Origin of the sequence: Nonomuraea angiospora (assembly GCF_014873145.1) — a bacterium.
In the GTDB taxonomy this organism is placed as follows: Bacteria; Actinomycetota; Actinomycetes; order Streptosporangiales; family Streptosporangiaceae; genus Nonomuraea; species Nonomuraea angiospora.
Window position 1 is genome coordinate 5350144 of sequence record NZ_JADBEK010000001.1, and the last position, 228020, is coordinate 5578163.

216 protein-coding genes, 1 tRNA gene and 11 pseudogenes (2 of these 228 only partly in view) are annotated in these 228020 nt (G+C 67.9%); 123 read left to right on the forward strand and 105 right to left on the reverse strand.

Translation table 11 applies throughout. From position 1 onward, the window contains the following. Window positions 1–502: the 3' portion of a proton-conducting transporter transmembrane domain-containing protein gene (locus H4W80_RS24150; protein ID WP_192787180.1), read on the forward strand. It extends 956 nt beyond the left edge of the window; 502 of the gene's 1458 nt are visible here — the last part of the coding sequence; its start codon lies beyond the left edge, outside the window; the stop codon is at window positions 500–502. Next, window positions 499–1965, forward strand: a complete 1467-nt coding sequence (locus tag H4W80_RS24155; protein ID WP_192787181.1) for a hydrogenase large subunit — start codon at window positions 499–501, stop codon at window positions 1963–1965. Before H4W80_RS24150 ends, H4W80_RS24155 begins: the two co-directional genes overlap by 4 nt. A 75-nt stretch (window positions 1966–2040) precedes the next feature. Here H4W80_RS24155 and H4W80_RS24160 read toward each other — a convergent pair whose 3' ends face one another. Next, a complete protein-coding gene (locus H4W80_RS24160) occupies window positions 2041–2460 on the reverse strand; it encodes an HIT family protein (protein ID WP_192787182.1) in 420 nt (139 codons plus the stop codon). 151 nt (window positions 2461–2611) lie between these two features. Here H4W80_RS24160 and H4W80_RS24165 point away from each other — a divergent pair, with 151 nt between their 5' ends. From H4W80_RS24165 to H4W80_RS24180, 4 genes are all read left to right on the forward strand, one after another. Then, a complete protein-coding gene (locus H4W80_RS24165; protein ID WP_192787183.1) occupies window positions 2612–3322 on the forward strand; it encodes a GNAT family N-acetyltransferase in 711 nt (236 codons plus the stop codon). 467 nt (window positions 3323–3789) lie between these two features. Next, window positions 3790–4707, forward strand: coding sequence for an NADP-dependent oxidoreductase (locus H4W80_RS24170; protein ID WP_192787184.1), 918 nt, complete (start codon window positions 3790–3792; stop codon window positions 4705–4707). A gap of 41 nt (window positions 4708–4748) precedes the next feature. After that, window positions 4749–5000: an alpha/beta hydrolase fold domain-containing protein gene (locus H4W80_RS24175; RefSeq protein ID WP_225963630.1), complete on the forward strand. Its 252-nt coding sequence runs from the start codon at window positions 4749–4751 to the stop codon at window positions 4998–5000. 164 nt (window positions 5001–5164) lie between these two features. Further along, on the forward strand, window positions 5165–5599 hold the full coding sequence (locus H4W80_RS24180) for a hypothetical protein (protein ID WP_192787186.1): 435 nt from the start codon (window positions 5165–5167) through the stop codon (window positions 5597–5599). Between the two features lie 92 nt (window positions 5600–5691). On the opposite strand, the gene H4W80_RS24185 is transcribed toward H4W80_RS24180, so the two are convergent. Together H4W80_RS24185 and H4W80_RS24190 are read right to left on the reverse strand one after the other, a co-directional pair. After that, complete coding sequence (locus tag H4W80_RS24185; protein ID WP_192787187.1) at window positions 5692–6291, reverse strand: dihydrofolate reductase family protein; 600 nt, start codon at window positions 6289–6291, stop codon at window positions 5692–5694. Continuing rightward, the gene (locus H4W80_RS24190; protein WP_192787188.1) at window positions 6288–7211 is read right to left on the reverse strand and encodes a metalloregulator ArsR/SmtB family transcription factor; all 924 of its coding nucleotides are present in this window, start codon (window positions 7209–7211) and stop codon (window positions 6288–6290) included. Before H4W80_RS24190 ends, H4W80_RS24185 begins: the two co-directional genes overlap by 4 nt. Before the next feature lie 627 nt (window positions 7212–7838). Between H4W80_RS24190 and H4W80_RS24195 the strand changes: the two genes are divergently transcribed. Further along, window positions 7839–8855 carry a DUF6461 domain-containing protein gene (locus tag H4W80_RS24195; RefSeq protein WP_192787189.1) on the forward strand — a complete coding sequence of 339 codons (1017 nt, stop codon included), beginning with the start codon at window positions 7839–7841 and terminating at the stop codon, window positions 8853–8855. A gap of 93 nt (window positions 8856–8948) precedes the next feature. Further along, complete coding sequence (locus H4W80_RS24200; protein WP_192787190.1) at window positions 8949–9554, forward strand: DinB family protein; 606 nt, start codon at window positions 8949–8951, stop codon at window positions 9552–9554. Between the two features lie 583 nt (window positions 9555–10137). Here H4W80_RS24200 and H4W80_RS24205 read toward each other — a convergent pair. The 3 genes from H4W80_RS24205 to H4W80_RS24215 form a co-directional block, all read right to left on the reverse strand. Further along, on the reverse strand, window positions 10138–10551 hold the full coding sequence (locus H4W80_RS24205; protein ID WP_192787191.1) for a hypothetical protein: 414 nt from the start codon (window positions 10549–10551) through the stop codon (window positions 10138–10140). Next, window positions 10548–11705: a hypothetical protein gene (locus H4W80_RS24210; protein ID WP_192787192.1), complete on the reverse strand. Its 1158-nt coding sequence runs from the start codon at window positions 11703–11705 to the stop codon at window positions 10548–10550. The genes H4W80_RS24205 and H4W80_RS24210 overlap by 4 nt, the downstream gene beginning before the upstream one ends. 71 nt (window positions 11706–11776) lie before the next feature. Then, a complete protein-coding gene (locus H4W80_RS24215; RefSeq protein ID WP_318787030.1) occupies window positions 11777–12289 on the reverse strand; it encodes a tyrosine-type recombinase/integrase in 513 nt (170 codons plus the stop codon). Window positions 12290–12571: 282 nt separating this feature from the next. On the opposite strand from H4W80_RS24215, the gene H4W80_RS24220 reads away from it, so the two are divergent. The 3 genes from H4W80_RS24220 (at window position 12572) to H4W80_RS24230 (ending at window position 14157) form a co-directional block, all read left to right on the forward strand. Beyond that, on the forward strand, window positions 12572–12934 hold the full coding sequence (locus H4W80_RS24220; protein WP_192787193.1) for a hypothetical protein: 363 nt from the start codon (window positions 12572–12574) through the stop codon (window positions 12932–12934). 194 nt (window positions 12935–13128) lie between these two features. Next, window positions 13129–13605 carry a hypothetical protein gene (locus H4W80_RS24225; protein ID WP_192787194.1) on the forward strand — a complete coding sequence of 159 codons (477 nt, stop codon included), beginning with the start codon at window positions 13129–13131 and terminating at the stop codon, window positions 13603–13605. A 204-nt stretch (window positions 13606–13809) separates the two neighbouring features. Further along, window positions 13810–14157 (forward strand): GNAT family N-acetyltransferase, encoded by a 348-nt coding sequence (locus tag H4W80_RS24230; RefSeq protein ID WP_192787195.1) that lies wholly within the window; start codon window positions 13810–13812, stop codon window positions 14155–14157. On the opposite strand, the gene H4W80_RS24235 is transcribed toward H4W80_RS24230, so the two are convergent. Beyond that, complete coding sequence (locus H4W80_RS24235; RefSeq protein WP_192787196.1) at window positions 14109–14366, reverse strand: hypothetical protein; 258 nt, start codon at window positions 14364–14366, stop codon at window positions 14109–14111. The two genes, H4W80_RS24230 and H4W80_RS24235, sit on opposite strands and share 49 nt — an antisense overlap. Before the next feature lie 955 nt (window positions 14367–15321). Here H4W80_RS24235 and H4W80_RS64610 point away from each other — a divergent pair. From H4W80_RS64610 to H4W80_RS24255, 4 genes are all read left to right on the forward strand, one after another. Next, window positions 15322–15735, forward strand: coding sequence for a DUF6225 family protein (locus H4W80_RS64610; protein WP_378526666.1), 414 nt, complete (start codon window positions 15322–15324; stop codon window positions 15733–15735). Window positions 15736–16138: 403 nt separating this feature from the next. Continuing rightward, window positions 16139–16528 carry a copper chaperone PCu(A)C domain-containing protein gene (locus H4W80_RS24245; RefSeq protein ID WP_319717757.1) on the forward strand — a complete coding sequence of 130 codons (390 nt, stop codon included), beginning with the start codon at window positions 16139–16141 and terminating at the stop codon, window positions 16526–16528. A 238-nt stretch (window positions 16529–16766) separates the two neighbouring features. Next, entirely contained in the window at window positions 16767–17093 is a 327-nt protein-coding gene (locus H4W80_RS24250) for a hypothetical protein (RefSeq protein WP_192787199.1), read from the forward strand. Window positions 17094–17254: 161 nt separating this feature from the next. After that, window positions 17255–17563, forward strand: coding sequence for a hypothetical protein (locus H4W80_RS24255; RefSeq protein WP_192787200.1), 309 nt, complete (start codon window positions 17255–17257; stop codon window positions 17561–17563). Here the strand turns inward: H4W80_RS24255 and H4W80_RS62825 are convergent. From H4W80_RS62825 to H4W80_RS24265, 3 genes and pseudogenes are all read right to left on the reverse strand, one after another. Next, on the reverse strand, window positions 17556–17714 hold the full coding sequence (locus tag H4W80_RS62825; protein WP_192787201.1) for a hypothetical protein: 159 nt from the start codon (window positions 17712–17714) through the stop codon (window positions 17556–17558). The two genes, H4W80_RS24255 and H4W80_RS62825, sit on opposite strands and share 8 nt — an antisense overlap. Window positions 17715–18159: 445 nt before the next feature. Beyond that, a pseudogene (locus tag H4W80_RS64615) lies at window positions 18160–18615 on the reverse strand (helix-turn-helix domain-containing protein); the annotation flags it as partial. A gap of 88 nt (window positions 18616–18703) precedes the next feature. Next, window positions 18704–19792: a tetratricopeptide repeat protein gene (locus H4W80_RS24265; RefSeq protein ID WP_318787031.1), complete on the reverse strand. Its 1089-nt coding sequence runs from the start codon at window positions 19790–19792 to the stop codon at window positions 18704–18706. A gap of 90 nt (window positions 19793–19882) precedes the next feature. Here H4W80_RS24265 and H4W80_RS24270 point away from each other — a divergent pair, with 90 nt between their 5' ends. The 3 genes from H4W80_RS24270 to H4W80_RS24280 are packed head-to-tail and all read left to right on the forward strand — an operon-like array spanning window position 19883 to window position 24860. After that, window positions 19883–21142, forward strand: a complete 1260-nt coding sequence (locus tag H4W80_RS24270; RefSeq protein ID WP_192787203.1) for an MFS transporter — start codon at window positions 19883–19885, stop codon at window positions 21140–21142. Next, entirely contained in the window at window positions 21136–22881 is a 1746-nt protein-coding gene (locus H4W80_RS63740) for a tetratricopeptide repeat protein (RefSeq protein ID WP_192787204.1), read from the forward strand. The genes H4W80_RS24270 and H4W80_RS63740 overlap by 7 nt, the downstream gene beginning before the upstream one ends. An 11-nt stretch (window positions 22882–22892) precedes the next feature. Next, on the forward strand, window positions 22893–24860 hold the full coding sequence (locus H4W80_RS24280) for a CehA/McbA family metallohydrolase (protein ID WP_318787032.1): 1968 nt from the start codon (window positions 22893–22895) through the stop codon (window positions 24858–24860). Here H4W80_RS24280 and H4W80_RS24285 read toward each other — a convergent pair. The 8 genes from H4W80_RS24285 to nikB all read right to left on the reverse strand — a co-directional run bounded on the left by H4W80_RS24285 (window position 24809) and on the right by nikB (window position 32954). Then, entirely contained in the window at window positions 24809–26002 is a 1194-nt protein-coding gene (locus H4W80_RS24285; protein WP_192787206.1) for a phospholipase D-like domain-containing protein, read from the reverse strand. The genes H4W80_RS24280 and H4W80_RS24285 overlap by 52 nt on opposite strands. Window positions 26003–26102: 100 nt before the next feature. Continuing rightward, window positions 26103–27614, reverse strand: coding sequence for an ABC transporter substrate-binding protein (locus tag H4W80_RS24290; protein WP_192787207.1), 1512 nt, complete (start codon window positions 27612–27614; stop codon window positions 26103–26105). Beyond that, window positions 27611–28435, reverse strand: a complete 825-nt coding sequence (locus H4W80_RS24295) for an exonuclease/endonuclease/phosphatase family protein (RefSeq protein WP_192787208.1) — start codon at window positions 28433–28435, stop codon at window positions 27611–27613. The genes H4W80_RS24290 and H4W80_RS24295 overlap by 4 nt, the downstream gene beginning before the upstream one ends. Window positions 28436–28450: 15 nt before the next feature. After that, window positions 28451–29101: a histidine phosphatase family protein gene (locus tag H4W80_RS24300; RefSeq protein WP_192787209.1), complete on the reverse strand. Its 651-nt coding sequence runs from the start codon at window positions 29099–29101 to the stop codon at window positions 28451–28453. Further along, window positions 29098–30111 carry an ABC transporter ATP-binding protein gene (locus tag H4W80_RS24305; RefSeq protein ID WP_192787210.1) on the reverse strand — a complete coding sequence of 338 codons (1014 nt, stop codon included), beginning with the start codon at window positions 30109–30111 and terminating at the stop codon, window positions 29098–29100. The genes H4W80_RS24300 and H4W80_RS24305 overlap by 4 nt, the downstream gene beginning before the upstream one ends. Next, entirely contained in the window at window positions 30095–31078 is a 984-nt protein-coding gene (locus H4W80_RS24310; RefSeq protein ID WP_318787033.1) for an ABC transporter ATP-binding protein, read from the reverse strand. Before H4W80_RS24310 ends, H4W80_RS24305 begins: the two co-directional genes overlap by 17 nt. A gap of 20 nt (window positions 31079–31098) precedes the next feature. Then, a complete protein-coding gene (locus H4W80_RS24315) occupies window positions 31099–32028 on the reverse strand; it encodes an ABC transporter permease (protein WP_192787212.1) in 930 nt (309 codons plus the stop codon). 2 nt (window positions 32029–32030) lie between these two features. Continuing rightward, complete coding sequence (gene nikB, locus H4W80_RS24320) at window positions 32031–32954, reverse strand: nickel ABC transporter permease (RefSeq protein WP_192787213.1); 924 nt, start codon at window positions 32952–32954, stop codon at window positions 32031–32033. 516 nt (window positions 32955–33470) lie between these two features. On the opposite strand from nikB, the gene H4W80_RS24325 reads away from it, so the two are divergent. Genes H4W80_RS24325 through H4W80_RS24335 form a run of 3 tightly spaced genes read left to right on the forward strand, consistent with a single transcriptional unit; the run spans window position 33471 to window position 35890 of the window. Beyond that, on the forward strand, window positions 33471–34433 hold the full coding sequence (locus tag H4W80_RS24325; RefSeq protein WP_225963633.1) for a DUF6772 family protein: 963 nt from the start codon (window positions 33471–33473) through the stop codon (window positions 34431–34433). 4 nt (window positions 34434–34437) lie between these two features. Then, window positions 34438–34773, forward strand: coding sequence for a hypothetical protein (locus H4W80_RS24330; RefSeq protein ID WP_192787214.1), 336 nt, complete (start codon window positions 34438–34440; stop codon window positions 34771–34773). Window positions 34774–34822: 49 nt separating this feature from the next. Further along, window positions 34823–35890 (forward strand): LacI family DNA-binding transcriptional regulator, encoded by a 1068-nt coding sequence (locus tag H4W80_RS24335; protein ID WP_192787215.1) that lies wholly within the window; start codon window positions 34823–34825, stop codon window positions 35888–35890. Window positions 35891–36462: 572 nt separating this feature from the next. Here the strand turns inward: H4W80_RS24335 and H4W80_RS24340 are convergent. After that, window positions 36463–37185, reverse strand: a complete 723-nt coding sequence (locus H4W80_RS24340) for a tetratricopeptide repeat protein (RefSeq protein ID WP_192787216.1) — start codon at window positions 37183–37185, stop codon at window positions 36463–36465. Window positions 37186–37559: 374 nt separating this feature from the next. Between H4W80_RS24340 and H4W80_RS61000 the strand changes: the two genes are divergently transcribed. Together H4W80_RS61000 and H4W80_RS24350 are read left to right on the forward strand one after the other, a co-directional pair. Continuing rightward, complete coding sequence (locus tag H4W80_RS61000) at window positions 37560–38198, forward strand: tyrosine-type recombinase/integrase (RefSeq protein ID WP_192787217.1); 639 nt, start codon at window positions 37560–37562, stop codon at window positions 38196–38198. A gap of 123 nt (window positions 38199–38321) precedes the next feature. After that, a complete protein-coding gene (locus H4W80_RS24350) occupies window positions 38322–38570 on the forward strand; it encodes a site-specific integrase (protein WP_192787218.1) in 249 nt (82 codons plus the stop codon). 275 nt (window positions 38571–38845) lie between these two features. Here the strand turns inward: H4W80_RS24350 and H4W80_RS24355 are convergent, their stop codons facing one another. Next, complete coding sequence (locus tag H4W80_RS24355; RefSeq protein ID WP_192787219.1) at window positions 38846–40015, reverse strand: DUF5685 family protein; 1170 nt, start codon at window positions 40013–40015, stop codon at window positions 38846–38848. Between the two features lie 617 nt (window positions 40016–40632). Here H4W80_RS24355 and H4W80_RS24360 point away from each other — a divergent pair. Beyond that, entirely contained in the window at window positions 40633–40929 is a 297-nt protein-coding gene (locus tag H4W80_RS24360) for a hypothetical protein (RefSeq protein WP_192787220.1), read from the forward strand. 624 nt (window positions 40930–41553) lie between these two features. Here the strand turns inward: H4W80_RS24360 and H4W80_RS61005 are convergent. The 5 genes and pseudogenes from H4W80_RS61005 to H4W80_RS24390 form a co-directional block, all read right to left on the reverse strand. Further along, window positions 41554–42131: pseudogene (locus tag H4W80_RS61005) on the reverse strand (transposase family protein); the annotation flags it as partial. A gap of 177 nt (window positions 42132–42308) precedes the next feature. Next, complete coding sequence (locus tag H4W80_RS24375) at window positions 42309–42698, reverse strand: hypothetical protein (RefSeq protein ID WP_192787223.1); 390 nt, start codon at window positions 42696–42698, stop codon at window positions 42309–42311. A gap of 563 nt (window positions 42699–43261) precedes the next feature. Further along, on the reverse strand, window positions 43262–43735 hold the full coding sequence (locus H4W80_RS24380) for an NUDIX hydrolase (protein ID WP_192787224.1): 474 nt from the start codon (window positions 43733–43735) through the stop codon (window positions 43262–43264). Window positions 43736–43895: 160 nt separating this feature from the next. Further along, window positions 43896–44114 carry a DUF5605 domain-containing protein gene (locus H4W80_RS24385; protein ID WP_192787225.1) on the reverse strand — a complete coding sequence of 73 codons (219 nt, stop codon included), beginning with the start codon at window positions 44112–44114 and terminating at the stop codon, window positions 43896–43898. A gap of 36 nt (window positions 44115–44150) precedes the next feature. Continuing rightward, complete coding sequence (locus H4W80_RS24390) at window positions 44151–44447, reverse strand: hypothetical protein (RefSeq protein ID WP_192787226.1); 297 nt, start codon at window positions 44445–44447, stop codon at window positions 44151–44153. A 73-nt stretch (window positions 44448–44520) separates the two neighbouring features. On the opposite strand from H4W80_RS24390, the pseudogene H4W80_RS24395 reads away from it, so the two are divergent. Then, a pseudogene (locus H4W80_RS24395) lies at window positions 44521–44849 on the forward strand (IS5/IS1182 family transposase); the annotation flags it as partial. Window positions 44850–44915: 66 nt separating this feature from the next. Then, the gene (locus H4W80_RS24400) at window positions 44916–45260 is read left to right on the forward strand and encodes a hypothetical protein (RefSeq protein ID WP_192787227.1); all 345 of its coding nucleotides are present in this window, start codon (window positions 44916–44918) and stop codon (window positions 45258–45260) included. A 293-nt stretch (window positions 45261–45553) separates the two neighbouring features. On the opposite strand, the gene H4W80_RS61010 is transcribed toward H4W80_RS24400, so the two are convergent. Further along, the gene (locus H4W80_RS61010) at window positions 45554–45964 is read right to left on the reverse strand and encodes a recombinase family protein (protein ID WP_225963635.1); all 411 of its coding nucleotides are present in this window, start codon (window positions 45962–45964) and stop codon (window positions 45554–45556) included. Between the two features lie 432 nt (window positions 45965–46396). On the opposite strand from H4W80_RS61010, the gene H4W80_RS24410 reads away from it, so the two are divergent. Both H4W80_RS24410 and H4W80_RS24415 read left to right on the forward strand, forming a co-directional pair. Continuing rightward, complete coding sequence (locus H4W80_RS24410) at window positions 46397–47245, forward strand: oxidoreductase (protein ID WP_192787228.1); 849 nt, start codon at window positions 46397–46399, stop codon at window positions 47243–47245. After that, window positions 47245–47859 (forward strand): TetR/AcrR family transcriptional regulator, encoded by a 615-nt coding sequence (locus H4W80_RS24415; RefSeq protein WP_192787229.1) that lies wholly within the window; start codon window positions 47245–47247, stop codon window positions 47857–47859. Before H4W80_RS24410 ends, H4W80_RS24415 begins: the two co-directional genes overlap by 1 nt. A gap of 126 nt (window positions 47860–47985) precedes the next feature. Here H4W80_RS24415 and H4W80_RS24420 read toward each other — a convergent pair whose 3' ends face one another. Next, window positions 47986–48651 (reverse strand): TetR/AcrR family transcriptional regulator, encoded by a 666-nt coding sequence (locus tag H4W80_RS24420; protein WP_318787034.1) that lies wholly within the window; start codon window positions 48649–48651, stop codon window positions 47986–47988. Window positions 48652–48786: 135 nt separating this feature from the next. Between H4W80_RS24420 and H4W80_RS24425 the strand changes: the two genes are divergently transcribed. Both H4W80_RS24425 and H4W80_RS63745 read left to right on the forward strand, forming a co-directional pair. Then, window positions 48787–49398, forward strand: coding sequence for an NAD(P)-dependent oxidoreductase (locus H4W80_RS24425; RefSeq protein ID WP_192787231.1), 612 nt, complete (start codon window positions 48787–48789; stop codon window positions 49396–49398). Window positions 49399–49483: 85 nt separating this feature from the next. Then, on the forward strand, window positions 49484–49828 hold the full coding sequence (locus tag H4W80_RS63745; protein ID WP_318787035.1) for an SDR family NAD(P)-dependent oxidoreductase: 345 nt from the start codon (window positions 49484–49486) through the stop codon (window positions 49826–49828). A 243-nt stretch (window positions 49829–50071) separates the two neighbouring features. Here the strand turns inward: H4W80_RS63745 and H4W80_RS24435 are convergent, their stop codons facing one another. The 3 genes from H4W80_RS24435 to H4W80_RS61015 form a co-directional block, all read right to left on the reverse strand. Beyond that, entirely contained in the window at window positions 50072–51103 is a 1032-nt protein-coding gene (locus H4W80_RS24435; protein ID WP_192787232.1) for a serine hydrolase domain-containing protein, read from the reverse strand. A gap of 67 nt (window positions 51104–51170) precedes the next feature. Next, window positions 51171–51896 (reverse strand): hypothetical protein, encoded by a 726-nt coding sequence (locus H4W80_RS24440; RefSeq protein WP_225963637.1) that lies wholly within the window; start codon window positions 51894–51896, stop codon window positions 51171–51173. Between the two features lie 40 nt (window positions 51897–51936). Beyond that, window positions 51937–52278, reverse strand: coding sequence for a hypothetical protein (locus H4W80_RS61015; protein ID WP_225963638.1), 342 nt, complete (start codon window positions 52276–52278; stop codon window positions 51937–51939). A 164-nt stretch (window positions 52279–52442) separates the two neighbouring features. On the opposite strand from H4W80_RS61015, the gene H4W80_RS24445 reads away from it, so the two are divergent. Then, complete coding sequence (locus tag H4W80_RS24445; protein WP_192787233.1) at window positions 52443–53090, forward strand: site-specific integrase; 648 nt, start codon at window positions 52443–52445, stop codon at window positions 53088–53090. A 305-nt stretch (window positions 53091–53395) separates the two neighbouring features. On the opposite strand, the gene H4W80_RS24450 is transcribed toward H4W80_RS24445, so the two are convergent. The 5 genes from H4W80_RS24450 to H4W80_RS24470 are packed head-to-tail and all read right to left on the reverse strand — an operon-like array spanning window position 53396 to window position 57710. After that, a complete protein-coding gene (locus H4W80_RS24450; protein WP_192787234.1) occupies window positions 53396–53593 on the reverse strand; it encodes a hypothetical protein in 198 nt (65 codons plus the stop codon). A 60-nt stretch (window positions 53594–53653) separates the two neighbouring features. After that, window positions 53654–54472 (reverse strand): class I SAM-dependent methyltransferase, encoded by an 819-nt coding sequence (locus H4W80_RS24455; RefSeq protein ID WP_192787235.1) that lies wholly within the window; start codon window positions 54470–54472, stop codon window positions 53654–53656. 14 nt (window positions 54473–54486) lie between these two features. Then, window positions 54487–56097: an ABC transporter permease gene (locus tag H4W80_RS24460; RefSeq protein ID WP_192787236.1), complete on the reverse strand. Its 1611-nt coding sequence runs from the start codon at window positions 56095–56097 to the stop codon at window positions 54487–54489. Further along, window positions 56094–57029 carry an ABC transporter ATP-binding protein gene (locus tag H4W80_RS24465; RefSeq protein ID WP_192787237.1) on the reverse strand — a complete coding sequence of 312 codons (936 nt, stop codon included), beginning with the start codon at window positions 57027–57029 and terminating at the stop codon, window positions 56094–56096. Before H4W80_RS24465 ends, H4W80_RS24460 begins: the two co-directional genes overlap by 4 nt. A gap of 30 nt (window positions 57030–57059) precedes the next feature. Beyond that, window positions 57060–57710: a TetR/AcrR family transcriptional regulator gene (locus H4W80_RS24470; RefSeq protein ID WP_192787238.1), complete on the reverse strand. Its 651-nt coding sequence runs from the start codon at window positions 57708–57710 to the stop codon at window positions 57060–57062. Between the two features lie 87 nt (window positions 57711–57797). Between H4W80_RS24470 and H4W80_RS24475 the strand changes: the two are divergent. From H4W80_RS24475 to H4W80_RS24495, 6 genes and pseudogenes are all read left to right on the forward strand, one after another. Next, window positions 57798–58667 (forward strand): annotated as a pseudogene (locus tag H4W80_RS24475) (nSTAND1 domain-containing NTPase); the annotation flags it as partial. Window positions 58668–58686: 19 nt separating this feature from the next. Further along, entirely contained in the window at window positions 58687–58929 is a 243-nt protein-coding gene (locus tag H4W80_RS61020; RefSeq protein ID WP_225963639.1) for a hypothetical protein, read from the forward strand. A gap of 406 nt (window positions 58930–59335) precedes the next feature. Then, window positions 59336–59617, forward strand: a pseudogene (locus H4W80_RS64620) (integrase core domain-containing protein); the annotation flags it as partial. A gap of 223 nt (window positions 59618–59840) precedes the next feature. After that, a complete protein-coding gene (locus H4W80_RS24485; RefSeq protein ID WP_225963640.1) occupies window positions 59841–60440 on the forward strand; it encodes a TetR/AcrR family transcriptional regulator in 600 nt (199 codons plus the stop codon). Window positions 60441–60574: 134 nt separating this feature from the next. Beyond that, window positions 60575–61432, forward strand: coding sequence for an enoyl-CoA hydratase/isomerase family protein (locus tag H4W80_RS24490; RefSeq protein ID WP_225963641.1), 858 nt, complete (start codon window positions 60575–60577; stop codon window positions 61430–61432). Between the two features lie 16 nt (window positions 61433–61448). Beyond that, entirely contained in the window at window positions 61449–62225 is a 777-nt protein-coding gene (locus H4W80_RS24495; RefSeq protein ID WP_192787241.1) for an alpha/beta fold hydrolase, read from the forward strand. 46 nt (window positions 62226–62271) lie between these two features. Here the strand turns inward: H4W80_RS24495 and H4W80_RS24500 are convergent, their stop codons facing one another. The 3 genes from H4W80_RS24500 to H4W80_RS24510 all read right to left on the reverse strand — a co-directional run bounded on the left by H4W80_RS24500 (window position 62272) and on the right by H4W80_RS24510 (window position 66046). Next, a complete protein-coding gene (locus H4W80_RS24500) occupies window positions 62272–63477 on the reverse strand; it encodes a metal-dependent hydrolase family protein (RefSeq protein WP_318787036.1) in 1206 nt (401 codons plus the stop codon). Between the two features lie 64 nt (window positions 63478–63541). Beyond that, complete coding sequence (locus H4W80_RS24505; RefSeq protein ID WP_192787243.1) at window positions 63542–64939, reverse strand: L-serine ammonia-lyase; 1398 nt, start codon at window positions 64937–64939, stop codon at window positions 63542–63544. A 51-nt stretch (window positions 64940–64990) separates the two neighbouring features. Next, window positions 64991–66046 carry an Lrp/AsnC family transcriptional regulator gene (locus H4W80_RS24510; RefSeq protein ID WP_192787244.1) on the reverse strand — a complete coding sequence of 352 codons (1056 nt, stop codon included), beginning with the start codon at window positions 66044–66046 and terminating at the stop codon, window positions 64991–64993. A 91-nt stretch (window positions 66047–66137) separates the two neighbouring features. Here H4W80_RS24510 and H4W80_RS24515 point away from each other — a divergent pair. The 5 genes and pseudogenes from H4W80_RS24515 to H4W80_RS24535 form a co-directional block, all read left to right on the forward strand. Then, window positions 66138–66329 (forward strand): annotated as a pseudogene (locus tag H4W80_RS24515) (imidazolonepropionase); the annotation flags it as partial. 41 nt (window positions 66330–66370) lie between these two features. Continuing rightward, on the forward strand, window positions 66371–67825 hold the full coding sequence (locus tag H4W80_RS24520) for an MFS transporter (protein WP_192787245.1): 1455 nt from the start codon (window positions 66371–66373) through the stop codon (window positions 67823–67825). Continuing rightward, window positions 67822–69045, forward strand: a complete 1224-nt coding sequence (locus tag H4W80_RS24525) for an amidohydrolase (RefSeq protein WP_192787246.1) — start codon at window positions 67822–67824, stop codon at window positions 69043–69045. The genes H4W80_RS24520 and H4W80_RS24525 overlap by 4 nt, the downstream gene beginning before the upstream one ends. 191 nt (window positions 69046–69236) lie before the next feature. After that, the gene (locus H4W80_RS24530; RefSeq protein WP_192787247.1) at window positions 69237–69956 is read left to right on the forward strand and encodes a DUF4429 domain-containing protein; all 720 of its coding nucleotides are present in this window, start codon (window positions 69237–69239) and stop codon (window positions 69954–69956) included. Window positions 69957–70384: 428 nt separating this feature from the next. Next, entirely contained in the window at window positions 70385–71455 is a 1071-nt protein-coding gene (locus H4W80_RS24535; RefSeq protein ID WP_192787248.1) for an integrase core domain-containing protein, read from the forward strand. A gap of 118 nt (window positions 71456–71573) precedes the next feature. On the opposite strand, the gene H4W80_RS24540 is transcribed toward H4W80_RS24535, so the two are convergent. Continuing rightward, complete coding sequence (locus H4W80_RS24540) at window positions 71574–72494, reverse strand: hypothetical protein (protein ID WP_192787249.1); 921 nt, start codon at window positions 72492–72494, stop codon at window positions 71574–71576. Between the two features lie 91 nt (window positions 72495–72585). On the opposite strand from H4W80_RS24540, the gene H4W80_RS24545 reads away from it, so the two are divergent. Further along, entirely contained in the window at window positions 72586–72900 is a 315-nt protein-coding gene (locus H4W80_RS24545) for a hypothetical protein (RefSeq protein WP_192787250.1), read from the forward strand. Here the strand turns inward: H4W80_RS24545 and H4W80_RS24550 are convergent, their stop codons facing one another. After that, complete coding sequence (locus H4W80_RS24550; protein ID WP_192787251.1) at window positions 72901–73218, reverse strand: hypothetical protein; 318 nt, start codon at window positions 73216–73218, stop codon at window positions 72901–72903. Window positions 73219–73667: 449 nt separating this feature from the next. On the opposite strand from H4W80_RS24550, the gene H4W80_RS24555 reads away from it, so the two are divergent. Together H4W80_RS24555 and H4W80_RS24560 are read left to right on the forward strand one after the other, a co-directional pair. Beyond that, window positions 73668–74534 carry a helix-turn-helix domain-containing protein gene (locus tag H4W80_RS24555; protein WP_318787037.1) on the forward strand — a complete coding sequence of 289 codons (867 nt, stop codon included), beginning with the start codon at window positions 73668–73670 and terminating at the stop codon, window positions 74532–74534. 116 nt (window positions 74535–74650) lie between these two features. Continuing rightward, on the forward strand, window positions 74651–74860 hold the full coding sequence (locus tag H4W80_RS24560; protein ID WP_192787253.1) for a DUF397 domain-containing protein: 210 nt from the start codon (window positions 74651–74653) through the stop codon (window positions 74858–74860). A 403-nt stretch (window positions 74861–75263) separates the two neighbouring features. On the opposite strand, the gene H4W80_RS24565 is transcribed toward H4W80_RS24560, so the two are convergent. Next, window positions 75264–75455, reverse strand: a complete 192-nt coding sequence (locus tag H4W80_RS24565; protein WP_192787254.1) for a helix-turn-helix domain-containing protein — start codon at window positions 75453–75455, stop codon at window positions 75264–75266. A gap of 180 nt (window positions 75456–75635) precedes the next feature. Here H4W80_RS24565 and H4W80_RS24570 point away from each other — a divergent pair, with 180 nt between their 5' ends. The 5 genes and pseudogenes from H4W80_RS24570 to H4W80_RS64625 form a co-directional block, all read left to right on the forward strand. Next, complete coding sequence (locus H4W80_RS24570) at window positions 75636–76988, forward strand: hypothetical protein (protein WP_192787255.1); 1353 nt, start codon at window positions 75636–75638, stop codon at window positions 76986–76988. A 212-nt stretch (window positions 76989–77200) separates the two neighbouring features. Next, the gene (locus H4W80_RS24575; RefSeq protein ID WP_192787256.1) at window positions 77201–77707 is read left to right on the forward strand and encodes a hypothetical protein; all 507 of its coding nucleotides are present in this window, start codon (window positions 77201–77203) and stop codon (window positions 77705–77707) included. A gap of 490 nt (window positions 77708–78197) precedes the next feature. Next, a complete protein-coding gene (locus H4W80_RS24580) occupies window positions 78198–79367 on the forward strand; it encodes an ADP-ribosylglycohydrolase family protein (RefSeq protein WP_192787257.1) in 1170 nt (389 codons plus the stop codon). 244 nt (window positions 79368–79611) lie between these two features. Then, a pseudogene (locus H4W80_RS24585) lies at window positions 79612–79875 on the forward strand (transposase); the annotation flags it as partial. A gap of 399 nt (window positions 79876–80274) precedes the next feature. Further along, window positions 80275–80565: pseudogene (locus H4W80_RS64625) on the forward strand (integrase core domain-containing protein); the annotation flags it as partial. A 109-nt stretch (window positions 80566–80674) separates the two neighbouring features. Here the strand turns inward: H4W80_RS64625 and H4W80_RS24595 are convergent. Then, a complete protein-coding gene (locus H4W80_RS24595) occupies window positions 80675–81469 on the reverse strand; it encodes a hypothetical protein (RefSeq protein ID WP_192787258.1) in 795 nt (264 codons plus the stop codon). Window positions 81470–82185: 716 nt separating this feature from the next. Next, window positions 82186–82803 carry a hypothetical protein gene (locus H4W80_RS24600; protein WP_192787259.1) on the reverse strand — a complete coding sequence of 206 codons (618 nt, stop codon included), beginning with the start codon at window positions 82801–82803 and terminating at the stop codon, window positions 82186–82188. A gap of 119 nt (window positions 82804–82922) precedes the next feature. Between H4W80_RS24600 and H4W80_RS24605 the strand changes: the two genes are divergently transcribed. The 4 genes and pseudogenes from H4W80_RS24605 (at window position 82923) to H4W80_RS24625 (ending at window position 93849) form a co-directional block, all read left to right on the forward strand. Beyond that, a complete protein-coding gene (locus tag H4W80_RS24605; protein WP_192787260.1) occupies window positions 82923–83486 on the forward strand; it encodes a hypothetical protein in 564 nt (187 codons plus the stop codon). Window positions 83487–83557: 71 nt separating this feature from the next. Continuing rightward, window positions 83558–85065: pseudogene (locus H4W80_RS24610) on the forward strand (ISKra4 family transposase). A 1027-nt stretch (window positions 85066–86092) separates the two neighbouring features. Next, entirely contained in the window at window positions 86093–93505 is a 7413-nt protein-coding gene (locus H4W80_RS24620; RefSeq protein WP_192787262.1) for an RHS repeat-associated core domain-containing protein, read from the forward strand. A gap of 56 nt (window positions 93506–93561) precedes the next feature. Further along, entirely contained in the window at window positions 93562–93849 is a 288-nt protein-coding gene (locus H4W80_RS24625; RefSeq protein ID WP_192787263.1) for a hypothetical protein, read from the forward strand. A gap of 213 nt (window positions 93850–94062) precedes the next feature. On the opposite strand, the gene H4W80_RS24630 is transcribed toward H4W80_RS24625, so the two are convergent. After that, window positions 94063–94278 carry a hypothetical protein gene (locus H4W80_RS24630; protein ID WP_192787264.1) on the reverse strand — a complete coding sequence of 72 codons (216 nt, stop codon included), beginning with the start codon at window positions 94276–94278 and terminating at the stop codon, window positions 94063–94065. A 2-nt stretch (window positions 94279–94280) separates the two neighbouring features. On the opposite strand from H4W80_RS24630, the gene H4W80_RS24635 reads away from it, so the two are divergent. The 3 genes from H4W80_RS24635 to H4W80_RS24645 all read left to right on the forward strand — a co-directional run bounded on the left by H4W80_RS24635 (window position 94281) and on the right by H4W80_RS24645 (window position 97000). Continuing rightward, on the forward strand, window positions 94281–94628 hold the full coding sequence (locus H4W80_RS24635) for a hypothetical protein (RefSeq protein ID WP_192787265.1): 348 nt from the start codon (window positions 94281–94283) through the stop codon (window positions 94626–94628). A gap of 791 nt (window positions 94629–95419) precedes the next feature. Beyond that, the gene (locus H4W80_RS24640; RefSeq protein WP_192787266.1) at window positions 95420–96313 is read left to right on the forward strand and encodes an IS982 family transposase; all 894 of its coding nucleotides are present in this window, start codon (window positions 95420–95422) and stop codon (window positions 96311–96313) included. 444 nt (window positions 96314–96757) lie between these two features. Continuing rightward, window positions 96758–97000 carry a hypothetical protein gene (locus tag H4W80_RS24645; protein WP_192787267.1) on the forward strand — a complete coding sequence of 81 codons (243 nt, stop codon included), beginning with the start codon at window positions 96758–96760 and terminating at the stop codon, window positions 96998–97000. 966 nt (window positions 97001–97966) lie between these two features. On the opposite strand, the gene H4W80_RS24650 is transcribed toward H4W80_RS24645, so the two are convergent. Together H4W80_RS24650 and H4W80_RS24655 are read right to left on the reverse strand one after the other, a co-directional pair. Further along, window positions 97967–98392 carry a tyrosine-type recombinase/integrase gene (locus H4W80_RS24650; protein ID WP_192793711.1) on the reverse strand — a complete coding sequence of 142 codons (426 nt, stop codon included), beginning with the start codon at window positions 98390–98392 and terminating at the stop codon, window positions 97967–97969. Window positions 98393–98434: 42 nt separating this feature from the next. After that, window positions 98435–98629, reverse strand: a complete 195-nt coding sequence (locus H4W80_RS24655; protein WP_192787268.1) for a site-specific integrase — start codon at window positions 98627–98629, stop codon at window positions 98435–98437. A 162-nt stretch (window positions 98630–98791) separates the two neighbouring features. Between H4W80_RS24655 and H4W80_RS24660 the strand changes: the two genes are divergently transcribed. Together H4W80_RS24660 and H4W80_RS24665 are read left to right on the forward strand one after the other, a co-directional pair. Further along, on the forward strand, window positions 98792–99103 hold the full coding sequence (locus tag H4W80_RS24660; RefSeq protein ID WP_192787269.1) for a transposase: 312 nt from the start codon (window positions 98792–98794) through the stop codon (window positions 99101–99103). Beyond that, the gene (locus H4W80_RS24665) at window positions 99100–99966 is read left to right on the forward strand and encodes an IS3 family transposase (protein ID WP_192787270.1); all 867 of its coding nucleotides are present in this window, start codon (window positions 99100–99102) and stop codon (window positions 99964–99966) included. Before H4W80_RS24660 ends, H4W80_RS24665 begins: the two co-directional genes overlap by 4 nt. Before the next feature lie 37 nt (window positions 99967–100003). Here H4W80_RS24665 and H4W80_RS61030 read toward each other — a convergent pair whose 3' ends face one another. After that, on the reverse strand, window positions 100004–100315 hold the full coding sequence (locus H4W80_RS61030; RefSeq protein ID WP_318787624.1) for a reverse transcriptase domain-containing protein: 312 nt from the start codon (window positions 100313–100315) through the stop codon (window positions 100004–100006). Further along, window positions 100312–100566, reverse strand: coding sequence for a hypothetical protein (locus H4W80_RS61035; protein ID WP_225963642.1), 255 nt, complete (start codon window positions 100564–100566; stop codon window positions 100312–100314). The genes H4W80_RS61030 and H4W80_RS61035 overlap by 4 nt, the downstream gene beginning before the upstream one ends. Before the next feature lie 842 nt (window positions 100567–101408). Here H4W80_RS61035 and H4W80_RS24675 point away from each other — a divergent pair. The 6 genes from H4W80_RS24675 (at window position 101409) to H4W80_RS24700 (ending at window position 111449) form a co-directional block, all read left to right on the forward strand. Next, complete coding sequence (locus H4W80_RS24675) at window positions 101409–101684, forward strand: MerR family transcriptional regulator (RefSeq protein WP_225963643.1); 276 nt, start codon at window positions 101409–101411, stop codon at window positions 101682–101684. Between the two features lie 6 nt (window positions 101685–101690). Continuing rightward, window positions 101691–104954 carry a helicase-related protein gene (locus H4W80_RS24680; RefSeq protein ID WP_192787271.1) on the forward strand — a complete coding sequence of 1088 codons (3264 nt, stop codon included), beginning with the start codon at window positions 101691–101693 and terminating at the stop codon, window positions 104952–104954. Further along, a complete protein-coding gene (locus tag H4W80_RS24685; protein WP_192787272.1) occupies window positions 104951–105658 on the forward strand; it encodes a DUF4391 domain-containing protein in 708 nt (235 codons plus the stop codon). The genes H4W80_RS24680 and H4W80_RS24685 overlap by 4 nt, the downstream gene beginning before the upstream one ends. Continuing rightward, the gene (locus H4W80_RS24690; protein WP_192787273.1) at window positions 105646–107583 is read left to right on the forward strand and encodes a site-specific DNA-methyltransferase; all 1938 of its coding nucleotides are present in this window, start codon (window positions 105646–105648) and stop codon (window positions 107581–107583) included. The genes H4W80_RS24685 and H4W80_RS24690 overlap by 13 nt, the downstream gene beginning before the upstream one ends. Before the next feature lie 5 nt (window positions 107584–107588). Further along, window positions 107589–110666 carry a type III restriction-modification system endonuclease gene (locus H4W80_RS24695; protein WP_192787274.1) on the forward strand — a complete coding sequence of 1026 codons (3078 nt, stop codon included), beginning with the start codon at window positions 107589–107591 and terminating at the stop codon, window positions 110664–110666. Between the two features lie 258 nt (window positions 110667–110924). Continuing rightward, window positions 110925–111449 carry a hypothetical protein gene (locus tag H4W80_RS24700; RefSeq protein ID WP_318787038.1) on the forward strand — a complete coding sequence of 175 codons (525 nt, stop codon included), beginning with the start codon at window positions 110925–110927 and terminating at the stop codon, window positions 111447–111449. A gap of 352 nt (window positions 111450–111801) precedes the next feature. Here the strand turns inward: H4W80_RS24700 and H4W80_RS24705 are convergent, their stop codons facing one another. Together H4W80_RS24705 and H4W80_RS24710 are read right to left on the reverse strand one after the other, a co-directional pair. Continuing rightward, on the reverse strand, window positions 111802–113229 hold the full coding sequence (locus tag H4W80_RS24705; protein WP_465263737.1) for an HNH endonuclease: 1428 nt from the start codon (window positions 113227–113229) through the stop codon (window positions 111802–111804). 261 nt (window positions 113230–113490) lie between these two features. After that, entirely contained in the window at window positions 113491–113898 is a 408-nt protein-coding gene (locus tag H4W80_RS24710) for an HIT family protein (RefSeq protein ID WP_192787276.1), read from the reverse strand. A gap of 267 nt (window positions 113899–114165) precedes the next feature. Here H4W80_RS24710 and H4W80_RS24715 point away from each other — a divergent pair, with 267 nt between their 5' ends. Beyond that, a complete protein-coding gene (locus tag H4W80_RS24715; RefSeq protein WP_192787277.1) occupies window positions 114166–114657 on the forward strand; it encodes a hypothetical protein in 492 nt (163 codons plus the stop codon). An 11-nt stretch (window positions 114658–114668) separates the two neighbouring features. Then, window positions 114669–115040, forward strand: a complete 372-nt coding sequence (locus tag H4W80_RS24720) for a hypothetical protein (RefSeq protein WP_192787278.1) — start codon at window positions 114669–114671, stop codon at window positions 115038–115040. Window positions 115041–115090: 50 nt separating this feature from the next. On the opposite strand, the gene H4W80_RS24725 is transcribed toward H4W80_RS24720, so the two are convergent. After that, entirely contained in the window at window positions 115091–115363 is a 273-nt protein-coding gene (locus tag H4W80_RS24725; RefSeq protein WP_192787279.1) for a hypothetical protein, read from the reverse strand. 182 nt (window positions 115364–115545) lie between these two features. On the opposite strand from H4W80_RS24725, the gene H4W80_RS24730 reads away from it, so the two are divergent. Beyond that, window positions 115546–116976 (forward strand): PIN-like domain-containing protein, encoded by a 1431-nt coding sequence (locus H4W80_RS24730; RefSeq protein ID WP_192787280.1) that lies wholly within the window; start codon window positions 115546–115548, stop codon window positions 116974–116976. Between the two features lie 111 nt (window positions 116977–117087). Here H4W80_RS24730 and H4W80_RS24735 read toward each other — a convergent pair whose 3' ends face one another. The 3 genes from H4W80_RS24735 to H4W80_RS24745 are packed head-to-tail and all read right to left on the reverse strand — an operon-like array spanning window position 117088 to window position 121763. Then, window positions 117088–118296: a DNA adenine methylase gene (locus H4W80_RS24735; RefSeq protein ID WP_192787281.1), complete on the reverse strand. Its 1209-nt coding sequence runs from the start codon at window positions 118294–118296 to the stop codon at window positions 117088–117090. Between the two features lie 47 nt (window positions 118297–118343). Then, the gene (locus tag H4W80_RS24740; RefSeq protein WP_192787282.1) at window positions 118344–119753 is read right to left on the reverse strand and encodes a hypothetical protein; all 1410 of its coding nucleotides are present in this window, start codon (window positions 119751–119753) and stop codon (window positions 118344–118346) included. Window positions 119754–119756: 3 nt separating this feature from the next. Then, window positions 119757–121763 (reverse strand): ATP-binding protein, encoded by a 2007-nt coding sequence (locus tag H4W80_RS24745; protein ID WP_192787283.1) that lies wholly within the window; start codon window positions 121761–121763, stop codon window positions 119757–119759. A 420-nt stretch (window positions 121764–122183) separates the two neighbouring features. On the opposite strand from H4W80_RS24745, the pseudogene H4W80_RS24750 reads away from it, so the two are divergent. The 5 genes and pseudogenes from H4W80_RS24750 to H4W80_RS24765 all read left to right on the forward strand — a co-directional run. Next, window positions 122184–122765 (forward strand): annotated as a pseudogene (locus tag H4W80_RS24750) (transposase family protein); the annotation flags it as partial. A 32-nt stretch (window positions 122766–122797) separates the two neighbouring features. Further along, window positions 122798–124606, forward strand: a complete 1809-nt coding sequence (locus H4W80_RS24755) for an IS1182 family transposase (protein WP_318787039.1) — start codon at window positions 122798–122800, stop codon at window positions 124604–124606. Window positions 124607–124628: 22 nt separating this feature from the next. Beyond that, window positions 124629–124817: pseudogene (locus H4W80_RS24760) on the forward strand (IS5/IS1182 family transposase); the annotation flags it as partial. 19 nt (window positions 124818–124836) lie between these two features. Further along, window positions 124837–125205, forward strand: coding sequence for a hypothetical protein (locus H4W80_RS61040; RefSeq protein WP_225963645.1), 369 nt, complete (start codon window positions 124837–124839; stop codon window positions 125203–125205). Further along, complete coding sequence (locus tag H4W80_RS24765) at window positions 125202–125939, forward strand: RecB family exonuclease (RefSeq protein WP_264086133.1); 738 nt, start codon at window positions 125202–125204, stop codon at window positions 125937–125939. Before H4W80_RS61040 ends, H4W80_RS24765 begins: the two co-directional genes overlap by 4 nt. Before the next feature lie 2 nt (window positions 125940–125941). On the opposite strand, the gene H4W80_RS63750 is transcribed toward H4W80_RS24765, so the two are convergent. The 4 genes from H4W80_RS63750 to H4W80_RS62835 form a co-directional block, all read right to left on the reverse strand. Then, window positions 125942–130351 carry a protein NO VEIN domain-containing protein gene (locus H4W80_RS63750; protein WP_192787286.1) on the reverse strand — a complete coding sequence of 1470 codons (4410 nt, stop codon included), beginning with the start codon at window positions 130349–130351 and terminating at the stop codon, window positions 125942–125944. Continuing rightward, a complete protein-coding gene (locus tag H4W80_RS62830) occupies window positions 130348–130476 on the reverse strand; it encodes a hypothetical protein (protein ID WP_264085999.1) in 129 nt (42 codons plus the stop codon). Before H4W80_RS62830 ends, H4W80_RS63750 begins: the two co-directional genes overlap by 4 nt. Before the next feature lie 290 nt (window positions 130477–130766). After that, window positions 130767–131312: a hypothetical protein gene (locus tag H4W80_RS24775; RefSeq protein WP_192787287.1), complete on the reverse strand. Its 546-nt coding sequence runs from the start codon at window positions 131310–131312 to the stop codon at window positions 130767–130769. Between the two features lie 952 nt (window positions 131313–132264). Then, window positions 132265–132399, reverse strand: coding sequence for a hypothetical protein (locus H4W80_RS62835; protein WP_264086000.1), 135 nt, complete (start codon window positions 132397–132399; stop codon window positions 132265–132267). An 83-nt stretch (window positions 132400–132482) separates the two neighbouring features. Here H4W80_RS62835 and H4W80_RS24780 point away from each other — a divergent pair, with 83 nt between their 5' ends. From H4W80_RS24780 to H4W80_RS63755, 3 genes are all read left to right on the forward strand, one after another. Further along, window positions 132483–132719, forward strand: a complete 237-nt coding sequence (locus tag H4W80_RS24780) for a helix-turn-helix domain-containing protein (protein WP_192787288.1) — start codon at window positions 132483–132485, stop codon at window positions 132717–132719. Next, complete coding sequence (locus H4W80_RS24785) at window positions 132712–133812, forward strand: tyrosine-type recombinase/integrase (RefSeq protein WP_318787040.1); 1101 nt, start codon at window positions 132712–132714, stop codon at window positions 133810–133812. The genes H4W80_RS24780 and H4W80_RS24785 overlap by 8 nt, the downstream gene beginning before the upstream one ends. Window positions 133813–133884: 72 nt before the next feature. After that, window positions 133885–134280 (forward strand): tyrosine-type recombinase/integrase, encoded by a 396-nt coding sequence (locus H4W80_RS63755; protein WP_337960013.1) that lies wholly within the window; start codon window positions 133885–133887, stop codon window positions 134278–134280. Window positions 134281–135411: 1131 nt separating this feature from the next. Here H4W80_RS63755 and H4W80_RS24790 read toward each other — a convergent pair. After that, on the reverse strand, window positions 135412–135720 hold the full coding sequence (locus H4W80_RS24790) for a CPCC family cysteine-rich protein (RefSeq protein ID WP_225963646.1): 309 nt from the start codon (window positions 135718–135720) through the stop codon (window positions 135412–135414). Window positions 135721–136288: 568 nt separating this feature from the next. Here H4W80_RS24790 and H4W80_RS24795 point away from each other — a divergent pair. After that, window positions 136289–136894 carry a tyrosine-type recombinase/integrase gene (locus H4W80_RS24795; protein ID WP_318787041.1) on the forward strand — a complete coding sequence of 202 codons (606 nt, stop codon included), beginning with the start codon at window positions 136289–136291 and terminating at the stop codon, window positions 136892–136894. A gap of 221 nt (window positions 136895–137115) precedes the next feature. Here the strand turns inward: H4W80_RS24795 and H4W80_RS24800 are convergent. After that, window positions 137116–137189, reverse strand: a tRNA-Arg gene (locus tag H4W80_RS24800). 1194 nt (window positions 137190–138383) lie between these two features. On the opposite strand from H4W80_RS24800, the gene H4W80_RS24805 reads away from it, so the two are divergent. Both H4W80_RS24805 and H4W80_RS24810 read left to right on the forward strand, forming a co-directional pair. Then, entirely contained in the window at window positions 138384–139166 is a 783-nt protein-coding gene (locus H4W80_RS24805; RefSeq protein WP_192787290.1) for a phosphotransferase, read from the forward strand. Further along, window positions 139150–140076, forward strand: coding sequence for a cobalamin biosynthesis protein (locus tag H4W80_RS24810; protein WP_192787291.1), 927 nt, complete (start codon window positions 139150–139152; stop codon window positions 140074–140076). Before H4W80_RS24805 ends, H4W80_RS24810 begins: the two co-directional genes overlap by 17 nt. A gap of 60 nt (window positions 140077–140136) precedes the next feature. On the opposite strand, the gene H4W80_RS24815 is transcribed toward H4W80_RS24810, so the two are convergent. Then, complete coding sequence (locus H4W80_RS24815; protein WP_192787292.1) at window positions 140137–140370, reverse strand: hypothetical protein; 234 nt, start codon at window positions 140368–140370, stop codon at window positions 140137–140139. A gap of 89 nt (window positions 140371–140459) precedes the next feature. Next, window positions 140460–141239 carry an exodeoxyribonuclease III gene (locus tag H4W80_RS24820; RefSeq protein WP_192787293.1) on the reverse strand — a complete coding sequence of 260 codons (780 nt, stop codon included), beginning with the start codon at window positions 141237–141239 and terminating at the stop codon, window positions 140460–140462. Between the two features lie 344 nt (window positions 141240–141583). On the opposite strand from H4W80_RS24820, the gene H4W80_RS24825 reads away from it, so the two are divergent. The 3 genes from H4W80_RS24825 (at window position 141584) to H4W80_RS24835 (ending at window position 143449) form a co-directional block, all read left to right on the forward strand. After that, entirely contained in the window at window positions 141584–142687 is a 1104-nt protein-coding gene (locus H4W80_RS24825; RefSeq protein WP_225963647.1) for a zinc metalloprotease, read from the forward strand. 11 nt (window positions 142688–142698) lie between these two features. Further along, on the forward strand, window positions 142699–143016 hold the full coding sequence (locus tag H4W80_RS24830; protein ID WP_192787294.1) for a hypothetical protein: 318 nt from the start codon (window positions 142699–142701) through the stop codon (window positions 143014–143016). 64 nt (window positions 143017–143080) lie between these two features. After that, window positions 143081–143449 carry a DUF4326 domain-containing protein gene (locus tag H4W80_RS24835; RefSeq protein ID WP_225963648.1) on the forward strand — a complete coding sequence of 123 codons (369 nt, stop codon included), beginning with the start codon at window positions 143081–143083 and terminating at the stop codon, window positions 143447–143449. Between the two features lie 135 nt (window positions 143450–143584). Here H4W80_RS24835 and H4W80_RS24840 read toward each other — a convergent pair whose 3' ends face one another. Beyond that, on the reverse strand, window positions 143585–144205 hold the full coding sequence (locus tag H4W80_RS24840) for a hypothetical protein (protein WP_225965234.1): 621 nt from the start codon (window positions 144203–144205) through the stop codon (window positions 143585–143587). Window positions 144206–144225: 20 nt separating this feature from the next. On the opposite strand from H4W80_RS24840, the gene H4W80_RS24845 reads away from it, so the two are divergent. Then, entirely contained in the window at window positions 144226–144393 is a 168-nt protein-coding gene (locus H4W80_RS24845) for a hypothetical protein (protein ID WP_192787296.1), read from the forward strand. Here the strand turns inward: H4W80_RS24845 and H4W80_RS24850 are convergent. Beyond that, entirely contained in the window at window positions 144369–145928 is a 1560-nt protein-coding gene (locus tag H4W80_RS24850) for an ABC transporter substrate-binding protein (protein WP_192787297.1), read from the reverse strand. The two genes, H4W80_RS24845 and H4W80_RS24850, sit on opposite strands and share 25 nt — an antisense overlap. A 196-nt stretch (window positions 145929–146124) precedes the next feature. Between H4W80_RS24850 and H4W80_RS24855 the strand changes: the two genes are divergently transcribed. Both H4W80_RS24855 and H4W80_RS24860 read left to right on the forward strand, forming a co-directional pair. Beyond that, on the forward strand, window positions 146125–147987 hold the full coding sequence (locus tag H4W80_RS24855) for a sensor histidine kinase (RefSeq protein ID WP_192787298.1): 1863 nt from the start codon (window positions 146125–146127) through the stop codon (window positions 147985–147987). Next, on the forward strand, window positions 147980–148336 hold the full coding sequence (locus H4W80_RS24860) for a DUF742 domain-containing protein (protein WP_185067699.1): 357 nt from the start codon (window positions 147980–147982) through the stop codon (window positions 148334–148336). The genes H4W80_RS24855 and H4W80_RS24860 overlap by 8 nt, the downstream gene beginning before the upstream one ends. On the opposite strand, the gene H4W80_RS24865 is transcribed toward H4W80_RS24860, so the two are convergent. Continuing rightward, entirely contained in the window at window positions 148314–149723 is a 1410-nt protein-coding gene (locus tag H4W80_RS24865) for an MFS transporter (protein WP_192787299.1), read from the reverse strand. The genes H4W80_RS24860 and H4W80_RS24865 overlap by 23 nt on opposite strands. Before the next feature lie 74 nt (window positions 149724–149797). Between H4W80_RS24865 and H4W80_RS24870 the strand changes: the two genes are divergently transcribed. After that, the gene (locus H4W80_RS24870) at window positions 149798–150259 is read left to right on the forward strand and encodes a MarR family winged helix-turn-helix transcriptional regulator (RefSeq protein ID WP_192787300.1); all 462 of its coding nucleotides are present in this window, start codon (window positions 149798–149800) and stop codon (window positions 150257–150259) included. Here the strand turns inward: H4W80_RS24870 and H4W80_RS24875 are convergent. From H4W80_RS24875 to H4W80_RS24905, 7 genes are read right to left on the reverse strand one after another with little or no spacing between them, the layout of a single operon-like run. Beyond that, window positions 150252–151118, reverse strand: coding sequence for an ABC transporter ATP-binding protein (locus tag H4W80_RS24875; protein ID WP_225965235.1), 867 nt, complete (start codon window positions 151116–151118; stop codon window positions 150252–150254). The genes H4W80_RS24870 and H4W80_RS24875 overlap by 8 nt on opposite strands. Before the next feature lie 2 nt (window positions 151119–151120). Continuing rightward, window positions 151121–151873: an ATP-binding cassette domain-containing protein gene (locus tag H4W80_RS24880; protein WP_192787302.1), complete on the reverse strand. Its 753-nt coding sequence runs from the start codon at window positions 151871–151873 to the stop codon at window positions 151121–151123. Further along, window positions 151870–152790 (reverse strand): ABC transporter permease, encoded by a 921-nt coding sequence (locus H4W80_RS24885; RefSeq protein ID WP_192787303.1) that lies wholly within the window; start codon window positions 152788–152790, stop codon window positions 151870–151872. The genes H4W80_RS24880 and H4W80_RS24885 overlap by 4 nt, the downstream gene beginning before the upstream one ends. Next, window positions 152787–153803 carry an ABC transporter permease gene (locus H4W80_RS24890; protein ID WP_192787304.1) on the reverse strand — a complete coding sequence of 339 codons (1017 nt, stop codon included), beginning with the start codon at window positions 153801–153803 and terminating at the stop codon, window positions 152787–152789. The genes H4W80_RS24885 and H4W80_RS24890 overlap by 4 nt, the downstream gene beginning before the upstream one ends. 2 nt (window positions 153804–153805) lie before the next feature. Beyond that, window positions 153806–155431, reverse strand: coding sequence for an ABC transporter substrate-binding protein (locus tag H4W80_RS24895; RefSeq protein WP_192787305.1), 1626 nt, complete (start codon window positions 155429–155431; stop codon window positions 153806–153808). A gap of 23 nt (window positions 155432–155454) precedes the next feature. Beyond that, window positions 155455–157029, reverse strand: a complete 1575-nt coding sequence (locus H4W80_RS24900; protein ID WP_192787306.1) for a hydantoinase/oxoprolinase N-terminal domain-containing protein — start codon at window positions 157027–157029, stop codon at window positions 155455–155457. Further along, window positions 157022–158092: a DUF917 domain-containing protein gene (locus H4W80_RS24905; RefSeq protein WP_192787307.1), complete on the reverse strand. Its 1071-nt coding sequence runs from the start codon at window positions 158090–158092 to the stop codon at window positions 157022–157024. The genes H4W80_RS24900 and H4W80_RS24905 overlap by 8 nt, the downstream gene beginning before the upstream one ends. Before the next feature lie 106 nt (window positions 158093–158198). Here H4W80_RS24905 and H4W80_RS24910 point away from each other — a divergent pair, with 106 nt between their 5' ends. The 6 genes from H4W80_RS24910 to H4W80_RS24935 all read left to right on the forward strand — a co-directional run bounded on the left by H4W80_RS24910 (window position 158199) and on the right by H4W80_RS24935 (window position 164813). Then, a complete protein-coding gene (locus tag H4W80_RS24910; protein ID WP_192787308.1) occupies window positions 158199–158633 on the forward strand; it encodes an RpiB/LacA/LacB family sugar-phosphate isomerase in 435 nt (144 codons plus the stop codon). A gap of 15 nt (window positions 158634–158648) precedes the next feature. Next, a complete protein-coding gene (locus H4W80_RS24915; RefSeq protein WP_192787309.1) occupies window positions 158649–158873 on the forward strand; it encodes a hypothetical protein in 225 nt (74 codons plus the stop codon). Window positions 158874–158991: 118 nt separating this feature from the next. Further along, window positions 158992–160155 (forward strand): amidohydrolase, encoded by a 1164-nt coding sequence (locus H4W80_RS24920; protein ID WP_192787310.1) that lies wholly within the window; start codon window positions 158992–158994, stop codon window positions 160153–160155. Window positions 160156–160182: 27 nt separating this feature from the next. Then, complete coding sequence (locus tag H4W80_RS24925) at window positions 160183–162681, forward strand: Tex family protein (protein ID WP_192787311.1); 2499 nt, start codon at window positions 160183–160185, stop codon at window positions 162679–162681. 522 nt (window positions 162682–163203) lie between these two features. Next, complete coding sequence (locus tag H4W80_RS24930; protein WP_192787312.1) at window positions 163204–164259, forward strand: hypothetical protein; 1056 nt, start codon at window positions 163204–163206, stop codon at window positions 164257–164259. Window positions 164260–164324: 65 nt separating this feature from the next. Beyond that, on the forward strand, window positions 164325–164813 hold the full coding sequence (locus H4W80_RS24935; RefSeq protein ID WP_192787313.1) for a hypothetical protein: 489 nt from the start codon (window positions 164325–164327) through the stop codon (window positions 164811–164813). Window positions 164814–165043: 230 nt separating this feature from the next. On the opposite strand, the gene H4W80_RS63760 is transcribed toward H4W80_RS24935, so the two are convergent. Beyond that, window positions 165044–165739, reverse strand: a complete 696-nt coding sequence (locus H4W80_RS63760; protein WP_192787314.1) for a TetR/AcrR family transcriptional regulator — start codon at window positions 165737–165739, stop codon at window positions 165044–165046. A 102-nt stretch (window positions 165740–165841) separates the two neighbouring features. Between H4W80_RS63760 and H4W80_RS24945 the strand changes: the two genes are divergently transcribed. Further along, window positions 165842–167062, forward strand: coding sequence for a saccharopine dehydrogenase family protein (locus tag H4W80_RS24945; RefSeq protein WP_192787315.1), 1221 nt, complete (start codon window positions 165842–165844; stop codon window positions 167060–167062). Between the two features lie 48 nt (window positions 167063–167110). Next, the gene (gene ilvD, locus H4W80_RS24950; RefSeq protein WP_192787316.1) at window positions 167111–168760 is read left to right on the forward strand and encodes a dihydroxy-acid dehydratase; all 1650 of its coding nucleotides are present in this window, start codon (window positions 167111–167113) and stop codon (window positions 168758–168760) included. A gap of 228 nt (window positions 168761–168988) precedes the next feature. On the opposite strand, the gene H4W80_RS24955 is transcribed toward ilvD, so the two are convergent. The 5 genes from H4W80_RS24955 to H4W80_RS24975 form a co-directional block, all read right to left on the reverse strand. Beyond that, window positions 168989–169360 (reverse strand): STAS domain-containing protein, encoded by a 372-nt coding sequence (locus H4W80_RS24955; RefSeq protein WP_192787317.1) that lies wholly within the window; start codon window positions 169358–169360, stop codon window positions 168989–168991. 59 nt (window positions 169361–169419) lie between these two features. Next, complete coding sequence (locus H4W80_RS24960; RefSeq protein ID WP_192787318.1) at window positions 169420–170397, reverse strand: phosphotriesterase family protein; 978 nt, start codon at window positions 170395–170397, stop codon at window positions 169420–169422. A 58-nt stretch (window positions 170398–170455) separates the two neighbouring features. Continuing rightward, the gene (locus tag H4W80_RS24965) at window positions 170456–171868 is read right to left on the reverse strand and encodes a methionine--tRNA ligase (protein WP_192787319.1); all 1413 of its coding nucleotides are present in this window, start codon (window positions 171866–171868) and stop codon (window positions 170456–170458) included. Between the two features lie 152 nt (window positions 171869–172020). Next, a complete protein-coding gene (locus H4W80_RS24970; RefSeq protein WP_318787042.1) occupies window positions 172021–173274 on the reverse strand; it encodes an APC family permease in 1254 nt (417 codons plus the stop codon). 87 nt (window positions 173275–173361) lie between these two features. After that, window positions 173362–173862 carry a universal stress protein gene (locus H4W80_RS24975; protein ID WP_192787320.1) on the reverse strand — a complete coding sequence of 167 codons (501 nt, stop codon included), beginning with the start codon at window positions 173860–173862 and terminating at the stop codon, window positions 173362–173364. An 83-nt stretch (window positions 173863–173945) separates the two neighbouring features. On the opposite strand from H4W80_RS24975, the gene H4W80_RS24980 reads away from it, so the two are divergent. Next, window positions 173946–174311: a hypothetical protein gene (locus tag H4W80_RS24980; RefSeq protein ID WP_192787321.1), complete on the forward strand. Its 366-nt coding sequence runs from the start codon at window positions 173946–173948 to the stop codon at window positions 174309–174311. Here the strand turns inward: H4W80_RS24980 and H4W80_RS24985 are convergent. Beyond that, window positions 174272–174901, reverse strand: coding sequence for a DUF998 domain-containing protein (locus H4W80_RS24985; protein WP_192787322.1), 630 nt, complete (start codon window positions 174899–174901; stop codon window positions 174272–174274). The two genes, H4W80_RS24980 and H4W80_RS24985, sit on opposite strands and share 40 nt — an antisense overlap. Before the next feature lie 214 nt (window positions 174902–175115). Here H4W80_RS24985 and H4W80_RS24990 point away from each other — a divergent pair, with 214 nt between their 5' ends. After that, on the forward strand, window positions 175116–176090 hold the full coding sequence (locus tag H4W80_RS24990) for an aldo/keto reductase (RefSeq protein ID WP_192787323.1): 975 nt from the start codon (window positions 175116–175118) through the stop codon (window positions 176088–176090). A 55-nt stretch (window positions 176091–176145) separates the two neighbouring features. On the opposite strand, the gene H4W80_RS24995 is transcribed toward H4W80_RS24990, so the two are convergent. Continuing rightward, a complete protein-coding gene (locus tag H4W80_RS24995; protein WP_192787324.1) occupies window positions 176146–177078 on the reverse strand; it encodes an anti-sigma factor RsbA family regulatory protein in 933 nt (310 codons plus the stop codon). A gap of 181 nt (window positions 177079–177259) precedes the next feature. Between H4W80_RS24995 and H4W80_RS25000 the strand changes: the two genes are divergently transcribed. The 3 genes from H4W80_RS25000 to H4W80_RS25010 all read left to right on the forward strand — a co-directional run bounded on the left by H4W80_RS25000 (window position 177260) and on the right by H4W80_RS25010 (window position 179861). Then, complete coding sequence (locus H4W80_RS25000; protein WP_225963649.1) at window positions 177260–177814, forward strand: DUF1707 SHOCT-like domain-containing protein; 555 nt, start codon at window positions 177260–177262, stop codon at window positions 177812–177814. Between the two features lie 67 nt (window positions 177815–177881). Then, window positions 177882–178298 carry a hypothetical protein gene (locus H4W80_RS25005; protein ID WP_192787325.1) on the forward strand — a complete coding sequence of 139 codons (417 nt, stop codon included), beginning with the start codon at window positions 177882–177884 and terminating at the stop codon, window positions 178296–178298. 93 nt (window positions 178299–178391) lie between these two features. Continuing rightward, window positions 178392–179861 (forward strand): DUF2079 domain-containing protein, encoded by a 1470-nt coding sequence (locus H4W80_RS25010; RefSeq protein WP_318787043.1) that lies wholly within the window; start codon window positions 178392–178394, stop codon window positions 179859–179861. On the opposite strand, the gene H4W80_RS25015 is transcribed toward H4W80_RS25010, so the two are convergent. Beyond that, window positions 179837–180949, reverse strand: coding sequence for a glycosyltransferase (locus H4W80_RS25015; RefSeq protein ID WP_192787326.1), 1113 nt, complete (start codon window positions 180947–180949; stop codon window positions 179837–179839). The two genes, H4W80_RS25010 and H4W80_RS25015, sit on opposite strands and share 25 nt — an antisense overlap. A 41-nt stretch (window positions 180950–180990) precedes the next feature. Here H4W80_RS25015 and H4W80_RS25020 point away from each other — a divergent pair, with 41 nt between their 5' ends. The 3 genes from H4W80_RS25020 to H4W80_RS25030 all read left to right on the forward strand — a co-directional run bounded on the left by H4W80_RS25020 (window position 180991) and on the right by H4W80_RS25030 (window position 186361). Further along, the gene (locus H4W80_RS25020) at window positions 180991–181791 is read left to right on the forward strand and encodes a PIG-L deacetylase family protein (RefSeq protein ID WP_192787327.1); all 801 of its coding nucleotides are present in this window, start codon (window positions 180991–180993) and stop codon (window positions 181789–181791) included. Window positions 181792–181840: 49 nt separating this feature from the next. Continuing rightward, window positions 181841–182899, forward strand: coding sequence for a lysylphosphatidylglycerol synthase transmembrane domain-containing protein (locus tag H4W80_RS25025; protein WP_192787328.1), 1059 nt, complete (start codon window positions 181841–181843; stop codon window positions 182897–182899). A gap of 66 nt (window positions 182900–182965) precedes the next feature. Then, window positions 182966–186361 (forward strand): ATP-binding protein, encoded by a 3396-nt coding sequence (locus H4W80_RS25030; protein ID WP_192787329.1) that lies wholly within the window; start codon window positions 182966–182968, stop codon window positions 186359–186361. On the opposite strand, the gene H4W80_RS25035 is transcribed toward H4W80_RS25030, so the two are convergent. After that, the gene (locus H4W80_RS25035; protein WP_192787330.1) at window positions 186330–186830 is read right to left on the reverse strand and encodes a hypothetical protein; all 501 of its coding nucleotides are present in this window, start codon (window positions 186828–186830) and stop codon (window positions 186330–186332) included. The genes H4W80_RS25030 and H4W80_RS25035 overlap by 32 nt on opposite strands. 153 nt (window positions 186831–186983) lie before the next feature. Here H4W80_RS25035 and H4W80_RS25040 point away from each other — a divergent pair, with 153 nt between their 5' ends. Continuing rightward, window positions 186984–187502 (forward strand): DedA family protein, encoded by a 519-nt coding sequence (locus H4W80_RS25040; RefSeq protein ID WP_192787331.1) that lies wholly within the window; start codon window positions 186984–186986, stop codon window positions 187500–187502. Here the strand turns inward: H4W80_RS25040 and H4W80_RS25045 are convergent. After that, the gene (locus H4W80_RS25045; protein ID WP_192787332.1) at window positions 187479–187688 is read right to left on the reverse strand and encodes a YegP family protein; all 210 of its coding nucleotides are present in this window, start codon (window positions 187686–187688) and stop codon (window positions 187479–187481) included. The two genes, H4W80_RS25040 and H4W80_RS25045, sit on opposite strands and share 24 nt — an antisense overlap. Window positions 187689–187789: 101 nt before the next feature. On the opposite strand from H4W80_RS25045, the gene H4W80_RS25050 reads away from it, so the two are divergent. Continuing rightward, window positions 187790–188626 (forward strand): D-alanyl-D-alanine carboxypeptidase family protein, encoded by an 837-nt coding sequence (locus H4W80_RS25050; protein ID WP_225963650.1) that lies wholly within the window; start codon window positions 187790–187792, stop codon window positions 188624–188626. On the opposite strand, the gene H4W80_RS25055 is transcribed toward H4W80_RS25050, so the two are convergent. From H4W80_RS25055 to H4W80_RS25085, 7 genes are all read right to left on the reverse strand, one after another. Continuing rightward, on the reverse strand, window positions 188588–189361 hold the full coding sequence (locus H4W80_RS25055) for an ATP-binding cassette domain-containing protein (protein ID WP_192787334.1): 774 nt from the start codon (window positions 189359–189361) through the stop codon (window positions 188588–188590). The two genes, H4W80_RS25050 and H4W80_RS25055, sit on opposite strands and share 39 nt — an antisense overlap. Further along, window positions 189358–190335, reverse strand: a complete 978-nt coding sequence (locus H4W80_RS25060) for an ABC transporter ATP-binding protein (protein ID WP_192787335.1) — start codon at window positions 190333–190335, stop codon at window positions 189358–189360. The genes H4W80_RS25055 and H4W80_RS25060 overlap by 4 nt, the downstream gene beginning before the upstream one ends. After that, window positions 190332–192332 carry an ABC transporter permease subunit gene (locus H4W80_RS25065; protein WP_225963651.1) on the reverse strand — a complete coding sequence of 667 codons (2001 nt, stop codon included), beginning with the start codon at window positions 192330–192332 and terminating at the stop codon, window positions 190332–190334. Before H4W80_RS25065 ends, H4W80_RS25060 begins: the two co-directional genes overlap by 4 nt. Next, entirely contained in the window at window positions 192329–193771 is a 1443-nt protein-coding gene (locus H4W80_RS25070; protein ID WP_192787336.1) for an ABC transporter substrate-binding protein, read from the reverse strand. Before H4W80_RS25070 ends, H4W80_RS25065 begins: the two co-directional genes overlap by 4 nt. Window positions 193772–193867: 96 nt before the next feature. Further along, a complete protein-coding gene (locus H4W80_RS25075) occupies window positions 193868–194521 on the reverse strand; it encodes an MBL fold metallo-hydrolase (RefSeq protein WP_318787044.1) in 654 nt (217 codons plus the stop codon). A 470-nt stretch (window positions 194522–194991) separates the two neighbouring features. Then, the gene (locus H4W80_RS25080; protein WP_192787337.1) at window positions 194992–195507 is read right to left on the reverse strand and encodes a hypothetical protein; all 516 of its coding nucleotides are present in this window, start codon (window positions 195505–195507) and stop codon (window positions 194992–194994) included. 52 nt (window positions 195508–195559) lie between these two features. Beyond that, entirely contained in the window at window positions 195560–195739 is a 180-nt protein-coding gene (locus H4W80_RS25085) for a hypothetical protein (protein ID WP_185067740.1), read from the reverse strand. Between the two features lie 74 nt (window positions 195740–195813). On the opposite strand from H4W80_RS25085, the gene H4W80_RS25090 reads away from it, so the two are divergent. Next, window positions 195814–196866 (forward strand): LacI family DNA-binding transcriptional regulator, encoded by a 1053-nt coding sequence (locus tag H4W80_RS25090; protein ID WP_192787338.1) that lies wholly within the window; start codon window positions 195814–195816, stop codon window positions 196864–196866. Window positions 196867–196875: 9 nt separating this feature from the next. Here the strand turns inward: H4W80_RS25090 and H4W80_RS25095 are convergent, their stop codons facing one another. After that, window positions 196876–197250: a DUF4267 domain-containing protein gene (locus H4W80_RS25095; RefSeq protein ID WP_192787339.1), complete on the reverse strand. Its 375-nt coding sequence runs from the start codon at window positions 197248–197250 to the stop codon at window positions 196876–196878. Between the two features lie 77 nt (window positions 197251–197327). Then, window positions 197328–197636, reverse strand: coding sequence for a patatin-like phospholipase family protein (locus tag H4W80_RS64630; RefSeq protein ID WP_378525597.1), 309 nt, complete (start codon window positions 197634–197636; stop codon window positions 197328–197330). 103 nt (window positions 197637–197739) lie between these two features. On the opposite strand from H4W80_RS64630, the gene H4W80_RS25105 reads away from it, so the two are divergent. Continuing rightward, window positions 197740–198015, forward strand: a complete 276-nt coding sequence (locus H4W80_RS25105) for a hypothetical protein (protein ID WP_192787340.1) — start codon at window positions 197740–197742, stop codon at window positions 198013–198015. 30 nt (window positions 198016–198045) lie between these two features. Here H4W80_RS25105 and H4W80_RS25110 read toward each other — a convergent pair whose 3' ends face one another. From H4W80_RS25110 to H4W80_RS25125, 4 genes are all read right to left on the reverse strand, one after another. After that, window positions 198046–199449 (reverse strand): MmgE/PrpD family protein, encoded by a 1404-nt coding sequence (locus H4W80_RS25110; protein ID WP_192787341.1) that lies wholly within the window; start codon window positions 199447–199449, stop codon window positions 198046–198048. Between the two features lie 13 nt (window positions 199450–199462). Beyond that, window positions 199463–200257, reverse strand: coding sequence for a cyclase family protein (locus tag H4W80_RS25115; protein WP_192787342.1), 795 nt, complete (start codon window positions 200255–200257; stop codon window positions 199463–199465). 76 nt (window positions 200258–200333) lie between these two features. Continuing rightward, window positions 200334–201146 (reverse strand): TrmH family RNA methyltransferase, encoded by an 813-nt coding sequence (locus tag H4W80_RS25120; RefSeq protein WP_192787343.1) that lies wholly within the window; start codon window positions 201144–201146, stop codon window positions 200334–200336. Next, complete coding sequence (locus H4W80_RS25125; RefSeq protein WP_318787045.1) at window positions 201139–201957, reverse strand: DUF4184 family protein; 819 nt, start codon at window positions 201955–201957, stop codon at window positions 201139–201141. Before H4W80_RS25125 ends, H4W80_RS25120 begins: the two co-directional genes overlap by 8 nt. A 117-nt stretch (window positions 201958–202074) precedes the next feature. On the opposite strand from H4W80_RS25125, the gene H4W80_RS25130 reads away from it, so the two are divergent. From H4W80_RS25130 to H4W80_RS25185, 12 genes are all read left to right on the forward strand, one after another. Next, a complete protein-coding gene (locus tag H4W80_RS25130) occupies window positions 202075–202713 on the forward strand; it encodes a cation diffusion facilitator family transporter (protein WP_192787345.1) in 639 nt (212 codons plus the stop codon). Window positions 202714–203007: 294 nt separating this feature from the next. Beyond that, window positions 203008–204654, forward strand: a complete 1647-nt coding sequence (locus H4W80_RS25135; RefSeq protein WP_318787046.1) for a substrate-binding domain-containing protein — start codon at window positions 203008–203010, stop codon at window positions 204652–204654. Window positions 204655–204772: 118 nt separating this feature from the next. Beyond that, window positions 204773–206311, forward strand: a complete 1539-nt coding sequence (locus tag H4W80_RS25140; protein ID WP_192787346.1) for an RNA polymerase sigma factor — start codon at window positions 204773–204775, stop codon at window positions 206309–206311. Window positions 206312–206598: 287 nt separating this feature from the next. Continuing rightward, window positions 206599–206961 carry a hypothetical protein gene (locus tag H4W80_RS25145; RefSeq protein WP_192787347.1) on the forward strand — a complete coding sequence of 121 codons (363 nt, stop codon included), beginning with the start codon at window positions 206599–206601 and terminating at the stop codon, window positions 206959–206961. 119 nt (window positions 206962–207080) lie between these two features. Beyond that, the gene (locus tag H4W80_RS25150; RefSeq protein WP_225965245.1) at window positions 207081–208088 is read left to right on the forward strand and encodes a GNAT family N-acetyltransferase; all 1008 of its coding nucleotides are present in this window, start codon (window positions 207081–207083) and stop codon (window positions 208086–208088) included. Window positions 208089–208229: 141 nt separating this feature from the next. Continuing rightward, a complete protein-coding gene (locus H4W80_RS25155) occupies window positions 208230–209063 on the forward strand; it encodes a glycosyltransferase family 2 protein (protein WP_192787349.1) in 834 nt (277 codons plus the stop codon). Between the two features lie 11 nt (window positions 209064–209074). Continuing rightward, a complete protein-coding gene (locus tag H4W80_RS25160; protein ID WP_192787350.1) occupies window positions 209075–210016 on the forward strand; it encodes a glycosyltransferase family 2 protein in 942 nt (313 codons plus the stop codon). Then, window positions 210013–210816 carry a polysaccharide deacetylase family protein gene (locus H4W80_RS25165; RefSeq protein ID WP_192787351.1) on the forward strand — a complete coding sequence of 268 codons (804 nt, stop codon included), beginning with the start codon at window positions 210013–210015 and terminating at the stop codon, window positions 210814–210816. Before H4W80_RS25160 ends, H4W80_RS25165 begins: the two co-directional genes overlap by 4 nt. Beyond that, window positions 210809–212125 carry a lipopolysaccharide biosynthesis protein gene (locus tag H4W80_RS25170; RefSeq protein ID WP_192787352.1) on the forward strand — a complete coding sequence of 439 codons (1317 nt, stop codon included), beginning with the start codon at window positions 210809–210811 and terminating at the stop codon, window positions 212123–212125. The genes H4W80_RS25165 and H4W80_RS25170 overlap by 8 nt, the downstream gene beginning before the upstream one ends. Before the next feature lie 8 nt (window positions 212126–212133). Continuing rightward, complete coding sequence (locus tag H4W80_RS25175) at window positions 212134–215490, forward strand: hypothetical protein (protein ID WP_192787353.1); 3357 nt, start codon at window positions 212134–212136, stop codon at window positions 215488–215490. A 109-nt stretch (window positions 215491–215599) separates the two neighbouring features. Further along, window positions 215600–216757, forward strand: coding sequence for a DUF418 domain-containing protein (locus tag H4W80_RS25180; protein ID WP_318787047.1), 1158 nt, complete (start codon window positions 215600–215602; stop codon window positions 216755–216757). A 6-nt stretch (window positions 216758–216763) separates the two neighbouring features. Beyond that, a complete protein-coding gene (locus H4W80_RS25185; protein WP_192787355.1) occupies window positions 216764–217396 on the forward strand; it encodes a GNAT family N-acetyltransferase in 633 nt (210 codons plus the stop codon). On the opposite strand, the gene H4W80_RS25190 is transcribed toward H4W80_RS25185, so the two are convergent. Beyond that, window positions 217389–218087 carry a nucleoside/nucleotide kinase family protein gene (locus H4W80_RS25190; protein WP_318787048.1) on the reverse strand — a complete coding sequence of 233 codons (699 nt, stop codon included), beginning with the start codon at window positions 218085–218087 and terminating at the stop codon, window positions 217389–217391. The genes H4W80_RS25185 and H4W80_RS25190 overlap by 8 nt on opposite strands. Before the next feature lie 121 nt (window positions 218088–218208). Between H4W80_RS25190 and H4W80_RS25195 the strand changes: the two genes are divergently transcribed. Continuing rightward, entirely contained in the window at window positions 218209–218763 is a 555-nt protein-coding gene (locus H4W80_RS25195; RefSeq protein WP_192787357.1) for a dihydrofolate reductase family protein, read from the forward strand. A 94-nt stretch (window positions 218764–218857) separates the two neighbouring features. Here H4W80_RS25195 and H4W80_RS25200 read toward each other — a convergent pair whose 3' ends face one another. From H4W80_RS25200 to H4W80_RS25215, 4 genes are all read right to left on the reverse strand, one after another. Continuing rightward, window positions 218858–219262: a hypothetical protein gene (locus H4W80_RS25200; RefSeq protein WP_192787358.1), complete on the reverse strand. Its 405-nt coding sequence runs from the start codon at window positions 219260–219262 to the stop codon at window positions 218858–218860. A gap of 291 nt (window positions 219263–219553) precedes the next feature. Then, the gene (locus tag H4W80_RS25205) at window positions 219554–220384 is read right to left on the reverse strand and encodes a WXG100-like domain-containing protein (protein ID WP_192787359.1); all 831 of its coding nucleotides are present in this window, start codon (window positions 220382–220384) and stop codon (window positions 219554–219556) included. Window positions 220385–220567: 183 nt separating this feature from the next. Next, window positions 220568–220888: a hypothetical protein gene (locus tag H4W80_RS25210; RefSeq protein ID WP_192787360.1), complete on the reverse strand. Its 321-nt coding sequence runs from the start codon at window positions 220886–220888 to the stop codon at window positions 220568–220570. Between the two features lie 86 nt (window positions 220889–220974). Beyond that, the gene (locus H4W80_RS25215; RefSeq protein ID WP_225963652.1) at window positions 220975–221418 is read right to left on the reverse strand and encodes an ATP-binding protein; all 444 of its coding nucleotides are present in this window, start codon (window positions 221416–221418) and stop codon (window positions 220975–220977) included. A 197-nt stretch (window positions 221419–221615) separates the two neighbouring features. On the opposite strand from H4W80_RS25215, the gene H4W80_RS25220 reads away from it, so the two are divergent. Continuing rightward, on the forward strand, window positions 221616–222443 hold the full coding sequence (locus H4W80_RS25220; RefSeq protein ID WP_337960003.1) for a helix-turn-helix domain-containing protein: 828 nt from the start codon (window positions 221616–221618) through the stop codon (window positions 222441–222443). After that, window positions 222433–222645 carry a DUF397 domain-containing protein gene (locus H4W80_RS25225; RefSeq protein WP_192787363.1) on the forward strand — a complete coding sequence of 71 codons (213 nt, stop codon included), beginning with the start codon at window positions 222433–222435 and terminating at the stop codon, window positions 222643–222645. Before H4W80_RS25220 ends, H4W80_RS25225 begins: the two co-directional genes overlap by 11 nt. Window positions 222646–223290: 645 nt before the next feature. Here H4W80_RS25225 and H4W80_RS25230 read toward each other — a convergent pair. Together H4W80_RS25230 and H4W80_RS25235 are read right to left on the reverse strand one after the other, a co-directional pair. After that, the gene (locus tag H4W80_RS25230; RefSeq protein WP_192787364.1) at window positions 223291–224109 is read right to left on the reverse strand and encodes an NAD(P)H-binding protein; all 819 of its coding nucleotides are present in this window, start codon (window positions 224107–224109) and stop codon (window positions 223291–223293) included. Then, window positions 224102–224539 (reverse strand): nuclear transport factor 2 family protein, encoded by a 438-nt coding sequence (locus H4W80_RS25235; RefSeq protein ID WP_192787365.1) that lies wholly within the window; start codon window positions 224537–224539, stop codon window positions 224102–224104. The genes H4W80_RS25230 and H4W80_RS25235 overlap by 8 nt, the downstream gene beginning before the upstream one ends. Window positions 224540–224629: 90 nt before the next feature. Here H4W80_RS25235 and H4W80_RS25240 point away from each other — a divergent pair, with 90 nt between their 5' ends. After that, entirely contained in the window at window positions 224630–225256 is a 627-nt protein-coding gene (locus H4W80_RS25240; RefSeq protein WP_192787366.1) for a TetR/AcrR family transcriptional regulator, read from the forward strand. Between the two features lie 176 nt (window positions 225257–225432). Here the strand turns inward: H4W80_RS25240 and H4W80_RS25245 are convergent, their stop codons facing one another. Next, window positions 225433–226077: a DNA alkylation repair protein gene (locus H4W80_RS25245; RefSeq protein WP_192787367.1), complete on the reverse strand. Its 645-nt coding sequence runs from the start codon at window positions 226075–226077 to the stop codon at window positions 225433–225435. A 152-nt stretch (window positions 226078–226229) separates the two neighbouring features. Then, window positions 226230–227192 carry a helix-turn-helix transcriptional regulator gene (locus H4W80_RS25250; protein WP_192787368.1) on the reverse strand — a complete coding sequence of 321 codons (963 nt, stop codon included), beginning with the start codon at window positions 227190–227192 and terminating at the stop codon, window positions 226230–226232. Window positions 227193–227283: 91 nt separating this feature from the next. Here H4W80_RS25250 and H4W80_RS25255 point away from each other — a divergent pair, with 91 nt between their 5' ends. Further along, a protein-coding gene (locus H4W80_RS25255) for an MDR family NADP-dependent oxidoreductase (protein ID WP_192787369.1) crosses the window boundary here: on the forward strand, window positions 227284–228020 show its 5' portion. It continues 247 nt past the right edge of the window; the window shows 737 of its 984 coding nt (coding positions 1–737); its start codon is at window positions 227284–227286; its stop codon lies off the right edge, out of view.

Here is a 228020-nt window from a genome sequence, read left to right on the forward strand (position 1 = left end):
CAACAGCCTCGCCCTGGTCGCGGTCCTGCTGCACATTCTCGGGCACGGGCTCGGCAAGTCGGTGTTGTTCCTGTCCGCCGGGCAGCTACACCAGGCACTCGGCAGCAGCCGGATCCACGCCACCGGCGGTCTTTTGGCCAGGGCGCCCCTGCTCGCCGGAGTGTTCGCGCTCGGGTTGCTGGCCTTGCTCGGCCTGCCTCCGTTCAGCCTGTTCGCCAGCGAACTGGGCATCGCGCGGGCTGGCTTCGACGCCGGGCTGGGCTGGGCTGTAACGGCAGCGCTGGTACTGATGCTCCTCATCGTCGCCGCCATCGGGCGCCACACCCGGCGGATGCTGCTGGGCGGAGAGCCAGGCGAGGCCGGCAGCCTGAGCGTGCTGCCGCGCACCGTGGCCGCCCCTCTGGTCGCGGGCCTGGCCGCCTGCGCCGTCCTGGGCATCACCCTCGGGCCGCTGCAACCCTTGCTGCAGGCCGCCGCCGCCATCGCCGGAGCAACGCCATGAGCATCCGCACTGTCGCCGACATCAGCCCCGGCGAGCTACTCGAGCACGCCACCCGGCTGCTCACCGCCGGCCACCGGCTGGCGCTGGTCTCCGCGCGCCAGGAGACGGCCGGGTTCGCTCTGGTGTACCTGTTCGTCGCCGGCAGCCAGGATCGCCGTACCGAGCTGCGCCTCCGTCTTCAGGGCGATCAGCCGGAGGTGCCCAGCCTCGCCCAGCAGTCCTTCCCCGCAGGCCGGTTCGAGCGGGAGATCCACGACCTGTACGGGATCACCCCACTCGGCCACCCACTCCTCAGGCGGCTCGTGCGCCACCACCACTGGCCACGCGGCTGGTACCCGATGCGCGCCGACGCCGGGCCGCCGCCCTCCTTCGGCGACCCCGAGGGCCCCTACCCGTTCGTCACCGTGGAGGGCCAGGGCGTCTATGAGATCCCCGTCGGGCCTGTCCACGCCGGACTCATCGAACCGGGGCATTTCCGCTTCTCCGTGGTCGGCGAGACCATCATCAAGCTCAAGGCCCGGCTCTGGTTCGTGCACAAGGGCATCGAGAAGCTCTTCGAAGGCCGCCGGCCCGCCGACGGGCTGGAGTTGGCCGAACGCGTCAGCGGCGACACCTGCGTCGGTCACGCCCTGGCCTACTGCCTGGCCGTGGAGGAAGCCACCCAGACCCCCGTGACCGCGCGGGCGCAGCGGGACCGGGCCGTGCTGCTGGAGCTGGAACGCCTCTACAACCACGTCACCGACCTGGGCGCGCTCTGCAACGACGTGGCCTTCGCCATCCTGCACGCACACGCGGGGCGCATCCGTGAACAGCTCCTGCGCCTCAACGCCGAGGTCACTGGGCACCGGCTGCTGCGTGGCGGCGTCCGCCTCGGCGGCGCCGATCTGAAGACCCTGCCCGATCCCGGGCGGCTGCACGCCATCGGCGCCGACATGGCCGAGATCATCGAACTCGCCCTGCGGCACACTGTCGTCGCCGACCGCTTCGCAGGCACCGCCGTCCTGTCCTGTGACGCCGCCCGCGACCTCGGCACGCTCGGCTACGTGGCCCGCGCCAGCGGCCTCGATCTCGATGCCCGCCGCGACCATCCGTTCACCGGCCTCGGCGATTTCACCCCCGCCCGCCGCACCACCGGGGACGTGCTGGCCCGCTTCCAGATCCGGGCCGAGGAGATCGCCGCGTCCATCGCGCTGATCACGCACCTGGTCGACGGGCCCATCGCGGCGGACGCGTCCGCGGGCGAGGGATCTTCCTCAGGCGTGGGCCTCGTCGAGGGATGGCGCGGCACGATCGCCCATCGCATCGAGCTCGCCCCTGACGACACCCTCGCCCGCGTGAAGATCGTCGATCCGTCCTTCTTCAACTGGCCCGCTCTTCCAGTGGCGCTCAACAGCGCGATCGTCCCCGACTTTCCCCTGGTGAACAAGAGCTTCAACCTGTCCTACGCCGGCAACGACCTCTGACAGCACGCCGCGACCTGACCGACCTCAACGACAACGTGGGCAAACCACGCGGACGACGCCCGGAATGACGTCGTTTCAGGACGCCGCGGCGGTTCTGATGTGATCGGCCAGTGGCGACAGCGACGACAACGGCAGTTCCCGATGTGTCCATGCCTGCGTGAGATCCTCGGGGGTGTAGCGGGGAAGCAGGTGAAGGTGGAAGTGGAACACGGTCTGCCAGGCCATAGGGCCGGTGGCGTGCCAGATGTTCATTCCGCCCGGTTCCAGCGCACGCCGCAGGAGGGCTGCGGTGTGCACAGCACCCCGCATCAGCAGGCCCGCGCGGTCCGGGTCGATGTCGGTCAGGTCGCGACAGTGCTCGCGGGGGACGACCAGGGTGTGACCTCGAGTCGCCTGCGAGATGTCAAGGAAGGCGACCACGTGCTCGTCGGAGTAGACGATCTCCGCGGGGATCTCCCCAGCAACGATGCCGCAGAATGTACAGGTTTCGGCCATGGCCGCCCTTCCTCCACTTGATCGAAGCAAGCGTAGCGACGCTGGATCAGGCGCATGAGACAGCGGCCCGGGCGAACGCGGCGATGACCATGCGGCATGCTGACCTCGCACGACTCCCCCATGCATGACACGACACGAGAGGCACAGCACGATGGTGAACCGCGACGGCCAGGCCGCTGCACTCGACGACCCGGTGGGTGAATCACTGCGCGGTCACCACGCACACCTCGCCCGCCGGCTTGGACGGGCTACCACCTACCTGCCGGAAGTGGCGACCTTCTCCGCGGTAACCGCCGACCCGGGCCCGCAGGAGTGGGCCGACCTCGCCCAGCTGCTGGGGCGAGGCGAGTTCGCCGACATGTTCAGCTGCGCCGCCACACCGCCGTCGGACTGGCAACCGGTCTTCGTCCTCGAAGGCCGCCAGATGATCTGGCCCGGCGGCAGCCGGCTCGATCGCTCACATGGCGAGAGCGTCACCGGTGTGGTCGAGCTGGGCGCGGACAGCGTGCCCGAGATGCTCGACCTCGTCGCGCGGGCCCAGCCGGGACCGTTCTGGCCGCGCACCCACGAGCTCGGCGCCTATCTCGGCATCCACGACAACGGCACGCTGGTGGCGATGGCCGGCGAACGACTCCGACCACCGGGATGGACCGAGATCAGCGCCGTCTGCACCGCTCCCGAGGCACGCGGGCGAGGCCATGCCGCCCGCCTGATCACTGCGCTCGTCGCGCGTATCTCCGCTCGCGACGAACGTCCCTTCCTGCACGTGGTCGAGGCCAACACCGACGCGATCGCCCTCTACGAGCGGCTCGGCTTCGAAACCCGCAAGCACGTGACCTTCCGGGGATTCCGCACACCGTGACCGCCTGCGCCGAGCCTGGCCTTCCAGCGACTTCTCGCGGATGTACGCGCGCTCGGACTCGGCCATCCCGGCGAAACGCCGCCCATGTCCGGCAGGGCTGTCACCACCGAGGAGCCCGTCGCTACCGCGGACGACGTGAGCACGAACATCGGCCGCACTCGTGACCAAGCCGATTTCCGCGTCCCCGGCTCTCTGATCGAGGAGGCCGGCTAAGCGGGGTACTGCCGCCAAGTCGGCCCGGCCCGGCGAGGCGCCGGATCGACACCGGCGGTTTGCGGGATCTCCCACACCGTGGAGGCCGCGATCTCATAGCCCAGGCCGGGCCAGCTCGCCCTGGAGCTGGCCGGCGGGTGCCGGGCCGTCACAGGCGCCGTCTGTCGGTGGAGGTCCACTTGTGTCCGGGTACGACCTCGCTCGGGAGATGACGTCATACGCGGACACGTGTAGTGGAGACAGGAAGATTCCGGATGAAGGCGATTGTGGTGACGGACCAGGCCGCAGGAACGGCCGGGATGACACTGGCGGAACGGCCCGAGCCGCAGGCGGCGCTGAACGACGTCGTCGTTCAGGTTCATGCGTCGGGATTCGTCCCGACTGAGATGGCGTGGCCCTCGACCTGGACCGATCGCCTCGGCCGTGACCGAACACCGTCGATCCCTGGACACGAGCTGGCCGGAGTGGTCACCGCCCTCGGCTATGGCACGACGGGGCTGTCGGTGGGACAGCGGGTGTTCGGCCTCACGGACTGGACCCGCGACGGCACCCTGGCGGAGTATGTGGCCGTCGAGGCACGCAACCTCGCACCGCTGCCCGGCGACGTCGACTTCACGGTGGGCGCGAGCCTGCCGATCTCGGGACTGACCGCGTGGCAGGGACTGTTCGAGCACGGCCGTCTTCAGGCAGGGCAGAGCGTCCTCGTGCACGGCGCGGCCGGCGCAGTCGGGTCGACGGTGACGCAACTCGCACGAGAGGCCGGCGCCTACGTCATCGGCACCGGACGCGCCGCCGACCGTCAAAAAGCGCTCGACTTCGGCGGGCAGGAGTTCGTCGATCTTGAGAACGACGCGCTGGAAGACGTCGGCGACGTCGATCTGGTTTTCGATGTCATCGGCGGCGACATCGGGCGGCGGTCCGCAGGCCTGATTCGGGCCGGAGGCACACTGGTGTCCGTCGTCGGGCCGCCCGAGGCGCGGCCCGCCGACGGCCTGGCGATCGACTTCGTTGTCGAGCCCGATCGCGCCCAACTGAGTGAGATCGTCCAGCGGGTCCGGGACGGACGACTGCGGACGAACATCGGCAACGTCGCGACCCTCGACGATGCCGTCGCCGCCCTCAACCCGACCGAGCGACGCAAGGGGAAGACGGTCATCCGCGTTCGTCCGTGAGGACTCCAGGACACGATCATCGGGCGGCAGGTCGGCGCAACTTGGAGGCCACCGCCGCCCCGGCCCGCCTCGAGAACGCGACCGACCTGCCGCCGGCCTACATCGAAATCGGGCAGATCGACGCCTTCCGCGACGAAGCCAGCGCCTACGCCATCACGCTCAGCCGCGCCGGCGTCCCGGTCGAGTTCCACCTCCACCCCGGAGTCCCGCACGGATTCGACTCCATCGCCTTCAACGCGGATGTTTCCCGGCGCGCGATGGCCGATCGTGTCCGCGTCCTGAAGCCGATCTGAACCCTTCGGATCGCCGCGGTGGTGCCCACCGAGGCGGCTCGTACGCGCGGCCAGCTGCAGGGCAGCGTCGCGCAGTCGGCCACTGAGGCTGAGCAGACCCGGCGCGCCTACGAACGGCTGCACCGGGCGGCCGATGCTGTGCTGGACGCCGATGAAGTGCTGTGGTGCGCGCCTACCTGCGGTTGTGGGACCTACTGCAGCGGATGGACGGCGCTTTCGAGGACGCCCTGGCCACCGAGCGCGATCGGCGCGACCCCACTGACGGCCACGACGGCCAGGACGGCGATGAGGGGTGGGCGAGCGACGATGCCGCCTACCGCGGCGACCCCTACCTGGGCGAGCTGCGCCAGGAGGAGCGGAATCGCGTCGACTTCGAACGGCAGATCGACCACGAGGTGGAACAGCGCGTCCAAGACGACGTCCGCTACCCCGGCCGGGGCGAGGTACTGGACCGGCACGCCTGGACCCGCCGTATCGACCACCTCGCCGAACGCCGACGTCACCGGCTACCTCGCCCGCCTGATCCCCGAGCCCCGCACGACCCGCTCGACGGCGTGGACACCAGCCACATCCGGCCGACCATCATCGTTGACGTGTAGAACTCCGCTAGCGCCGGCCCTCGGGGTGCGGACGAACGGGATCTGGCTCACCTCGTCGCTGAGAGTTTTACGGGCTGCGCTGACCTGCCCGCTCAGCGGACTCGGTCGTAGACCATGGCGAGTTCGCCCAGCTCGCCGGTCTCCTGGCGGGTGAGCGTCCATTTCGTAGCCGGCAGACCGTCGTCGAACAGTCGTTGCCCGCCTCCGGCGATCTCGGGGAAGATCATGAGGTAGAGCCGATCGAGCAGGTCCGCCGACAGGAGCGGCTTGATGATGCTGGCGCTGCTGTTGACGAGGATGTCGCCTTCACCGCTGGACTTGAGCTCGGTGACGACATCCGCGGCGGGGGCGTTCACCACGCGGGCGCGTTCCCACGGCACGTCGGTCAGGGTGGTCGACAAGACCACCTTTTCCGTGTCGACCAGCCACTTGGCGTATCCGCGGTCGCGCGGATCGGCGTTGTCGTCTTCGGCGACCGACGGCCAGTAACCCAGGAATCCCTCGGCGTTGATCCGGCCGAGCAGCGCCGTCGTCGCGTGCTCCCACATGCGGGTCATGTGGTTGCGGGCGACGTCGCTGGTTACGTACGGGGCGAACGCGGCGAAATCGCCGGGCCCGCCGGGACCGTTGTAGCGCCCGTCGAGGGTGAGGCTCAGGTTCGCGGTCACCCTGCGGCCGGTCGTGTTCGTCATTTCGTGCTCCTGGTGTCGGTCTTGTGCGTGTCGGTCTTGTGCGTGTCGGTCTTGTACGTGTCGGTCTTGTACGTGTCGGTCTTGTACGTGTCGGTCTTGTACGTGGTGAGGGTCGCCGCGAGCTTGTCGAGGGTCTGGCCGTAGCCGATCTCGATGCCCGCGATGAAGTCCGCGGAGTCGACGGTGCTGTCGGTGATCCGGACCTGAACGTCGAGGTCGGTGCCGGTGTCGGTGGGCCGCAGGTCGAAGGCGACGTGGGCGGTGAAGGCGATGTCGCCGCTGGGAAGCATCGGGGAGGAGCGGTAGGCGAGGCGCTCGCCGGGGCGTACGTCGTCGACGACTCCCTGCGCGCGCCCGGCGACCAGGTCGGAGCCGTCGGCGTCCTCGGCGTCGCGGTATTCCAGGACGATCCGTCCGCCCGGTCGCGCCTCGAAGACGAGCTCGGAGACCCGCAGGTCGTCGGGCGTCCACCAGCGGGCGAGCAGGGGCGTTTCGGTGAGGTGGCGCCAGATCAGCTCGGGGCGCTGCGTCAGCGACCGCAGGAACCTGAACGAGCGGCCGTCGGCCCACCCCGGCTCCTGCGCGGCGAGTCGCTCTGCCTGGAGGCTGAGCCCGTACCGGTCGTAGGTCTCGCGCGGGCCGTCGGCCTGCTCTGCGGTGTCGGCGAGCCGGCTGAGCGCCGCTGCCAGGTGGCGCAGCGGAGCGGAGCGGAGCGCGTAGACGCGGCGCTGGCCGGTGCGCTGGGAGGCGACGACGCCGGCGCGCTCGAGAGTCTGCAGGTGCTTGGTCGTCTGCGGCTGGCGCGCCTCGGCGAGCTGGGCGAGGACGCCGACCGAGCGGGGCCGCTCGGCCAGCAGGGTCACGAGCCGCCATCGGGCCGGGTCGGCCAGTGCGATGAGAAGTGCGTCCGCTGTCTCCATGAGCAGAAGTATTCTCCATAACGAATATTCGTGTCAAGGAATAACTTGGGATTGAGGCGACCTGGAATCGACCAGGCAGGGCGCAACCCGCGACCTTCCGCCCTCCATGACGGCGCAGAATCCAAGTCCTGTCTGGTCAGCGCTCCTGCGCGGCACCGCCGGATACGTCGCCGAGCTGGGCTGCTATCGACTCACCGCCGTGGGCTTCCAACCGACCACATGCTGAGCGAACGGCGATGGCCGACGCCGGCGGACGCGGCCGCCGGAGCCGCCCACACCCACGCGAGGCACGACACCACGGAGATGTCGACGATGATCGCCGTCATCTAGGCGACCGTGTGACGCAGGGCTTCTTTCTCCTGCTCCGCCAGATCCAGCCGCGCCACCCGTGCCGTCCTGGGGGAACACCCGCCGCGGCGCCGGCGACTCCCCTGCTCATCTGCGACCTGCACGCGGCTCTGCGGCGGCGCGATGTCCAGGCGGTCGGCGCCGACAAGTGAGGCAACCCGCGGGCCCGCCTGATCGAGGAACGGCTGTGGGTGCGGGAGCGGGAGGCAGGAGAATGTGTCACCCGTGATCACTAGCATGGGCTTTCGCTCGCGATCACCGGACGCCGAGGAGCGTGTCATGGCCTTCGACAGGATCGGCTACTGGACGTGGACCGACATGGAGGAGGTCGGGCGGTGGCTGTCGACCGGCATCGATCCCAGTGCGCAGGCGGCGGTGGCTTGGGGCGTGCCGCTGATCGCGGCGTCCGGGCGCGGTTCCAAGGAGGTCGTGGCCGCGCTGGCTGCTCAGGCCAGTGACGTGAACGTACGCGGGGAAGACGGCCGCACCCCGCTGTGGGAGGCGGTGTGGGCGGACAACGGCGGCGCGATCGAGGCGCTCCTGGCAGCCGGGGCCGACCCGTGGATTGAGGTGATGTGCGGGTGGTCGGCCGGACGGCTGGCGCTGGCCGGGCCGCGGGCGCCGTTGTTCGCCGGTCTTCCTGGAGCCGTTCCGCTGGAGGATGAGCATCGAGCCGCCGTCCAGCGGGCCCGTGAGCGCAAGGCACTTCTCAGCGCTGCGGCCGACCTGGGCGGGGAGTGGGCGGTGGGGATGGGCCTGACGCTGGTCACGGGAATCACCGCCGATGAGGCGATACGGCGACTGGGGGCCGACCCCGCGCGGTTCCCTCCGCACCCTCCTCGCCCGGCGCCGTGGCAGCCCGAGGACGAGGAGTACCCCGAGGACCTTTACGACGCCGGGTTGCGATACGTCGCCGTCACCGAGATCACGGGCGGATGCGCCCTGGTGCAGCCGGAAGGCTTCGCCGTCACTCTGAACGAGACGGTGAATCCCCTGTCGGCGGGCACCCGGTGCCTGACGGTCTACTTCAACGCCAAGAGCGGCACGCAGAGCGGCTACGTCGTCGACGGCGAATGGGGCGAGCGCGATCCGGTCGACAGCGACGCGCACCCTGCCGAGGGCCCAGCGCGGACGCTGGACCGTTTCCTCTACTCCTGGGCCCAGAGTAGGGAAGACCCGATCTCAGCCGAGATCGGACACGCGTTCACGCTGCTGGGCCTGGATCCCGGCGACGGCACGTGCGTGAAGGGACCGTGGTCCAGGTGGGTCGAGATTCCCGGGTGGAGCCGATTCTGACCCGTCGCCGCACGGCCTCCACGCGGCGATCCCGCGCAGCTCGCCGCACGGCGATATCCCCTCTTCATGGCCTACGCTGACACAATGGCCGATATGACCGGATGGGACCCGAAAGCGGACCTCCATCGTTACCTCAAGACCGCCCGCGAGTCCCTCCTGTGGAAACTCGACGGCCTGTCCGAGTACGACATCCGCCGCCCCCATACCCCGACCGGCACCAACCTCCTTGGCCTGGTCAAACACCTGGCCAGCGTCGAGTTCGGCTACTTCGGCGACACTTTCGGCCGCTCGTCCGGCGAGCCGATGCCCTGGTTCGAGGATGACGCCGAGCCGAACGCCGACATGTGGGCGACCCCGGACGAGTCCCGCGAGCAGATGATCGCCCTCTACCACCGCGCCTGGGCCCACGCGGACGCCACGATCGAGGAGCTGTCCCTGGACGCGACCGGCCACGTCGCCTGGTGGCCGGCCGACAGCAACACGGTCTCCCTGCACCGCATCCTCGTCCACGTGATCGCCGAAACCAACCGCCACGCCGGGCACGCCGACATCGTCCGCGAGCTGATCGACGGCGCCGCCGGCCGCCACAGCCACGACCGCCTGCCGAACGCCGCTGATGACTCATGGTGGACGGACTACCGCGAACGCCTCGAACAAGCCGCCCGGAAAGCCGCCGAGAACCAGCCGCAAGGCGCATGACAGCGGCCGAGCGCAAAGACCAGCTCTCACACTGCCGCGCGACACGGTAAGCGAGCAGGACACAACGAACGGCCGCGATCCTCGCGGTGAGGTCTTCGGCGAGCACTCAAGCTTTGGCCGCCTGGCAAGCGAGCCACCGCTCCCGGGTGATCGCGTACTCGACTTCACCAAGATCGCTGCCAGGGATCGGCTCCTGCGAGTGCCGTTGACGCGACTGTCACCGCCGTGTCGCCGCCGGCTACGGGAAGGCCGGCTACCGATCACGGGACGGCGGGCCCAGAGCCCATCGATGCAGGTCAGAACCATTTCCGTTGAATTTTCCGGGATTGCTACTGGGACCCCAAATCGGCGCGAGTGACTGCTGCCAGGAGCAAACCGGGGTACAGCTTTTCGCACACGGTGAGCGACAGCAGCGCGCGGCGGCGGTGCATACCGGCGTCGGTGACAAGCCCGCCGTCGCTGTCAGCGACCGCCAATACCCCTCTTGGTTCAGCCTCCCCGCTACGAGGGGAAGCCCACATGCGCTGCCAGAAGCTCTGGGCGGTGGGGTGCTGGGGGCTGGTGGTCGCGAGACCAGAGATCGCTAGTCGAACTGGTAGCACCAGCTGGTCAGGTACGCAAACCGCAGGTCGATAACGGTGTCCAGTCCTTCCATCTCCGAGACGTTCAGGTGGGCGAGCCGGCGGAAGGATTCGGCGTCCTTCTTCAGCTTCGACCCGTCCCTGGTCAGGTACTCGAGGAACGTGTCCATCTCCGGCGTGACCTCCTTGCCGGCTCTCCAGCCGACCCAGGTCTGCCGGAAGAGATCGCACAGGACGCTCATGTAGTCGTCTGGCGTGGCCACCGGTTTGGCCGCCTGGAAGGGCGAGGGGGTGAACGAAGGGGGCGGCGCGAGGGGCGGGGCCGTCTCGTCGTCCGCCCAGCCGGCGATGAGCCTGGTGAGGAGGAGGATCACGAAGAGGCCCGTCACCGCGAACCTGCCCCGCAGTACGTTCATCCGTCCGCCTCCATGAGCCTGGCGATGGTCGGCCTCAAAGACTCGCCCGCGGCGCTCGCCTCCGTGACGAGGTTGGACACCAGGTCGGGCGGGGAGTCGCGCCACCCGTCGCAGGATCTGCCGATCGCGTCGAACTTCGCCAGCGCCCGCTGCCAGTCGGCCTGGGCCCGTTGATCGGGGATGGGGATGAACCGCTGGGCGCGGTCCGCACGGGCGGCGAGCGACTTGCACGCCTTGTACGCGGCGTTCGTCACGGCCGTGTTCTGCCGGTAGATTCCGGCGATCTCTCCCGCCGGGGTCTTGTCATCGATGAAGGGAATCTCCAAAGTGTCGATGCCGATGTCCAGCGCCGCCATCACCTCCGCGTTGAGGTCCCGGATGAGGTCAAGGCCGCCTGCCTGGCCCCAGGCGTACACCCGGGCTTGCGTTCTGCCCGTGGTCTCGTACGACCCCGACCCCGCCGCCGGCTCTTCGAAATCGATGGCGGAACACCCGTAGCCCACCGACGCGATGGCGACGACCGCCGCCGTCAGGCCGACCAGCGGGAGCCAGACGCGCGAGGTTCGCGGGGCGGGCGGCGTTCCAGGTTTTCGATGAAAAGCCGTGGTCAGGACGGTGCCAGCGCATATGACCGGAATCCCGAAGGCCAGTACGTGGCCGCCGATGATGGACAGGATGTCGGTGACGAGGGCATGGCCTTCCGGGATCATGACCGCGCATCCCTTGGTCACCACCCGCAGGAAACCGGTGCAGCCGTCGGCGATCATGAGGGCGTACAGCGCGGCGAACCCGAAGAGCATGGACACCCCGCCGGCGACCACGGCTACCGGCGCCGAGGGACGGGGAAACCACAGCGCCACCCCGGCCGCGACCAGTAGCGCCGAAAGGATGACGGCGGCCTCCATCCAGCCGAGATAGGCGTGGTAGGTGAAGCCGTTCAAATGCTCGATCGGATACGTGGCCCGCACGTATCGGGTCACGGCGACGCCGAGAAGCGCGGTGAAAACGCTCCCGAGGGCGAGCGCGCGGAGCCGTACGGGACCGGCCGCCGAGCGCCACACGGCCACGGCCGCAAGGATCCACAACAGGCCCGCGGCGACCAGCGGGAACGGCCGCAATTGCAGCAGCGTGGACAGCGGATACCAATAAAGCATCCCGCTCGGCGCCGGAAGCCATTGATCGCCGACCAAGACCTCCATGTAGTCGGTCAGTGGCGAACCGCTGGTCAGCGCATTTCCTCTGACCTCCAGGTAATAGACGAGTAGCGTCCCGAAGGCGCAGATGGAGACGGCGAGGCCGAGCCGGCGTACCGCCTGCGGCCACACCCGTCCCGGACGGCCTCGATGGAGACGCCGGCGTTGATGAGTTCGGTGGCGTGGGCGTGGCGTAGCTGGTGGATGTCGATCTCGGCCCCGGCCTGCGCGCAGTAGATCTGCCGGCGGTGGTGGGCGGCGTCGTAGGACAGCGGTCCGCCGCGGCCGTTGATGGACGCACGGAACAATGGGCCGGCGGTGCAGCCGGCGCGGGCCAGGTAGAGCTTGCGCAGGGCGACGTGGCCGCGGTCGTCCAACAGGACGGTCCGCACGCTGCCGCCCTTGCCGCAGCTGCGGACGTGTTCGTCGTCCAGGCGCAGATCGAGATCCTCGACGACCTGACGCCCACCGGCGGCGGCCCATGACCACGCGAGAGTTTCCCGCCTGCCCGCCCACCGGTGGGCTGATGCGGTGACGCGGCGCACGCGTGGGAGCCGATCGGGCTCCTTGTCCGTGCCCTGGGGTCCACGAGGCGTGGCCGGGGAGACGCAGATCACATTTCCTGATGTCCCCTCACGCCGTAGCGCTTCGTCGCTTGGGTGACAGCCTCTCCCGTTACCTGACGCGCCGGCTCGTCATCGTGGGTGCGCCAGGGGCCGGTCAGCTGACTGATTCGCAGGTGATGCGGTGTAGCCACCTTTGGTGGCGCGCAAAGCCGAGAGAGGCACGCGTCATTCATGGGCCGAGCGAAAGGACGGAAAGCGCGGATGAAAACTGCGATATGTGTACTGGGAACTGCGGCGACGCTGGCCTTCGGCCTCACCGGGACGGCTACCGCGGCCGTGAACGCGCCAAAGACGGCCCAGACCAAGACGTGGAAGTGCCAGAAACCCGAAGGCAAGAAGATCAAGGTCACCTGGGAGCGCGCGAAAGGCCGTGACTGGACCTGGCTTTCCTACGTGAGCAACTGCTCCGAATCCAAGGCCATCCGGCTGTTCGTCAAGAACGCCGCAGGCAAAACCTATCAGCGATGCGTGGTCGCCAAACCGAAGTCCTCCGGGCGGAAAGCACTCAAATATAGCTATTCCGGGATCTCCAAGGTCACGGTGACGAACACGTGTTCCGGCTGAGGACAAAACCAAATGCTGGCGGCGAGCGGTGAAGCCGAGCGCGCGGCGCATGGCCAGGTACTCCTCGGCTCTGGCCCGCAGCGCGCTCACCGGCCGGCCCCGGGCCACAGGCGCGTCAGCGGGCAGCGAACACGGCAGAGGAGATCACCGTGGAAGCGCGACTCAACACCTCCGAGAAAGGGACAAGGAAGATCATGACAAGAAGGAGAACGGCGGCCGTCGCCGTCGCCCTCGCCTGCCTGACGGCGACCGTCATGGAGGCGCCGGTGTCCGCCGAGTCCGAAGCGGGCAGATCCTGGTCGTTCAAGTGCCTGGACCGCGTCAAGGCCTCGGACGACAAGGGCGGCTGGAACCTCACCGCGATCGCGACGCACAAGACGAATCGCGCACGACGCTTCCAGGTGTCCTTCCGTGCCAAGGGCGAGAAGCTGCTCGTCCATGACTACCGGGGCGGGAACTACACGCCCTCCATGCAGGTGATCGTCTACGACTTCGACGCCGGCAAGATGACCAGAATGAGGTTCGCCACAAGCCTGAACCAGAGCGGCTCGTACGGGATCGCCAAGCACATGGGGCTCAAAAAGATCAAGGAAGGACACAGGATCCGCATAGAGCTCTACAACCCCGGCGGCATGGGCACCTCGGGCCTGTGCGTGGGCGGCGTCGCCTGACTCCTGCAGGATCGACACGGGCCGGCCCTGCTGGTCGTTGCCATACGGAATCGGGTCGAACAGGCTGACTTGGCCCGACTTCAGCAGCGGCCAGACGGGCTGCTTGGCCTTGCGCATCTCCTGATCCCCCACCCACAGCACCAGGCGGCTGGTTGATGGCAGAGATGCTGAGCGCGCTGCCGCGTGGCCAGTAGGTCTGCGTCCATGACTCCCGTAACGACCTCCTCCCAGCGGCTCACCCTGCGGGAGTTCACGCCAGCCGACGTGGACGCGCTCCTGGCCATCTACGGCGACCCGAAGGTGGCCGAGCACATGAGCTTCGAGCCACGCACTCGCGATCAGGTCGAGAAAACCATCGCGGGGGTGATAGCGGCGGCTGACGCCGACCTCCGGATGGGCTACAACCTCGCTGCGGTCCTGCCGGCTGGCGTTGGGCAGTGCGGCGATCTCTGCGCCGATTCGGGGGAAGTCCGCGACCAGTTCCTCCACGGAGAAGCTGTCGGTCAGCGGCCGGCCGGTGATGGTGTCCTGGAAGAGGTCTCCTCCTGGTAGATCCGGCCGAACTCGGTGATTTCCTCCTCGGCCAGTACCGTGCCCATCGCCCCTACCAGGAGCTGTTCCAGTTCGGTCAGCTCCAGCCCCTGCTCGCGACGCGCCGCCGCGTGCAAGGCCGCACCGATCAGGGTGTTGGCCGCAGGGCTTTGCCGCAGCCTGCGCGCCGCGCGCGTTTCGGCGCGAGCATCGGACAGCTGCTCGCGCAAGCGGGCGACCCGTTCGGCAGAGGCCAGGACGGTGGTCCCATGGGCCTCCCCGTAAGTTCGCCGGTTCAGACGGCTGGGAGGCCCATGGGACGCCTCCCCCACGCCATCCCTCGACGAGTGAGCCCGTGCACCTCCCCCAGCGAGCCCGACCATGTGTGCACGTCAGGGCCCCCACCTGGCTATACACCGAAGATCGGCTCTGGTCCCCTTCGGCTGTGACAGCACCCGTCAGCCGTCGGCGGGGCAGAAGGATCCCGCAAGGAAGAACCGCTCCCACTCCGCCTGCGTCGGCTCGCCATCGAACCGCCCGTTGAATGCCCTAGGGCTCGGCGTGGGGCGGTCGACGCTGTACCGGGCGCTGGAGAACGACGACCCCGGACCGTCCCGGCGTCTGACTCCCGAGGCGGGTGGCACAGGAATGCCTGGTATTCGCGAGGCAGCAGCGACACAGCCCGTCTCACCCGCCCGTACAGCCGTTGACCAGTCGAGACAAGGATGTCACTCCGGCGCGGCAGCGCAACGCCACTCACAATCGGCAACTTTCTGTTGTCATTTGACGACAAGGAGTGCCCTCGCGATGCGTTACACCATCGCCGTGTCCACCGGCCTCGCCGCCGCCGTGCTCGCCCTGGCCGCCCTGCCCGCCCACGCAGGCCGCCAATGCCCGGGACGAAGAAGTCTTCCAGTGCAGGTACCTGCACGAGGAACTCCCCGACGCGCACGGCGAAGCCTGCGCGAACCCGCTGCCGCGTGCGGTCCGCAACATCACCCTCATCGACGTGTTCACCGGTGCCACGTACAAGTGCGAGGCCGGCTTCGCCGTTAGATCTTTCTGGATCGAGGGCAAGGAATGCAGCCGCGCCTGAGCTGACGCCGCTCCACAACACGGCCCTCCACCTGTGTCCGCACATGTCACTGGCACCGCCCAGAGCTGGGGGAAAGGCACTGTCGGGGCGTGAGCGGTCCGAACAGGAGCACTGGGCGACCGGTCCCGGCCCTTCCGCGCTCCTGGTGGCCCCGTCCGGCCAGGAGAACCAGGACGACGACCAGGTTCCCCGGACCCGCGTTGTGCCGTGGGAGACGGTCACCAGTCCCGGGGGGAGAGCGGGCCTGGACGGTCGGGCGGCTTCGTGCGGCGCTGGTCGACCTGCCCGGTGACGCGCTGGTCATCGTCCACGTCGCCAGCGAGAGCGACCCCGAGGCCGTAGACGATCAGATCATCACGAGCGCCAGGTACGGCAACGTGAGCTGGGGCGCTGCTGTTGTCGCCGTAGTTGTCGCCAGCCGGGGCGGTAATGAGCACGCCCGCCTCCTGGGCGTGGGCGATGGCGCGTTTCAGCATCGGGTCGGCGTCGTCGGAGGGTATTGAAGGCGCTGCTGGTCCGTCGCGAGCCATTGCCATGACATGTCTCACCAGGTATCTGGGTACATCGTGCTTGCGGTCAACCCTCTGCAGGCGGCGCTCGCGATGGCGGGGCCACGTGCGGCCGTTGAAACCCGGCCTGCGCGGTGCACGGTTCGTTCCTGCACATTGTGCGCCCGTCAGCGCGCCGGGGAACGACCTGACCAGAGCACCGCGAATCACATGGAAGCGCGCTATGAGGACATCACGTGGGGACCGGCGAGTGGAGGCGTTGGGAGCAACGCTCCGACTCCTCCTGACGGCCTGTCTGGTGTCGCTGCTCCCGGCCTGTAACCCCGGCCAACGCCCACACCCTCTGCCGCAATCCACCCGCAATCGGGAGGGCCTGGTCGACGGGCAGGTCGGTGCCATGCGGCTTTTGCACGTCCACATCCTGGCCCCGCCCATGGCTCAGCAGAAGTCCGGCGACGACCTGGGCCTGTACCTGACCCTGGTCAACGACAGCGACACACCCCAGAAACTCGACGGCGTGAGCACTGTGCACGCCGAAAGGGTCGTCTATCGCGCAAGCTCGTCCGCTCCCCAGCAAGCCGTCAACGTAACGATCCCTGCCCGCGCCACCCTCTCCCTCCAACAAGGACAGGGCCGCCCACACCTGGAAGTCATCGACATCCACCGGCCGCTCGGAGCCACCCCGATCGACGTCACCTTCCGCTTCACCACCGGCACGACCACCCTGCGCATTCCGGTACTGCCGCTGGAACGAGGAGCCGGTTCGCCCACTCCCACCCACAGTTGAGCCCTCCTTGCGGAGCTACAAAGGACAAACGCCCCGTTACCGGCCGCATCGGGACCGGCCAGCGGCCGACCGGACACCGAGCTGGAGCACGCGAACCAAGGCTGCTTCTTAGATCAGGCACGGAGCCAGATCTACGTCTACGTTCTGTCTGGTCAGCACTCCTGCACGGCCCATACTCGGGCACTTCTGTCTGAGCTGTCTCGTTAACCTGGTGAGGCAAAGATCAAAAGGAGCTCGGGTGTCGGAGAGCGTGCATATTTGGTGGGACGCGGAAGGCGTGGCGCGAGGCGTCAGGGTCACGGACTGGCTCTGGCCCGCCTACAACTACACGATCCGCTACGACCGGCGCGGCGCCCAAGTGCACCTCGAGGGCAAGGTGCTGATCGGGACCGCCGGATACGTCGCCGAGCTGGGCTGCTATCGATTCACCGCCGTGGGTTTCCAGCCCGACCACATGCTGAGCGAAGGGCGATGGCCGACGCTGGCGGACGCGGCCGCCGGAGCCGCCCACGCACACGCGAGGCACGACACCATAGAGATGTCGACGATGATCGCCGTCATGTAGACGGCCGTGTGACGCAGGGCTTCTTCTCTGCTCCGCAGATCCAGCCGCGCTCGCACCCTCCGCGCCGAGCTGGAGCAGTTGCGTAGCCGGGTGAGCGATAAGAAAGAACTGAAATAACTACTATCTGTCAAACAGCAGAGTACAACCTGTAACATTAACGTATGGTTCGAGGGCGTCACCGCCGACCGTCTCGTGGAGGCGTTCTACTCACCGCCGAACAGCTCGCCGTCCTGGCCCTCGTCGGCACCGTTGCGGCCGCCTGCTCAACGATCATCGACATAGCCGGAGCCGTCAAAGGCGACGCACCCACCGTTATCGCCGGGCCCACCGTCACCGTGACGGCGCCCTTCCCTGAACCGGCTTCCAACGACTGCGGGAAGCGCGTCATTGCCATCCGCGTCGCCCAGGACAGCACGATAGAGCTTCCCTTGGCCTGCATAACCCCGCTCGGGACGTTCAAGATCAGTTAACGCGCGGTGGCGGGCCGTGAGGTTCGAGGATGGTCCAGCGAGGCGGACCGAGCGTCGCGTACACCTCGTCAGGGAAGTCCGGTTCGTCCACTTCGACCTCTGCCGGGAAGTTCGCTTCGACGATCGGCTCGACTCCGAGCACCTCGTACACGAACGCGGCCGAGCCCGGGGGCGAGGAGGAAGTCCGCAGGAATTAGCGTCAGCGCACCACGCCGGAGCTCATGCGGCGGTGCCTCGCTTCCGTCGGCGCAGAGGATCGCGGCCGGCGACATGGGCGACCACGGCGTCGACGCTTGGCCGGACGTATCCTCCAGGGAGCGTACGGAGGCGTGCCGGGAGCGGGCCAACCGGGTTGGGGTGTTGGTGCCGGTGAAGGCCACCGCATTCCGACCGTGTGGGTGCCGACCCCCAGTACGTGCACCCGCCGGGTGGCGTGCTCGACCACGGCGAAGCAGTACAGCCGCGCGAGCATGACCGTCTCCACGGTAAAGAGTCACAGGCAAGAATCCCGGACGCCTGAGCCTTGAGGAACTGAGCCCAGGTCGGACCCCGCGCCGGGGAGCTGGATCGAAGCCGGCCCTCTTCAAGATCGCCCACACGGTGGCCGGGGACACCTTGCGGCCCAGCACTGCGATCTGCCCAGCAATGCGCCGATATCCCCAGTCCGGATTTTCGGCGGCCAGGCGCAGCACCAGAGTTCGGATGGCAGGTCGGATCGGTGGCCGTCCCGGCCCGTGCTTTGGGTAGGTCCAACGTCGCTTCACCAGGTGGGCGTGCCAGCGCAGGAGCGTCCGCGGGGTGACGAACAGGTGACTTCGGCGGCGTCGGGACAGGAGTCGCGCGAGCGCGGAAATGATGGCCCGGTCCGCCCACGACGGCCGGGGCACGGCGACCTGGCGCCGGAGAACAGCCAACTGATGCCGCAACACCAGGATCTCTGCGTCCTTGGACGCCTGTGATCGTGCAAGCAGCGCGATCCAGCCAAATGCTCGTAAGACGATCAAATACAGCAGCCGCAGAGCCATCCTGCGATCCTGCCGGAGCCGAGCCATCGAACACAGCAAAACACCAGATCAAAGCCTGTGACGCATTATTCGGCACCCACAGGTAGCGGCACCGGCGAGCCGGACCGTTCCGGGCTTATGGATGACGATTTTCTTCATTGCGTAGTCGCCCTTTCTCCTCGAAATGAGTGAATCGGCGATTGCCTTCACGGGAATCCGTCAGATCTTCATATCTGTCAAGATCCTGATATTTCCTGGCAACGGGTGATGCCTTCGGCCGCACGTGCCCCCTCATGCTTGCTGCCAGCCGCCTCGGCCAGTTCGCGTGCCGCATGAAAGGCGGCGAGCGCCGCCCCCGGCGCGTTCCTGCCGTCGAGCAGCACCGTGCCGAGCCGGTTGAGCGCCTCGATCTGCCCCAGCCGGTCCCCTGTCGTCTCGAACAACTCGAGCGCCTGCTCCAGCAGCTTGATACGCCCTCGGGATCACCACCGAGATGCGCCACGAAGCCCAGCTCGCGCAGCGCGTCGGCCTCGCCCACCGGGTAGGGCATCTCCAGCGCCTCCTGGGGGCTTGATCGCGCGGCCACGAGGTCGCCGGTGCGGTATTGGACGACGGTCAGGCACGTGAGCGCGTTCACCACGCCCATCCTGCTCCCCAGCTCACGGTAGACGGACAGCGCCTCGGTCAGCGTCCCGTAGGCGCCGTCGAGGTCTCCGGTGAGCTGCTGCACGACACCCAGGTTCTTGAGGGCATTGGCGGTGCCGAGCCGGTCGCCGAGCTCGGTGAAGAGCACGAGCGCGGCGCTGAGATGTTCATGTGCGGGGGGAAAGTCACCGCTCAAGTAGTGGGCGAAACCCAGGTTCTTGGTTGCCCGGGCCATCCCGGGCCGGTCCCGCTCACGCTCGAAGAGCGCACGGGCGGCAGCGAAGGACTCCAGCGCCGCCGTGCAGTCTCCGGTGAGATGACGGACCGTGCCCAGGCTGTCGAGCGCCCGTGCCTCACCGAGACGATCGCCCAGTGAACGGTACAGCACTATCGCGCTGCTCAAATGAGCCGCCGCCGCGGAAGAGGCGCCCATGGCGTATTGCACCTGCGACAACTCCACCAGCACGTCGGCTTCGCCACGAGGATCACGCGCCTCTTTATACAAGGTGAGAGCCGTTGTCAATGCCATTTCCGCGAAACGGAATTCTCCCGCTTTCCTGCGCTCGATTCCGCGGTCCACATATGTACGAGTCGGCAATACCATGGACATTCTATGCCCTTCCGGAGATAATTTCTAAATTAAATGATCTAGATAGGAGAAGGTCGGCTGATGTCCCGAGCCAGTTCCCTCTGGCGCAATCGCGACTTCATGCTGCTCTGGGCAGGCCAGTCGGTCAGCATGACGGGCACCGAGCTGACGGCGGTGGCGTTGCCGTTCGCCGCCATGACCGTGCTGGGCGCCTCACCCTTGCAGATCAGCCTGCTGACGGCTTGCGGCTTCCTGCCCCATCTCGTGGCCTCGTTGCCCGTAGGCGCCCTGGTCGACCGGCATCGCCGCCGCCCCTTGATGATCTGGTGCAACGTATGCCAGGCCGTCGTGCTCGGCTCGGTTCCGCTGGCCGCCCTGCTGGACGGGCTCGGCATCGCGCAGCTGTACGCGGTGGCCGTGGTCGCGGCCCTCCTCTCGGCCGTGTTCGACACCGCGTACCAGAGCTACCTGCCCACGTTGCTGCGCGGCGAGCAGCTCGTCGAGGGGCATGGCAAGCTGAGCGTGTCGATGTCGTTCGCCACCGTCGCCGGGCAGAGCGGCGCCGGCGCGTTGATCACAGCAATCGGCGCGGCGCGGGCCGTCACTGTGGACGCGGTCTCCTACCTGGTCAGCGCGACGACATTAGCGCTGGTCAGAGCTGATGAGCCGGTGCCCGCTCCCCGACCGGCCGGGGCCAGGCTCCGCACCGAGATCCTCGAGGGTCTGCGCTACGTCCTCGGCGACCCACTGATGCGGCCGGTCGTCCTCGCCAACGCGCTGGTCTCCGCGGCGATCGGGGGCGTGTGGTCGCTGTGGATCGTCTACGTCTACAACGAGCTGCACTGGACGGCCGTGCAAACGGGGATCTGCATGGCCGTCAGCGCGGCCGGCGGCATCGTCGGCGGGCTGCTCACCCGACGTCTCACCCAGCGATGGGGATTGCCGAGGCTCATGCTCTTCGGCGTCGTCGGGTATGCGCTCGATCTCGTGCCCACGCTGCTGGCCGGTCCGGGCATGGCCGGGTACGTGCTGGTCACGGTCGGGCACTGCCTGGCCATCGCCGTCCAGATGACCTACATCGCCGCCAACCGGAGCTTCCGCCAGCTGATCTGCCCGCCCGAACTGATGGGCCGGATGAACGCGACCTCCCGCTGGCTCGCCCTGGGCTCCAAGCCCCTCTTCGCTGTCCTGTTCGGCCTGCTCGCCACCTGGATCGGTCTGTGGGCGACACTGGCGCTCGGCGCGCTGACGTTCGCCCTCCCGACCGCGGTCATGCTCGCCTCACCCCTCCGCACGCTGCGCGGGGTGCCGTCCCGCACTCTCCAGGAGGAACCGTGTTAGAACTCACCGTCGACGCGCACAGGCGCCACGGCCCGTTCACGATCGCCGCCGCGCTCGCGCACGCGACCGTGCCCACGGTGGCCGCTCCGGAGCTCCACGACCTGGAGCTGCGGGCGGTCGCGCCGGACCTGGACATCCCCGTACGGCGGACGTCGGTCGCCGACCAGCTGGCCAGATCCGAACGCATCCTGATACCCGGCCCTCGCCACACGCTGCGCCTGACCAACGGGCTGGCGGAGTACCTCCGCCCGCTCCTGCCCATCAGGCTCACGGTCGCCAACCTGGCCCGGGCAGCCCCCACCGATCACGAGTTCCTGGAGGTCGTCCGGCGGCGCCTCTCGCTGGACGTCATCGACTCCGGCGACGCTCCGGAGCCCGACCTGACCCCGGAGGAGCATGCCTTGCGGGCGTCGGACCTCGAAGCGTCAGGGCTGATCCGGCCGCGCTTCGGCGAGCTCGCCTACCACCGGGAGCGGGGCGGCGATCCCGAGCCGGCGGCCAAGGCACTATGGGACGCGATGGGCCGCTGCCTCATGGCCGGCTTCCACCACGCCGCGGCCGACCTCGGCGAGCGCGCCCTCGCGCTGGCCGGCCCCGATGACTGGTGGCGGATCGCGTACGGCGTGGCACTGGCCTGCTCCTCCATCGACCGTGAAGACGATGCGCGCAAGCTGCTCGACGAGGCGCGGCGGCGCGGTGTCGGCCCGAAGGAACGCGCCACGTCCGCCTACCTGACGGCGATGCTCCTGGTCCGCCATCACAATCCGGCGCGGCGTGACCCGGAGGAGGCGATGGCATGGATCAACGAGGCGATCATCATCACCTCGCTGCTGCCCGACCGGCGCGAACGTGCCTTCCACCTCAGCTTCGACCTCAACGGCGCGGCGCTGGTGCAGGTGCGGCGGAGGCGGCACGACGCCGCCCGTGACCTGGTGGAGCAGGCCATCGACCTGGCCGAGCGCGATCTGGCCGAGGGCGAGCACCCGATCCACCGGCTGGTGTTGCGGGCCAACCGCGCGACGCTGCTGGCCATGGCGGGCGAGCCGGAGCAGGCGCTGCCCGACCTCGACGCCGCCATCGCCGCCGACCCGGGATACCCCGACTACTACATCGATCGTGGGAACGCCCTGCACCAGCTCGGACGGCGCGACGAGGCGGTCGCCGACTACGAGAGCGCCATGGAGGTCGGCTTGCCGCTGCCCGAACCGTACTACAACCGGGCCGAGATCCGGTTCGCGCGCGGCGACCTCCAGGGAGCGCTGGCCGACCTGTCCTACGTGCTGGAGCTCGACCCCCAGTTCGTGGCGGCTTACGTGAACCGGTCCGGGATCTGGGCCGCTCTCGGCGAGCACGCCAAGGCCAAGGCGGACGCGCTCCGCGGTCTGGAGCTGGAGCCGCGCAACGCGTACCTGCTGGCGGCCCTGGGGCAGGCGGAGGCCACGCTGGGGCGTCATGAGGCGGCGCGGACGGCGTTCCGCACGTCGCTGGATCTGGATCCGGAGGCGGCGACCACGTGGGCCAGCCGAGCGGTCCTGGCGTACGAGCTGGGCGACCTGGACGGAGCGGTCGCGGATCTGACGCGCGCCATCCAACTGGAGGAGAGCCCCGCCTTACTGTTCAACCGGGCCGTGGCCCTGCGGGACCTGGGCGAGCAGGAGAGCGCGCGGTCGGATCTGGAGCGCGCGGCGCGTCTGGATCCCGGGGACGAGGGCATCCGCGCTCTGCTTTCCGCGATCTGATGGAGGGATCCGTGCACGATTACCGCCGCCTGCTCGACCTCCATGGGGTGACGTGGGGCGAGAAGCTGATCCCCTACGTCGGGGAGGTGCACACGAGCGCCTACCTCATGAACGGTTACGACTACTGGAACGCCTGCTTCCGCCGGCTCGGCGGGACGCGCCGCGACATGGACGCGCGAATGGGCGAGCTCGACCTGGACGTCGTGGTACGGGACGCGCTGGGTGGCGATGTCCTGGACAACCTGGCGGCTCTGCGCCTCACTCCCGAAGGGCACCGGTTGGAGGCCCGGACGCTGGCCGTACTCGATGACGCGCCGCTCTCGACCACGCTGCTGCTGGACTCCAGCATGCCGGAGGAGGTCACCGTGACGGTCGACGGCGTCGCGCACGTCGTTCCACCGGGAGGCGCCAAACTGGTGGCGATCACCAGCGCCGGCACGGTGATCGCCGGAGAGCCGATTGACCTCGGCGCGCTCACCAGGCGGGCACGCGCAGCCCGGGTGCGGCTGCGTGCCGGGTTCCCGTGCAGGTGGGCCGTCACCAGTGGGGACGGGCAGGGATGGTATCCACGCGGCGCCGTCCGCGCGCTGGATGCCCAGCTGCGACCGTACTTCCACGGCGACGACCTGGAGGTCGACGTTCCCGCGGAGCGCCTCACGGTGTCCGTGACGCGCGGCATGGAGTACGGCTCGGCCACGGTGGACGTGGAGCCCGCGCCGGGAGAGGAGCTGACCGTCGAGCTGACGCCCGAACGTCTCTACGACGCGGCCGCCCACGGCTGGTACGGGGGCGACCTGCACGTCCACCTCAACTGGATGGGCGACGAACCGGCGACCCCCGAGCGGGCCGCCGCCGCGCAGATCGGCGAGGACCTGCACGTGCTGAACCTGGTCGCGGGCAACGTGGCAGGCAATCGGGTCTACGACCGGGAGCTGCTGGAGGAGTGGGTCGGGCGGGACCTGCCGTGGTCGGACGAGAGCCACGTCGCCAGGTTCGGCGTGGAATACCGCAATGACCTGCTCGGACACTTCAGCGCCTTCGGCCTCACCGGCATGCCCACGCGCTTCCACAGCGGCTTCGGTGACAGCCCGGACACGCATCCCAACAGCGCTCCACTGGCGGAACTGCGCGGCCTTGGCGCGGTCACCGGCTACGGCCACCCGTTCCACACCAATCTGAGCGACACCGACCCGCCGGACAGGGCCGTCGCCGCCGGGCGCAACTGCTCGGCCAGGGAGATCGTGGTGGACGCGGCGCTCGGCCTGATCGACAGCCTGGACGTCCTCAACCACTCCTCCATCCAGGCGACCGCCGTGGTCTATCGCCGGCTCATCGGGGCCGGCAACCGGCTCGCGGTGACCGCCGGCACCGACGCGGTCCTGTCCATATCGCGGCGCGGCACCGCGTCGAGCCCGCCCGGCTGGGAGCGGGTATACGCCTGGGTCGATGGGCCGCTGACCGCCGTTTCCTTCGCCGAAGCCGTACGGCGGGGCCGCACGTTCGCCACCACGGGCCCCTGGCTCGAGCTCGACGTCGGCGGCCACCGGCCGGGCGACACGATGCGGCCGGCCGAGGGCGACACCGTCACGATCACCGCGCGGACCGTCGGCCCCGAGGTGGAGTGGCTCCAGCTCAGGACCGCCGACGGCGTAATCGCGGAGGGCGGGCCCGGCCTGCTCACCGCCGAGCTCACCGTGCACGAACCGACCTACGTGGTCGCCGTGGCGGGAGGCGGGCCGCATCCCCGGTCAATGCACCCTGGGGGTGCCTATGCGCACACCAGCCCGGTCTACATCGGGGATCACGTGGCCAGGCGGGCCGACGTCGAGTGGTGCCTGCGCTGGCTGGACCTCCTGGAGCCGCTGCTGGACGCGGACGGCACGTTCGCCTCGGCCGCGCAGCGCGCCGCCCACCGGGATCTGCACGATCAGGCTCGCCAGGTGTACCGCGCCAGGCTGCGCGCCGTGAGCGGATCCTGAATTTTCGCCGCGCCGACTTCCCACAGCCGGGCGAAGTTGGCGCCGTACGCCTCGAGGATGCCGTGCTCGGAGAGTTCGACCATCGCCTCGTCGTTGCGTAGCAGCGAGGTGGCGTTGAAGTTGTGACTGCCGGTCATCACCCAGCCCTGCCCGGAGCCGCGGCCGGTTGGGTCGGTGACCACGATGTACTTGGAGTGGATGCGGCCGGCCGGAGTCGAGCCGTCGAGCACCCGCCGCTGCACGCCGGCGGCGTCCAGCGCAGCGGTGACCGCGTCGTCGGCCAGACCGTGCACGACGCGTACCTGGCATCCCGCGGCCACCAGCGCCGCGAGCTCGTCGACGATCGCGAGGCGGGTGGCGTCCCACTCGGACTGGCCGATCTCGACCCGGGTGCGGCCCTCCGTCTTGCAGCCGACCTGGCTGAGTCGCCGAGCGATCGGGTCTCGGTCGGCGACCGGATAGAACTGGGCGGTGACCTGGCCGCCCCGCATGCCGGTGGTGACGGTGGTGTCGTAGTCGGGGTTCTGCACCTCGGCGGCCAGGTCGTCGAAGTACTTTCCGTATCCCTCGAAGAGCTTACGGTTGCCGGGCAGCACGACCAGGTTGTTCCAGTAGCTGGTGGAGTTGACGTCGGTGATGTTGTTCGAGGCCTGTACGACGACGTCGTGCTGACCGCCGGTCTCCGAGTAGAGCGAGAACTTGTTGTGCATGCCCTTGGTGCCCTGGCAGGAGGTGGTGTTCCCTTCCGGGCTGATGTGGCTGCAAACATGCACCCATGAGGGGGCCGACTTGTCGGTGCCGAGGGTGCGGATCAGCTCCTCGGCGGCGGGGTTGTCGATCTGATAGCCGTCCATGACCATGCGTATCCGGACGCCACGGTGGTACGCGTCAAGCAGCACCGCCGCGTAATCGGCACCGGCATCGCCTGAGACGACGAACTCGGCGATCTCGATCGACGAGCCGGCCGGGGCCTGCTTGATCAGCGAGCAGATCCGTTCCACGACCGCGGTCGGGGCGCCGGCGACAGGGTCGTTGAAGGCGGCGCCGGTCTCGACCGGTACCTCGGTGGCGTTACGGCAGGCGCTGCGGGCGGGCTCCGTGAGGGCGGCCTGAGCGGTGGGGGCCCCATACAAGGTGGCCAAGGCGGCAAGACCGACAAGTACGACAGGGCGGAGGGAACGGATTCGAGGCAATGGAGTGTCTCCTGCAAAAAAAGGGGGGTTGGATGAACGGCTCCAGCAGCTATCCGACGGACACTTGCGAGAAGTCCGGCCGCCCGTTGACCGGCATCTCCAATCCCTTGACGTTGTCACGGACGGCGTAGTTGTTCTTCAGATCCACCGGGAAGATGCCGACCGCGTCATCCCAGATGATCTTGTCCGCCTGCGCGTACAGCGTCTTGCGCTCGTTCTGGTCCAGCGACCCGCGCGCCTTGGCCAGGATCGAGTCCAGATCCTTGTTGCAGTAGCCCATCCGCTTCGCCGCACAGGTGTACAGCCGGTTCAGGGTGAAGTCGGCGTCGCCGGTGCCAGTGGTGTTGGTCTGCAGGTTCATGTCCCAGTTCAGCGCGCCGAAGTCCTTGAGCCAGGTCGCCCGCTCTTTCTCCTGCGGCTGCACCTTGATGCCGACCTTTTCCCAGGACGAGATGAACGCCTGCGCCATTGCCTTGATGTTCGGCCCACCTGCCAGCGGCCACTGGATCGTGGTGTCGATGCCGTTGGGATATCCGGCCTCGGTGAGCAGTTGCTTTGCCAGAGCCGGGTCGTAGGAGTACGGTTCCAGCTGGGTTGACCCGAAGACCGCTTGGGTGACCGGCGACTGGGCCACCGTGCCGAGGTCTCCGAACAGGTCGCCGACAACGCTCTTGATGTCGATCGCATGCAACATGGCCTGGCGTACCTTGACATTGTCGAACGGCTTGTTGTTCTGGTTGAACCAGATGAAGTAGTAGTTGAAGCTCGGGCCGACCCCGTACTTGATTCCGTCCACGCCGGATACCTCGGCCACCTGGTCCGGCGGGATCGACGCGAGCACATCCACCTCGTCGTTGTTCAGGGCGGTGATCCGGGCCGAGACCTCCGGCATGTTGAGGACCTCGAGCTTCGCCACCTTGGCCTTGGTGCCCCAGTATTTGTCGTTGCGGCTGAGCACCACTTTGTCGTCGGGGCTGAACAAGTCGAACTTGAACGGTCCGGTGCCGATCGGCTTCTGCCAGTACGCATCGCTGGTGACCTTGTCGCCCTGGCCGATGAACACCAGAGACAGGGTGCTGGGCAGGGTGCCCAGCGGCGCCGAGGTGTGGAACGTCACCGTGTGATCGTCGGTGGCGTCAATGCCGGTGACGGAGGCGAGCAACGGGTCCAGCGCCCCCTTGAGGCTCTTCAGCCGCTCCACGGACCCCTTGACGTCCTTTGCGGTGAAGGCGCTCCCATCGCTGAAGGTCACCCCGTCGCGGAGGTGGAACACCCACGTCTTCTCGTCAGGGCTCTCCCATGACGTGGCCAGCTTCGGGGCCGCCTGGCCGTCCTTCATGACAGTGAGCGTCTCAAGCCCCTGCTGGACGGTGGTCTGGACCGCCTCTTCCGCAGGGTACTGCTGGACATCAAGCGATACGGGGAACAGTTGTGGCGCGTAGCGCAGCACTTGGCCCTCGGTATCGGAGCTAGCGGAGCCGCCGGAGCCGCCGCAGGCCGCGAGGCCCATCACAAGGGCGACTGCGGCGAGGCCGCCTATGGCCCGGGATCGTGCGATCATTGCCTCTCTCCTTGATTGGTTTGAGCTGATACCGCAGCCGATGGCAGGGTGAAGGTCGCCGCGACGGGCTTGTGGTCCGACGGAGCGTTCCCTGCCGAGAAGAACTCGACGACCTCGCTGGCCCGGGTGGCGATCGGGCCTCGGGAGAAGATCCAGTCGATGGCCTTGGACGGGGACCCCAGCGGGGAGAGGCGCGTTCCGCGGTCGACGACGAACGGCAGCGGTTCCACGGGGTGGGTGACCGGCGACGTGCGTCCCAACGCGGTGAACGAATCGAGAAAGCCGCCGTTGCCGAGCACCCACAACGGCTGCCCGATATCGTTGATGTCCACCGTGAACAGGCAGGCCGCGTCGCCGGCGATTTCATCCAGCGCCGTGACCACCCGCTCCGCCTGTCCGGTTCGCAGGTTGCGGCCATCCGCCCGCTCCTGTGCGTGGCCCGGCCACGTCAGGTGTGCGGTGGAGAACACCAGCGGCCGTGCGTCGTCGACTCTGGGCTTCAGCCGCACCCAGAACAACCTGGCGTTGGCATCGAGGATGCCGACGTCTCGTGTCCCGTACTCCACGAGATCGAACAGTTCCCGCCGCCACCACAGATTGCTCTGCGCTCCCCATCCGGGGAAGTCGTCGTGCACCCGTTCGTGTCCGGGCAGCGCCTCGTCCACCACCGCGCGCGAGCGAGGACGAAGTTCCTGGGTCGCCAGGAGATCGGGGGGCCGGGTGGAGAACAGGTCATGGATCGCCGGCTCTCGCTGCTCCAGATGCCAGTCACCCCACAGGTTGTAGGTCATCACGACGAAGGTGAACGATCCGGTCAGCATGCTGGTCCTCTCGGTTCAGTCGGTGCGCGCGGCGTCAGCGGCCCGTACGGTCGGCGAGTTGTACTCGACCACCGAGTTGTTCTGCTGTCGGCCGGCGTAGCCGATGACCGTCAACGAGGCGTTCACCGGCGGGGCGAAGTTGAGGTGACCGGGCGACGGCAGGCGCAGTGCGGCGGCGGCGGCCACCCGAATCGGGCCACCGTGGGTGAACACGACGACGGTCGCGCCGCCGGCCGCCATGTTCCCGGCATCGACAAGCGCCGCCCACACCCGCTGGCGCATCTCGGCGAACGTCTCGCCCCCGCCGCGCCGCACATCGACCCCGCGACCGACCGCCGCGAGATCATCCGGGTACTCCTCGGCGATCTCGGTGAAGGTCCGGCCGACCCAGGTGCCGATGTCCGCCTCGCGCAACCGGGCATCCAGCTCGGCATCGAGGTCAAGGTGGCGCAGGTACGCACTCGCCGTATCCCTGGCCCGCGGCAGATCGCTGGAGACGACCAGATCGGGCGTTCCGAAGCGGGCCAGGAGTTCGGCCGCGGCCACCTCGGCCTGCTCGAGACCGGCCGCGGTGAGCCCTGAGTCGGCCTGCCCCTGGTAGCGCTCCTCGACGTTCCACACCGACTCGCCGTGGCGGACGAGGACCAGGCGGACCCGCCCGCTCATTTCGAACCCGCCGAAGAGACCGGCAACTCGGGGAAGTGACATGCGGAAGAGTGATCGCCCAGCCGATCGGCGAGCACGGGCTCCTCCGTGACACACCGATCCTGTGCCTTCCAGCACCGGGTACGGAACCGGCAGCCGGACGGCGGCGACACGGGCGACGGAATGTCGCCGGCGAGGATGATCTGCCGCCGTTGTGGCGAGGCCCAGGGGCGGGGCACCGGCACCGCGGACAACAACGCCTGCGTGTACGGGTGCACCGGCGCGGCGAATATCTGCTCCGTCGTCCCCATCTCCACCACCTTCCCGAGGTACATCACCGCCACCTCGTCACTGATGTGCCGCACCACGGACAGGTCGTGGGCGATGAACAGGAAGCTGAGGCCCAGTTCCGCCTGCAGGTCGGCGAGCAGGTTCAGGACCTGCGCCTGCACCGAGACGTCCAGTGCCGACACCGCCTCGTCGCAGATCACCAGCCGCGGCCGGAGCGCCAGGGCCCGGGCGATACCGACGCGCTGGCGCTGCCCGCCGGAGAACTGGTGCGGGTACCGGTCGGCATGATCCGGGTTCAGCCCGACCCTGGCCAGCAGGTCCTTCACCTCGGTGGCCCACCGGTCGCGGGGCACCACACCGGGGTTGATGAGCCAGGCCTCGCTGATGATCTGTTCGACGGTGAGGCGGGGATTCAGCGACGCGTACGGATCCTGGAAGACCATCTGGATCTGCCGGCGCGCCTGCCGCAGGTCCGCCCCCGGCAGGGTCAGCAGGTCCTGGCCATCGAAGAGCACTTGACCGGACTCCGGCGGTTCCAGGCCGATGACGGTTCGCGCCAGCGTCGTCTTGCCCGAGCCCGACTCGCCGACCAGGCCCAACGTCCGGCCCGCGGGCAGGTCGAACGAGACACCCGAGACGGCCTGGACGGCGCCCGCCTTTCGCCGCAGCAAGGCGGAGCGGATCGGGAAGCTGGTGTGCAGGTCTCTTACCGACAGCAGCGGGTCAGCCGGGGACGACATCGGCGGCGACCTCCTTCGTGTGGTGACAGGCGGCGCGATGCGACTCGGGCCGGGCGGGCACCGGCATGAGCTCCGGCCGCTCGGTGCCACAGATGTCGGTGGCGAACTCGCAACGGGGCTGGAACGGGCAACTTGCGGTCAGCCGCATGAGGTCCGGCGGCGAACCCTTGATGGGCACCAGCCGTTCGCGCGCGCCGTCCAGCGCCGGGATCGAGGCCATCAGGCCGCGGGTGTACGGATGCGCGGTCGTTTCGTAGACCTCGCGCAGCCCGCCGGTCTCCACCACCCGACCGGCATACATGAGCATGACCCGGTCGGCGACGCCGGCCACCACGCCGAGGTCGTGGCTGATGAGGATCATCGCCATGCGGTGTTCCGCCTTGAGTTCGGCGAGCAACGCCATGACCTGTGCCTGGACCGTGACGTCCAGGGCGGTGGTGGGTTCGTCGGCGATGAGTACACGGGGCTGAAGGGCGATCGCCATCGCGATCATCACCCGCTGCCGCATGCCGCCGGAGAACTGGTGGGGATAGTCGTCGACCCTACGCGCGGCCGCCGGGATACCCACCCGGTCCATCAGCTCGATCGCCTTGTGTCGCGCCTCGGAACGGGAGGCGCCACGACGGCGCCGGAACAATTCGCCGATTTGCGCGCCGACCCGGAACACCGGGTTGAGGGAGCTCAGCGGGTCCTGGAACACCATGGCCAGGTCGGTCCCGTTGAGTCGGCGGGTCTCGGACCGCGGGCGGGCCAGCAGATCCGTGCCGTCATAGACGATCCGGCCGCCGGCCACCTGTCCCGCCGGTCGCGGAACCAGCCCCATCAGGGCCTGGGCGGTGACGCTCTTGCCACTGCCGGTCTCGCCCAGTATGGCCAGGGTCTCCCCTTCGGCCAGATCGAAGCTCACCCGGTCGACGGCGGTGACGGCTCCCGCCCGAGTGCGGAATCGTACCGTCAGGTCCTGCACCGACAGCAGTGGGTCGTCCATCACATGCTCCTCAGCCGCGGATCGAACCGGTCGCGCAGCGCGTCACCCAGCACGCCGAAGCCGATCACCAGGATGGCCAGGCCGATGCCGGGGATCGTGGAGATCCACCAGGCGTTGGACAGGTAGTCCCGGCCGTTGGCGATGGTCATGCCCCAGCTCGGCGTGCTGGCCGGGGTGCCGAGGCCGAGGAAGCTCAAGGATGCCTCGGCCAGGATCACGTGCCCCAGCTCCACGGTCGCGACCACCAGGATCGGCGCGATCATGGACGGCAGGATGCTGCGGGTCACCAGGTGCCAGGTCCGTGCGCCCAGGGTACGGGTGGCGTCGACGAAGTCCCGGCTCTTGAGCCCGAGCACCTGGCTGCGGGTGACCCGGGCGAACGTCACCCAGTTGGAGATGGAAAGGACGATGACGACGTTCACCACGCTGGGCCCGAGGATCGACGCGATGAAGATGGCCAGCAGGATCGACGGGAAGGTGAGCTGGACGTCCGCCAGCCGCATGAGCACCGTGTCCAGCCAGCCGCCGAAGTACCCGGCGGCGATGCCGGCGGCGACGCCGATGACACCGGCCAGCACCAGGGTCGCCAAACCGACGGTTATCGACACCCGCGCGCCCTGCATCATCTGGGCGAGCACGTCCTGACCGACCTGGTCGGTGCCGAAGATGGCGGTGTGCCCACCCGGCAACAAGGTGCCGGGCGGCTTCAGCCGGGAGCCGAGGTCGGTGGCGACCGGGTCGTACTTGAGCAGGATCGGCCCGATCACCGCGGCGACCACGTAAAGAGCGATCACCGACAACGAGGCGATGATGCGCAGCCGCCCGATCTTGACCCGTGTCCTGCCTGCCACTGGGGGGTCGCTGGGCGTCGGGTTGTCGGCCGCTTTGCTGTCGTTCTGTGGCAGCAGTTGCTCAGTTGGCCTGTCCATGGTCACCGTCCCAGCCGAATGCGCGGGTCGAGGTAGCCGTACAGGACGTCCACGACCAGGTTGATCAGGACGAAACCGCAGGCGATCAGCAGGATCGCGGCCTGCACCACGTTGTAGTCACGGGCCGAGATGGAGTCGATGAGCAGCCGCCCGACGCCGGGCCAGGAGAAGACCGTCTCGACGATGACCGCGCCGCCGAGCAGCTTGCCGAACTCGAGACCGGCCACCGTCACGATCGGGATGAGCGCGTTGCGGATGGCGTGCAGGAAGATGACTAACCGCTCGGACAGGCCCTTGGCCCGCGCGGTCTGGATGTAGTTCTCATGGACGACGTCGAGCAGGCCGCTACGGGTCAGCCGGATCAGGATCGCGATCAGTGGCAGGGCGAGGGTGACCCCCGGCAGGACCAGCCGGTCGAATCCACCGTGGCCCCCACTGGCCAGCCAGTGCAGTTGCCTGGCGAACACCAGGATGAACATGATCCCGATCCAGAACGACGGCATGGACTGCGAGAGCAGCGCGAACACCGAGACCACGCGGTCGGCCAGGCGGTTCACCCGCAGCGCGCCGACAACGCCGAGTGAGATCCCGAGCACCAGGCCGATGACCATCGCCACGACGGCGAGCTGAAGGGTGAGCGGGAATCTGCCCATCACCAGGCCCATGGCGTCACTGTGGTAGCGGTAGGAATCGCCGAAATCAAACCGGACCACATCGCCGAGATAAATCCCGTACTGCACCACCAACGGGCGGTTCAGGCCCATCTGCTCGCGCAGCCGCGCGATCTCATCCTGGGTGGCATCGGAGCCGAGAATGAGCTGGGCCGGATCGCCGGGAACCAATCGCAGCACCAGGAACACAACGGTCACGGCGCCCCACAACACGAAGACGGCGAACAGCGTGCGCCGGAAGAGGTACGCGGTCATGGCCGGTCCGATCGCTGTCGGTCGGCATCCCGTTTCAGCATCGACAGGCAACTCCAGGTTGAGCCATGACGCCGTAAGCGTCTGGCGGTGACGGCTTGGTGCTGGGGGCTTTGGTGTTGGAGATGGGCCGGCATCCGAGCCGGCCGGTCTGGGAGGTGATCCGCAGGCGAAGGCGAGCCGTCGGCCGCTGTCGGAGCGACGTGTTAACTGCCTGGAACATTAACGTTAATTCGATTGCCCGGCTGATGCTAGGTCGGCGGGCCCTGATCGTCAAGGGTCTGGCCGACATCTCCTGCCGGGCGGGCGCGATTTCAGTGCGCCTGACCAGTGAAAACAGCACTCCGGAACGGCACGCCACGGCGCCCGGGACCGGCAGCGGTAGCTACCCTGGGGGTTGACGGTCGCTGAACATTAACGTTAATGTTCGATCGCGACCGTATGACATACTCCGGTCGATCAGTCGGTGTATACATTCGCCAATCGGCATTGCCTAAACCCTTTTCAGGAGCATTCGGCATGACCACGATGGAGCGGCCCGACCTGGCCGCAGAACTTCGCGCCGCCATTTTGTCGGCAGACCCGAGGTTGTCGAAATTTTCGCCGCTTCGGCGTATTCTGACCTACGACGACTTCAACTCCGGCACCCACGGCTGGACCGAACTGCTGGGCAATTACAACGGCAATGGCGATCTCTCCACAGTTGATGATCACATGCGTGACTTCCGCCCGCCGCAGCTCTCGAACTGCTCCTTCTTCGATATCGGTTCCCATGGCGCCATGACCGGGTCGTATGCGCTCAAGCTGGCCACCCGGGCCTACCAGGGGCACACCGCCACCGCCATCCGGCGGCTCACCATGAGCGGGCGCGGCCTGCTGCAGATCGAGGCCTACTTCACCTTCAAGGCCGAGGCGACCATCGACGGCAGCGCGGGTGACCAGTTCGGAGACGTCACCTGGGACGGCAACCTGCACCCGTCAGAGGCGCAGTTCGGCTGCTTCACCGTGGCGACCGACCTGTGCGGCGACGGCGGTCTGCGCTACCACACGGTGGCCCGCTACCTGAATACGACGCTGGACAACAAGCTGTCCCGGCAGTGGGTGTACCCGATCGTGCCGGAACCGACGCCGCGTGAGCACCTCGAGGGCAAGGTCAAGCTGGCCTACGGGGCCGACTTCACCGCACCCGACCCGAAGGACTGGCATCCGTTCGGCGAGCCCCAGGAACTCTGCTACAACGAGGTGCCCACGAAGGTCAACTGGCACTACCTGCGCTGGGTCATCGACACGGGCGCCAGGCGTAACGTCGAGCTACAGGTCAACGATCGGATCATGGACATGTCCGCGGTGCCGGTCCCGCCGTACAAGGAGCGCTACGACTCGCTGGAGAATCTGCTGAACTTCTACTTCTCGGTGCGGACCCACTCGACGGTCCGTAACTTCCTGTTCCTCGATTCGGTTCTCATTTCCACGGAGTGGTGACGTTATGCGGCAGGTGCAGACGGCGGTCCTCGAGCGGGACACGACGTTCGTTTCCGACTTCGCTACGGAACCGTACGAGGTGGCGTGGGCCGGCGAGGCGCGCTTCTTCGTGCACACCCTTGCGGCGTCCGGCGACGACGTCGCGGTACGGCTGGTCACCCAGATCTCGCCGGACGGCCTGACCTGGTGCGACCTCGACGGCCACGAACATGTCGTCACCGGCCCCGGCCTGGTGACCTGGCCGGTCGGCCAGTTCGGCCAATGGCTGCGGTTGCGTGGCACAGTGGCGGGCAACAGTCCGTCAGCGACACTGCGTATCTATCTCACCGTCAAGAGCTGAGGAGCGGCCACAAGGTGTTACCGGGAGCGAGCGAGAGAGGGGCACTCGGATGGCTGGGACTCGGCGTCACACCCTGCGGGACATCGCCGCGACGTTGAACCTGTCGGTCAACACCGTCTCGCGTGCCCTCTCTGGAAAGGACGGCATCGGGGAGAAGACCAGGGCACTGGTCCGCGCCGAGGCGGAGCGGGTCGGCTACGTGCCGAACTCGGTGGCCAGGTCGCTTGTCCTGGGCTCCGCGATGACCTTCGGCCTGGTCATCACCAACCCGTCCAACCCGTTCTACGCGCAGCTGATCTCCAGCATCGAGTTGCGCGCCCGGAATCACGGTTATTCGCTGTTGCTGATGGTGACCGGCGAATCGGAGGAGTACGAGACGCGCGCCGTGGAGTCGCTGCTGCGATCCTCGGTGAGTGGGTCGATAGCCGTCCCGGTTCAGGCGAGCGCCGATCCGTGGCGGCGGCTCGGCACGGTCGGTGTGCCCACCGTGCTGCTCAACCGGGACCTGCCTGATCTGGGTTACCGCTTTGTCGGCACCGACAACGAGCTCGGCGGCTACCGCGCCACCGCGCACGCGATCTCCCGTGGCGCCCGCTCGATCGTGGTGCTGGAGGAGGACCTGCCGATCACCACCATCGCCGACCGGATTGCCGGCTTCCGCCGGGCCATGGCCGAGGCCGGCCTGTCCGTGCCGCGCGGCAGCATCATGCGGGTGCCCACCCGCCGACACGAGCAGGCCGCCCTGCCATGGCAGCCACAGCAGGCCTACCAGGTGGCGCGCCGGATGTTGCGCCGGGCCAGGCTGCCGGACGCGGTCGTGGTCGGCAACGACTACTTCGCGCTCGGCCTGTACCGTGCCCTGGAGGAGTGCGGGCTCAAGGTGCCGGACGACATGATGGTGATCGGTTTCGGCGATTACCCCTTCTCCGCATTCCTGTCGCCACCGCTGACCACTGTCCGGCTGCCCGCCGAGGAAGTCGGCGACATCGCGGTCGACCTGCTGCTCGAGGAGATAGCCGGCGGCCGGAGCGCCCGCCCGCTGAAGCAGTTGATCGCACCCACGCTGGTGGAGCGGGAGTCGACCAATCGCACCACCTTCGCCAGGACTCTGGTCTGAACCAAGCCTGCCCGGTCACTGGAAACGCTTCACCACATCCGGGTGCGCTGGATTCGTACATGAGGGGGCTGCGTTTCGCGCTCAATGATGATCGAGAAGGAGCGCTGGGTCCCGTTGATGTGGCCGAGAGCATCACTTCGTCATTGGTCCTCATCGGACGGGTCACTGGGGTGGGAATCAGCAGGAGACGGTTGAACGCCAGCCATACCCTCTATGTGATTCCGGAAGGTGACGCGGGGTGATCGAGGTCGGTCACCTGTTGACGTTCTCGATTCCGAGGATGGCGGCCAGTTCGCCGCCTTTCCACGCTTCCCTGTGGGCTCGAGAACTCGAATCGCTTCCAGCGCAGAGCCCTTCGTCCGTCGGGAGGAAGGGCTCAGCTGCGCGTCCGGGTGAATTCGGACCCTATCCGGAGGGACGGCGGCTCAGCGCCTACGATGACAAGCTGGAACAGGCCAAGATCGGATTCAGTGTCGAATTCGAGTCACTCAGCGGGAAGTCCGTGCCGAATCCAGACAGGCAGCGAACAGGTCCGGACGATAGAAACCTGACGGTCGAACAGTGACGCCCCTTCATGATCGACGCGGACACTGACGCGTGCGGCGTCCAGGCCAGAGACGGCAGCAGAAGCGCGGACGCCCCCTCATGGCCAGCGTCCAGGCGTGCCTGGGCCGCCTGTTGGAAGGCGGCCTCCAGTGCCGCAGGCTCCGGCGGGGCGTCATCATAAGTGGTCTCCTGGCACCGGCCGAGGGCGGCGGCAGCCCCTCGGGATCGCGCTCGCGCAACGCGGCGAACGCCGACGCGACCGTGGCCGCCGAGACAGCGCTTGCATGCGCGTTCGCAACCAGCGACAACATCGCCAGCCCCAGTCTGAAGTCGGCACGGTACATACGGCGCAGCCGGGAAATCGCCGGCTCGATCCGCCCCATCCGCTCGTAGACCTCCACGAGGAGCGGCCCGGCCAGCTCATGCCGGGGAACGAGTAGACAGGCGGTGGACAGGTCGGAGTGGGCGGCGTCCAGTTCATCGTCCGCGAGGCGCACCCTCGCCCGGCGGCAGTGCAGCTCCGCGAGATAGCCGTCGAAGTCGAACGATGCGAACCGGGCGCCGTCGACCAGCTTGAGCAAGACGGCGCGACGGGCCCACCGCACCATCACGATCGCCTCCTCCAGCACGGCGAGCGCCTCGGCAGCGGCTCCTCGCGCGAGCAGTTCGTGCGCGGTAGCCAGCGTCTCATCCGCATGGAGCACGATGCCTTCGGGCGGCAGACCGACACCGTCCAGCAGGTGGAACATCTCATCGAACGTACCCGGGCCCTGCCGACTCAGCTGCCGACTCTCCGTCGCTGGAGGCCGAGAAGGCGCTGCTCCCCCGGAGTCGAGGTGCCAGGTGATGGAAAGACGTCCACGCGATGATTCGCCGGGCAACCCGAGAACGTCGAGATCTATTGCGTCGGAAACAACGACTGATCCGGTTGCGGCCGGCCCGGCCTCACCCGGAAACCCGGACAGCAATCGAAAATGAGCTTCTCCCCATTCCCCGAATACCTGACCTGAGGTCCCCGATCGAGTGCGAGCCCTAGCTGGCGCGTCTGTCGTCGCACACCGTGAAGGGTGGAGGTGGGACAGATGGCAAAGACTCGTGTGGGGTCAGTAGGCGATGCGGCTGCGTGGATGCGGAAACAGGACGTCAGCGAGGCGTCACGTGTCCGCGTCTGCCGGTAGATGACGATCACGGCAGCTGGTATTTCGCGGTCCAGGTACGTGGCCTGGACGGGCAGCGGCAGCGCGTCCGCCAGGGTGGTTACGCCGACCCCGAGGAAGCGCAGGCGGCAGGCCGTGCCCTGGCCGCTGCCGACCACGACGGAGCAGGGGCCGGATGCACCATCGGGCAGTGGCTGGCACGCTGGCCGGCCACCAAGGACGCCCTGCGTCCGTCGACCCGGCAAGGCTACGCCACGCACATCCGTCTCCACCTCATCCCACAGCTGGGACGGATCCTGCTCCACCAACTCACCCCCCGCGACGTCAACGTACTGCTCGCGACGCTCGCGTCCCGTCCCTCACCGACCGGGCGCCAGCTGTCACCCACGACCGTGGTGCGGATCCACGCCACCCTGCGGACCGCGCTGAACGCCGCGGTCCGCGCCCGACTGATCCCCATCAACCCGGCCAACGGAGCCGAACTCCCCATCCCCGCCGGCCGCATCCAGTCGTCTGGACCGCCGGGCGGACCGCCCGGCGGCAGCAAACGGGAGAACGTCCGGCCGTGGCGGTCTGGACCGAACAACAGCTCGCAGCGTTTCTGACCGGCGTCGTGCAGGACCGCCTGTACGCCGCCTGGTGGCCGGGCCGCTCTGCGCGGGCTGCGCCGCGGTGAGCTGGCCGGGCTACGCTGGACGGACGTCGACCTGCAGGCCGCGGAGCTGACGGTGACGCAGCAGCGAGTGCACGCCGACGGCCAGGTCGTGGTCGCGCCGCCGAAGAGCGTCGCCACGCTGGCGCTGGCCGCGCGCACCGATCTGAAGGTGGTGCAGGCGATGCTGGGGCATGCCAGCATCGTGCTGACCGCCGACACCTATGTCTCGGTGCTGCCTGAGGTGGCCCACGAAGCCGCCCGGGAAACGGCCCGGCTGGTGCTGAAAGCCGCGTCCGCGCTGGGGCGGCCGCTGGGCGGCTGACTCAGCTTTGCTTCACATTTGCCCCATGCCGCCGCAGCAGGCGGGCGCGGCTGGAGTCTCCGCAGGTAGAGAAGCGCGCCCTGCAGGATTCGAACCTGCGACCGTCGGATTAGAAGGACGACACGTGACGGGGCGTACGAGCACGCACCGAGCACGGCTGACCGCCGGTGCTGGGATCTGACGGCACGCTCCGGGGGTCGCAATCCTGACCGGACGCTTCAGCATCGGCCACCCGGCTCATCGCCCAGACCCTGCCTACGTTGACTCCGCGGCGGTCAGTTGCAGCCGCAGTCGCAGCCGTCGCAGCCGCAGCCGTCCTCGCCCGAGCAGCAGGAGCAGCAGTTGCCGCAGTTGCCGCAGCAGTCGTAGCCGGAGCAGTCGAAGCGCTCGCAGAAGGAGCCCTCGCGGTCCTCGTCCCAGGCGGGCCGGTACAGGCCGCACGTGCAGCAGGTCAGTGCGGCGCACGCCAGCGACAGCAGCCCGCCGGGATCCTGCTTCGGCGGCCGTCCTCCCGGCGGCGCGCCGGGATCGCCGGGCGCGTGTCCGGGCGGGTGGCCGGTGCCGTGGGTTCCGGCGGTGGCGAAGGCTCGGGAGACGGCGCTGCCGGTCTCCCGCACCAGCAGGGCGCGCGTCAGGCCAGGTCGGGGCAGGTCCAGCTCGTCCACGGCGGCGCGCAGCTCGGCGTGCGCGGCGTCGCAGTGGCGGCGCGCCTCGTCCAGGCCGGTGCCGGTGGCGGCCAGCGGGTTGTACGCCCCGGACTCCCGGTCGTCGGCCAGGTCCTCCACCGCGTCGATCAGGTGTGCCAGCTTCCCGAATCCGCGACCGGCCGCCTCCAGGGCCTCCCGGTTGTGCGGCTTCCCCGCGAGCACTGCGGTGTGCGCGAACGCGGCGGCGACGGCGTCCTCGGTGGGCCCCGTCAGCTCTCGTAACCTGGGCGCCGCGCTGCTCCCCGGGGGCGCCTGGGCGGGGGCGCGTTCCAGGAGGGTCTGGCGGTCGGCCGCCGCCGTCAGCGGGGTCGGGTCGAACCCCAGCGTGCCGGCCATGGCAGTGCCGGCCGAGGACCAGCGGCCCGCCAGGCGGGTGGCGCCGGCGGCCACCGGGCGGCGGGCGTACACGCCGTCCCCGTCCGCCACGTGGTCGCTCACCTTGCCGGCCGCCAGGAGCAGCGACACCGAGGCCGCCAGCCGTACCCCCTCGGACTCCACTACGTCGGCGCCCTTGAAGCCGCGTAGCGCACACGGGCCAGCCCTCCGGCGCGACGTGGACGTGGGCGACTGGGCCTCGGTGAGGACGGACACGAGCAGGCCGTCGTAGTTGGTCACCAGGCGCGACAGGTGTCCGTGCTCGTCGCGGAGCGCCAGGCAGAGCCCGCACAGGTGACCCATCCAGTCCGCGTAGAGCCCTTTGCACATGACGTGCCGACACGGGCGGACAATGCCGAACATACGTCCCCTTATGTGCGCATTAGAGAGCCAACCGTAGCACCAGGCCGCCGGTAGATACCGCGGCGGCGAACGGATCCGCAGGAAGGAGAAGGTGCCCTCACCGCCTGGCCTGGCGCACTGCGCCTGCCGACCTGAAAGGCCAAAACCGTTTGGACAACGGGTACCCACATGGCCATCGTTTGCCGTGATCGGATCCGGCTCGGTACGCAGCCGCGCCGCTTGTCTGACCACCACCCGCGGGCAACTGCGGAAGCCGTTAGAAGCTCAGAACGGATGGCCAGCGGCAAGTCGTTACGTCTGGGCCCGCACCTGACCAGCTTGGGGTCATCCACCGGAGCAGATACACCCTCTGTTCGACGTGGTGCAGGCCCGGCGAGGGCGCTGAGCTCGTCGTCGCGGTCGGCGCGGTGTTTTCGGCGCGACCGCGTCGTCGCGATGCGGCCCGACGGCGCCGCGTCCTTCCGGTTCACCGACTTCGACCGCATCTTGGGGGAACTGGGCGAGTACGGATGCACGCCGAACGTCTACCTGTACTCCATGACGACTCACTGACGATCCCCGCGCCGCCACGGCCGGCCCTGGCGGTGCGGGACCTACACGGCTGGTACAAATGGGGCATGAGCGAATCCGTCGGGTATCCCCCGCGGCCGAATGTGCCGGCGGCCCGGCGTGTCTACAGTCGGACGTACCGTGTGTGGGCCCGGGTGCTCCTGTGGACGCCGATCGCGCTCACGGTGGCCGGTGTCGTCCTCGGCCTGGGGCTGTTCGCGGCCGCTGATGCCGACCCGACGCACAATTCGTCCGCGCTCGGCTATCTCGGCCTCGTTGTGTGGGGCGCCCTCGCGGTCCTGTCACCGGTCCTGCTCGGATCGTTCATCGCCGGGCTGGTCATGCTGAACCGCACGCGCAGTTGAGGTCGCGGCGGGACGCGGCCCGACCCAGAGTGCCGCTGCGCACGCAGCCAGGCGGAGATGCGGCGCCGGGGCGGAAGGCGAGTGGACCGGATCGATGCCTACACCAGCGTGCCGCGGCCACCTGACGGGGTTCGTCGAACCAGTCGCCTGGCAGGCGTGCTCCGGTACGCGCCTCGATGACGCCATGACGGCTGCCGCTTGCGCCGGCCACCGAGCGGCGGCCACTCCTTCCAACGCTGCCGCCGCATCCTGCAGTGCGGGAGGGTCGGCGCCGTGCAGCGCATGCGGATCCAGTTCCGGGATTATGGCAAGCCACCACCTGTTGGCCACGTACTCCAGAAATCTCCCACCTGTGAGGTTCCACGACACGTGCCGCACCTGCGCGTCCTGGCTGAGCCATTCCATGACGGGCACCCGCGCGGCGTAACCGAAACCGCCGGGGATTGGCATGCCGTCCAGATAGTCGTTGCCCGTGCTATGGCGAGGACGTCGTGTTAGTTGTTAGCGCCTCGTCGAGCTGCGGGAGCCGGGATGAGGGGACGACGGCCGCCCCTTCATGATCAATCCAAACACCAGCCAGATCACCGACCACACCACGCGCGCCGCGAGTTAGCCAGCAGGGTCGCCCTTGTACGGGGTGACGATCGGACTTTCGGCTCCTTGATAGGCCTTGTCTGCCAGGGTGATGTTCCCCGCCTCCTGCAGCGCGCGCAGGATGCCCCAGATGCGGGCGGCGCTCGGGTCGTGCGCCTTGCCGGGCAACGCTCCGGAGGTCCACGGGATCGTCCCGTTCGGGGAGGCGATGACCTGGACGTTCATGCCGTGCACGCGGTGCTTGCCGGAGAAGTACGGACGGTCGGCGGCGATCCGATCAGTGCGGATCAGCGTGCCGTCCAGCACCGGGTAGTGCACCATCCCGCTTCGCCTTGCGCAGCGCTGGCCGAGCTTGGGCGAGCGGGCAGACAGCAGCTCACGGTTTCCTCCACATACCGCCAGGCGGTCGCCGCCGATACTCCGAACCTGGCCCCGAGTTCGGCGAATGTCTCGCTCTTGCGCAGGTGGACCAGCACCAGCCGCGCCTGCTGGCCCGGGTTCAGCAGCCCCCAGACCGACCCGATCGCCTTACGGTGCCGACGGATCACCCCGGCGGCGTAGTTCAGCGTCCGAGGCGACAAATCGACGGCGGCACGATAGAAAAGCATCCGAGGCCCCTGGTTGTGACGGGTCTGGTTGTGGTGATCAATCCATCTACCAGGGGTTTCTTACATCGTCAGGCGAATACCAGGCTCGCGATCACGCTGTGACCAGCAACCCGCCGCCAGCGGGGTACAAAAGCCCCACTGATGCAGATGGTCGAATTGTTGAAGCTTTCAACCGCCTCAATGAGTGGCGATAAGTTTCTGCAGCTGCAGGCCGCTCTGAGAAATAAGATGAGGATAATCTCGAATGAGCAGCTTTGCCACGAGATCGTCAACACTTTCCCTGAGGAGGCTGCTGTTCATGCTGAGAAGCTCTTCGCAGATGCCGAGGAAGGACCTGATCACGTCCTTGTCATCGTCCTCCTCCACGGCTGGCATAAACACTTCGGCAACGACCTCGAGCAGATATTCGAACATGCTGACGTAGGTTTCGCCGTCTTGCGCGGCCTCCGCTTCGAGCGCCTGAATGAATCGTCGCGCAGAGGGCATCTTCCAAAGGATCTCCCGAGTTCGCCGGATGAGTTCTTCCAGGCTCACAAACTCATCGAGATCAAAGCCGTTCATGGCCATCCCCGAGGGAATATTCGCCGAACACCGAAGTGATAGGTCAAGAAGACCTCAGGCCGATGCGCAGGCTCGTTTGACTGGGAGAATAATTATACCATTTCCGGCTGGGACAGCCCGACTCTTCGCGGAAATATTTGACCGCCTCGGTCTTCATCTTTTGGCGATAGTGTTATTGAAATCCTTCAGTCGATCAGGGTTGACCTGGACAAAGCTTATGACCTTGGGGCGATATTGCGCGCGATTGAGTACTTGCCAAATCTCTGTGAGGTGGTTACGAAAATACCGCCGACGGCAACAATGACGCCGTTGGTATGCGCCAGCAGACTACCGTCTGCCACGGGCCGGACGTTTGCCGCCGCGGACCGGGCGACACGTCGGCTGAGCTCGGGTTCCCGGGCGGTGGCGTGCCATCAGGCCCGAGTTGCTGCGTCGAATCGTGCGACTCCTTCGGACCCAGAAATGCGTCGGCGATATGGTCGTCCAGAGGCTGACCCTGTGAAATTGCCGGCCGTCCTCGCAGGACATCAGGTTATGGAGTCTTTCTTTCCTATAGTCAGCCCGTCCGTTCAGAGCAGATTCAGATGATCGAGCGCCAGATATCCGAGATCGACGTCCGTCATCGAACCCTCGCGCAGGGATTGGCGGAAACGTGCCAATGAGACCAGGACCGGTTCGCAGAATTCGTCACCGACAGGTGCCGGGCTCCCGACCCGCCGGCAGTTCCTGGCCACTGCCACGTGTCGCCTCGTCGTCGCCGACGCCGAGAGCCATGTGCTGCTGATGATCTGGATCTCCCCGGCATATCCGGTCTCTTCCAGCAATTCCTTGCGAGCGGCCTCGGCCAGAGTGTCGCCCGGCTCCACGTGACCACCGGGCATCTCGTCGAGAATCGCACTCGGTCCAGGACGGAACTGCCGCACCAGGACCACTTGCCCGTCATCGGTCAGCGCGAGAACAGCGATGCTCTGCCCACCGTCGATCAGGTCCCAGCTACTGGTGCGCCCGTCCGGAAGCACATAACGTCGAGTCAGAATACGCAAGTATCCGGACGGTCCCCGTGAGGACGTTTCATCCAGAGGCTCCCAGTGACGAATGGTCGAGTCCGCAGCTTCGTCCCGAGGCAATGACATCCACCTTCTCCAACTGTTTGGCATGAAGATGCCATCTTATATGGATCGGCTTCAGCGGGAAGGCGGTGAGTCAGTTTTCCTGTTCCGTTATTCGCAGCGCGAGGTACGGCCACCCTGGAAGCTCGATCCTAACACTGCCCTCGAACACGCCACTGATCGGGGTGATCGTCATGTTCCACGTGTCAATCACCTCGACATGATGAGGTCGTGACGGCAGGTCCAGCGAGACCGTAGCGGGTTGACGGCGCCCCAAGTAGCGCAGCGTCTGCTTGTCGGTGACGGACTCCATGATGGTGCGCAGGAAACCGATGCGGGACGGGCTTTCTCAGTAGAGGGTGCCACCCCTGCTTAACCACGCCCGGTCGCCGTTATTGACGTATGACTCACCATGCCCGGGATAACCGCCTCGGGTGGCACACTCCCAGAATCGGCGCACCAGCTCCTGGCCGGGAATGTTGCCCCAACGCCTGCCCAGGTCGCCCTCGTAGGAGATCTCATCGAGCACCGCGGGCTTGCCGACCTTGTCCAGCCATTCCGTGGTCAAGGCGGTGTCCCAATGCTGGATGCTCTGATGGCTTATCCACGGCTTGCTGAAATCGTAGATATTTCCCTTCTCCCACATTCGGTTTCCATTGTGTATCGACAGCAACCGTTCGTACGGATCGATCTGCCGCACGAATCTGAGCAGATCATCCCAGTTTCGGGTGCCGCGTCCGGGCGGCGGTCGTCCCCGTACTCGCCCCGATCGAGTCCGCGCCGACATCGGCGGCTCGCTCGGCTGCGCCGGCGTGGTATCAGATGCACCATCCCTGAAAAGAAGGATCAGGCGGCTCACCGCCGCGCACGTGGATCACGCGGCGGCCGACCTCCCGCCTTCGACAAGGTCGACTACCGCGAGCGCCACGCCGTCGAGTGCGCGATCAACCGGCTCAAGCGCAACCGCGCCGTGGCCACGCGGTACGACAAGCTGGCCGTCCGCTACGAAGCGACCGTGCATATCGCCTGCATCAACGAGTGGTTGTGACCAGGGCCACGGCTGGGATCCTGCACAATCTGTCCAACGGTGGCCTGTACGTCTGGAAAGGGGCCGATGGTGGGGCGCGAGTACATCCGACTGAAGGCGGAAAACGAGGGCGGCGAACTCATCGTGGAGCCGTCTGAGGACGCCCTCTACGAGATGATCACTGAGCTCACCCTGCCCGACAACACCTTCGTCATCGTCGAACCAGACGAAGACGACCCCACCTGGTTCGCCTCAGTCGCCCGCCTCGACGATGGCACCTACGAGGTTGAATACCGCGACCCCCTTCGTCGGTATCACCGCCTCGACATCGCGACCGACCCAAGCCGCATCGCGTCCGACGTCACCACCTGGACCGCTCAGGCATCTCGAGCACACGCAGCCCTCAGCCGAGACTCCTCACCCGACTTCTGAAACAGGCTCTAGTTCGGCCGCGAGTAGGAAGTCGGCGACCTTTCCCGGCATGTCGAGGGCGACCGCCAGCTCCGAGGCCGGGACGTCCTGGTGGACGGCGGTGTGTTCAGGCATGAGGTCGGCAACGGCCGTGCGGATGGCACCGCGGCTGACGTCGTGTTCGCGGGCAAGGCTGGCGATGAACTGGCCGTCCAGGTACGCGGCGCGTACGGCGGCGGCCTTCGCTGCCGTGACGACTGGGCGTCGGCCGCCCTTGTTGCCCTTCGCCTCGGCGGCCCGCAGCCCGTCGTACGTCAGCTCGCGCTGGAGTTCGCCGGCTGCGGCGAGGGCTGCACCGTGAACTTCACGGTGGACAGCAGTTCTCCGGTGCGCGGGTGGCGGGCGGTGAGGTCCATCGCGGAGAACGCGCCGTCGTGGATGCGCAGGGCGAGGCGGCCGGTGTGGAGGACGTCGAGCACGTCGAGGATGTGCTGGGTGCCGCGCACGAGGCGGAACATCTCGGAGATGTGCCCGGTGTCGCCCGGCCGTGCGTAGGCGAGCAGCTCGCCGAACTTCGTTCGTTGCAGCGGGTGGAGGCGGCTGGAGGTGCCGGCCTCTTCCTCGAAGAGAATCGGGTCCTCGATCCCGGCCTCGTCGAGCACGAGGTTTTGACGGCCGGTCGACCGCTGGTCGGTCGACACCCGCTTGTAGACCAGGCTGGCCATGCCGCTCCCCTGTTTCGATGTCGCATTCGACCCTAGCTGTCAGCAAACCCTGTCATCAGCCTCCATCGGATCTCATTGGATCCGAGCCGCGAACAGGCCCCGAAAAGTCCGGGTTCATTGGACGCCCGTCGCGCCTGTCGTCATTCGATCGTTTGACGACAGCCGAGTGGCAGCCTGCCGGTGGTCAGGCCTCGCATCTTCTCTCAGGCCCTCGCTGGGTGTCCCTGTGATGACGGGGTGCGGTTCTGGTTGTCGGCCTGGCTGCTGGGCCTTGACGGCGCCGATCCGGGCGGTGCGCGGCACGCGGATGGCCTGGGGGTTCCATCCCGTGAGCGCTGCCAAAATCGACGCGGTAACGATAAAAATCGACACGGTGTAGACTTTTACTGAAAAGGGCGACCCGGCTCCTCGCGAGACCTCTCTGGAGGAACAATGGAGAAGCAGAACTGGCTCATCACCGGCGTCAGCACGGGCCTGGGGCGCGCTTTCGGCCAAGCCGCCCTGGCCGCCGGGCACACCGTCATCGGCACCGTCCGCTCCGAGAAGGACCTGCGGGCCTTCGAAGAGCTCAGGCCCGGGCACGCTCACGGCCGTATCCTGGACGTGACGGACGGTGACGCCGTCTTCGGCGCGGTCGCGGAGGTCGAGCGGAGCATCGGCCCTCTGGACGTCGTCGTCGCCAACGCCGGCTACGGCCTGGAGGGAACCTTCGAGGAAACCCCGCTGGCCGAGGTGCGACGGCAGTTCGAGGTGAACGTGTTCGGGGCGGTGGCCACCCTGCAGGCGGCGCTGCCCCACATGCGCCGCCGCCGCCGCGGACACCTGATGGCCGTCACCTCCATGGGCGGGCTCATGGCCGTGCCCGGCATGTCCGCCTACTGCGGCAGCAAGTTCGCCCTGGAGGGAATCCTGGAGGCGCTGGGCAAGGAAGTCGCGCAGTTCGGAATCCATGTGACGGCGATCGAGCCCGGCTCCTTCCGCACCGACTGGGCCGGACGGTCCATGGCACGTGCGGCGCGGACCGTCGACGACTACGACGAGTTGTTCACCCCCATCCGCGAAGCGCGACAGAAGGCCAGCGGGAACCAGCTGGGCAATCCGGCCAAGGCGGGGGAAGCGGTCGTGCACATCACGACGGTCGAGCAGCCGCCGGCCCACCTCGTCCTGGGCTCGGACGCGCTGCGGCTGGTCACCGCCGCGCGCACGGCCGTGGACGAGGACATCCGCGCGTGGGAGACACTCTCTCGTACGACCGACTTCGCCGAGGGCGCTCAGCTCTGATGCCCGGCCACCATTCCGCGCGCAGCCGTCGTACCACCGAGCGCAAGGGGGATGTCCGGGAGCGGGCCATCCTCGACACCTGCGAAGCCCTGCTGGCACACAAGGGCTACGACGCCATGACCGTCGGCGACATCGCCCAGGGCGCCGGCATCACACGCGGGGCCCTGTACTTCTACTTCGGCTCCAAGCAAGAAGTGGTCACGGCACTCGTGACCAGGACCGTCGAGCACCTGTGGGAACGGTCCCAGGTCACCGCGCAGACCGACGAGCCACGCCAGGCCATCGCAGCAGCCATGCAGCGCACGGTCGAGCTGTGGAACGAACACGGCCCGGTCATGCGCACGGCGATCGACCTGTCGTTGACCGTGCCGGAGATCGGTGAACTGTGGAAGCACACGGCTGACCTGTTCATCGCGGCCATCACCGCCGTCCTGGAACGCGCCGGCATCCAGGCCGGCGCTGCACCGGACCAGGCCTCGGCGATGGCACGCGCCCTGTGCTGGATGATCGAGCGGACCTTTTACCACGCTTCACAGGAATCCCGCGAGAAGCTCCAAGAGACGTCGGCGACATGCGAACACATCTGGCTGACCAGCGCCGGCCTGATCACGTGAGGTATCCGCCAGGGACGCGGTGAGGCGCGGAACCATGAAGTCCGAGTCGAGCCTTGCCCCCGTGAAGTGGACACCTTTTCGCGTCGCCCAGCAGGCGGGCCGCCAGCCGGCCTCGACAAACCAGGGTCATCCCCCTGCGGGAGGCAGGAGGGGCATGATCTCGGCCGCCGGGCGGCCTGTGTGCAGGCTGAGCAGATCGGCGATTAGGTGGTCCAGGGGCGGCCAGGGAAGGTCTCCGTGGTCGTTGTAGAGGCTGACCAGGCCGTGCAGCCCGGTCCAGAGTAGGAGGCCCGCCTGCCATTGCTGCTCCGTCGAGGACAGCCTGTGCCCCCCCTCGGCGGCCGCTGCCAGGGAGGCCGTGACGGCCTCGAGTGGTTCGGCTCCGGCGCCGTGCGCTGACCCCGGGATCAGGTCGTCCGGCATGCGCCCGCCGAAAAGGGTGCGGTAGTGGCCGGGCTGGTCGACTCCCCAGCGTACGTAGGCGGCGCACCGGGCGGCGAGGTCGGCCAGCGGGTTCAGGGCGGACTGCGCGGCTTGGTCCATCAGGCGCGCCAACTCCGCGTAGCGCAGTCGCAGCACGTGCTGGACCAGCGCGCTCAGGTCGGGGAAATGGCTGTAGATGCTGGCCGGTGCCACCCCGACCTCGCGTGCGACCTGCCGCAGGGTCAGCGTCTCCGGCTGGTCGAGGGTGGACAGCAGCTTTGCCGCGGCGTCCACGAGTTGGGCCTTGAGTACCTGTCCCTGCCCGCGCGGATTACGGCGACGGGGAGCGGACTGCTCCTGCGGCGACACCTTGGCTCCCTTCTGACCAGGCTGAACGATTGAGCAGCAGGGGTTCACCGTACATCCGGGTCTCGCCTTGACAGCAATAACCAACAGTTGTTTAGTTATTTCGCCAACAGTTGTTCAGTCAAGGGATGGATCATCATGCGCATCGCCATACTGGGAGCGTCGGGGCGGACCGGCGGCACGCTCGTGCGTCAAGCGCTGGAGCGGGGGCACGACGTCGTGGGACTGGTCCGGACGCCGGCCGCGTTCGCCGTGCCCGCGCCGCGGCAGGTCGAGGTCCGCAAGGCGGATGTCACCGACCCGCGGAGCTTCCCCGACCTGGCCGACGTCGACGTGACCGTCTCCGCCATCGGCATCGCCAAGGGTGACGGTCCGGGCGCACTGGTCGCCGGAGCCAGGGTGCTCGCGGCGGCCGGCGTCCGCACGGTGTGGCTCGGCGCACTGGGCTCGGGCGTGTCAAGCCGGTCGGGCGGGCTGATATACGCGGGGGTGATGCGGATGTTCGTCGGCTCGGAACTGGCCGAGAAGGCCGAGGCCGACCAGATCGCGCTCGCCGCCGGCGCCACGGTCTTCCACGCCCCGGACGTCACCGACGGCCCCCTCAGTTCCGCCGGCCGCATCGTGCCTTTGGCGGAACTGCGGCGCCCCCTGCTCCCGCCCCGGATCTCCCGAGCCACGCTGGCCTCCCTGCTGCTGGACGAGGCGGAGACGAACAAGCACGGCAGCGGAATCGCCGTACCCCTCAGCTAGCCCTCGGCTGACACGACGTTCGGAACAAGACCACCCGGGCGAATCAGCTGTCGCCCGGCGCGAGGAACCGCGCCGAAAGGACACCATGAGCAACTTCGCCGACAAAATCGGACTCGTGACGGGCGCCGGAAGCGGCATCGGCCGCGCGGCGGCGATCGAGCTGGCTCGGCAGGGCGCCATCGTCGCCGTCGCCGACATCGACGAGGCCACAGCGGCGGCTGTCCCCGCGGGGCCACGCCCACCTCAACTGCCTGGGCCGCTACGCGATCGCTTCCTCGGCCCCGGACAAGGGCCTGCGGCCGCTCGGCGCGGTGGCGTTGCCCGAGGCTGGCATCGCCAGTGCCACTGTCCTGGCCTAGAACTCCCGAAGCTGCGGCGAGCCGACACAACCCCGCGTCCGGCTCCGGAGCGATGCTCTTCTGATCGTTAACGTGCGGGACCGTGGGGTGTGTTCTCATAAGTCGCCGACTCCGGCAGGGCTCTCGCGTCGAGGGCTGAGAGCCTGCCGGGCGGGTGGGCCTTTAGCGGTGGGTGATCCACCAGATGGCCAGGGTGATGGGGGCGGCGCTAACCCGTTATCAGGGTTCTGGCCTTCCTGAGTGGCTCGAAGAGGGCGAGGTCCTGGTTGGTGAGGATGACGATGGTGTAGCCCTTGGTGGGAAACATGTCCAGCTCACTCCAGTAGCCGGGGATGCCGCCGTTGTGGCCGACCACGCGCACGCCGTTGCGCAGCTCGTCGCTGAAGCCATAGGCGTACTTGCTGTCCTTGTTCAGGCCTTGCACCTTGCCCTCCATGACGGTCCGGGTGAGCTTGGCATTGAGCAGCCGGTGTCCCCTGCAGGGCCTGGGCGAACTTGAGCATGTCGCCCACGGTGGAGATGGCGCCACCAGCGGGCGACGCCCCGTCGGGCTGGTCGCCGAGGTCGCGTAGCTCGCCCTCCGGTGTGGTGCCGTCCATCGTCGGCATGCCGACCCACTGGCCGTTCGTGTCGAACAGTGCGTAGGGATGAGCCATGCGCTTAACCTTGACGGGCGTCCAGGGGCCGAGGAAGGTGTCGTGCATCCGCGCGGGCGTCAGGATGTGCTTGCGGACGTAGTCGGCGTAGTCCTGCTTGCCCACCTGCTCGATGATCGCGCCCAGGACGATGTAGCCGGCATTGCTGTACTGCATCTTCGTGCCCGGCTCGGACGTCAGCGGCTGTTTGACGATCTCCTTCATCAGGACGTCGACGTCGGTCTGCGCATGGTTGTTCCCGGGAACCTCGCCCATGCCCGAGGTGTGGGTGAGGAGGTGATGAACGGTTACCGTGTCGGCGATCTCGTTCGGGAACCCCTTGACGTACGTGCCGATCGTGTCCTGGAAGGAGACCTTGCCTCTCTGGACGAGCTGGGCGACGGCGACGCCGGTGATCATCTTGCCCATGGAGCCGATGCAGAACCGCGTCTGCAGCGTGTTGACCTCGTTCCCAGCCTTGTCGGCCATGCCGTAGGCGTTGTTCAGTACCGGCTGGCCGTTCTTGGCCACCAGGACCGCTCCCGAGAACTTCCCGGCAGCGGCCAGTTCCTTCAGATAGGCATGAAAGGCACGCCAATCTTCTCGTGAGGGCACAGCGGCCGCGGCCGCCGCCCGCGCGACCGGCCGTCCGGCGGCGGCAAGCGCCATCAGCAGCGCTCCGCCGACAAAGGCCCTACGGCTGACAACCATGGAGATATTCCTTTTCAAGAGTGCATCGACAGGAGGCTGCATCACGCTGTTGCCGCCGAGGCCCCGGCTACCGGGCGCCACGTCGATGCCGTTGATCGGCTCGCGGGGTCCGGAGGCTCGTGGACGCAGGTCGCGGTGGATGGACGCCTCCGGTCATCGGCTGGGCATACTTGTTGGTGCGGACCGTGACCTGGGCAAACCGGTCGACACGCGGAGTGAACCAGCGGCCGGTCTCGAACGGCTCGGGCGGCAACGGCCCCAGCAGCGGCCGCTCGATCGCCAGAAACTCCCCAACGGTCCGGCGGGCCTCGTCTGCGACGTCCCACTCGTCGATCATCGCGTTGAGAGCCTGAACTGATGGCACGTCCGGGACGGGGACAAGATGGTTGCGCCGGAACCAGCCGATCTGCCCTTCCACCCCGCCTTTCTCGTGCGCGCCCTCGATGCCGGGCCGGCAGTAGAAGGCGTCCAGGCCCCAATGGGAGCGGAACGCGGTCCACCGATCGGTCTCCGCCCTCGACCGGCTGAACCCGATCACCTGCGCGACCGCGGACTTGAGGTTGTCGTAGCGGATCTTCCCGACCGGTATTCCCCCCAGGACGCGGAACGCGTGCTCGTGGCCCTCAAAGAGCGCCTTCTGCCCGCCGGACAGGGAGACCCGGTGGACCGCCTTGCCGGAGAACCACAGCCGCAGGCAGAACAGGAAGCATTTGACGTCCTGCCCGGCCAGCCGGATCACGACCTCGCCGAAGTCGACTTCCGCCTCATCGCCGGGACGGTGCGACTGCCGCACGAACACCTCGGCCGGGCCCCCGGCCGGCCTCCGACCGGATCTACGGCTTGCGCTCGGCGACGTAGGCCCGGACCACGGGATAGGACACGTCCGGCATCCTGTGCTCGTCCATCAGCCGGTGCCAGATCCTCGTGACGGTGTGCCGCTGCTTGCGCGGCGCGTCCAGGTCCGCTTTCAGGATCTCATCGATCGCCGGCTTGAACGGGTCCAGCTTCGACGCCCTGGGCGGCAGTTGCTTCCGCGGCTCGTGCCACGCAGACGCCATGGCCTTGCCGATCGTCCGCCGGCCAACCCGGTACTTCTTCTCGATCACACGGCCAGACATCCCCGTACGGGCATCCCGGCGGATCGCGGCGTACAGATCGACCTTCGACGAGGGCATGAGGGACGCTCCTTCATCACGAAGCGCATCCAGCGTCTCACCGTAAGCCACGCTATGCGGTCAAAACTCACGAACGACGACTTCAGCGAAGCTGAACCGCGGTCACACACGGCGAGCAACCGCGGTCAACTCTCGCGGACAAAACCACGGGAGAACGTCCGGCGGTGGGGGTCTGGACCGAACAACAACTCGCAGCCTTCCTGACCGGCGTCGCGCAGGACCGCCTGTACGCCGCCTGGTGGCTGGCCGCTCTGCGCGGGCTGCGCCGCGGTGAGCTGGCCGGGCTACGCTGGACGAACGTCGACCTGCAGGCCGCGGAGCTGACGGTGACGCAGCAGCGAGTGCACGCCGACGGCCAGGTCGTGGTCGGGCCGCCGAAAAGCGCCGCCAGCTGCCGGGTGGTGGCCCTGGACGCGGAGACCATACGGGTGCTGACCGGGCACCGCGAGCGGCAAGAGCAGCTGAGCGCGAGGGCGGGCACACGCTGGCGGGAGTCGGGATATGTGTTCACCACCGCGGACGGCGAGCCGCTGCGACCGGACTACCTCACCGGCCGGTTCCGCCGGCTGGTGACCGCCTCAGGACAGCCGCCCATCCAGCTGCACGACCTGCGGCACGGCGCCGCCACGCTGGCGCTGGCCGCGCACACCGATCTGAAGGTGGTGCAGGCGATGCTGGGGCACGCCAGCATCGTGCCAACCGCCAACACCTACGTTTCAGTGCTGCCGGTGGTGGCTCACCACGCGGCGCGGGAGACGGTCCGGCTGGTGCGGTCCGCCTCGTCCGCGCTGGGGCGGGAGCTAAGCGCGTGACTCAGCTTTGCCTCACATCTGCCTCACACCGCCACAGGCCGCGATCGCTGTGCGGGTTGGCGCAGGTGGAGTGGCGCGCCCTGCAGGATTCGAACCTGTGATCGTCGGATTAGAAGCAAGATCTTTTAGTGCCGCGCCGGGCCGTTGGGTGACGGTTCGTGCCACCTCAATGCGTTTTGCGTGTCAGGCAATGCCGGGTTCTGACGGCGTGTGACGGGGCATACGAGCACGCACCGAGCACGACGGTACTCTACCGGCCCACCATACCCATCGTCGCCTCAGCCGCGCTTGAATTTAGCTTGCCGCTAAGGAGCCTTGTCGACCAAATTCATGATGCGGTGACCTGTTCGCGGGGTGAGATTGCGCAGTGTGGTGACCATCAGCGACCATTTGCTGTCGGAGAAGTACGAGCCGTTGTCGTCCGTCCAGAGGATCACCGGCTGTCCCTCCCGGTCGAGCGTCATGGCCAGGCCATCGCCAGGCCCGTTGCGCATGCCGGTCACCGCGGTACGCGAGCAATGGCCATCGGCGCAGGACCTGGCGTGAGTCGCCGGCCGGAATCGTCAGAAACGGTAGTGCGCGACCGTGGTGCCCAGCCTGGAGAAGGTCGTGCTGAGCGCCGACAGTCGGGTCCACAGGCGCAGGGCCGTCGGGAACTGCTCGACCTCGGGCTCCCTGGTGAGCAGGATGTGCCGGATCAGGGTCAGTCGCGGGTTCCACCGTACGGGGTCGAGGCGGTCGAAGCCGGGGGACTTGAAGAGGGGGACCAGGAATTGGCTGCCGGAGTAGTGTTTCGCGGCCCAGACGGTGAATCGGGTGTAGACGTTGAACGCGATCTCCCCGCTGGGGAAGTGGCTGGTGAGACGGCCCAGCAGCGTGATCATCTCTTCCTGGGAGAGGAAGGGCAGCACGCCGTCGGCGACGATCACGGCGGGACGGTCGGCGGGGAGCGCCTCCAGCCAGCCGGGCTCGGTCAGGTCCGCGCCGATGGTGTGCGTGTGCGGCCGCTCGGGGATGACCCGGTGCCGGGCGTCCACGACTTCGGGGAAGTCGACGTCGTACCAGTCAGCCGTGGGCGGCGGGTCGATGCGGAGGGCCCGGGTGTCGAGGCCGGCCCCCAGGTCGATGCCGATCGCGTCGGGGTGGCGGGCGATGAACTGCTGCGCGATCTCGTCCAGTTTCTTGGCGCGCTGGGCGACGTCGATGGCCGAGGCCGCGCTCCAGCGGAGTTTGCGGTGGTCGTAGCCGGTCTTGTGGATGATCTCGTAGGCCATGCGGTCGCCGAGTATGGGGCGTGGCAGGCGGCTGTCGAGTGCTCGGCCACACAGCGTCACCCACAGGGTTTCCTGCAGCGGGGTCAGGGTAGGAAGGGTCACTCCCATGATGTCCTCCAAGCTCAGGTGGTGGGCATGTCGCGTCGGGTAAGGCCGGCCAGGCCGGCCGCGACGAGGGCCGCCGCGACGACGGTCATGACGATCAGTGGCGTGGGCGTCATGACCCCGCCGGGGAGTTTCGGTACGTGCTCGAAGACCGACAGGTTGATGACCCATCGGTCGAGCTGCAACTCCCCGCCGACCCAGCCGAACAGCATGCTCACCATGGCCACCGCGAACGTGCCGGCGACCAGCCGGGGCAGCAGCCCGAACAGCGCGAACGCGATCCCGGTGAACACCCACACCACAGGGAGCTGCACGAGTGCGGCGGTCAGGAGGCGGAGCAGCTCACGGGCGACGTCGCCGGTGTTGAGGCCGTGCGTCAGGCCGGCGGCCGCCCCGAAGGCCACCACCCCGAGCGCAGGACCGAGCAGCGCGAAGGCGACGTGGCTGCCCGCCCAGCGCAGCCGGTTGACCGGCGTGGCCAGCAAGGGCTCGGCCCGACCGTCGCGCTCTTCGTTCCTGAGCAGCAGCGCGGACTGGATCGCGAAGAAGGCGCTGACCAGGCCGAGCATGGTCATCATGGGAGCGAGGAACTGGTCGACGAGCGTGCCAGGACCGCCGAGCCGGGCAAGTACCTCTCGCGCCACGGCACCGCTGTTGTCCATCAGCGCGCCGAGGCTCGCCGACATCGCGCCGATCACCAACCCGACCAGCGTGAGCCCCGCGATCCTGCTGATCAGCGGGCCGCGGTGCAGCCGCCAGGCCAGCGCCAGCGGGCTGCTCAGGTGGGGTCCGGCGGCAGCCGGGCCCAGGCGGGCCTGGAACATGCCGACGCCGAGGTCGCGCCGCTCCGACAGCGCCACGGCCAGCACGATCAGCGCCAGCACGGCGCCGGCCGCGAGCGCGAGGACCCACCAGCGTTCTCCGCTGTAGGGCCGCAGCGCCTCCGCCCAGCCGAGCGGCGTCAGCCAGGACACCCAGGCGGGCCCGTCACCGGACTGCGCGGCGATGTCGCCGACGCCGCGCAGAAGGATCGCGGCGCCAAGCGCGCTGATCCCGATGGCGCGCGCGCCGCCCGCGCCGGTCGTGAGCTGCGCGGTCACGGCGCCGATCGAGGCGAACGCGCAGGCGGCCACCGTGAGCCCGAGTCCGAGCGCCAGGGAGCCGGCGGCGGGCAGGCCCTGGCCGATCAGCGCCACCGCCGAGGCTATGCCCAGGACGAGGGCGGCACCGCAGGTGACGATCAGGGTGGCGGCCAGGTCGGCGTGGCGGGACACCGCTGTGGCCCCGACCAGTTCGCGCCGCCCGGCCTCCTCTTCCGTACGCGTGTGCCGGATGACCGTGAGCAGGGCGAACAACGCGACCATGAACGTGACGAATCCCGACCGCCAGGCGACGAGCTCGCCGAGGCTGGATCCGTTCAGCACGCCGTAGGCGATGGTGAAGGCCCTGGTGTGGACGCTGGTCTCGTAGTAGTGCTGGCGGGCCTCGGCCGTGGGGTACGCGCCGGTGAACGCGCCGACGAACACCACCGGGATCATGCAGATGAAGGCCACCCACAGCGGCAGCAGCACACGATCGCGCCGCAGCACCAAGCGGACCAGCTTTCCCGTGCCGGCGAACGCGTTCATCGTCCCGCCTCCGCGTGCCGGCCCTTGACGTTCACGGTCGCGCGGTCGTAGTGCCGCAGGAACAGTTCCTCCAGCGTCGGAGGCCGGCTGACCAGGCTGCGCACGCCAGCCTGGGTGAGGTGGCGAAGTGCGAGGTCCAGCGCGGCGGTGTCGACGCTGAAGCGTACCCGGCCGCCGTCGGCACGCAGGCCGTGCACGCCTGGCAGGCCGGCCAGCCCGTCCGGTGGGGCGGCCAGCTCGGCGTCGATGGAGGTGCGGGTGAGGTGCCGCAGCTCGGCCATGGTGCCGGTCTCGACGGTACGGCCGTCGCGGATGATCGTGATCCGGTCGCAAAGCGCCTCGACCTCGGAGAGGATGTGGCTGGACAGCAGCACCGTACGGTCACCCGCGCGCCGCACCTCCTGGATCGTCTGCCGGAATACCTCCTCCATCAGCGGGTCCAGACCGGAGGTGGGTTCGTCGAGGATGAGCAGCTCGGCGTCGGAGGCCAGCGCGGCGACCAGGGCGACCTTCTGCCGGTTGCCTTTGGAGTAGGTGCGGCCCTTCTTGCGCGGGTCGAGGTCGAAACGTTCGATCAGCTCGTCCCGGCGCCGCCGGTCGAGGCCGCCGCGCAGCCGGCCGAGCAGGTCGATGGCCTCGCCACCGGACAGGCCGGGCCACAGGGTGACGTCGCCGGGCACGTACGCCAGGCGGCGGTGCAGCTCAGCGGTCTGTGTCCAGGGATCGCCGCCGAGCAGCCGGGCGGTACCAGCGTCGGGGCGCATCAGGCCCAGCAGGATCCGGATCGTGGTGCTCTTGCCCGCGCCGTTGGGCCCGAGGAAGCCGTGCACCTCGCCAGTCTGTACGACGAGGTCGAGGCCGTTCAGTGCCCGTGCCGGGCCGAACGACTTGACCAATCCAGCCATGGAGATGGCATCGGTCTCAGTCATCATGGGTGTCCTTGTGTGGTGATGAGGAGAGAGCTAGAGATCGTCTCCCCGCTGGGCCTCCCAGGCTGCCTGGGCGGCTTTGAGCATGGTGTCGTCGGCGTACAAGCCGTGGGTGTAGATCTCGAGCATGGGCAGCCCGATGCGCCGCAGCACGTCGGGGCCCATCCGCTCGAAGCCGAGCGCGCGGGTCAGGGGCGGCGCCATGGTCAGCGTGGCCAGGCTCACCAGCACGGTGAGCACGGCCAGCGCCCGCACGTCGGAGGACTGGCGCATCGAGCCGCTGGCGATCCCGTCCCGGAAGAGCTGCTCGGTCTCCTCCACCAGCGTGTTGACGAACGTGGTGGCCGCGGAGGAGTCCTCCTCGATCGCGCGCACCATGTACTGCACATGGAGGCGGTACTCCTCCGAGTCCGACAGATATTCCCGGGACAGATCCCGCACGCCGACCAGGTCGGCTGCGGTCCGGGCCCTCCTCACCAGGATCTGCAGGACGTGCTCGTCGCAGATGCTCCGCAGGTTGTCCTTGCTGCCGAAGTGCCGGATGACCAGGGCGGCGCTCACCCCCGCGGTGGCCGCGATGGCGCGCAGGTTCGTCTTCTGGAAGCCGTCGCGGGCGAAGTGCGCGATGGCGGCGTTACGGATCTTGGCCTGGGCGGTCAGATCCGCCGAAGGTGATGAACACACGTTTACTATACTAAACACGTGTTCAGCGCCGTGGCAACCGGGGTCAGAACGACCGGCTGACCAGCCACGGGTACGCGCACCGGCGGCGTCAACCGGGCCGTGGCGACCAGCGCGGAGCTGGCCTACGACGGCCACGACCCGGCCGGGCGGGAGCTGACCCGGCAGCTGTTCCAGCGGCTGACGGCCGTCTCCCCCGACGGGCGGCTGACCCGCCGAACGATGGCGCTGACCGATGAGCCGGGGCTCGCCGAGGTCCTCGAGGTGTACGCCGGGCGGCGGCTAATCGTGGCCGACACCGGCTCCGCGCAAATCGCACACGACGCGCTCCTGACGAACTGGTCCAGGCTGCGCGGCTGGTTGGAGGCCGACCTGGCCGGCCACGCGCTGCGCAGCCAGCTGATCGACGATGCCTTCGACTGGGACGCCAGCGGCCAGGCTGCCGCCTACCTGTACCGGGGGGAGCGGCTGACCGCTGTCCTGAACGCCAGGTCGCGCTGGCGGGACAACCCGCTGACCGGAACCGCCGCGCGGTTCCTAGACGCCGGAGTCCGCGCGGTAACCCGGAGCCGGCGGCAGCGCCGTCGGGTGCGCGCCCTGTTCAGCGGGCTGCTCACTGTCGCGGTGCTGCTGGCCGGGATCGCTGTGGTCCAGGTACGGTCGGTGCGGCAGGAGCGGCAGGCGGCGCAGGAACAGCAGCGGGTCGCCATCGCCCGGCAGCTGATCGCCAAGGCAGAGGCGGCGCTGGACACCGACCCGCAGACCGCGCTAATGCTGAACGTGACCGCGCACCGGATCCACCCGGACCCGGAGACCTACTCCGCACTTCAGCGGGCGATCACCACCACACCGTACGCCGGGCAGCTGACCGGGGTTCGCAGCGAGGTCTCCTCGATCGCGTACGCGCACTGCATGATCAGAGCGGTGGCCGCGACCATCTCGAGGTGTTGTTGTCGCTGATTTACCGGTTACTTAGGGCTTGTTCGGCCTGCTGACCGTGCTGAGCCGCTCTGATTTGTCCAAGGACGTTGAGCTGCTGGTGCTCCGCCAGGAAAACCAGGCGCTCCGTCGGCAGCTCAATGGCCGTCCGCGGTGGGGACACGCCGACCGGCTCTGGCTCGCGGCGTTGTCGCGGTTGATCAGCCGCTGCCGGTGGGCGGAGATGTTCCCGGTCACTCCGGCGACCGATCTTACGCTGGCATCGCACCCTCGTGAGGCGTAAGTGGACCTTCACTGACAGACGACACCCGGGACACCCTTGCGCTCGCCAGCCGGTCAAGAAACTGGTCGTGCAGATGGCACAGCAGAACCCGGCCTGGGGGCACCGGCGAATCGAGGGTGAGCTGGCGCGCCTGGGCTATTCGATAGCGGCCTCCACGGTGTGGGAGATCCTGCACGGCGCCGGCATCAATCCCGCGCCCCGCCGGAGCGGGCCGACCTGGCGGCAATTCCTGACCGCCAAAGCCCACGCGATCATCGCCTGCGACTTCCTGGTGGTCGAGACGGTGCTGCTCAAGCGGCTGTATGTGCTGGTCTTCATCGAACACGGCACCCGGAGACTGCACCTGGGCGGAGTAACCGCGCGCCCAACCGGAGCATGGACGGTGCAGCAGGCCCGCAACCTGGTCATGGACCTGGGTGACCGCATCTCCGGGCCGCGGTTCTTGATCCACGATCGGGACCCGCTCTTCACCTCGGCCTTTCGTGAGGTCTTTGCAGCTGAAGGGCTACGGAGCATCACCACGCTGCCGCGGACGCCGAGAATGAACGCGATCTGTGAGCGAGTCATCGGTACCTTGCGCCGCGACCTCCTGGACCGGATCCTGATCCTCAATGAACGCCACCTGACTTTCGTGCTCCGCGAGTATCTGATCCACTACAACGGGCACCGTCCGCACCAGTCCCGGAACCAACGCCCTCCGGACATCGCAACGCAGCCTGCCTCCGACCTAGACGACCTACGATCCATCCGCCGAAAACCCGTCGTTACAGGAATGATCAACGAATACCAAACGCCGCATAGCCGCAGCTCAAAGCACGTAACTCAATATTCGGGCGGTACACGCCGACGAGAAGCGGAGGGAGAGTCATCGATGCGGCCGTACTGGCCGGATCCGCGTCGATGCGACGAGAATGAGCGCAGAACCACAACCGGCACGCCGGCCGGGGGGCCGCACGCGGCTGATCAGCAAGCGTCTGTGGGCGGCCACGCTCGAGATCCTGGCCGAGAAGGGGGTGGACGGCCTCCAGTACGAGGACCTCGCCGCGCGAGCACAGGTCGCTCGGGCGACGGTGTACCGACGTTGGCCGAATCGAGGGGACCTGTTCCGCGACATACTCGCGCGGTTCGCGGAGGCCTTTGTCCCCCTCCACGACTCCGGTGACATCCACGACGATCTGGTCGCGTTCGTCTATGCCTTCGCCGAGGCCTCCGCCACTCCGGAAGGTCGCGCGGTCCTGCAAATCCTGATGCGGAAGGCCGACGAGAGCGACGGCCTGCGCGAGGTAGCCCTGGAACTTCTTGAGCGGCGCACGGATGATCTGCAACGCCGGCTCGATGCGGCAGCGGCCCTTGGCCAGCTTCCAGCCGTCGATGCGCGTTTCGTCAACATGATGCTCGCCGGACCTGTGCAGTGGTTCCTTGTCCGCCGGACTCGACCATTCACCAGGGACGACGCGGACAAGGTCGTCGGCGTGGTCCTCGCCGGTTTGCGGCACGGAGATGCCGTATAGGTCTCGAAATCTTCGCGAGCGCGCGCTCGAGTGCCGTTCCCTGCGCGCCGCGCGGTGGAGGCCGACCGACCGCACTTAAAGAGATACTTTGTCTCATTAACGAGCGAGGTCGGCTCGCTTCGGCGAAAGGAGCCATGATGGCGAATGCGTCCAGCTTCGGATGGGCCGGTCACGTGCCGCCCGCGACGCTTGAGGAGTACTCCGAGAAGTACGCGGCGTTCTTCAAGATGCGTCGCGAGAACGGGATCATCGAGCTGCGGCTCCACACCGACGGCGGCCCGTACGTCCACAACTGGGCTGCCCACAACGCGTGGAGCCGCGTGTGGCAGGACGTGGGCAACGACTCGGAGAACCACGTGCTCATCATCACCGGCACGGGTGAGACCTGGTTCCAGGGCGACCCGCGACAGACGTGGCCGAAGCCGCTGGTCGAGGAGGAACCCGACTTCATCTTTCAGCAGACGATCGACGCCTGGAAGCTGATTGAGAACTTCGTCAACAACATCGACATCCCCACGATCGCCGCGGTGAACGGGCCAGGCATTCACACCGAGTTCGCACTCATGTGCGACGTTACCCTGGCCGCCGAGGACGCCGACTTCATGGATCCCCATTTCATGGTCGGCACCGCCCCCGGTGACGGTCTCGCGCTCGCGCTGCAGCATCTCATGGGGAGCAAGCGCGCCGCCTACGCGATCTACGGGGGCAGCTCCATCCCGGCGCCTAAGGCGCTTGAGTACGGGCTCGTGAGCGACGTCCTGCCTCGCGAGGAACTGCTGCCCAAGGCGTGGGAGCTCGCGCGCGAGATCATGAAGCGGCCGCGATTCGCACGATGGGCGACGCACAACATCATCAACCGCCCCTGGCGCAAGCTCGTCGCGGAGGACTTCGGTTTCCACTTCTCGCAGCAGTCGCTCGCGACGGTCGGGTCGAAGGCGTTGATCCCCGACCCTGATCTGGTCGCGGACGCCCGCCAGCGCAAGGTCTGGTGAGACGGTGCCCGGGGGTGTGGGGGCGGTCACCGTTACCAACGGTGGCCGCACTTCCTTCCGGATCGACGGAGCGGGGCCCCCGGTTGTCCTCGTCCACGGACTGCAGATCGGGCAGGACCTCTTCGACGCACTCCGCCGTCACCTCATCGGCACGTTCACGGTCGTAACGTACGATCAGCGCGATCGGGGTGCCAGTGTCTTCGCCCCGGAGCCGTACACGATCGACGATCTTGCTGATGATCTCGCCGCGCTGATCTCAGCTCTCGGCTTCGACCAGGCCCACGTCCTGGGCACCTCCTACGGGGGAATGATCGCGCAGGCGTTCGCACTGCGGCATCCGAATCGATTGGACCGGCTCATCCTCGGCTCCACGAATCGGTTCCCCTTCGACCCCGACCGGCTTCCTGACGGCGTCCGCGCCCTTCTCGGGGCGCTTGAAACGGGCGATCACGCGCGAGCCCGAGCTCTTCTGGCTCAGATGGCCCCCGCCGCTGCGAGATCGCGGGATCCGGAAGAGGATCCGCCGGAGTCCGCGAGCGAGCAGCTCGTGCGACGGTTTGCCGCCACGCGCGGGTTCGACACGCGTGGCCTCCTCGGCTCCGTCACGTCGCCGACCCTCGTGGTGCACGGTCGACGGGACGCAACGATACGGGTCGCCGACGTCCTGGCGATGGCGGAGGAGATCCCCGGCGCCAGCGTTCTGCAGCTCGCGGACGCGGGTCACGCATGGGAGAACGAACGACCCGAATCGGCGGCCGCGCTGATCGCAGCCTTCCTGACCGGCTCGGATTAGTGCAGGGAACGGGTCCCCGGCGGGGATCCGTTCCCTGAACGAGCTCTCAGCGGACGCGAACACCCGCGAGCCACACCTGACGGATCCGGCCTCGAAGGCCTCGAAGATCGAGCAGGTCGCCGTCCACGACGACGATGTCAGCCAGCCCGCCCGGCTCGATGACGCCGAGATCGTCGTGCCCGAGCAGCTTCGCCGCGCTCGACGTCGCGGCTCGCCACGCCTCGATCGCCGACATGGAGGACGCCTCGGTCATGAGTCCCAGCTCGTCCAGGTTGCTGGCGGACGGGCTCCAGTACGGCGGGGTATCCGTTCCCATTGCGACCTTCACGCCGGCGTCGACCGCCAGCGCGAAGCTCGCGCGGTGAGCCTCGAGCGCCTCTTGGGCGAGTGCGAGACTTTCGGCCGGTATCGGTACCCCGCTTGCCGCCGCGTCGATGATGGCGCGCGTCGCCGAGAGCGTGGGGACCAGCCAGGCCTCGTTCTTCAGCATGAGGGCGACCGCCTCGTCGTCGAGATAGTAGCCGTGCTCGATCGAGCGAACCCCGTGACGCAATGCCGCTTTGATCCCCTCGGTCCCCTGCGCGTGAGCGAAGACGTAGGTTTCGGCTGCCGTAGCCTCCGCCACGATGGCTGCGAGCTCGTCGTCACGGAAGTGTGAATGCCGAGGATCGTCTCCCGGCGACATGACCCCGCCAGTCGTAGCGATCTTGATCACGTCGGCGCCGGCGCGCAGGACCTCCCGGACGCCACGCCGGACGCCGCCGGGGCCGTCCACGCCGTCGACGATCGAGCGTGGCCGGCCGGGATGCTCGAGCATCATCGGCACCGAGCGTTCTCCGCCCGATGGGAGATGCAGATCGCTGTGCCCTCCGGTCTGTGACAACATCACGATGGCGATCTGCAGCCGCGGCCCCTCGATGAGCTTGCGCTCGATCGCCTGCTTGACGCCGAGGTCCGCCCCCGCAGCGTCTCGCGCGGAGGTGATGCCCTGGTCCAGTAGCAGGGACAGATTGCGACCGGCTTCGAAGTACTGAAGCGAGAAGGCTTGCTGTTCGGTGCGCGCGACGTTGAGATCGCGCGCCATCACGTGGACATGACAGTCGAACAAGCCCGGGACGATCGACATTCCGGTGCAGTCGATGACCTCGTCACCATCCAGGTCCACGCCTAACGCGACGACGCGGTCACCGGCCACGGCGACATCGGCGTCGGAGACGGACGTGCCGTCGAAGACGACGCCGTTCTTGAACACGGTACGAGAGTGCATGCGGGCTCGCTTCTCCTGGACTGATCCGGCTGGGCGCATGGGGCGCCGATCAGCATTCGACGACGTTGACGGCGAGGCCGCCGCGGGCGGTTTCCTTGTATTTGTCGCTCATATCCGCGCCGGTCTCCCGCATGGTCGCGATGACCTGGTCGAGGGAGACGTGGTGTTCGCCGTCCCCCCAGAGCGCCATGTTCGCGGCGTTGATGGCTTTGGCTGCGGCGATGGCGTTGCGTTCGATGCACGGGATCTGGACGAGTCCGCCGATAGGGTCGCAGGTGAGGCCGAGATTGTGTTCCATGGCGATCTCGGCGGCGTTCTCGACCTGCTGGGGCGTGCCGCCGAGGATCTCGGCGAGGCCGGCGGCTGCCATCGACGAGGCGGAGCCGACCTCGCCCTGGCAGCCGACCTCTGCGCCGGAGATGGACGCGTTCGCCTTGTAGAGGGTGCCGATCGCCGCGGCGGTAAGCAGGAACCGTTGGACGATGTCGTCTTCGCTGGTGGTCGTGGATCGGCTGGCCGGCGTGTAGTGCAAGGCGTAGTACAGCACGGCGGGGATGATGCCCGCGGCGCCATTCGTAGGCGCCGTGACGATACGTCCGCCGCTCGCGTTCTCCTCGTTCACGGCGAGGGCGACGAGGTTGACTCGTTGCTGCCAGTACCCGTTGGCGTGGTCGGGGTCTTCCGCGGCGAGACGGGCGGCCCATTCCCCGGCGCGGCGGCGTACGCCAAGGCCGCCAGGAAGAATGCCGTCGCGGGCGATCGACGAGCGGACACACGACTCCATGACCTCCCACAGACCTCGCAGTAAATGCCGGATGTCGGTTTCCGAGCGCAGGACCCGTTCGTTCGCCATCATTACCTCGGCGATGCTGAACCCGGTCTCCTCGCAGACGGTGAGCAACTCGGCCGCGGTGCGGAACGGAAAGGGCCGACGCGCCGCCGGAGGTCCGGCATTTTCCTCGTCACCCTCCCGCACGACGAAGCCGCCACCGATCGAGTAGTACGTATCCGTGGCAAGCTCCGCGCCGGTGGAGTCGAACGCGGTGAAGGACAGCGCGTTGCTGTGCCGGGCGCGGACCGTCAGCGGGCGGAGGACGAAGTCTTCGACGCGGCAGCGGATGCGATGACGGTCGCCGAGAGCGACAGACCCCGTGTCCTCGATCACGGCGAGCTTTGCAGTGACCTCCGCTGGGGTCACCGCATCGGGCCGGACTCCCTCCAGCCCGAGGAGCACGGCACTGAATGTGCCATGTCCGGCACCGGTCGCGGCGAGGGAACCGAAGATCTCCACGCGTACCTTGTCCACCCGATCGATGATCGTCTCGCCCGCGAGGCGATCGACGAACTCGGCAGCGGCTCTCATGGGGCCCACCGTGTGCGAACTCGAAGGGCCGATACCGATCTTGAAAAGGTCGAACACGCCGACAGTTGGCTCCGAGACAGTCATAAATGGCGACCGTACGCACCATGGCGGTCCCGATCCATGCGATGCAGGTTTCTATCGCAGAGGCGCTCCCGCACGTGGGGAAGACATCGGAAGCGGCACAAAATCGCCGGTTGCATTCCCGTTCGCGTCGAGGTGGCGGCCCTCCTTCTTGAGCGTCCGCAGCACCAACGATCGATCCGCGATAGCCACTTCCGGGATGTTCTCTTCGATCGCCACCTCGAGCCTCTGAACGTCCGCCAGCGTTTTCATCCAGACGGAGAGGACGAGATTGGACGGGCCGATGGTCGAGACGGCGAGGCGGATCTCGCTGATGCCGGCGAGGGCTGCCCCCGCCCGAGCGGTCAACCTGGCAGGGACCCGCAGGAAATACCATGCGTGCACGGGCCAGCCGGAGTGCGCCCGCGCGAGGTCGAGACGAACCACCAGGCGGCCGCTGCTCGCCAGCGCGGCCATGGTCTCCCGCACGCGCCGCTCACTGACATCCAGAACCCTCGCCATCGAGGCGATGGTCACACGCCCGTTCACACCGAGCAGTTTCAGAAGTTCACGCTCAAGTTGGGGGTCGATGCGCGCGGGTGCGGGCGTGTCAGCCGAGACCGTGCGTTTGACCGCGGCGACCTCGGCGGCGCTCAGCGAGCGGAGTCGCCACTGACCCGCGTCGGTGAACGGCGAGGAGAGGAGATGTGTCCGCGTCGTGCGGACGCCCTCAAGCCGGCTCATCCGGGTCATGACGTACTCGCCGAGGGCGTCCAGGCTCTTGGCGCCCACGATGACCAGCATGTCGCGGCCGCCTGCTGTGAGGTCGACGGTGAACGCCTCCCGATCGGCCGCCAGTGCCCGAGCGATCTCAAGGGTCGAACCAGGGTGGGATTCCACTTCGAGGATCGCGGAAGGTCCGCGAGCGTCAGCCCCCGGATGCCCGGTGATCCAGGCAAGGCCGTCGCCGGACAAGCGTTCCCAGCGGCGGGAAAGAGTCACCGGATCCACCCCCACGATGGGTGCGATCGCCGCCCATCGCGCCCGAGGGTGGATCTGAAGCGCGTGGATCAGCCGCCGGTCGATCTCATCCAGGCCGCGAATCTGCGGATTTATGTCTTCTTCATCCATAAACCGTCACTTTAGTTCCGTCAGCGTACGACTATCAGCACATAACCGGCCGGAAATCGCCTGATCATGATCTCGGCGATACGGTCACCGCGAGGACGTGGAGAACCTCGGCGGTGCGCTCGTCACGCCGGGCCTGATCGACGTCCGCACCCACTCCGTCTACACGGGCAACCGCGACGCCGGGCGCGATCACCCCGGCCGGTGGCGGCATCGGCTCCACCGTCACCGTGACGTGCGGCACCGACCCGTGAACCTGCGCGACGGCGCGCGCGAGCGCCTGCGTGAGATGAAGCGTCTACGTCCGTGCTGACATTGGAGTCATTGATGATGCGATTCGCCCTCCGCTCCCGATCGCCGCTTGGCGTCGTGGGCTTCCTGGTCGTCATGGAGCTGGGGAGCGGCATGCTGCAGGGGTGGTTCTCGCCTCTGCTCGCCGCGATCGGGCAGCAGTTCTCCATCAGTGCGAGTTCCCTCAACTGGGTCAACGCGATGTACATGCTGGTCACGGTCGCGTGTGTTCCGATCCTGGCGAAGCTCGGAGACATGTTCGGTCACAAGCGGCTCCTCGTCGCTGCGGCGGCACTCGTTGCCGCCGGCTCGCTGGTCGTCGCTCTCGCGCCGACCTTCGAGCTGTTCCTTCTCGGTCGCGCGCTTCAGGCGCCGCTGGCGGCTTTCCTGCCGCTCGAGTTCGCGATCGTCCGCTCCCGCGACGCGAAGTCGGCAAGCAGGAACATCGGCGTCCTGGTCGGTGCCCTCACTCTTGGCGCGGCTGTCGGCTCGCTCGCCTCTGGCCTGCTGTACGCCTCGACGCAGAACCTGAACGTGGTCCTGCTGTCCCCCGCGATCTTCATCGCCCTGTGCGTTCCGGTGGTGATCTTCCTCGTGCCCGAGACGACCGTACGCAAGAAAGGCCGCATCGACTGGGCGGGCGCGATCCTGCTCACGGCCGGTCTCCTCGCCACCCTCACGGGAATTTCGAACGGCGGCGCCTGGGGCTGGCTCGAGGCGAGGACCCTCTCTCTGGTGCTCGGCGGCGTCGCCGTGCTCACGCTCTGGGTGTTCGTGGAGCGCCGGGTGGAGAACCCCCTGGTCGATCTGTCAATGCTGGCGAAGAGCGGCATCGGCTTGCCGATCGTCGTATCCGCCCTCTTCGGAGCGCAGACCTACGGCGGGCAAACCGCGAGCTTCCTCTGGCTTCTCAGCGATCCGACCCGGGAGGGATACGGACTCGGTCTGCCCCCGGCCGCTGCCGGTGCCATCATCGTGCTCTACGCGATCGCCGCGTTCGCCGGGACGCTGCTCGGCGAACGCCTTGCACGGCGGGTCACCCCGCCGAGAGCCGTCGCGCTGGCCGGCGTCGTCGCGGGGGCGAGCTTCGCCCTCATGATCATCTTCTCCGGATCGGCGGCGATGTTCATCGCTTGGATGGCCTTGGGCGGTCTTTCCGCCGGTGTCCTCCTCGCCGTCCTCCCCTCGATCGTGGTGCGCAACGCACCCGCCGATTCCGTGGGCATCGCCTCGGCGTTGTTCAACACCGCGCGCACTGCGGCGGGCGCGGCCGCGGGCGCCATCTTCGCGCTGGTGATGTCTCTCTTCGTCACCACGCGGAGCGTCGAAGGATCGACCGCAGTGAGTTCGACGCCCCTGTCGTTCTTCGCCGTCTGGGGGATCTGCCTGGCGATCTCCCTGGCGCTCTCCACCCTCGCCCTGCGGATGCGCGTGGCGAGAGAACCGGACACCGACGAGACATCCACCGCCGAACCGATCGAGGAAAGATGACCATCGCAGAACGCCCTTCCAGTCCGGAATCGTCCAGCTCTGCCCGGGAGGCAATCCTCGCCTCCCGGACGGAATGGGAGGAGTCCGCGATCGCACTCAGCCGAGAGATACACCGAGTTCCCGAGATCGCCTTCCAGGAGCGCCACGCGTCGACCCTCGTCGCGCGAGAGCTCGAGGCGGCGGGCTTCGACGTCGCGATCGGCGCGTACGGACTCGACACCGCGGTCGAGGCAACCTATGGGAGCGGCGACGTGACCGTGGCGATCTGCGCCGAGTACGACGCGCTCCCCGGCATCGGTCACGCGTGTGGTCACAACATCATCGGCGCGGCAGCCGTCGGCGCGGTCATCGCACTGACGGCTGTCGCCGATCGAATCGGCCTCCGTATCAAGCTGCTCGGCACCCCCGCGGAGGAGCACGGCGGCGGAAAGGCGATCATGCTGGACGCGGGCGCGTGGGACGACGTCACGTTCTCCCTGATGGTGCACGGTGCTCCCGGCGAGGACGTCCGCTGCCTCGATGTCCGCACGCAGGCCGTGTGCCGATTGCACATCATGTTCCAAGGCCGGCCGGGACATGCGGGCGGGCCCACTCCGACCAGCGACAACGCCTCAAACGCGGCGACAATCGCACTCGTCGCCCTCGGTCTGCTCCGCCAGCATCTCCCCGACGGCGTTCGCGCCAACGCGTTCGTTTCCGAGGGCGGGCAGACGACCAATGTCATCCCCGCCGCGGCCGCCGTGCGTGTCGAGGTTCGGGCCGACACCCTTGAGGACCTGCAAGAGACACGACGACGAATTCTCACCTGCTTCGAGGGAGGAGCGACGGCGGCGGGATGCACATGGAGCTGGGATGAAGCGGAGCCGACATACGCCGACATGCGGCAGGATCCGATCCTGGCAGCCGCATGGGACCGCAGCCTTGCATCGCTCGGCCGCGAAATACGCGAACGGCCGCGCCCCGCGGCTGGGTCCACCGACATGGGAAATGTGTCGCACGTGGTGCCATCGATTCACCCTCTTATCGCGGTCCTCGGGAGTACGTCCTCGCCACACACCCCCGAGTTCGCCGCAGACGCGACAGGCCCGGCTGCGGAACGCGCCGCCATCGACGGCGCCCTGGCGATGGCTCTCACCGTCGTCGACGTCGTCACGGGACCTCACCTCGGTCAACTCTCACGTGAGGCGTTGCGCGCGGGTCTCGAGCCCACCGGGACGTGAGTCGGGAAGGCCCCGACCGTCATCACCGGTACCGCGGTCATCGGAGGTCGGGCGTGTTTGAGAAGTGGTGATTCCAGCCGGTAAGGGACGGAGCCGAACGCGGCGGCCAGCGACGTGCGCGGGCCCAGCCGGCTCATCACGGTGGCCGCACGTCCGCGCAGCCGCCACTGTCGAGCACCTATCCTGCTTGCATGGGTGACGTACTGAAGGGGCGAGGTTGCGCGTGGGAGTTCGAGGACGAGGGGCTGCGCATTACGCCTGAGCCGGGTAAGGCGTCGAAGCTGAGCATGGAGCTCGGTGAGCGGTTCGTGCCGTACGAAGCGCTGGCCGATGTCTTGATGGAGCCCGGTGCACGCGGCAGGGTGGTATTGCGGGTGGTTCCCCGGGAGGAAGCCGATCCGGTCATGTCCGCGGCAACGGGGCAGCTCCAGGAGTCGCTCGATCCGTACCGGCTGGTGCTGCCCGCCGCCACGAAGAGGCTGGCCGACCAGTATGCCGACGAGATGCGCGCGGCCCTGTCCGAGCGCGGTCCGGCTGAGCGGTTCTTGATCGCCGGCCCCTCGGTGCCGCGTAGCTTCAAGGCATGGGACGGTGAGGCCGCCTTCGACGGGCAGGCTGTCACCTTCACCTGGTTCTCGTCTGGAGCTTCGCCGGCCAAGTTCACGGCAGGCGACCGGCGTTACCCGATCACCGAGATCGAGGGCGTCGAGTGGAACGCACTGGAGGAGGCTCGCGGGTCGTTGCGGCTGCGCATCCGTGGGCAGCAGGCCCCCTCCAACCCCAACAACGATCCCGCCTCCGTGGTGTTCGGCATTGGCTGGGGAGCCACGCATCACTCCCTGCCCTTCGCCGCCGCCGTGCTGGCCGCCGTACAAGCTTTCATGATCGAACAGGTCGCGGCGGACGACTGAGCTGCTGTCCCATATGTGACTTTTGCGCACCTTAGCGCCTTGGAACCCAAGGCCGTGGGGTGCCAATATCCCGTCATCGGTCTGAGCTGCTGAGTATGGGCGAGGATGTCAATACTCGATTCATGGCTGTGACCTGCGGTGATGTTCTCGCATCCTTAGTCGAAGCGGTGTCGGTATCGGGCATGCTGGGTACTCGTGGCGCTGTGTCTTGTCGATACGATCTTCTGCCAGGTTGGCGGCTGGTTGTCTTTGCCTGATCGTGCGCAGGTGGCGTTCGTTCAGGATGAGGATCCGGTCGAGTAACTCGCGTCGTACGCTGCCGACCCACCGCTTGAAGGGTGTCAATACTCCGTGCACGGTTGTGAGCTGCGGGTCTGTCCAGGCCCCCTGACCGAAGCAGTGGGCGAAGTCGGGCATGCTCGAGGCTCGTGGCATTCCGTCTCTTCTACATGATCTTCTGCCGCATAGTAGTCAGATGGCTGACGCTGCTGCCCCGTAGCGACGCGTCCAAGACCTTGGAGATCCTCGTGCTACGTCACGAGGTCGCGGTGCTGCGCCGCCGGGTAGACCGTCCGAGGCTGTCGTGGGCGGATCGAGCGATCATGTCCGCACTGGCCCGGGCACTGCCGGCGACGCTATGTGCCCACCGGTTGGCGACACCAGGGACGCTGCTGCGCTGGCACCGGCATCTGATCGCACGCCATTGGACCTACCCGCACCGGAGGATGGGACGGCCTGCAACCGATCCGACGGTCGTGGCGTTGATCCAGCAGTTGGCGCGAGAGAATCCGCGCTGGGGCTACGAGCGCATCCGCGGCGAACTGCGGCATCTGGGCCACCAGGTGAGTGGTGCGACGATCCGCCGCATCCTGAAACGAGCGCGCCTGGGTCCGGCGCCGCGACGGGCCGACGACCGCTGGCGCGATTTCCTCCGCGCCCATGCCGCGAGCACGCTGGCGTGTGACTTCTTCACGGTGGACACCGTCACGCTGCGCCGGTTGTACGTCTTCTTCGTGGTGGAGGTCGGCACCCGATTCGTGCACGTGCTCGGCGTGACCGCCCGCCCTGATGGCGCATGGGTTGCCCAGCAAGCCCGAAACCTTCTCGCCGATCTTAAGGACCGGGCAGCGACGTTCCGGTCCTTGATTCGGGATCGGGACGCGAAGTTCACCGACAGCTTTGATGAGGTGTTCGCAGGCGACGGCATTGACGTGCTGAAGATCCCGCCACGGTCGCCTCGCGCGAACGCGTTCGCCGAGCGATGGGTACGCACCGCACGCACGGAGTGCACCGACCGACTGCTGATCTTCGGCGAACGACACCTTCGCACCGTTCTGGCCGAATACACCGATCACTACAATCGGCACCGCCCGCACCGCTCCCTCGGCCTCCGACCTCCCAACGACGACGACTCCGACGTGATCCCGCTGCCGCTGGGCCGGATCGAGCGCCGCCAAATCCTCGACGGGCTGATCAACGAATACCAGCGAGCCAGCTGACCAACTGGATGCAGTTAAGAAAGAGCAGGTCAAGGCCTTGGGCCCAGTTTTGACACCCTTCACGCCGATTTCCATGGGAGGGACTCCAGGCCGTTGGCGTTCCCACAGTCATGGCCTGCTATTTGGAGACCTGGGGTATGACAACAAGCTCGTCGGTATTGGTGAGCTTCTTAGCTGGACAGCCGGCTTGCGATGGAAGCACCACCACAGGAGCATCCAGCGTCCCGCCGACCGCGACGCCGTCCAGCGCCTTTCCCGCGCACGGATTGTTCGCCGCCGGTGGCATGACCACTCGAACATTCGTTGGATTCTTTACGGCTATGCGAGTGGGCGGAAGCGTTGGCAGCCACACAAGGAGCAGCAGGCTTAAGGCGAAGGGGGCGCTAGACCACTTCATAGCGCTTATCAATCGGCCATACCGGCGCCGCGTCTCGAAGGACGCGGCAGCGTCTATCACGCGCTGGATGCGAACTTCGAGGTCGAGGGCAATGTTGCTTAATGCATCTCTATCTGTAGGGTCGTCTGTATTGTACTCGTACGTCCCTATTTGTATCTTTTCTCCCGCAGTGCTTGGGATGGTTAAAGCCCTCTGTGTCAAGGTGCGATCTGCGGTGAGCTGCCAGATGGCGTCTCTTGACGTGCCCAGCAAGTCCGTGCGGCGGTCAACCGCTATATAGGTGATGAGTGCTGACGCCGGCGGTTCAAGGCGGTGGTTGGGGAAGTTGCCGTTGTCTGCGCGATCCAGTCCGGCAAGCTCATCGATGCTTCGACGAGGTGCCGCCAGTACAGCGGCTGCTTTGTAGAGAATCCATGCGACGCTGCCCAGGGCGACCATGAATCCCAGTGCGGCCAGTGTGATGGCCCAGGCGCCGGCATCACTGACGATCGCAATGCTTCGTAATTGGACGCCGCCGCCGAGTAGGACGGCGACGACAGTGCCGCTTGCCCCTGCCAGCCATCTTACGGCCGTCCGCAGGTCGGAGGCGTGCGACACGTCATTCGCTGTCACTGCCAGGGGTTCGATGTCCGGGTTGCTCATGACGATTCCTTGTCTGCATTGATGGGGTCGGGTCGCATGCGAAGGGGTAGATGTAGTACAAAGGTAGTACGCAGATTTACAAGGATGGCCCATGAGCGTTGAGAAGCCACCGGCGGGTCGGGAGGATGTCCGTATTTACAAGATGCGTGACCTCAACCAGAGGACTGCTGAAGTGATCCAGGAGATCAATGATTCTGGTAAGCCTGCGATCATTACTCGCCATGGAAGATTTGTTGCCCTCATTTCGCCATTGCTCAATAAAGGACTCGAAGGCGAGCTGATCGCCCGATATCTGGAGCGGGAAGGCATTGAGGCGGAGGAGTCTGATTCTTCCGGTGGAGCGAAGGAAGAGAGGGGCCGACTGACCGAAGATCTGGCGCGCCGGCTGGGTATCGACTGGCCGTGACTAGGCTCTGACCGACATCAACTCTGAAATGGGCAGCACGCGCACCACGGTGACGGCTATGGGTTTTTTTGCTTCGCGGTACTCCTGATCGGTGGACGCCCGATATACGAAGTAGTGATCGGTTGCCTCGTCACAGTCGTCGGCCTCTTCTGAAAGCGGAATTGCGCGACGCCAGGCAAGGCTGCCTTCGTGGCCGCTGACCCACCCCTCATCAGGGGATCCCGCGCGCGGAGGAAAGAGGAGTGCCTCTTCCGCCGTCTTCATGATCCGGCGAATGACCGGCGTTTTTCCGATTTCCGCGAGATCGGTCTCCGCCATTCGGCCCCACTGGACTCCGGACACATTCCCTCCCCGACCGGCATAACCCTCGTCCTGGTTGCCCAGAGTGTGTGGCGCAGCGTATCTCCAGTAGCGGCGACCTCCTCCAATCTCTGGTGCTTGCCCGTGAAGCGCGTCCGACTGCCTCGCGGGCAAAAATTTCAGGCACTCAGCCGTGCATCACGCTCCGTCAGCTCATCTCTTCATGCAAGGTAGCAAACTGCTAGCTTGCATGGCATATCCTAGCAGAAGGCAAAGAAACGCCACGCAACCCGCCAACCCAGGGCCCCTGCGTGCCGTGTGCAGCTGATCCTCCAGCTCGTAGGGTGATTGGCTCCTGCGGCGGCCGTGGGAGTCTCACGTGGTTGAGGTAGCGTGAGACGCTCGCCGTAGCTCGTCATGGAAGCGCGAGAGGCGCGGGCCGGTTACTGAAGGTGAGGTGTAGTGCTGTGGATCAACGCGGTCCTGTCGTCCAGGGAGCGCTTCTCCGGAGAAGGCTTACGGAGCTGCGAAGGCAGAGTGGGTTAACTCAGGAAGAGGTCGCCAGGAGGTTGGAGTGGCATACATCAAAGCTGATCAGAATAGAAGGGGGGCGAACAGGGATATCGAAAGTCGACCTTGACGCGCTGGGGCAACTCTATGGAGTCACGGATCCTGCCCTCATGGAGGAGCTTCGCCTCCTGAATAGAGAGGCACGCTCCAAAGCATGGTGGAGCAGTTTCAAAAACGATGTCAGTGACGCCTATCTGGCCTATGTCGGGTTCGAGGCCGGTGCATCCGTCATCAGGCAGTTTCAGCCGTTGGCCGTCCCCGGGTTGCTCCAGACGGAGGACTATGCCGAGACTCTGGCGCATGCTGCCATGGATGCCGATGCGCTCAAACAGCTCGTAAAGCTTCGCATGATGCGTCAGCAGACGCTGAGACAGCGTCCGATCCCGCCATATGAAATATTTGTGCTCGACGAAGCGGTCATTCGCAGACGTGTTGGGATAAGCCGAGATCGTGCAATAATGCCGACCCAGCTTCGACATATGGCCAGAGTGGCGCAGGAAAGCGAGCGCATAAGCATCAGAATAGTCCCGTTCGAGACGGGATCTCATGTCGGCATGCTGCGCGGCGCTTTTACCCTGCTGGAGTTCGACAGTGGCCTGGGAGAGCTTCTCCACCGAGAGAATGGCGATCTCCATGAGACACTGACCGGCGAGGATCCGCGCATCTCGGAAGTCCGTGCCGATTTCGAAGCCATCCTCGGAGAGGCGTTGGATCCAGCAGAGTCGCTGACGCTCATCCTTGAGGCAGCCGCAAGTATGGAGTGAAGCTGATCTGGCTCGTCCGTAGCGGGCGCCTTCTTTTGTAGGGCTGTGCCCGTGGCTGCTCTGTACGATCTTGATCCTCCAGGCTATTCTCATACCGACGTGGGGAGGATGGCTTGATGACTCAGGAGCCCGGCGACCCGCCTGAGCTGATCTGGCGAAAGAGCTCTATGAGTACGACGGGCGAGTGCGTGGAGGTCGCGTTCGGCTCGGAATCAGCTTACGTACGAGACTCCAACTCGCCCGATGGAGCGGTCCTTGAGTTCAGCCGCTCAGACTGGGTTGCTTTTATCGCAGGTGCGCGAAGAGGTGAGTTTGACTGGCCGTAGGGTGTGTGACACTCACGGAGTTTGAAACGTCACCCTCCGAGATGTGTGAAGTGGCCCTCGCCGTTTAATCGTGGAGAGTGTTGTACGGAGCCGAGACCGCTGCTCAGTGACCGGACGACTGACCCGCTGATTTGTAGGTGCCGAGTATTGTGTCACGGGGTTGATCTGGGTTTTGCTCTGCTCAATGGCTCGGCTCCGGCGGGATCGAAGGATGGCTCTGCGGCTGCTGTACTTGATCGTCTTACAGGCATTCGGCTGGATCGCGCTGCTCGCCTGATCACAGGCGTCCAAGGACGTAGAGATCCTGGTACTGCGGATCCATGCTCACCGGGTCTCCCTCACGAAGAAAGCCGTCGCCGATTCTCGCGCCGCAACGCCTCCAGTTCCTGGCGTTCGCTGCTGGTCAGCCCGTCCCGCTGCCCGGCATCGACCTCGGCCTGGACTGCCGCACCGCCGTTTCGGACAGATCGAACTCCTGGGCCACCTGCCCGACCGAGCGGTCACCACGTCGGCACAGCTCAACGATCTCGGCCTTGAACTCCGGAGTGAACGAGCGGCGAGGACGCGGCTTCTTCTTCCCCATATTCTCCATCATCGACATCCTTCCGGGGACGAACCCCTGATCTCGGATGTCCGTCAAACCGGGTCAAGCCCACACGCATCGGACAATTCCCAGCTTGTGACGGGCGGTAAGTCACTCGCGGTGATGTGCCTCGATCTGAGATCCTGTTGGGCTGGCGTGGCGGCAGTGCGGAGGTTGGAAACCGAGGTGCCCGTGGATGAGCAGTTTGAGCGGCGGACGGCGGTCGCGGTGCTGGTTCGGTCGGTGCTGGATCATCTTGCGGGGCTGGAGGGGCAACCGCGCATCGGTCGGGTGATCGACATCCGACGGTGGTGGCGGTATGGCCAGGAGAACTTCGTTGGTCTCCAGTCGCGCGCATGGTTGATGCCGGCCGACGTACCCATAGTGGGATGGCTGGAGAAGTTTCCCGAGATGACCGCGGTAAGACAGGCGTACAACGCGGATTCGGTGCTAGGCGCTCGCGTCGACACATTGATCGGAACGGAGTTCAGTCGGCACAGAAGGAACTTCGACTGGCTACTGATCGAGCACATTGTCCAGCCGATGGTCTTGGCCACCGGTATGTACGGCTTCGACGAAGCAGTCTTCGATCGCTTCTATGACCGCTTCGAGCGGGGGTTCGGCGCAGAGCAGGTCCACATGGTTGAGTTCCTTCCGCTCAACGGCTTCGAGTCGACGGAGATCTCCGTGCTGCTGCCTGACGGGCTCGTCCTGCAGCGCATGAGCGACACCCAGATGAGTGCCGCGATAGACCACCTCGCGGTGCCGCGCATGTCGGGCGGCAGCGTCAACGGTGCCCGCGTCTCGCGTTTCGATCAGTGGGCGCTCGTGACGGCGCGCTCCTATCCGGTTGCCGACGGTGGCCCAATCGCGGCGCCCCAACCGCCCGCCTTCCCAACCTTGTACGAGCCGGCCAACACGCTGATCACGGCGCTGCGCATCGTGTGCGGCGGATCCGTCGTGGTTACGCGCAGTATGTTCGCCCAGGCAGACGACGAGTTCCCGATCGTCCAAGGCGTATCGGCGATGTTGAGCGCGTTCGACGGTGCGGACAACGACCGGCCGACCTACCTGCTGACCGACGCGCTGAACGCCTTCCGCGCCACATATACGGCGCTGAGCCTGCCTGGCGTTCACGCCGACCGCTCGCTTCAGATCGCCATCCGGCGGCTCGTCTTTGCCGGATCACGCCGTGTCGAGGCCGACCGCCTTATCGACCTGATGATGTCCGCCGAGGCTCTGTTCATCAAGCGCGCAAACCTACTTCGAGGCACTAAAGGGGACAAGATCGCTGTGGCTGCGGCGACTCTACTCGCCGGGGATCTAGAGTTGAAGGCTGACGCCGATCAGATCCAAACGTTCATGAGGACCATGTATCAGGCCCGCAACGCTGAGATGCACGGTGACGACCGGCCCTACCTGAATCTTCGCCTACTGGATGGCACACCGACGGACTCCATGCCAGGCGTGCTCAACGATGCGGAAAAGATCATGCGCCGCGCAGTTTTAACCGTCCTCGCCGGGCACGCGGTAGTCGACAAGTGACTGGGATCCGGACACCGGAAATCTGTAGCCGACTCTTGATCCTTTCGCCGAAAACATTCCAACGGCCATCCGGCGAGCTGATCCATTTCCCTCAGATCCGATGAAATGCCCGCTTATCCTCCAAATAGAGGCAAAACTCCCCGCGTCATCCATTCGGCTGTGCCCAAGCAACGAGAATGGCAAGCTGAAGTAACACACGTTTGGGAGGTCGGATGGTGGATGTAAATGGATGGTTCGCTCTTGCTGGAGCGCTCGGCGGCGTGGCGATCGGCGGGGTGATCGGCTTGGTCACTGCGGTGCTCAATCAGAAATGGCAGGCACGAGCGGCTGAACAAAATAGCCATATCGAGCAAGAACGGCAGCTGCGCCAGGAGCGGCGGGAGACGTACGCGGACTATTGGAGGGCGTGGAACTCGCTTATCCGGGTTCTTGAGAGGTCGACCGATCGGACGGCGGAGGCGGTCGATCGTATTGCCGTTGCTGAGGCGGAATGGCGACACGCTATCGACCCCATGTTCATCCTTTGCAGCCGTGGGGTTCTCAAAGCTGGTATCGAGCACCTGAGGACGACCGAAGCGAGGATCGCCGCCGCGTTAGAGGGACGACGGCTTGACGGGGCAGGTAGGTCTCGTGCTCTGAGTCGAGCTATGCGAGAGGATCTGTGGGCTGATCGGCCGTCCCAGACCCAGGAAGGCCCGTCCTATAGCGCGTCTCAGTGACTGGGGCTATCCGAATACTCGGGTGCGGGGATACCTGGCTGAAGTGCACTGCTATCACCCACTACGGCAGCCGCGATTCGTTGGATGAGCTGGATATATGCGGCGGTTAGGCGGGCTCGGTGATGGAACCAGCGGGCGCGTACTTGATGGCTGCGTCGCCGGGCTGGCCAGAGAGCAGCCTGTTCCAGGGCGGGTGTGTGGGGCCGGTGACAGCGTTGAACAGGCGCTTGACCTCCGCGACCGTCAGCGGGATCAGGCCAGAGTCCTCGAGAGGCGCTTCGTTGAGACGGGTGGGGCGCGTGTGGCCACGCTAGCGAAGGCGAATGATCATAGGAAGGGTGTCCTCCATTGTCCGCAGCGAAGAATAGCGATGCTGGAGGAAGTGATCGCGTGTGTGTAGCAGTTCATACGCAATACGTGACGGCAAGTGCGCATGTGGGGATCGCGTCCTACCCTCGGTGAGGGTTCGTTTGACGAATGGGAGACGGTCATGGAGCTCTCCCCGGAGACGCTGAGCGTGTATCGCGGGCGGGTCAGAGGCTGCGTGCTGGCGGGGGCGATCGGTGACGCGCTCGGGGCGCAGGTCGAGTTCGACTCCATAGCTGCGATCAGGGCACGGCACGGCGATTCGGGCCTCACCGGGTTCGCCGCTGAGGGCGGTGGACGGGTGACCGACGACACACAGTTGACGCTCTTCACCATGGAAGGGCTGATGCGCGCGGACATCCGCGGCACGCACAGGGGCATCTGCCACGTGCCCACCGTGATACGGCACGCCTACTTGCGGTGGCTGGACACCCAGGAGCACGCCGCCCCGCCACCCGCGAGAGACGATCATGTCCGTAACGGATGGCTCCGGGAGCAGCGGTGGCTGTACAGCCGTCGTTCCCCTGGCTCGGCCTGCCTGTCCGGGTTGCGGTGCGATGTCTGGGAGCCCCTTGAGTTCGACGAGTTCGCGGTGGAGGGCCGGGCCGGGCCGGTCAATCCCGGGTCCAAGGGGTGCGGCGCGGTCATGCGGTCCGCGCCGTTCGGGCTGTTGGACTGGCCGGCTCGCGCGGTCTTCGCGTTGGCGGCGGAGTGCGCGCGGATCACGCACGGCCATCCGACCGCCTACCTCGCGGCGGGGGCGTTCGCGATGCTGATCCATTCACTGGTGCACGGTGCCGGCCTGCGCGAGGCGGTGGAAGGAGCGCTGGGCCGCCTCGCCACGTGCGCCGGGCACGAGGAGACCTCGCGGGCCCTGCGCGCGGCAGTCGCGCTCGCCGATCGCGGACAGCCTTCGCCCGAGCGGGTCGAGACGCTGGGCGGCGGGTGGGTGGCCGAGGAGGCGCTGGCCATCGCGGTCTACTGTGCCCTGGTGGTGCAGGCTCCCGCCGGTCATCGTGGGGCCGGGCTCGGCGCGTACCCGGGGATCACGTCGTTCCAGCAGGCGTTGCTGCTGGCGGTCAACCACTCCGGTGACAGCGCCTCCACGGGCGCGATGTGCGGCAACCTCCTGGGCGCCCATTACGGGGACGCCGTCCTGCCGGGGGAGTGGCTGGTCCGGCTCGAAGGGCGGGCCACCATCACGGAACTGGCCGATGACTTCGCGACCCAGATGACGGACGGCGGCGCCGCGGCCAACTGCGAGGCATGGTTCACCAAATACCCGGGCGTTTGATCCGTTCGTACGTCACGGGCTGTGGCCCACACGCCCCAGGGTCCGGCCGGTGGCCCCGAAGCGAGCCGGTCAATGGGGAGTCGTGGCGCACTCCACCGTTTGCTTGGAGCATCACACGCGGCCGGCGCTCCAAGGGTGGGGATCGTCAGGCTAAGCCGCCGGGCGGGATCGCGACGGAGCCAGCCGATCACGCTTTGGGTCGCTCCCGGGGAGGCTTGTCCTCCAAGCTGTATCTGGTGTGCGAGCGCAGTACACCTCGGCCGAGTTCGCCCAGGTCTGCGCCGAGCTCGGCGTGCGCCAGTCCATGGGAGCCGTCGGCACCTCCGACAACGCCGCGGCGGAGGCATTCAACGCCACCCTCAAACGCGAAACGCTGCAGGGCGCCAAGCGCTGGTCCTCGGCGCGTGAGGCCCGCCTGGCCGTCTTCAAGTGGATCACCCGCTACAACACCCGAAGGAGACACTCCACTCTCGGCTACCTCAGCCCTATCGACTACGAGCAGCAAACCACCGATAAGGTGCTGCTCGCCGCATACAACCCGTGTCCACACTTCGGGGCGAGCCCCCGGTGCCGCTTCCCCCTGGTTAATGGACACGCTGATACTGGATCTTGCTTGATCCAGAGGAAGCGAGAAGACCGCCGATGGCGTTGATGGACTACTCGGACGAGTCAGGGCCGATGCCGTGGCCACCATCGAGGGGAACCTACAAGGGCACAGGACGCGATCCTGCCTGCAGGGTCGAACGGACCCCGTCAAGCCACAGGCCAGAGCTGTCGTGATCGCGTTTTGGCGCGATATAGGTCCGTTCGACAGCACCAGGATGTGCTAGCCGAAGAGTGTGGCGTCGAGCGGTACGCGCTCGTAACTTCCTGATGAACACCGGCACCGACAACGAGTCCACCAAAGGCTCCGAAAGCGAATGGGCACTGCGAAAGGCTCATCGGCACGCTACGCCGCGAACTCCTGGACAGCATGCTCATCCTCAATGAGCACCATCTACGCCAAACCCACACCCACTACCTGGAGCACTACAACACGGCCCGACCTCATCGCGGCATAGGACAACTGTCTCTATCGCCAGCCGAAACAGAACCGCCGCCCCCTATCGACCTTGCCAACCGACGAGTCCACCGCGCAGCCCTCCTCGGCGGCCTCATCAACGAGTACCGGATCGTCAGCTGGCCATTGGCCAGCTGACACCACCTGCGAATTGGCAGGTCAGACACCGCGTCCTATTTTTGAGCCCCACAGGCAGTACCGCCAGAGCTACAGCGAAGCGCCCTTGCGCCGTCAGCCCGGGGAGGCGTCAATTGCAAAAATTCTCCCTGCACAGGTCGGTAGTTGTCTTGCGGCGATCTGGCGCCTTGATCGACACCTTGCTACCCCACCGGCTGTAATGAGTGTCAACATGAATCACCGTGCCCACCAGTTCGTCAGGGCCGTTGGCGAACGCGAACGTGCTCTCCACCCTGCTGACCAGACCGGGCGAGTTCAGCGTGAGGGTGTAGGAGATCAGCGTGTCCGCCTCCCCCCCACTGCGGTCCGAGTGCTCCATCCAGCGGGAGACCTTCCAAAGCTCCTTGAAAGTGATCGCACCCGTCACAGTGTTCCCGCTTATCCGCCCGTTCTTCAGCAGTGCGGTCAGGGTCGCGGGCTCGGTCGGGTTGATGAGCTGCTCGTCGTCACCGAGCAATCTAGTGTGCCACAGGTACCCCTGGTGAGAATGTTTCAGCCAGGTCTTACCCTTCTGCAATCGTTTCCCTACAAGGCCTCCGGACCGGTAGCTGGTGCCGCCTTCGTTGTGATTGAAACCGATGACGCGTTCGCGCCCGTACTCACCTTCGGTGGTGGTGACGTCCAAAGCTTTGACACCGCCCTCGGCGTTGAACTCAAAGAAGCCGTTGCGCCGGTGTTTCATCCGTTTGTTGGCTCCATCTGACACCGCGGCCGTCTCGGTAAAGTGCACGCCATGCCCCGTTGCCAGAACGGCCTTCAGTGCTTGGACGGGATCTTTGATCACCGCCTGCGCCGGAGCAGCACCCGCTAGGAGAGCGCTGCAGGCCACCAAAGTCGAGATCGTCTTTCTCATGATGACGATCATGCCGCAGTCGGATCACCTTCGGCACACGGATCAGATGAAACCATCGAAAGAGGAGTCGAAATAGGGAACGTGAACCGCTCCGGGATCGGCGGAGACTCTGGTGTGGCACCGGTCTTGGAAGAGGCTGGTCCAGACTGGGGGCGTCATGGTCGCAGGGCAGGTGCTCGATCTTCGGTCCGATCAAGGTATCCCTCGACGAGGTGGCCAGGTCGTCCTCATGATCAGGCTGGCTGGCGCGGGGTGTCAGCTGTTGTTGGCGTACTCGTCAGTGTGCAGAGGTGCGTACGGATACTTGGGCTCTGACGCTGATCTTGTGACGTAGAGAGGTTCAGCGGTTGATCATGTTCGGCGTGCATTGAAGATCTTTCTCCGCACCTGGCCGGCATTGTCGTGGACGTAGTCGAGCGGAGGCCGAACGTGGTCACGCTGCACGCTCGGGTTCGAGTAGAGGAAGAGGACTGCCTGAGTTGTGGGCAAGTATCTGCTCGCGTGCATGGCCGATATCGCCGGCAGTTGGCCGGACATTGCGTTGGGCGCCGGGCAGGCGGTGCCGCCTTGACGGTGCGTCGGTACAAATGTGCCAACTTCGAGGGGTGTAGCTCTTCTGCAGTGACTGGTTTGATCAGGCTGTGAAGGTGCATCCGTGCTGGTGACGGGCTTCGGCGACACGTGGGGCGATCGGCCGGAGGTCTCGTGCACCGCGGCCGCCTTCATCATCAACGGATCCAGCCTGCGCGCCGCCCTCCCAAGGCACGCTGACCTCCTCGCCGCTCATCGCGCGGACCCGGTACGGCATCCGGCGGGCCGGACATCCAAGCGATCAGGCCTATAAGAGTCAGGACAGGAATGGCGATCAACGCGGGAGAATGCCACTCGGGAGCCATCATCTCTAGATCGCCATCGTCGTTGAGCAGCCAAAACCGTGTCAGGGGAGAGAGCAGCACCCCCACGACCAGAGTCAGTTCATACAGGATGAACCAGACGCCGGTCGGCACGGTGGACCTGGAGGGTGGCCGATGGTTCAGCCGGTCGAGCACGGCGATGAGAACCGCCTCGGCGGCCAGGATCAGGGTGATGCCGAGCGTCACATTCCGCGCATGCGTGACCTCCTGCTCCAGCTGTTCCAGCAACATGTCATTCCATGGCCCTTCGTACCAGGGATTGAGTTCTCCCGTCGGATGGGCGATCAACTGGAGCGCGGTCATGTTGACCGCGGCGTACAGAATCGGGGCTGCCAGAGCGGTCGAATATATGAGGCGACGTACGTTCATGCGCTGTTGGATGCCATTGTCGGCGTGCAGGTTCCGCTGGGCGCCCAGCCGGACAATGAGCACGGGTTTAGCTCCATCCGAGGGAGTGGCTGAGCTGGGCGGATAAGGTCTGGGCTGTTTGGACTGGTGGTCGTTGTCTACCGTGTGAGCAGACGCGCGAGACGGTGGTGGCGATGAGCTCGTTGCTGGAGGAGTTGGAGCGGTGGGAGAACGCGGCCCGTGAGCGGGTGGAAGAGCTTCGCGAGCAGATGGCCGAGTTGACCCGTCGGCTGGAGGCCGAGGAGGACCGGGTGTCGCGGCTGATGATCACCCGGGAGACAGTGGAGGAGATCCTGGGCGAGGCCGTCCAGGTGATTGAACGGCTACCCGATGAGGCCACAGGCGTCGGCTCCGTTGACGTGGCAGCCGATGGGCCGTCGTCCCCGTTGGGGGTGGTGACGGTGCCGCAGTGGCGGCCGGGCATGAAGGTCGCGGTGCTGCCGCAGGCGTACCAGGATGCGGTGGAGATCCTCATCGATGCCGGTGGGGCGATGCGGGCGGGGCAGGTCGCCGTGGCCATGGGACTGCCGGATGAGGCCGCCAAGCGGGAGGGCCTGCGCTCGAAACTCAAGCGGCTGGTGGAGCGTGGTGGGGCGCGTGAAGAGGGGCCGGGGCTGTTCAGGGTGACCGAACCGGTGGCCCGGGACGTGACTGGGCAGGCCGACAGCAGGTTACGCGATGGCGTCGCCTCCTCACCGGGCAGGTGATTGCGGCGAGGCTCTTCCGCCGTCAGGTTCGAGGGTGCCAACCTGCCCGAACCGCGAAGGAAGAGTCCGTGGTGGAACCGTACGACACAGGCACGACGGCTGACTGCTTTGTGGCCGCGAAGAAGACCTTTGACTGTCTGATCGGACAGCTCACCGACCCGGCGAGCGCGAGTCTGACGCAGGATCGGCTGGAGGAGATGCTCCACGAGCAAGGGCGTGAGCTGCTGCGACAGCTCCTGCAGGCGCACCTGGATCTGCGGGCGTGGCGCGAGCAGCAGTCGGTCCTGGCCGCCCGCCGCGACGGTACCGGGCTGGCCGGGACTGACGGCGTGGTGCGCCGGCGGGTGGAAGGTGGGCATCACCGCCTGCTGGCCACGGTGGTCGGGACGGTGACCGTCACCCGATGCGCCTGGCGCGCCCCGGGAGTTCCCAACGTCTATCCCGTGGACGCGGCGTTGTCGCTGCCTGCGGGGCGGCACTCGGCCGGGCTGGCCAAGCTGGCGGTCATCGAGACGGTGCGCGGCTCGTTCGACGCCGCGCACGCGGCGATCAACGCACGCTGCGGCAGCGTGATCGGCAAACGGCAGATTGAGCAACTGGTGGCCCAGGCCGCGGTCGATGTCGATGCCTTCTACGCCGCGCAGATCCTGCTGCCGTGCACATCGTCCACAGTGCTGGCACTCAGCGTGGACGCCAAGGGCATCGCGATGCGCCCCGAGGCACTGCGGCCCGCGACCGCCAAGGCCGCCGCCCGGGCCAGGGCGACCTTCCGCACCCGGCTGGCCTCCGGGGAGAAACCGGCCCGCAAACGGATAGCCACCCTCGGGGTGGTCTACGACGCCGAACCCGCACCCCGGCGGCCCCACGATGTGATCGCCGTCCCCGGCGGACGCGGCGGGCAGCGCCGGCCGCGGGCCAGACCACGCGCGGAGCGCAAGTGGCTGTGCGGCTCGATCATCACCGACCCCGACGCCGTGATCGCCAAGGTCTTCGACCGCGCCGAGGCCCGCGACCCTGCGCATGCCCGTCCCTGGGTTGTGCTCGTCGACGGAGCCCGCCACCAACTGGATCTGATCAACGCCGAGGCCGCCCGCCACCACATCAGCGTGCACATCTTGATCGACTTCGTCCACGTGCTGGAGAAATTATGGGCGGCGGCCTGGAGTCTGAACCCGCCCGCCGCCCCGGCCGCCGAGGACTGGGTCGCCATCCACGCCTTGGCACTGCTGGCCGGGCGCACCGACCAGGTCGTCACCGCTTTGACCGCCCAAGCCACCGCGTTACCCGCCCGACGCGCGACGGCATCGACGCCTGCATCCGCTACGTGAGCAACAACGCCGAACACCTGCGCTACGACGAAGCGCTCAAGGCTGGATGGCCGATCGCGACCGGCGTGATCGAAGGCGCCTGCCGTCATCTGATCGCCGACAGATTCGACCTCGCCGGAGCACGCTGGGGCCTGACTGGAGCCGAAGCGGTGTTGAAACTCCGCGCGCTGACCGCCAACGGTCACCTCGATGCTTACTGGCGCTACCACCTCGCCCGGCAATACGAGCGTGTCCACCAGACCCGCCACTAGGACGGATGTGCCCTCACTGCTTGATCGCTCAGGTCACTGAGCACGAGCTACACCCAACTTCGAGTGCGCGGCGGTGACGTTCGCTGAGCAGGGGGCGGGGCTGACCAGCCCGCACGCCCAAGTTCGGTGGCCGCTCAGCCCGAGATCGAGGTGGTGTGGCGCGACGGTGCCCATGCCGATGTCGATGCTATGGCCGGGGGCTCCGTAGGAGCTGGACGTAGCCGACTGCGGGGACCTGTACCAGAAACCTGTTCGAGGCGGTCGGCGCCGCCGTCCGCGCCCACCACGCCTGCATCAAGATCGTCCTCGACGAGGTCGGCCGATCCGATGGTTCCGGCGAGGACGGCACGGCTGCCCGCGCCGCTTGGTCAGCGGCACCATCGCACGTTATGAGGCGGTCCAGCGGCTGGTGGCTGACGGCCGTTTGTCGCGGGGCATCAGTCGCGAACTGGAGCTCAACCACTACACCGTGCGCCGCTACGCTTGCACCATCTGCCTGGAGGAACTGGTGGCCTCTGCCACGCATCGGCGCATCCTGCTGGGATGGGTGTTCAAGCCTTACCTGCACCAGGGCATCACCACTTACAACTGCCACAACGCCTCACAGCTATTTCGGGGTGCCCGACCAGGGCTACCGCAGCAAGTGCAAACCCCGTCTACTGGTACGTGTAGCTGATGAATCGCAGCGCGGTGGCGGGTCCGCCACCGCGCCTGATTCCTTGTATGACACTTCATCGCGTCCCTTTCGTCACCGTTACACCCAATGTGAAAGCCCTTGGAGCATTCAATCTGGTTGCGGAGCGTCACGTACCGAAAAGGGCTGTTATCTGTTTTGTGATGATCGCACGTCTTGCCGGGAACGTCGGATTTTCTTACGTTGATCGTCGGAATGTGATCAGCTCCGAGCCGCGCGACCCTGAGGGCCGTGGCGGAGAGCGACGGTTGGTGCCTTTGTTGGTGTCCTTCGTTGTGGTTCGGAGTGTGATGGCGTATGCGCCGGGTTTCGTCATGGCGTCGTTCGGCTGGGATGATCCTTACGCTTGCCGGGTTAGCGCCGGGTCTGCTTGTGCTGCAGGCGTCGCCGGCCGCGGCTGTCCCGACGGTGGGCGCGGTGGCTGACTTTGGTGCCTTACCTGCGGTGCCGCAGCAGATGATGGGGTCGGTAACGACGCTGCCGCCGTTGGTGTCCGCGACCGAGGTTCCGGCCGCGGCTAAGCCTTCGGATGGGTGGCGCTCGGAGGTGACGCGGCCCAAGGGAGCGGTGCCGCTGGAGGACCGGACGGTGGATGCGGCGGACACCTCATCTGAGGATTCCGGGCTGCCGGCAGGGACGTTGCGGGCCGAGGCGGCCGATCAGGCGATCATGGCGGTCCCGACCCTGACGAATTGGTATCCGGCGCAGGGGCACCTGGTCGATTCGCTGACGCCGGCCTTGCGGGCGTGGGGGCTGAGCAACAACTCCAGCACCTCGAAGCTGTCCTATTTGTTCAAGCTGTGCGACAACGAGGCCATGACGACCGGGTGCACCGGCTCCGGCGCGTATGTGGCGGGTAACGCCAACAGCTGGAGCGTTCCGGCGGCCGGGAAGCTGGCCTGGGGCAAGCAGTACTGGTGGACGGTCACCGTCAAGGACTCCTACGACAACTCCACCACCACGTCGCCGAAGTTGACGTTCCTCACCGGTGTGCGGCAGCCGGCAGTGACTTCGCAGCTGTCCTCCTCCGGGGTGGAGGGGCGGGAGTTCAACCAGCAGACCGGTAACTACACCACCACGTCGACGGATTTGCAGGTGGCCACGGTGGGGCCGCCGCTGTCGGTGGTGCGGACCTACAACAGCATGGACCCGCGTACGGACGGCATGTTCGGGGCGGGCTGGTCGACGCGCTGGGACATGAAGGTCGTCAAGGAGGTGCGCGGCGCCTCCACCTCGGCGCTGGTCACCTATCCGGATGGGCGGCAGGTGAGGTTCGCCTCGAACGGGGACGGGACGTTCCAGCCGCCGCCCGGCATGTACGCGACGCTGGCCGAGGAAAGCGGCGGTTGGCGGTTGAGGGACAAGACCAACGCCATCTTCCTGTTCGACGCCGCCGGGCGGCTGACGAAGATGACTGACCAGCGGGGACGCAGCAGCGAGCTGACCTACGACTCGGGCGGGAAGCTGTCGAAGGTGATCGGGGTCGGGGGCCGGTCGGTGACGTTCACCTGGCAGGGCAACCAGGTCGCGACGGTGTCCAGCGACCCGGTCGATGGCAAGGCGCTGACCTGGACCTACGGCTACGATCAGGGCCGGTTGACGCAGGTGTGCGCGCCGGTGGCGGCACCGAACTGCACCACGTACGAGTACGGGGGCGGGTCGCTGTATCGCAGCAGCGTGCTGGATTCGGACCCGTTCGGCTACTGGCGGCTCGGCGAGGCCAGCGGCAACGCGATCGACCTGGGCTGGGGCGCGGGAGATGCCACCTACGACAGCACCGCCAAGCGCGCCCAGCCGGGCGCGCTGGCGGGCACGACGGACGGCGCGGTCGAGCTGACCACCAGCACCGGGGTGCGGCCCAAGGATGGGATCGTGCCGAAGATCGGCAAGTACGCGACCATGGAGGCCTGGTTCAAGACCAGCTCCGGCGGCACTGTCATGTCGCTGCGCACCGCCCCCGGCGCTACCAAGGAGGAGGTGTTCGGGGTCGGCACCGACGGCAAGCTGCGCAGTTCCTACCAGCCGACCGCCACCCCGATCACGTCCGCGGCGCCGGTCAACGACGGCGCCTGGCACCACGCGGTGCTCACCGTCGCCGACAACCTGCAGACCCTGTATCTGGACGGCGCGGTCGTCGGCACACTTACTGGAACCATTTCCGGCACCGAGAACCGGTACGTCACCACGATCGGCGGGCTGGCTGGCCTGGTGGACGAGGTCGCAATCTACGACCGCCCTCTGACCGCGCCCGAGGTGCAGCGACACTACGCGGCTCGTACCGGCGCCTCGCACAAGCTGGCCAAGGTGACGCTGCCGTCCGGCAGGGTGCACGCGGTCAACACCTACGATGACAAGACTGACCGGATCGCCACGCACACCGACGCTGACGGCGGCACCTGGAAGATCGGCACTGTCGGGATCGAGCAGCAGTCCGGTGAAGCGCAGGTGACGGTGACCGACCCGGACAACAAACCGCTGGTCTACCTGTATGACGCCTGGCGCGGCTACCGCATCCGGGGGGTGACGGACCAGCGCAACTTCACCACCTGGTACGAGTACGACCAGGCGGGCTTCCTCACCAAAGTGATCGACCGCAACAACATCGCCAACGACATCTACCAGGACAAGCGCGGCAACACCCTGGGCCGGAAGTACTGCCGGGCACCGAACGAGTGCGCGATCGAGTACTGGACCTACTACCTCAACGAGAACGACCCGTTCGACCCACGCAACGACCAAGTGACCGCCTATCGGGACGGCCGGTCGGCGAGCGACACCGACCCTGCCTACGCCACCACCACCGAGTACAACAACTTCGGCGAGCAAACCAAGGTGACCACCCCGGCCACGAACGACTTCCCGCAGGGCCGCTCGGAGAGCATCGCCTACACCGACGGCAGCGAACCGGCGGTCGGCGGCGGCACCACCCCGGCCGGTCTGACGAAGAGCAAGACCGACGCCCGCGGCAGCATCTGGCAGTACCGCTACACCGCGGCCGGGGACCTGGCCGAGCAGACCGCCCCCGAAGGTTTGGTCACCAAGCTGGACTACGACGTGCTAGGCCGCATGGCGGCCAGCACCCGCATCTCGGAGGCAGCGCCGGACGGAGCGAAGACCACCTTCGCCTACGACGGCTGGAACCGCCTGACCACGAGCACCGCTCCCGGGGTGAAGAACGAGATCAGCGGCGTCACCCACACGGCGCAGACCCGCACCACCTACGACCCGGACGGTAACCCGCTGACGCAGACGATCGCCGACCTGACCGGCGGCGACCCGGAGCGCACCACAACGGTCACCTACGACACGCACGGCCGCCAGGACTCCGTCACCAACCCCGAAGGCGGCATCGCCAAGCAGGACTGGAACCACCGCGGCCAGGTCATCCGCACCACCGACGCCCGCGGTACGGTCATCGAGCAGGCCTACACCGTACGCGGCGAGCTGTACACGCGCACGCTGAAGGGCTGGACCGGCAGCCCGGTCAACCCGCAGCCGGCCAAGGACGTGCTGCTGGAGACCCGCAGCTATGACGCGGGCGGGCGGCTGGATAGCGTCTTGAACAACGCAATGGGCCGCACGTCCAAGAACAACTATTGGATGGACAACCGGCTCAAGGAACAGATCGCCGTCAAGGCCAGGTTGAACGACCCCGCCGCCACACCGCGGGATGTGCTGGTCAAGGCCGAGGAGTATGACGCGGCCGGCAACCTGACCGCACAGATCGGCGGCAAGCAGGCCAACGGCCACGAGCTCGCCACGATCTTCGTATACGACAAGGCCAGCCGACTCACCGACCAGGTGCTGGACCCGCGCTCGAATGAGAACCCGGACGGGCTGGAACGCGTCACCAAGTTCGGCTATGACGCCAACGGCAACGTCACCAAGACCACCCGCACGGCCGCCGACAGCGACCGCACCGAAACCACCAGCTACCTCTACAACAAGCTGAACCAGCAGACCCGGCAGACCGTCGAAAACGGCGCCCAGGACCTCGTCTCCACCACCGAATACGACGATCGCGGCCTGCCCGTCGCCACCACGGACCCGCGCGGCAACGGCGATGGCGCCAACGCCACCGACTACACCACCACGATGCGCTACGACATCCTGGACCGGCTGGTGGAGACCAAGGCGCCGCAGGTGCAGGTGGACAGGAACGGCGCCGCCGCCCCGGCCCGCCCGACCGCCCTGGTCGGCTATGACACGGTAGGCAACACCACGCACCAGCGCGACGCCGAGAACCGCACCTTTACCTCGACCTTCGACAAGGCCGGCCGGGTGACCAGCGTCACCGCGCCCGCCTACACGCCGCCCGGCGGCAACCCGATCACCTCGACCGTCGAGCACGCCTACGACAAGGCCGGACAGCTCATCAGCACCACCGACCCGCTCGACAACGTCACCACCTACGACTACGACCAGCTCGGCCGGCAGGTCCGCGTCACCAACCCCGCCCCCGCCGACGGCCAGACCCCTGGCACCAGGGTGAGCGAGTACGACATGGCCGGTGAGAAACTGGCCACCGTCGATCCGACCGGCGCTCGTACCCAGGCCACCTACGACGACCTGGGCCGGCAGATCACCGCCACCCAGATCGAGCGCAAACCCGCCAGCGCCGCCTACACCACCAAGATGGAGTACGACGACGCTGGCCGGCTGGTCAAGCAGACCGTGCCCGGTTCCGGGACAGGCACCAAGTCCACCAGCTTCACCCTCAACGCGGCCGGCGAGGTCGAGACCGTCACCGACCCGGCAGGCAACGTGACCACCGAGTACGACTTGGCCGGGCGCCCGGTCAAGACGATCGATGCGAACAACAACGCCAGCGTCGCCGAGTATGACCTGGCCGGCCGCAAGGTCACGGTCAAGGACCTGCACGTAACCGATACCGGCGCCGAGACGCTGCGTACCTACGGATACGGCTACGACCTGGCGGGCAACCAGACCAGCGCCACCTCTCCGGAGGGCCACGTCATCCGGCAGACCTTCGACGCGTTGGGTCGCCTGACCTCGCTTATCGAGCCGGTCTCGGCCAGCCAGTCGATCACCACCAGTTACGGCTACGATGCCACCGGAGCCCGCACCCGCATCACCGATGGGCGAGGCAACGCCACCTGGACCAGCTACAACAGCCTCGGTTTGGCGGAAACGGTGACCGAGCCCTTCACAACGGCGCACCCGAACACGGCAGACCGCACCTGGACCCACATCTACGACGAGGCCGGAAACCCGAAGGCCACCATCCAGCCAGGCGGGGTACGCATCGACCGCACCTTCGACCGCCTGGGCCGACTCACCAAGGAGAGCGGCGCAGGCGGCGGCGCCGCCACAGCCGAGCGCACGTTCGGCTACGACCTGGCCGGCCGCCGCACCACCGCCGGTGACCTGACGGTCGACTACAACGACCGCGGCCTGCCCTTGAAGGTCTCCCGCGGCACTGCCCAGGAGACCGCCTATGCCTACGACGGGGTGGGAAGCCCCACCCAGCGCATCGACGCGGCTGGCACCGCCACCTTCACCTACGACACCGCCAACCGCCTCAAGACCGCCACCGACCCGGTCACCAACCGCACCCTCACCTACGGCTATGACGCGGCCAGCCGGTTGAAGACCATCACCGCCACCGGCACGGCCAGCACCCAGACCATCGACTACTACAGCACAAACCAGGTCAAGAGCCAGACACTGCAGAACGGCTCTGGCACCCAGCTCGCCAAGATCACCTACGAGTGGGACAAGGACGACAACCTCACCACCAAGACCACCGCAGGCACCGCCGGCGCGGGCACCAACACCTACGGCTACGACCACGCCGGCCGCCTCACCTCCTGGACCGCCCCCGGCGGCACCACCACCAGCTACGAATGGGACGCCGCCGGCAACCGCACCAAGGCTGGCAATGCGACGTTCAGCTACGACGAGCGCAACCGCCTCACCAACGGCGACGGCACCGGCTACACCTACACCCCGCGCGGCACCCTGGCCACCAGCACGAAGGCCAGCGCCACCACCACCTACACCTTCGACGCCTTCGACCGGCTCATCGTCGACGGCGACAGCCTCTACAGTTACGATGCCACGGACCGGATGACCAGCCGGATCCGCGGTACCGCCAAGCAGACCTTCGCCTACTCCGGACTCGGCAACGACCTGGCCGCCATCACCGACAGCGGCGGTGCCGTCCAGGCAAAGTACGCCCGCGACCTCGGCGGCGGCCTGCTCGGCCTCAAGGAGGGCACCGGCGCCGCGGTGGCCGCACTGAGCGACCTGCATGGCGATCTGGTGGCCACCTTTACTACCAGCCTGCAGTCCTCGGCCTCCTACGACCCGTTCGGCACCGTCACCGCCCAGACCGGCACCAAGACCAATCTCGGCTACCAGGGCGAGTACACCGACCCGGACACCGGCAAGGTCAACATGCACGCCCGCTGGTACCAGCCCGGCACTGGCACCTTCACCAGCCGCGACACCGCCACCCTGGACCCGAACCGGTCCGTGCAGGCCAACCGCTACACCTACGCCAACGCCTCACCCCTGACCGGCACCGACCCCACCGGCCACTACACCATCGACAGCGGCTCGCTCAGTGGGACCGGCTACGGCGGCTCCGGATCGAGCGGCTACACCACCATCCCAGCCGGTAGCTACAACAGCTCCGGATCTTCGGGAGGCGGACAGTGCATCGGCGGCTGCGGATCCCGAGAAGACATCGGAGGCGGGGCCACTGCGTGCGACATCCAGTCCTGTGGCAGCGCCACTGTCGATCCCACCTGGGCCCGGATGATCGAGCTGGAGAACGAAAAGAAATTCTGGCTTGGGCAGGACGAAATCGAAAGGCTCGGCCGAAAAGTCATGCCTAACGGTCGGCCGGTGCCGAAGAGGGCGGACGAGCTGGTCATCGACTTCTGGGACGCCAGCTGGGAAGCCCAGCTCGACTTCATGGAGAAATATGACCCCAGTCTCAGCGATAAATCTCTTGAGATCATGTGGGCCGTGACGGCCGCTTACCACAATCAGTATCCGACGCACCCTGACGGCTGCTATATCACCTGCGCAGAGGGTCCGCCGAGCCACGACAATGAAACGGCAATGCATCGAGCGGCGGAAGAGTTCGCACGCCAATGGGCTAAGGTGAAGGGTCCGGCGTGGACGGATGACATGGCCGCCAATTATGCCTATCTTCTAAAAGTTAAGAAGAACAAGGAGGCGGCGAAACGATACGTGAACGACTTCAAAAAGAGATGGGTGCAAGCCTATAGGGACGTCATCAATGCCGCAGCCGCGTACTTTAAAATCCCCAACCATCTTCTTGGTGGTATAGCCTATAACGAAGTTGGCGGAGACCCGACCTTCTTTGACGAAGCCGGATACATCGAAAAATTCGCGACAGGAGGCTTGGACGAAGCCTTGAAGACATCGTTCGGTCCCGTCCAGATGCAGCTTCGAGTGGCGGCTTACGTGCTTGGGTACACTAAGGGTGTCACCACCAGACAGGCAGAGCAGATTATGGCGCTCCTGCAAAACCCGGCAGCTAACCTGTTCATCGTCGCAAAGTACATCTCCGACGTCCATCAAAGCCCTAGGCGTTGGGGTGACGCGGAAGAACAGTATATCGTTGCGCACTACAATGGAGGGCCAAGCCACTGGCGGTCAAACGAAGCGCAGAGATATGCGAAAGACTATATGCACTACCGCACTTGGGTTAAGTCAGTCCTAGGGCCTGGAGGGGCGGTGGCCAACTAGTGCCTCTGAGAAGGACCCGAAAGCGGCCGCCACTCAATCGCGCCGGGAATCCTCGGGTGGCTATCCTTCTGTGGCGGTCCGCGTGGCTACTCTCGTTTATTGGCAGCGCACTGATCGCGCTGCCAGCTTTCCTCTTCACTATTCACGACATTAGTGGGGACGGCGAGAACACATATGGAATCGATCGCGACGCCGTCAATGCCATGCAGCTTTTCTTGTTCATTTCCTATTTCCCCGCAATAGCGGCTGTCTTTCTGCCGGTAAAGTCCGGGATACTGAGGTTCTTGGCCTGTGTCATGGTTGTGATCGTGACCATCCGACTCGTCGGGCTGCTGAGTCTGTAGCAGTGCCCACTTGCGGGCATGGCCAAGGCTGCGCGCGGCTGGCGGCCGGGTGCCGCTGCTGGACGAGCAGGCGGCCAGCACCGATGGTGGAGGCGGGGCGGACGACGTGGGATGAGCTGTCCGCGCGGCGCAGCGTCCGGGCCGCGCTCGCGCAGTCGCGGCCGCGCCCGTCACGTCCCTGGGACACACCTGCGCAGGCGAGCACCCGCCGACTCAGGCCGGCTGCCCCACGTCGGCCGGGGGTGAGACGTGAGCGCCGACCAGCTGGCACAGACAGAGGCGATGGTGGTCGAGCTCGGCGAGCATGTCGCCCTGCTGGGGGCCGCCGTTGGCTGACTGCAGGCGGCCAACGGCCAGAACGGCCAGGACCGCAAGCGTGGGCCACGACAGGAGGAAGCAGTGATCCGCCCCCTCCGTGGTGCTGGCCACGCTTGCGCCACGGCGAGAAGGCCGACCGGCTCGCCGAGCTGGCTGATTGGGTGCGCGACGTGCTGCTGGCCTGGCCGACGGCGCAACGAACGATCCCGCGCTGCTGGTCGCGGCACTGGGAGGTGATCGAAGAGCTGAGCATGCTGTACTGCGCCCGGAGCACCGCCTACCTGTGGGAGGAACGCACCGACCACTTCGCCTGCGAGTACCGGGACCGGTGGCTGCCCGGCGCCCTGGAGCGTCTGGACGTACGGTTGTGGCCGTGTGCCGAGAGCCATCAGCCGAACGGGACCCGGCGCGACAATGCCGAGCCGGTCGACCGCAGCATCGCCGAGTTGCGCCGACTATGACGCCCCTGGGCTGGGAGGATTCGGCCGGAGCCTGGACCTCGGGCGGGTGTGGCCGCAATCACGGAGCGTACGCGCCGGTCGAGGACCGGCAGCAGGTTCTGCGGCATAAAACATCGCTGCTTCGTTGGGGGCCCGGCCACCTTCAACGCCCGCCTGGACGCGCTCGGCTCCGCCTGTGCCTGATGGTGCGACCAGGACTGGCTGACCGGCGACCCGGTTTGCCGCATCCGCCTGCGCAGGTCGAGGTCGTCGACATCGATGGCGAGAACCTCTTCGGCCCGGGCCGCCGATTTGTACAGCAGCAGAAAGAGCGTCCGCTTGCCCAGCGGGCGCCGCGCCCGCGCCCGGGACCGCGCCAAGGCCCTCGACCGCGCCCTCATCGAGGCCCTGCTGTTGTTGACCTGCGCCATGGCCAGATGGAGTGGCACAGCGCACCCTACTGGCCACCACCTTGGCCACTTGGATGGCACGCGGCCAACTACCGCGTCATCTGACACCGGCAGTCGAACCGGGGCCGTACAGGACGCCGGACGGTCGAGGCCTTCAGCGCAAGGCCAGCGGCGCCAAGGTTTTCGAAAACCCTGCCGGCTGCGCGTGCGGCGACTACCGTGGACGCCGTACTTGGAGCGCGCCGATGCTGGCACCCTTCTCCCGGCCCGACGTCGCTAGCGTCGCCGCCCTGGAGAAGTCCGCGCTGAGCGACGACGAGAGCGCCGACCGCCTAGACGAGTAAGTCCTAAGTAGCTGCGGTACGGAGTGCGTACATAGCGAAGGGTGTTGACGATCGGTTTGTGACAACAGACCTCAACACCCTTCTCACCGCACTGTACGTCAGCATCGACGACTGGCTCGGACATCAGCCACGACTGGGACGCAAGCCGCAGCTGACCGACGCCGAACTGCTCACCCTGGCCGTCGCCCAGGTCCTGCTCGGCATCCACTCCGAGGCGCGCTGGCTGCGCTACGTCCCCAAGCACCTGCCCGGCGCCTTCCCCTACCTGCCCGGCCAGTCCGGCTACAACAAACGCCTGCACAAGGCCCTGCCGCTGCTCAAACGGGCTATCCGAGTGCTGGCATCCGACACCGACCTGTGGAGCGATCCAGTCTGGGTGGCCGACTCCACCCCGATCGAGTGCGGCCGCTCCCGCCCCACCACCCAACGCTCGGACCTGGCCGGCTGGGCCGGCTACGGCTACTGCCGCTCCCACTCCCGCTACTTCTGGGGCCTGCGCCTGCACCTGATCTGCACCCCCGCCGGACTACCCATCACCTGGGCCCTGGCCACCCCCAACATCGACGAACGCCAGGTGTTGATGGCCATCTGCGAGCACGACCCGCACCTGCTCGCCGACCGGCCCGGCCTGCTCATCGTCGCTGACAAGGGCTACATCTCCGCCGAACTGGACACCTTCCTGACCGAGCGCGGCGTGCGGCTGCTGCGCCCGTCCTACCGCAACCGCACCCCTCGCCCCGGCGAAGAGCTGCTCAAGCCGATCCGCCAGCTGATTGAGTCCGTCAACGACACGCTCAAGGGCCAGCTCGACCTGGAACTGCACGGCGGACGCACCGTCACCGGGGTCGGCGCCCGCATCGCCCAGCGCATCCTGGCCCTGACCGCCGCCATCTGGCACAACCGAGCCACCGGCCAGCCCATCACCCGATCCCTGATCGCCTACGACCACTGACCCGACTTAGGACTTACTCGTCTAGCGGCTCAATTGGAGCTCGGTCACCTGGCGGTCCCCGGCCTCGTCAACGGCAAGGTGTTCCTCGCGGTTACGGGTCCACCATCGACCGGCGATAAGCCCGGGCGAAGATCGACGCGGTGGCTGGCAGCGACGACGCCATCGGGCTCTTTCTGCAGGCGATCGACGTCTTCGCAGGCCTCCTCGACAACCGCGACCTCGACCTCGGCTCTCCCTTGCGTTCGGCCACCAAGGAAGGGCGGCTGTGCAGGGTGGCATTCGGTCGGCTCGTCCCTGACACGGTTGCTAACGCCACCTGGTTCCGCGACACGTGGCCGCCGGAGAAGCCTCAGAGATCAGGAGAGAGCACCCCGGTCAAGACCGAGCAGGGCACCGAGGCGCCAGGGGACACGTGGCGCGTCTGGACAAGGATCTCGGGCCAACGTGGAGGCAGTGAAGGCCACCGCCGCCAAGCTCCTCAAGCACCCGAAGGACATGGACAAGCTGCGTGACGTCAACCGAGGGCTGACCGATGGCCAGCGCCTTCAGGCCATTGACGACATCAACGACGCGATCGAGGACCTCAACGGTACGATCAACATGGTGAGCAGGATGAAGCCGAAGCCTCCCTCGGAGGCAGCCGGTGACGACGTCAACCCCGATACCCAGTCGGCGGGCGCCGCATGAGTGGCTTCACCGACGAACATCACCGGCCGATCGGCGGCTAACTTACAGGGCGACGTACGGCGTGAAGGAGCCGAACGCGAAGCTCTCGGGCCTTACGGCAAGTTCACTCTTTTCGCTGGCCTTGATGACCACGGCCCCTTGGGGGAGCTCTGCCGGTGTCATGGATCACAATCTCATGCCGGTCTCACGGCCCGCCTCCACAGCTGGGATGGCCGACTCGAGGTGCTGAGGGAGGCGGGGCAGCATACCGACCTGCGCTGAGAAGATCAGCGCGCGCATCCGGTGACCGGAACCCCTCGGTGACCAGCGTCTCCCGGGCCCTGGCCAATGCGGAGTCGGCCGGAACGGCGGTCTAACTTCACCCCAGCGCCGCGCCGTATCCCAGCCCATAGGGTGGAGCCGAGACGGCAGGGTGAGGCGACGACTTCGATGAGAGCGGGCAGCTTGCGCTGCGGAGATCATTGAGTCGTGTACGGGGTAGAGCACGTGCCGAGCACTACGACCGCCCTCCTTAGATGGTGCAGGCATGCTTGGAGCGCGGATCCATTTCGAGGAGCTGTGATGCAATGATCGAATAGGGTGTCGGGTGTGCTCGGTGCGTGCTCGTACGCCCCGTCACACGCCGTCAGGACCCGGCACTGCCTGACACGCGAAGTACGCTGAGCCGGGACGAACTATCATCTAACGTCACTGCGCGACACTAAAAGATCTTGCTTCTAATCCGACGGTCGCAGGTTCGAATCCTGCAGGGCGCGCTTTGATCATGGTCTGAACTGCGGTTATGCGGGATCGGATGCGTTCTAGAATTTTCGTCTAGCGGTTGCGTGCTCCGTACGTGCTCGCGCGCACCAACCCCGCACACACCATGATCAACATCAGCGTTCCGGCGCTACCTCGGCAAAGGAAACGGCCCCGTGATCGCCGTGCAAGCGCGGCGATCACGGGGCCGGTTCCTGATGTAGCCGGTCAGGCCCGCAGCGGGATCACCTCTCCCGGCTCCTCCCGGTCCTCCTCCTCGGCGAGCAGCAGTGCTGCGGTCTTCTCCGCGGCCGCCATCGCCACCTCGGGGAAGACCGAGGTGTAGGTGTCGGCCGTGAAGGAACTGGAGGTGTGCCCCAGCGTCTCCTGCACGACCTTCATCTCTACCCCGGCGGCCAGCATCAGCGAGGCGGCGCCGTGGCGGAGATCATGGAGGCGGACGGGTGGCAGGCCGGCGAGGTAGGCCAGCCACAGGAACTGGTCGGTGACATGCTGCGGATGCAGCCGATCCCCATCCGATTGGGTGAAGACGAACCCGGTGTCCTTCCACGCCTCGCCAGTGGCCAGCCGTTCCTGGAGCTGCCGCTGCCGGTGGGCACGCAGCGTTGTGGCGGTTTCGGCGTCCAGGGCGATGGTGCGTACCGAGGCGTCGGTCTTGGGCGTGCCTTCGTGGACCTACCCGGCCAGCTGGACCAGTTGCCAGTTGATCGTGATGGTGTGGGCGTCGAGGTTGACCTCCTTCCAGCGCAGCCCGCACGCCTCTCCCCGGCGCAGCCCGCGCAGGGCGATCAGCCGGTACAGGGCGAAGAGGCGGTGCCGCTGGGCCTCTTCCAGGAACAGCCGGGTCTGAGCCGGCGTCCAGACCATCACCCGGGAAGGCCGGGGCGTGCTGGTGTAGGCGTCGATCGGATCCCCCCGCCGCCCGTCACTGCGCTGCCTTTCTGCACGCAGGCGCTCGTGGAAGGCTCAGACAGGGCTTGATCCGGTTTGACGGACATCCGAGATCAGGGGTTTGTCCCCGGAAGGATGTCCATGATGGAGAGCATGGGGAAGAAGAAGCCGCGTCCTCGCTGCTCGTTCACGCGGGAGTTCAAAGCCGAGATCGTCGAGCTGTGCCAGCGTGGTGACCGCTCGGTCGGTCAGGTGGCCAAGGACTTCGATCTGACCGAGACCGCGGTGCGCCAGTGGATCCGCCAGGCCGAGGTCGACGCCGGGCAGCGGGACGGGCTGACCAGCAGCGAACGCCAGGAACTGGAGGCGTTGCGGCGGGAGAATCGGCGGCTGCGCGAGGACGTCGACGTCCTCAAGCGAGCGACAGCTTTCTTCGCCAAGGAGACCCGGTGAGCGTGCACCCGTTCATCGAGGCGGAAAAGCAGGGCGGCCACAGCGTCAAACGGGCGTGTGAGCTGCTGGGAGTCTCCCGTGCCGCCTTCTACGCCCGCCGCAGTGCCATGCCTGGGCCCCGCGCGATGCGCGACGCGCAGCTGGCCGAGCGCATCGCCGAGGTGCACGCGCGCTCACGAGGCAGCTACGGCGCGCCGAGGGTGCATGCGCAGCTGCAGCGGGACGGGCAGCAGTGTGGCCGGCGACGGGTGGCCCGGCTGATGCGCGCGCTCGGCCTGACCGGGCGGCATCGGCGCCGCCGCCGGCAGACCACCATCCCCGACCCGAACGCCGAGGCCCGACCGGACCTGATCGGCCGTGACTTCACGCCCGATGCCGCCGTCGATACCCGCTGGTGCGGCGACATCACCTACATCCCCACCGAGGAAGGCTGGCTGTATCTGGCCACCGTCATCGACATCGCCTCCCGCCGGGTGGTGGGCTGGGCGACAGCCGATCACCTGCGTACCGACCTGGTCGCCGAGGCCCTGCGCCAGGCCTGCGCACGCCGCCGCCCCACCAGGCCGGTGATCTTTCATTCGGACAGGGGCTGTCAGTACACCAGCGCCGCTTACGCCGCCCTGGCTGAACGGCTCGGGGTGCGGTTGTCGGTCGGACGCACCGGCCAGTGCTGGGACAACGCGCTGGCCGAGTCGTTCTTCGCCACGCTCAAGGGCGAGCTCCTCGAGGCCCAGTCCTGGCCCACCCACGCTGCCGCCCGCAGCGCGATCTTCGAGTTCATCGAGGGCTGGTACAACCTGCACCGCTTGCACAGCAGCCTGGGCTACCGTAGCCCCGCCGACTTCGAGGCCACCGCGGCCTGAACACCACAACGATGGTGTCCGTCAAAGCGGATCAAGCTCAGATGGTGTCGAAGCACGCCTCGATATCCGCCTCCAGCACCCACTCATAGCGGTGAGAACCCATGCGGTGGATCTCGGCGATCGCGTCGTGCGCACGCCGGTTCGGGCGAAACCCATACGAGCACGGCGCAAAGTCCGCTTCGAAGATGGGTTCCATGACCAGCTTCAGCGACGCCTGAACGACCCTGTCGGCGAGCGCGGGAATGCCCAGCCGGCGCTTCTTGGAAGTGCCGGGCTTGGGGATCAGCCGCTCTCGAACCGGCAGAGGCTGGAACGTCCGAGCGCGTAGCTGCTCCCGGATTTCGTTCAGGAACGCCTCTTCGCCCCACCGGCAGGGATATCGCGGGCCGTCAGCCCGTCGATGCCCGCCGTGCGGGACCCGGTGTTACCCCGGACCCGACGCCACGCAACCACGAGGAACGCCGGGTCAGCGACCAGGTTGAACAGATCATCAAACCGGCGAGCACGATCCTCACCGGCCCAGCGGTGCAGTTTGGTCTGAATACTCAGTACCCGCCACTCGGCCGTCTCCGGCTCCAGCAGCAGCGCGCCCAAGTTCACGAGCGGCCTCCTGACCTGACGTCCCTACCTGCCCGAAACTGCTGCCCGCCTTCCCCATGTACGCGGCTTTCCCGCGCTCGGAGTACTACGCAGGCTCCGCCCCACCCCGCGCCTTCGGCAGACGACGCACCTATCCCCGAACCCGTCCTCGAAGAGACCGAGTTCGGGGAGCGACACGAGATGGTTCCCACGTTCACTGCTGACCGCTCGCGAGAGGAGGTGCCCAGCTATGCCCCTGCGGCATCGCTCCGGCTACGCCGTAGACCTTCACCAGAGCCTCCCGGCCAAGCGCGACAACCGGCCCAGGAGTTCCCCACCAAGCACCTCCGCCCGGCGGGTACGCACCGCAACCCAGCCCATATCCGCCAGATTCGAGCTGGTGGAAGCCTTGAAGGGCGTTACACCACTGGTTCCTCACGTACACCTTTCCCGCTCGTTAACCAGGCCCGCGCCGTCTGGCAGTACCGGCACGCCCTGACGTTGTCGAGGCTGCTCCCACCCTCACCCACGCCTCCGGGATCAGGCTGCCTCCCACTTCACACGACCTGCTACGACAGGCCGTCGGCGGAGCCCTTCCATCTCCGCACGGTCAAACAGCGCCTCGTGGCGCACGCCGCACCGCTTCCGCTCCTCGGGCCTTGGCAGCCCTGCGGTACGGGTCGGTTTGCCATCGAACAACCTTGTGATCTAGCCGTAAGACCTCCGGAGGGCGGAGATGCTCAACCATCGAGTGACCGTCCGGCGCAAGTGCAGCGCGGTGTCGTTGCAACGATCGCCATCATTTTCCCGAAGTAACCGACCGGTCCTTGCTGCACCATTCATCATGAAGCTATGACGAGTGGATGGCCACCGAATGGCGCACGGTAAGATGCCCCATGCTCGAAGTCGTTCATCGCTGGCCGCCGGCCGGGGGCTCCACCGTGGCTGAACCGTGGCCGTCCACTAACGACTTTGCCGCCCGCCTCGGCGTCATCAGAAACACGATCTACCAGATCGCGGAGAAGGGGATGGCGGCCCACGAGGTCGGACAACTCTGCAAGTTCCAAGCCAGCGAGGTCGGCGCCTGGGCGCTCAGCGGCAGCGCGGCACCTGGAAGCTCACAGGGCGAAGTGGAGTGAGCCCAGATGCGGATCATCGACAACGTCAACGAACTACTCGGGGATGACCTCAAGGCCGAAATCGGCCCGGGAACGAAGCTGCGCATCGCGGCGTCAACCTTCTCGATCTTCGCGTTCGAGGCGCTACGCAAGGAGTTGGAGCGGATCGAGGAGTTGGAGTTCATCTTCACCTCTCCCTCGTTCGTGACCACGAAAGCCACCGACAGGCTGCCCAAGGAGCGGCGGGAGTTCTTCATCCCGCATGGGCGGAACGGCGAGTCGACCTTGTACGGCTCCGAGTTCGAGATCCGCCTGCGTAACAAGATGACTCAGCGGGCAATCGCGCGCGAGTGTGCAGAGTGGGTGCGCCGCAAGGTGTGCTTCCGCTCAAACAAGACCGGCGCGCCGATGCAGCAGTTCGCGATCGTTGGCGACAGGGCAACTTACCTGCCGCTCCAAGGATTCACTTCGGCCGACCTCGGTTACGAGCGCGGGAACGCTGTGTCAAATATGGTCACCAAGGTTGACGACGCACCGATGACGTCACAGTACGTCCAGCTCTTCGACCAAATCTGGCACAACGCAGACCAGCTCGACGACGTGACGGATGCCGTATACGACCACATCGCCTCGGTGTATGCGGAGAATTCCCCGGCCCGCATCTACTTCCTGATCCTGTACAACTTGTTCGCCGAGTTCCTCGACGACATAAGCGAGGACACGCTGCCCAACGACCTCACGGGTTACCGGGACAGCGCGATCTGGAAGAGCCTCTACAACTTCCAGCGGGATGCTGCGACGGGCATCATCAACAAGCTCGAGACGTACAACGGCTGCATCCTCGCCGACAGTGTAGGGCTCGGAAAGACGTTCACCGCGCTCGCCGTAATCAAGTACTACGAGCTGCGCAACAAGTCCGTCCTGGTGCTGGCTCCGAAAAAGCTGGCGGAGAACTGGACGAACTACAACGCGAATCTGACAACGAATATCTTCGCATCCGACCGGTTCAACTACGACGTGCTTGCCCACACCGATCTGTCACGCACGAAGGGCGAGTCTCTGGGCATCCCGCTGGACCGGGTGAACTGGGGCAACTATGACCTCGTCGTCATCGACGAGAGCCACAACTTCCGCAACGCGGACTTCACCATCGAGAAGGAGACCCGCTACCAGCGGCTGATGCGGCAGGTCATTCAGCAGGGCGTGAAGACCAAGGTGCTGATGCTCTCCGCCACGCCCGTGAACAACCACTTCACCGACCTGCGCAACCAACTCGCGCTCGCCTACGAGGGCGAGTCCCAAAACCTCGCGGCGAAGCTCGACATCTCCACGAGCGTCGAGGAGGTGTTTCGCCAGGCACAACGGGTGTTCAACGAGTGGTCCAAGCTACCCGCTGAGCAGCGCACCACCGACACGATCCTTGCCAAGCTGGACTTCGACTTCTTCGAGTTGCTCGACGCGGTAACAATCGCGCGATCCCGCAAGCACATCCAGGCGTTTTACGACACCTCAGATATCGGCGCCTTCCCCAAACGGCTCCCGCCTGAGTCAATCCAGCCACCACTGACGGATGTGCCCGGCGTGCCGTCGTTCAACGAGATGTTCGAGCAACTCTCGTCGCTCACCCTTGCCGTATATGCGCCCCTAGCCTATGTGTTCCCGAGCCGGCGCGAGAAATACGAGTTGCTCTTTGGCAAGGCAGACAGTGGGAGCCTGAGAAACCTCGGCCACGCGAACCGCGAGCTCGGCATCCAAAAGCTCATGACGGTGAACCTGCTCAAGCGGCTTGAGAGTTCAGTCGAGGCCTTCCGGATCACTCTCACCAAGCTCGCCTCCACTGTCGACCAGGCGATCCAGGCAATCAACAATCATTCCGCTTCTGTCGCAGACCTGATTGCGCAGATTGGTGACCTGGAAGCCGACGACGATGACTTTGAGTTGCCGCCCAGTAACACGGTCGGTACTAGGGTGCAGATCGATCTTGACGACATCGACATCGAGTCCTGGCATCGCGACCTTGTCTACGATGCTGGTGTCATTAACGAGCTGCTCACCGGGGTCAGCGTCGTCACTCCGCAACACGACCTAAAGCTCCAAGCACTGAGGCAGCGCATCCAGGACAAGATTGCCATGCCGATCAATGCTGGCAATCGCAAGGTCCTCATTTTCTCGGCGTTCGCTGACACAGCTGGCTACCTCTACCGGGAACTCGCTCCGGGACTCGAACGTGCCGGCCTGCACTCTGCGGTGGTGACCGGCAGCGGTGCGCCGCGCACCACCCTGGGCAAGGGCTTTGCCTTCCAACAAGTCTTGACGCTGTTCTCACCAAGGTCGAAGTCCCGTGACCTTGTGATACCTAACGAGAAGCGCGACATCGATGTGCTGATCGGCACCGACTGCATCAGTGAAGGCCAGAACCTCCAGGACTGCGACTACCTGATCAACTACGACATCCACTGGAACCCGGTCCGTATCATCCAGCGGTTCGGCCGCATCGACCGCATCGGCTCGACGAACGCGCAGATTCAACTCGTGAACTTCTGGCCCGACATCTCACTGGACGAGTACATCAACCTCAAGGACCGAGTCGAGAACCGCATGGTCATCGCCGACCTCGCCGCGACCGCTGACGACAATGTGCTCACCCAGGAGTCCAGTGACACGGCCTTCCGGAAGGAGCAGCTACGCAAGCTCCAGGAAGAGGTCATCGAGCTGGAGGACGTGCGCACCGGCGTGTCCATCACCGACCTTGGCCTCAACGACTTCCGCATGGATCTCCTCGGCTACGTCAAGGAGTACGGCGACCTCGCCGCGGCGCCCAAGGGGCTCCATGCGGTCGTACCAGCGCGGCCTGACATGGGCCTGCGGCCCGGCGTACTCTTCGCGCTCCGCAACATCAATGCCGATGAGACCATCAACCGAGGAAACCGCCTGCACCCGCATTACCTGGTGTATCTCGACAATGACGGCAACGTCATCGCCGACCACACGGAAGTCAAGCGTCTGCTGGACCTCATCCGAGCGGGTTGCCGCGTCTACGACGACCCCGTTGCCGAGGTCTGCCGCATCTTTAATGCAGCGACTCATGAAGGTGCGGACATGGACCATTATTCCGACCTGCTTACCGCTGCTATCAGGTCGATGGTCGACGTCACCGAGGAACACGATCTCGACAGCCTCTTCAGCGCCGGGCATACCACCGCCCTCACTCAGACCATCGGCGGCCTCGACGACTTCGAACTGATCGCGTTTCTTGCCGTCGTCGACCCGACCTCCGGAGCCGTTGGATGAGCGCTCCTCTATATCGTTGGCCAGCGACTGCCAAGTTCGGTCGCGTCATCCCCAAGACCAAGTTCTACGAGCACGCCACCATCTCGACCACGGTGCGGGAGAAGTTCGTCAATGAGGTCCAGCGAATAACCTGGGCGTACAAACTCGCCGACGAGACGATCCACCTTCGCTGCAGCAGTACCGTGCCCGAGATCCAGGTCTTCACCGTCGACGCCAAGGACGACGACGTGAGCGAAACCGTACTTACCGCTATCGACAAAGCCGTGCCTTTCCCGATCATCTTCGAGATCATCCGAGGCACAGGCAACTACGCCCAAACACGCATGATCGCCGCCCACAAACAACTCGGGAGCACACCGCCACAGTTGAGCGCGTACTTCGCGACAGACTGGCTTCCCGCGGACACACCCCGTGCGCCGTTGCCTCCGGCCATCGACCTACCGAGCCTTTACTCGGGTCTCCTGACGCCAATCCTCCCCTTCGCAACCCGCTCTGGGGAGAAAATGTCGGAGGTGATCGGCAGGATGGACCAGGCACGCAAGCTCGAACGCGAGATCGCCGGTCTGGAGAGGCGAATTCGAAGCGAACCGCAGCTCAACCGCAAGGTCGAGCTGCGACGACGGCTTCGCGACCGGACCGCTGCGCTTGCCGCACTGACTGACCCTGCAGCACGAACGACTGAGGACGCCCCGTGGAGAAGCTGAGGATGCACTCGCCCGATCTAACCGAACGGAACATCGACAAGATCGCTGAACTGTTCCCGACGGTCATCACAGAGGGCCGCGATGAAGAGGGAAACCCCACGAGGGCCGTCGACTTCGACCTGCTTCGCCAGGAACTGTCGGACCACGTGATCGAGGGTCCGCAGGAGCGCTATCAGCTCAACTGGCCCGGCAAGCGTGAGGCGCTCTTCGCAGCGAACGCGCCGATCGCCAAAACACTGCGCCCCGTTCGCGAGGAGTCCGTCGAGTTCGACAGCACACAGAACCTCTTCATCGAAGGAGACAACCTCGACGCGCTCAAGCTCATTCAGGAGTCCTACCTCGGTAAGATTAAGCTCATCTACATCGACCCGCCCTACAACACGGGTAACGATTTTGTGTACTGCGATGACTTCGCAGCGACCACTGCCGAGTACCTGGCCCGGTCAGGCCAGGTTGATGACGAGGGAAACCGTCTAGTCGCAAACACGGAGTCCAACGGTCGGTTCCACTCGGACTGGCTCAGCATGATGTACCCCAGAGTCAAACTCGCCCGGACCCTCTTGCGGACTGATGGCGTTTTCGTTGCAAGTATCGACAGCCACGAGACCCACAACCTCAGGAAGATCTGTGATGAAGTTTTCGGTGAACGGAACTTCGTTGCCGAAGCGATCGTCATCGCGAGTCCCAGGGGGCGTCAATCCGACTCATTTCTCGCAGGTGTACACGACTCGCTTCTGATCTACGCACGCGACCGGCAGTTCGCCAAGGTCGGAGGGCTTCCTCTCGACGAGGAGCAGAGGGGCGACTTCAAGTTTCACGATCCAGAACTTGGCCCCTATCGTCTGCTCGGGCTCAGGCAACGGGGGACAGCATCTAAGCGAAGCGACCGGCCCGAGATGTACTTTCCTATCTATGTTTCCTCAGATGGCGACCGCGTATCAGTGGATTCAGAACCAGGATGGCACGAGGTGCTGCCTCGCAAGTCAGATGGTTCAGATGGTCGATGGGCGTGGGGACGGGACCGTTGTCGGGCACTGAATCACCTGCTTGTGGCTCGGTGGATCGAGCGCCGCGGGGAGTACGACATATTTACAAAAGATGCACTCTTCCGCGAAGGTGTGGAGCGGCAGCGAAAGTTCAAGACGCTCTGGGCCTCAAGTTCATTCGATAACCAGAATGGAACGCAGGAGACTAAAGCCCTAATGGGCGGCGACTTCATGAGCTACCCAAAACCGGTTGCCCTTATGCGAGACATCTGTTTGCTGGGAGCCCCGGACGGTGGAATTGTGGTTGATCTGTTCGCTGGCTCGGGCACAACTGCACAGGCAGTGCTGGAGACTTCTGCCATCGACGGCAAGCCACGACAGTTCCTGCTGACACAACTCGATGAGGCGCTGCCGGAGAAGTCTCCAGCACGCAGGGCCGGCTATGAGACCATCGCCCAACTGAGCCGTGAGCGAATCCGCCGCGCCGCAGCGAAGGTAGCCACCGATGCTGGTGTCACTGTCGGTGGCCTTGATCTTGGCTTCCGTACCCTACGAGTCGACTCCACGAACCTTGCCGATGTTCTTCGCACACCGGACGGCCTTGGCCAGGATGAGCTCGACCTGTACACCGACAGCATCAAGCCGGGCAGGACGGAGGAGGATCTGCTGTTCCAGGTTCTGCTTGGCTGGGGACTTGATCTGACGATGCCGATCGCGATCGAGGTCTTCGACGGTCGGGAGATCTTTGTCGTCGATGATGGGGCCCTAATCGCATGTTTCGCCGACGAAGTCAGTCCTGCTGTCGTGCGCGAAATCGCGAAACGGGAGCCGCTGCGTGTGGTCTTCCGTGATTCGGGTTTCACTACGGATGCTGACCGCATCAACGCCGAGCAGGTGTTCGCTGAGGTTTCGCCCGCGACCGATGTGAAGGCGATCTGAGCCCAATGAAGCTTCAGTTCAAGGTTCAGCAATACCAGACCGAGGCCGTGGACTCGGTGGTCGACTGCTTCGCTGGTCAGCCGCGGGACGACGGGGTATCCTATCGGATCGATCCTGGCCGTCGTGCGAAATCTGTTCAGCCGATGCTTGATTTTCCTGAGACGCCGGACTCAGGTCTGCGGAACGCAGAGATTACGCTGAGCCCTGCCCGGTTGCTGGAGAACATGCAGTCCGTGCAACGGAGACGGAACCTTCCGCTGTCGAAAACGCTCGTTCCGAGCAAGGCTTCGTCGATTCCAAACACACCGAATCTCGACATCGAGATGGAGACGGGTACTGGCAAGACCTACGTCTACATCAAGACCATCATGGAGCTGAACAAGCGCTACGGCTGGTCGAAATTCATCGTCGTGGTGCCGAGCGTGGCGATTCGTGAAGGCGTGAAGAAGTCATTCGATATCACCGCGGAGCACTTCCAGCAGATATACGGCACCAAGGCGCGTTCCTTCATCTATAGCTCGTCACAACTGCACGAGCTGGAACGGTTCAGCTCCGACGCCGGGGTGCAGGTGATGATCATCAACATCCAGGCATTCAATGCCACAGGCAAGGACAACCGGCGCATCTATGACGTATTGGATGACTTCCAGTCGCGTCGTCCAATCGACGTGATCAGCGCCAACCGCCCGATCGTCATAATCGATGAGCCACAGAAGATTGGTGCAGCGAAATCGCTAGAGGCGCTGTCGCGGTTCAACGCGCTGATGGTGTTGCGGTACTCGGCCACACACAAGGCGGAGCACAACAAGGTCTACCGGCTCGACGCCCTCGACGCGTACAACCAGAAGCTCGTGAAGAAGATCTCTGTGCGCGGCATCACCGTTAAGGGTCTGGCCGGCAGCACCGCCTACCTATACCTAGATACCATCGAGATCGCCAAGGGTGCCAAGCCGCGTGCCCGAGTCGAACTGGAGGTGCAGACGAAGTCGGGTATCAAACGCCAGGTCAAGCGACTCGACCAGGGAGCGAACCTCCACGACGTCTCAGGCGGCATCGAAGCGTACAAGGGCCTGTTCATCACCGATATCGACGCCAGCCGCGACGTGATCGAGCTGAGCAACGGTGACATCGTGATCGCCGGGCAGGTTACCGAGGACGTGACCGACGAGGCCAAGCGGCGTATCCAGATCCGCGAAGTCATCCGTGCCCACCTGGACAAAGAGCGCGAACTCTTCTCCCAGGGCATCAAGGTGCTGTCGCTGTTCTTCATCGACGAGGTCGCCAAGTACCGCGACTACGACAGCCAGGACACTCTGGGCGACTACGCGCGCGTGTTCGTCGAGGAATATCAGCAGCTGGTAGCCGACGAGCTCAACCAGCTGTCCCTCGACGAGGAAACCGAGGCGTACCGACGCCACCTCGAGGCAATCCCGGTCGAGGCGACCCATCAGGGGTACTTCTCGATCGATAAGAAAACCAAGCGCCAGGTCGATGGCGAGGTGAAGAAGACGGGCGACGAGAAGGGACAGTCCCTCGATGTCGATGCCTACGACCTGATCCTGCGCGACAAAGAGCGCTTGCTGTCGTTCGCCGAGCCGGTGCGCTTCATCTTCTCCCACTCCGCTCTGCGAGAGGGATGGGACAACCCCAACGTTTTCGTTATGGGGATGCTCAAGAAGAGCGACAACACAATTTCCCGCCGACAGGAGATCGGCCGCGGCCTGCGCCTTGCCGTCGACCAACGCGGCGAGCGGATGGACAACTCGGTGACCGTGCATGACATCAACGAGCTCACCGTCGTGACCGACGAGTCCTACACCGCCTTCGTCGCCGGGCTCCAGAAGGAGATCAGCGAGTCCCTTGCCGCGCGCCCCCGCAAGGCGAGCGTCAAGTACTTCATCGGCAAGACGTTCACCACTGAGTGCGGAGAGAGCGTCGTCGAGGAAGCGCTAGCGAACGCCCTGTACAAGTACCTTGTCAAGAACGATTACATAAATGACGACGACACCATCTCCGATGCTTACAAGTTGGCACGTGACGCGGGCACCCTTGCCGAGCCGACGTCGGACGTGCTCAAGTCCGTCGTCGACTTCATCTGGCCGCTCGTCGATGCGCTCTACCTGAACGTCGACCTCATCACCGACGGACGCAAGCCGAAGCGGATCCCGCTGAACGAAGAGAACTTCACCAAGAAGGAGTTCAAGGAACTCTGGGCCCGCATCAACCACAAGGCCGTCTACCAGGTCGAGTTCGATTCGACGGAGCTGATCGGCAAATGCGTGACTGCTCTCGACGCCCACCTGAACGTCGCTGCGATGCAGTACGTCGTTCAGTCAGGCCAGCAGCGAGCAGCGCTCGATGCCGACGAGCTGGCGGCCGGGGAAGGGTTTGTGGTGAGTTCCACGAGCACGCACACGGAGACCGTTTCGGCCTCATCACAAGTCAAGTACGACCTGCTCGGTGAGATCACGGAGAAGACTCAACTCACGCGGCGAACGTCCGGCGCGATCCTCAGCCGCATCAAGCCGACGACCTTCGCGAAGTACCGGCAGAACCCTGAGCAGTTCATCACCGAGGCCGCGCGTCTGATCAACGAGCAGAAGGCCACCGTCGTCATCGAACATCTGACCTACGACACCCTCGCCGAACGCCACGACACGGCGATCTTTACTGAGAACCAGACTAAGCAGGACTTCACCAAGGCCGGGGAGAAGCTGAAGAAGCACATCTACGACTACGTGGTGACCGAATCCAAGGTCGAGCGCGCGTTCGTGACCGGACTGGACACCAGCAACGAGGTTGTCGTGTACGCCAAGCTGCCACGCGGCTTCTCCATCCCGACCCCCGTAGGCGAGTACAACCCGGACTGGGCCATCGCGTTCAAAGAAGGGGCCGTGAAGCACATCTACTTCGTCGCGGAGACCAAGGGTTCACTGTCCTCGATGCAACTCCGCGGCATCGAGGATGCCAAGATCGAGTGCGCTCGAAAGTTCTTCGCCGAACTGAACCACAAGAACGACGAGAACGTCACGTACGACGTTGTCAGCGACTACAGCCAACTCATGCAGCTCGTCGGCGCGTAGTCCTTGGGCGTAGAGCGGCCTCTGAATCACCCACAGGCCGCTCTACGCCACGAGAGACCACGCTTCTGCACCTTGGCAATGATCGTTTGTCGGGATCAGCCAAGCTCGCCGCCCAAGCTGGCGAGCTCGATCCCTCGGCATGTCGTTAAACGGTATAGGGATCGCGATCAGCATCATGCGATCGATCTGACCCGGCCAAAGCAGCGCTGCTCGCCACCATCGAACAGCTTGCCGGATTAATTCGATACGCTGACGATCGTGAGTTCGTACCTGCTGATTCTCGGTGAACGCGAGGCCGTGGCGTGGGTGTTGCGAGAGTCCCGGATGGCCTTCCCTCCGAGGAGCCGGAGGGAAGTAGCCAAGCTCAAAGTAGGGGACGACATGCTCATCGTCACTACACGAGGCTGCTGGCACGACCCGAAGCGGGACCGCACGCGTGTCATCGGCCTTGCGGAGGCCACCACGAGCGTCGTCGCCTACGACGAGCCGGTTAAGATCGCAGGCCGTGACTTCACGCGGGGCTGCGAGCTCAACATCGAGATGCTCGCACCGTACCTCACGGGTATCGAGTTGGTGCCACTCATCCCACAGCTCGACGCCTTCCCCGACAAGCGGGAAGGTGTATGGCCTATCCGGCTTCGCCGCCCTCTCCTAGAGATCTCCAATGCCGACGCGCAGTTGCTCAGGCAAGAGTTGACCACGATCAGCAGAGATGCCGCCACCGTGATCCCCGAGTACCTTGCCTCCATCCGGCCCATACAGCCCCGCACTCGCAGAAAGTAGCTGCTGGCCGCCTTCCGTCGGCTGCTACTGGGCACCCTTGCCAGCCTGAGGGATATACATGGGATGATCTTGGACGGTCCATGCGCGTTGTGAGATGTATACGCAGGTCAAAGCACCGAAGCAGGCGGCGCAGCCTCCGCTCTCCTAAGCTGGTGTTATAGCTGCTTCGCGGCTTCCGCTCCTCACCGGCTCTGGGGACGGGTCCACATGCGTCGAGGTATGCGGTTCTCATCTCTGCTGACAGCCAAGGAGTACAGCAACGCACGCTCGCGCCAGCACACAACGCCGCTCACCATCGCCTGGTGGACCAAGGAGATAGGCCTCCTGGCAGGGCGGTGCCGTTGACTGCAGATCAGAGGACGTTCTCCCACGCTTCCGCTTCTCGGTGGAGACGCTCGGCCAGCGTCTTCAGCTTGCGTTTGAGGTCGCGCCTAGTACTGCCTCGGGTTTTGATCGCGTGGCAGTTCGGACACAATGCAATCATGTTCGCCGGGTGGTCACGGCCCTGGGCGGCCCGTTCGTCGACATGGTCGACTTCGAGGATGGCATCGCCCCTGTCGGTGACATCAGCCGGTTGGCCACCGCAGTCTGGTTTCTCGCACATGCCCTGGGCACGCAGCATCACGGCAATGCGAGCATCCGCAGAGCGGAAGTAACGGTCAGAAGCAGTGCGGGTCGTTCTGCCGTGGTTGAGCGATTCCTTACGCTCTACTGACGCACACAGCTTGCGATACTGCCGGCCTGCATCTTGTTTGGTGACCGCAGTAGGCGCTTCTGTCTCGAAGGTTTCGTCGTGCGTCTGCTGGTCATCTTGAGCAAGCCGTTCTAGTACTGACTGTGGCCATTGATCGCGGAAGGGAGACGGCACCGGGGCCAGTACCCACGCGAACTCGCGCCGCCACTGCTTGTCCTCGCCCTTGCCCCACACCAGGCGCCGGTCCACGATGACGGTCCACGTGTCAAACCCCCAATCGCCGCCGGCGGGCTGGTGCCAGTACCTGATGGGCTTCTGTTCCTGCTGGCAGACGAGCAGTTGTGCGTTGCCTCCGCCTTTCAGAGTTTGATCGCCGTTCAATCCTTGACCGCGGTACTCAATCAAATCCGTGCCAGGAATGCTTTGGTCGTCGTAGGGGCCCTTAGCGTCGGAGAAGACGCACATCAGCCCGTCGTCGAGGGTACCGATTCCGCTGGTCCACTGGCCGCCTAACTCTGCGTGAATTGCAGTGCGCTTAGGGAACGCCACGAATCCGGGGATCGGAAGCATCAGGTCAGCCTCTCGGCCGGCTGGCACTACACCGTCCAGGCCAACGGCCGCAACCAGCCCCACCGGAACGGGGTTGAAGAAGCGGGCCAGCAGGGTCGCAGCCGCGTTCGCCACCAGACCAAGGTCCCCAGTCAGCATCGCATACACCGCCGGTGTGAAGCCGGCTTCGGGATTGACTTGGTCAAGCACGCTGATGGTGGGCCGGCGTCGCCCGGGCAGCGGTGCGATCCGATGCGCGTCCTTGATCTCCCAGAGGGCATCCGTGGCGTGCAAGGTCCAGAACGGGTACTGGGCACTATCGGCCGTGGCACCGTTGCCGTAGGTCGCCTCGAGTTTCTCAAACGCGGCGCGCGTCTCCCGCCAGGTCGTTAGCCGCGGCGCGCCCACGGCAACGCGGCCGAGTAGCCACAGCAACAGAAGAGGACGATGCGTAGGGGCGCTGCCTCGCACAGCGCGAGGGGACAGCTGGCCGATCATCTTGATGAAGTCACGTCGAGGGGTGGGGGAAGTAACCACGTATAAACGCTAGCGGTCTACCCCGACAAAATAGGACATGTCGGTGGACCATGTGCGGGGCAATCCACCATTATCGACATGAGCCGCGTCTCTCTTCAGGCTTCGCCTTGGCGAGAGGTGCGCAGCACCAGCGTGCCGTTCTGTGGTCCGTCCTGGCGGCTCTCCCCTGGTACCGACATAGGGGTCACGGTATGGCCGGCGAGCGCGAAGGGAAAGGCGCCACATCAGGACCCACGGAGTGTCATCGCCAGGCGGGCCCATTCAGAGATGAGGACTGAGGCGCTTGGCGATCCCGTCGGTCTCATCGAGGTCGAGACGAGGGACCTCCCCCGACCGCGTGCAACCGTCGGGCAGAGTGCCGGCGACATGGAAGTGCGCATGGGGGACGGCCTGCTGCGCGGGCACCCGGTTGTTCTGCCAAACGGCGATGCCCCCGGGGTCGTAGGCGGCCGTGATGGCCCGGGCCGCCCGCCGCACGGCGTCCATAAATTGTTGCTCCTCCGCCGGGGCCACGTCCATGCCCGTCGGGCGATGAGCGACCGGGATCACCAGCACGTGGCCCTGCCCACGCTGCCAACGCGTGACCAGGATGGCGACCTGCTCCAGAATGGAGGCGGGCCTCAGCCCGGCAAGGTAGTCGCAGAAGGGGCACCGGTCCGCGGATGGCATGGATATCGGTATGTCCCCAACCTTCCCGCATCTCGTCAGGTTTTCGTGACCGTGCACGGATCGCCCGCGAGGTGGTCAAGCACCTGGTGATCCACCTTGCCTGTCGCTGTGAGGGAAAGTTCCACCTCTGTCTCCTGACCCGGTCGACGCGTCCTGGTAGGTCACAGCGTCACGCTACGCCGCCCCTCTGACCGCCGGCAGCCCAAACGCGGTACAGCGCCGCTTCGCACGACCGGTCGCCCGTAGCATGGTTGTAGGTTCAGTCGGGTGATCGAGTTGCAGGACGGGCCGCTCTACAAGTTCTCCGAGTGGCCGAACCACCAGGTACCCCGGCTGGCGGCCGGGGTTTACACCGTGTGGCGCGAGGACGAACTACTGTACGCCGGCATGAGCGGGCGCGCGATGAAGCAGGAACAACTGGTGGCCACGCCCGGCCAGGCGCGGGCAGCGGTGGGGCTGTGGACCCGGCTGAAGGCGCACGCATCGGGAAGACGGTCGGGCGACCAGTTCAGCGTCTACGTCTGCGATCGGTTCGTGGTCCCGGTGCTGACACCGCACCAACAGGCCGAAATCGGCCACGGTCATCTCAGCCTGGATCAGCTGACCAGGGACTACATCCACGAGCACCTCGGCTATCGCTTCCTCATCTGCCGCGATGGAGCAGAAGCCAGTGAGATCGAGCGCGCCGTCCGCGCCGGAAGCCTGGAAGCGGGCCTGCCGTACCTGAACCCCCTCAAAGCCAAAGGCAGATCAGACTAGTCCTGCCGCTCGTGTTTCTGGACGAGCTCGACCGAAAACGCTATGAAGGCAGCGATGCGCTCAAGCGTCGAGCCCCGTACCGCGGTGAAGCCTCTGACCGTCTCGCGTCTGAGATCGAAACGCTCGGGTACGGACAACTGCCGAAGGCCCCCACGCGCTGGACTGTTGAGTGCCTAACAGACGAGCGCGGCCATCGCCGCCAGTACGACACCGATGCCGAGATTCTGGATCGAGCGCTCCTGCTGCATCAGGTCACCGGCCGAGTCGTCAACGTGGTGACGGCTGATCTCGGCATGCAGGTACGAGCCACGGCGTGGGGACCAGGAGTACGAGACATCGCCATGCCGGACAAGTATCGGCGCGATCAGGACGACGAGAATTAGCTGAGAGCGCATAACTGTGCTCGCCAAGGACAATCAGCTTTGCGTCCGTTTCACGAGGCGCAGAGCTGGGTGCGAACTCGCGCCTCGACAGAGATCAGGGACATGCGAGGGATCATCTTGCGAATTGCCTCACATGCAGAGCGCGCGGCGGTACATGTCCGGCGGTACGTCGATCGTCGGGTGCAGATTATGGCAAGTGACGTCGTCACGCCTGACTCCTTGGCCGAGATGATGGGGTCGATGTTGCCATTCGCGATGTCCAGCAGCTTTCGCACGCTGGTCTCGATGGCCGGGCCAGCCCGATCTTCGTCGGCGTACGTCACGGTAGGGACGATCACGATGAGCTACGGGCCAGCTAAGTCAGAGAGCCAAAATCCCTGTGTCAGAGACAACCAAGCCACACCGCCTGAACCAAGCAGTCTCTCCCCTCATTGCGACGAATCCAACTCAATGAAGACCTGATAATCAGCCGCCAAGGCGCATGCGCTCCTCTACACTGGTCGCCGTGGTAGAGGATCAGAGATCAGAGGCCGGCCGGAGACTGACGGTTGAGTTTTCCGCCTGGTTCGACGAGGAACGCATACCCGCGGAGCGCTTTTACCAGGAAGGCCTCCTGGTGCTGGACGCTAATGTCCTGCTTGACCTATACCGCATGACTCCTGAAGCGAGGACCCAGGTATTAGGGGCATTTAGGAGCGTAGCGGATCGCCTTTGGGTCCCACATCAGGCCGCTCTCGAGTTCAGCCGAAACCGCAAACGCGCGGTAGAGGATCGAATGTCCTCCTTCAGACAAACAAAGCATGCGCTGAAGACAGCTTCAGACAATGCCAGCAACGTCATCGAAAGAGCGATCGGCCAGCTACAGAAACTCCGTGAACGTACAGGAACATCAAGAAAGTGGGGGGAAGAAGGCGCCACCGCTGATCAGAAGGCCCTCCGGACAGCACTAGATCAGGCAATAGCGCCCGCCCTTACTGAGATTTCCGCGCTAGAAGCAGAGCAAGACCTCTTCCCGAAGGACGTACAATCTTCTGACCCTCTGCTCGCAGAAATAGATGACATCCTCGATGGGAAAATAGGGCGGCCCTTTTCACATCAACAACTTCGCGTTCTAGTCGAAGAAGCGCATCTATTTCGGTATCCCAACAAAATGCCACCTGGGTATCTAGATGCCGACAAAGATACGGATCTGCGTTCCAGTGGCGACTATCTCGTTTGGCGACAGACCCTGGATAAAGCGACTGAGGGCGATCTCCGAGAGCGCTTAATTCTATTGATCACCAGCGACTTCAAGGCTGACTGGTGGGAACTAGACCGCAATCATAAGCCGCTTGGCCCTCGCCGTGAACTCATTCAAGAGATGCGAGATATAGCGCAAGCTGACCTAATGCTCACTTCACTAAAGGAATTCCTCGGCGGAGCCCAATCCTACCTCGCCTCAGGCATCTCAAGTCGGACGATCGAAGAACTTGAGGTGCTTGAACAATCCGAGATTTCTGCGGATGAGGACGAAGAACCGTTTTCGGAAGACCTCACACCCTTCGCCGGCCGCATCAATGTTTACGACCTAAGTCCGCGAGACTTCGAGCGACTCATACGCTATCTACTCACTCGCATGGGCTATAGAATCAGATCGGAGGATACTCACACATATCGAGGTTTCGATTTCATCGTGACGAGACCAGAAGCGCCCGACAATCTCATAATCGTCGAAGCTCGACAATCAAACACTCCCATTATTGCGAGGCGAATGTTTGAGCTCGCTGGAGCACTTCGGAGCGGCAATTACACTTCCGCCCTATTTATCACCAATGCCCGCATTGGCCAAGCGGCGAAAGTTCAGGCTTCGAAGCATCCGATCCGACTAATTGATGGCACCGAGTTTGTCGATTTACTAGACAAATTCGGCATTGAAGTTGACCTCTACTATGATTAGTAGGCCGCCCGCCACGCAGAAACGGATCCAAGATCAGAGGTCGCGGTCTATGATCCTTTTCGCGGACGTTATCACTCTGCCGAATAGGAAGGCTGCAGGCAGTACCATACATCAGGCCAGGCGCAGCTGCTCATCAAGCGGAACAGTCATCGGGGGAAGGGTCGTGATCAAAAGTTCATTGGCGGACCGCTTCCCAACACGACCGGCAGCCGAATAGCGCGTACTTACCAGACGCTTACTAATCCGCCAGCAGCGCACGCCAAGCATCTCACGATCCGACTTTGACGGATTCATTCGATCATGCCCATATAGCCACGTGTTCTGCGTGAGCATCGGATGATTGTCATAGCTGAGGAGCCACCTGAATTGTGCTTTTGTACGCAGGTAGTCAGCGAGACTGAGGTGCAGCGTGTCATCAGCAATCCCGGACGCGCCAATCCTTTCACCACCGTAGCCGCCTCGTGGATCAAACGAGGTTCGATAGAGAACTGATGACTTCTCGACATAAGGTGGATCGAGGTACGCAACCACCCGAGACGGCAGAAGCTGCGGGTAGTGCTCGGGGACATCGTCGAGAGTCTGGCGCCAGTCCTTGCACCAAACATCTATAAGCCGTCCAACGTCGTATAGGTGGCCGATGTATCGAAGCCGCTCAGCTATTGCATCAGGATTCCAACGGCACCCGATCGGATAGTCACTGCTTTGCGCGCGTCCTCCGATAGGACCTGCCTTGCCATGCAGGATCCCCGAAAAGGTGGTCCGGTTGAGAAATAGGCACTTCATTGCGGCAGTCAAGCGGCGGTTGCGCCGCTTCATGGTCGGTCGGGGGTTCCATCCGCGCCAATAATCCCAACGTTCGACAGCTGTCGCACCACCACAACGGACGTACCGTTTCCATTCGTCGTGCATGCGATCGACGAGCCGTTCGGTGTCATCAGCCGCCGCCTGCCAGAAGGCGACGACAAGCGGATCAGCATCCGCAAGAAGGATACGGTCCACTACGCCTTCACCGATCATGCGCAGTGATGCTGAAGCACCACCGGCGAAGGGCTCGACCAGAAGGTTGATCTCAGGCACTTCCCGGGATCGTTTCGCCGACGTGATCACCCGTGCGATGACGGGAGCGAGTGACGACTTGGCCCCAGGGTAACGTAGTGGCGACTGGTAGCGGCCACGGGCCAGGTTGTGCGAGATCGGCGCAAGTTCTGCGGCCCACGGGCGAGCCTGGGCGCTGATCGCCTCGCCAGTGCCGAAGAGATCGGCGGACCGGGCAAGCTCGCTAGCGGCGATGCTTGTCGGTGGCGAGAGTACAGTGGTCATGATCACATCATGCCGGACGGACCGATCATTGGGATACACAGTTCGGCCTATCTCTTGAGATAGGCCGGTGGTTGTACCGCTTGAATGTTGAGCTTCAGCCCCGGGATGTTCTCCTGTGCCATCATTGTTAGGACAGACCTCCCAACCCCGAGTGGTAGCGCCGCGGCCGAGTGCGCGAGAGCGACCGGCACAACAGCATGTTGGTACATACGGGTCCGGAGCGAATCGAGGACCTCACAGATCAACCGAAGAGTTGGGTAGGCTTCCCAACCCTCAGCTTGGGCGCCGCCATCGTATGGCGATAGACCGGGCGCTGGTAGGACTGTGATGACCAAGGGATCCCCAGCGCTGGTGCGGTAAATGAAGCGACGACCATAGAACTCGTCCACGCCATAGCGGTTGTTCGCCGGCCGTCCTGATATCCGGTTGATGTAGTCGTTGGTGAGTCGCATGACGTGGCCGATCGGGATCAGATCCTTGATCTGCTCTGCGTGCTCAACGAATGCGCCAGACTTCTCGATGCCCACGACCAGCGGGGCTGCCAAGCCTCGCTTCACACACCACGTGCTCAAGTCACCGAGATAATCCTGGAACCGGCGCTTAAGTGGAGCCAGCGGGCCGAAAAGCGCGAGCGGACCATCTGTGATGAAGATGGTGTGGCGCAGAACATCAGGCGCTGTGTTGGCGAAGAAGTTTAGGTAGCACAGAGACATCAGCCGCTCGGCGGCCGTCATGACACGTCCCATGGGCGTGAAGTTCGAGCCCTCGACGTTGTACTCCTCGTGGGTCCGGAGTACATCCGCTAGATACAGCCGCACCTTACACGATGGGCAAGTGCCACCCGTGGCAGCGACCCGAAGCGGGCTAACCTGTGTTGCCTTGAGCCCACATCCGGGGCATACCCGAAGATCGATGGCCGTCGCAGGCGCTCCACGAGAGCCATGTAGTGCAAGTAGGCCGTCGGCGAGTGTCATGATAGTGCTCGAGTCGAATCGCGAGTTCTGGAGAAACGCGTCGAGCTCCACGCGCCAGGTGTCTACGCCGCTCATACCCGGGCGTGCCAGTTGTGAGCCGGGAAGAGCAACATCGAAGGCGTACTCGGTATGAGAGCGACGAACCTCTCGCGGGTCGATGTACTTCGCCCGCTCGAGACGTCGGAATACATCGAGGCGGATCATCGAGCCGGCGACTCGGAGGTACCCGACTTTTACGGTGGGATGCTCACGAGTGGTCTCGACCTCGGTGTCCGACCCATCCACCGTGATCGAGAAGTCGACGTCGCCCAGATTGCCGATCACGGGCAGGTTTTCGAGCGGCAAGCATAGTACATCGATTTCGTCCCTGCTGTTAGGACGGGCACTCGTGATCGTCCAGCGCTGGAGCGCAGCCTTGACCGCCTCATTACGGACCGTGCCTACATGACCCAGGCGAGAAGCCTTCTCTCCCTCGTATGACATCAGCTACTCGCCTGCAATCTGAAAGTCGACGCATGCGAGGCCTGCTGCCCTTCGTGCATCGTTGACCATGGAATGGTCAAACTTCGCAATCTGCAGCGGAACGATAAACTTGCCGGAGTAGGTTTTCATACGTACAAAGCCGACGTCCTCAGCCCGCATAATTAGGGGAGCCCATACCTTGAAGTCGTAGTAGTGGGCCAACTCGCGCGCTTCATGGTCGGAATTGAGGTGTGCTACCAGCCAATTCGAGGTGTTGGACAGGATTCGCTTGTCGACCGAGGTTACTTCCTGCGTCGCGTAGATAAGCCCCATATGATACTTCGCAGCCTCCTTCGACAGACGCACCCATGGATCATCGGCCACATCGCGTCCGCCGCGTTCGAATAGATTGTGGGCTTCCTCAACGATGATCTGCATGTCAACGGGGTCGATGTCGTCGCGAAACCGCTCGCCCGCTCGGTTCAGCAAGTGCGTAACAATGCGCTCCGACATCACCTTGGCGACCTGATCGTTGCCGCTCGAGAGATCGACGATCGCGAGGCGGCCAGCAAGCATGTCCTCCCACAAATGCTCGCCGACATCACCGGCCGACTGCGGCCCGTGAAAGGCGCGGATGGAACGAATGGCGGAAGTCACTCCTGTGTACTTATAGACGTTCCATATGTCGGCGAAGTGGCAGTTCTGCCTCTCGTGCCACTTGGGAAAGTCGTCAGGCCGCTCACCGACCCACTCCGCGAGTGCAAGCGCGCCAGCTGGAGAAACTACCTGGTAGCTGCCCGACCGGCCGGCTTGGGCAACTGCTCCAGAGTGGGCTGCCATAAATGCGTCCATTGGGCCGGATGGCGCTACGATAACGAGGTTCTGCGGCAGGGACGTACCCTGGAAGCCGCACTTTGCCAGAAGACCGAAATATGCGACCATTGCCCAGCCCCAACGGCTGTGAGCACTGCGATCGTTCCTGTCAGGCTCGGAGAGAACAGCCGACCGGAAGTCCTTGCCATAGTTGGTGTTGACTGCTGCGGTGGCTTGGCTGACAAGGCTCCATGCCGCATCCAGAACCTCTCGATCATAGAAGTTGATGCGCAGGGGCTTTTCTCGACTGTCGGTTGAGTCGGGCTCCACCTTGTAGATTCGCACCGTACTGTCGTCATCGCCAAGCAGTCGAAGGCCGGTGCCGTCCTGCCTGTTTACGTTGGCGTACTCGCCTTGTGGGTCGAAGATGAGCTGGCCGATGGCACGCTGATGCTCCGAGCCGTAGCGATGAACAGCCGTGACCAATGTCTTGATGGTATTCGACTTGCCAGTCCGAGTCATACCAAAAACGGCTGTCTTCCGGCCAATAAAGTCGGAGACATCGATGCGAACCTCGGCTCTGTCAGTGCCAGCGATCGCAGCCTTGCGACGTGAGGCGGCAAACCGAATTGTCCCGATCGCGAGAGCATCTCTCTTGTCAGCGGGCTCGGGAAAGGATGCAAGCCACGACAACACGTCCGTCGACGGGAGAAAGACCTGGTAACGGGCTGAGGCCACTACGTTGTCGATGTCGGCACCATATTCGATCTGTGCGTCACGGGCATCGGTCAACGTGTAGAAGGTCCCCAGAACCTCACAGTCAAACGCGGACTGCTGCAGTTCGTTGCGGGTGAGTACGTCGGTAACGTCGTCGAATCCGGCCCCCGATGCGCCAGCATCGCGAACAACTGCCAGTCGCGTCTGGACTAGCTCAGCCTCATTGGGCAGCGGAGAAGTCCCGCGCACGCGAAGCAGGATGACTTCCTGGTCCTCAAGTACGAATCCCCAGTCAGTGTTGTCGGCTGCCGCGGCGAGAAGGAAGCCACCTCGGGGGACACCTCCGGCTTCGCGCTTTTTGAAGTCGTCGGTCAGAACGACTGCCGAGTCGTAGTCAAGCCGGAAGATGGCACCGACTGGCATGCAGCCTTTGTTGACTAGAGCTGTCAGCGGCTTCCTGAGTTCGATAGTTGCCTGAACCTCCGCCGCGATCCCTGACACTCGTCGCCTCCTCTGTCAGCCACGCAACAGCGCGGCGCCTTAACCCAGCGGCCTTATCTCAGGTAGTTGTGACGCTACTGCGAGGACACCGACGTGAAATTATCCTCCATGCCGTCGGATGGCGTGGCGACTATCTGGAGATGTCCTTGAATCGTTGCCTTGGGCCTGCATGCTTTGGGCCTGCAGCCTCACCCCGCGAGGACGCACTCTAGGGCGTAAGGCGCAGTATCGGTTTCCTTCCGGACAGGACGGGATAAGTGGGAGTAACAGGGCGTTCAGGGCACGTGCCTACCATGAGTGTTTTCCAACCTGAAACCGCAGGTCGAGGGCATGCCGTGCAGGAGGACTTGATCGACAAGCAGAGGAGCCCCTGGTAGAAGGGTTATCGACCAAGATCAACCTTTATCCAGAGGCTCCGAGTTGCTGTTCTACCGCGCCGCGCTGCCGCTGTCACCTCAGACCCTGTCCTTCCTGTCCGGCATCCTGCGCCGGCACCGTAAGATGATCGGCTCGCCATGGCGCCGCCTCAACCCCGGCCAGCATGCCCTGCTCGTCCTCGTCCACCTACGCAAAGGCGAGACGCTGGCGGAGGCCGCGGCCGGCTTCGGTGTCGGCATCGCGACTGCCTGGCGCTACGTCCGCGAGGCCATCTCCCTGCTCGCCCGCAGCTCGCCCCGCCTGGATGCGGTCTTACGTGCAGCCAAGCGCGCCGGCTACCCCCAACTGGTACTGGACGGCACCCTCATCGCGATCGACCGCGTGGCCGCCGACCGGCCCTACTACTCCGGCAAGCACAAGAAGCACGGCATGAACATCCAGATCCTGGCCACACCCGACGGCACACCCTTGTGGACCTCCGGTTCCCTGCCCGGCTCCGTCCACGACCTCAAAGCCGCCCGGATCTGGGGCATCCTGCGCCGTCTCAAGGCGGCCGATCTGTTTACTCTGGCCGATAAGGGTTGCGTCGGCGCTGGTGAGCACGTGCGCATGCCGTATAAAGGCGACCCTGCTGGCTAACTCGCGGCGTGTGTGGTGTGGTTCGTGATCTGCTGGGTCAGGTGGATCATGAAGGGCGGCCGTCGTTCCCTTATCCCGGCTGTGTTTGGGGTGTTTCGGTGTCTGTGCAGCCGTGTCCGTGGCCGGAGCCGTCGCCGTTGGTGGCGGAGGCGATCCAGGTGATGTATCGGGGGCGGCGGGAGATGCCGTTACCGGTTCGGGTGCGGGATGAGCTGGGTGAGTTGTTCGCCGATGAGCAGTTCGTGGCCGCGTTCGGGACGGAGGGGCGGCCGGGATGGTCTCCGGGCCGCCTGGCGTTGATCACGGTGCTGCAGCGGGTGGAGAACCTGACCGATCGACGAGCCGCTGAAGCGGTCCGGACGGATCTGTCGTGGAAGTACGCGCTGGGACTGGAGCTGGACGATCCGGGGTTCGACGCGAGTGTGCTGAGTGAGTTCCGGTCGAGGGTGATCGCCCATGGGCTGGAGGAGCGGGTCCTGGACCTGCTGCTGGAGACGCTGCAGGCCAGAGGATTGGTGAAAGCGGGCGGGAAACAGCGCACCGATGCCACACATGTGATCTCGGCGGTGCGGGACCTGAACCGGGTCGAGCTGGCCGGCGAATGCGTGCGGGCCGCCTTGGAAGCCCTCGCCGCAGCCGCGCCCGGCTGGGGGGAACAGGTGCTGGAGGTGCCGGACTGGGCGGATCGGTATCGGGCGCGAGTCGACTCCTGGCGGCTGCCGGCCTCCAAGGCCAAGCAGGAGCAGCTCGCGCGGGCCTACGGCGCTGACGGGTACGCGCTCTGCGCGGCCCTCTACGCGCCGTTCTCCCCCGCCTGGCTACGAGAACTGCCCGCGGTGCAGGCGTTGCGCGTGATGTTGATCCAGAACTTCGTCCGGACCGTCGATGCTCGCGGGCGGGAGGTGGTCGAACGGCGGCGGTCCCTGCGCGAGGGTGGAGCGGGACTGCCGCCCGGCAGACACCGGCTGGCCTCGCCCTACGATCCAGACACCCGCTGGTCGGCCAAAGCCGACGTGTTCTGGAACGGCTACAAGGTCCACATCAGCGAAACCTGCGCCACCAGCAGAAGCGGCGAGGACCGCGACGCGAGCTCGCCACCGAACCTGATCACGAACGTGGCCACGACCGACGCGACCGTCGCGGACATGGCCATGACGGCCTCGATCCATCAAGGACTCCAGCGGCGGGATTTGCTTCCGGCCGAGCACTATGTCGATTCCGGATACGCTACGGCCGAGCTGATCGTCTCAGCCCGTGATCTTTACGGGCTGGCCTTGGTCGCACCGGTGCGGTTCGACTCCTCGCCCCAGGCCCGCGCCGCCACCGGATACGGCCGGGCCGCGTTCACCATCGATTGGACCGCCAAACAGGCCACCTGCCCCCAAGGACAGACCAGCATCTCCTGGACTCCGACCATCCAGCGCGGCCTGGACACCATCGTGGTCAGATTCTCCGCGAAGACCTGCACGCCCCGCCCTGCCAGGACCGCATGCACCCGCAGCACCAGCGGCCGACGCCAGATCACCCTGCGCCACACCCAAGCCCAGCAACAAGCCCTCGACGCCGCCCGCACCCAGCAGAGCAGCCAAGACTGGCAGCACAAGTACAAGATCCGCGCCGGAGTAGAAGGCACTATCCGGCAAGCCGTCGCCATCACTGGCATCCGCCGAGCCCGCTATCGCGGACTCCGCAAGGTCCACCTCGAACACGTCATCTCAGCTACTGCCCTCAATCTCACCCGACTCGATGCCTGGTGGAACGGCCACCCACTCGACCGCACTCGTACTAGCCACCTCGCCCGCCTCGACCAGACCCTCGCGGTCTGAACCCGAGTTACCCAGCAGGGTCAAAGGCCGTAACAAGCCCGCCTCGCAGAAGGCCGCCAACGCCGCCCACGCCAAGCTACGCGGACCAGGCGAACGGCCCAATGCGCAGTTGAAGACCTGGCGTATTCTGCGCAAACTCCGCTGCTGCCCTCTTCTGGCCGGTCAGCTCGTCAAAGCGATCCTTGTGCTTCAGCTCCGCGAAGTGGGATGAAAGCACCAGGATGAAAGACATGACCACTAACAAGGTACTGGATGACGCGGTGCTCGCCGTACAGCGCGACATGGACGCGACCGGTATCGCCGGACGGCTCGGCTTCGACACCCCGGAGTGGGACGACCACGGATACCTGCGCGTCGAGTATAAAGGGCGATACTCCAGCCACGGACTGCATGCCGACGAAGAGCATGAACCGTCTGTCACCCTTGCGCTGATCGCCGATCTCGCCCAGGCAGTGATCGCCGAGCAGGATTGGAAGGCCTGGCCAACCTGCCCGGCACACTCCCTTGGGTTGTATCCGGCGTCCGAGCAGATGCGCCGCGGCTTGAACCGCGGGCTCGGCACGAGACTCCCAACGTCACGCTGTCGTTCTCCGAGCTGAAGTACCTTTTCGAGTGCCCTTACCAGTTCAAGCTTCGATTTCTCTATGGGTTCAACCCGCCCCTCCACGAGGCACTCGGATATGGGAAGGGCCTCCACGACGCACTCGCCGAGATCCACAAGCGGGCGATCAACGGCGACCTGGCATCCCAGGCCGAGGCTGAGGATCTCGTCACCCGGCATCTCCACACTCCCTATGCGTACCCCGAGCTCAAGGCAACCCTCCACCGCGCGGCCGTCGTGGCAGTCCAGCGCTACCTCAGAGAGCATGAGACTGACCTCGAGCGGACGCTGCACAGCGAGAAGCAGATCCAGGTGCACGTGGCGCCGGGAATCATCGTCGACGGTCGAATCGATCTCGTCCGCAGACTCGACACCCACGAGCTTGCGATCGTCGACTTCAAGTCCACGGCTCGAGCCCAGGACGAAGACGTGACCCGAGATCAGCTCCACGTCTACGCAGTGGGCTATGAAGAGCTGACAGGTGAGCGCGCGGATCTCATCGAGGTGCTGAACCTCGATGTGGAGGGAAAGACGATCCGCGAAGAAGTCGAGGATCCGCTGCTCATCGGTGTGCGGGCACGGATCAAGGAGGCCGGAGACTCACTACGCGACAACAATCTCCCTCGGTTGTCCGTCTGGAGCGGGCAGTGCGACACGTGCGACGTGGCCGAACTCTGCCGAGACGTGCCAATGACGGCAAGGCGGGCTCGACGCGCGGCGACGGGATGTTGAGGTTAGCCGGTACCCGGTGAGTGTCCCGGCGATAGATCGAGCAGGCCCCTCGTCGAGCGGGCGGTCGAGGTTCCTGACTCGTCGCGCTCGATATCCGGTTCCGCTACGTCTTTCCAGCCGCCGTCGAATCCGAAGTAATCTATCCGGCCAGCCGGGTTCTGGATACGATAGATCTTGAAATTATCATTTTGCGCGTTCTCTACGACGTAGAGCCAGAACAAGTCTCCATCTTCGACTGCCTGGCCATGCTGACGGCGCGACAGCATGACGCCGGCGACGGACCACTCACCGCCTGTCGACTTGATCTCGATCCGCCTCACGAGTTCACCGCGCCTGTCGTACGACTCGACATCGAACCCCGCGTTGCTGTGCGCCATCTCGCGGGGATTGCGGCCGCATTTGCGTTCGTACTCCAACACGCGCGCAACGCCAGCTATGTCGATCGGCGACAGGTCTGGAGCCTCGTCTCCAACGGTCCCGCGATCGCCCTCGTCCTCGTCGGTCTCCACGACGTAGGTACGCAGGCGGTTCTGTCGCCCGGTTCGGGTATCCGGTCCCCCATCCGTGCGCCTTCGCTCTCCCGTTCCCTTAACACCGCCGCCACCCGTGCCCGTACCACGGCGGTGTTCCTTCTCGCCGTCAGAAGCATTGTCTCTGGCTAGCTCCACGGCTTCACCGTTGCTGCTTCCATCGACGTAGCCCTGGGCACCGGCAACCGCTGGCGGGGTGTACACGTAGTCTTCGGCCCCGATGGCGTCATCATCTACGTCTGCCGTGGGGCTCCATGCGATCTCGTGCTCGGCCGTGTCAAGTTTCGCAATACCAAAGTCATCGAGCGCGCGGTGTGCATCCTCGGGCGAGGTCGCGCTCAAGATCGGTTCAAGCCGCATGGCGAATGGACCGGGATCGTCGTCGGGCGCGATGGCGCGGGCAAGTTCCCGCGCGAGGGCTCGATCCGACGCCCCGTCTGCATACACGAGATGGCCCTCGTCAGGCAGGTAGATCGCATCGGCAGGTTCGGGACCGATCTCATATGGGTGGCCGAAGAGCTCGGCACGGTAGGAAACCTGGAGTCGGGGTGCGCGCAGGATTGTGAGTTCTTGTAGCTCATCGAGGAGCTGGTCCTCATCGAACACCCGACGGAGAGCACTCATGCGGTCGGCGATCCTGGCCGGGAGCTGGGTGTCGACCCGGGTATCGACGTCGACCACCTTGGCCTTGATGAGTTCCTCGACTCGCCGCACTCCGGCTTCGGCAAGGGCCAACCAGGTGCCATGGACCCGAGGGATTACGTTGTGCGCCAGCTGAGGGAAACGTTTGTGAAGCGCTCGGCTGTCTTCGAAGAAGAGTTCGTCCGGCCGCGCCAGGATTCCGCGGGCATCAAGGGCGGAGCGCATGCGCCCCAGCGCCGGAAGAACGGTGCCAGCCTCGGCGTGCCCAAGAAGTTCAGACAGCCGGCTCCAGCAGCCGTGGATGGCATCCTTGCCCTCCTGGTCCACCCAGTCCGTTCCGTACTCGTGAAGGATCGATCGCAGGACGGCCTTAATCTCGGTCGGTCCGGGTTCGTGCTTCACGCCGACGACATCGAAGAATGGCTTGTACCGGAGCCAGTCTTCGGAGAGCGCTGTGCCCCACCTGCCGAAGGGCGGCTGCTGCCAGAACACCATGGAGGGCACAACAAAGCGTCCTCCACCTAGGTGGACACACAGTGTCCCGCGCAATTGCCTCACGGCAAGTTGATCCGCGTTGTCGCTCAGCACCCGGTAGACGTCTGCGCTCATCTCGCTTCCGGTGGTTGCGCAATGTTGGAGATGAGCCACAACTGTCCTGACCGGCGGAGCCGATGGCATGCCGAGCCAGGTCAGTTGCGTGAAGTAGTGGTTCTGGACATCCGAGGCCAATCCGAGTTCGTTGCCCTGAGTGCCGTACAAGTGGCGGGCGTTGGCGGGTAGCACCTCGCTGGGCTTCGCGCGTCCGCCGCGCTTGAGTGGAAGCCATCGTTGCGTGGTCAGGAGCTCCGGCGGGCTCTCCGGCAGGTCATCACGCGCCTGGAGTGTCCGCAACACCGCTCCGACGATGGAAGCGTCAGGGTCTTCCTCTGCGCCAACAAGCCCTTGGACCGCCAAGGTAAGGGCGTGGTCGGAGGGTAGTTTCTGTACACCGAGCCACTCCAAGACAGAGGGAGCTACGCCGGCGGTGAGTGCCACGGGCAGAGCTGGTGCCAACGTCGATATGTCCCGAGACGGCAGGTGTACCCCGGACGCGGGATGTAGCTGCTCGTCGGTGCAGGGCACAAGTGCGACTGATGCAAGGCTCTTCTGGAGTCTGGCGAGTTCCTCCTGGTGAACGGCAATGAGCTTTAGAAGTTCGGTTGCCTGCTCAATGGAGATTCGCCCCGCCTCTGCCGCCGGGAGAGCATGAAGGCGAATGTAGTCGATGATGTTGAGCGGTCGCGCACCGAGCTCGCTCAGAAGTTTGCGATAGTCCCGCGCTGCGGTGTCGACTACCAGGGTCGCAACCCCAATTGGATCGCGGAAGTCGTTCGGAAGCGACAACTTCGTTAAGGGCGCAAACCCGGAGGCCGTCGGGAAGATCGGAAGCTCGGCAATCTTCTGACGAGTTGTGGAGTCGATGATTCCCACCAGGTTGCGGTTGAGCCATTCGAGCAGACTGTCAGCAAGTACGCCGAGTGCTTCGGCGGCTACATCGTGCAGAATGCGCGCGGCACAGGCGACGTCCAGGGGTGGGCATGCATCTCGGAGCCCTGGGCAGTGCGTCTCAATCGTCTCCACATCTGCGATCATCAAATCATCGACCAGGACCTCGAACAGCGTGCCGTCATCCTCCGATGCTGGCCACACGACCTTAGACGGCAGCGCCACCGTGCCGTTGCGGCAAGGAACGATCGCCACGTCCTCGATGCCATCGAGGTTGGCGACCTTCCCCTGTAGGCGTTCGAGCGTGTTGAGAACCTGGATCAGTTCATCGCGGTCGAGCGGACCATCTGACAAGTCGAACGCTTCGGTGATGCCTTTGGACTTGAGCTGCTCAACGACATCCCGACCGGTCAGCGGGCGGATTCCATAATTCGTGTACAGGGTGTTCGTGTGCAGGCGGCGGTGCAGGTGCTCGGCGACCATCGGCAGGCCGATCTTGGCTAGCACCTGGCCAGACTCGTAGAGCTCTGTCCCTGCCGGAAGCAGCACGTCTTTCGGGAGCGCACGTGTTCCGCCGATAGTGTCGACGACGGGAAGGCGCGGTACCGCCTGGCGCAAGGCACTTAGGTACGCCGCAGCGTGATTCTGCTGGTCGGTGCTGGATCCACGGCTCAGGTCAGTGATGCCGCCGAGGAACTCCCAGAACGCTGGCACGCCAAGCCGGTCGGCGATTCTGCCTGCTTCCTTCGCTATGCCTCGTGCGACTGCGGAGATGGCTGCGCGATTCCACTCCGAGTAATACCCGGAGGACTCGAAGCGGACCGATTTCCGGTCAGTGCTGGGGAAAAACGTAGCATTGACGTTGGCGGGCAGTCCGCTGGGGGTTTGGGTCGGCAGTGTCGCGTAGAGCACACCGGATTTGATGCTCTCATCGACCGGCACTGCGATGGTGACCGTCGTGGATCGTTCCTGAGGGATTAGGCCTTCCGCGCGTTCCACCAACAGGCGAGCATCTGTCTGGAAGTCTGACTGGATGGTGAGCCATCGTGTGCTGGAGGCCCCGTCGTGGACGACCACCCCGTCCTCGACATCTTCGCGCTCGATGCGGAACCTGCCCCGCGTGGTATCGAGCTCAATGCTGGTCACGTGCTGGAGGAACAGCACCGTGGCGCGAGCGTCCTCGATGAGCGCCATCTCGAGTTCCGCGATCGTCTCGTCACTTACCGGCGGGACTTCGAGTTTCGCCCGAAGTAGACTGGCGGCCCGTGCCCACGGCAAAACAAATGTTGTTCCTGGTCCCACGTGCGCTCTGGCACATTGCCCGTCACATGATCGGAGGCGTTGGTCCTCCGGGGCAGTTTCGTCAAGAATCCAGTGCTCATCGCCGTACAGAAGCTCAGGAGCATCCGTGATCTGATACACCGAGGTGAAGCCGACGCCGAAAGCTCCAGTTGTAGATGCGTCGCCGGCTTTTGTCCGTCCGGCGAACCGGCGGAACGCGTGCAGGTCACATCGCTTCGGCCAAGGGCAGTTGTCGCCGCCCTCTCCACAGTCGGTGAAGGTGCCATCGTTCCAGACCGTGAGCGCGTCCTCGGTCACTGTGAATCTAATGGTGGTGGCGTTGCCAGCGTCATCGGCGTTCTGGGTGAGCTCATGAGGAATGGTCGTCGCCCCGCCAAGATCCCGCAGCGTCGTCGCAAGTGTGTCGAGATAGTCGGACGACTTGGAAAGTGTCCGGCGCTTCTGCTCGCTCACGGCAGGCGTACCTGCTCGTCGAGCACGCGCGTGGTGATCAACAGGTCGTCGGCATCCCAGCCCATCGTGTCGTACTCTGCAATGGCGTCAAGGATCATTTCACGACGAAGATCGAAGTGTCCCACACGGCCAGCATATGGGCTCACTTATCGCACCGCGTGCTTCCCCGCAATCTCAAACAGGATGGTGGTCAGGAAGTAATCGGTGTGTTCCATTATTCACAGTGCGACGGAGAGCCGGAGGGCGCAGGCGCTACCGATCCTGCCTCGATGACTGTGCGCCAGCTCACCAGTTCCTACAGACCATCGCGGTCACGCTTGCAGCGCAGCACCTCGGCGACGTAGGCCGCCGCTTCCGACGTCGAGGCCGTCGCAGGTCTGTCGAACCGCCGTCCTGCTGGGGCAGCCGCTCACGGTCAGCGAGGGGTCCGCTGGGCTGCCGTTCCTGAAAAGTTCAGCTGCCCATCCGTATAGGGCGGCAGCCTGATGCGCATGCCGATTCTGGTGAACACATCGGCGTGATCGCGCATCTGTAGCCAGTTCCGGCGGGTGAACTGCAAGGTCTTGCCTTGCCGGGGGTGCCGTTTGCCCAGCGCGGAGCAGATCGGCGCCAGATCTGGCGGAAACGTGAGGACACCGGTGGGGTGCATGTCCTCAAAGAGGACGAGGGCGTACCGATCCACGCCGGGGATGGTCTGTACGAGGTGTTCATTCACCCATCTGTCTGCTGGGTTGGCCAGGTAACGGACCTGGAGGAGGTTGCCATTGGGCTGAAGAATGTCCCATTTGGCCTGGACGCGACTGGTCGCGAGCGCGCCGCCGGTAAGCGCGGCGACGAAGCGTTCCGCGAACTCAGCCAGAGGATCACGGCAAGAATCTGGGAGTCCAAGGACGTCCAGAAGCTGCTTGCGTGCGGACCGGTACGCAGTCAGTCCTGCCAGAAGGCCCTGGGGAGTGCTCACCTGCGACACTTTACGCACTGCAAGCTGTGCAGTTGGCGGCTACTGGCTTTTCTCCCCGCGCGCCTGCCGGGTCAAAGCCAGCGGCCTTGCGGATGTCTCCGCAGCTTCGCAACAGGTCCCACCGTTGCACTTCAGCACTAAGATCTCCATCTCGATCCGTACGGGGGCCGTTCCATCAGCTTCCAAGCGGCAGTCAGGTATGGCATCCTCACCGTTCCTCAAGAACTGTATGCCGAGCGGGCACCGCCGCGCGTTCGCCATAGGCGTCTGGCTCGCGACGAACAGGGACATGCACGGGATGATCTTTTAGGACTCACACGCAGCGTAGGTTATTTGCCCAGCTCAAGACAGTTAAGGACAAGGATTAGCCCTCGCTCTCCTAAAGCGAGCCCTCTTGTTAGAGTCAAGGACGCCTGCGAGTCGAACGCTCAACCCGCCCCGATCTATGAGGTGATCGTTGGTTGTGAGCCACCACCAGGCTCCGGCGAATCAGAGACCGTAGTCTCGGGCTCTGGCGGAGTGCGCGGACAGCAGCGGCCTACCGGAAAGATATACCGGGTTACGGAGCACGACCTTGTCTGTTCTTTACCTGCACTCGTGTCCGGATTCGCGCCCGGAGGCAGGTATTTAAAGAGTGACAGGGACCAGGTGGCTCGGATGATCGGGCCACATCACCATGACACGACCCAGCCACATCACTCTTCGAAGTCCGTCATTCACCACGCCCCTCAGGCCCAACGCCCTCAGCCAGAACAGGCCCTGGCATGCGCCGCCGAGCGGCTCACCTGGGCTGCCTCAACGCGATCAAGAGTCTGCTGAGCACCTCAGGTCAGGGTCGGCCACCAGATGGGGCTTGTATTCGCCTATCCGCCGTGCGCAACCATCCCCGAGCACACAATCTCCCGATCCACGCTGGCACCCCCGACGGGCTGCTCATCATCGTCACGGCGCCTCACAGCGCCGTGCGATCCGTGGCTCTCGTAGCGACGATCGAATCGGGCTTGAGTGCCGCCGCCGAGGTGGGCGTCGATACGTCGTGCCCGGCACCGCCCTCGGGGCGGTGGGCGATGGTGAGCATAACGCTCACCCGATCACCTGCGCCGCCCCGTCCGTGCTCGTGCCGGGCGGGCTCACGGCAGTCGCGCGTCCTTCTCGGCCTGGAGGCCGGCGATGAGGCGTGCGCTGACGTTGGCCGAGATCCAGCAACTGCCGGCTGTGGTCGACGTGGTCACCGCGGGACGGGCGCTCGGATTGGGACGCACCACGGCCTACCAGCTCGCCAGGGACGGCCAGTTCCCCTGCCGGATCATCCACGTCGGCAAGAGATACCTGGTGCCCACCGCCGCCCTGCTCGCGCTGCTCGGCGATCACACCCTCATCGAGGAGGACAGGACAACCGATGGCTGAAGGCAGCACGTTCAAACGCTGCTCCTGGCGCGACGATAACGGCAAGGAACTCGGGCAGAAATGCCCCAAGCTGCGCCGCCCCAGCGGCGGCTGGAACCACCGGCACGGCATCTGGCACTACCAGATCGAACTGCCACCCACCCCCGACGGCAAGCGCCGCGGCCCGCTCCGCCGCGGCGGCTTCACCAGCCAAGACGACGCCGAAGCCGAACTCGCCCAGGTACGCGCCCTCTTGTCGTTGGCCGGTCCGCGCGAGCCCGCCACCCGCACTCAGATCGCCGACCTGATCAAGCGCACGCTGGCCGAGACCAAGACGCTGCCCAACCTGGAGACGGTCCGCCGCAAGATCAAAACCGGGCTGGACCTGACCCAGGAGATCACCATCGAGCAGTGGCTGGAGGAGTTTCTCCAACGCAAGCGGAAGATCGAGGAGAGTACACGGCGTTCGTACGAAGGCCACATCCGCCTCTACCTGGCCCCCTACCTCGGCCAGCTGGCGTTGGATCGGCTCAAGGTCAGCGACATCGCGGTGATGTTCGAGCAGATCGAAGAGTTCAACGACACCATCGCCGAACGCCGCGCCAGCCCGGACCCGAGCGTGCGGGCCGGCGTCAAGTATCGGCGGCCGGTCAGCATTGCCACCATGCACAGCATCCGCGCCACCCTGCGACACGCCCTGAACATGGCCATCCGGCAAGACCGGCTACTCGACTTCAATCCCGCCGCCGTGCTGGAGTTGCCGGCCAAGGCCCGGCCCAAAGCGTTGGTGTGGACCGACGACCGGGTCCACGACTGGCAGACCGCCTTCCATGAGCGCCTGCGTGCACAGAAGCAGTGCCGGGGCGGGCGGCGGGGGGATCCGATCGACGCCTACACCAGCACGCCCCGGCCTTCCCGGGTGATGGTCTGGACGCCGGCTCAGACCCGGCTGTTCCTGGAAGAGGCCCAGCGGCACCGCCTCTTCGCCCTGTACCGGCTGATCGCCCTGCGCGGGCTGCGCCGGGGAGAGGCGTGCGGGCTGCGCTGGAAGGAGGTCAACCTCGACGCCCACACCATCACGATCAACTGGCAACTGGTCCAGCTGGCCGGGTAGGTCCACGAAGGCACGCCCAAGACCGACGCCTCGGTACGCACCATCGCCCTGGACGCCGAAACCGCCACAACGCTGCGTGCCCACCGGCAGCGGCAGCTCCAGGAACGGCTGGCCACTGGCGAGGCGTGGAAGGACACCGGGTTCGTCTTCACCCAATCGGATGGGGATCGGCTGCATCCGCAGCATGTCACCGACCAGTTCCTGTGGCTGGCCTACCTCGCCGGCCTGCCACCCGTCCGCCTCCATGATCTCCGCCACGGCGCCGCCTCGCTGATGCTGGCCGCCGGGGTAGAGATGAAGGTCGTGCAGGAGACGCTGGGGCACACCTCCAGTTCCTTCACGGCCGACACCTACACCTCGGTCTTCCCCGAGGTGGCGATGGCGGCCGCGGAGAAGACCGCAGCACTGCTGCTCGCCGAGGAGGAGGACCGGGAGGAGCCGGGAGAGGTGATCCCGCTGCGGGCCTGACCGGCTACATCAGGAACCGGCCCCGTGATCGCCGCGCTTGCACGGCGATCACGGGGCCGTTTCCTTTGCCGAGGTAGCGCCGGAACGCTGATGTTGATCATGGTGTGTGCGGGGTTGGTGCGCGCGAGCACGTACGGAGCACGCAACCGCTAGACGAAAATTCTAGAACGCATCCGATCCCGCATAACCGCAGGTCAGACCATGATCAAAGCGCGCCCTGCAGGATTCGAACCTGCGACCGTCGGATTAGAAGTGGAACACCTCTTTGGTGCCTCACATGGTGGCTGATCTGCTTCTTGGCCGGTTGGCTGGGGTGCTCTCGATGCTGACCATTCCGCGCATATTCCGGATCTTGTTCTCGTTGGTATGCCACGCTGGCGGGCATGAGGAGGGCTTCACTGCGTAGGGTCCTGGCCGTCAAACCGAACGGTCTCTGGCTGGTCATTGTTGACGGGGCTTGGACCGTCGAGTCAGCTGAGGCCGGAACGGATACTCCCTTTGAGAGATCGAGGTTGTGGCTCTTGCCGCTGGTGGAGAGGTCGCGAGACGAAGTGGAAAGTGAGGCCAGGCGGCAGCTTGGCCCTGATGATCCGGACCTCGCCGAGGCGCTGCGGGCAGTCGTTCACTGTGGCCTGATGGAGCAGTCGGAGTACTGGCTCTCTAGGACTCTGGCATGGATGGCGGCTGATGAGGTAGTGCTTTTCGCCAGCCTGCTTCGAGAGATCGCCCTTGGCCAGCGAGGATCCCAAGCTAGTCAGCACGCGGCGAAGCGACTTCTGAAAGAAAGTGGACTCTGGTCAACCGGCCATCGACGACCGTCGTAGCTACACTAGTTTGGAAGATTTCGGCACATGATCTCTGGACCTGCTGCGGTGCAGGTCAGCGTGACAGTCATCCTGTCCAAGCTTCCCCGCGACTCCCCCTCGTTGACCGCCCTGACGGGCACGCAACGGGCACGCCTCCGAAGCGCCGACGGTTTTACAGCGGGCCAACGTTGCTAGATGCATCAGGCCACTGACCTCTGGATACGGCTCTCAGACATCCCCGCTGGGGGAAGACCATCCCGCGTATATCCCGCGAGTCGGAGCCAACCGATCTAAGGTGATCTGCCTTCGTTCGTGGCCGTTGCTGTCACAGCTCCAGCGGCGGCAGTCCCCGCATCTCTCGGTAGCGCCGTCGCTCTGCGGTCAAGCTATCCGACCCGTTGGGGCCACCCATGACGACATCGGCGTTGTGATCATCCTGTCCATCGTCCTCCCAACAGCATTCATCACACATCTGGAAGCCGCCGCGGTATTGAAGGGTGGGGTGGAAGCAGCATGGGCACGTGTACGGCTGATCGCGCGGCGGTAGTCGAAGAAAGTTTCCACCCTGTTCCGCCATCACAGACAAGACCCATCGCTTCCGCTCGCGGATCTCCTCGATGCTGAGATGGGTCATATCCGTCATGATGCCGTACGGCTCCGAACATCTGCATCTCAATCGGCAGCTCTGAATCTGCTCCTGCCCCGTGCCCGGATAGCTGGTAGAGATCCGCGACTCGAGCCCGCGGTTCCGCCCGCGTCTGAAGATCACTAGCCGCACACGGGAATACGGTGGGCCAGGGCTGAGGAACGAAGCCCTGGACCTTCGATCGCCCCCAAACACATACGGTGGCCGACCATGCAGTGGCGATCGTAGGGCTGCATCTGTGCGGCGGCGTGGCAACCCCGGTCGGAGCGTTCCGTCGGTACGGCGGGGCCGGCGTGCGATGTCCGGCCCGGTGTCCCGCCGCCGTCCGGGACCGGCCCCCAGGCCGCACGCCCGGACGGCGGCGGGCGGAGGGCCGGGGGTACGGCGGCGCGCCGCGCCGCCGCTTGATACCTATGAGATCAATTCGGCAAGTTCTGTGAGCGCCCGCCTCCAAGGGTAGGCGTCGATGCGGTCGCCTCCCGAACTCGGCGGATGGGGCTCGAACTGGTCTGGGCCGAACAGGACGCGCACGCTACTTCCTGCGCTGCGGGCGGGATTGGTCGAGATCTGGGCGCCGATGCTGGCCGCGATGTTCGCCTGTATGTACTTCGGCGGCCTACGCCCAGCAGAAGCTGCGGGACTGCGGCAGAAGGACTGCCACCTCCCGGCGACGGGCTGGGGCCTGCTGACGCTGGAGAAGACCAGGCCCCAGAGCAACAAGCGGTTCACCGACTCCGGGCAGGCCCATGATGAACGCGGTCTGAAGCACCGGGGCGTGAAGCAGACACGCACCGTTCCCATCCCGCCCGAACTGGTGGCCATCCTCCTACAGCACATCGCATCGTTCGGGGTCGGCGAGGACGGCCGGCTCTTCCGCACTCGCACAGGCGGCGTGATCTCCGGATCGGCCTACGCCAAGGTCTGGCAAGAGGCCCGGACGTACGCCTTCACGCCCGACCAGGCTGCCTCTCCCCTGGCGGGCAGGCCGTACGACCTTCGGCACGCGGCCGTCTCGCTCTGGCTCAACGCGGGCGTGCATGCCCCAGAAGCCGCCGAACGGGCAGGCCACGGCGTGGACGTGATGCTCCGCGTCTACGCCAAGTGCATCGACGACCAACGGGAAGTCGCCAACCAGCGCATCTTGGGCGCGCTAGCTGCATGATCCACAACCACTGGCAGGACCCCGGAACACCTCGGGGTCCTTACGCCGTTCCAGGGCTCGAAACCGCCGTTCCCACCTGGGAAAACGGCCTGCGAGCATTCCGCGTATGTTCCGCGACCAGTGGCACAGGGCTGCTTTCGGCCGCCTCGCCCTGCCTACGAGGCAAGACCACCGATCATGCAAAAGACCAGGTCAACCCGCAGATTGCCTGGTCTCGGTTGCGCGCCCTGCAGGATTCGAACCTGCGACCGTCGGATTAGAAGTCCGGTGCTCTATCCAGCTGAGCTAAGGGCGCTCCCGCCTTATTGTGCATGATCCGGCGACATGTCACGCACACGTTTTCCTCGTGTCAGTCTGTCAGGCCGATCACACCCCACACGAACAGCGTCCCCAAAGCCGTGGGCGTCAAGGTCGAACTAGTTGCCCGGCAGGGTGTGTGGGCCTCTGGGAGGATATCGGAGGTGGCCAGATAGGGGATGAAACTGGCGAAAAGACGCAGGTAGACGCTCTCGGAGCTGTCCGTGATGGCGATGAGGGGTTAGGAGGCTCCGCGTCCAAGAGCAAGGAGGTTTGGACGCGGCGGCGGGCGTGTCGTAGAGGGGTGTGACCATCGTGAAGTCGTGAGCGGTTGATCCTGTCGCCGCGGCCGTCGTCGGGGAGGCGGGCTGTCGGGGAGGCCGGGGACGATTGGAGCGTCGATGGGGGGCGATGTAGGCGTGAGAGTGGCTGTGGGTGGGTGGAGTGGGGGGTCTCGGCAGCGTCGGGCGTGACCATCTAGCGCTCGGGCGATGTGGATGGGCGGGAACGTCGGGGCGAAGATCAGCGTCGGCAGGGGTACGCCGAACGCTCCTGCCAGGGGTTGGGGAGGAGGTCGAAGGATACCTCGCGGAGCATCGACCCAGCGGTGGAGCTGAGGATCCAGCCCCATAGGCCCGGCGGTGCTACAGCCCCGCGCCTCAACGCCCGGTCGTGCAGGACCGGCGGCGCAGCTGCCCGGTCCCATAGGACCCCGCAGCGTGCACCCCGCGCCGAGGACACGGCTCCATAGGACCTCGCGGTGCTGCACCCCCGTGACGCTGCGCCCGGTCGCGCAGGACGCGCGGCGCAGCTGCCGGGCCTCATAGGAGCCCGCAGTGCTGCACACCCGTGCCACAGGGGCCGGTCGCGTAAGGCCCCGCAGTGCGGCGCCCCGCGCCACAGCATCTGGCCGCGCAGGAGCCCGAGGCAGAGGACCCTGCGATACGGCGCCCGCCGCGCAGAAGCCCACCGCGCAGAAGCCCACCGCGCAGAAGCCCACCGCGCAGAAGCCCACCGCGCAGAAGCCCACCGCGCAGAAGCAGGTGGATGTGGGGATTGGGCAGTTGGTGAGTGGGGTGGGTGGAGGGGCATGAGGCAGAGGTCAGGGCGGGGAGGTTGGTGGGGGCGTGTGGGTGGGAGGTGGGGAAAAGGCTGGGCGGAGGTGGGGCGAAAGGGTCTAAGCTCTCGTGGCATGGTCGCGACGCTCCTGCATGAGATTCCGTTGCAGGGCGGGGACGTGACTGACGGGGTGGTGCGGGTCGGTGACACCGTGCGTAGACCGGCCAGTACGTCGACACCCGCCGTGCACGCCCTGCTCCGGCACCTCGAGGCCCGTGGGTTCGGAGGTGCGCCGCGGGTGGTGGGGATGGACGGGCTCGGGCGGGAGATCCTGACGTATCTGCCGGGGACGACCGGGTTGCGGCTGGAGAGCGTGAGCGCGGAGGCGCTGGCCGGGTTGGCGGTGCTGCTTCGGGAGTTTCATGACGCGACTGTCGGGTTCCCGCTGTCCCTGGAGGGGTGGGAAGGCGGGTCAAATGATGACAAAGCGCCAGAAATCATCGGACATTGTGATTTAACGCCAGAAAACGTGATATTTCGCGAGGGCAAGCCCCACGCGCTGATCGACTTCGATCTTGCCCGGCCCACCACGCGGCTCTTCGACATCGTCACCACGCTCCGCCACTGGGCCCCCATCGCCGACCCCGTGGACCGCTCCCCGCTCCTCCGGAACCTCGACGTGGGCGAGCGGCTGAGGCTGTTCTGCGACGCGTACGGCGTGCCGCCCCGCGACCGCCGCCGCCTCCTCGAACTGGCCCGGCTCCGCTTCCACCGCTCCTACGACGTCATGCGCACCCGCGCCTCGGCGGGCGGCAACTGGGCGAAGATGTGGGCGGGCGGCGCCGGCGAGCGCATCCGCCGCGCGGCGGCCTGGCTGGACGTACACGAAGACGAGCTCCATGCCCACCTGGTGTGACCCGCTGGGGCTCGCCCTCGGCGTGGCCCTCGACCGGCTGATCGCCGACCCTCAGAGCGCCGCCCACCCGGTCGCCGTGTTCGGGCGTGTCGCCGCGAGGGTGGAGAAGTCCCTGTACGCGGACAAGAAGGCGCACGGGGTGGCACATGTCGCCATCTGTGTCGGCGGCGCGGCCGCGCTCGGAGTGGTCGCCCAGCGGATCCCCCACGTCCGTACGGCCGTCACAGCCGTCGCCACCTGGGCCGTGCTCGGCGGCACCACGCTCGCCCGTGAGGGCGAGTACATGGCGGACGCCCTCGAAGGCGACGACCTGGAACGGGCCAGGGCCCGGCTCCCCCACCTCTGCGGCCGCGACCCCTCCCACCTCGAGGCCAAGGAACTCGCCAGGGCCACGGTCGAGTCGCTGGCCGAGAACACCTCCGACGCCGTCGTGGCCCCGCTCCTCTGGGGCGCGGTGGCGGGCGTGCCGGGGCTGCTGGCGTACCGGGCGATCAACACGCTGGACGCCATGGTCGGCCACCGCTCCCCCCGATACGAACGGTTCGGCTGGGCGGCGGCCAGGCTCGACGACGTGGCGAACTACGTACCGGCCAGGCTGACGGGGCTGCTCACGGTCCTGGCCGGGCCGGACCCCGGACGCGCGCTGGCGGTGCTCAGGCGGGACGGCCACCGGCACCCCAGCCCGAACGCCGGCAGGTGCGAGGCCGCCTTCGCCGGGGCGCTCGGCGTCACCCTGGGCGGCACGAACGTCTACCAGGGCAGGACCGAGCACCGTCCGACCATGGGCGACGGGCCCGAGCCCGACGTCAAGGACATCCGCCGCGCGGTACGTCTTACGCGCGCCGTCAGCCTGGCCGCCGCCGGAGCGGCCGTGCTGACGGCCTGGGCGCTGCGAAATCGCCACAAATAGGCCACCGGGAGGATTGCGGACGGTCGCGCAATTGCACGGCAATCAGCTATTGATTGCTTTTCACATCACGCGATTGAGGTTGAGCACCAGCCAGACCACGAATACCGCGAGCAAAGTGATGCCGATCATCGACTTCGCGGCGTTGTTCGCGACCGCCTTCCTGGCTGTGACCTGCTTGGCGCTCTGCTTCCACACCTGACGCATGATGATCATCGTCTGGAAGCGGCGGCCGAGGGCGAACACGGCGAGGGCGATGATGATGAAGAGAATGACGCGACCGTCTGCAGGTTCCACGGAGATCCCCCCTGTGGGCCGTGAAGCTATTGATCCCCCGAGACATTTGAGAAAACACGATACTCGGACGGGCGCGGTTTGTATTTGAATTATGGTCCGAGATCCACAACGATTGGGGCATGGTCGGAAGGGCCCTTGCCCTTGCGGGCCTCGCGGTCGACGTACGCCGAGCGCACCCGCCCGGCGACGTCCGCGCTCGCGTAGACCAGGTCGATGCGCATCCCCTTGTTCTGGTGGAACATCCCGGCCCGGTAATCCCAGTACGTGAACGGGTGCGGGCCCTTCATCGGCGTCGGCACCACGTCGTGCAGCCCGAGCGCCCGCAGGTCGGCGAGGGCCCGGCGTTCGGCGGGGGTGACGTGGGTGGCGCCGACGAACAGCGCGGGATCCCATACGTCGGCGTCCGTGGGGGCGACGTTGTAGTCGCCGCACACCACCAGCGGCATGGCCGGCTCGGCCGCCAGCGCGTCCCGGAAGGCCGCGAACCAGGCGAGCTTGTACGCGTAGTGCGGGGAGTCCACGGTGCGGCCGTTCGGCGCGTACAGGGACCAGACCCGCAGTCCCGCGCAGGTGGCGGCCATGGCGCGGGCCTCCGGGACCAGGGCCTCCACGCCGTTCAGCTCGCCGGGGAAGCCGAGGGTCACGTCGTCGAGGCCGACCCTGGACAGGAGTGCCACGCCGTTCCACCGGCCGTCGCCGTGGGCCGCGGCGGCGTACCCCAGCTCCCCCACCTCCGCGGTGGGGAAGGCCTGCGCGGAGCATTTGGTCTCCTGGAGGCAGAGGACGTCGGGTTTCGCCTCGGCGAGCCATTCGAGCAGGCGGGGCAGCCGGGCCCTGACGGAGTTCACGTTCCACGTGGCTAGGCGCATCTCTCCAGCCTGCCACCCGGTTCAAAATCCATCTTTACGCTTACGGCGGGCCACCCACCCGCCGCACGTGGCCGGGCTCTGTCCAGGGAGACGGTCACGAGGTGTGCGGGGCCGGGCGCCGTTACGGCGCCTTCTGGGCCGTCGGACGGGAAACCCGTGACCATGGGCGCCCCCAAGAGAGCGGCGTGTGCGTGGATCCGAGCCGGAAGCTATGCACTCCTTTGGGCTTTCGACCGGGCGGTTCGCGGTACGAGTGCATCAGCGTCCGACCGGCCGGATCGCGGTCTGCCCTTCTTCTGCGATCCGGCCGGGCGGCCTCTCTCGCTTCATTTCTGGGGGAAATCATGATGGACGAGTCAGAGTTTTCCGAACCGCTCACGCGAGACCTGTGCGGCACCATGCCCGTGCACCGCCGGCTGCTCAACGAGAGCATGTCCTACCGCGGGCGGCGGGCGTCCATCGAGAACCAGGCCACGCAGTACAGACTCGGCATCCGCATGGTCAGCCGCGTCGGCGTGGTCAGCATCCCCGTCGTCGTACACGTCGTCCACAACCCTGCCCGCCCGGAGCAGAACATCGGCGCCGACCAGATCCACAGCCAGATCGAGATCCTCAACCAGGACTTCCGGGCCGCCAACCCCGACGTGACGAAGGTGCCGCCCGTCTGGAGGTCGCTGGTGGCGGACACGATGGTCGAGTTCCACCTCGCGACCCGCGGCCCGAACGGGGAGCCGACGGACGGGATCGTCCGCGTGGAGACCCAGCGGATGGGCTTCACTTTCGACGACCTGGTGAAGTCGAGCGCCACCGGCGGGGCCGCCCCGTGGCCCAGCGACCAGTACCTCAACATCTGGGTGTGCCAGCTGACGGGCGGGCTGCTCGGCTACGCGCAGTTCCCCGGCGGGCCGCCGGAGACGGACGGCGTCGTCATCCGCCACTCCGCCTTCGGCAGCACGGGCACCGCGGCGCCGCCGTTCCACCTGGGCCGGACCACGACGCACGAGATCGGCCACTGGCTGAACCTCTTCCACATCTGGGGGGACGACGGCGAGGGGTGCAGCGGTGACGACAAGGTGGCCGACACTCCGAACCAAGCCGGCAACAACACCGGGATGCCGATATTTCCCCATATTTCCTGTAACAACGGTCCAAATGGCGACATGTTCGTGAACTACATGGACTACACCGACGACGCCGGCATGATGATGTTCACCAGCGGCCAGTCGACGCGGATGAACGCCTGCCTGGAGGGCCCCCGGGCGTCCTTCCTGGTCCCGCAGCTCGCCGCGCGCGCGGAGGAGCGGATCCCGGCGGGCATCGCCTCCCCCGGCGAGACGCGGCTGTCCGGCAACGGTTCGCAGCGCGACCTGGAGCAGCTGCTCCAGGAGGTGCTGAAGGACACCCGCGCGGCACTCAACGTGGTGGCCGGGAACCGCCAGGTCCGATGAGCATCGTCGTGATGAACGAGGAAGCGCCGGACGTCGTCGGAGCCTGGGCGCACTCCTACGAGGAGGACACCGACGCGGTGGCGGTGTACCGGCCGGACGACTTCGCGTTCCGGCCTTCGCGGCGGCCCAGGCGCGGGATGGAGTTCCACTCCGACGGCACCTTCGTCGAGTGGCTTCCCGGGCCGGACGACCGGCCCAGGAAGATCGTCGGTCACTGGGAGCGCCAGGGGGCCGACCGGATCCGGATCACCTTTCCCGGCGGTCCGGGGCAGCCGTTCGTCCTGACCGTCGTGTCCCGCGAGAACGACCAGCTGGCCTTCGCGAAATGAGCGACCCGCTCGCGAGCGCATCGACTTCGGCCTCGCGCTGGAGACCGCACTGGAGATTGTGCGAATGAACGCGGCCACCACGGTGGAGGTCCAGGAACCCGTGCCACGCCGCGTCAAGGTCGAGGGCGACCGGTTCCACGGCCGCGTGCCCGAGGGCGCCGAGTACGTCGGGCGCGAGTTCCCCGGTCACCGGCGCAGCCCGTTCGCCAACCCGCACAGCCTGTCGGAGAAGGGCTGCCGGGTCTGCGGCGGCCGGGTCCACCAGCGGTCCCAGGTGATCGAGCTCTACCTGGGACACCTGCGCGAGCACCCCGAGCTCGTCGAGCGGGCCCGCCGCGAGCTGCGCGGCAAGGACCTGGCCTGCTGGTGCGACCCCGACCAGGAGTGCCACGCGGACGCGCTGCTGGCCGTCGTCGCCGGCGCGGAGCCGTAGCTCACGACGTCCGCGCCTACCGTGATCCCGGTGCGGAGGGGAAGCTCACGGCCATTCGACGCCCACCGTGATCCCGGTGCGGAGCCGTAGCCCACGACGTCCGCGCCTACCATGATCCCGGTGCGGAGGGGAAGCTCACGACCGTTCGACGCCCACCGTGATCTCGTTGCCGAGCCGGTGCCCCATCAGCAGCTCCAGGTCGTCACCGCTCCAGAACTTCCCCGGGTCATACCAGTTGGGCCGGCGCCCCCCGGGCAGCAGGCCCATCTCCTCGTACGTGACCGCCACCACCTCGGCGCAGTACGCGCTCTCCAGCGTCTCCTCCCGGCGCCGGCGCCGTCGCGGCAGCCGGCCCCTCGCCCAGCGGGCGGCCAGGCGGGCCGTGGAGGGAAACGGGGTGCCGTCGAGCCGGGCCACCGTGCGCAGGGCCGCGTCCTCCATCTCGGGCGTCGCCTCCGGTTCGAGCTGGCGCAGCCAGGGTCTCTGGCCGTAGCGGCCGACCCACGTGGTGACCGCGTCGCGCAGGTCGTGCAGCTGCACGCCGCGCTGGTACGTGCCCGACCACAGGTCGAGCAGCGACTTGCCCAGTTCGGCGTGCCACATCATCGGCGGCAGGTCCTCGGTCACGATCGCCATGCCCACGTGGTTGACCGGGCTGTTGGTCATCGTCTGGATGGCGCGGTCGGGCACCGAGCGCCCGCGGAAAATCCACAGATCGCCGGTCCTCGTCACCCTTACGGCCTCGTCGAGAGTCAGCACACCGTTAGCCTAGGCACATGCGCTGGTGGAAGATGCTCGGTCTGGCGGGAATCATGGGCGTGGCGGCCACGGGAGTGGTGATCGCGCGTGCCGAGCGCCGCCGCCGGGCCTACACGCCCGAGGAGATCAGGGTCCGGTTGCGCGAGCGCGTGCAGGACTCTCAGCCCGAGGGGCGCAGGTCGTAGACGAAGACCACGTCCGGGTAGGCCGGGTTGTCGTTGTAGCCCTGCACGGCGCCCTGGTAGGCCCGCTGGTAGTTGACCACCCACGGGATCGCCGCGGCCGCCCGCTGGTCGAGCACCCGCTTCGTGGCCTGCTCGTACACCCGCTGCGCCGCCGGCCGGTCGGTCACGGTCAGCTCCGGCACGGTGTCCAGCTGCGCGTCCAGGCCCTGGTCGCGCAGGTAGGCCAGGTTGAAGACGGGCGGGTTCCCACTGTGGAAGACGTTGCCGAAGTAGGAGTAGCCGTCGGCGTAGTCGGGCCACCAGTACATGACGAAGATGTCCTGGCCGCGCTTCTTGCCCTGCTCCCACTGGGCGGTCCAGGGCATCGCCCGGGCGTCGATCGTCACGTTCAGCGGCTTGAGCGCGGCGGTGAGCTTCGTGGCGAGCAGGTGCCAGTCGGTGTCGCCCTCCCCGTACGTCAGCCGCAGCCGCAGCGGCCGCCCGCCGGGGCCGTACCCCGCCCTGGTCAGCAGCTCCGCCGCGCCCGCCAGGTCCTGCCGGGGGACGCGGCCCGGCACGTACCCCATGAGCCCTTCGGGGATGATGCCGCTGGCCGGTGAGACCGCGCCCTTCAGGTCCTTGATCAGGCCCTGGTAGTCGACGGCCTTCTGCACCGCGCGGCGCACGCGGATGTCCTTCATGGGGCCGTTCGCGGTGTTGAACAGCAGCATCGCCGTCTGGAACGACGCCCGCTCGGAGGTGCGCACGCCCGGCGCGGTCGAGGCGGCGGCGAACAGGCGCGGGTTCAGCCGCGCCACGAAGCTCACCTCGCCGCGCTGCAGCAGCCGCCACGCCCTGTCGGGGTCGGGCACGACGCGGAACTTGACCGTGTTGTAGTGCGGCCGGCCCCACCCTCCCCAGTACTTGTCGTACGCGCTGAGGGTGAGCTCCTCCTCCTTGCCCTTCTGCCACTTCGTCACCGTGTACGGCCCCGAGCCCGCGTCCCTGCCCGCCGCGAAGAACTTCCCGAGGTCGGGCGCCGCCTGCGTGTCGTAGATGTAGGCCGCGTACGTGGAGGAGGCCACCAGGTCCAGCGGGACGGGGTACTTCAGCGCGAACGTCACCGTCGTGGGGCCGTCGACCCTGATGGAGGAGACGGAGTCCCAGATGTAGGAGGCGCCCGTCTTGGCGCTCATCGTGCGCTCGATCGACGACTTGACCGCCGCGGCGTCCAGGGGCCTGCCGGTGTGGAAGGTCACCCCGGAGCGGAGGTTGAACGTCCACGTCCGGCCGTCGGGCGACGAGCGCCACGACGTGGCCAGCCTGGGGCTGGACTTCTTGGTGACCGGGTTCCAGAAGGTGAGCGTCTCGTAGATGTTCTGGAGGGCGACGATCTCGTTGGAGTAGGACTTGGAGGGGTCCCATTCGGTGACGATGTCCAGGTTCTCGACGTAGACGAACGGGGACTGCCCGGACGGCGCCTGCGGGGACTCCGGAGGCGGTGAGCAGGCCGCGAGGAGTATGAGCGCGGCGGCCGCTGCGACACGACGGCGCAACGCATCTCCCTCTGTCGGCGATGTACTCGGGAAACCTACTCCAAGATCGATGGGATCAACGCCCAGGTGTCCAAAAGTCCCGAAAAATTGGGCATTTTGATGATCCAATTGCTATCCTCTGAGCTTGTCCCGTCCGGGGTTGCCAGCAGGGGACCGACCGGAGTGAGGTGTCATGGGTCGTAGCCGAACGATCCGCATGAAGATCATCGGACTGCTACTCGTGCCACTGGCCTCCATGGTGGTCTTGTGGGGGGTCATCACCGCCGTCACCGCCACCGAGAGCTTGGAGCTGCGTCAATACAAGACACTCTGGACGAACCTCCGTCTTCCCGCGTACAAACTGATCAGCGAGATCCAGCGTGAACGCCTAGTCTCGGCCAGGCTCCTGCGTAGCTCGGGGGACAAATCCGCCGTCGCCACGCAGCGCACCCGCACCGACGCCGCCAGTGACGCGTTCAGGCAGTTCTCCAGCAAATCCAAGGACCGATCGGAAGAGATCCGCACACAGGTGGACGCGGTGTACACGCAACTCGACAGGCTCGATGCGATCCGAGGCGAGATCGACACGGGTCTGTCCGACCGTCTGCACACTGTGGAGGCCTACAGCGCGATCAACGACACGCTCTTCGGCCTGCACAAGCGGGTCGCGCTGATCGACGACATCCCGATCTACGAGCAGTCGCGCATCGTCATCGACCTCGGGTACGCCAAGGAGCTGCTCACCAGGGAACAGGCCGTCGCGTTCGGGCCGACCCAGCCCGCCGAGCGCCGGCTGTTCACGGAGCTCGTCGGCAACCGGCGCTTCCTGCTCGACCAGTCGCTCAACGAGCTCGACCCGAGCCTGCGCGACCAGCAGGTGGCGCTGATCACCTCCCCCGCCTACCAGCGGATGCGGATCATGGAGGACCAGATCATCGCCGGGCAGGCGCCGCGGAGCTGGCTCACCCTCACGGAGGGGCTGTCCAAGTCGTTCCAGGAGTCGCTGATGCGGGCCAGCGCGGCGCTGAACACGCGGACCGAGCCGATCGCCGACCAGGTGCTGTCCAGGGCGCTCCTGCTGGCGGGCACGGCGCTGGGGCTGGTGGTCGTGTCGATCGCGTTCTCGCTGCGCATGGGCAACCGGCTGTCGAAGGAGCTGGGCGCGCTCCGGCTGGCCGCGCTGGAGGTGGCCCAGGAACGGCTCCCCCAGGTGGTCGCCAAGCTCCGCAAGGGCGAGAAGGTCGAGATGCCGGAGCTGTCCGTGGCGAGCACCACGGTCGAGATCGACGACGTGGGCCAGGCGTTCTCCACCGTCCAGCAGACGGCCGTCGAGGCCGCGGTCGGCCAGGCGCAGCTCAGCGAGGGCGTCGGGCACGTGTTCCGCAACCTGGCCAGGCGCAGCCAGACCCTGCTGCACCGCCAGCGCATCCAGCTGCAGGACATGCAGCACCGGGCCACCGACCCGGACGCGCTGGACGACCTGTTCAAGCTCGACCACCTGACCACCCGCATGCGCCGCCACGCCGAGGGCCTGATCATCCTGTCGGGCGCCACCCCCGGCCGCGGCTGGAGCCGGCCGGTGCCGCTGCTCGACGTGGCCCGTGGCGCGTCCGCCGAGGTGGAGGACTACCAGCGGGTCACCGTCGAGCCGATGTCCGGCCAGCGCCTGGCCGGACCCGTGGTCGGCGACGTGATCCACCTGATCGCCGAGCTCATCGAGAACGCCACCGTCTACTCGCCGAAGCACACTCCGGTCATCGTGCGCGGCGAGGTGGCGGCCCGCGGCTTCGTCTTCGAGGTCGAGGACCGCGGGCTCGGGATGAGCGCAGAGGAGCTGGCCGAACTCAACGAGCGGCTGGCCAGCCCACCGGAGTTCGACCTGGCCGACAGCGACCGGCTCGGCCTTTTCGTCGTCTCCCGCCTGGCCGCCAGGCACGACATCCGCGTGACGTTACGCGGTTCACCATATGGAGGGACCACCGCGATCGTGTTGATCCCGGAAGAGCACGTGGCCGAGCCCGAACCGGAGGCCCACGTGAAGGAACCCGCTCGACCCATGCGGGTGGTGCGAAGTGAGTGACGAGCGCTGGCTGGACGAGGACGCCGGTCCTATCGTCCCGGCCTACCTGCTGACGAGGGGCCGTACGGTCCCCGCGAGCGAGGCCATCGACCTCATCGCGGTGATCATCACGGCCGGCGGCCTGGCGCCGCCGATGGGCCTGGGCCCCGAGCATCTGATCATCATGCAGAAGTGCACCAAGCCGACCCGCCTCGTGGACGTCGCGGCCGAGCTGAACCTGCCCATCGGCGTGGTACGGGTGCTGGTCGGTGACCTGCACGCGCAGCAGCTCGTGCAGGTCGAGCACCCGCCCCCCGCACCCGACGCGAAGGTGCTGCTCGAGGTGATCAGCGGCCTGAAGGCGCTGTGACCGTCGCGCGGTTGAGGCGACCGTACACGGCCGCGAAGAGCGCGGCCGTGCCTCCGGCCAGGGCTGCCGTCCCGAAGACCCACTGGTAGCCGCCCACGCCCGGCTGGGCGGCCAGGATGGCGGCGATGGCCGCGCCGGCCGTGCTGCCGCCCACGATGCGTACGAGCGCGTTCACGCCCGCCGCGAGGGCCGTCTTGCCGGGGTCCACGTGCTCCACGGCCATGGTGCCCAGCGCCGCGTAGCCGACGCCGAGGCCGATGCCCATCAGCGAGGTCGCCACGTACAGGTGGGCCGGGCTGGTGTGCGCGACCACCAGCCACAGCCCCGCCAGCGCCGTGATCGCCGACCCCGCCGCCACCATGGACGAGGCCCGGAAGCGGCGCATGATCCGGCCCGCGAACAGCGAGATGACCAGCATGAAGATCGTGCTCGGCAGCAGGAAGAAGCCCACCTGGAGGGTGGAGGCGCCGAAGCCGTAGCCGGTCCCCACCGGCACCTGGGCGAAGCTGGACATACCCGTCATGAGGGTGAAGAACGAGAACCCGAGCAGCATCGAGGCCACCGTCGCGCCGACCGTGCCCCGGTGGACCAGCATCGCCATCTCCACCAGCGGCTCGGCCACCCGGCGCTCGACCACGACCCAGACCGCCGCCAGCACCGCCGCGGCGGCGAACAGGCCGAGCACGCCCGGCGAGGTCCAGCCCCACGAGCCGCCCTCGCTGATGCCCAGCAGGAGCGCGACCAGCCAGGCGGTCATCAGCGCCGCGCCGGCCAGGTCGGGACGGCCCTTGGGGCCCGCCGGGGCGCTGTCCTTGACGAGCACGGCCACGATCGCGACGGCCACCAGCGAGATGCCGGCCGTGATCCAGAAGACCAGGTGGAAGTCGCCGGACGCGAGCCCGGCCAGGATCATCCCGCCGCCGCTCCCGAACCCCATCGTCGCGCTGATCACCCCGATGCCGGTCGCCAGCTGCTCTCTGGGCAGCACGTCGCGCGCCACCCCGATCGACAACGGCACCAGCGCGGCCACGGCCCCCTGGAGCACCCTCGCCACCATCAACCATTCCAGCGAGGGCGCCAGCGCCGCCATGACCGAGCCGGCCACCAGGAGGCCCAGGGCGCCGAGGATCATGGGGCGCCTGCCGTACATGTCGCCGAAGCGCGACAGCAACGGCGTGGCCACCGCCGCGACCAGGAGGCTCAGCGTGAGCGTCCAGGTCACGGAGGAGAGCGGGGCGTGCAGCTCCCGCTGCAGCACGGGAAGCAGCGGGACCACGGCGGTGTTCTGGAGCGCGGCGATGGAGGCCGCGAAAGCCAGCGCGACCACCCCGGGCCAAGGGTTTCTGGTGGACGTCGTACGTGCCGCGGACGCCACGATTGTCGCCATGTCGGCTCCTTTAGCTAACTTAGGTAAGTAACAGGGAACGATAATACATACGTAAGTTAGGTAAGCAAATCGGTATGGACGAAGATCTCAACAGGACGGTGTCGGCGTTCCGCTCAGTCGTGGACGCGCTGAACCGCGCCAAGACGCATGAGCGCCTGACCGAGGCCGCCGGCGTCCGGCTCGACCGGCCCGACGTGAAGATCCTCGTCCACCTGCTGGACGCGCCCGAGCCGCGCAGGATCGGCGCGATCGCCGAGGCGCTGCAGGTGGAGAGCCCTCACGTGACGAGGCACGTCGCCGCACTGGAGCAGCGCGGGCTGGTCGAGCGGGTACGCGACCCCGACGACGGCCGGGCCTGGCGCATCGCGCTGACCGAGGAGGGGATCGAGGTGGCGGGCAGGTGCCGCCGAGTGACCACCGACCTGTTCGAGGGCGCGCTCGCGGGCTGGCCGGCGGAGGACCGGGCGGAGCTGGCCAGGCTGATGGGCAAACTCTCGGGCGACCTCTGCGCCCACCTCAAGAACCTCGTCAGCTGAGCAGCACGTCCTCGGCGCGGTGGCAGGCGACCTGGCGGCCGCCCAGGTCCCTGAGCGCGGGCGGCTGCTCGCACTCCGGCGCGGCCAGCGGGCAGCGCAGCCGGAACGGGCATCCGGTCCGGGCCGGCACTGCCTCCGTCCTGCCCTTGGCCTCGGGCGGGGCGCCGCCCAGCTTCGGCACGGCGTCGCGCAGGGCGCGGGTGTAGGGGTGGGCAGGCTTGGCGAGCAGCTCGCTGGTCGGCCCCGACTCCACGACGCGGCCCGCGAAGAGCACGTGCGCGGTGCGGCACAGCCGGTCCACGACGGCGAGGTTGTGGGTGATGAGCAGGCGCTCGGTGTCGAGGGAGGCCAGCAGGTCGAGGATCCTGGCCTGGACGGTGACGTCGAGGGCGCTGGTGGGCTCGTCCAGGATGAGCAGGCGGGGGTCCACCGCCAGGGCCCTGGCGATCACCACGCGCTGGCGCTGGCCGCCGGAGAGCTGGTGGGGGCGGCGGGTGGCCACGTCGGGGTCCAGGCCGACCTGTTCGAGCAGGTCCTTGACCCGGTCCCGCGCACCGCGCGGCAGGGCCTCGGCGACCGAGGCGCCGATGCGCATCCTGGGGTCGAGGGCCTCGGCCTGGAACACCGGCTGGACGTCCTTCCGGAACTTCCGCATGTCCACTTTTTTCAGTGTTTGGTCGCCGTACCAGATATTTCCGGACATGGGGGTGAGGAGGCCCAGGAACGCGCGCGCCAGGGTCGTCTTGCCCGAGCCGCTCTCCCCGATCAGTCCGACGCCGCCCTCGATGATGTCGAGGGTCACGTCGTGCACGACCGGGGTGCGGCCGTAGCCGAGCGTCACCCGCTCGGCCCTGAGCATGGTCACGGCAGCGCCTCCAGCAGCTCGCGCGTGTACGGATGGGACGGCTCGGCCAGCACCCGCGCGGCCGGCCCCGACTCCACCACCGCGCCGTCCTTCATGACCAGCACCCGGTCGGCGATCGTCGAGACCAGGGCCAGGTCGTGCGAGACGAGCAGGAGCGCCAGCCCCCGCTCCTCGCGCAGCCTGCGCAGGACGCCGACCACCTCGGCCTGCACGGTCACGTCCAGCGCGCTCGTGGGCTCGTCGGCGAGGATCACCTCGGCGCCCAGGGCGATGGCCAGCGCGATCGCGAAGCGCTGGGCCTGACCGCCGGAGATCTCGTGGGGGTAGCGGCGCAGGATCTCGCGGTCGAGCAGGACCGCCTCCACGGCCTCCCCCATGATCTCCTCCGGGGGCGTGCCCGCGGAGTTGCCGACGCCGTGGAGCTTGAGGGCGCGGCGCATCAGCACGCCGAGGCGGGTGGCCGGGCTGAGGGCCGCCTGCGGCGACTGCATCACGAGCGCCACCCTGGCGCCCCGGATCTCGCGGAGCCTGCGGGGCGACGCTGTGAGCACGTCGACGCCGCACACCCGTACATGACCTGAAATTTCGGCATCTGGGGTGAGGCCCAGCAGCGACATCAGCGTGGTCGACTTGCCCGAGCCGCTCTCCCCCACGATCGCGACGCACTCGCCCTCGCGCACGTCCAGCTCCGGCACGTCGGCCACGACGCGCCCGCCGTAGCGCACCCGCAGGTCGCGCACCTCGATCATCTGACCGCCCTCGTGTTCATGGTCGCGGCCGCTTCGGCACTCGTTGGCTTCGCGCTCTCCTGCCGAGCTCCTCCGCTCCGGGGGTCCAGCGCGTTGCGCAGCCCCTCGCCCAGGACGTTGAACGCGAACGCCGTCACCAGGATCGCCAGGCCGGGGAACGTGACCACCCACCAGTTCGTGGTGAAGAGCGTCTGCCCCTGCTGCACCATCAGCCCCCACTCCGCCGTCGGCTCCTGCGCGCCCAGCCCCAGGTACGACAGCGCCGCCGAGGTCAGGATCACGCCGCCCGCGTCGAGCGAGAGCTGGACCAGGACGGGCGTGAGCGAGTTCGGGAGGACGTGCCTGAGGATGATCAGCGGGGCGGGCACGCCGAGGCACCGGGCGGCGTCCACGTAGCTGCGGGTGGCGATCGAGGCCGCCACGGAGGCCGCCAGCCGGGTGTACCAGGGCCACCACGTCACGGCGATGGACAGGATGACCGTGTTCACGCTGGGCTGGAGCACCACGGCGAGGGCCAGGGAGAGCAGCAGCGCGGGGAAGGCCAGGAAGACGTCCGTGATCCGCATGATCACGTCGCGGATCCAGCCGCCCGCGTACCCGGCGACCACGCCGAGCGTGACCCCGATCCCCGCCGACACGGCCAGCACGGCCACGGCGATGAACAGGGAGGTGCGCCCGCCGTACAGCACCCTGGTGAGCACGTCCCGGCCGACCTGGTCGGTCCCGAACCAGTGCGCGGCGCTCGGCGGTTGCAGGTTCTCCAGCGGCTTGACCTGGTCCACCGGGTACGGCGCGAGCCACGGCGCCAGGATCGCGGCCAGGACGACCAGCACGATGAGCACCGCCCCGAACGCGGCGAACCGGTCGGGGATCCGGGGCAGGAAGCCGCGCCGCAGCGGCGCCTCGACGCTCGTCATCGCTGCCTCGCTCGCGGGTCGACGAAGCCCTGGAGGATGTCCACGACCAGGTTGGCCAGCACGTACACCAGGGCCACCAGGAGCGTGACGCCCGCGATGGCCGGGGTGTCCAGCGACTTGATCGACTCGGCGGCGTAGCGGCCCAGGCCGGGCCAGTTGAAGACCGCCTCGACGAGGAAGCCGTTGACGATCGCGTACGCGAAGACGAGGGCGATCAGCGACAGGACCGGGTTCAGGGCCGGCCGGAGGGCGAACCTGGTCAGGATGGACGTCTCGCCGAACCCGAGCGCGCGCTCCAGCTTGGAGTGGTCCTGGCCGGACTCCTCGATGAGCGCCGCCCTGGTCATCTGGGCGATCACGCCCGTGGGGTAGGCGGCCACGACCAGCGCGGGCAGCACCAGGTGCTGGAGCGTGCTGGTGAAGATGGGCCAGTTGCCGGTGATGAGGGCGTCGACGATCGTGATGTTCGTCCAGAGGGTGAGGGGGCTGGTGGTGTCGAGCGAGGAGTCGTACTCGCCGGCGATCGGGAACCAGCCGAGGTTGCTGGCGAAGACCGTCTGGAGGGCCAGGGCCAGCCAGAAGACGGGTACGGAGACGGCCAGCATGCTGCCGAACCGCACCCCCAGATCCGGAAATTTCGCCTTATAGCGGGCGGCGAGCACTCCGACCGGAATGCCCACGACGACCGCGATGACCAGGGCCGTGCCGACCAGCTCCAGCGAGGCGGGGAAGGCCACGTACAGGTCGTCGAGCACGGGCTGCCGGGTGCGCAGGCTGACGCCCCAGTCGCCGGTGAGCAGGTCGCGCACGTAGTTGAGGAGCTGCACGGGGATCGGGTCGTCGAGCCCGAACTGCCTGCGCGCCGCGGCGAGCTCCTCGGGCGTGGCCTTCGGCCCGGCGAACGCGACCGCCGGATCCCCCGGCACCAGCCGCATCACGACGAACGTGAGCACGACCACGCCGGACACGACCAGGAGGGCCTGGCCGAGCCGGCGGGTCAGGTAACGCGACATGGTCAGCTTGCGCGCTTCTTGAGGTCGTAGAAGAAGACCACGTTGGGATAGGCGGGGTTGTCCACGTACCCTTCGACGTCGGACGTCAGCGCGCGCTGGTAGGTCTGCACGTACGGCACGGCCACCGCCGCCTGGTCCTGGATGATCTTCTTCTGCAGGTCCTTGTACGCCTGGTCGGCCTTGAGCTGGTCAGTGGCCGTGAGCTGCGGCAGCGCGTCGATCGCCGTGTCGATGGCGGAGTCCTTCAGGTACGACAGGTTGAACTGCGGCTTGTCGGCGCTCTTGAACACGTTGACGAACCAGGAGTAGGCGTCCGGATAGTCCGGGTACCAGTACATGACGAAGATGTCCTGGCCCTGCTTCTTGCCCAGGTCCCACTGCGCGCTCCAGGTCATCGGCTTGGCCTGCAGCGTCACGTTCATGCCCTTGAGCGCCGAGCTGAGCAGCGTGACCAGCAGCTTCTGGTCGTCGTCGCCCTGCGCGTAGGTCATGGTGAGCTTGAGCTCGGGGTTGTCCGGGCCGTAGCCGGCCTCGGCGAGCAGCGCCTGCGCCTTGGCGAGGTCCTGCTTGGGCTCCATGTCGTTGGTGCGGCCGAGCAGGCCCTGCGGCACCAGGCCGTTGCCCTTCTGGCCGGAGCCCTTCAGCGCCGCCACCAGGCCGTCGTAGTCGATCGCGTACTGCAGGGCCTGCCGGACCTTGACGTCCTTCGCCGGCCCGCTCGCGGTGTTGAACAGCACCAGCAGGTTCTGGAACGACGGCGAGGAGGCGGTCTGCACGTTCGGGGTCGTCCCGGCCTGCTGGAAGAGCTGCGGGTTCAGCCGCTGGACGAAGTTGACCTCGCCCTTCTGCAGGAGCTGCCAGGCCGTGGTGATCTCGGGGGTGACGCGGTAGGCGACCTTCTTGTACTGCTCCGGCTTCCAGCCGCCCCAGTAGCCCTCGTACGCCTTCAGCGTGAGCTCGGTCTCCTTGCCCTTCTGCCAGGAGTCGATCGTGTACGGGCCCGTGCCGGCGTCCGACTTTCCGTCCTTGTCCACGGCGTTCACGTCGTAGATGTAGGCCGCGTAGCCGGAGGAGGCCACGAGGTCGAGCGGGGTGGCGTACTTGAGCGTGAACTTCAGCGTGGACGCGTCCACCGCGTCGATCGTCTTGACCGCGTCCCAGATGTAGGCGGCGCCGCCCTTCTTCTCGATCGTCCGCTCGATGGCCTTCTTGGCGGCCTCGGCGTCGAGCGTGGCGCCGGAGTGGAACTTGACGCCCTGCCGCAGCTTGAACGTCCACTCCTTGCCGTCGTCCGCCGAGGTCCACTCGGTGGCCAGGCGCGGCTCGGCCTTCTTCTCCTGGGAGTTGTACCTGGTCAGGCCCTCATAGATGTTCTGCATGGCGACGATCTCATTGGAGTACGAGGTCGCGGGGTCCCAGTCGGTGACCACGTCGAGGTTCGGCACGTACACGAACGTGCTGTCGTTGGCCTGCGCGGCCGAGGAGGCCGCCGGTTGGCTGCTGCCGCCGCTCTCCGCCGGCTTGGGGGTTCCGCCGGCCCCGCGCACCTGACCGCCCGCGCACGCGGACGCGGTCAAGGCCAGGACTCCGGTGACCCCGGCGACGAGCAGACGCTTGTGCCAGCGCATGAAGGGGGGATCCTTTCGGTATGTCACCGGGCGAGTGGTCCGGCGGCTTTGACGTGTACCCGCACGGCGGGCTCGGAGAGGTAGCTCAGCGGCACCTCGAGGAGGTCCACGATCTCTACGCCGGAGGGATCCGCCCCCGCCGCGACGGCTCGCGCCGCCGCCTCCTCTTTAGCCCTTTCGATCGCTTTTGACCGGCTATCTCCCGCAGGCAAGATCGTATCCACTCTGCCACTCGCCAGTGCGATGGCGGCGCCCACGGCGTTGGCCACTTCGGCGTGCTCGGGACGGACGACCCGGCTCGCGCCGGGGACGGCGTCGGGCAGCAGGAAGGCCCCGCCACCCACCGCGACCAGGGGTCTGTCCGTTTTGCCGAGAGCCATCCTGTCCACGGCGTCGATGACCATCCCGTCCGCGATGGCCACCGCTCTTTGCAGGGTGTCTGCCATTCTTTCCGACATGTCACCCGAGCCGTGCGCCCGGACGGCGGCCTCGATGCGCTCGCGCCACCCGGCCGCCCCGTCCGGGGTCCGGCCCGCCGCCACGGCCGCGTCGGTCATCGTCACCGTGGAGCCGCCGAACACGAGCGCCTCCTCGACGATCCGGTAACCCACCGAATCGGGGCCGATGCCCGGGTTGCGAACGACCGTGCCGCCGCCGAGCGCGATGGCCAGGATGTCGGGCATGCGGAAGTTGGTCAGCACCCCGCCGATCTCGACCGCCGCCGCCGACTCCCTCGGGAAGCCGCCGGCCAGCACGCCGAGATCGGTGGAGGTGCCGCCGACGTCCACCACGATCGCGTCCGCCACGCCCGACAGGTACGCGGCGCCGCGCAGGGAGTTCGCCGGGCCGGAGCCGATCGTCGAGACCGGCAGCCGGGCGGCGTGCTCCAACGTCATCAGCGTGCCGTCGTTCTGCGCCAGGTACGGCTTCGCGCCCAGGCCGCGTTCGGCCAGCGCGGTGACCAGGGCCTCGGTCACGTGGGCGGCGACGCCGTACAGGGCGGCGTTGAGCACGGTGGCGTTCTCGCGCTCCAGCAGCCCGAGCGAGCCGATCTCGTGGCTCACCGAGACCGGCAGGCCGTACTCGGCCTTGATCAGCTCCTCGACGACGCGCTCGTGATCGCCGCTGGCCGGGCTGAACACGCTCGTGACCGCCACCGCGTCGGCCTCCAGGCCGTCCAGGAAGCGGCGTACGGCGTCGAGCCCCGGCGGGCCGATCTCGCGGCCGTCCACGTAGTGGCCGCCGGGCACGACGGCCTCCCCCGCCGAGACGGCCGCGCGCAGGTCGCCGGGCCAGCCGGAGAGCGGCGGGACGGAGGTGGTGGCGGGCGCGCCGAGCCGCAGCACGGCGACGCGGCCGAGGTTGCGGCGTTCGAGGATGGCGTTGGTCGCGTGCGTGGTGCCGAGCATGACCCGGCCGATCCGCGCGTGCCCCTCTCCCAGCTCGGTGAGGACCGCGTCCAGGGCTGCCCGCAGCCCCTCCGTCACGTCGGGCGTGGTCGGCCGCTTGGCCTTGGCGATCACCCGGCCGTCGGCGTCGAGCACCACCGCGTCCGTGTTCGTGCCGCCGACGTCGATCCCGATCCGCAGGTCAGCCATGCGCCGTCAGCTCCTCGACGGGAACGTAGTCCAGGTCGTAGCCGAAGGCCCGCGGCCCGGCCGTCTCCAGGCCCTTGGGGGTGCGCCAGAGCGGGTCGCACGGCCAGGCGAGCACCGTGACGCGCTGGCCGTACCTGAGCCCCTCGGTCTGCACGGCGGCGGCCGTCTCGGTGTCCACGACGGTGATGAGGTCGGGCACCATGGCCCGCACCCGGCCGTCCTCCAGGGCGACCAGGTTCTCGTTCTGCAGCTCCAGGGTGAGGCGGCGGCCCCGGTCGTCGCCGGTGCCCTCGATCGTGGCCGTCCCCCTGACGAACCCGCCCGTGGTGCGCCGCTCCACGTCCGTCAGCTTGCCGGTGATCAGCCGGACGGCGCCCAGGCTGCCCTGGAGCGCGCCGAGCGGGTCCGCCGCGCCCTCCGTGGCCCTGCCGATCTCGATGGCGCGGGTCACCGTGCCCTCGATGACCGCGCCTCTGGCCCGTACGGTGGTGAGAACGTAGTCGGCCATCAGCGCGGACGAGCCCGCGGCCACGCAGACCGCCCTGGCCAGCCGTTCCGACCAGAGGCCGTCGACGGGGCGGATGGTCACCACGTTGCCGACGATGTCAGACATGATCACCAGGTCGGCCGGGAGCCCCGCCACGTACATCGACACCATCTGGACCTCGGGGAAGGCCCGCCCCATGCCGTCGGCGTCGAGCAGCGGCAGGCCGAGCCGGGCGGCCCAGGCGACGGGCGCGACCCCGTTGGAGCCGCCGATCTCGGAGGACATGATCGCGCTCGGGGGACGGCCGAAGAGGCGTTCGATCTCCTCGGCGATGCGCTTGGGCTCGTCCGCGCTGTGGATCATCTCGTGGCTCACGGTCGGGGCCCCGATGCCGGACAGCGGCACGATCAGCGCGTCGTCGTCCAGCTCGTCCAGGCCGATCAGCGGGACCTCACCGTGCTCGCGGACGGCCCCGACCGCCGCCAGCGATCCGGTGCGCACGTCACCGCCGCCCCCGGTGCCCAGGACGGCGCACCCGCGGGCGAGCGCCGGAATATCGCTCTCGTCAATACTCATATGGCGACACAACCAAGCACACTTCATCTCATTTAGCCAGTCCAGGGCATGTGCTGGCGTCCGCACCGCGGCCCTTGATACACCTGAGGTCGGAACGGGAGGGCACATGCGGATTTCGGTGGCCGCCGACAGCACGGACGGGGTGGCCGAGCGGGTCGTGTCGGAGCTGCGCAGGCGGGGGCACGAGGTGGTCACCCACGGCGCGCTCAGCGAGGAGGAGCGCGACGACTGGGCGTGGGCCTCCGAGCTGGCCGCCCGCGACGTACGCGAGGGGCGGGCCGACCAGGCCGTGGTCTGCTGCTGGACCGGCACGGGCGCCTCGATCGCGGCCAACAAGGTGCCCGGGATCCGCGCCGCGCTGTGCGTCGACGCCTACACGGCCGACGGGGCCAGGAAGTGGAACGACGCCAACGTGCTGGCGCTCAGCCTGCGGCTCACGTCCGAGGTGGTGCTCGACGAGATCCTCGACGCCTGGCTGGCGGGACGGCCGAGCGCCGACTCCGCCGACGTGGCGAACATCTCCCACCTCGACGAGATCTGACTAACCTGTATGGGCATGCCGAACTTACACTGTACGCACTGCGGTGAGGAGGGGCTCGAGGCCGGGTTCATCCGAGACTCGGGCGAGAATTCTCCGGGCTTCGCCAGATGGGTCGAGGGCGCGCTGGAGCGCGGGATCTTCGGCGGCGCCAAGCTGATGGGCCGGCCGAAGTGGGAGATCGACGCGTACCGCTGCCGATACTGCTACCACCTGGAGCTTTTCGCGCCCCGCCGCGCCTGAACGCGACCTCGGTAGCGGTGAGGTCTTTCGGGCGGCGCCGCCCCGTGAACGTGACCGGTCGCGACCGATCCCGGCCGGGAGGCGGAAATCGTCGGCACCGCCGTTTAGGGTGCTTGCCATGACCGACGTGCTGCTCCGCGGCGGGCACCCCTGGGGGCGCGACGCCCCCGCCGACGTCCTCGTCCGCGACGGCCGGATCCACCTCGTCGCCCCCGGCGTCGAGGCGCCGGGCGCCCGGATCGTCGACATCTCCGGGCAGCTCGTGCTGCCCGGCCTCGTCGAGGCGCACTGTCACCTCGACAAGACCCTCTACGGCGGCCCGTGGGTGCCCCACTCGGCCGACGACACGCTGGCCGGGCGCATCGCAACCGACCTCGGCCGCCGCGCGGAGCTGGGCGTGCCGAGCGCCGAGCGGATCGGCGCGCTGCTGGCGCGCATGAGCGCGGCGGGCACGACCCACGTCCGCACCCACACCGACATCGACCCCCAGGTGGGGCTGCGGGGCGTGGAGGCCGTGCTCGAAGCGGCCGCCTCCGCCCCGGTCGACGTCCGGCAGGTGGCCTTCCCCCAGCACGGCGTGCTGATCAACCCCGGCACGGCCGAGCTGCTCGAAGAGGCGCTGAAGAGCGGCGTGGAGGCGGTCGGCGGCCTCGACCCCGCGGGCATCGACCGCGATCCCGTACGCCACCTCGACCTGATCTTCGGCCTGGCCGAGCGCTACGGCGCCCACCTCGACCTCCATCTGCACGACGGCGGGTCGCTGGGCGGCTGGGAGCTCGAGCTCATCACCGAGCGCACCAGGGCGCTGGGGCTGGGCGGCCGGGTGACGGTCAGCCACGCGTACGCGCTCGGCCAGCTCGACGACGCCTACCAGGACCGCCTGATCCAGGGGTTCGCCGAGGCGGGCGTCGCCATCGCGACCGCGGCCGTCTACAGCTTTCCCGTGCCGCCGATCAAGAAGCTGCGGGCCGCGGGCGTCACCGTCGCCTGCGGCCACGACGGCATCCGCGACCTGTGGGGTCCCTACGGCAGCGGCGACATGCTGGAGCGGGCGATGCACGTCGCCTACCGCAGCACGTTCCGCAGGGACGAGGACATCGAGCTGGCGCTGGAGGCCGCCACCTACGGCGGCGCCCGCGCGCTCGGGCTGGAGTCCTACGGCCTGTCCCCGGGTGACCGGGCGGACCTGGTCGTCGTGCCGTGCGGGGGCGCGGCGGAGGCGGTGGTCGTTCACCCTGCGCGCACTCTGGTCATGAAAGACGGCGTCGTCCTGCACAATTGACCGGCGGGACCATCGAAAGGCAGGCAAGTGCTCTCTATTCACCAGCGGATCGCGGCAGAGCTGGGCGTACGCGACGGCCAGGTGCAGGCGGCCGTCGAGTTGCTCGACGGCGGCGCCACCGTGCCGTTCATCGCGCGATACCGAAAAGAGGTCACCGGCACCCTCGACGACGCGCAGCTGCGCACGCTCGAAGAGCGCCTGCGCTACCTGCGCGAGCTGGAGGAGCGCCGGGCGGCGATCCTTGAGTCGATCGAGTCTCAGGGCAAGCTCGACGACGAGCTGCGCGAGCAGATCATGGCGGCCGAGACCAAGGCCCGGCTCGAGGACATCTATCTGCCGTACAAACCCAAGCGGCGCACCAAGGCGCAGATCGCCCGCGAGCTCGGCCTGGAGCCGCTGGCCGACCAGCTGCTCGCCGACCCGACGCTCGACCCCGCCGCCACGGCCGAGGGCTTCGTCACCGAGGGCGTGGCCGACGCGGGCGCGGCGCTGGAGGGGGCCAGGGCGATCCTGATCGAGCGGTTCGCCGAGGACGCCGACCTGATCGGCGGCCTGCGCGAGCAGCTCTGGAGCCGCGGGCGGCTCGTGTCGAAGGTCCGCGAGGGCAAGGAGGAGGCGGGGGCCAAGTTCTCCGACTACTTCGAGTTCGGCGAGCCGTTCACGAAGCTGCCCTCGCACCGGATCCTGGCGATGTTCAGGGGCGAGAAGGAGGAGGTGCTGTCGGTCACGCTGGAGCCGGACGACAGCCCCGACTACGAGCTGCGCATCGCCTCCCGCTTCGGCGTCTCCGACCAGGGGCGGCCGGCCGACAAGTGGCTGGGCGAGACCGTGCGCTGGGCCTGGCGCACCCGCATTCTCGTGCACCTCGGCATCGACCTGCGGATGCGGCTGTGGCAGGCGGCCGAGGACGAGGCGGTGCGGGTCTTCGCGGCCAACCTGCGCGACCTGCTGCTCGCCGCCCCCGCCGGGAGCCGGCCGACCATGGGGCTCGACCCCGGCCTGCGTACGGGGGTCAAGGTCGCCGTGGTCGACGCCACGGGCAAGGTCGTCGAGACCGCGACCATCTACCCCCACGAGCCCAAGCGGCAGTGGGACCAGTCGCTGGCCGTCCTGGGCGCGCTCGCGCAGCGCCACGGGGTCGAGCTGATCGCCATCGGCAACGGCACCGCCTCCCGCGAGACCGACAAGCTGGCCGGTGAGCTGGTCAAGCACATGCCGTCGATCACCAAGATCGTCGTCTCCGAGGCCGGGGCCTCGGTCTACTCGGCCTCGCCGTACGCGTCGCAGGAGCTCCCCGAGCTCGATGTGTCCCTGCGCGGCGCGGTCTCGATCGCCCGCCGGCTCCAGGACCCGCTGGCCGAGCTGGTCAAGATCGACCCCAAGTCGATCGGCGTCGGCCAATACCAGCACGACCTGGCCGAGTCCAAGCTCTCCCGCTCGCTCGACGCGGTGGTCGAAGACTGCGTCAACGCCGTCGGGGTCGACGTCAACACCGCCTCGGCGCCCCTGCTCACGCGCGTGTCCGGCATCGGCTCCACGCTGGCCGAGAGCATCGTCCGCCACCGCGACTCCAACGGCCCCTTCCGCACGCGCGCCGCGCTCAAGAACGTGCCCCGGCTCGGGCCCAAGGCGTTCGAGCAGTGCGCGGGCTTCCTGCGCATCCGCGAGGGCGACGACCCGCTCGACGTGTCGAGCGTCCACCCGGAGGCCTACCCGGTGGTCCGCCGGATCCTCACCTCGGCCAAGACCGACCTCAAGTCGCTGATCGGCAACACCGCGGCCCTGCGCTCGATGAAGCCCGAGACCTTCACCGACGAGACGTTCGGCCTGCCGACGGTCACCGACATCCTGCGCGAGCTGGAGAAGCCCGGCCGCGACCCGCGTCCCGCCTTCAAGACCGCCGTCTTCAAGGAGGGCGTGGAGAAGCTCTCCGACCTGTCCTCGGGCATGATCCTGGAGGGCGTGGTCACCAACGTCGCGGCCTTCGGCGCCTTCGTGGACATCGGCGTCCACCAGGACGGCCTGGTCCACGTCTCGGCCATGTCGCGAAACTTCGTCAAGGACCCGCGTGACGTGGTCAAGCCCGGCGACATCGTCCGCGTCAAGGTCCTCGACGTCGACATCCCCCGCAAGCGCATCTCCCTGACCCTGCGCCTGGACGACGAGACCCCCGCCCAGTCCCCGGGCGACGGCTCCCGCAGGGGCGGCGGCCGCAGCGAGGGTGCTCGCGGCGACGGCGGCCGTGGGAACGGGGGTCGCGGCGACGGCGGCCGAGGAGACGGTGCCCGCGGTGACGGCGGGCGCGGCGACGGGAAGGGCAACGGCGGCCAGCGCGACCGCACCCAGGGCCGCGGAGACGACCAGCGCGGCCGAGGAGACGGCGGCCGTGGGGACGGCGGCCGTCGCGGCGGGGGCGACCAGCGCGGTCGCGGAGACGGCCAGCGCGGCGGCCAACGCCGCCAGGACCGCCCGGCCCCCACCGGCGCCATGGCGGAAGCCCTCCGCAAGGCGGGCCTCACCGACTAACCCACCAAGGAAACCCACCGGCCCCTCCGCGGAACCGCTCCGCGCGAGGGGCCACGGCATTCCACCCGACGCCCCTCCCTCCGGCACAGCCGACACACCACCCCACGCACGCCGCCCCCGACACCGCCCGCGCGAGAGACCACGGGCGTGCCGCAACGCCCCGCGAGAGACCACGGGCGTGCCACCCAGCACCCTCCCCTCAGCACAGCCCGCCCTCCCGGACGCACACCCACCACCCAACAACGCCCCGCGACAGGCCACGCGGGCACCACCCCACGCCCTCCCTCCAGCAGCCGACCCGCCCCCGCACGCGGATCACAGCTACGAGGACCCGGGCCGCCCATGTCTGGAGCAGCGCCGAGGCCCCTGGCCAGCTCGGACCGGCCGGGTGGAGGTAGCCGACGCCTCCGGATCGCGTCGCGACGGCGGGCAGCACCGCCGCCGCCGTCGGTGGCGTGGCATGGGCCGGGTGCCGGGCAGTGTGCCGACGCGCGCTGAGGGCGGGGGCGATACGGTCGAGGGGTGAGCACGACAGCCTTCACCACAGCGATCGCCCAGGCCCGCGACCTCCTCCGATGGTGCTCGCCGCTGAGGACCGAGCTGTGGGCGGCGCGGCTCGCCGCTGATCTCGAGCCGGACCAGGTGGAGCCCTTCCTGCGGCAACTGTCCGAGGACGGCAGGACGGAGGCGCGGCTCACGCTCGCGGCACTGGCGGCGGTCGACCCGGCCGCCGACGCACGCCCGGTGTCCGACGCACGTCCCGCATCGGATGTGGGGTCCGGCGGAGGCGATCGGAACGAGGCGGGCTCTCACGCCCCGGTGGCGGCGAGCGTGTACGTGAGGGCCGCTGACGGCGTCGTGGAGACGTTGCCCGGGTGGGTGCGGCGGATGGGACGGGTGGTGTGTGAGGGCGGCTGGTACGGCAAGGCGGATCCGTACGGTGAGCAAGCCCTCGCGGCCCTGTCGTTCCGGTACGAGAACGGCAAGGAGCCGCACCTCCTCGTCGTCGCCATCGACCAGGTGAACGGCGGTCTGGCGGTGGACGCGGTCGTCGAGGAGGTGAAGTTCCTCGACGATCTGGGCCTGCGGGCCGAGGAGCCGGGGGCGGTCGCGGGGCGGGTGCTGGACGCGTTCGAGCTGGGTGACCGGATCATGGGGGCGCTGGTCGCCGACACGCTGCCCGCCGTGCGGCCGGTCGCGCTCTCCAGGGCCCGCGCGGTGCCCGATCTCGTACGTCCGGCGCCCGACGACACCGTGAGCCGGTTCCGGGAGCTGCCGGAGCTGCCGGGGGCGCGGGAGGCGTTCGAGAAGCTTGTGGAGTTCGTAGGTGATCGTCCTTTGTGGTGGAGCCCGGCGCGGGTCACCCAGTTCCTGACGTCCTGGTTGCCCAGGGAGGCCATCCTGTCGGAGGCGGGGATCGCGGCGATGCCGGAGGTGGTGCGGGCCTGGAGCCGGTTCTGCGGAGCGCATCCGGCGGTGCTCGCCCAGGTCGAGGCGGACCTGCCACGGCTGCCCGCCCTCATGGCCGACGAGTCCCTGGCGAGCCTCGGCAAGCGCATCGCCAAGAACCGCCTCTGACGCAGCAGGACTACCTCGGGCGGGCGATCGAGATCGCCGGGGACGAGCTGACCCCCAGGCGGACGGTGGAGCTCATCAGCCGGAGCCTCGGACGCGAGATCACCTACCGGCAGGTGCCCGTCGCCGCTTTCGGGCTCGGCCCCGACGCCGAACGCGCCCTCGCGGACGAGCGCGCCCTCCCGGACGAACGCGCCCTCCCGGACGAACGCGCCCTCCCGGACGAGCGCGCCTTCGCGGACGAGCGCGCCCTTCCGGACGAACGCGCCTCGCGGACGAACACGCCTTCGCGGACGAGCGCGGACCGTGGCACGCCTACCTCGCGGCGTTGCGCGAACGCCACACCGGCCTCCTCGACTCCCGCACCTGGCTTCGGGACGGCGGCGCCGAGCGGACCGGGGCCCTGCTCACCTGAGCTGCGCCGACGCGCCGGACAGCAACATGTCGAGCCCTGCTACCTGAGCTGCCCCGACGCGCCGGACAGCAGCATGTCGGGCCCTGCTCACCTGAGCTGCGCCGACGCGCTGGACAGCAGCATGTCGAGCCCTGCTACCTGAGCTGCCCCGACGCGCCGGACAGCAGCATGTCGGGCCCTGCTCATTTGAGCTGCGCCGACGCGCTGGACAGCAGCATGTCGAGCCCTGCTACCTGAGCTGCCCCGACGCGCCGGACAGCAGCATGTCGGGCCCTGCTCACCTGAGCTGCGCCGACGCGCTGGACAGCAGCATGTCGAGCCCTGCTACCTGAGCTGCCCCGACGCGCCGGACAGCAGCATGTCGGGCCCTGCTCATTTGAGCTGCGCCGACGCGCTGGACAGCAGCATGTCGAGGGCCGTGTGATAGGCGCTGTCGTTCATCTCGGCCACCAGCAGCGGCGCCGTCGCGGCGATGTTCGGGTGCGTACGGGCGGGCAGCCGGGCGTACGTGGCCTGCCACACCTCCTCGTCCGCCTCCCGCGCCGCCTTGGGCAGCGCCAGCGTGGCGGCGTCGAGGATGGCGAAGGCCAGGCTCTGGTCGATGAACGCGTGATAGATCCGCACCGCGTCCCCGTCCGCGAACCCGGCGCCGCGCAGGACGCCGAGGATGGCCTCGTCGCCGGCCACCTCGTTCGGCCGGCCGGTGACCCGGCTGGCGGTCAGCACCGCGGCCTGCGGGTGCGCGAGGTACGCGTGGTAGATGCGCAGGCCCAGCTCGCGCAGGTCGGCGCGCCAGTCGCCGGCGGGCCACCAGTCGGCCATCGCGGTGCCGATCAGCTCGTCCGCGATCGCCCGCACCAGGTCGTCCATGCCGCGGAAATAGCGGTAGACGGTGCTGGCGTCCGCGCCCAGGGCCAGGCCCAGGCGGCGGGCGGACAGCCCCGCCGCCCCGTGCTCGCGGAGCATGCGGAGCGCGGTCTCCACGATGAGCTGGTGGGTGAGGACCTGCCCTTGTTTGGTGGGGCGGCGCCGCCTGCGCGCCGCCTCCGGCACCACTCGCTTGGCCACGAGATACGACCCCTTATGCCAACGCCATTGACGTTGACGACCCTACCCGAGTTGAATTCTCGACACACCCCCCAAAACAGCATTAAAAGGGGACTTATCGTCATGCGTATCCTTCTCGTTGGAGCCGGCGGCGTGGGAACCGCCATTACCCGCATCGCCGCCCGCCGCCCTTTTCTCGACCACATGGTGGTCGCCGACTACGACCTCCCTCGCGCCAAGGCCGCCGTGGCCGCGCTGGGCGAGCAGGCGGACCGGTTCACCCCTGTCAAGATCGACGCGGCCGACCGGGCCGCGGTCACCGCGCTGCTGAAAGAGCACCGGTGCGACGTCCTCCTGAACGCCACCGACCCCCGATTCGTGCTGCCGCTGTTCGACGCGGCCCTCGCCGCCGAGGCCGACTACCTCGACATGGCGATGTCGATGTCCAGGCCGCACCCCGACCGCCCGTACGAGGAGGTGGGGGTCAAGCTGGGCGACGACCAGTTCGCCCGCGCCGGCGAGTGGGCCGCGAACGGCCGGCTGGCGCTGGTCGGCATGGGCGTGGAGCCCGGCCTGGCCGACGTCTTCGCCCGCTACGCCGCCGACGAGCTGTTCGACGAGATCGAGGAGATCGGCATCAGGGACGGCGCCAACCTGACCGTCGACGGCTACGAGTTCGCCCCCTCGTTCAACATCTGGACCACCATCGAGGAGTGCCTCAACCCGCCGGTCATCTACGAAAAGGACCGCGGCTGGTACACCACCGAGCCGTTCAGCGAGCCCGAGATCTTCGACTTCCCCGACGGGATCGGCCCCGTGGAGTGCGTCAACGTCGAGCACGAGGAGGTCATGCTGGTCCCCCGGTGGATCCCGGCGCAGCGGGTCACCTTCAAGTACGGGCTCGGCGAGGACTTCATCGGCAAGCTCAAGACCCTGCACGCGCTCGGCGTGGACCGCACCGAGCCGGTCGCGGTCCGGACCGACGACGGCACCGCCAGGGTGTCGCCGCGCGACGTGGTGGCCGCCGTGCTGCCCGACCCGGCGGGCCTCGGCGACCGCATGCGGGGCAAGACCTGCGCCGGGACCTGGGTGAAGGGCGTCAAGGACGGGCGGCCCCGCGAGGTGTACCTCTACCACGTGGTGGACAACCAGTGGTCGATGCGCGAGTACGGCTCCCAGGCCGTGGTCTGGCAGACCGCCGTGAACCCCGTCGTCGCCCTGGAGCTGATGGCGAACGGGGTCTGGAAGGGCGCGGGCGTGCTGGGGCCCGAGGCGTTCGAGCCGGGCCCGTTCCTGGACCTTCTGGTGGAGTACGGGTCCCCCTGGCGCATGCGCGAACAGTGAGCGCGGGATCATGGAGGCGTAACGACCCGCACGACGAAGGACAGCGCCTTGAGCATCGCCGACGATCCCGACCGAGCACCGGCCCGTTCCCACCTGTACGCCATGGGCTGGTCGGAGGAGGACATGCGCCGCCCGGTGGTCGGCATCGCCTCCACCTGGACCGGCACGATGCCGTGCAACCTCACCCACCGCGAGCTGGCCGCCCACGTGGCCGAGGGAGTGCGCGCGGCGGGTGGCACGCCGATGGAGTTCAACACCATCGCGGTCTCCGACAACCTCACGATGCACACCCCCGGCATGCGCACGTCGCTGATCAGCCGCGAGGTCATCGCCGACTCGATCGAGCTCATGGGTCGCGCGCACGGCTTCGACGCGCTGGTGGTCATCGTGGGCTGCGACAAGACCGTGCCGGCCGGGATCATGGCGCTCGCCCGCCTGGACGTGCCGGCCGTCGTCCTCTACAGCGGCACGATGATGCCCGGCAGGTGGCGCGGGCGCGACGTCACGATCCAGGACATGTGGGAGGCCCTCGGCGAGCGCGCCGTCGGCCGCCTCGACCAGGCGGAGCTGGACGACCTGGCCAAGCACGCCTGCCCGGGCGCCGGCACCTGCGCCGCCCAGTACACCGCCAACACCATGGGCAGCGTCGCCGACTTCCTCGGCCTGGCGCCGTTCGGGGTGGGTGACATCCCGGCGGTGGCGGAGGACAAGAACGCCGCCGCCCGGCGCGTCGGCGAGATCGCCATGGAGGCGCTGGCCCGCGACGCCCGCCCCTCGCGGGTGCTGACCGAGGACGCCCTGCACAACGCGATCGTCTCGGTCGCCGCCATGGGCGGCTCCACCAACGCCGTCCTGCACCTGCTGGCCATCGCCCGCGAGGCGGGGCTGCCGCTGCGCATCGACGAGATCGGCGAGGTCTGCCGCCGGGTCCCGATCATCACGGGGCTCAAGCCGAGCGGCGGCGACCACACGGCCCTGGACCTGTGGCGGGCCGGCGGCACCTCGCTGGTGGTGCGCCGCCTGCTGGAGGCCGGGCTGCTGCGCGAGAACGTCACGCTGGTGGACGGCCGCACGCTGGCGGAGGTGGCGGCCGACGCCGAGGAGACGCCGGGGCAGGAGGTGGTGGCGAGCGTGGCCGAGCCGTTCAAGCCGCGTGGCGCGCTGGCCATCCTGCGGGGCTCGCTCGCGCCCGACGGCTGCGTGCTCAAGCTGGGCGGCAAGGACGACTTCCGCCACGAGGGCCCGGCCAAGGTGTTCGACTCGGAGCACGACTGCTACCTCGCCATCCAGGAGGGTCACATCGTGCCGGGCGACGTCATCGTCCTGCGTTACGAGGGCCCCGCGGGCGGCCCCGGCATGCAGGAGATGCTCTCGATCACGGGCCCGCTCGTCGGGCGCGGCCTCGGGGCCTCGGTGGCGCTGGTCACCGACGGGCGCTTCAGCGGGGTCTCGCACGGGCGCGTGATCGGGCACGTGGCGCCGGAGGCGTACCACGGCGGGCCGATCGCGCTGGTGCGCGACGGTGACACGGTGGTCATCGACAGCGCGGCGGGGACGATCGAGCTGGTGGTGCCGGAGGAGGAGCTGGCGCTGCGCCGCGCCTCGTGGAAGCGGCCCGAGAGAGAGGTCGAGCGAGGGGTGCTGACCAAGTACATGGCGACGGTGGGCTCCGCCTCGGACGGCGCCGTCACGGCCTGACCGGGGACCGAGCAGGCGGCCCGGGCCGCTATGCTGCGCAGTGACGTACTCGAGCCGTTGTTAGGAGATTTGCGCGATGTACAAGGAGTTCGCTGTCGAGGCCGTGATGTGGCTCGTTCCGGTCGCGGTGCTGATCGGGGTGGCACTCCTCGTCACCGCGTGAGCCAGAGGCTCAGCCAGGGGTCGGCCCGGCCCCTGGCGGTCGCTCAGCGGTAGTACCTGTACGCCTTATCCCGCGGTGAACGGCGGGACGTCCCCGGGCTCGTTGAGCTCGGCGATGGCCAGCTCGGCCGTGCTGCGGATGTCGAAGAACTTGTCGAGCGCGGTGATCGCGAACAGGTGCTTGCACCGCCCGTTCAGCCCCGCCAGCAGCAGCCGGCCGCCCGAGGCGGTGACGGCCTTGTGCAGGTAGACCAGCACGGACAGGCCGGAGGAGTCGCAGACGCTGACCGCCTGCATGTCGATGACGAGCATCGGGGGCTGGGTGAGATCGAGCGCCTTGGTGACCCGGTCGCGGACCTCGGCGGCCGACCCGAAGTCGAAGTCCCCCGTCAGTCGCGCGATGACACAGGGTCCCTGGAGTCCGAGGCTTATCGACAAGGCCTGCTCCGAAGTCACCCAGCTCCACCTACCTGCATTGCTTGACCGATCCGACTACTTTACGAGAAGTAGCGCTTCGGGTTGAACACCAGCATCTGCTCAATCTGCTCGTCGGTCACACCCGAGTCCCGCAGTGCGGCCAAGACATCATCGTGGATGTGATCGTAGCGCCAGTTCGGCGCGAGCGTTGAGCGGGCCTCCTCCCAGGCGCCGCCGAAGTAGTCCATGAAGCAGGCCGTGTCGTGGCTGAGGACCATACGATCGGCGTATCCGCGCCGGCAGAGCTGCGCGACCGTGGCCACCCGCTGCGCCGTCGGGTTGTACGGATCCAGCCCGAACCGGTCCATCCCCAGCGTCGCGCCCGTGTCGGCCAGGCGCATGAGGTAGTCGAGGTCGTTGCTGTCGCCCGCGTGCCCGACGACCACCTTCTCCAGGTCCACGCCCTCCTTGGCGAACAGGTCGAGCGCGATCAGGCCGCTCTGCGTGAAGGAGTTGGTGTGGATGGTGATCGGCGCGCCGGTGCGCAGGTGCGCCTGCGCGACGGCCCGGCAGATGCGCTCGACGCCGGGCGTCAGGCCCTTCTGCTCGACCACGCACTTGAGGAACGCCGCCTTCACGCCGGTGTCGGCGATGCCCTCGGTGAGATCGCGGACGAAGTCGTCGACCATCGGCTCCGGCATGTCGATGAACAGGCCGGGGCCGCGGTGCTCGTACTGGTGGGGCAGCTCCTCGAAGGAGTAGATGCCGGTGGCGACCACGATGTTCAGGCCGGGCACCCGCTCGGCGACGCGCTGGATGCGCGGGATGTAGCGGCCGAGGCCCCACACCGTCGGGTCGACGATCGTCCGCACGCCCTTCGCGGCCACCGCGTTCAGCTTGGCGACCGCGTCCGCCACCCGGACCTCCTCGTCCCACCAGGCGCCTCTGCCGTAGTTGTCGAGGTGCTCGGTGGCGAGGACGAACACGTGCTCGTGCATGAGCGTCTGCCCGAGCTCCTCGACGTCCACGGGGCCGCGAACGGTGGGGACGGTGGCCATGAACGCCTCCATACCGGCTGGTCGGTGTGCGCCACGGTAAGTCCCCGCCCGATGTCCGTCAACCAGCCACTCCGGCCACGGCGAGGCGGCGGAACAGCGGCTCGGGCGGGGGCAGCCGCTCGCCGGCGACCGCCGCGGCCACCCGCGCCGCCGCCGTCGGCAGGAAGGGCTCCAGCTGTACGGCCAGCGTCCGGCACGCGTGCACCAGCGTCCCCAGCGCGGCCTCCTGCCCGGCCCGGGGCCGCCCCCACGGCCGGGTCCGCTCGACGTACCTGTTGGCCTCCTCGACGAGCGCCCAGACGGCCGTCGCCGCCCGCCGGAAGTCGAACGCCTCCAGCGCCTCGTCCACCGGCACCGCGGCCAGTTCCTCCCCGGCCGGGGGCACGTGGCCGTCCAGGAAGCGGTGGACCATGGTGACGACCCGGTTGACCAGGTTCCCCAGCCCGTTGGCCAGGTCCTCGTCCGCCCTGGCGACCAGCCGTTCCTCGGTGAAGTCGGCGTCGCCCACGCGCGGCACCTCGCGCAGCAGCCACCACCGCACGGCGTCGACCCCGTAGGCGTCCACGAGCGCCACCGGATCGGCCGCGCCGCCCGCCGACTTGCTGATCTTGCGGCCGTCCACCGTGAGGTAGTCGTGCACGAAGATCTCCGTGGGCAGCGGCAGGCCCGCGGACAGGAGCATCGCCGGCCAGTACACCGCGTGGAACCGGATCACGCCCTTGCCCATCAGGTGCGTCCTGCGCCGCTCGGAGACCCACCAGCGGGCGTAGTCGTCGCCTTCGAGCGCGGTGACGTAGTTGGCCAGCGCGTCCCACCACACGTACACGACCTGGTCCGGATCGCCGGGCACCGGGATCCCCCAGCCGCGGGCGCGGGCGGCGGAGCGCGAGACGCTGAGGTCGTCCAGCCCGGCCTCGACGAACGCCAGCACCTCGTTCCGCCGCGCGACCGGCTCGATCCTGAGCCGCCCGCCGCGGATGAGCTCGCTCAGGGCGTCCTGGTAGCGGGAGAGCCGGAAGAACCAGTTCTGCTCGGACACGCGCTGCAGCGGCGCCTCGTGCCCGTCGGGGCAGGGGCCTTCCGGGTAGAACTGCTCGCAGCCCACGCAGTACAGCCCCTCGTAGTGCCGCTGGTAGAGGTCGTGCCTGGTCGCCTCCCAGATCCGCTCGACCCCGGCCCGGTGCCCGGGGTGGACGCTCGTGCGGATGAACGAGTCGAACGACAGGTCCAGCGGCCCCCGCAGCCCCTCGAACGCGGCCGCGTTCCGGTCCACCAGCTCCCGCACCGGCACGCCCGCCGCCTCGGCGGCCAGCACGTTCTTCAGCGAGTTGTCGTCGGTCCCGGTCTGGAACCGCACCGGCTCGCCGCGCCGCCGGTGGTGCCTGGCCAGCACGTCGGCCTGCACGAGCTCCAGGGCGTGCCCGAGGTGCGGGCGGGCGTTGACGTAGGGGATGGTCGTCGTGAGGTACATCAGGTGCCTCCAAGGGGCCCCGGACACGACGAGAGGCCCCGCTCGCAGGGCCTCGACAAGACGTCGCCGACGAAACCCCCTAAGGGGCCATCATCTTCGGCGAGATCGTCATGCCGCCCATGCTAACCACCCGCACCCGCCCCGGCCACCCGTTAACGCCCGGCGCGGTGGCGGACCAGCCAGACGGCCAGGCCGGCCGCGAAGACCGCCAGGCCCGCCAGCACCGACACCGGCGGGAGCGTGGCGGCCAGCAGCACGCACAGGCCCAGCCCCAGGCCGGCGACCGGCCGGGGCGGCGCGCCCTCTTCGCGGCCGAGCGTGAGCGCGCACGCGTTGGCGATGGCGTAGTAGACCAGCACCCCGAACGACGAGAACCCGATCGCCCCCCGCAGGTCGGCGGCCAGCAGCAGGACGATCACCGCGGCCGCGACGGCCAGCTCGGCCCGGCGCGGCACCTGCCGCGCCGGATCCACCGCGGCCAGCGCGCCGGGCAGGTCGCGCTCGCGCGCCATGGCCAGCACCGTGCGCGAGACGCCCAGCAGCAGCGCCATCAGCGCGCCCAGCGCCGCCACGGCGGCCCCGGCGCCCACCACCGGCACCAGCCATTGGGCCCCGGCCGCCCTGACGACGTCGGCCAGCGGCGCCGGGGACCTGGCCAGCAGCTCCGGCCCGAGCGCGCGCAGCGCGGCCCCCGCGACCAGCGCGTAGACGACGAACGTGATGCCCAGCGCGATGCCGACCGCTCGGGGGATGGTGCGGGCGGGGTCGCGCACCTCCTCACCGAGGGTGGCGATCCTGGCATAACCGGCGAACGCGAAGAACAGCAGCCCAGCCCCTTGCAGCACGTCCCAGACATCGACGGGTGCGGGGGGCAGGGGCTCGTGGGCGAACCAGCCGAACGTGACCGTGTCGTCGCCGATCAGCCCCGTGACCACCACCGCGACGAGCACGGCCAGCACGAACACGACGATCACCCGGGCCACCCCGGCCGAACGCTGCACGCCGTACAGGCTGACCGCCGTCAGCGCGGCGACCGCGCCGACGGCCAGCGGCCTGGCCAGCCCGGGGGCGACGTAGGCGCCGAACGTGAGCGCCATCGCCGCGCACGAGGCCGTCTTGCCGACCGTGAAGCCCCAGCCCGCCAGATAGCCCCAGAGCGGCCCCAGCCGCCGCCTGCCGTAGACGTAGGTGCCGCCGGACTCGGGATAGAGGGCGGCCAGGCGGGCCGAGGAGGTGGCGTTGCAGTACGCCACGACGCCGGCCAGCACGAGGGCCACCGGCAGCCAGGCGCCCGCCGCGGCCGCGGCGGGCGCGAAGGCCGCGAACACGCCCGCGCCGATCATCGCGCTCAGCCCCACCACGACCGCGTCGGTGGTGCCGAGCCTGCGCGACAGCTCCTCCGCCACGTGCCCGCCTCCTCTCCCGCCTCAGGAGGCTCCCACTCTGCCGCATCCCACCGGCGGCCCGGCCGACGGCCAGGTGAACGCCTGCCGTCAGGTGGCCTCGTCGGCGCCGGGCTCGGCGCCGGGCCCGGCATCGGAGGGGGCGTCGGGGGCGGGCACGACCAGCACCGGCCGGCCCGCGTTGTGCAGCACCCGGTCGGACGTGCTGCCGAGCAGCAGCGAACGGACCCCGCCGAACCCCCGCGTCCCCGTCACGATGAGCCTGGCGTCGATCTCGTCGGCCACGTCCACGATCGTCGACCACACCGCCGCCGAGTCCGGATCGCACCGCGGGGTCGCCTCCAGGCCGGCCTTGCGGGCCAGGTCCGCGCCGTGCTCGGCGAGCTCCCGCATCGCCTTCTCGACGGCCGCGTCCTCCGTGCCCAACTGGTCGATCACCATCATGAGCCCGACGGAGGCCCTGGCCGTGGCCATCGCCGCCCGCTCCCACACCGTCAGCACGACGGCGGACTCACCCCTCAGGAGCTCGCCCGCGAAGGCGATCGCCGCCTTGGAATCGTCGGAACCGTCGTACGCGATCAAAATCGTCATCTCAGCACTCCCACATCGTGATCGGGCCCTACCTCTTACCCGGGCGACCCGTTTCACTCCTGCGTCAGGGGTAGCCGCCCCATATGACCGTTACGCGATTCCACGACCTGCCCCTCGCCCAGCGCGACCGCGAGTGGGACGCCGCCGCGGCGGACAAGCGGGTGCGCAAGTGGGCGGACGCCGAGGACAAGCCGAACGCGAAATACCGCGAGGCCTTCAGCTGGTACGACGCGGACGACGCCGACGAGTTCGGCGCGTACAAGCTGCCGATCGCCGACGTCGTGAACGGGGAGCTGAAGGCCGTGCCCCGGGCGGTGTTCGCCGCGGCCGCGGTCATGGAGGGCGCCAGGGGCGGGGTCGATCTGCCGAAGCAGGACATCGAACGCGTCAAGGGCCACCTGGCGCGCTACTACGCCAAGCTGGGCGAGGAGCCGCCCTGGGAGCGCTGAGCCAGCGGCTTGAGCATCGACAGCCCGGCCAGCGCCAGCACGCCGATCTCGGTGACGACCACGGCCCGCTGGGTCAGCCCGGCCGGGATGTCGTCGTTGGTCAGCGGGATGCCGAACATCCGCACCACGTACGGGACCACGACCAGCAGCAGCGCTCCGAGCGCCACCGCGCTGAGGATCCGCACCGCCCTGGCGTACCGGATCCTGGCCTTGGCCAGCAGCATCCCCGCCGCGGGCATCACCAGGAACGCGGCGAAGGCAGCGTACCGGTGGATGCCGCCCGACAACGACAGCGGCACGCCCGGCCGGTCGGTGGGAAAGGCGCCGATCAGGAACATGCTCGCCCCCCACGCCAGCAGCAGCGCGACGACCCAGCGGCTCATCCCGGCCCGGCGCATCGCCTCGGCGATCAACGCCGAGCCCACCGCGAACAACGTCAGCGAGGCGGGCAGCAGCCAGCCGGACGCCTGGAAGGCGTACTCGCTGATGACGCTGTGCAACGGGTCGAGGTCGGATTCCGCGTGGAGGGTGAGCATGGCGCCGCTTCCGGTGCCGATGGCCGCGAATCCGCTGACAAGCAATGCCTTCATGACTCAAAGCTCGTGGAACGCGGCCTCGCGGACTATCGGAGATCGACCCTGAAGTGACCTGAACGATCCCCTAATACCTTGGTCGGAAGCGACCCTGAGAACCCCCGTCCACCTGCGCGGACGTGACCCTGGGTAGGGGCTCCCCCCTCAGGGTGGGGCCCGGGTGCCTGACCCGGTTTGACCTGGAGCCCGCTCCAGGGGTGAACCTGGAAACATGAAGAAGCGCACTCTCGGGAACGGCGGCCCTCAGGTCTCCGCGCTGGGCCTCGGCTGCATGGGCATGTCCGACTTCTACGGCCCGGGTGACGAGAAGGAGTCGATCGCCGTCATCCACCGCGCACTCGACCTGGGCATGAATTTTCTGGACACGGCCGACACGTACGGGCTCGGGGCCAACGAGGAGCTCGTCGGCCGGGCCGTCAAGGACCGGCGGGACGAGGTGGTGCTGGCCACCAAGTTCGGCGTCAGGCGCGGCGGCGGCACCCGCTCCGTCGAGAACAGCCCGGAGTACATCAGGGCCGCCTGCGACGCCTCGCTCCGGCGTCTCGGCGTGGACCACATCGACCTGTACTACATGCACCGCCGCAACAGGAACGTTCCCGTCGAGGAGTCGGTCGGCGCGATGGCCGAGCTGGTCGAGCAGGGCAAGGTCCGCCATCTCGGGCTCTCGGAGGTGAGCGCGGACACGCTGCGCAGGGCCTCGGCCGTCCACCCGATCGCGGCCCTGCAGAGCGAGTACTCGCTGTTCACCCGGGGGCTGGAGGCGGAGATCCTGCCCGCGGCCAGGGAGCTGGGCGTGGCGCTGGTGGCGTACTCGCCGATCAGCCGCGGCTTCCTGTCCGGCGCGCTGCCGCCCGTGGAGGAGCTGCCCGAGGACGACGTCCGCCGGTGGATGCCGCGCCTGGCGGGCGAGAACGCCGCGCGCAACGCCGAGCTGGTCGCGGAGGTACGGAAGATCGCCGACGCCGCCGGGATCACCGCCGCGCAGCTCGCGCTGGCCTGGGTGCTGGCCCAGGGGGACGACGTCGTGCCGATCCCGGGGACGAAGCGGCTGAGGTATCTGGAGGAGAACGCGGCGGCGGCCGACCTCACGCTGACCGCCGACCAGCTCGCCGCCCTGGCCCGCGCCGTCCCGGCGGACGCCGTCGTCGGCACCCGTTATCCGGACATGTCGGAGATCGAGGGGTAGCCGCGGCAGACCGGGCTCAGGCGGAGGGGTCGGGCGCGGCCGCGGCAGGCCGGGCTCAGGCGGCGGGGCCGGGCGCGTCGAAGTAGACGCGGATGACGGTCGCCCCCGGGCGGGTGTGCACGCGTACGAGGTCGCTCAGGAGATTGACGATCAGCAGCCCGCGCGACCCCGCGTGGCGCGGGTCGATCGGGCGGCGGCCCACCAGCGGGTCGGTGATGTGCCCGGCGTCGCTGACCTCGCACACCAGTCGCATGCCCTCGGCCCAGACCCGGATCAGGCCCGAGCCCCCGCCGTGGTCGAGGCTGTTGGCGCCCAGCTCGGCCACCGTCAGCTGGATGTCGTCGAGCCGGTCCCCGGAGAACCCCATCTCCGCCGCCCGCCGCGCGGCCAGGGCGCGGGTCGCCGACAGGTTGGTGCGGTCGAAGCGCAGCGAGACGAAGTCGGCGGGCTCGTCGAGCGGCCGGTTGTGCGCGGCGACCACCAGCTCGGGCGCGTATCGGGCGCTGGCCCACTCCCCCGAGAGGTCGCACAGCACGGGGTGGGTGAGCTCCGCCTCCCGCAGGACCTCGGGAGCGAGCCGGTCGGCGTCGTACGGGCACAGGATCGTGACCCGCCGCCCCGCGAACGACAGGTTGATCAGCGCCTCGTGCTGCGCGGCCGCCCCGTATTCCGTCTCGGTGCGCTCCGGCCAGATCGGCTCGCCGATGATCCGCACGTGCCCATCGGTATGCCGGTCGGCGAAGTCGCGCAGCACGGCGGGGATGATCCGCCCCGGGTTGCGCCCGGCCTGCTGCATGTCGAGCATGAGCACGGACTTGGCGTCGTCGCCGAGCTCGGCCTCGATCAAGGCCAGGTTACGAGCCGGGACCGCTATCGCGACAGGCTCGTCCAAGGCCAGCCCCGCGCGGACGAACGCGCTGGTGGCAGCCACATATTCCCGGTCACCCCGATAGAGGAGCGCCGGGTGCGTGAACGGTTCCGCCAACATCAGGGTTCAACGCTACCCAAGGATGAGGACTTCACAGCAATCCGGTGGGTACGTAATTGTCGTGAAGCGAATCCGGGTCGTTCGCCGCCCCCGCCTCGTCCGAGGGCCGCTCCCTCTTGATCTCCGCACCCCTTCCGGCAGACAACTCCCGTTCTGAGCACTGCGCACTTATGCTCAAGATATGTCGCAATCGCAGATGCGGGTGTCCGACGAGGACCGCGAGCGCACCGCGCAGCAGCTCCAGCAAGCCTTCGCCGAGGGCCGGCTCACCCAGCTGGAGCTCGAGGACCGCCTGGAGATCGCCCTCACCTCGAGGACCTACGGCGAACTCCTGGGCCTGATCGACGATCTCCCCACCGACCAGCCGCAGGTCGACAACGTGGTCGAGCTGGAGTCCAAGAACGGCCAGATCAAGCGCGCCGGCGACTGGGCCGTCCCCCGGCGGCTGCGGGCGATCTCCAAGTACGGCAGCGTCGAGCTGGACCTCTCCGAGGCCGTCATCACCCACCCGGTGGTGGACATCGAGCTCGACCTCGCGTACGGCTCCGCCAAGATCACCCTTCCGGACGGCGGCGTCGCGAACGTGGACGCCTTCCAGAGCGAATGGGGCCACGTCCACACCGGCGACGTGCCCGGCAGGCCCCGCGCCGGCGCCGTCCACGTGGTGATCAGCGGCAGGACGAAGTACGGCAGCCTGACCGTCCGCTATCCCCGCAAACGCTGGCTCGGCCGCTGAGGCTTTACGCCGGCTTGATACCCGTGGTGTTAGTGGGGTGCAAGCGACAGTCAAGGACTGCCCCATAATGTTCCCTTCGTTCGAAGAAACCACCGAAGGGCAAGAAATGACACCCCCTCGCCGTCGCCTGGCCGTCGCGGCCGCGACGCTGACTCTTGCTGTCCTCACGAGCACCGGCTGCGGTGCGCTGGGTCAGGCTGTTGACTGCAACACCGCCGCCAATGAGGCCACCAAGATCATGAATGAGTGGACCACCGCGATCACCAAGGACGCCACCGACACGAAGGCCATCGGCACGGCCTCGAAGGACGCGGCGGGCAAGACCAAGGAGCTCGCGGGCAAGTACGACGGCGAGGTCGCCGCCGCGCTGAACGACCTTGCCTCCGGTTTCGAGACCCTGGAGAAGGGCGACCTGTCCCAGGTGACCTCGTTCACGGGCAAGATGCAGGGCTTCTCGACCAAGATCTCCTCCGCCTGCACCTGATGCGGAGCCCGCGGTCGCCGTTCCGCCTGTGGGGGGCAGGTCGGCGCGGCGGCCGCGCCACGTTCGGGGGGATTCGTTCTACCCTTGCTGCCCGTGACGGGTGACACTCTGGCGGCGCGACCGGGGGCGTCCGCCGCCGCCTCCCTCTGGAGGATCCGGCTGTCCGGCCACCGCGTACGCGTGGGCGCCATCGCGCTCGCCGCCGCGGTGGCCTATGCCGTGCTCGGCCTGGTCAAGCTGGCCACGTTCCGGGCCACGTCGTTCGACCTGGTGATCGTGGACCAGGCGGTGCGCAACTACGCGGCGCTGCGGCCGCCGCACATCCCCGTGCTGGGCATGTTCCACGGGCGGGGCATGGACTACGTGCAGCTCGCCGACCACTTCTCCCCCATCTACGCGCTGCTCGTGCCCTTCTACTGGATCCACGACGGGCCCGAGACGCTGATCGTCGCGCAGGCGCTGCTGTTCGCCGCCGCGATCCCGTTCATCTGGCTGTTCACCCGGCGCGTGCTCGGCGTCGCGCCCGCCTACCTGGTCTCCGTGGCGTACGCGCTGTCGTGGCCCGTCGCGCAGGCCGTCGCGTTCGACGCGCACGAGGTGATGTTCGTCCCCGTGCTCACCGCGATCATGATCGAGCGCTACCACGCCGGTCACCGGCTGCCCGCCCTCATCGCGATGCTCGGCCTCCTGCTGGTCAAGGAGGACATGGGCCTGATGGTGATCGGGGCGGGGCTGTGCCTGATCGTCCTTGGCGACCGGTTGTGGGGGCTGCTGTGCATGGCGATCGGCGCGGGGGCCGTCCTGCTCGTACGCGGGCTGGCGATCACGGCCTTCGGCGGCGACTCCAAGGACTTCTGGGCCTACAACCATCTCGGCCCCGACGTGCCGAGCGCGATCCTGGCGCTGCTGCGCGACCCGATCGCGGCCGTGCTGCTGCCGTTCAGCGAGGAGGCCAAGGTCGACACGCTGTTCCTGCTGGTGTGGCCGACGCTGCTGCTGTGCCTGCTCTCGCCGCTGTCGCTGGTGGCGCTGCCGCACGTGCTGGAGCGCATGTTGTCCGACCGCTCCCAGTGGTGGCAGGCCGACTTCCAGTACAGCGCGTTCACCGTGGTCATCCTCTTCTGCGCGGGCGTGGACGGGCTGTCCAGGCTGCTGCGCCGGCTCAAGCGCTCCGACGACACCTCGCTCAAGCTCGCCTGGGCGACGGCGGCCTGCGCGGTCGCGCTCACCCTGGTGCCCAGGTTCGCGCTGGACCAGCTCTACCATCCGCCCTTCTACCAGGAGCCCAAGGCGGCGGCCGCCGCCGAGGCCGTGAGCAAGGTGCCCTCGGGGGTCACCGTCGAGGCGGTCAACTCCGTCGGCCCCGCCCTGACCTCCAGGACCACCGTCCTGCTCTGGACGGCCCAGTCGCACGGCGCGCCGTGGGTGGTGGCCGACACCTCCCGCTGGGAGTTCCCCTTCGGCTCGGCGGACGAGCAGCGCGCCACGGTGGACGCGCTGCAGGGCCAGGGGTACGCGAAGGTGTTCGAGCGCGACGGCTACGTGGTGCTCCGGCGCGGCTGAAGCGCCTCCGCGTAGGCCCGGTCGAACCCGGCGAGGACCGAGGACCACGAGCCCGCCGCCGGCGGGGTCGCCCGGTTGTGCGCCGCGATCGACCCGCGCAGCGCCGCGTCCGTGCAGAGCCGGGCCACCGCGCGGGCCAGGTCGCCGAGCGTGTGGCCGAGCAGCCCCTCCGTGCCGTCCGCGACGAAGTCGGCGACCCCGCTCTGCGCCCTGGCCACCACCGGCAGCCCCGCGGCCCGCGCCTCCAGCGCCGCGATGCCGAACGACTCGCGCGGCGCGGGCGCCACGAACACGTCCGCCGACTCCAGCACCTTCGCGATCTGCTCCCGCGTGTAGCGGCCCGGCAGGGAGACCCAGCCGGCCATGCCGTGCCGGGCGAGAAAACGTTCCATCTGGCCGCGAGCCGGCCCGTCGCCGACGATGGTGGCGCGCATGGGGATCCTGGCAGGCACCCGCCGCCTGGCCGCCTGGAGCAACCTCAGCAGGCGCACGGGCTGCTTGCGCGGCGCCAGCCGGCCCACGGCGACGATGTGCACCTCTTCCCGCCGGTCGGGCGTGCCGGGAGCCGGCGCCCAGCCCGACAGGTCGAGGCCGTTGGAGACCACCCGGACCGGCACCTCGGGCCCGGCCACGGCGCGGATCGGGACCGCGGCGGCGTTGCTGACCGTGGTAGCCACCAGCCGCCACCGCTGCCAGCCGAACGCCAGCCGCAACAGCCGGTAGAGCGCCCGCGTGACCGGGTCCCACATGCTGTGCACGGTCACCACGCACGGCAGCCCGGCCCGCGCGGCGGCCCGCACGCCCATCCAGGCGAACGGCGAGACCGCGCCCGTGTGCACGTGCACCACGTCGGGGCGCAGGGCCGTGAGCCGGCGCGTGAGATGCCCCACCCCGAACGGGTGAACGGGCAGGTCGAACGGCATCCTGGCGACGATCCGGTGGACGCCGGGCAGCGGCTCGCCCTTCGTCGCCGTGGCCACGGAGACGTCGTGTCCCGCCTCCCGCTGCATCCGCACGAGATCGGCAACCTGGACCTCGATCCCTCCGAGTCGCGGCAGGTAACAGTCGCTCACGTGAAAGATCCGCACCCCTCCCAGACTAATCTGGGCGTGTGCCTCCACGTACCGCAGTGTTCTTTCACGCTCACCCTGACGACGAGGCCCTGCTGACGGCGGGCACCATGGCGATGCTCGCCGCCGAGGGACACCGCGTGGTGCTCGTGGTGGCCACCGCGGGCGAGCGCGGCCTGGCCGAGATGGAGCCCGGTGAGGCGCTCGGCGAGACCAGGCTCAAGGAGCTCTACGAGTCGGCCGCGCTGCTCGGCTGCGCCCGGGTGGAGTGCCTCGGCTACGGCGACTCGGGCCTGAGCCCCAAGGGCGGCATCGCCGAGGAGCGGCCCGACAACGCCTTCATCGACGCCGACACCGAGGCGGCGGCCAAGGCGCTGGCCGCGATCCTGCAGGAGGAGGAGGCCGACCTGCTGGCGATCTACGATCCGGCGGGCGGCTACGGGCACCCCGACCACGTGCAGGTGCACCGGGTGGGCAAACGGGCGGCCAAGATCGCCGGGACGGAGATCGTCCTGGAGGCGACGGTCAACCGCGACCCGCTGGTCAGGCTGCTGCGGCTGGCGGGCCGGTTCTACAAGTTCCCGCCGGAGTTCGACGTACGGACGTTCGAGAGCGCCTACTCGTCGAGCGAGACGATCACCCACCGGGTCAACGTCAGGAAATACACGCGCCAAAAACGCGCGTCCATGGCCGCGCACGCCTCCCAGGCCAGCGGCGGCGACAGCGACCGCACGCTCGCCGTCATGCTGAAGGTCCCGCGCCCGATCTACCGCCTCGTCTTCGGCACCGAGTGGTACGTCCGCCGTGACCTGCCACCGGGCGCCCGGCTCACTCATCCCTTCGACCGGTGGCCGAAATGATTCCGGCGGAGGAGGATCCTCGTCCGGCGACCCGTCAGACTGGACCCCGATGAAGAACAAGTGGCTCCAGATCACGCTGTCCGTGCTGTCGCTCGGGCTGGCCGTGCTGCTCGTGGTCTACCTCCCGCAGATCGTGCGCACGCTCACCGGCAAGCCCGTCTCCTGGCACGAGATCGGCAAGGTCTTCGGCACGCTCGGCCCCGGCGAGATCGCGCTGATGACCGCGCTGTGGCTGCTGAGCCTGCTGGCGTACACGTTCGTGCTGACCAACTCCCTGCCCGGCCTCAACAACCTGCAGGGCCTCACCCTCAACGCGGCCGGGAGCGCGGTCAGCAACCTGCTGCCGTTCGGCGGGGCGGTCGGCGTGGCGGTGTCGTTCGCGATGACCAGGGGCTGGGGCTTCTCCAGCCGGTCGATCGTGGTCATGACGCTGGTCAGCGGCATCTGGAACACGATGTTCAGGTTCATCCTGCCGGCCGTCGGGATCATCGCGCTGCTGGCGGCCGGTGAGGCGCCCAACGCCACCGTGGCCAAGGCCGGCTGGACGGGCGCGATCTCGATCCTCGTGCTCTGCGTGATCGTGGCCGTCGCCCTCTACTGGGACCGCGCCGCCGTCGTGCTCGGCCGGGCGCTCGACGGGATCACCCGGCTGCTGCGGCTGAAGATCCACGCCTCCGACGCCTTCCACAAGCTGCGTGCCGACACCGCCGGCGTCGTCAGGTCGAGATGGGCCGGGCTGTCGCTGGGGATGGTGTTCTTCCTCGGGTTCCAGTGGGCGATCATGGCGGCGTGCCTGCAGGCGACGGGCGCCTGGCCGGGGTTCGCCCAGTCGATCGCGGTCTTCGCCCTGTCCCGGGTGCTCACCAGCGTCCTGATCACGCCCAGCGGGGCCGGGATCATGGAGGGCGGCGTGGTGCTCCTGCTCACCGAAGGGTTCGGCGTCGGAGTCGCTCCGGCCACCGCGACCGCACTGCTTTTCGGCTTCTGGACTTACACTATCGAGATCCCGTTCGGCGGCCTGGCACTGGGCGCATGGGCGCTCCTGCGCAGGCGCAACGGCCGGAACGCCGGCGCGGAGCCCCCGTCCGCGATCTCGAAGGCCCAGTAGTGACAATCCCAAACCCATCAAAGACCTTGTGCGTGATTCCTAGGCCCGCATAGCGTGGCGGCTGACATGGTGGCGTTCCGAGTTCTGGGGCCAGTCGAGGCGTACGAACACGACGACGAACTCGACCTCGGCGGGTTGCGGCAGCGGGCCGTCCTCGCCCGGCTTCTCGTGGCCAGAGGTCAGGTCGTGCCCGTTGACACGCTTCTTTACGATCTGTGGGATGACGACGGAGCCAAGGGCGCGCAGTCGGGCCTGCAGGTCTACATCTCGCGCCTGCGCCGGGTGCTGGAGCCCGGCCGCCCGCGCGGGGGGCCCAACCGGCTGCTGGTGACGGTCGCGTCCGGCTACGCGTTGCGGGTGGCCTCCGACCAGGTCGACGCGCTCAGGTTCGAGCAGCTCGTCCGCGCGGCGGGCGAGCACCTCGAAGAGGGCGATCCGCAGTCCGCCCGCGGCCGCCTGCAGAAGGCGCTGGGCCTGTGGCGCGGCACTCCCTATTCCGACTTCGCCGACCAGTCATGGGCGGAGGCCGAGGTCAACCGGCTGGCGGAGCTGCGCCTCGTGACGCGCGAGCGGCACGCCGACACCGGGCTGCGGCTCGGCCTGCACGCCGAGACCGTTCCCGACCTGGAGGCGCTCACCACCGAAAACCCGCTGCGCGAGGAGGGCTGGCGGCTGCTGGCGCTGGGCCTCTACCGCTGCGGCCGGCAGGGCGACGCGCTGGCCGCGCTGCGCCGGGCGAGAAACATCCTGGCCGACGAGCTGGGCATCGACCCCGGTCCCGCGCTGCGCAAGCTGGAGTCCGACATCCTGGCCCAGTCCCCGGAGCTGGACCTGGCCGTCCCCGCGCGCACGGCGCGGCCCGCCGCGCCGGTCACCGACACCTGGCCGCCCAGGCCGGCCGCGGCCGTCGAGCCGCCGCCGCTGGAGCCCGAGCCGTTCGTCGGCCGTGACGCCGAGCTGGCCAGGCTGACCACGGCGGCCTCGCGCACGGGCCGGTTCCAGGTCGCGATCGTGGCCGGGGTCGCGGGCGCGGGCAAGACCACGCTGCTGCGCCAGCTGGAGAGCAGGCTCGCCGGCGACGGCTGGATCACCTCCTCCGGCGCGTGCCCCGACTCCAGCGCCACCCCGCCGGGCTGGGCGTGGGTGGAGATCCTGCGCACGCTCACCAGCACGACCGGCGCGGGCGAATACGCGCAGCTGCTCGCGCCGCTGCTCGACGACGCCGCCCCCGACCCCGACGAGGACGAGGCGTCCGGCGGCTTCCGGCTGCACCGCGCGGTCGGCGGCTACCTGGCCGGGGTCGCGCGCCGGGCGCCGGTGCTGCTGACCCTGGAGGACCTCCACTGGGCCGACGACCAGACGCTCGCCCTGCTGCGCGCGCTGCCGAGCCTGCTGGCGACCAGCCGGGTGCTGCTCGTGGTGACGTGCCGGGAGAGCGAGCTCGACGACCGCCAGTCCGACGTGCTGGCCGCGCTGGCCAGGCTGGGCCCGGTCCGCGTGGGCCTGTCGGGGCTCGACCCGAAGGCCGTGGCCGAGCTGGTCAAGGCGACGTGCGTACGCGAGATCGACGAGGACGCGGTCGAGTCGATCGTCGAGCGCACGGGCGGCAACCCGTTCTTCGTCCGCGAGACCGTGCGCCTGCTCGACTCCGAGGGCGCGGCCGACCGGGCCAGCGCCACCGAGGTGCTCTCGCAGGTGCCCTCCGGCGTGCGTGACGTGCTGCGGCGGCGCATCTCGCGGCTGCCGTCGGGCGCCCAGCAGATCCTGCTGCAGGCCGCCGTCATCGGGCGTGACGTCGACCTCGACGTGCTGATCGCCGTCTCGGGTGACGAGGACGCGGTGATCGAGGCCGTGGAGGCGGCGCTGCTGGCCGGGCTGGTGACCGAGCCGGGGCCCGGGCTGCTCAGGTTCGACCACGACCTGGTGCGCGACACGATCTACTCCGACGCCTCCCGGCTGCGCCGCACCAGGCTGCACGCGGCCGTGGCGGCGGTCATCGAGCAGCACACGCCGTCCGACGTGGCGGCGCTGGCCCACCACTACTCCCTGGCCGACGCTTCCGGGAAGGCGGTCCACTACGCGGGGCTGGCGGCCGAGCAGGCCGAGCGGCGCTTCGCCCACCGCGAGGCGGCCACCCTGTGGGAGCAGGCCATCGCGGCGTTCGACCGCTCGCGCGACGAGCAGAGCGGCGCGCAGACGCCCGAGCGCAGCAAGGAGCGCCTGCGGCTCATGCTGCGCCAGATCAGGGCGCTGGCGCTGTGCGGCGACATGACGGCGGCCCGGCTGCTGCGCCGCCAGGCCATGGACGCCGCGCTGCCGCTGGGCGACCTGGAGATCACCGCGAAGGTGGCGGCGTCGCTGGCCGTGCCGCACAAGGGCATCGCCCGCGACTTCACCCGCACCGCCTGGGAGATCGTCGACGTCACCGAGAAGGCGCTCATGGAGCTGCCCGAGGGTGAGCAGCGGCTGCGGGCCAGCCTGCTGACCACGCTGGCGCTGGAGCTGGAGGGCTCCTCCTCGCCCGAGCGCGGGCGTCAGGCGTCGCTGGAGGCGCTGGAGCTGGCCCGGCAGAGCGGCGACCCGACGCTGATCGCGGCGGCGCTGAGCGGGCGGCTGCGGCAGTCGTACGACATCCCCGCCGTGGACAGCCGGGAGAGCATCGGCAGGGAGCTGCTGGAGGTCGCGCAGCGCTCGGGGCAGATGGCCACGCAGGCGCTGGCCCACCTGGTGCTGCTGGAGTGCGCGGCGGCCAGGGGCGAGTTCGCGGTCGCCGACCAGCACGCGGCCGCCGCCGATCGCCTGGCCAGGCAGTACGACCTGTCGGGGCCGGCCGCGGTCGTGGTCTGGTACGCGGGCCAGCGGCTGATGATCGCCGGCGACTACGCGGGCGCCGAGCGGGCCTACCGCGACGCGGCCAGGATGACGGCGCGGGCGGGCATGCTGGAGGGCCGCCAGGGCCTCCCGCTGATCACGACGTTCTGCCTGCACCTGGTGGACGGGCGGGCGGCCGAGATGGTCGACCTGCTCGCCCAGGCCCACCAGCAGGGCGCCAAGTGGACGCTCGACGCGTACGCGCTGGCCCTGGCCTCGGCCGGGCACCTCCAGGAGGCCAAGGCCGTGGCCGCCACCCGCCCGCCGGTCCGCCCCGACTTCCTCTACGAGCTGGCGATGACCTGGCGGGCGCTGGCCGGGATGCTGCTCGACGACCGGGAGCGGATGGTCGACTGCTACGACAAGCTCAAGCCGTTCGCCGACCGGGTGGCGGGCGCGGGCACCGGTGTGGTGGCGCTGTGGCCGGTGGCGCTGACGCTGGGCGACCTCGCCGTGCGCCTGGGCCAGCCGGACGCCGCCCGCGCCCACTACGAGAAGGCCCTGGAGGTGGCCGAGCGGGTCGGCGTGCCGCGCTGGGTGGAGGCGGCGCGGCGGTCGGTCAGCAGCTCACCTGGAAACGGTCGCTCGTGACGGTCCTGACGCCCTTGGCCGACAGCTCGACGCGGTACCACCCGGGGTCGCCGGAGAGCCCGAGCTCCCACTCGACGGTCTCCTCCGCGCCCACGAAACCGTCGTAGTCGACCAGATACGTGCGCCACGACTTGGTGGCGGGGCTCCAGCGGGCGAGCTTCCAGCCGTAGTGCACGCTGCGGCCGGGCTCGGGGCTGACGAGCACGCTGCGCGCGACCAGCGGCCCCGAGCAGGCGCCGGCCGGCCCCTCAAGGGTGACCTTGCCGGGCTGGGCGGCCGGGGCCAGCTCTTCGGCGACGGGCACCTCGCGGGCCGACAGGGTGATGGTTTTCACAGCCGCCGGGGGGCCGCCGGCGGCGCTGTGGGCGGAGAAGCCGACGTACGCGCTGGTGAACGCGAGGGCGGCCACGAAGAGCTTGGCCGCGTTCGCACTGCCACTGGTCAGGACGGCCGCGCTTCTCGACGCCATCTTCACCACCCCTTTTGCCTCACCCATAGAGTGAGCTCGGGTGGTTGAGTCCTGGTTGTCGGCTGGTTGCGGCGGCTTGCAAACCGAGATGGCAAAAGCTTGCAACTTGAACTAAGGTAAGCCTGACCTAAGGCTTGGGAGGGGTGGGGCAGCATGAACGGCATCGCCGATCCCACGCGGCCTTTCTGGCTGGGTCTGCCTTACTGGCTGGTGGGCGCCATCCTGATCCTCGCCCTGTTCGGCGCGTTCCAGGTCTACTACTGGGTCGGGCGCAAGCTCGGCGAGAAGCTCTACGACTCGCGCGTCGGCTCCCGGGTGGGGCGCGAGCGCATCGCCAAGATCGAGCAGGTCGTCGAGAAGTGGGGCGCGCTGGCCGTCTACGGCTGCTTCTGGGTGCCTATGCTCCGGCACACGCTGCCGTGGGTGGCGGGGGCGCTGCGGGTGTCCTACCCCTGGTACGTGGTCGCCAGCGCGCTGGGCTGCCTGACCTGGGCGCCGATCTGGTGGTTCGGCATCGCGGCGCTCGTGTGGGGCTGGCTGGAGCTGGCCGCGCGCTCGCCCGTCACGGCGGGGGTCGTGGCCGTGCTGGCCGTCGCGGCGGCGTTCTGGCTGGTGGTGCGGCGCAGGAGGAAGCGGCGCGCGGCCGCGTCAGAGAAGGCTCTGGTCTCCTAGGCCCCGCCCGGTCCGGTCGTCGATGACGGCCTCGGGAGCGTTCCTGCGCACCGTCTCGATGCCGTTCACGCAGGCGGCCTTGCTCGGGTAGCCCTCGCCCACCGCGAGTGTCTGCCCGTTGTTCGCCACGAGGGCGAAGCGGAACCCGCCCTGCCCGTCCTCACTGATCACGAACCTGCCCGCCACGGCCGCTCCTCTCTAACCTGGCATTGATTTACCCCCATCTGATCTGGCTTTATGGCGTAGTTAGGCAAACGGACCCTTGATCTCCTGCCAACATGATTGCCATGCGTATTGGGGGTTTCATTGGCTCCGCCGTACTCGCGCTGGTTGTGGGGGTCGCCTCCCCGGCCGCGGCGGCGGACGCGCCGGAGGTCGGGGCCAAGTCGGCGTACGTGGTCGACTCGGCGGGAACGATCCACTTCGGCAAGCGCGAGACTCGCCGGGTGCCGGTCGCCAGCCTGGTCAAGGTCATGACGGCGTACGTCGTGCTGCGCGAGGCCGAGCTGAGCGACACGATCACGATCACGGCGACCGACGTCAAGCACGCGACCAGCAACGGCGCGACCACCGCGGCGCTGAAGAAGGGCGAGCGACTCACGGTCAGGGACCTGCTCTACGGCCTCATGCTGCCGTCGGGGGCCGACGCGGCCAACGCCCTGGCGCGGCGCTACGGCCCGGGCAAGACGGCGTTCGTCGCCAAGATGAACCGCGCCGCCCGCGCCCTCGGGCTGTCCGACACCCGCTACACCAACCCCGACGGCCTGCCCACCCCGGGGAACGGCGGCTACTCGACGGCCGTCGACCAGGTCAAGCTCGCGGAGCGGGCGCTGGACGACAGCACCTTCGCGGCCGTGACGGGCGCCAAGGTGCACAAGGTGGCCAAGACCGCGCTGCACCGGGCCCACACCTGGCGCAACTCGAACAAGCTGCTCTCGCGCGCCGACGGCGTGCTCGGCGTGAAGACCGGCTACACGCGCGCCGCCGGCTACTGCCTGCTGTTCGCCGGGGAGCGGGGCGGCAAGCGCGTGGTCGGCGTGCTGCTCGGCGACCAGAACGAGCGCCGCTTCGAGACGGCCGAGCGGCTACTGGACTACGCGGGCGAGCAGATCGCCGGCGGCTAGCAGCTCGCGGGTGTACGGGTCGGCGGGGGCGGCCCACACCTGACCGGCCGGACCGGTCTCGACGATCCGACCCTGGCTCAGCACCGCCACGCGATGCGCCACGTGCCGGATCAGGGCCAGGTCATGACCGATGAACAGCTGGCCCAGCCCCAGCTCGTCGCGCAGCTCGGCGAGCAGGTTGACGATCCCGGCCCGTACGGACGGGTCCAGCGCCGACACGGGCTCGTCCAGCACGAGCAGCCTGGGCTCGCAGGCCAGGGCGCGGGCGATGCCGACGCGCTGGCACTGCCCGCCGGACAGCTCGTACGGCCTGCGCCGGGCGAGCGAGGCATCCAGGCGGACGAGGTCGAGGAGCTCCCGCACCCGGGCGGGGCCGGTCAGCGGGTCCCAGCGGCCCTGGACGCGCAGCGGCTCCGCGATCGCGTCGTGTGCCCGCAGGCGCGGGCTGAGCGAGCCGTACGGGTCCTGGAAGACCGGTTGCAGCGCGGGCCGCAGCGGGCGCAGGGCGCGCTCGTCGAGCGCGGTGAGCTCGCGGCCCTCGAAGCGCACCGAGCCCGCCTCGGGCCTGCGCAGCATCAGGACGGCGGCGGCGATGCTCGACTTGCCCGACCCCGACCCGCCGACCAGGGCGAGCGTCTCGCCGGCGGCCAGGGTGAACGAGACGCGGTCCACCGCCAGGATCGGCGTGGGGTAACGCACGGTGAGATCGCGCACCTCCAGCAGCGGTGTCGTCATGAGGGCTCCCGGTAGAGATCGGTGGCCGGGCCGGGCAACTCGCCGAGCCGGTGGCAGGCGGCCAGCCTGCGTTCCCCGGCCTCCTGCGGCTGTGGCTCCCGCTCGTGGCAGACGCCGGCGGCGGCCGGGCAGCGGGGGGCGAAGGCGCACCCGGGCGGCAGCGCACCCGGCGCGGGCGGCGAACCGGCGATCGCCGGGAGCGGCCGGCCCGTCACCTCGCGCGGCGGGAGGGACGCGACGAGGCCGCCGGTATAGGGGGCGCGCGGCCCGCGCAGCACCGCGCCGGCCGGGCCCGACTCGACGAGCCGTCCCGCGTACATGACCAGGACGCGGTCCGCGTACGCGGCCGCCGCCCCCAGGTCGTGCGTGACCAGCAGCACGGCCGGTCGCGTGCCCTCGCGGGGCTCCGTCAGCAGGCTGAGGATCCGGGTCTGGACGACGGGGTCCAGCGCGGTGGCCGGTTCGTCGGCGACCACGAGGGCGGGGTCGTTGACGGTGGCCATGGCGATCACCGCCCGCTGGCGCATCCCGCCGGAGAACTCGTGCGGGTAGGCGCGGGCCCGCCGCGCGGCGTCGGGGATGCCGACCCGTTCCAGCGCGGCCACCGCGCGCTCCCACGCCCGCTTGCGGCCCAGCCGCCGCACGGCGCGGGCGAGCTGGTCCCCGACGGGGTACACGGGGCTGAGCACCGACAGCGCGTCCTGCGGCACGAAGGCGATCCGCCGCCCGCGTACCTGCCGGTAGACGTGCTCGGGCGCGCCGGACAGCTCCCGCCCGTCCAGGCGCACGCTGCCGGACATGCGCGCGCCGGGCGGCAGCAGCCCGAGCACGGCGCGAGCGGTCAGCGACTTGCCCGCGCCGGACTCGCCGACGACGGCGAGCGTCTCGCCCTGGGCCACGTCGAACGAGAGCCCCCGTACGACCTCCGTGCCCGCCACGCCGACCCGCAACTCCCGTACGCGCAGCAGCGTCATGCGGCACCCCCGATCCGGCGGCCCGCCGTCGAGAGCGAGACCGCCAGGGCGGCCAGCAGCAGGAGCATCCCCGCGGGCGCCAGGGCCGCCCATGGCGCGCGCTCCACGTACGGCAGCGACTCGGCCAGCGTCAGGCCCCACTCCGGAGCGGGCGGCTGGGCCCCCAGGCCCAGGAAGCCGAGGGAGGCCATGGCCAGCGCGATCCCCGGCAGCCGCAGCACCGCGTGCCTGGCGACCGGGCCCGCGACGGCGGGCAGGACGTGGCGGGTCAGGATCCAGGCGGGCGGGGAGCCGATGGCGCGCTGGGCGGTCAGGTGGGCCGCGGCGCGGACCTCGGAGACGAGGGCCGCGGCGTGGGCCGCGAGCGCGGGCCACGAGACGAGGGCCACCGCGACGGACGCGCCCGCCGTGCCGGGCCCGAGCACCGCCGCGACCAGGATCCCGGCGATCACCGGCGGCACGGCGTTGGCCACCTCGGCCGCGCCGGAGGCCAGTCCGGGCAGGAGGCCGGCGGTCAGGGCGATGACGTACGAGCCGGCGCAGACCAGCGCGGAGACGCCGAGCGTGGCAGCGGCCCCATGGCCCACCCTGGCCAGCACGTCCCTTCCCAGGGCGTCGGCGCCCAGCGGGTGGTCCCAGCTCGGCCCGGCCAGCCGCGCGGCCACGTCCACGGCCAGCGGGTCGAGCAGCAGCCCCCAGCCGACGGCCACCGTCAGCACGCCGCCGCACACGCCGGCGACCGGCCCGACCCACCTGCTCCCGCCCACCGCGGCATTACGCGCAACCGCACCCAGCCGCCACAATCGCGCACCAACACCGCGCCCACCACCTTGACCGACTCGGCCGCCGCTACCTCCCCCGCCACCATCTCGGCCGCCACCACCTCTCCGGTCGCCGTTGCCCTGGCCTCCCCCGATGGCCGGTGCGGGGAGTGAGAGGGCGGCGTCGCGGAGGCCGGGGCCGAGCATCCAGTGCCGGGCGGCGCTCGCCAGGATCCCGGCGAGCACCCCGAGCAGGACCAGGGCGAGCACCGCGGCCTGGAGCAGCGGAAGGTCCTGAGCCTCCGCGGCGCCGAGCGCGGTCCGGCCGATGCCGGGCACCGCGAACACCGTCTCGACGGCCACCGCCCCTCCCGCCAGCCCCACGGCGACCAGCCCGAGCTGGGGCACCAGCGCGGGGAGCGCACGGCGCAGCGCCGCCCGCGCGATGACGCCGGGACCGCAGCCCGCCGAACGCCACAGCCCCACCCACGGCTCGGCGAAGGCCGCGGGCAGCGTGTCGTCCACCAGCCGCCCCAGGACCCCGCCCGCCGGGATGGCCAGGGCCAACGCGGGCAGCACCAGGTGCCGCGGCTCCTGCCAGCCGTAGGGCGGCAGGAGGCCCAGCCACACCGACAACGTCACCAGCAGCACCGTCGCGATGAGGAATTCGGGCAAGGCCCCCAGCACCGCCGCCACCGCCCCCGTACCGCCGCCCCGCAGGGTGCCCCGCGCGCCGCGCACCAGGGTGGGCGCGCACAGGGCGCACGTCAGTGCCAGCGTCACCGCCAGCGCGGCGGCCATCAACGTCAGCGAGACGCCGAGGCCGGACAGCACCGAGGGCAGCACCGCGCCGCCGTCCGCCCACGAGCGGCCGAAGTCGCCGCGCAGGACGCCGCCCAGCCACTCGCCGAGCAGCGGCAGCGGACCGCCGTCCAGGCCCAGCTCGCGCCGGATGGCCTCCAACGCCTCGGCCGTCGGCTCCTGCTCGGCCGAACGGGCCCGCAGCAGCGACAGAGCGGCATCACGACCGGACAACCAGGGCAACAGCCCGACCACGACGACGATCGCAACGAGCGCGACACCCCGCGAGAACAGCCCGCGGAGGCGCGTCACCGCACCCCGCGAGAAGAACGCCCCGCCAACGCGCGTCGCCGCGGTGCGCGAGAGCAGCCTGCGGAGGCGCGTCGTCCGGGCCTGTGCGGGCGGCTCGTCGGTGCGCGTGGGGAATCCGGTCATTTGAGGCGGGTCTCCGCCGTGATCAGGACGCGCTCGCGCGGGTCCTTGGCCGAGTCCAGCACCGTGGTGGCATCGCCCTGGATCACGCGCTCGTGCAGCATCGGGATGGCGGCGTCGGTACGCAGGATCGCCGCCTCGGCCTCAAGGGTGGCCGCGTGCCTGGCGGGACCGGCGTCCGCCGCCGCGGCCTCGCGTACCGCCCGGTCGACGTCCTCGTCACACAGGCGCGCCAGGTTGAAGGAGCCGTCGCAGGTGAAGTCGGCCTGCATGTACGCGACCGGATCCCCCGAGTCGAGCACGGTCGCCCGGGAGAGGATGAACGCGTCGAACTTCCCGGCCAGCGCGTCCTCCTCGATGTGCGCGTACTCCCGTACCACCAGCTCGACCGCGAACCCCGCGCCCCGGAGTTGCTGCTGCAGCACGGAGGCGACCTCGGGCAGCTCGGCCCGGTCGGAGTAGGTGGCCAGGGTGATCGCCACGCCCTTCGCGCTCGCGGGAGCCGTACGCTCCCCCAGGCTCCCGCGCCCCTCGGCGGCCCACGGCAGGGCGGGCCCCAGCAGGCCCGAGGCCACGTCGGCGCGCCCTTCGTACACCCCCCGCACGAGCTGTCCCGCGTCGATGGACGCGCGTGCGGCGGCGCGCAGGCCGGGGCTCTTGAACGGCCCCTTGGCGGTGTTCAGGTACAGGGTGTTGGTGCGCGGCATCGGCACCTCGCTGATCGTCTCCTTCGCCAGCAGCGCGGCCTGCGAGACCGGCACCGCCTCCGCGATGTGCGCCTCGCCGCTGCGGATGGCGGCGGCGCGGGCGGCGCCGTCCGGGACGAAGGAGACGTCGATGCCCGGCGCCTTGGCCTTCGCGCCCCAGTAGCCGTCGTGGCGGTCGAGGGTGGCGGTGGTGGTGCCGTTCACCTTGACCAGCTTGAACGGGCCGCTCCCGGTGCCGACCGGATCGACCTTGCCGTCGGCGCCGTACGCGCGCTCGGCCAGGATCGCCAGCTGCGGCGAGGACAGGCGGTGCGGGACCAGCGGGTCGGGCTCGCGGGTGGTCACGACGACCTTGCCGCCCTCGGCCCTGGCGGTCAGCTCGACGCCGTCGAGGATGCGCGGCTTGGGCGTGGCCCGGGTGGCGCGCGTCAGCGCGCCGGCGGCGACCTGGGCGGTCAACCGGCTGCCGTCGTGGAAGGTCACGCCGTCGCGGACGGTGAACTCCCAGGTCCGTTCGGAGGTACGGGTCCACGCGGTGGCGAGGGCGGGTCGCGCGTCGCCTCTCTCGTCCAGGTTGACCAGGGTCTCGGCGGTGGACCAGCGGGAGAGCTTGAAGGCGTCGTCGCTGAAGGGTGACAGGCCGGAACGCGGAGGCTGGAGCATCGCCACCTTGATCCGGCCCGTGCTCTGCCCGCCCGCCGGGGCGGAGCACGCGGACACGGAGAGGACGGTCATGAGGGCAAGCCAGAAGCTGCGATGGTGCACGGATTGTCCCAAATTCAGGGGTAATGAGTGGGACGAGACACTAGCACATGATAACCGTTTCCATATTCACACCCGATAGGCGCGCCCTTCGACGCCCCACTCCCCGAACGGCAGCCGCTCACCCCGATCGATCGCCCGGATGGAAGGGCGGCCGACATGGGCGAACACCAGCCGCCCCACCCGCTGATCGCGCGCCTCCCGCGCGACCTGGAGCACGCTCGCATGCCCGCCCACGCCCCCGGCGAAGCGGATCGGCCGGTCCCATCCGGCGGCGTCGGCGAACATCAGGTCCACCCCGGCCGCCCAGTCCGGAAAGACCCAGAACTCCGGCGCCCAGACGACCTGCGCCCCCGCCCTCCTGATCAGGTAGCCGTAGGTGGGGTGCGAGGTGTGGGTGACCGGCAGCGGCACGATCTCCACGCCCGCGGCCTCGAAGGCCGCCACCGCGGCGGTCAACCCGAGCGCCCGCGCCGTGCGGCGGATCTGGGGCATCAGTTCGGCCCGCTCATCGCAGACCAGCCAGCCGTCGAGCCGCTCACCGGCCGCGGCGTCGCCACCCCCGTCGAGCAGGACACGGTGCCCGCGCCAGCCGACCAGCAGCCCGGCGGGGCGGTAGCGCGGCGAGTTCATCGCACCGACCCCGACCAACCGCAACCACACGACCGTCACCCCCCCGCCCTGCAGCCCATCACCGAGCACCGCCACGGAGGCGAGCGCCACCACTCCCCTGCCCGACGACCACCCCCACGACGCGCCCGCAGTCGGCAACCCAGCCGCGACGACCGCATACGGCGCCCCTCGGCCATAGACAGCGCTGCCCTCGCGGCACTGCCCTCGCGGCACTGCCCTCGCGGCACTGCCCTGGCGACGCTCCCCTGGCGACGCTCCCCTGGCGACGCTCCCCTGGCGACGCTCGCCGCGGACGCAGGCAGCGGCTCGCAGCGGCGACGTCTCGCGACCGTAGACGGCAACCTGCGGCGGCGACCCCGGCCAGACCCGCCCGCGCCACAGGTGGCGGCCGACAGACGCACGCGGGCGGAGATCAGCCCCCCGCCCGACACGCCCACGCGGCGACCAGCAGGCGCGACGCCTAGATCTCCGCGACCACGCCACAAACGCGGGCTACGAGCGGCGCCCTGGGAGCCCCCGGAGGGACCTCCCAGGGCCAGGGGACCCGCGAAAGGGCCGGTTCAGCCGAAGGTGATCTTGCCGTTCCCGGGAAGCGCGCTCGTCCCCCGCGTGGCGCAGCCGAGGAGGGCCGCCGCCGGTGAGAGGCCGCCGCGGACGCGCTCCCCCTTGAGCGCGCCGGCGGCGACGGTGCCGGCGAGCAGGGCGTCGGCCGGATGCTGGGTGGCGAGCCGGTCGGCCTTGATGCGCAGCCTCGACGTGCCGACCGGCCGGCCGTCCCCGCCGAACCAGGTGATGACGGCACTCCCGCGCACATCACGGGCGCTGGCGCACGAGGCCACCGCGCCGGCCTTGACGGTGACCCAGCCGGAGCGCAGGGACGCGGCCGAGCCGTCGGGCGAGGTGCAGCCCGTGAGCTGGAGGTTCCCCCGGGCGGCGACGCGCCGCGGCGTGAGGCCGATCCGCGGCGTGAAGGCCAGCGGTCGCTCGGACGGCGTGGCGACGACGCAGGTCAGGGCGGGGCCCGGGAGGCCCGCCGGGGCCGAGGTGACGATCGCGATGATCCAGTCCAGGTACATGAGCCTTCCCCATGGGCCGCTGTACGTAATCAACCCCTCACAGTGTGCTGCATCACGCGGTACGGCACGCCGGATCCAGCCGATCCGCGGTCCACCTGAGCGAGTGCGCCACCCGCACGCGCACCTTGGCCCTCGCGCGGTGCGGCCGCCGGGGCGCGCCCGGCAGGGCTTCGCCCAGCGACTCCCGGTAGCCCATCGCGGTCTGGTGAGCGAGAACTTGCATGGCGTCCATATACCCTCCTTAATCAATTAAGACCTTAATCGATTAAGACAAGCCGGGCAAGCTCTCTTCGGTACGGTGGGACGATGGCCAGGGTGACACTGCAGACGATCGCCGACCGGCTGGGCGTGTCCCGGGCCACCGTGTCCTACGCGTTCTCCCGGCCCGACCAGCTCAGCGACGGGCTGCGCCGCCGGATCATGGAGGTGGCCGACGAGCTCGGCTACGCGGGGCCCAACCCGACGGCGCGATCGCTCCGGCTGGGGCGGGCGGGGGCGCTCGGGCTGCTGTTCAGCGAGACGCTGGCGTACGCGTTCGCCGACCCGTACTCGATCGGATTCTTCCAGGGGCTGGCGACGGCGGCCGAGGACGCGGGGGTGGGGCTGCTCATCCTGCCGCTGCCGCACGGCGACCGGCGGAGCGAGACGGTCAGGGACGCGGTCGTCGACGCGTTCTGCGTGATGTCGCTGCCCGACGGGCATCCGGCGCTGGCGGAGGTGCTGGCCAGGAAGCTGCCCGTCGTGATGGTGGACGAGCCGTACGTGCCGGGGCATCCGTTCGTGGGGACCGACGAGCCGGCGGCCGCGGCGGCCGCGGCGCGGCACGTGCTCGAGCTCGGGCACCGGCGGATCGGGGTGGCCATGGTCGGGCTGCACGACGACGGCCACACCGGCTGGGCCTCGCCGGAGCGCCAGGAGGGCGCGGTGTTCGAGGCCATGCGGCGGCGGTGCGGCGGCTACCGGCAGGCGTGCGAGGAGGCCGGGATCGACTGGTCAGGGGTGCCGTTCTACGAGGTGGCGCGCAACTCCCGCGAGGCCGGCAAGAAGGCGGGGCACGCGCTGCTGGGGCGGGACCCGCGCCCCACGGCGATCCTCACCAACACGGACGTGCTGGCGCTGGGGGTCCTCGACGCCGCCGCGGACCTGGGACTGGAGGTGCCCGGGGAGCTGTCGGTGGTGGGGTTCTCCGACAGCGCGGCCGAGGAGGCGGGGCTCACCACGATCCGGCAGGCCAAGCAGGAGATGGGAGCGGCGGCGGGGCGGCTGCTGCTATCGGGGACCGCGGCGGAGCCGGAGCGGCTGGTGTTCCCGCACGAGCTGATCGTCCGCGCCTCGACCGCTCCCCCGGCGGGCGCTTGACGGACCGGGTCACCCCAGGAGGAGCAGCGCGCCCGCCGCGATGCTGACCAGGGCGGTGCCGCCGTGCACGCCCCACGAGATGCCGGGGTGGCCGCCACGCCTGGCCACGATGAGCGCGTCACCGACGGGGATGACGCTCATGACCAGGAAGACCCATCCCAGCGTGTGCGCGTCCGCCACGGCGATCAGGACGAAGATGGCCAGGGCCGTGCCGAGGTCACGGACGGCCTTGACGGAGAAGTACGCGCCCGCGTCCATGCCCGAGGCCGAGCCCGGCACGCCGAACCCCTTGGCGGCGGCCTCGGGGACGAGGAAGAAACGCAGGCTGATCACCACAAGGGCGAGGCCGACCAGGGCTGCGATCACATAAGCGGTGGTGACCATCTTGTGCGCTCCAAACGAGAGTCATCGGTAGAAGTGCTAGCAACGCTAGACTAGCGATGACTCAATGTCTAGCGCCGCTAGAAGCCGTCATGCCAGACGGGCCACCTCCTTGGCGTTCGGCTGCGACCGGCCCAGTTCGGCGGCCGGCGCGCGGCGGCGGCGAGGCTGACGCCGGCGGGCGAGCGCATGCCGCCGTCGATGTAGCGGCGCCCGCCGATCGTGGCAGGCGGCCGTACGCCGGGGCCCGCCGTGCCGGCACAGACGGTGCCCACCACCAGATCCGCCTCCCGCAGGTCGACGCCGTTCGCGGCGAGCCCGGCCAGGACGCCCGTCTCCCAGGCGATCCCCAGCACCCCGCCACCGCCCAGAACCACCGCTCTCGCCATCCGCACTCCTTCGGTCGAGTCCGGCCCGGCCGCGGGAAACCGGTTACCGACCGGGGGTCACGTAGGTAAGGTTGCCCTCACACCCCTCCAGGAGGACAGCTCCATGGCGGAATTCATCGAGGTGCGAGCGACGGTCGAGGGCGACGAGAGGGCGGCCGCCCTGGCGCACGGCATCTTCAGCGCCGGCCTGGCGGCCTCGATCGACATCGCCGAGGTGCCATCTTCGCGCCACGGGACCACCGTCTGGGAGCTCACGCTCATCACGACGGACGGGCTGGTCCCGACGCTCGAACGGCGCATCAGGGAGACCGCCGACGGCTGCTCCGTCACCAGCCGGCCGGTCACCCAGGACGCCGGCGGCCACCCCGACTGGCTCTGAGCCCCGCTACGCCACTCACCACCGTGAACTTCACCCGGCGACGGTCAGCCGGAGCAGTGATGTCACCGAAGGCGCCGAGGGAAGGTCCCCGACCGCCGTCAGGAGGGCGTCCACCTTGTCCGGCGGCAGCGCCCGTCCCGCGTTGGCGCGGAACTTGACCCCCAGCTCGTCCACCGTCAAGGGGTGCTCCGGCCCGCCCCGCGAGGAGTCCACGCGGTGCTCCAGCGTCGAGCCGTCGCGCAGCCGTACCCGCAGCACCGCCGCGAACGCCCGGGGGAAGATCTCCGACGCCCGCTCGTCGGCCACGCAACGCACCCGCTCGGCCAGCTCCAGCCGCTCCGGGGACAGGGCGGCGAAGTCGTCCAGGGACAGGCCGAGCCCGCCGCCGCCGTGCAGCGCCGCCGCGACCGTGTACGGGCCGGAGAACTTCGCGTGGTACGGCGACCTGGGGGCGGTCTTCTCCTCCCTGGGCTCCGCGATCGTGCGCAGCACCGGGGCAGGCACCCCCAGCTCGATGTCCTCGACGTCGTCCGGGGACAGGCCGCCGGCCCGCAGCGCCAGGGCGCAGTCGATGGCCGGGTGGGTGAAATGGTTGGTCGGGTAGGGCTTGTAGACCGTGCGCAGGAGCTCCCACCGCTCGCCCAGGTCCGACAGCAGCGCCGCGTCGTCGTACCGGCCGTCGAGCCAGGCCTGGAAGAACCCGAACCGGCCCTCCAGCACGGTCGGCGGCCCGGTCACGCCCTCCAGGGCGAGCACCGCGGCCGAGACGCCCGCGTGCGCGGCCCAGCCGCAGTGGACCCGCTTGATCGTCCCGCCCGTGCGGTTGGCCTCGATCACGCCCGCGCCCATACTGGCCGCCACGCCGACCGCGTGCGCGATGCCGTCCGCCGTCAGGTCGAACAGCAGCCCCGCCGTGACCGCGGCGCCCAGCGTGCCGCAGATGGACGTCGCGTGCTGGCCCTTCTCGAAGAAGAGCGAGTTGCGCGCCTCAGGCAGGTAGGAGGCCATCCCGAGGCGGTTGCACACCTCGACGCCCGCCGCGATCGCCGCGGCCAGCGCGGCGCCGCTCGCCCCGGTCGCCTCGGCGACGGCCAGCGCGGCGGGCACCACGGAGGCGCTCGGGTGCAGCACCGACGGCAGGTGCGTGTCGTCGTAGTCGAGCGCGTGCGCCAGCGTGCCGTTGACCAGCGCCGCCGCCGGGGCGGGGAGCCGGTCGCCGCTGCCGATCGCGCTCGCCTCCTCGACGCCGCCCCACCGGCGTACGGCCCGCAGCACGGGCGGTCCCGCGTCGCCGTCCGGCTCGGCGTAGGCGGCCAGGCAGTTGCCCAGCACGTCGAGCACCCGTCCGGTCACGTCGTCGCGCACCCGGTCGGGAACGCCCTTGTCGCGGCAGGCGGCTGCGAACTCGGCCAGCCGCTGGACATGGGTTGTCATGGTCCCTCCCAGGTCAGTCGATCACGGCGAGCGGACGGACGGGGGCGCCGGTGGCGCCGACGACCGGCAGCGGATTGAGCACCAGCACGAACTCGCGTGCCCCCGAGTCCAGCAACTCCGACAGCCGCATGGTCTCCACGATGTTGATGCCCGACTCCACCAGCATGATCCGGTGCACGGGCAGCGTGGCGTGCCCGCGACCGGGCGCGATGTGCTCGAAGGCGATGGACTCGCCGCCCACCACGCGCGGCCGGCGCTCGGCCAGCCAGCGCGCCGCCTCGACCCCCGGGCCTGGGACGCCGCCCCGCCGGCCGACGAACTCCTCCGCCGACGACCACAGCCGCGACCAGCCGGTGCCGACGAGCACCGCGTCGCCTTCGCGGATCTCCAGATCGCCGGCGGCCCGCGACAGGTCGTCGGCGGTGATCTCGTAGCCGGCCGGCAGCGTGTCCACGCCGTGCACGGCGGCGACGTCGAGCAGGACGCACCGGCCCACGTATGGCTCGAAGGCGTCGATGCCCAGCGCGCCGAACCCCTCGTGCGACATCACCTCGGCCGCAGGCTGCCCGCCGTACAGGAGCCCTTCCTGCGAGACGTGCGCGAGCGCGTCGACGTGCGTGCCGACGTGGCCGCCGGTGACGATGATCTCGTTGGCGGCGGAGCCGCCGTCCGGCCTGACCATGTCGCCGTGCCTGCGCTCCAGCGCCATCCGGAACGGGGGGTGGTTCGGTGACTGCGGCATGCCTTTGCGCATCGGCTGCGCGAGATCAAGGACACGCGCCCCTTCCAGCGCCTTCCACAAGGACATCTCGGACGGCTCTCCTTATGTTCCGATCATGAAAACAGCGTCTCGACAGTACACAAGACGGACAAAACCGGCTCAATCAGCCCGCGGACCGCATCAACCCGTGACAGGCGATGGCCGCGGCGGCCACCACGTTGAGCGAGTCGACGCCCGCCGCCATCGCCCCCCGGCTCATCGGGATGCACACCGCCCGGTCGGCCTCGTGCAGCCAGTGGGAGGAGAGCCCGTCGCCCTCGGCGCCGAGCAGCAGCGCCACCCGCTCGGCCAGCTCGACGGTGTCCAAGGGCGTCGCCGCCTGGTCCGGGGTGAGGGCCAGGGTCTGGAAGCCCGCCTCCCTGAGCTGCGCCAGCCCGCCGAACCAGTCGTCCATCCGCGCGTACGGGATCGAGAACACCGCCCCCATCGACACCTTCACCGCCCGCCGGTAGAGCGGATCGGCGCACCGGGGCGACAGCACGACCCCGTCCACCCCCAGGGCGGCGGCGCTGCGGAAGATGGCGCCGATGTTGGAGTGGTCGACCAGGTCCTCCAGCACGAGCAGCCGCCGCGCGCCGCCCTTCAGCAGGGTCTCGACGGCGGGGAGCGGGAGGCGTTCCATCGAGGCGAGGGCGCCGCGGTGCACCTGGAAGCCCGCGATGCCCGACATGATCTCGTCGCTCACCACATAGACCGTCGCGTCGCCCAGGACGTCCTCGAGCGAGGCCAGCCAGCGGCGCGTCGTCAGGACCGAGCGGATCGGGTAGCCGGCGCCGATGGCCCGCCTGATCACCTTCTCCCCCTCGGCCAGGAACAGGCCGCGCGACGCCTCCAGGCTCTTGCGCAGCTCCACGTCCCGAAGCCGGGTGTAGTCGGTCAGGCGGGGGTCGTCGGCGTCGGTTACGTACTCAAGCACCTTCCGATACTGCCATGCGCCGCCTGACCTGCCAGACCGCCGCGTAGCAGGCGAGCACCAGGCACAGGCCGATCACCGTGCCGGCGCCCGTCTTGGTGATCACGCTGGGCAGGCCCAGGCGCGGGACGGGCTCGTCCACGAGGGGCCAGAGGAACGCGCCGGCCACCGTCCCGATCGAGCACAGCGCCATGACGGCCGCGCGCACGCGCGGGCTGATCCGCAGGCGTTCCGGTACGGGGGCCGCCGCCATCCGGGACAGGCCGCGCCAGGCCCACCACACCACGATGGCCAGGCCGATCACGGACGAGACGTACTGCAGCAGCCGGAAGAGCCTGATCACGCCCATGACCGAGACCGCCAGCCAGCCGCCCCACTCCACGGGGCCGGTGGAGTGGGTGAAGGAGTCCCACAGGACGTGGCTGGCCGCGCCGATCACGCCCCCGACCGCCATGGGGAGCAGCCGGAGCCGGGACGGCGCGAGGAGCGCGGCGCGGCCGGCCAGCGAGGGCGGGAGCAGCGAGATCAGCGGGTCCCTGAGGAGGCCGTGGAAGAGCGGCAGCAGCACCAGCACGGCGGCCAGGTCGATGGTGACGACGCCGAGCCAGGAGTGCCAGTTGCCGTAGTCGGGCAGGAACGGCAGGAAGATCGGCAGATCGGGCACCATCGCCCCCAACGCCATCGCCCACGGATCGGCGAACCTGCGTACGCGCTGTGACGAAATCAGCGGCACCATCGCGGCCATATGACTGGGCGTGAACGGCAACCGGCCCTCCCTCGGCGTTCCGGGCAACCTTCGCGACCTGGCGATCAACGCTCATTATGCGGGCAAGCTTGACCAATCTTTGCCCGGACGACACTACGCTACCCTCTGTAATGGGTACGGTACGTATCGCTGTCGACGGCCGGATAGCCGGGAGTGCGAGGGGTCATGGTGCCTGACCAGCGGATTCATGAGCGTCCGGCCGCGTCAGCCGATTGGCTGCGCGCAGCCCGCACCGCCCGGTCGCTCTCCGTGGCCACGCTGGCCTGGCTGAGCGTGGAAAGCACGCTCGGCCTGGCCGCCGGCTTCGCGGCCCACTCGCTGGCGCTGATCGGCTGGGGGCTGTCGGCTCTCGTGGAGGCGGCGGCCAGCCTGATCGTGGTGTGGCGCTTCACCGGCGCCCGCACGCTCTCGCCGAGCGCGGAGAACACCGCCAGGAAGGCGGTCGCGGCGAGCTTCTGGCTGCTCGCGCCGTACCTCGTCCTGCACGTGGCGCATGACCTGGACGCGGGGCACCGGTCCACGCCGAGCGTGCTGGGGATCGTGGTGACGGCGTTCAGCCTGGTCAGCATGCCGGCTCTGGGGATCGCCAAGCGGCGGCTCGGCGCGCGGCTGGCCTCGGAGGCCACGTCCGGCGAGGGGACGCAGAACCTCATCTGCGCGGCCATGGCGGCGGGGGTGCTGGCCAGCCTGTGGCTCAACACGCTGGGGTGGTGGTGGGTCGATCCGGTCGTGGCGGTGGCGCTGGCGGCGGTCGCCGTACGGGAGGGGACCCGGGCTTGGCACGGCCATCACTGCTGCCATTAGAGATCTCTCGTAAACCGTCACGCACGCGGCCAACACCGCCCACACAGGGTAATCGCCGCACCAAAACGGCTGTTTTCCCGCACTCGCCACACCGAGTATCGTTCCCGGAGTATTGCGGAGCATCTCCCGCTAGGGTCTCCGGAAGGTCTCAAGCACACCTAAGAGGACATCGTGGGGCGACACCGCACAGACGAGCTTGATGGCGGATACAGAGCGCACGAACCCCCGGCCCGCAGAAGGTCGAACAGTCGCGGCCGGGTTCTCGTACCGCTGGCCGGCGCCGTCGCGCTGGCCGTGCTCCTCGGTGTCGCCGCGTTCGTGATCTTCAACCGCGACCACGACTGCTCGGGCGGCAAGCTGGCCCTGCGGGTCGTCGCGACGCCCGACATCCAGCCCGCGCTGAACAAGATCGCGGGCAACTACAACAAGGCCATGCACTCGATCGACAGCAAGTGCGTCGAGGTGACGGTGGCCAAGGAGGCCGCGGCCAGGACCGCGAACGCGGTGGCCGCCGGCAAGGCCAAGGCGGACTTCTGGGTGGCGGACTCCAGCCTCCTCATGGAGAGCCTGCGCAACACCCCGGCCGGCCAGGCGTTGCCGCAGATCGAGGGGTCGATCGCGACCTCGCCCGTGGTGCTGGCGACGGCGAAGTCGTTCGCGTCGAAGCTGAGCGGCGCCCTCCAGCCGAGCTGGGCCGCCATGATCTCGGCCGCGAACGTGGCCAACGTGGACGGGCCGGGCAAGAAGGTCCGCGTCCTCGCCCTCGACCCGCAGAAGAACTCCGCCGGGCTGGCCGCGCTGCTGGCCGCCGCCGGCACGGCGAAGGAGGCCGGGCTGGACAAGGCGCTGGTGGGCGCGATGAAGGAGCTGTCGGGCCAGCTCGCCTCCGACCCCACGGCGCTGCTGGCCAGCCTCACCGTGAAGTCCGGCAGCAGGGTGCCCATCGGCGTCACCTCCGAGCAGGCCATCTACTCCCACAACGCGAAGAAGCCGGAAGCGCCGGTGGTCGCGCTCTATCCCAAGGAAGGCACGCTCAACCTCGACTACCCGGTCACGGTCCTGACCAAGGACCCGGCGGTGCTCAAGGCGGCGGCGGACTTCAAGCAGGACCTCGCCACGGAGTCGGCCAAGAACGCCCTGCGCGACGCCGGCTTCCGCAGCACGGACGGCAAGGCGGGCGACGTGCTCGCGACGGACAAGGGCTTCAAGCAGGAGACCCCGACCGCGCTGGAGCCGCCGGACGGCAAGACCGTGGCCAGGATGGTGCAGACCTGGTCCAGGCTGAACCTCGGCAGCCGCCTGCTCACGCTGCTCGACGTCTCGGGCACGATGGCGCTGCCGGTCCCCGGTACGGGCATGACCCGCATGCAGGCCATCAACAAGATCGCCACCGAGGGCCTGGGCCTGTTCCCCGCCGACTCCGAGCTGGGCCTGTGGACGTTCTCCACGCATCTGGACGGACAGGGCAAGGACTGGAAGGAGCTCGTCTCCCTCGGTCCGGTCAGCGAGTCGGTCAACGGCACGCTGCGCAAGGACATGCTGGGCAAGGCGTTCGCCTCGATCCAGGCCAAGGCCACGGGCGACACCGGGCTGAACGACACGATCAAGGCCGCGTACACGCAGCTGACGAAGACGTACCAGGAAGACAAGATCAACACGCTGCTGGTCCTCACGGACGGCGCCGGCAACGACGACCCGGACGGCGGCGTCAAGAACAGCGAGATCCTGCAGTTCCTGAAGAAGACCTACAACCCGAAGCGGCCCATCAGCATCCTGCTCATCGCCTTCGGCCCGGAGGCCGAGAAGGGCAAGCAGCAGATGGACGCCCTGGCCAAGGCCGCGGGCGGCGAGGCGTACATCGCCAAGAACGTCCTGCAGGTGCGCGACTTCTTCCTCCAGGGCATGGAGCGCCGCCTCTGCATGCCAGGCTGCGACGGCTGAGACCCGGTAAAGGTGCACCCTTATGCCCGATGGGCATAAGGGGCGAACCCGTCAGAATGAGGCCGCGTCCTCTCCGCGTGGGGCTTGAGTGCCCGTTCTACCCGCGGGGGAGGAATTCGTGCCTGGATGGCCGTCCGTCGGTCGCGCTGAGGATCATGAGCTCGTCGAGGCTCTGCGGCGCGCGGACACCGACGCTCCCGCCAAGCTGTACGACTCCTACGGCGAGCGGCTGCACGACTACGCCGCCTCCTTCGCCCAGGACCTCGCCGCCGACGCCGTCCACGACGCCCTGGTCACGGCGCAGGGGTGCGTGCACCGGCTGAAGGAGCCGGCCAGGATGCGGGCCTGGCTGTACGCGCTGACCAGGTTCCAGGTGCGGGCCAGGATGTCGCGCCGGACCCCGGTGGACGGCGTGCCGCTGCCCGAGCTGGAGGCGCAGGAGGACTCCGAGCTGACCGACCTCGTCCACGAGACGCTGGGCGAGCTGAGCAGGAACGAGCGCGAGGTCCTGGAGCTGTCGCTGCGCCACGGGCTGACCCCGGCCGAGGTCGGCGCGGCGCTCGGGCTGACCTCGCGGCAGGCGGCCGGCCGGCTCGCCAGGGCCCGCGACCACCTGGAGAACGCCGCCGCGGCCGTGGTGCTGGCCAGGACGGGCCGGGCGCACTGCCCCGACCTGTCGGCGATGCTGGACGGGTGCGAGGGCCCGCTCACCCCGCTGCTGCGGCGGAGGCTGTCGGGCCACATCAGCGGGTGCGAGGTGTGCACCGAGGGCCGGCACCGGCAGGTCTCGGCGGCCAAGCTCCTGGACCTGGTGCCGGTCGCCTTCCCGCCCATCTCGCTGCGCCGCCGCGTGATCGACACGTGCGTCAACCCCGAGCGCGACCAGGCCCGCACGCTGATCACCGATCGCGGTGACAGCTTCGACCGGACCGGGTTCCCCGTGGCCGTCGAGCCGCGCTCGCGGCGGCGCAGGCCGCGCCGCCTGGCGCCGGTGCTGCTGGCGGGCGCGTGCGTGCTGGCCGTGACGGGGGCCATGGTCGTGATCAACGGCCGCGACGTCTCGACCGGCACTCCCCTGCGCTCGGCGCCCTCCCCCTCCTCCCCCGCCGTCTCGCTCGACCCGGGCGAGGAGAGCCCGGCGCCCGATCCCTCGCCGGAGGAGGACGAGCTCACGCCGGCCCCCACCCCCACCCCGAGCCGCACGCCCGCCACCCGCGCCACCCCGGTCGAGCGGCCGAGCGCCCGGCACGCCGCCGGGCCGACGCCCACCCGCCGCAGGCCCGCGCCCGCCGCCCGGCTGCGCACCTCCTGCCCGAAGGCGATCGACGGCGCGGCCAAGATCGGCCTCGGCGCGCGCAACGCCGCGGTCTCGTGGGTGGCGACCGCCTCGCAGGGGCTGGACGTGTTCCCCGCGAGCGGGTCGATCAAGGCGGGCGGGTCGGTGGCGATCTGGGTCACGATCGTCGACCCGAACGCCGCCGGCCGCGGCCGCGTCGCCTTCACCTCGAACGGCGGGAGCGCGAGCTGCTCGCTGTCCTGGGACGGCGACGGGCCCGACACGGCCGACCCGACCGACGAGCCGACGAACTCCAGCGAGCCCACTCCGTCACCCTCCGTAACCACGTCGGCCGAGAATTCGGAGACGCTGGAGGGGTAAAACGGACGCCAAGCGAGAGTAGATCAACTTTTCTTGCCAACAAACCCGGGATAAATCGGACCCTGGCTCGAAGAACCTCGGTCACATAGGGCATTCTGGTGTGCTTGGGGGCGACGTCCGGGCCGGTGTCACTTGACCGTGTGTTGAACGTCACACGAGAAATATCTGCCTGCCGGTAAACCGGGATGCGCCCTCAAGCGTCGGCATTGACGTGTCCTGGCGCGGATTGGTCCCATGAACTGCGATCAATCGTGCTTTAACCAGCAGAAGCAGGAGAGAAAAGGGAGATGCTCAAGCACCGGAGAGCGCTGGCCTGGCTGGTGGCGCTCGCCTGCATAGCGGGGGCGGTCATCGCGCTGTTCGACATAGAGACGCCCCTGCGCCCGTTCTTGATCTCTCTGTTCCTTCTGGTCGTCCCAGGGGCGGCAGTGGTGGGACTGTTGCGTGATCGTGACCCCCTTGCCGCACTATCAGTAGGAGCCGCGGCAAGTCTCGTGCTGAACGTGCTCCTCGCTCAGGCCATGCTGCTCTTCGGCGCGTGGTCGCCCCGGGCGGGCGTCGCGACGGTCGCCGTGCTCGGAGGGTTCATGTACGTGCTTCGCGTGTTGTACCGGGGGAAGAGCATGCAGACCCAACAGGGGGCCAGGTGAACATCCAGGTAGTTCGGCCCAGAGAGCTCGGGGACTCCGAGCGGGCACGATGGCGGGAGCTGCAGAAGGCCGACCCGAGTCTGGACAACCCGTTCCTGTCAGTCGAGTTCGCCGTGGCGATGGACCGCTTGCGCGATTACGTGAGGGTGGCGGTCATCTCCGACCAGAGCGGCATCGTGGGGTTCTTCCCGCATGAGCGGCACAGCTTCGGCATCGGTAAGCCGCTCGGCGGCTTCCTCACCACGTGCCACGGCCTGATCGCGGGCCCGGACCTGAAGCTCGACGCCAAGGCCCTGCTGCGGGCCTGCAAGCTCAGCGTGTTCGACTTCGACCACTTGGTCGCGGGGCAGCCCACTTTCTCCCCGTACGAGCAGGATGTCCGGCCTGCGCCGGTGATGGACTTCACCGCCGGGTTCGACGCCTGGATCGAGCAGGTGAAGTCCAACTCCCCGAAGAACCTCAAGACCGTGCGCTACAAGGAGCGCAAGCTCGGCAGGGAGCAGGGCGAGCTGCGCTTCGAGTGGGCCTCGGCCGACCCCGAGGTGCTCCGCACGCTGCTCAACTGGAAGTCCGACCAGTATCGGAGAACTGGCCGGGTGGACAGGTTCGCCCAGCCGTGGATCGTCGAATTGACGGACATGATGCATGCCGAAAAGTCATCGGACTTCGCGGGCGTCCTGACCATGCTTTATGCCGGGGACGTCCCGGTAGCCGGACATTTCGGCCTCCGCACGGCCACCACGCTTGTAGGGTGGTTCCCCGCCTACGACACCGAGTTCGGCCGCTATTCGCCGGGCATCGTCCATCATCTGCAGATGGCCGAGGCCGCCGCGAACGACGGTCTGCACATGGTGGACATGGGCAAGGGCGGCAAGGAGTACAAAGACTGGCTGAAGAGCGGGGTCCTGTACGTTGCCGAAGGCCGCATCTCGCGACCGTCCGCCGCCGCGGCCGTTCACTGGATGGGCCGAACTCCTTTCAACAAAGCCCGAACAATTGTCATGGACCGACCGTCTCTTTATAGGGCGGCCGACCGTGTCCTCAAGGGCTTCGGTCGGGTGCGCACCTCGATGCAGCAGCAGGAGCCACCCAACGGAGTAGTCAAAGAACCAACGGGAGCGCGCTGAGCACTCCCAAGTCCCGGCAGACACCCTCACAGCACAGGACCCTTCAATGCACCGTTCACCGGCTTCGCCATTCCCGCAGCACCCGGGGGTGGCCGCGACCGGACCGCAGCAGGGCGGGGTCCCGGAAGGATTTCCCTCGCCATGAGTCCCGAGATAGCCAAGCACAACGGCAAGCTACAAGCCTCGCCCTTGCGGTCGATGCCGCCCCCTTCGAGCTTCACGCCCGTCACGCCGCACCTGGCCATTTCACCGACGGTCAGCGTCGTGGTGCCGGCGATGAACGAGGCCGAGAACCTGCCGCACGTCTTCGCCACCATCCCCCAGTGGGTGGACGAGATCGTGCTCGTCGACGGCAACTCCGTCGACGACACGGTCGCCGTGGCCAAGCGACTGCGGCCGAACGTCAAGATCGTCACGCAGACCGGCAAGGGCAAGGGTGACGCCCTGTCCGCCGGCTTCGCCGCGTGCACGAGCGACATCATCGTCATGATCGACGCCGACGGCTCGACCGACGGCCGCGAGATCATCAACTTCGTGGGCGCGCTGGTGACGGGCGCCGACTTCGTCAAGGGCTCGCGCTACGCCTCCGGCGGCGGCAGCGACGACCTGACGCTGAACCGGCGGCTGGGTAACAAGATTCTCACCGGCATGGTCAACGTCATGTACAACACCAAGTACACCGACCTGTGCTACGGCTACAACGCCTTCTGGGCCCGTCACCTCGACGCGCTCAACCTCGACTGCGACGGCTTCGAGGTGGAGACGCTGATGAACGTGCGCGCGGCCAAGGCCGGGTTGAAGGTGCACGAGGTGCCCAGCCACGAGCGCAACCGCATTCACGGCGAGAGCAACCTGCACGCCGTACGAGATGGCTTCCGCGTGCTCAAGACCATCCTGAGGGAGTGGCGTCGCCAGCCCGCTCCCGCTCAGCCTGAGCCGACCGCCACTCCCGCCGCTGACCGAGGCGTCGCTTAAGAAGGAACGCTGTGAACACGTCTGTTGTCATCTGCGTCTACACCGAGGAGCGGTGGGAGGACATCAGGCAGGCGATCGAGTCGGTCGAGAACCAGACCCGCCCGGCACACGAGCTGATCCTGGTGGTCGACCACAACCCCGACCTGCACCTCAAGCTCAAGCGCGCGTATCCGCAGGCCATTGTGGTGGAGAACACGCACGAGAAAGGGCTGTCGGGAGGCAAGAACACCGGCGTGGCCACGGCCAACGGTGAGATTGTCGCGTTCCTCGACGACGACGCGGTCGCCGACGCCGGATGGCTGGAGGCTTTGGAGGAGGGCTTCCAGGAATCCGGTGTGGTGGGCGTCGGGGGCCGCACGGATCCGCTGTGGGCGTCCCAGCGACGCCCGCGGTGGTTCCCGTACGAGTTCGACTGGACGGTCGGCTGCACCTACCGCGGCATGCCCGAGGTACGCGCGCCGATCCGCAACGTCATGGGCGGCAACGCCGCGTTCCTGCGCGACGTCGTGTCCGAGGTGGGCGGGTTCCACAGCGGCATCGGGCGCAGCGTGCAGGGGCGCAAGTCGCGTCCGCTGGGGTGCGAGGAGACGGAGTTCTGCATCCGGCTGAGCCAGCGCAAGCCCGGCTCGGTCATGCTGTTCGAGCCGCGGGCCGTGATCGGGCACAAGGTGTCCAAGCAGCGCGAGCGGTTCGCCTACTTCAGATCCAGGTGCTACGCGGAGGGGCTGTCGAAGGCCCTGGTGACGAAGGAGGTCGGCACCCAGGACGGGCTGGCCAGCGAGCGGGCGCACGCGCTCAAGACGCTGCCGCTCGGCGCGCTGCGCGGGGTCGGTGAGGCCGTGCGCGGCGACGTGGGCGGGCTCGGCCGGGCCGCCGCGATCGTGATCGGCCTGGCCTGGACGACCTGGGGTTACGTGGTGGGCTCCGTACGGCTGAAGGCGGCACGATCATGACCCGCATCCCGATCCTGATGTACCACTCGGTCACCGACACGCCCAACGACGAGACCAAGCCGCACTCCGTGCGGCCCTCGGACCTGGCCGAGCAGCTCGCGTACCTGTCGGAGAGCGGCTTCACCCCGCTCACCCTGGCCGACCTCGTGGCCTCCCTCAACCAGAACAACGGCCGCTCGATGCCGGACAAGCCGATCGTGGTGACCTTCGACGACGGCTACGCCGACTTCCACAGCCACGCCCTGCCCCTGCTCGAACGCTACAGCTTCCCGGCCACGGTCTTCCTGACCAGCGGCTGGGTGTCCGACGCGGGCAAGGACGCGGCGGGCCGGCCGCTGGACGACATGCTGTCCTGGGGCCAGGCCCGCGAGATCGCCCAGACCGGCATTGAGATCGGCGGCCACAGCCACAGCCACCCGCAGCTCGACCAGCTCCGCATCGATGACCTGCGGCAGGAGCTGCGCAGGAACAAGGGCCTGCTGGAGGAGAAGATCGGCGCGCCGGTCGCCACCATGGCCTACCCCTACGGCTACTCCAGCGCGAGGGTCCGCCGCGAGGTGCGCAAGGCCGGCTATTTCGCCGCCTGCGCCGTGAGCAACACGATCGCCGCCGACCGGCACGACATGCTCGCCATCCCCCGGCTGACGGTCGGCAAGCACACGACCATCAGCATGTTCAAGCGCGCCGTCGAAGGCAACGCCGTACCCCTCATCTACCTGCGCGAACGCATCCTCACCAAGGGCTACGCGGTCGTGCGCAGGACGAGGTACGGGCTGCAGCGGGTGCGCGGAAATGTCTAGCGTCTGGGGGAAGATCCTCCACGACCTCCGTAACCCGCTGTTCCGCCAGGGCTACGCGCTCATGGCGAACACCGTGGTCACCGGCGTGCTCGGCATGGGCTACTGGCTGCTGGCCGCCCGCCTCTACTCCCCGGAGGAGTTCGGCCGTGGCCAGGCGGTGATCACGGCGATGCGGCTGTTCGCGTCGCTGACGGCGCTGGGGTTCGTGGGCGCGCTGGCCCGCTTCCTGCCGGTCGCCGGGCGCCGCACCCCCGAGCTGGCCCTGCGCGGGTACGGCCTGGCCGCCGCCACGGGCGGGGTCGCGGCCCTCGGCTTCCTGCTGACGCTGCCGATGTGGGGCAAGACGTACTCGGTGCTGAGCGGTTTCTGGCCCGGGCTGTTCTTCCTGGCGTCGGTGCTGGTGTGGGCCGTCTTCACGCTCCAGGACGTGGTGCTGACCGGGCTGCGGCGGGCCACGTTCGTGCCCCTGAACAACCTGGTCTTCGGCATCGTCAAGATGGGGCTGCTGGTCGCGCTGGCCGGCGCGCTGCCGTCGGGCGGGATCTTCGTCTCGTGGGTCATCCCGACCGCGCTCGCGCTGATCCCCGTCAACTGGCTGATCTTCGCCGTCGTGGTGCCCAGACACGTGGAGAAGAGCGACCCCGGCCAGGAGCCTCCTCGCCTGCGCGAAATTGGAAGGTTCCTAGCTGGGGACTTCCCCGGGACGCTGTCCATCCTCGGCATCGTCTACCTGGTGCCCGTGGTGATCGCCACGCAGGTGGGCGAGGCCACGTTCGGCCGCTTCTCGATGGCGCACACGCTCGCGAGCATGATCGAGCTGCTGGCCATGAACATGGCGGTCTCGCTGACCGTCGAGGGCTCTTTCGACCGTGCCAAACTGGCCGAGAACTGCCGTCGGGCGCTGCGGCGGGCCTTCATGATCGTCACCCCGATCATCGCGGTGGCGATCCTCGCGGCGCCGCTGATCCTGACCGTCTTCGGCTCGGCCTTCGCGGACGAGGGCACGACGCTGCTGCGGCTGATGTCGCTGGCCGTGCTGCCGCGCGTGCTGATCGAGGTCTACCTGAGCGCGCTGCGGGCGCAGAGCCGGGCCCGCACGCTGGCGACCGTGCAGATCGGGCTGGCCGTGCTCGTGCTGGTGTCCACCGTCGCGCTGTTCCCCTACACCGGTGTGAACGCGGTGGGGTACGGGTTGCTCTTCAGCGAGCTTCTCGTGGCAGTTTTGATCTTTGGGAATCTACGTAAAATTCTCAAGTTCGGCGAAACCCGTACGCCCGTTGTCACCCAGGGGTCGTCCGGGGCCGCATGATGGTCAACGTGAAGCAACGGGACGGCGACGGCACTGCAAGCTCCTCGGAGGTGCGCGGGGGCGTGCGCGGAGACAAGGAGGAGTCAGACGTGCCCTTCGATCCGGAGGCGACCGGGGTCATCCCGAAGCTGACGTTCGACACCGCTCCCCCGGAGGGCCCGCCTTCGGACGACGGGACTGCGGAGGACGCCGAGCCGGATTCGGACACGACGATGATCCGGCTGCCGGCCACCCTGCACATCGGGCACCCGCCCACGGTGGAGGAGGCGGCCGACCCGGACGCGACGGGCACGGTGACCACCCCGGCGCAGGGCGCCGCTTTCGCACCCCCCGCCGACACCTCCGCCACCAAGCCCGGCCTCCGGCCACAGCCGCCGAGCGGGCCGCAGGCGACCGGCGACGGGAAGCCGGCCGCTGACGCCAAGGCGGACATTCGGCCGCAGCCGGCGAGCGGGCCGCAGGCCGCCGATGGTGCGCGGGCCGACGGCGACGGGCAGCGTGGCGCATCGGCGAAGGCGACGAGCACGAAGCCCGGCACCACCGCCAAACCCGGCACCGCCACACCCAGCGCTGCCACGCCCAGCACCGCCGCGTCCAGCGCCGCCACGTCCAGCCCGGCCGCGCCTGGCGCCGCCAAGGACGCCGCGCCCGGGAAGGCCCCCGCCAAGGGCGCGTCGGCGGCCGAAGCGCCCGCCAAGGGGTCGGACGGCAAGCCCGGCACCGGCACGCCCAGCACCGCCGCGTCCAACACCGCCGCGTCCAGCACCGCCAAAGGCGCCGCGCCCAAGGAGGCGCCTGCCAAGCGGCCCGTCACCGAGGCCTCGGCCGCCGGGACCGTGCCCGTGCCCATAGCCCGTCCCGCCTCAGAGCCCTCCGCCGGAGGAGCACCGGCCGGGGCGACGCCCGCCGGAACGACCCCTGCCGAAACGACGCCTACCGGAGCCACGCCTACCGGAGCGACGCCTGCCGACGGGTCGGCCACCAGTGGCGCGGCCGCCAGCGGGTCAGCCGCCAGCGGGGCGAGTGCCAGCGGGGCAGGTGCTGCCGCGCCTGTGGATGCGCCGCAAGCGCCGTCGCAAGCGTCGCCCATGCCCGCCGCCGCCCCGCCCGCAGCGCCCCCGCAGACCGCGGCCCCCCAGATCGCCACGAAGCAGGTCCCGCCCCAGCAGGCGACCCCCCGACCGGCCCCTCAGGTGGCCCCCGGCAAGCCGCGCACGCTCGGCGGCCGGATCGGCGCGCTGGTCGCCAGCGCGCCCAAGTGGCTACCCGTGCTGCTGGTCATCGAGGGCCTGGTCATGTACATCCTGGCCCTCAAGGTCGCCCCAGGCCCCCTGCGCGGCGTGAACCCCGACAACATCGACGGACTGGGCCTGATCTCCGCCCTCCCGACGACGGCGTTCATCGCCATCCTCATCATGATCGTGTCGTTCTTCGTCACGGTCGCCCAGAGCACCGACCGCAAGTTCCTCCTGCTGTTCCAGATCGCCGCCATCACCTTCGCCCTGCACGGCGCGGGAGCCCTGGTGGCCACGGCGCCGCGCTTCCCCACGGCGTACATCCACGCCGGTTTCGTGGAGTTCATCAGCCGGACCGGCGAGTCGGCCATCAGCATCGACGCCCGCATGGGCTGGCCGGGCTTCTTCGCGCTGTTCGCCTTCGTGACGAAGGCCGCCGGGATCACCGACCTGACGCCGATCCTGCAGTGGACGCCGCTCGTCTCCAACCTGCTCTACCTGCTCCCGTTCGTGCTGATCCTGCGCCAGGTCGTGGCCACCACGCGGGCGCGGTGGTTCGCGGCGCTGCTGTTCGTGCTGGTGCAGTGGATCGGGCAGGACTACTTCTCGCCGCAGGGCTTCACGTTCGCCTTGTACCTGGCGTTCATCGCGATCCTGCTCAGATGGTTCGGACGGGTCGAGCAGCGGACGAAGCCGATCCCGCCCAAGGGCCTGCGCAAGCTGCTCGGCAAGCTGGACGCGATGACCCCGGGCGAGCTGGCCAACACCGGCACGTACCGGGCCGACAAGCTGCTCATGCTGATGATGCTGCTGGCGCTGTTCGTCGCGTCGGTGGCCTCGCACCAGATCACCCCGTTCATGATGCTCGGGGTCGTGACGGCGTTCCTCATCTTCAAGCGGACGTCGCTGACCTGGGGGCTGCCGTTCTTCCTCGGACTGCTCGTGCTGGCCTGGATCAGCTACATGACGGTGGGCTTCTGGTCCAGCCAGATCGGCGCCATCTTCGGCGGCTTCGGCCGGATCCTGCAGAACATCGGCAACAGCACCGGCGACCGCATCGAGGGCAGCGACCCCGCGCACGCGCTGGTGCTGCAGGCGCGGCTCGGCATCCTCGTGGTGATCCTCAGCCTGGCGGCCACGGGGCTGTTCAGGCGGTTCCGGCGCGGGGTGTTCGACCGGTCGGCGCTGATCCTGCTCTGTGTGCCGGTGCTGGCGCTGGGGCTGCAGAGCTACGGCGGCGAGATCGGGCTGCGGATCTACATGTTCGCGCTGCCCGGGGCCTGCCTGCTGGCCGCGTACGCGTTCTTCCCCAACCTGCCGGCCGACAGCGCGGACGTGCGCGAGGAGACCGTGCCGCTGCGCAAGCGGAACGTGCGCTTCAACCCGCAGCTCACCAAGAAGCTCTCGGTCGTGCTCGCGGCGTGCTTCGCGGTGCTGTTCGCGTTCGCGTTCCTGCTGGCCAGGTACGGCAACGAGAAGTTCGAGCGGGTCACCACGGGCGAGGTGGCCGCGCTGCACTACGTCTACCAGCACGACAAGCCGAGCGCCAAGGTGCTCTACCTGGTGCCCAAGACGGGGCCGGAGGTCACGCCGACCCTGCCGTGGGGCGAGAAGGACGTCGAACTGGTCAACTTCGGCGTACAGGCCCGTGTGTACAAGGACCCGACGCAGATCTCGGACGCGGTCGCGGCGCTCAAGGAGCAACCGCGTAACTCGTACCTGATCGTGAGCCGCGGGCAGGTGAGCTACCTGCAGCTCAACGAGGGCTTCCCGGAGGACTGGGGGACGAAGTTCCGCGCGGCCCTGGACGCCTCGCCGGACCTGAAACGGGTGTTCTCCAACCAGGACGCGGCCCTCTACACCTGGAAGAAGTTCGTCCGGGGCACCGAGATCCCCGAACCGCAGCCCTACAAGGGACGCGGCGACCCCACCACCCCGTGGACGCCCGTGGGCATCGGCGCGCTGGCCGTGACCTGGGTCTCGCTCTTCGCGTACGAGGTCATTCGGCTGAACGGCCCCAACCGGGCGCGCAAGACCAGGAAGCGCCTGCTCTTCCTCGCCGTGCCCGCTTTCGTGGTCGCGCTAGCGGTGATCATCGAACGATTCATCTACATCGCACAAAATAACTAAATTCACAGGAAACGCTCAGCTTCTGCGGGATGATGTTCTCCATATGAGGACACAGGAGACACTCCCCGTCATGCCGAACGCACGACTCGCGGCTGCGAGGATCGCTTCCGTGGACGCCTTACGAGGCTTCGCACTCCTGGGCATCCTCGTTGTCAACATCGCCTTCCTGGCCTCCGGCTACCGGATGGCCGGGATGGCCGAGCCCGCCTTCCAGTCCCCGGTGGACTGGACCGTGCGGTTCACCGTGACGCTGCTCGTGGAGAACAAGTTCTACCTGCTGTTCTCCTTCCTGTTCGGCTACAGCTTCACCCTCCAGGTCGACTCGGCGGCGCGGCAGGGGCGCCCGTTCGGGCCGATGTTCCTGCGTCGCCTGGCCGGGCTGCTGCTGATCGGGCTGGCGCACGCCGTGCTGCTGTTCCCCGGGGACATCCTGACGACGTACGCGGCCGTTGGCCTGGCCCTGCTGATCTTCCGCAAGCTCCGGCCCAAGGCCGCGGTGGTGCTGGCGGTCATGTTGACCGCGATGCTCGCGCTCGGCTTCGTGCTGCTGGCCCTGCTCGCCACGTTCGGCCTGGACATGGGCGGCACGGTGGCGGACTCGGCCGCCGAGGCCACCAAGGCGGACACGGCGCTGGCGGCCTCCGCCGTGCAGATCATCTCCGAGCACCTCAGGAAGCTGTCGCTGATCATCGTCTTCCGCGTGCTGTTCCAGGGCCCGGCGGTGCTGGCGGCGTGCCTGATCGGCCTGGCGGTCGGCAAGCTGGGCGCGCTGCGCGACCTGTCGGCCCACACGGGGACGCTGCGCAAGCTGCAGTGGGCGGGGTTCACGGTCGGGCTCGCGGGCGCCTTCGTCTACACGACGTCGGCCTGGCACGGCACGATGCACAAGTTCTGGGGCGAGGCCGTGGACCTGGTGACGGCCCCGCTGCTGGCGGCCGCGTACGCGGCGACGTTCCTGCGGCTGCTGCCGTACATGCCGCGCATCGCCCGGGCGCTCGCGGCGCCGGGCCGGATGGCGCTGTCCAACTATCTGGCGCAGTCGCTGATCTGCTCGCTGATCTTCACGGGGTACGGGCTGGCGCTCGTGGACCGGGTCAGCCCGCCGCTGGAGGTGCTGATCGCGCTCGGCGTCTTCGTCTGCCAGGTCTTCTACAGCCACTGGTGGCTCAAGAGGCACCGGTACGGGCCCGTGGAGTGGATCCTGCGCTTCCTCACGTACTGGCGCAAACCAAGCCCCAGCCGCCCGCGCCACTCTGTGGAGAAGTAACGGGACATGCGCAACTGGCCCGTGCTCGACCTCCGCCTCACCACGCCCCGCCTAGAACTGCGCATGCCCTCTCTGGACGATCTCGACGAGCTGGCCGACCGGGCCGCCGAAGGCGTGCACGATCCGGACGTGATGCCGTTCGGCGTGCCGTGGACGGACGCCCCCGCCGACGAGCTGCCGGGCAACGTCGTCCGCCACCAGCTCGGCATCATGTCGCGCTGGCAGCCCGAGCGGTGGTGCTGCAACTTCGTCGTCGTCCACGAGGGGCGGGTGATCGGCACCCAGGACCTGTCCGCGCACGGCTTCCGGGTCACCCGCGAGGTACACACGGGCTCGTGGCTGGGCCGCGCCCATCAGGGCGAGGGCCTCGGCACGGAGATGCGCGCCGCCGTCCTCCATCTGGCCTTCACGGGGCTCGGGGCCTTGACGGCGGTCTCCAGCGCGTACCTGGACAACCCGGCCTCGCTGGGCGTCTCCGGCAAGCTCGGCTACCGGCCGGACGGGCTGATCGTGGACGAGGTACGCGGCAGGCGGGCGGTCCAGCAGCGCCTCCGCCTCGACCGGGCCGACTTCACCGACCCCGTCCCCGTACGGATCGACGGCCTTGCGCCCTGCCTCCCGCTCTTCGGGCTCACCTGATGCGAGGCCGGGCGAAGACGGTGTTGTCGATGACGACGTCCATCCGCGGCAGCGGGTCGGCCTCCTCGAGGTAGATGCGCTCGGCGACGAGGTAGCGGTTCCGGTGGATCGACTCGGCCTCCGACCCGGCCCAGTCCTGGTCGCGTTCGGCCCCTCTGCGTACCGACAGCTCGGCGTCCACGTCCATCCAGATCCGGAAATCCCAGTACTTGTCGATCTCCGGCCGGAACGCGAACACCCCGTCCACGACCACCACCGAGTCCGCCGCCAGCGGCGTCGTCGTCCCGGAATGATCGATCTGCGTCAGCGGATCGATGCCGCACAGCGCACACGCCCCCGCCTCGGCGGACCGGCCGGGCTCCAGGAGCAGCCTCTTGACCGCCTCGTAGTCGTAGGCGTTGCGGTAGTAGCCCTCGCCCGACTCGCGGTCGTAGAGGTGGCGGTCCTTCCACGGCTTCTTGAAGTCGTCCAGGGTGGCGCGCAGGGCGGGCCGCCCCGCCCTGACGATCTGCTCGGCCAGCTCGTGCCCGAAGCTCGTCTTGCCCGAGGCGGTGAACCCGTCGATCCCCACCAGCACCCGCCCACCGCCGCAGGCCAGCACCCGCTCGGCGACCCGCGCCACGAGCGCGGAACGCTCCGGCGAGGCCGGCGCCGGGCAGGGCTGCTGCCAGGTCGAGACCGAATACTGCACCCGCACACCAGAAGCACCAGACAATCCCACCAGCACACCCTATCCACCAAGATTGCGATGAGTTTCGGCGCTCCATCGGGTCTCCACTCCGGACGACCGCTACGACCAAGGAGGAGTTTTAATGGGCAAGATCATCTACTGGATGAACACCTCGATGGACGGCTACATCGAGGATTCCGCCGGTGGCTTGGACTTTTCCGACCCGGACGAGGACTTCCAGCAGGCGGCGAGCGACCATGTTCGCCGGATCGAGGCGTTCCTGTTCGGGCGGCGGCTGTACGAGGCGATGGAAAAGCCCTGGACGCAGGACCTCGGCAAGGAGGGCGCCCCGGCCCTTGAGCGAGAGTTCGCCCAGCTCTACAAGGAGACGCCGCGGTACGTCTTCTCCGACACCATCCAGACCGTCCCCGAAGGGCTCACGCTCGTCCGCCGCAAGGACGCCGTGTCCGTGGTGACGCGCCTCAAGCAGGAGATCGACGGCACCCTCCAGCTCGGCGGCGCCGAACTGGCCGTCTCCCTGGTGGACCTGATCGACGAGTTCTGGGTGTACGCGTCCCCCGTGATCATCGGGGGCGGCAAGCCGTACCTGCCCGTGAGAGAGAACCTGCGGCTGCGCCTGGTCGAGCACCGTTCCTTCGCCTCGGGAATCATGTTCCGGCGGTACGTACGCCCCTGACCGACCAGGAGCGGATCGCGCACGGGCGCACCCACTGGGCCCCTCGTGGGTGCGCCCGCGCGCGATCCTGGACGAGCGCAGACTCCGGATTTCATCAAGCGGCGTCGAGAACGCCGGTGATCTTGCGGGTCATCTCGGCCAGGGTGGGGCTGGGCCGGCCCCGGTGGGTCCCGGCGGCTGCTTCGAGGGCGACGATGACGGTGCTGCGGAAGTTGTCGGCCTCTGCCGGGTCCTGCCGCTTGAGCAGGCTCATGGACGCGGTCAGGGCCGGCAGCACCTGGTCGGCGAGTTCGGCTACGGACTTGCCGTACTTGACGCCCTTGGGGGCCTTGGCGAGCACGTGGCCGACCACGCCGGTCGCGGAGGTCAGGGCGATGGAGCCCTCGGTGGCGACCTTGTGGGCCGAGCCGGCGGCGCCGGCGGCGGACATCAGCGAGACGGCGCCCCACGCGGCGGTCCGCAGGGTGAGCTTGTCCTGGTCGGTGAGGGTGATGGACATGGTGGTGTGCTCCTTCAAGCTGTTACGAGGTTCGACTGAACGGGCAGACGCTGAACCGTTCATGCCATCCACCATCGCCGACCGCTCTGATACCGACCCGTCGCCGTCCTGACGCGGCCGCTGACACGACACCGCAGCAGCTCTGATCTCCCGCCGGGGACCTCCGCACGCCGACCTGGCCGGGCGCGGCCTTCATCACCAGCTCCGGGACGGGCCCGTCGACGGCAAACCACCGGGCAGGCCAGGGCCGTCCCGCGTGGCGGATCGGACAGGCGGGGTCCGCACCCACCGTCAGGCGTCGTCGTCCAGGCGGCGGATGTGGATCGGGGTGTCCCACGTGATCGAGGTGTCCTCCGGGTGCCGGTCGCTCAGGTACGCCCGGCGCAGCAGCGCCTCAGTTCGGTGATTGCCGTCGAGCACGACCCGCCCCCTGACCGTGATGTACATGTCCTCGCCCGGCTTGAACACCGCTTCGAGCAGCTTGTGGTCCGGCAGGCGCGCGTAGTGGTCGGTCTTTCCCCGGCTCAGCGCGCTGCGGTCGAGGTCGGGACAGATGAGGTCCTTCAGCTGGCGCACGGTCGCGTTCGGCGCGACGGGCGACCTTCCGCGCCGCGCCGCCGCGGTGGGCGGGCGAGCCTCGAGGAGCGGCCGCAGCCGGTCGCGCACCTTCTGGGCGAGTGTACGGCCGAAGAGGCGTTCGAGGGTGCGGCGGAAGGCCGCGACCGCCCGCTGCACGACCACCCGGCGCTCGGCCACCTGCCGGTACGCGGCCACCATCGCCGCCCCGCCCGCGACCGCAGCCGCCGCCACGGCGGCCACCACGTACGCGGCGGAGGCTGCCAGGAAGACCTTCAGGTGCTCGACGACCGTGGCGACCAGCTCGTGGCCGTCCGCGAGCAGGCGGGACAGGGAGGCGAGCGTGGTGAGGTGCCCGCCCTCGTGGTGGTAGTCGGCCGTGTAGGCCCGCATCGCCGCGACGTCGTCGCCGTCACCGGCCGCGGCGGCCGTCACCACACCCGCCGTCATCGTGGGGACGGCGTGCTTGTCGAGCGTGTCGGCGAACGCCCGGTATGCGGCGGCGACCTCGCGCAGGGCCTGCTCGTCCTCGTCCGGCCAGGGCACACCGAGCAGCCGAAGCCCAGCCTCAAACCCCGGCCCAGCCATCAGCACCACCGGGACCGCCCCGCCCAGGCCGTATCCCGCCGCCTCACCGAGACCGGATGCGGTCGCCCTCCCCAGGCCGTATCCCGTTGCCTCGCCGGGGCCGAGTGCGCTCGCCCTCCCCTGACCGTCTCCGGAACCCTGCTACAGGTCACGCCGGGGAACCGCCGCGGCGTCGGCAGCGACGGCCTCCACCGCCATCGCCCGCATGGCCGCGCCCGTCTCCGCCAGGTTGTCCCCCAGGTGCGCGCACGCCTCCCCCATGAGGTCCCGTACGGCGGCCATCACCGTGCCGACCGCCCCCGTACCCCACGGCTCCAGCCCTTCGGTCCCGGTCCGCAGCGCAGCGGCCGCCCCCGTCATGATCCCCGCCGCCTCCTCCACCCGGCGTGCCCCGCCCTCCAGAGCGGCCGACTGGATCCGCCACTCGCGCCCCACGTCGGCTCCCCGTCGCTCGTCCGTCACCGCCGCCGGAACCGTAGCGCGCGGATACTGGGACGAGGCTCCTCTTCAAGGAAGCTGAAAATGTATAAACAAAGGTCAGAAGCCGTTCACCGAATGGGGATCTGGCACCAGACCACGCGTTCCTCTCGCTTGGTGAGGTACGTGCCCCACGCCCCCTCGCAGATCGCGGCGACGGTGGCGATACCCATGCCTCCGGGCCGCCTCATATGCGGGATCCACTCATTCCAGTCAGCCGGGAGCGGCAGGCATTCCGGCTCCGACATGGGATTGCCCGGATCGGTGACGACGAGGCGGAGGCAAGGCACCGCTTCGTCCAGACGGAGGCGGACCCAGTCGCGACCGGGACCCTTGAGCGCGTGCCTGACAGCGTTGGTGACCAGCTCGGAGGCGACGAGCTCGGTGTCATGCAGGGCGGGATGCGCCGGTCCCAGCCAGGCTCTCACGGCCAGCCTGGCGCGGTGGGGTGCGTACGGATCCTGCCGCAGAGTGGTACACCGCAATCGCCGAGGCACTGTCGCGCCTTGCCGCATGGAAATCACCTCGAAGCACACAAGAGCGGTCGGAAGGTGGAGGGCTACACATGCATAAAACTCCGTAGCCACTGCACAGCATGGCGTCGTGCAGTTACGTTGTGTTTCCAAAAGGCGGCTTCACTTTCCGCCAGCCACCGGCCAAGTGTGTGTGGGCCTTGTAGGGACGTGCGGAGACAGAGGCGAAGGGACGTGATATGACCGTTAACGGGGAAGGACCTGGCCTACGCGCACGAGCGGAGTATGGCGCGCGGATGCGGAAATTTCGGACACGTCAAGGGCTGTCGCAGGAACGCCTTGCCGCAGCTCCCGGGGTCACCTACAGCGAGAGCCAGATAGGGGCCGTCGAACGCGGTAAGCGTACGCCGGGCGCGGCTTTCACGGAGGAGATCGAGCGCGTTCTCGGGCTTAATGGAGAGCTGAAGGAACTGCTGCCCGAAATCCACAACGACTTCGGCCCCAAGTGGTTCAGGCCATGGCCCGGCATCGAGGCCGCCGCCCACACCATCCGCACCTCCGAGCCGTCCCTGATCCCCGGGCTCCTCCAGACGGAGAGGTACGCGGAGCAGATCTTTCTCGGAGAGCCCGGCGTCCCTCCCGATCAGGTACAGAAGAGCGTCCAGATCCGGCTCAAGCGTCAAGCAGTATTCGGCCAGCCGAAGCCACCCATGTATTCGACGCTCATCGACGAAAACGTCCTTTCCCGACCAGTCGGCGGGGCAGAGGTGATGAGGGAGCAGCTCGCGCATCTCCTCAGCGTCATGAAGCATCCGTGCATCACAGTCAGGATCGTGCCCTTGGCCGCAGGGCTCACCACGGGACTACTGGGCGCGTTCGAGATCGCGCAGGCGGATGGCTCACCTGACATCGCCTATCTGGAAAGCTCCTTGACAGGAGAGGTAATAAGTAACACCGACAAAGTCCGAGCCCTCAGCGTGCGCTGGGATGCCTTGAGCAGCATGGCCCATCCGGTGAATGTAAGCGAGCAGATCATTCGTGAGGTGATGGAGAGGTATGGAGACTGACAACGAACTGGCAACCGCCGCATGGCGCAAGGCCAAGGCATCCGGCGGTAACGGCGGGAGCTGCGTCGAAGTAGCTCCCCTCAGCGGTGGACGCGTCGCCGTACGAGACAGCAAGGACCGCACCGGCCCCGCCCTGGTATTCACCGCGTCAGAGTGGGCCGCGTTCAAGGACGGCATGGCCAAGGGCGAATTCGATTTCTAGCCGGAAAAGCACGGAGGAGGGGTTCGAATCCCTTCCAAGCCCCTTCTCCGTGCTCCAGCACGCCAAGATCCCTACATCGAGATGATGGAAGCCTCCATACACGCCCGGAGGCATGTGTGACTACGACAGATGACCGTAACGTCGCAGGTGGGAAGACGTAGAAAGGTCTCTGTCTTGAGAGTTTCCACGATCAAGGAAGAGGGCGCTCCGAAAAGTCGCCCGCCGCGCCTCAAAGAGAAACCCCACCCCGCCGAACCACAGGCGCCGAATCGGCACGCTAATCGCCGTGCGCTGACATCGGCCGAGCAGCTCGACGGTGCCCGGATATCGCGGGACCTGCGAGAAAGCCTGCGATTCCTCGCCGAGCACGACCCTCGCTAGATCGCGAGCCAACCCAGGCCGACCAGCACGGGATCGCTCGGGTGAGCTCCAAAGGCCCGCTCTTGGGGTAACGGCGGCCGTTGTGGCCGTGGGCGGGTGCCGCCTCTGCACCCCGCTCGTTCCTCGCCGGCGCCGCCGGAGCGCTTCTGATCGTGCTGTGCTACGCGCTGTCCATCGCCGTCTTCGCCGTGATCACCCGTTAGCGGCCGCGGCAAGCGCGGCCGTCAGGTTCGCCGCCCGTGAGGGGCGGTCGCGTGTCTGGCTTCATCGGATCTCCCGGGCGCAGAAATCCCGGAATGCGCGGGCCGGGCGGCCGGTGATGCGCTCGACGGCGTCGGTGACCCGGTCTTCCGCGCCGCCGCTGATGTCGGCGTCCAGCGCGGCGAGTGCCGTGGCGAAGTCCGGAGACAGGCCGTGTACGGCGAAGTGCCGGGCGAGTTCGTCCACGGTCACGGCTGTATGGCGCAGTGGCCTGCCGGTGTGCCGGGCGATGGCATCGGCGACCTCGGTGTAGCTGAGCGCTTCGGGGCCGGTGAGCAGGTGCTCGGTGTTGTGCGGCACCTCGTCGGTCAGGGCGTGCCCGGCGACGGAGGCGATGTCGCCCGCGTCGATGAAGGCCACCCGGCCCTGCCCCGTCGCGGAGAGGATCTCACCGTCCCGCGTCCTGAGTGCGAGGGAGTCGCCGGCGAAGTTCTGCATGAACCACGACGGCCGCAGGATCGTCCACCCGGGCGCACTGGTGCGGACGAGGCCGTGCAGCGCGCCGAGCCCCGTCGCGCTCTCCGACACCGCGGACGAGCTGAGCAGCACCACTCGCCGGACGCCCTGGCGGGTGGCCTCGTTCAGGAAGGGCGCCACGAGCGGGGCGGGCTCGGCCACACCGATGGGGGCGACGAGGTAGACGGCCGAGACCCCGGACAGTGCCGGCGCGTGGGTCTCCGGGTCCGCCCATTCGAAGCGCACGTGCCCGGGAAGGCCGTGCGTACGGCTCGCCGGCCGCACCGGGACGCCCCGGTCCCGCAGGAAGGCGGCCACGAGGGAGCCGGTGGTGCCGGTCGCGCCGATGACCAGGACGTCAGCCATCGACGCCTCCGGCGAAAGCGGTGGAGAGCTCGTCAGCGCCACCCATGATCTCGGCCGCGGCCAGGGGGTTCCAGTAGTCGCGGTACCGCTGGATCTCGCCGTCCCGCACGGTGATGACGGCGACGTAGCGCATGCGGTACGGCTTCCCCGTGGCGACCACGAGGCCGGCGGCCTCGAATTCGGCGATCACCACCTCCGGGTCGACGCTCTGGTGCACCACCTTCTCGGTGATCTCCTGGACGTCAAGAAGATCAGGGTAACCGCGAAGGTACTTCTGGATTGCGGTGCTGCCTTCGACGCGCTCGGGGTAGCCGGGCGGCGCGAAGGGGAACTCGATCACGCCGGCCTCCGCCCACAGTCCGGCGAAGGCCCGCATGTCCTTCGCCAGCAGGAGATCCAGAGCGTGTTCCACCAGTTCACGGGGGTTCATCGTAGCTCCTTCGTATGGACGGTACGGTACCGTCCCGACCAGAAACTACCACGGGACGGACCCGTACCGTCCACTCGCTAGACTCGTCACATGACCCGCCGCCCTCCCACTGGCGCAGCCGTGCTGCAGCCCACGGTCACCAAGGCGATCGTCGAAGCCGCCCTCGACGAACTGGCCGAGCAGGGCTACGCGCGGCTGTCGATGGAAGCGGTCGCCAGACGGGCGGGCGTGGGCAAGAGCGCGCTGTACCGTCGCTGGCGGTCCAAGCGGGAGATGACGATCTCGGCGATCGCCGAGTTCAGCATGGAGAGGGTCGTCGTCCCCGACACCGGCTCGCTCCGCGGCGACCTGCGTGCGAGCCTGGACTCATTGCTGGCCTGGCTGACCCATCCCCGCTTCTCCCGGATCATGCCCGACCTGGTGACCGAGGTGGCCCGCGACCCCGAGTTGGCCGAGGTGGTCGAGGCCATGGTCGGCACGCCGAAGCGCGAGCGGGGCGTGGTGATGCTCCAGCGCGCGATCAAGCGCGGCGAGCTGCCACCGGACACCGATCTGGAGCTCGCCCTCGATCTGATCGCCGCGCCGGTCTACTGGCGGCTCGTCGTCCGGTCCGTGGAGCCGGGAGCGGGCTATCTCGACAGGCTCACCGACATGATCCTGCGAGCACTCAACGGGACCGCCGCCGGCCGATCGGATCACCCGCCCCTCGCGTTGTGATCGTCCGGCGAACTGCTCGATCAAAGACTCCACCGCGAGCCGCCCGGATTGCTCTCATGAGGATCAAGAGCGCGGCCTGGCGGATCGGCCGGTGCCGGCGTGCGGCTCTCTGGCCGGTCCAGGCCGCCGCCGCCCGGCGGTTCGTACCGGGTGCCGCGTTCCGAGTGAGGACCTTCCTACTTGTCGTGCTGCCGGCGCACCATCTCGTTGATCCAGATGGGCGCGAACGGAGACGTGCAGCCCGGGGAGGTCGGGTAGTCCTTGAGCACCTCCAGGCGCTCACCGATGTCGATCGCACGGGCACGGTGCTCGGCGTGCTCGATCCCGATCTGAGCCAGGCAGTGGTTCATCGCCCACTGCAGGCGATCCGGGGCGTCTTTCATCTCCGCCTCGATGACGTCGAGCAGTCCCGCGAGGTCGAGTCCCTCGGGCTTCTTCGCCACGCGTTCGGTGGTCAGCGCCCAACCGGCACTCGCGACCACTGGGTCCGGATCGGCGAACCAGGCCACGCGCAGCTCTTCGGAGTGCGGGTTCTTCTTCACCACGTAGTTCACGAGCCAGTCGTGCACCTTGGGTGCGCGCGCCCCGCGCACCATGACGTCCAGCTCGTCACGCTCGAACGCCTTCGGCCGGCAGATCAGGATCGCCAGCAGCCTCGCCGCGGAGTCCTCCGTCTCCCAGAGCCGGCACGCGAGTTCCTGCTGCGTCTTCAGCCGCTTCGCGAGCGCGCGCAGCTTGCTGAGGTTCACGCCGTGATCGTCACCGTGTCTCGCGTTCACCTCGCGCGCCTTCGGGTCCTCCAGCTCGGCCAGCTCGGCCATCACCTCGGCCACCGTCGTCCCGGCCACCTTCAGCCTCCTGTCCGCACCACGTGCGGGATCAGCCTACGAGGGAAGTCGGCCTCCTGTCGTACGCGCCCGTTCAGCGTGGAGCTCCGCCGGCAGACGCGTAGGTGACGAGAAGTCAGTTGGCCTTACGGTCCGTCGGTCGCGCTGGTGGCCCGGATGAAGCGGGCGCCCCACTCCTGGACGTGCGCGGCGAACTCCGGCGGCCCCAGCACCTCGAACTCGGCGCCCACATTGCCCAGCGCCTGGGTCGGCCAATCGAGAGAGGTCGAGGTCATGGTGACCCGGCAGGTGTCGTCGTTGAGCGGTTCGATCGTGCCCCACTGGCCGACCGCCTGCCGTACCCGGGTCGCGGGGGCATGGACGAGCGCCTGGACCGTGTACGGCGCCGGGGCTCCGCTGGCTGCCCGGACGAAGGCCGCGGCGTTCTCGGCCGGGAGTGGACGCGGCCGGAATCGCGTGCCGGTCCCGGCCGGCTCGGTCAGCCGGTCGAGGCGGAAGCTTCGCCAGTCGTGCCGGGTCAGGTCATAGGCGACCAGGTACCAGCGTCCGCCGAGGGCGACCAGGCGGTGCGGCTCGACCTCGCGCTCGGTGCGGGCGGAGCCTCTGGCGGTGTAGTCGAAGCGCAGCCGCTCCTGGTCCCGGCAGGCTTGGGCGACCACGGTGAGCACCTGCGCCGCGACGACCGGCCCGGACGCGGCGACGGAGAGGGTCATCTCCCGCAGGGCATCCACCCTGGCCCGCAGCCGGGGCGGTAGGACCCGAATCACCTTGGTGAGCGCGCGGAGCGACGCCTCCTGCATCCCGGCGATCCCGCTCTGCGCCGCGTCGCCGATGCCCACCGCGAGGGCCACCGCCTCCTCGTCGTCCAGCAGCAGCGGCGGCAGGACGGCGCCGGGCGCGAGTTGGTAGCCGCCGTCGGTCCCCCGGGCCGCGCTGACCGGATAACCAAGCTCGCGCAACCGGTCAACGTCACGGCGCAGGGTCCGCTCGGATACCCCGAGCCGGTCAGCCAGTTCCGCGCCGGACCAGTGACGGTGGGTCTGGAGCAGCGAGAGCAGTCGGAGGGTCCGTGAGCTGGTGTTCGCCATACCGCCATCCTCGCCCGACTTCCGGTCAAAAAGTGACCGGAAGCCTCTTTAGTGTCGATTTCGAAGGCTCAACCGACACGAGGACCAAGAAATGATCACCCGCGAGATCCAGCTGACCGCCCAGATCGTCGGCACCCCCACGCTCGACCACTTCGCTGTCGCCACCACCGAGGTGGACGGCGAGGTTGTGGTACGAACTGACCAGGTAGGGCTTGCCGCGACCTACCTGGAGTTGATGCGCGCGGACTGCACCCTCCCGGTACCGGCCTGGCAGCCGGGCCGGCGGGTGGGCGTGGCCGCCATCGGCACCGTCGTCCGGTCCGACAGCCCCGAGCTCGCGGTTGGCGACCTGGTCCAGTCGATGACCGGCTGGAGCGAGTATTCGGCGGGCCCAGCCGCCCAGTACATGAAGCTTGATCCCATCGCCGACCCCGGCTACTACCTCGGTCAGGGACCGACGGCCTACTACGGGATGGCCGACGTGGCGGGCGTCGGCGAGGGCGACGTGGTGTTCGTCTCCGGCGCCGCGGGCGGGGTCGGCTCACTGGCCGGGCAGATCGCCAAATGCCTGGGCGCGGCGCGGGTGATCGGCAGCGCCGGCAGCCCGGCCAAGGTCGACTATCTGGTGAACGAGCTCGGCTACGACGCTGCGTTCGACTATCACGACGGCTCTCCGGTCGACCGGCTCCGAGAGCTCGCGCCCGCGGGCGTTTCGGTGTTCTTCGACGTCGTGGGCGGCGAGCAGTATCAGGCCGCGCTGCAGGCGGCCAGGCCCGGCGCCCGCTTCGCGCTGTGCGGCTCGCTGTCCAGCCAGCTCGGCGATGCGGC

Bases quoted from the DNA above. Each gene is read 5' to 3' on its own strand.
- H4W80_RS24295 (WP_192787208.1), bottom strand. From the start codon at position 28,435: ATGCTGACCGGATCGTTCACCTTCGTCGTGATGACCTACAACCTGTGG.
- H4W80_RS24900 (WP_192787306.1), bottom strand. From the start codon at position 157,029: ATGGCTGACCTGCGGATCGGGATCGACGTCGGCGGCACGAACACGGAC.
- H4W80_RS24170 (WP_192787184.1), top strand. From the start codon at position 3,790: ATGAAGGCGATTGTGGTGACGGACCAGGCCGCAGGAACGGCCGGGATG.
- H4W80_RS24895 (WP_192787305.1), bottom strand. From the start codon at position 155,431: ATGCGCTGGCACAAGCGTCTGCTCGTCGCCGGGGTCACCGGAGTCCTG.
- H4W80_RS25145 (WP_192787347.1), top strand. From the start codon at position 206,599: ATGCTCAAGCACCGGAGAGCGCTGGCCTGGCTGGTGGCGCTCGCCTGC.
- H4W80_RS25065 (WP_225963651.1), bottom strand. From the start codon at position 192,332: ATGACCGGATTCCCCACGCGCACCGACGAGCCGCCCGCACAGGCCCGG.
- H4W80_RS24540 (WP_192787249.1), bottom strand. From the start codon at position 72,494: ATGAGCAACCCGGACATCGAACCCCTGGCAGTGACAGCGAATGACGTG.
- H4W80_RS24205 (WP_192787191.1), bottom strand. From the start codon at position 10,551: ATGAACGTACTGCGGGGCAGGTTCGCGGTGACGGGCCTCTTCGTGATC.
- H4W80_RS24230 (WP_192787195.1), top strand. From the start codon at position 13,810: ATGACTCCCGTAACGACCTCCTCCCAGCGGCTCACCCTGCGGGAGTTC.
- H4W80_RS24710 (WP_192787276.1), bottom strand. From the start codon at position 113,898: ATGCCATCCGCGGACCGGTGCCCCTTCTGCGACTACCTTGCCGGGCTG.
- H4W80_RS24595 (WP_192787258.1), bottom strand. From the start codon at position 81,469: ATGATCGTCATCATGAGAAAGACGATCTCGACTTTGGTGGCCTGCAGC.
- H4W80_RS24505 (WP_192787243.1), bottom strand. From the start codon at position 64,939: ATGACTGTCTCGGAGCCAACTGTCGGCGTGTTCGACCTTTTCAAGATC.
- H4W80_RS24740 (WP_192787282.1), bottom strand. From the start codon at position 119,753: ATGTCATACGAGGGAGAGAAGGCTTCTCGCCTGGGTCATGTAGGCACG.
- H4W80_RS24870 (WP_192787300.1), top strand. From the start codon at position 149,798: ATGGACGAAGATCTCAACAGGACGGTGTCGGCGTTCCGCTCAGTCGTG.
- H4W80_RS24785 (WP_318787040.1), top strand. From the start codon at position 132,712: ATGGCTGAAGGCAGCACGTTCAAACGCTGCTCCTGGCGCGACGATAAC.
- H4W80_RS24920 (WP_192787310.1), top strand. From the start codon at position 158,992: ATGACCGACGTGCTGCTCCGCGGCGGGCACCCCTGGGGGCGCGACGCC.
- H4W80_RS24210 (WP_192787192.1), bottom strand. From the start codon at position 11,705: ATGCTTTATTGGTATCCGCTGTCCACGCTGCTGCAATTGCGGCCGTTC.
- H4W80_RS25070 (WP_192787336.1), bottom strand. From the start codon at position 193,771: ATGACCGTCCTCTCCGTGTCCGCGTGCTCCGCCCCGGCGGGCGGGCAG.
- H4W80_RS24185 (WP_192787187.1), bottom strand. From the start codon at position 6,291: ATGACGAACACGACCGGCCGCAGGGTGACCGCGAACCTGAGCCTCACC.
- H4W80_RS24830 (WP_192787294.1), top strand. From the start codon at position 142,699: ATGAACGAGGAAGCGCCGGACGTCGTCGGAGCCTGGGCGCACTCCTAC.
- H4W80_RS25000 (WP_225963649.1), top strand. From the start codon at position 177,260: ATGTCGCAATCGCAGATGCGGGTGTCCGACGAGGACCGCGAGCGCACC.
- nikB (WP_192787213.1), bottom strand. From the start codon at position 32,954: ATGACCGCGTACCTCTTCCGGCGCACGCTGTTCGCCGTCTTCGTGTTG.
- H4W80_RS24400 (WP_192787227.1), top strand. From the start codon at position 44,916: ATGGTGGGGCGCGAGTACATCCGACTGAAGGCGGAAAACGAGGGCGGC.
- H4W80_RS24155 (WP_192787181.1), top strand. From the start codon at position 499: ATGAGCATCCGCACTGTCGCCGACATCAGCCCCGGCGAGCTACTCGAG.
- H4W80_RS61040 (WP_225963645.1), top strand. From the start codon at position 124,837: ATGACCACTAACAAGGTACTGGATGACGCGGTGCTCGCCGTACAGCGC.
- H4W80_RS25050 (WP_225963650.1), top strand. From the start codon at position 187,790: ATGCGTATTGGGGGTTTCATTGGCTCCGCCGTACTCGCGCTGGTTGTG.
- H4W80_RS25040 (WP_192787331.1), top strand. From the start codon at position 186,984: ATGAACGGCATCGCCGATCCCACGCGGCCTTTCTGGCTGGGTCTGCCT.
- H4W80_RS24550 (WP_192787251.1), bottom strand. From the start codon at position 73,218: ATGGCGGAGACCGATCTCGCGGAAATCGGAAAAACGCCGGTCATTCGC.
- H4W80_RS24965 (WP_192787319.1), bottom strand. From the start codon at position 171,868: ATGTACCTCACGACGACCATCCCCTACGTCAACGCCCGCCCGCACCTC.
- H4W80_RS24820 (WP_192787293.1), bottom strand. From the start codon at position 141,239: ATGCGCCTAGCCACGTGGAACGTGAACTCCGTCAGGGCCCGGCTGCCC.
- H4W80_RS25095 (WP_192787339.1), bottom strand. From the start codon at position 197,250: ATGGTCACCACCGCTTATGTGATCGCAGCCCTGGTCGGCCTCGCCCTT.
- H4W80_RS24270 (WP_192787203.1), top strand. From the start codon at position 19,883: ATGTCCCGAGCCAGTTCCCTCTGGCGCAATCGCGACTTCATGCTGCTC.
- H4W80_RS24385 (WP_192787225.1), bottom strand. From the start codon at position 44,114: ATGGAGTCCGTCACCGACAAGCAGACGCTGCGCTACTTGGGGCGCCGT.
- H4W80_RS24415 (WP_192787229.1), top strand. From the start codon at position 47,245: ATGCCCGGCCACCATTCCGCGCGCAGCCGTCGTACCACCGAGCGCAAG.
- H4W80_RS24330 (WP_192787214.1), top strand. From the start codon at position 34,438: ATGCGGCAGGTGCAGACGGCGGTCCTCGAGCGGGACACGACGTTCGTT.
- H4W80_RS61010 (WP_225963635.1), bottom strand. From the start codon at position 45,964: ATGGCCAGCCTGGTCTACAAGCGGGTGTCGACCGACCAGCGGTCGACC.
- H4W80_RS24390 (WP_192787226.1), bottom strand. From the start codon at position 44,447: ATGTGGGAGAAGGGAAATATCTACGATTTCAGCAAGCCGTGGATAAGC.
- H4W80_RS24355 (WP_192787219.1), bottom strand. From the start codon at position 40,015: ATGTTCGGCATTGTCCGCCCGTGTCGGCACGTCATGTGCAAAGGGCTC.
- H4W80_RS24425 (WP_192787231.1), top strand. From the start codon at position 48,787: ATGCGCATCGCCATACTGGGAGCGTCGGGGCGGACCGGCGGCACGCTC.
- H4W80_RS24305 (WP_192787210.1), bottom strand. From the start codon at position 30,111: ATGTCGTCCCCGGCTGACCCGCTGCTGTCGGTAAGAGACCTGCACACC.
- H4W80_RS24810 (WP_192787291.1), top strand. From the start codon at position 139,150: ATGCCCACCTGGTGTGACCCGCTGGGGCTCGCCCTCGGCGTGGCCCTC.
- H4W80_RS24485 (WP_225963640.1), top strand. From the start codon at position 59,841: ATGAGCGCAGAACCACAACCGGCACGCCGGCCGGGGGGCCGCACGCGG.
- H4W80_RS24885 (WP_192787303.1), bottom strand. From the start codon at position 152,790: ATGACGAGCGTCGAGGCGCCGCTGCGGCGCGGCTTCCTGCCCCGGATC.
- H4W80_RS24620 (WP_192787262.1), top strand. From the start codon at position 86,093: ATGATCCTTACGCTTGCCGGGTTAGCGCCGGGTCTGCTTGTGCTGCAG.
- H4W80_RS25185 (WP_192787355.1), top strand. From the start codon at position 216,764: ATGCGCAACTGGCCCGTGCTCGACCTCCGCCTCACCACGCCCCGCCTA.
- H4W80_RS25025 (WP_192787328.1), top strand. From the start codon at position 181,841: ATGAAGAACAAGTGGCTCCAGATCACGCTGTCCGTGCTGTCGCTCGGG.
- H4W80_RS24195 (WP_192787189.1), top strand. From the start codon at position 7,839: ATGGCCTTCGACAGGATCGGCTACTGGACGTGGACCGACATGGAGGAG.
- H4W80_RS24360 (WP_192787220.1), top strand. From the start codon at position 40,633: ATGAGCGAATCCGTCGGGTATCCCCCGCGGCCGAATGTGCCGGCGGCC.
- H4W80_RS25110 (WP_192787341.1), bottom strand. From the start codon at position 199,449: ATGACAACCCATGTCCAGCGGCTGGCCGAGTTCGCAGCCGCCTGCCGC.
- H4W80_RS24510 (WP_192787244.1), bottom strand. From the start codon at position 66,046: ATGGATGAAGAAGACATAAATCCGCAGATTCGCGGCCTGGATGAGATC.
- H4W80_RS24465 (WP_192787237.1), bottom strand. From the start codon at position 57,029: ATGATGACTGAGACCGATGCCATCTCCATGGCTGGATTGGTCAAGTCG.
- H4W80_RS64630 (WP_378525597.1), bottom strand. From the start codon at position 197,636: ATGGCGAGAGCGGTGGTTCTGGGCGGTGGCGGGGTGCTGGGGATCGCC.
- H4W80_RS24245 (WP_319717757.1), top strand. From the start codon at position 16,139: ATGCGGCTTTTGCACGTCCACATCCTGGCCCCGCCCATGGCTCAGCAG.
- H4W80_RS24335 (WP_192787215.1), top strand. From the start codon at position 34,823: ATGGCTGGGACTCGGCGTCACACCCTGCGGGACATCGCCGCGACGTTG.
- H4W80_RS25245 (WP_192787367.1), bottom strand. From the start codon at position 226,077: ATGGCCGAGCTGGCCGAGCTGGAGGACCCGAAGGCGCGCGAGGTGAAC.
- H4W80_RS24780 (WP_192787288.1), top strand. From the start codon at position 132,483: ATGAGGCGTGCGCTGACGTTGGCCGAGATCCAGCAACTGCCGGCTGTG.
- H4W80_RS24880 (WP_192787302.1), bottom strand. From the start codon at position 151,873: ATGATCGAGGTGCGCGACCTGCGGGTGCGCTACGGCGGGCGCGTCGTG.
- H4W80_RS24190 (WP_192787188.1), bottom strand. From the start codon at position 7,211: ATGGAGACAGCGGACGCACTTCTCATCGCACTGGCCGACCCGGCCCGA.
- H4W80_RS24520 (WP_192787245.1), top strand. From the start codon at position 66,371: ATGATGCGATTCGCCCTCCGCTCCCGATCGCCGCTTGGCGTCGTGGGC.
- H4W80_RS24565 (WP_192787254.1), bottom strand. From the start codon at position 75,455: ATGATGGAGAATATGGGGAAGAAGAAGCCGCGTCCTCGCCGCTCGTTC.
- H4W80_RS24985 (WP_192787322.1), bottom strand. From the start codon at position 174,901: ATGAAGGCATTGCTTGTCAGCGGATTCGCGGCCATCGGCACCGGAAGC.
- H4W80_RS25235 (WP_192787365.1), bottom strand. From the start codon at position 224,539: ATGAACCCCCGTGAACTGGTGGAACACGCTCTGGATCTCCTGCTGGCG.
- H4W80_RS24325 (WP_225963633.1), top strand. From the start codon at position 33,471: ATGACCACGATGGAGCGGCCCGACCTGGCCGCAGAACTTCGCGCCGCC.
- H4W80_RS24990 (WP_192787323.1), top strand. From the start codon at position 175,116: ATGAAGAAGCGCACTCTCGGGAACGGCGGCCCTCAGGTCTCCGCGCTG.
- H4W80_RS24340 (WP_192787216.1), bottom strand. From the start codon at position 37,185: ATGTTCCACCTGCTGGACGGTGTCGGTCTGCCGCCCGAAGGCATCGTG.
- H4W80_RS25090 (WP_192787338.1), top strand. From the start codon at position 195,814: ATGGCCAGGGTGACACTGCAGACGATCGCCGACCGGCTGGGCGTGTCC.
- H4W80_RS24805 (WP_192787290.1), top strand. From the start codon at position 138,384: ATGGTCGCGACGCTCCTGCATGAGATTCCGTTGCAGGGCGGGGACGTG.
- H4W80_RS24315 (WP_192787212.1), bottom strand. From the start codon at position 32,028: ATGGACAGGCCAACTGAGCAACTGCTGCCACAGAACGACAGCAAAGCG.
- H4W80_RS24200 (WP_192787190.1), top strand. From the start codon at position 8,949: ATGACCGGATGGGACCCGAAAGCGGACCTCCATCGTTACCTCAAGACC.
- H4W80_RS24160 (WP_192787182.1), bottom strand. From the start codon at position 2,460: ATGGCCGAAACCTGTACATTCTGCGGCATCGTTGCTGGGGAGATCCCC.
- H4W80_RS25215 (WP_225963652.1), bottom strand. From the start codon at position 221,418: ATGCGGCAAGGCGCGACAGTGCCTCGGCGATTGCGGTGTACCACTCTG.
- H4W80_RS24580 (WP_192787257.1), top strand. From the start codon at position 78,198: ATGGAGCTCTCCCCGGAGACGCTGAGCGTGTATCGCGGGCGGGTCAGA.
- H4W80_RS24220 (WP_192787193.1), top strand. From the start codon at position 12,572: ATGAAAACTGCGATATGTGTACTGGGAACTGCGGCGACGCTGGCCTTC.
- H4W80_RS24575 (WP_192787256.1), top strand. From the start codon at position 77,201: ATGGTGGATGTAAATGGATGGTTCGCTCTTGCTGGAGCGCTCGGCGGC.
- H4W80_RS24680 (WP_192787271.1), top strand. From the start codon at position 101,691: ATGCGGATCATCGACAACGTCAACGAACTACTCGGGGATGACCTCAAG.
- H4W80_RS24675 (WP_225963643.1), top strand. From the start codon at position 101,409: ATGGCCACCGAATGGCGCACGGTAAGATGCCCCATGCTCGAAGTCGTT.
- H4W80_RS25030 (WP_192787329.1), top strand. From the start codon at position 182,966: ATGGTGGCGTTCCGAGTTCTGGGGCCAGTCGAGGCGTACGAACACGAC.
- H4W80_RS24875 (WP_225965235.1), bottom strand. From the start codon at position 151,118: ATGCTCAGGGCCGAGCGGGTGACGCTCGGCTACGGCCGCACCCCGGTC.
- H4W80_RS24835 (WP_225963648.1), top strand. From the start codon at position 143,081: ATGAACGCGGCCACCACGGTGGAGGTCCAGGAACCCGTGCCACGCCGC.
- H4W80_RS25105 (WP_192787340.1), top strand. From the start codon at position 197,740: ATGGCGGAATTCATCGAGGTGCGAGCGACGGTCGAGGGCGACGAGAGG.
- H4W80_RS24300 (WP_192787209.1), bottom strand. From the start codon at position 29,101: ATGAGCGGGCGGGTCCGCCTGGTCCTCGTCCGCCACGGCGAGTCGGTG.
- H4W80_RS24980 (WP_192787321.1), top strand. From the start codon at position 173,946: ATGACCGTTACGCGATTCCACGACCTGCCCCTCGCCCAGCGCGACCGC.
- H4W80_RS25195 (WP_192787357.1), top strand. From the start codon at position 218,209: ATGGGCAAGATCATCTACTGGATGAACACCTCGATGGACGGCTACATC.
- H4W80_RS24790 (WP_225963646.1), bottom strand. From the start codon at position 135,720: ATGACCCATCTCAGCATCGAGGAGATCCGCGAGCGGAAGCGATGGGTC.
- H4W80_RS24905 (WP_192787307.1), bottom strand. From the start codon at position 158,092: ATGAGTATTGACGAGAGCGATATTCCGGCGCTCGCCCGCGGGTGCGCC.
- H4W80_RS25220 (WP_337960003.1), top strand. From the start codon at position 221,616: ATGACCGTTAACGGGGAAGGACCTGGCCTACGCGCACGAGCGGAGTAT.
- H4W80_RS24695 (WP_192787274.1), top strand. From the start codon at position 107,589: ATGAAGCTTCAGTTCAAGGTTCAGCAATACCAGACCGAGGCCGTGGAC.
- H4W80_RS24855 (WP_192787298.1), top strand. From the start codon at position 146,125: ATGAAGATCATCGGACTGCTACTCGTGCCACTGGCCTCCATGGTGGTC.
- H4W80_RS25055 (WP_192787334.1), bottom strand. From the start codon at position 189,361: ATGACGACACCGCTGCTGGAGGTGCGCGATCTCACCGTGCGTTACCCC.
- H4W80_RS24375 (WP_192787223.1), bottom strand. From the start codon at position 42,698: ATGGCCATGAACGGCTTTGATCTCGATGAGTTTGTGAGCCTGGAAGAA.
- H4W80_RS25250 (WP_192787368.1), bottom strand. From the start codon at position 227,192: ATGGCGAACACCAGCTCACGGACCCTCCGACTGCTCTCGCTGCTCCAG.
- H4W80_RS24910 (WP_192787308.1), top strand. From the start codon at position 158,199: ATGCGGATTTCGGTGGCCGCCGACAGCACGGACGGGGTGGCCGAGCGG.
- H4W80_RS25155 (WP_192787349.1), top strand. From the start codon at position 208,230: ATGAGTCCCGAGATAGCCAAGCACAACGGCAAGCTACAAGCCTCGCCC.
- H4W80_RS24545 (WP_192787250.1), top strand. From the start codon at position 72,586: ATGAGCGTTGAGAAGCCACCGGCGGGTCGGGAGGATGTCCGTATTTAC.
- H4W80_RS24410 (WP_192787228.1), top strand. From the start codon at position 46,397: ATGGAGAAGCAGAACTGGCTCATCACCGGCGTCAGCACGGGCCTGGGG.
- H4W80_RS24255 (WP_192787200.1), top strand. From the start codon at position 17,255: ATGGTTCGAGGGCGTCACCGCCGACCGTCTCGTGGAGGCGTTCTACTC.
- H4W80_RS24960 (WP_192787318.1), bottom strand. From the start codon at position 170,397: ATGGCCACCGTCCCCACCGTTCGCGGCCCCGTGGACGTCGAGGAGCTC.
- H4W80_RS24525 (WP_192787246.1), top strand. From the start codon at position 67,822: ATGACCATCGCAGAACGCCCTTCCAGTCCGGAATCGTCCAGCTCTGCC.
- H4W80_RS24915 (WP_192787309.1), top strand. From the start codon at position 158,649: ATGCCGAACTTACACTGTACGCACTGCGGTGAGGAGGGGCTCGAGGCC.
- H4W80_RS24560 (WP_192787253.1), top strand. From the start codon at position 74,651: ATGACTCAGGAGCCCGGCGACCCGCCTGAGCTGATCTGGCGAAAGAGC.
- H4W80_RS25005 (WP_192787325.1), top strand. From the start codon at position 177,882: ATGTTCCCTTCGTTCGAAGAAACCACCGAAGGGCAAGAAATGACACCC.
- H4W80_RS24890 (WP_192787304.1), bottom strand. From the start codon at position 153,803: ATGTCGCGTTACCTGACCCGCCGGCTCGGCCAGGCCCTCCTGGTCGTG.
- H4W80_RS25230 (WP_192787364.1), bottom strand. From the start codon at position 224,109: ATGGCTGACGTCCTGGTCATCGGCGCGACCGGCACCACCGGCTCCCTC.
- H4W80_RS24435 (WP_192787232.1), bottom strand. From the start codon at position 51,103: ATGGTTGTCAGCCGTAGGGCCTTTGTCGGCGGAGCGCTGCTGATGGCG.
- H4W80_RS25080 (WP_192787337.1), bottom strand. From the start codon at position 195,507: ATGTACCTGGACTGGATCATCGCGATCGTCACCTCGGCCCCGGCGGGC.
- H4W80_RS24975 (WP_192787320.1), bottom strand. From the start codon at position 173,862: ATGACGATTTTGATCGCGTACGACGGTTCCGACGATTCCAAGGCGGCG.
- H4W80_RS24455 (WP_192787235.1), bottom strand. From the start codon at position 54,472: ATGGGAGTGACCCTTCCTACCCTGACCCCGCTGCAGGAAACCCTGTGG.
- H4W80_RS24865 (WP_192787299.1), bottom strand. From the start codon at position 149,723: ATGGCGACAATCGTGGCGTCCGCGGCACGTACGACGTCCACCAGAAAC.
- H4W80_RS25035 (WP_192787330.1), bottom strand. From the start codon at position 186,830: ATGGCGTCGAGAAGCGCGGCCGTCCTGACCAGTGGCAGTGCGAACGCG.
- H4W80_RS24825 (WP_225963647.1), top strand. From the start codon at position 141,584: ATGATGGACGAGTCAGAGTTTTCCGAACCGCTCACGCGAGACCTGTGC.
- H4W80_RS24685 (WP_192787272.1), top strand. From the start codon at position 104,951: ATGAGCGCTCCTCTATATCGTTGGCCAGCGACTGCCAAGTTCGGTCGC.
- H4W80_RS24460 (WP_192787236.1), bottom strand. From the start codon at position 56,097: ATGAACGCGTTCGCCGGCACGGGAAAGCTGGTCCGCTTGGTGCTGCGG.
- H4W80_RS25130 (WP_192787345.1), top strand. From the start codon at position 202,075: ATGGTGCCTGACCAGCGGATTCATGAGCGTCCGGCCGCGTCAGCCGAT.
- H4W80_RS24225 (WP_192787194.1), top strand. From the start codon at position 13,129: ATGACAAGAAGGAGAACGGCGGCCGTCGCCGTCGCCCTCGCCTGCCTG.
- H4W80_RS25085 (WP_185067740.1), bottom strand. From the start codon at position 195,739: ATGGACGCCATGCAAGTTCTCGCTCACCAGACCGCGATGGGCTACCGG.
- H4W80_RS24845 (WP_192787296.1), top strand. From the start codon at position 144,226: ATGCGCTGGTGGAAGATGCTCGGTCTGGCGGGAATCATGGGCGTGGCG.
- H4W80_RS61015 (WP_225963638.1), bottom strand. From the start codon at position 52,278: ATGCCCTCGTCGAAGGTCGATCTGTACGCCGCGATCCGCCGGGATGCC.
- H4W80_RS25170 (WP_192787352.1), top strand. From the start codon at position 210,809: ATGTCTAGCGTCTGGGGGAAGATCCTCCACGACCTCCGTAACCCGCTG.
- H4W80_RS25240 (WP_192787366.1), top strand. From the start codon at position 224,630: ATGACCCGCCGCCCTCCCACTGGCGCAGCCGTGCTGCAGCCCACGGTC.
- H4W80_RS25060 (WP_192787335.1), bottom strand. From the start codon at position 190,335: ATGACGCTGCTGCGCGTACGGGAGTTGCGGGTCGGCGTGGCGGGCACG.
- H4W80_RS24290 (WP_192787207.1), bottom strand. From the start codon at position 27,614: ATGATCGCACGATCCCGGGCCATAGGCGGCCTCGCCGCAGTCGCCCTT.
- H4W80_RS25225 (WP_192787363.1), top strand. From the start codon at position 222,433: ATGGAGACTGACAACGAACTGGCAACCGCCGCATGGCGCAAGGCCAAG.
- H4W80_RS24490 (WP_225963641.1), top strand. From the start codon at position 60,575: ATGATGGCGAATGCGTCCAGCTTCGGATGGGCCGGTCACGTGCCGCCC.
- H4W80_RS24660 (WP_192787269.1), top strand. From the start codon at position 98,792: ATGATGGAGAGCATGGGGAAGAAGAAGCCGCGTCCTCGCTGCTCGTTC.
- H4W80_RS25165 (WP_192787351.1), top strand. From the start codon at position 210,013: ATGACCCGCATCCCGATCCTGATGTACCACTCGGTCACCGACACGCCC.
- H4W80_RS25115 (WP_192787342.1), bottom strand. From the start codon at position 200,257: ATGTCCTTGTGGAAGGCGCTGGAAGGGGCGCGTGTCCTTGATCTCGCG.
- H4W80_RS25150 (WP_225965245.1), top strand. From the start codon at position 207,081: ATGGACCGCTTGCGCGATTACGTGAGGGTGGCGGTCATCTCCGACCAG.
- H4W80_RS24530 (WP_192787247.1), top strand. From the start codon at position 69,237: ATGGGTGACGTACTGAAGGGGCGAGGTTGCGCGTGGGAGTTCGAGGAC.
- H4W80_RS24995 (WP_192787324.1), bottom strand. From the start codon at position 177,078: ATGTTGGCGGAACCGTTCACGCACCCGGCGCTCCTCTATCGGGGTGAC.
- H4W80_RS24735 (WP_192787281.1), bottom strand. From the start codon at position 118,296: ATGACCACTGTACTCTCGCCACCGACAAGCATCGCCGCTAGCGAGCTT.
- H4W80_RS63745 (WP_318787035.1), top strand. From the start codon at position 49,484: ATGAGCAACTTCGCCGACAAAATCGGACTCGTGACGGGCGCCGGAAGC.
- H4W80_RS24945 (WP_192787315.1), top strand. From the start codon at position 165,842: ATGCGTATCCTTCTCGTTGGAGCCGGCGGCGTGGGAACCGCCATTACC.
- H4W80_RS24165 (WP_192787183.1), top strand. From the start codon at position 2,612: ATGGTGAACCGCGACGGCCAGGCCGCTGCACTCGACGACCCGGTGGGT.
- H4W80_RS25200 (WP_192787358.1), bottom strand. From the start codon at position 219,262: ATGTCCATCACCCTCACCGACCAGGACAAGCTCACCCTGCGGACCGCC.